The sequence below is a fragment of the Pseudomonas syringae genome (assembly GCF_000737245.1).
In the GTDB taxonomy this organism is placed as follows: Bacteria; Pseudomonadota; Gammaproteobacteria; order Pseudomonadales; family Pseudomonadaceae; genus Aquipseudomonas; species Aquipseudomonas syringae_J.
Map to the genome: position 1 here is coordinate 57,443 of NZ_JPQU01000067.1, position 164,911 is coordinate 222,353.

Genomic DNA, 164,911 nt, shown 5'->3' on the forward strand with positions numbered 1-164,911 from the left:
TCCACGCCGCCATCCGTCAGTTCAACGATCACGTCCTGGATTGGCTTTTCGTGATCCTTGGGATTGATGAAATCGGTAGCACCCAGTTCACGGGCCACATCGAACTTCGCCGGGTTGATGTCGATGGCGATGATGCGCGAGGCCTTGGCCATTTTCGCGCCGATGATTGCAGCCAGACCAATGCCTCCCAGACCGAAGATGGCAACCGTGGCGCCCTCTTCCACTTTGGCGGTATTGAGCACCGCGCCGATACCGGTGGTGACGCCGCAACCTAACAGGCAGACTTTTTCCAGCGGGGCTTCCTTTGGAATTTTTGCCAGGGAAATTTCCGGCACCACGGTGTACTCGGAGAAAGTCGAGCAGCCCATGTAGTGATAAACCGGCTCGCCGTTGTAGCTGAACCGCGTGGTGCCGTCGGGCATCAGGCCCTTGCCTTGAGTGGCGCGCACTTTTTGGCACAGGTTGGTCTTGCCGGACAGGCAGAATTTGCACTCGCGGCATTCAGCGGTGTAAAGCGGAATCACGTGGTCGCCCACAGCCAGGGAGGTCACACCCTCGCCAATCGCTTCGACGATGCCGCCGCCTTCGTGACCCAGAATGCAGGGGAACACACCTTCGGAATCGGCACCAGACAAGGTGTAGGCGTCGGTATGGCACACGCCGGAAGCAACAGTGCGGATCAACACCTCACCAGCTTTAGGCGCTTCGACGTCGACTTCGACGATCTGCAGGGGTTGGTTAGGGGCAAAGGCAACGGCGGCGCGTGACTTGATCATCAATCTTCTCCAGCTAAGTAATAACAAGCCACCGAGTGTAAAGCAGTGCTGATTGGTTAATAATCGGTACGAAAGCAAAACATTATTGCTGTACAGGGATAATCGAATGTACACCAACCGCTGGGAAGGCATGGATGAGTTTGTCGCCGTCGCGGAGTGCGGGCAGTTCACCGCTGCCGCTGACAAGATGGGCGTGTCGTCCTCGCACATCAGTCGCCAGATCGCGCGCCTCGAAGAACGCCTACAAACCCGTTTGCTGTATCGCAGTACGCGGCGTGTCGCCCTGACCGAGGCCGGTCAGACCTTTCTGCACCATTGCCAGCGCCTTCAGGACGGCCGCGAAGAAGCGCTGCGTGCCATTGGCGATCTGACCAGTGAACCCAAAGGCCTGTTGCGCATGACCTGTGCGGTGGCATATGGCGAGCGCTTCATCGCGCCACTGGTGACCCGGTTCATGGATTTATACCCGCAGATTCGGGTGGATATCGAACTGAGCAACCAGACACTGGATATGGTTCAGGGCCTGGATCTGGCTATTCGTCTGGGTCGATTGCAGGACTCAAGACTGGTTGCCACACGCCTGGCACCGCGCAGGATGTACCTGTGCGCCTCCCCCTCTTATCTGGAAAGATACGGGCGGCCGCACAGCCTGTCCGAGCTGAGCCGCCATAACTGCCTGATCGGCAGCAGCGACACCTGGTTGCTTCAGCAAAATGGCCGCGAATTCTCCCAGCGGGTACAAGGCAACTGGCGTTGCAACAGCGGCCAGGCAGTACTGGACGCAGCGCTGCACGGGGTAGGTCTTTGTCAGCTGCCGGATTATTACGTGCTGGAGCATCTGCACAGCGGCGCGCTGCTTTCACTGCTCGAAACCCATCAGCCACCCAATACCGCCGTCTGGGCGCTGTATCCGCAGCAACGACACCTGTCGCCGAAAGTGCGCAAGCTGGTGGATTTTCTGAAAGAGGGATTGGCGATGCGGGATGAGTATCGGTAAGGGTCTGACACATAAACTGTGGGAGCGAGCTTGCTCGCGAAGACAATGGTTTACGCCTCAAATACTTATCGGATATACCACCTTCGCGAGCAAGCTCGCTCCCACGGAAGATATCTAAACCGAATCAGCGGGTGAACTCGTTACGCCGCTGCCGCAACCACTCCAGATCTTCAGGTCGAGTGACCTTGATGTTATCGGAGCGGCCTTCGATCAACCGTGGTGACTGCCCCGCCCATTCGATGGCGGAGGCTTCGTCGGTGATCGCGACATCCGACACCAACCCATCGGCCAGTGCGCGGTGCAACGCTCCGAGGCGAAACATCTGCGGCGTATACGCTTGCCAGATCTGGCTACGATCAACGGTTTCGCTGACCCGGCCGTCGCTTCCAGCGCGTTTGAGCGTGTCTCGGGCCGGAACCGCGAGCAGACCGCCGACGGGGTCGTCAGCCAGTTCAGCGAGCAGATTATCCAGATCCGAGCGAGCGAGATTCGGCCGCGCGGCATCGTGGACCAGCACCCAATCGTCATCATCAGCGCCTTGAGCGTGAAGATGCAGCAGCGCATTGAGCACCGAGTCCGCACGCTCCTTGCCACCCGCAACACGCTGAATTCGCGAATCCAGCGCACAAGGCAGCTCAGGCCAGTAAGGATCATCCACAGCCAGGCTGATCACCAGGCCCTTGAGGCGGGGGTGATCAAGAAAACAAAGCAGGCTGTGTTCAAGAATTGTCAGGCCACCCAATTGTAAATACTGCTTGGGACGGTCTGCGGCCATACGGGCACCAACACCCGCGGCGGGGATCACTGCCCAGAAGGCAGGGAGGACGCTTTTCTTCATAGGATCAGCTTCACAAGGTCAGCTTCATTGCGCCAACTGATAAAGCGTTTCGCCGTCCTTGACCATACCCAGCTCATGACGGGCACGTTCTTCGACGGTTTCCATACCTTTCTTCAACTCAAGCACTTCGGCGTCCATCACTCGATTCCGTTCGAGCAATACGTCGTTTTCAGCATGCTGATCGGCAATCTGCTGGTTCAGGCTGGCCACTTGCGCAAGGCTCCCATTACCAACCCACAGGCGATATTGCAGGCCCGCAAGCATCAGGATCAAGATCAGGAACAACCAGTTAGGACTGCGCATTGAATATCAGGTACCCAGTAAAAAGACAGCAGAGCCAACAACTTCAAGCCAACAAGCGAGCAAAGGACTGAGGGAATCGAGCCTGGCGAAACCAGGCTCGATTGCGACGCATCCGCTTCAATGCCGAACAATCATCCGGGAAACCCGACGACTGTCAAAGCACCGGCTGTCTTTTTAATCAGCCGCGAAACTCACCGCGACCGTTGTACACAGCTTTCGCACCCAGTTGCTCTTCAATACGCAGCAATTGGTTGTACTTGGCAATACGGTCCGAACGGCTCAACGAACCGGTCTTGATCTGACCTGCTGCAGTACCCACGGCCAGATCGGCAATGGTCGAGTCTTCGGTTTCGCCGGAGCGGTGCGAGATCACGGCGGTATAACCAGCTGCCTTGGCCATCTGGATGGCTTCCAGGGTTTCGGTCAGGGTGCCGATCTGGTTGAACTTGATCAGGATCGAGTTGGCGATCTTCTTGTCGATGCCTTCTTTCAGGATCTTGGTGTTGGTCACGAACAGATCGTCGCCGACCAGTTGGACCTTGTCGCCGATCTTGTCGGTGAGGATCTTCCAGCCAGCCCAGTCGGACTCGTCCAGACCATCTTCGATGGAAATGATTGGGTGCTTGCTGACCAGATCGGCCAGGTAGTCAGCGAAACCGGCGGAATCGTATTCGCCCTCTTCACTGAGGGTGTATTTGCCGTTTTTGTAGAACTCGCTGGCCGCGCAGTCCAGCGCAAGGGTCACATCAGTCCCCAGCTTGTAACCGGCATTGGCAACAGCTTCGGCGATGGCGCTGAGGGCGTCTTCGTTGGAAGCCAGATCAGGCGCGAAACCACCTTCGTCACCCACGGCGGTGTTCAGGCCACGAGCCTTCAGAACAGCCTTGAGGTGGTGGAAAATCTCGGTGCCCCAGCGAAGGCCTTCAGAGAAGGTCTTGGCGCCGACTGGCTGAATCATGAATTCCTGGATGTCGATGTTGTTATCGGCATGCTCGCCACCGTTGATGATGTTCATCATCGGTACCGGCATAGAGTAAACACCCGGTGTGCCGTTCAGGTTGGCGATGTGCGCGTACAGCGGCAGATCCTGGTCCTGGGCAGCGGCCTTGGCGGCAGCCAGTGACACGGCGAGGATGGCGTTGGCACCCAGGCTGGCTTTGTTCTCAGTGGCGTCCAGCGCGATCATCGCCTGGTCGAGGGCTTTCTGGTCCACTGGATCCTTGCCCAACAGCAGATCGCGGATCGGGCCATTGATATTGGCAACAGCTTTCAGAACACCTTTGCCCAGGTAACGGCTCTTGTCGCCATCACGCAGCTCAAGCGCCTCGCGCGAGCCGGTTGAAGCACCGGACGGTGCGCAAGCGCTACCGATGATGCCGTTGTCGAGGAGCACATCTGCTTCCACGGTGGGATTGCCACGGGAGTCGAGAACTTCACGACCTTTGATGTCGACGATTTTTGCCATTGTTGTTAACACTCCAAGATTGAAGAAAACGACGCAGCTGAAATATCTGTCGTTAGGGGCAACAACGCAGGGCAGGCCCCAGAGCGACAAACCCCGACACTGAGTCGGGGGTAAACAATCGTGCGGCACTTTACCGGAGGGCAACCCTCCGGAAAAGGCTGTTTAAGCGGTTTCTACTGTCGGAAACGCCTTCACCAGATCATCCAGAGCCTTGAGCTGTGCCAGGAACGGCTCAAGCTTGTCCAGACGCAACGCGCAAGGGCCGTCGCATTTGGCATTGTCAGGATCCGGATGCGCCTCAAGGAACAATCCGGCGAGGGTTTGACTGATGCCGGCCTTCGCCAGTTCCAATACCTGGGCACGGCGACCACCGGCAGAGTCAGATCGACCGCCAGGCATTTGCAGAGCATGGGTCACGTCGAAGAAAACCGGGTAATCGAACTGCTTCATGATGCCGAAGCCGAGCATGTCCACCACAAGATTGTTGTAACCGAAACTGGTACCGCGCTCGCAGAGGATCAACTGATCATTACCGGCTTCTTCACACTTGTTCAGGATGTGTTTCATTTCCTGAGGGGCGAGAAACTGGGCTTTCTTGATGTTGATCACTGCGCCGGTGCGGGCCATGGCGACGACCAGATCGGTCTGACGAGACAGAAAGGCCGGCAGCTGGATGATGTCGCAGACTTCGGCAACGATCGCTGCTTGCTCGGGTTCATGCACGTCGGTGATCAGCGGAACATTGAAAGTCTTTTTGATTTCTTCAAAAATCCGCATCCCCTCTTCCAGGCCGGGGCCACGGTAAGAGTGCATGGACGAACGGTTGGCTTTATCGAAGCTGGCCTTGAACACATAAGGGATACCGAGCTTCTCGGTAACCCGCACGTATTCTTCACAGACCTGCATGGCCATGTCCCGGGATTCAAGTACGTTCATGCCGCCGAACAAGACCATTGGCTTGTCGTTGGCGATCTCGATTGAACCTACGCGGATTGTTTTCTGAGCCATGTGCTGAATATCCTGAATCAAGCGTTCTTCTGATGTTGAGCCAGCGCCGCCTTGACGAAGCCGCTGAACAACGGATGACCATCGCGAGGCGTGGAGGTGAACTCAGGGTGGAATTGGCAAGCGACGAACCATGGGTGGTTCGGAGCTTCAACCACTTCAACCAGCGCGCCATCACTGGAGCGACCCGAAACTTTCAGGCCCGCTTCAAGCAATTGCGGCAGCAGATTGTTGTTCACTTCGTAGCGGTGGCGGTGACGCTCGACGATGACATCCTTGGCGTAGCAGTCGTGGACCAGAGAGCCCGGCTCAAGCTGGCAATCCTGAGCACCCAGACGCATGGTGCCGCCCAGATCGGAGCTTTCGGTACGGGTTTCAACCGCGCCGGTGGCATCTTCCCACTCGGTGATCAGACCGACCACAGAGTGCGCGCCGTTACGATCGAACTCTGTAGAGTTGGCGTCTTTCCAGCCCAACACGTTACGAGCGTATTCGATCACCGCAACCTGCATGCCCAGGCAAATGCCCAGATACGGAACCTTGTTCTCGCGAGCAAACTGAACGGCAGTGATCTTGCCTTCAACGCCGCGCAGACCGAAGCCGCCCGGAACCAGAATCGCGTCGACACCTTCCAGCAGCGCAGTGCCCTGGTTTTCGATGTCTTCGGAATCGATATAGCGCAGGTTGACCTTGGTACGGTTGGTGATGCCGGCGTGACTCATCGCTTCGATCAGCGACTTGTACGCATCCAGCAGCTCCATGTACTTGCCGACCATGGCGATAGTCACTTCGTGCTCAGGGTTGAGCTTGGCGTCTACCACAGCTTCCCATTCGGACAGGTCAGCGCTGTTGCATTGCAAGCCGAAACGCTCGACAACGAAATCATCCAGCCCCTGGGAATGCAGGATGCCCGGGATCTTGTAGATGGTGTCGGCGTCTTCCAGAGCGATAACTGCACGCTCTTCAACGTTGGTGAACTGCGCAATCTTGCGACGCGACGACAGGTCGATCGGGTGATCGGAACGGCACACCAGCACGTCAGGCTGCAGGCCGATGGAGCGCAGCTCCTTCACCGAGTGCTGAGTCGGCTTGGTCTTGGTTTCACCGGCTGTTGCGATGTACGGAACCAGCGTCAGATGCATCAGCATTGCGCGCTTGGCACCGACTTCGAAACGCAACTGGCGGATAGCCTCGAGGAACGGTTGCGACTCGATGTCACCGACCGTACCGCCGATTTCCACCAGGGCGACGTCAGCATCGCCAGCACCCTTGATGATGCGGCGCTTGATTTCGTCGGTGATGTGCGGAATGACCTGAATGGTCGCGCCCAGGTAATCACCACGGCGCTCTTTGCGCAGGACGTGTTCGTAAACGCGGCCAGTGGTGAAGTTGTTGTTCTGGGTCATGGTCGTGCGGATGAACCGCTCGTAGTGGCCGAGGTCCAGGTCGGTTTCGGCGCCGTCATGGGTGACGAACACTTCACCGTGCTGGAACGGGCTCATGGTACCCGGGTCAACGTTGATATAGGGGTCCAGCTTGAGCATGGTGACCTTAAGTCCCCGCGCCTCCAGGATGGCCGCCAATGAAGCCGAGGCAATGCCTTTCCCCAATGAAGAAACAACACCGCCCGTGACGAAGATGTAGCGCGTCATGAAAAACCCTAGAAGTCTGCGTTAAAGCGGTCAGAGCCGCCGGGGAAAGCGAAGGAAGGCCGAAGCCCCCGATTACCCCCACAAATCACAGTGCATCCCAAAAACTGTTGCGTTGAAACGGACTGACTCGAGAGCCTGCCAATTGCGCACCACATTTGAAGAATCGCCCAGCAAAGACTGGTTGGTAACCGGCAACTAACGTCGATTCAAAAGAATCCACAGAAGTTGTATCAAGAAGGGAGCGTAGTCTACCGGAAATGCCCTTTCAGCTCAAATTTTGGTCATTCGTCGGCGACATCCAGCGCAGACACCCGTTTTCACTGGGGTCGGCACGCAGTCGCGAGAGGTTGGCAACCGCCCATAACTCGCCATTGCGATAAAGCAGCGGCAATCGGCCGCGGATGAAGAGCGGGATTTCGCACTCATTGAGCAGACGCTTCAGATCGCGATGTCCTCGACCGGGGAGGTTCAACACCTCGCCACCCTGGCGATAGCGCACCTCAAGCTGACCATTGGGAGCCTTGCCCTCGATTGAGAGCTGACCGTTGCCAGGAAGATTCAGCACCTGACTGGCGTCGGGCCAAGGCAGCACACCACCGACCGGCTTTGACCAGTTGTCGGAAAGCCACCAGATTCGACCCTGCCCCCGATGCAGCTCGCCATCGGCCAGACGCCAGACCGGACGCCCACCCTGCCCTGCATCTCGCAGACTGTCCCAGCCCGCCCAGTGGCCGCTGTCTGGCAAACGTGTCAACGGTGCCAGCCAATGCCGCAGGGCGTTGCGTTGTCGAGCAGGGGAAAGTGTGACCAGCGCAGGTAACGCCAAAGAAGGCACATTGATCCAGCGCAAAGGGCTGGCAACGTTCGCAGTCGCCAGATCCACCGAAGCCAATTCATCCAATAGCTGCTGCGCTTCATCCAGATGAGCGGCGGTACGTGCAATAGTGGCGCTGGCCTGCGGCCAACGAGCGCTGATCACCGGAAGTACTTCGTTGCGCAGATAATTTCGGGTGAAGCGGGAATCGCCATTACTGGGATCTTCCACCCAGCGCAATCCCTTTGCAGCAGCGTACGCCTCTAGCTCTTCCCGAGAGCCATCCAGCAAAGGCCTGATTAACAGGCCGCGACCCAAGGCACGGCTGACAGGCATTCCCGTCAACCCACGCAAACCCGCCCCACGCAGCAACCGAAAAAGCAAGGTTTCGGCCTGATCATCTCGATGCTGGCCGGTCAACAGCACCTCGCCGACGCCGAGCTGCTCGGTAAAGGCGGCATAGCGCGCGTCCCGGGCTGATTGCTCGAGACTGGCGGCAGACTTCACCTGCACAGCAATTACCTGCAAAGGTACGCCCAGCGCCTCACAGACCTGCTGACAATGCACAGGCCACGACTCCGCCACATCCTGCAGGCCGTGATGCACATGAATGGCTTTTAACGAAGGCAGGCGTTCGTATTTGGCCAGTTCGGCCAAGAGGTGCAGCAAGACAGTGGAATCCAGGCCGCCGGAAAATCCGATATGCCAGGCAGGCGCGTCACGCCAGGGAGTCAGCGCTTTGAGAAGCCTGGTGGGGAGGTCATGACCGGGAGCTTTGGAAATGGTCATAGGTGCTCACAATCCTGTGGGAGCGAATTCATTCGCGAAGCGGCCGGTACAGTCGATAGATTTTCATCGGTCGTAACGTCGCTTTCGCGAATGAGTTCCACGGGCTTGATTGCGCCACAGAACCTGTGGGAGCAAGCTTGCTTGCGAAGGCTGTATTCCGGGCGATGAACAATTATCGGATGTCCCGGCCTCTTCGCGAGCAAGCTCGCTCCCACAGAAATCTATTGCGCCTGGGGTCCTAAGATGTTGCAGAAGAACATGGACTCTCCCACAGCCTGATCGAGTACCGCCTACAAACCGTAGCTCATCAGACGCTCGTAACGACGGGCCAGCAGCGCGTCGTTGTCGAACTTCTTGAGCATGTCCAGTTGGCTGCTCAGTTCCTGGCGAATCGACTCGGCGGCACCGGCAGGGTCACGGTGTGCGCCGCCCAATGGCTCGCCAATCACCTTGTCGACGATGCCAAGACCTTTCAAACGGTCCGCGGTGATACCCATGGCTTCTGCGGCATCCGGTGCCTTGTCGGCGGTTTTCCACAGAATGGATGCACAGCCTTCCGGCGAGATAACCGCATAGGTTGAGTACTGCAGCATGTTCAGCTGATCGCAGACACCGATTGCCAACGCACCGCCGGAACCACCTTCACCGATGACAGTGGCGATGATAGGCGTTTTCAGACGGGCCATGACCCGAAGGTTCCAGGCAATGGCTTCGCTCTGGTTACGCTCTTCGGCATCAATGCCAGGGTAGGCACCCGGGGTGTCGATGAAGGTCAGGATCGGCATCTTGAAGCGCTCGGCCATCTCCATCAGACGGCAGGCTTTGCGATAGCCTTCAGGACGCGGCATGCCGAAGTTGCGGCGTACCTTTTCGCGAACTTCACGACCTTTCTGATGGCCGATAACCATGACCGGCTGACCGTCCAGACGAGCAACCCCGCCAACAATCGCAGCGTCATCAGAGAAATGACGGTCGCCGTGCAACTCGTCGAACTCGGTGAAGATGTGCTGAATGTAATCCAGGGTGTACGGACGACGCGGATGACGCGCCATGCGTGCAATCTGCCAGCTGGTCAGGTTGCCAAAAATGCTTTCGGTCAGCGTGTTGCTTTTTTCTTGCAGACGCGAGATTTCGTCGCCGATGTTGAGCGAGTTGTCGTTACCCACCAAGCGCAATTCTTCGATCTTGGCTTGCAGGTCAGCGATCGGCTGTTCGAAATCAAGAAAATTCGGGTTCATAGGCATCCGTCTTGGGTCGACGGCCAAGAGGCCGGCCGATTTATCTGTTAGCGCCCTACCTTACGGGAACAGGCGCATTCAGGTCGAGATTAATAGTGAGCCAAGGATAAGCGCTCAACGATACTGCAGGAAGACGTTCTCACGCCCAAACTGGTCACGCAGCGCCTGAATCAGACTGTCTGCGGGGTCAATTCGCCAGGCTTCGCCAAACTGCAACAAGGCTTTGGCATCCAGGCCGGTGTAGTCCAGAGTGATCGGGCAAGCGCCACGGTGGCGTTTGCACAGATCGCCAAGCCAGCGTAGCCGATCGCCCTTGAGGGCTTCGGCGCGCACGGTCAGCCGCAGGCTTTCGGCCAGATTGGTACGGGCATCTTCGATGCTCATCACCCGTTTGGCGCGCAGACGCAGGCCGCCGGAGAAATCGTCGTTGCTGACTTCACCTTCAACCACCACCATCGCGTCGGTCTGCAGCAATGCCTGGGCTGAGTGGAAAGCTTCAGCAAACAGCGAAGCCTCGATGCGCCCCGAGCGATCGTCCAGGGTAATGAAACCCATCTTGTCGCCCTTTTTATTTTTCATGACCCGCAAGGCGATGATCAGCCCTGCAACCGTCTGGGTATCGCGCGCAGGCTTGAGGTCAATGATCCGTTGCCGGGCGAAGCGGCGAATCTCGCCTTCATATTCGTCAATGGGATGCCCGGTGAGGTAAAGCCCGAGGGTTTCCTTCTCGCCGCGCAGCCGATCTTTAAGACTGCCTTCTTTGGCGTTGCGATGGTTGGCGTAGACGTCAGTGTCTTCTTCGACAAACAGGCCGCCAAACATGTCCATGTGACCACTGTCGTGACTGCGCGCGGTCTGCTCGGCGGCCTGAATAGCCTCTACGAGCGAGGCCAGCAACACGGCTCGATTGCGGTCGATGTTGGCCTGATAAGCTTTCGGCTCCGTTTCGAAATACGGCCCCAGGCGGTCCAGGGCACCGCTGCGAATCAAGCCATCAAGGGTCCGCTTGTTGACGCGCTTGAGATCCACGCGGGCGCAGAAATCGAACAAATCAGTAAACGGTCCGGCCTGACGGGCTTCAGTAATCGCCTCGACCGGGCCTTCACCCACACCTTTGATCGCGCCAAGACCATACAAAATACGGCCATCGTCGCTGACCGTGAACTTGAACTCGGAAATGTTCACATCCGGCGCATCGAGGCGCAGTTTCATGGTCCGCACTTCTTCGATCAAGGTCACGACCTTGTCGGTGTTGTGCATGTCCGCTGAAAGCACGGCGGCCATGAACGGCGCCGGATAATGCGTCTTGAGCCACGCCGTCTGGTACGACACCAGTCCGTAAGCAGCAGAGTGAGACTTGTTGAAACCGTAACCGGCGAATTTCTCTACCAGGTCAAAAATGTTACCGGCCAGGTCAGGGTCGATATTGTTGGTCTTGCAACCATCAATGAAACCGCCACGCTGCTTGGCCATTTCCTCAGGTTTTTTCTTACCCATGGCTCGACGCAGCATGTCCGCGCCGCCGAGGGTATAACCGGCCATGACCTGGGCAATCTGCATCACCTGTTCCTGATACAGGATGATGCCGTAAGTCGGTGCAAGTACCGGCTTGAGACCTTCGTACTGGTAGTCCACGTGAGGGTACGACAGCTCGGCGCGGCCGTGCTTACGGTTGATAAAATCGTCAACCATCCCGGACTGCAACGGACCGGGACGGAACAAGGCCACCAGTGCGATCAAGTCTTCCAGGCAGTCGGGCTTGAGCTTTTTGATCAGCTCCTTCATGCCTCGGGACTCAAGCTGGAATACCGCTGTGGTTTCAGCCTTTTGCAGCAACTGATAGGTCGGCGCATCGTCCAGCGGAATGAACGCGATATCCAGCGGCGGCTCATCAACCTTGGCGCGGTCGCGGTTAATGGTTTTCAGGGCCCAGTCGATGATGGTCAGAGTCCGCAGACCGAGGAAGTCGAACTTCACCAGGCCGGCGGCCTCGACGTCATCCTTGTCGAACTGGGTAACCAGGCCATCGCCTTCTTCATCGCAATAAATTGCCGAGAAGTCAGTCAGCTTGGTCGGTGCGATTACCACCCCACCGGCGTGCTTGCCGACGTTACGGACAACGCCTTCCAGTTTGCGGGCCATTTCCCAGATTTCGGCGGCTTCTTCATCGACCTTGAGGAAGTCGCGCAGGATCTCTTCCTGCTCGTAGGCTTTTTCCAGGGTCATGCCGACTTCGAACGGGATCATCTTCGACAGGCGATCCGCCAGCCCGTAAGACTTGCCCTGCACACGTGCAACGTCACGCACCACAGCCTTCGCAGCCATGGAACCAAAGGTGATGATCTGGCTTACCGCATTGCGGCCGTATTTCTCGGCCACGTAATCAATAACCCGGTCTCGACCGTCCATGCAGAAGTCGACGTCGAAGTCGGGCATGGATACCCGCTCCGGGTTCAGGAAGCGTTCGAACAGCAGGTCGTATTGCAGAGGATCGAGGTCGGTAATCTTCTGAACATAGGCCACCAGAGAGCCAGCACCCGACCCCCGGCCCGGCCCCACCGGAACGCCGTTGCTCTTGGCCCACTGGATGAAGTCCATAACGATCAGGAAGTAACCAGGGAAGCCCATCTGGATGATGATATCCAGCTCGAAATTCAGCCGGTCAACGTAGACCTGACGCTTGCCTTCGTAGTCAGGAGTGGTCTCTTTGGGCCACAGCACCGCGAGGCGTTCCTCCAGACCTTCGAAGGAGACCTTGCGGAAATATTCGTCGATGGTCATGCCATCGGGGATGGGGAAGTTGGGCAGGAAGTGAGTACCCAGCTTCACATCAATGTTGCAGCGCTTGGCGATCTCTACCGTGTTCTGCAATGCTTCAGGCAAGTCGCTGAACAGCTCGGCCATTTCCTCGGCGCTTTTCAGGTACTGCTGATCGCTGTAGTTGTGGGACCTACGCGGGTCATCCAGCGCACGGCCTTCACCGATACACACACGGGTTTCGTGAGCTTCGAAATCTTCCTGCTTGATGAAGCGCACGTCATTGGTGGCAACCAGCGGCGCGCCATGGCGCTCAGCCAAGGCGACGGCAGCGTGCAGATGCTCTTCGTCATTGGCACGATTGGTGCGCTGAACTTCGATATAGAAGCGGTCAGGGAACACCGCCATCCATTCCTGCAATAACTGATCGGCCTCACCGGGATTACCGCCCAGGAGCGCCATGCCAATCTCGCCTTCTTTGGCCGCTGACAGGGCAATCAGCCCTTCGCTGGCTTCTGCCACCCAAGAACGGTCGATTATGATCTGACCATTGCGCTGGCCTTCGATGAAGCCCCGGGAAATAAGCTCGGTCAGGTTGCGATAGCCCTTGGCATTCATCACCAGAAGACTGATACGACTGAGCGCGGCGTCTGCGTCCTTGTTCGAAAGCCACAGATCGGCACCACAGATAGGTTTGATGCCCGCCCCCATTGCCGCCTTGTAAAACTTGACCAGCGAACACAGGTTGTTCTGATCGGTCACCGCCACGGCAGGCATGTTCATGCCTGCCAGGGTCTTGACCAATGGTTTGACCCGAACCAGGCCATCAACCAGCGAATATTCGGTGTGCAGGCGTAGATGAACGAAAGATGCCGGCATTGTGATCCTATAGCGCTAGAACAAAAACGAAGGCCCGGATTGTACCGGGCCTTTGGCAAAACATCAGCCCACTGTCAGGTCAGCGGGAATATCGAAGGCGAAGACAGCGCTGAGGCAATCATCATGTCTCGCGCTTCATAGGCTGCCCGAACTGGCGCAAAAGAGCGCCGATGTATCGGGGTTGGCCCCAGCCGGGCCAGCGCTTCCAGATGAACGGGCGTCGGATATCCCTTGTGCCCGCCTATTCCATAACCCGGATAGACCAGCTCCAATGCCGCCATTTCACGATCCCGACTGACCTTCGCCAGGATCGAAGCCGCAGCAATTGCCGGAACCTTGGCATCGCCCTGAATCACCGGCGCACTAGGCACCGACAACTGCGGGCAACGATTGCCATCAATCAAGGCGAGCTTTGGTGTGATCAGCAAACCTTCCACAGCCCGTTTCATGGCTAGCATGGTGGCGTGGAGAATGTTCAGCTCGTCGATTTCCTCGACTTCAGCCCGGGCAATATGCCAACACAAGGCCTTCTCGCAAATCTCATCGAACAGCTTCTCACGCTTGGCTTCAGTGAGCTTTTTCGAGTCATTCAGACCCAATATCGGACGCCGCGGATCAAGGATCACAGCGGCGGTCACCACCGCGCCACACAGCGGGCCACGGCCCACTTCATCGACGCCGGCTACGAGATCTTCAACCAGATTGAAGTCCAGGCCCATTTGCATTTTCGAACTCACAGTGAAGGCGAACGGCCGATCAGGCTCAATACCGCATCGGCGGCCTGATTGGATGCATCGCGACGCAAGGTCCGGTGAATTTCATCGAAGCCAGCCGTTTGCACCTGAGCATCATCCAGTAGCGGAAGAATGTGCTGTGCCAGGGATTCGGCGCTGGCGTCATCCTGCAGCAGCTCCGGTACCAGCATGCGCTGGGCCAGCAGGTTCGGCAGGGAAACGTAAGGGCTTTTCACCAGACGCTTGAGTATCCAAAAGGTAATCGGTGCCATGCGATAGGCAACGACCATTGGTCGTTTGTACAGCAGCGCTTCCAGGGTTGCGGTACCTGAGGCGATCAACACTGCGTCGCAAGCGGCCAATGCCACATGGGAGCGACCATCCAGCAACAGAACCGGGAGATCGCGCCCTGCCAGCAGTTGTTCGATCTGCTCGCGCCGCTGCGGGCTGGCGCAAGGCAACACGAACTTGATGCCGGGGCGTGAAGCCAGCAGCCGTTCGGCAGCGTCGAAAAACAGACTGCCCAGCCGCCCCACTTCGCCGCCACGACTACCAGGCATCAACGCAACAACCGGACCCGCGCCCAGCCCAAGCTCGATCCGCGCGGCGGCACGATCGGCCTGCAGCGGAATAGTATCTGCCAGAGGGTGGCCGACGAACTTCACCGGCACGCCTTTCTCTTCATAGAAGCGCGCTTCGAACGGCAGGAGGGTGAGCATCAGATCGCAACCTTCGCGGATCTTGAGAACACGCTTCTGGCGCCAGGCCCAAACGGAAGGACTGACGTAGTGCACGGTCTTGATACCGGCACGACGTAGCTGGAGCTCGATGTTCAGGGTGAAGTCGGGAGCATCAATACCGATGAAAACATCCGGTTTTTGGCTGATAAGGGTCTGAACCAGTTCTTTGCGCTTGGCCAGCAGCTCACGCAGACGCCCCAATACCTCTACCAGGCCCATGACCGAAAGCCGTTCCATCGGGAAATGGGAGACCATGCCTTCGGCTTCCATCAAGGGCCCGCCGACCCCAATGAACTCAACATCGGGATGTCGCGCCTTGATTGCACGCATGAGTCCAGAACCGAGAATATCCCCAGAGGCTTCGCCAGCCACCAGCGCGATACGCAATACACCGGCCATGGTCAGCGAGTAATGCCGCGAGTTGAAGTCTGGATGGACTCGAGAAAGATCGCCACTTCTGGGAACTGCGCTGCTGGCTCGGCCAGATCGGCCAAGGCCTGGTCAACGGTCAAGCCCTGGCGGTAGACCACCTTGTAGGCACGACGCAGTGCGTGAATGGCCTCTTCACTGAAACCACGACGGCGCATGCCTTCGAAATTCATGCTGCGTGCTTCGGCAGGGTTGCCAAAGACGGTGACGAAAGCAGGAACATCCTTGCCAATCGCCGTCCCCATGCCCGAAAAGCTATGGGCACCGATATGACAGAACTGATGCACCAGCGTAAAACCAGACAGAATCGCCCAGTCATCGACATGCACATGACCTGCCAGAGCGGTGTTGTTGACCAGAATGCAGTGGTTGCCAATCACACTGTCATGGCCGATGTGTGCATAAGCCATGATCAGGTTGTGGTCGCCAATGGTCGTTTCCGCACGGTCCTGGATGGTGCCGCGATGGATGGTCACGCCTTCACGGATCACATTGTGATCACCAATGACCAGCCGTGTCTCCTCACCCTTGTACTTGAGATCGGGCGTGTCCTCGCCTACCGATGAAAACTGATAGATGCGATTGTGCTTACCGATCCGGGTCGGGCCACGCAGAATTACGTGTGGACCAACAACCGTACCCTCGCCAATTTCCACACCGGCTCCGACGATCGACCAAGGGCCGACCTCTACATCGTCAGCCAGAATGGCTGTCGGATCGATGATTGCGCGAGAGTCAATCAAACTCATAGTTTACGTTCCGCACAGATGATTTCTGCGGAGCAAACCGGTTTGCCATCCACCGAAGCCTGACATTCGAACTTCCAGATCTGACGCTTGCAGCTGAGGAACTTCGCTTCAAGGATCAGTTGGTCGCCTGGCAGTACGGGCTGACGAAAACGCAGCTTGTCCGAACCAACGAAGTAGTAAAGCGTGCCATCAGCAGGTTTTACGTCAAGCATTTTGAAGCCGAGAATACCGGCCGCCTGAGCCATGGCTTCGATGATCAATACACCTGGCATGATTGGATGCGCAGGAAAGTGACCATTGAAAAACGGTTCGTTGATGCTGACGTTTTTGTAAGCGCGAATGGTTTTGCTCTCGACATCGAGGTCCACCACACGATCCACCAGCAGGAACGGGTAGCGGTGAGGCAAGTATTCGCGAATTTCGTTGATTTCCATCATTTCGAGGGGAAGCCTGTAGTAAAGATTGGGAGTGCGCGGCATGGGCGCGCGGCACTCCTCTGCAAATCAAGGAGGCAATTTATCGGCTGTGCACGCTTGATATGAAAAAAGTATCAGCCATCTGATGAAGCATTTACGCCCGAGGTCACTGCCTCGACAATCTTTTCCACTTTCTGCAGGCGCCTGGCCATGTCGTCGAGCTTGCGAAGTCGCGCGGCGCTCTTGCGCCACTCGCCCGCAGGCTGCATCGCAGTCCCGGAGGAGTAAGACCCCGGCTCGGTAATGGAATGGGTCACCATGGTCATGCCAGTGATGAAAACACCGTCACATATTTCGATATGTCCGACCAATCCGACACCACCGGCCAGCATGCAATGCTTGCCGATCTTGCTGCTGCCGGAAATCCCGACACAAGCCGCCATGGCGGTGTGATCGCCGATCTGCACGTTGTGAGCGATCTGGATCTGATTATCCAGCTTCACACCGTTACCGATACGGGTATCAGCCAGAGCACCACGGTCAATCGCCGTATTCACGCCGATTTCCACGTCATCACCGATCAGTACGCCGCCAATCTGGGCGATTTTCTGCCAGACACCCTTCTCGTTTGCGAAGCCAAAGCCTTCACCGCCCAGAACAGCACCTGACTGGATCACCACTCGTTTGCCGATGCGCACATCGTGATAAAGCGTGACCCGCGGAGCTAGCCAACCACCTTCACCAATCTCGCAACGGGCGCCGATAAAACAGTGCGCACCGATAGACACGTTCGCCGCAATGCATGCGCCGCCTTCGATCACGGCAAAAGCACCGACACTGGCCGTAACGTCCACCTGAGCATCGTCAGCAATAACGGCCGTGGGATGTACGCCAGCAGAAGCCTTCGGCTTGGGATCAAACAAATGGGAAATTCGTGCATAGGCCAGATATGGATCCGGCACCAGCAAAGCATCTCCCACATACAAGTCCGCGTCAGCTGGTTTGAGCAGCACCGCAGAAGCTTGGGTGTCGGCAAGGTATTTACGGTATTGCGGATTGGCCAGGAAGCTGAGCTGATTCGGGCCGGCCTCTTGCAAAGTGGCCAGCCCGGTAATTTCTTTATCCTCTGCGCCACGTAGCGTGGCGCCCAGGAACTCGGCCAATTGGCCGAGCTTGATGGAAGCGGTCATGGTTTACTTCAGCTGGTTCATGCGCTCGATGACTTGGCGAGTAACGTCATATTGTGGCTTGACGTCAATCACTGCACCGCGCTCGAAGACCAGATCAAATGCACCCTTCTTGATGACTTCTTCCACTGCCTTATCCAGCTTTGGCTTGAGTTGCTTGAGCATTTCACGGTCAGCAACAGCTTTGGCTTCGTTCAGCTCTTTGGACTGGAACTGGAAGTCACGGGCCTTTTGCTTGAATTCAAGCTCAAGACGCTCGCGCTCAGGCTGGGCCATTTTGTCGCCACCGCTAACCAGACGATCCTGGATACCCTTGGCGCTGCTTTCCAGGGATTTCAGTTTGGTCAGTTGCGGACCAAACTTCTTCTCGGCATCCACTGCGTATTTCTTCGCAGCATCAGACTCCAGCAGAGCCATCTGATAGTTCAGAACGGCAATTTTCATTTCGGCAAAAGCCGGGGTAGCTACCAACACGGTTGCCAGCAGTACCAATTGAGTCAACTTACGCACAATGCACTCCTACAGAATTCGCTGTCGTTATCTAAAGCCAGACTATTAGAAGGTCTGACCAAGGGAAAATTGGAATACCTGGGTTTCAGAATCGTCATCCGGTTTCTTGATTGGCATCGCCAGGGCGAAGCTCAAAGGACCCAGAGCGGTGATCCAGGTAACACCTACACCAACCGAGCTGGCCATACCAGACAGGTCAACGTTGTTACATTGAACCTTCTCGCCGTTACGCGTCCGGTTGGAATCGCAATTGGAGTCGAACACGTTACCCACGTCCCAGAACACAGAGGTGCGCAGGGAGCGCTGATCTTTGATGAATGGCAGAGGAAACATAACCTCTACACCACCTTGAACCAGAACGTTGCCGCCGAACGGAAGCGGATCCTGATCAGGGTCAGCGATCGTACCTGGCTTGCCGCCTGGGGCGTCAGCACCACGACTCGGGGTACTGCGCGGGCCCAGGGTGCTGTCCTTAAAGCCACGAACCGAGTTGAAGCCACCGGCATAGTAGTTCTCGTAGAACGGCAGACCCGAGGTCGAACCGTAACCGTCGCCATAACCCAGCTCGGTGTGCAGACGCAGGGTGTAGTTGTCGGTGATCGGGTGGAAATACTGTGCACGGTAGTCCAGCTTGAAGAACGACAGGTCGCTACCCGGCAAGGTGGATTCGAGCACTAAACTTTGCGAGTGACCGCGAGTCGCCAGCACACCTTTGTTCAGCGTCGATTCAGACCAGCCGATCGAACCTTTGAAGTTGAGGTACTTGTCGCCTTCCTTGTCGACGAAATCAAAGATCTCGTCGACGGTGTATTTACCGGTCTTGATTTCGTCCTGCTGCACGTTCAAACCGTACGTCAGGCGGGATGTTTCACTGATCGGGTAGCCCATGCTGACGCCAGCACCCAGGCTATCAACGGCGTAGCTTGCAACGTCGACATCCAGGTCATCGTAGTCAGTGGTGCGGTAGAAAGCGTTGTAACCCAGGCTCACGCCGTCAGCTGTCCAGTACGGATCGACATAGCTGAAGTTATAACGGCTCTGGTATTCGCTACGGGTCAGGCCGATGCTGACCTTGTTACCCGTACCCAGGAAGTTGTTCTGGCTGATCGAACCACCAAGGATCAGACCAGCACTTTGTGCGAAACCGACGCTGGCAGTGATCGAGCCGGAAGCCTGCTCTTCTACGGAGTAGTTGACGTCAACCTGATCGTCGGTACCCGGTACAGCAGGCGTCTCGACGTTCACTTCCTTAAAGAAGCCCAAGCGATCCAGACGAGTCTTGGACTGGTCGATCAGGTAAGTCGAAGCCCAGCCACCTTCCATCTGACGCATTTCACGACGCAGTACGTCGTCGGCAGACTTGGTGTTCCCTCGGAAGTTGATGCGATTCACGTAGGCGCGCTTGCCCGGATCAACCACGAAAGTGATGTCCACGGTGTGATCGGTGTCGTTAGGGGTCGGTACACCGTTGACGTTGGCGAACGTATAGCCTTCGTTACCCAGACGACGGGTGATCAGCTCGGACGTAGTGGTCATGACCTTGCGCGAAAAAACCTGACCTGGCTTGACCAGCAGCAGGGATTTCACCTGATCTTCCGGGACCTTCAGGTCACCGCTGAGCTTGACCGACTTGACGCTGTACTTCTGGCCTTCGTTGACGTTGACCGTGATGAAGACGCTTTTCTTGTCCGGGGTGATCGATACCTGGGTCGAAGCGATATCCATATTGATATAGCCGCGATCGAGGTAGTAGGAACGCAGACGTTCGAGGTCGCCGGAGAGTTTTTCCCGGGCGTACTTGTCGTCGTTCTTGAAAAAGGAAAGCCAGTTGGTGGTCTTCAGCTCAAACAGATCAATCAGGTCTTCGTCCGGGAAAACAGAGTTACCCACGACGTTGATGTGCTGGATGGCAGCAACGGTGCCTTCATTGATGTTGATTTTCAGACCAACGCGGTTACGCGGCTGAGGAACGACCTCAGTCGCAACTTCAGCCGAGTAGCGGCCTTGAGCAACGTACTGGCGTTGCAGCTCGTTACGCACGCCCTCAAGGGTGGCGCGCTGGAAGATTTCACCTTCGGCCAGACCCGACGACTTCAGACCTTTCATCAGGTCCTCGGTAGAAATGGCCTTGTTGCCTTCGATCTCGATGCTCGCAACGGACGGGCGCTCGACAACGGTGATGACCAGGACATTGCCGTCACGACCCAGTTGGATATCTTGAAAGAAACCGGTTTTGAACAGCGCGCGAGTGGCATCCACCAGACGACCATCATCCGCTTGCTCGCCAACGTTCAGCGGCAACGCACCAAATACACTGCCAGCGGAAACCCGCTGCAGGCCATTGACACGGATATCGGAGATAGTGAAGGACTCGGCGTGAACTTCGGCAATCATCAGTACGGCAAGAACCGCAGTTAGCAGCAGACGTTTCATGAAGTCCTTTCTTATTCCAACTGGCAATAAACAAACTGCCGCAAAATGCGGCAGATTCGCAACTCAGCAAAGCTAAGCTTTACAGTCGACCCAGATCGTTGACCAGCGCGAGCAACATGACGCCCACCACCAGACTGATACCGATCTGAACCCCCCAACCTTGAACCCTATCCGAAAGGGGGCGACCACGTGCCCACTCGATCAGATAAAACAACAAATGCCCCCCGTCCAGTACTGGAATAGGCAGCAAATTCAGAACTCCCAGGCTTATGCTCAGATATGCCAGGAAATTCAGGAAGTCACCAATGCCCGACTGGGCCGAAGCGCCCGCCACTTTAGCAATGGTTATCGGTCCACTCAAGTTTTTTACCGAGAGCTCACCGAACAACATTTTTTTAAGCGAATCCAGTGTCAGTACGCTCATTGTCCAGGTACGCCGCGCGCCCTCGGCCACGGCGGCTAAAGGACCGAAGCTGACCTCCCGAAGCATCTCTGGTGGCCATTCAATACCTTTGACGCCCGCGCCGAGATAACCGGTGGCTGCCTTACCCTCGCCACGCACGGCCAGCGTCAGCGGAACATCCAGCTGGGCACCGTCACGCTCGACGCGAAGCGAAATCTTTGCATCCGGGCGCTCACGCACCTTATCAACCACTTGTTGCCATTCGTCGAGTGGCTGACCGTCCAGCGCCAGCAAGCGGTCGCCAGCCTTCAGACCCGCGGACTGTGCAGGACCTTTCGGGTCAATTTCAGCCAGAACAGGTGGCAAGGCCGGACGCCAGGGCCGAAGCCCCAGAGATTTGATAGGGTCCGGTTCTTCAGCACCCTTGAGCCAGCTATCCAGCGCCAGTTCGTGTGAAGTGTCGGCAGTCGAGCCCTGCTCGCGAACCGTTAGCGCGAGCGTGCCGCTTTCTCCCAGACGCCGCACCAGCTGCAAATTGACAGCCGACCAGCCAGTGGTCGGCTCACCATCGACGGCTACAATCTCCTGCCCGGCGCTCAGCCCGGCCTTCTGCGCGATGCTGCCAGCCTCAACCGCGCCAATGACTGGACGCACCTGCTGGCTACCCAGCATGGCCAGCGCCCAGAAAAACACGATGGCCAACAGGAAGTTCGCAATCGGACCGGCACTGACAATAGCAATACGCTGATAAACCGACTTGCGATTGAATGATTGCTCGGCTAGCTCAAGCGGAACCTCGCCTTCACGCTCGTCGAGCATTTTCACGTAGCCGCCGAGCGGGATCGCGGCGACGACGAACTCGGTGCCTTGCCTGTCATGCCAGCGCAGCAGTGGCATACCGAAACCCACCGAAAAACGCAGAACCTTGACGCCACAACGCCTGGCCACCCAAAAGTGGCCAAATTCGTGAAAGGTTACCAGCACACCCAAGGCAACCAGGGTGCCAACAATCATATAGAGCGCGCTCATCAACTTTCTCCAGTCACAAGCCCGACGGGGTTTACATCCCGCTCACAGCCTGTGCTTTCTAGCATGTGCTGTTATCGCCCGTTACGACCGAGCCATTGCTCTGCCAGAACGCGCGCTTTCGAATCCACCTCGAATACCGCTCCAAGATCTTGAAGCGCAACGACTGGTTCAAGATTCAAAACCTCGTCGATCATACTCGCGATTTCCGGATAACGGATGCGCCGATCAAGAAATGCTGCCACAGCCACTTCGTTAGCCGCATTCAGCATCGCCGGAGCGCTGTTGCCTGCCTCGGCAGCCTGACGGGCCAGACGCAGGCATGGGAACCGTTGCTCGTCGGGTGCCTGGAAATCAAGTCGGGCAATACTGAACAGATCCAGCGGCGCAACACCCGAATCAATACGCTTTGGCCACGCGAGGGCGTGGGCTATAGGCGTACGCATATCCGGGTTGCCCAACTGAGCCAATACCGAACCATCCATGTAATCAACCATTGAATGGATGACGCTTTGCGGGTGTATCACCACTTCAATCTGATCCGGCCGGGCGTCAAACAGCCAACACGCCTCGATCAACTCCAGGCCCTTGTTGACCATGCTCGCCGAGTCGACGGAAATCTTGCGACCCATTGACCAGTTCGGATGGGCGCAGGCTTGCTCCGGCGTCACGCCACCCAATTGGTCCAATGGCGTCTCGCGAAACGGGCCACCGGAACCCGTCAGCAGGATTCGCCGCACACCCACCGGAACCAGCCCACGGGCGTAATCAACCGGCAGGCACTGAAAGATTGCGTTGTGCTCGCTATCAATGGGCAGCAGAATCGCGCCACTTTGGCGAACAGCCTCCATAAACAGGGCGCCGGACATGACCAGCGCTTCCTTGTTCGCCAGAAGCACTTTTTTACCCGCCTCCACCGCCGCCAGTGTCGGTCGCAAACCTGCCGCACCAACAATAGCAGCGAGCACCGTGTCTACCTGCGGATGAGAGGCCACCTCACAGAGGCCGCCCTCCCCTACCAGCACACGGGTATCCAGACCGGCGACGGCCAGGTCATCTTGCAGCTTGCGCGCAGCTTCCTGAGTCGGCAGCACAGCGAACTGTGGCGTGTGTTTAACGCACAATGCCAATAGCTCGCTATGCCGAGTGAACCCGGTGAGGGCGAAAACCTGATAGAGCTCGGGATGACGTCCGATAACGTCGAGGGTACTCAGGCCGACCGAACCCGTAGCCCCCAGAACGGTAACCTGTTGAGGACGACTCACAGCACGCCCCACTCAGCAGCCCACAGCAGCACGGCGAAAACCGGAATGGCAGCAGTCAGACTGTCGATTCGATCAAGCACTCCACCGTGACCCGGAAGCAGATTGCTGCTGTCTTTAAAACCGGACTGGCGCTTGAACATGCTTTCGGTCAAGTCGCCTACCACCGAAATGAACACCACGATAGCCGCACCAATCAAGCCGAACACGAACTGCGACGCGGACCAGCCACGGATAATACCGACGACGACGGTGATCAGAAGACAGGTCAGCAAACCACCGTAGACGCCTTCCCAGCTTTTCCCCGGACTGACTTTCGGTGCCAGCTTGCGCTTGCCGAAGGCCTTGCCGGAAAAGTAGGCGCCAATGTCAGCTCCCCATACCAGGACCATCACTGACAGAATCAGCCAGTTACCCAAGGGCCACTGCTTGATGAGCACCAGACCCTGCCACGCGGGCAGCAGAATCAGCAATCCGATCACCAGCTTGCAGGCGGCGCTCGACCAATGCCCGCTGGACGCAGGAAAGGTGAGTACCAGCCAAGTTGCCACCGCCCACCAGATAACCGCCGCGATCAGCACCCAAGGAGCAAGGCCGGGCATGAGATACAGAAGGAACAGCAACCCAGCCACCACGGCCGCATAAGCAATGCGCGCCGACTGGGCAGGAAAACCCGCAAGACGCGCCCACTCCCAGGCGCCGAGGGTCACCACCAGACCGATGAAGAGCGCGAAGCTCGCCCCTGCGAGCAGGAAAAAACCGCAAAGAGCAATCGGCAGCAGAATAAGCGCCGTGATGATTCGTTGTTTCAGCATTAAGCCCGGGCTCCAGCTTCTACCTGTTCGCTCGTTTTACCGAAACGACGTTGGCGCGAAGCGAAATCGGCCAGCGCAGCGCGCATGGCATCGTGTTTGAAGTCCGGCCAGAACAGGTCGGAGAAGTACAGCTCGGCATAAGCCAGCTGCCAAAGCAGGAAATTACTGATGCGATGTTCGCCACCGGTACGGATGCACAGGTCGGGCAGCGGCAGATCGCCAGTTGCCAGACAGGTCTGCAGCAACTCCGGCGTTATATCCTCAGGACGAAGATGGCCAGCCTGAACCTCACGAGCCAGTCGCTGAGCAGCTTGGGCGATGTCCCACTGACCGCCGTAGTTGGCGGCGATCTGCAGCACGAAGCGGTTATTACCAGCAGTGCTGGACTCGGCTTCGCGCATCGCAGCCTGAAGCTCGGGATGAAAACGCGAACGATCACCAATGATACGCAGGCTGATCTCGTTTTCATTCAGGCGTCGAGTTTCACGGCGCAGGGCCGTGAAAAACAACTCCATCAAGGCACCGACCTCTTCTGCCGGGCGCTGCCAGTTCTCACTGGAGAAAGCGAACAGCGTCAGCACCTCGACCTTGGCCTCGGCACAGACTTCGATAACCGCACGAACCGCATCCACGCCAGCTTTATGCCCCGCTACGCCGGGCAACAAGCGCTTCTTTGCCCAGCGATTATTGCCGTCCATGATGATCGCGACATGACGTGGTACCGCCGAGGGTACCGCCAGCTTTGTCTTTTCCATGAAAGCACCCCGACCTTATACGGCCATCAGGTCTGCTTCTTTCTGCTTGGTCGCCGAATCGATGTCCGACTCAGCCTTGTCAGTCAACTTCTGGATATCAGCAGCTGCACGACGCTCTTCGTCTTCGCTGATTTCCTTGTCCTTGACCAGCTTCTTCAGTTCGCCCAACGCGTCGCGGCGGATGTTGCGCACGGCAACACGAGCATCTTCAGCCGCACTGCGCGCTTGCTTGGTGAAGCCCTTGCGGGTTTCCTCAGTCAGGGCTGGCATGGAGATCAACAGCAACTCGCCAAGGTTGGTCGGATTCAGGTTCAAACCCGCGCTCTGGATCGCCTTGTCGACCGCTGCGAGCATATTGCGCTCGAAGGCCACGACTTGCAGGGTCCGGGAATCTTTTACTGTAACGTTGGCAACACCACTCAAAGGGGTGTCAGCGCCGTAGTAAGGCACCATGACGCTACCCAGGATGCTTGGGTGAGCCTTGCCGGTCCGAATCTGACCAAAAGCATGAGCCAGGGATTCGAGTGATTTCTGCATGCGCTCTTGAGCGTCTTTTTTGATGTCATTGATCATTGTGCGCCTTCCTCGATCAGGGTTCCTTCAGCGCCGCCGTGTACGATATTCAGTAGGGCGCCGGGCTTGTTCATGTTAAAAACGCGAAGTGGCATCTTGTGGTCACGGCACAGGCAAATCGCCGTCAGATCCATCACACCCAGTTTGCGATCCAGCACTTCATCGTAAGTCAGATGATCGAACTTCTCTGCATGCGGGTCTTTGAATGGATCTGCGGTGTAGACACCATCAACCTTGGTTGCCTTGAGGACAACGTCGGCATCGATTTCGATTGCTCGCAAGCAAGCAGCCGAATCCGTGGTGAAGAACGGGTTACCCGTGCCGGCCGCAAAGATCACGACTTCCTTGGAGTTTAGGTGACGCATCGCCTTGCGGCGATCGTAATGGTCCGTCACACCTACCATCGAAATGGCAGACATCACGATGGCGGAGATATTGGCACGCTCCAGCGCATCACGCATTGCCAGGGCGTTCATCACAGTGGCCAGCATGCCCATGTGATCACCCGTGACACGATCCATGCCGGCAGCACTCAATGCCGCGCCACGGAACAGGTTGCCACCACCGATAACCAGACCGACCTGTACGCCAATGCCAACCAGCTGGCCGACTTCCAGCGCCATGCGATCCAGCACCTTTGGATCGATACCGAACTCTTCGGACCCCATCAGGGCCTCGCCGCTAAGCTTGAGTAGAATGCGTTTATAGCGAGCCTGATAACCACTGCCCTGCTGAGCCATTGCGAATCTCTCCTGCGGCGTTTTCTGAAAAAAAATCTGTGCGGGCTGTTCAAGCCTGCGCTTACTCTAGCTTGACGCTGCGAGAGCGTCAGAAGAATGCAGCCTTGTAAGCCACTTCTCCAAGGAAAACAATTAGCTTTTCCTTTTTGACAAAGAGGCTGCGCGCGTGAGCGGGCAGCCTCTTTGGGACGACAGTTGGTGAACCGTCTTACTTCTTGCTTGCAGCTACTTGCGCAGCGACTTCTTCAGCGAAGTTGTCGACTGGCTTCTCGATGCCTTCGCCTACTTTGAAGTAGGTGAAAGAAACGATTTCAGCGCCGGCTTTCTTGGCCAGATCGCCGACCTTGATTTCCGGGTTCTTGACGAACGCCTGCTCAACAAGGCTGGCTTCAGCCAGGAACTTGGTGATACGACCGGCAACCATTTTTTCAACGATTTCGGCTGGCTTGCCTTTGATCTTGTCTTCGTTCAGCTGCATGAAGACGCCCTTCTCGCGCTCGATCGCTTCGGCAGAAACTTCCGAAGGCAGCAGGAATTCAGGGTTGCTGGCAGCAACGTGCATCGCGATGTCTTTGGCCAGGTCAGCGTCGCCGCCTTTCAGGACAACCACAACACCGATCTTGTTGCCGTGCAGGTAAGCATTGACCACGTCACCTTCGATGCTCGACAGACGACGGATGTTCACGTTTTCGCCAACTTTGGCAACCAGAGCAGTACGCTCGACTTCCTGGGCTTCGATCAGCGGGGCTGCGTCGGTCAGTTTGTCAGCGAAAGCTTTTTCCAGGCTGCTGGTGACGAAGTTTTTGAAGTCGTCTTGCAGGGCCAGGAAGTCAGTCTGGGAGTTGACTTCGATGATGGTAGCGCGCTTGCCATCTTCAGCAACCTTGACAGCGATAGCGCCTTCAGCAGCAACGTTGCCTGCTTTCTTGGCTGCTTTGATCGCGCCCGAAGCACGCATGTCATCAATGGCTTTCTCGATGTCGCCGCCAGCCTTGGTCAAGGCCTTTTTGCAATCCATCATGCCTTCGCCGGTACGCTCGCGCAGTTCTTTAACCAACGCTGCAGTAATCTCTGCCATTTCAAAATCCTCTTGGATAGGTCTTCAACCATTCCACTCGCCTGAGCGAGCGTTCAAATTCTTGAAAACTCAACGTGACAGCCAGAAATGACAAATGTGTCATCACAGCGCCAACAATGGTTTTCGAGGTGGCAAAAAGGGGGCCAAGCCCCCTTTTTGCGTACTGAGTAAACGCTAGGCGTTAACTACTCAGCCTTCAACAGCAGCAGCTGGAGCTTCTTCGACGAATACGTCGGTGCCGCCAGCTACGTTGTTGCGACCGCGGATTACAGCGTCAGCCATCGAACCCATGTACAGCTGGATAGCGCGGATTGCGTCATCGTTGCCTGGGATGATGTAGTCAACGCCTTCCGGGCTGCTGTTGGTATCGACTACGCCGATAACCGGGATACCCAGCTTGTTGGCCTCGGTGATCGCAATGCGCTCGTGATCAACGTCGATAACGAACAGTGCATCAGGCAGACCGCCCATGTCCTTGATACCACCCAGGCTACGGTCCAGCTTTTCCAGATCGCGAGTGCGCATCAGCGCCTCTTTCTTGGTCAGCTTGGCGAAAGTACCGTCTTCAGCCTGAATCTCAAGCTCACGCAGACGCTTGATGGACTGACGGATGGTTTTGAAGTTGGTCAGCATGCCGCCCAACCAGCGGTGATCGACGTACGGCGAACCGCAACGTGCTGCTTCTTCAGCAACGATCTTGCCAGCGGAACGCTTGGTGCCGACGAACAGGATCTTGTTTTTGCCCGAAGCCAGGCGCTCAACGAAAGTCAGAGCTTCGTTGAACATTGGCAGGGTTTTTTCAAGGTTGATGATGTGGATCTTGTTACGCGCGCCGAAAATGTATTTACCCATTTTCGGGTTCCAGTAACGGGTCTGGTGACCGAAGTGCACACCGGCCTTCAGCATATCGCGCATGTTGACTTGGGACATGATAGTTCCTTGATAAGTCGGGTTAGGCCTCCACGTATCCCAATGACCAACCAGCGGCTTCGAGCCGAGGGCACCCAGGTCATCGTGTCGACACGTGTGTGGGTTAGTGCTTGCGGGGCATACCCCGGAAAGCGGCGCATTTTATATCATGAAAAGGCGGAAAACGGAAACCGAAAAAAACAGGGGATATGAGAGGCATTTACAGGCCGAGGTTCTTCATATTCTTTTTTGGGCCCGCAAGCCTTTTCAGGGAGAGTACCCCCCCATATAAGGAACCAATAATCCCCCACCCGCCACGTCTGTTAGAATCGCCGTTTTCCGTATTTAGCTGCGCGTATCGCGTACCAAGAGAGATCGTATGACAGTCACCATCAAAACCCCTGAAGACATCGAAAAAATGCGCATTGCCGGTCGTCTGGCTGCCGATGTCCTGGAAATGATCGGTGCTCACGTCAAACCTGGCGTCACCACCGAAGAACTGGACCGCATCTGCCACGACTACATCGTCAACGAGCAAAAGGCGATCCCTGCCCCCCTTAATTACAAAGGCTATCCAAAGTCGATCTGCACCTCGATCAACCATGTGGTCTGCCACGGTATTCCCAACGACAAGCCGCTGAAGAACGGCGACGTACTGAATATCGACGTCACGGTCATCAAGGATGGCTACCACGGTGATACCAGCAAGATGTTCCACGTCGGCAAGGTGCCGGAATGGGCTGAACGGCTGTCGAAGATCACTCAGGAATGCCTCTATAAAGGTATCGAAATCGTTCGTCCGGGCACTCGACTTGGCGACATTGGCGAAGTGATCCAGAAGCACGCTGAAAAAAGCGGCTTTTCCGTGGTCCGCGAATACTGTGGCCATGGCATCGGCAAGGTCTTCCACGAGGAACCGCAGGTCCTGCACTACGGCAAGGCCGGCGATGGCATGGAACTGAAAGAAGGCATGACCTTCACCATCGAGCCCATGATCAATCAGGGCAAGGCCGAAACACGTCTGCTGGGTGACGGCTGGACAGCCATCACCAAGGACCGCAAATTGTCGGCCCAGTGGGAGCACACGATTCTGGTAACGGCCAACGGCTATGAGATTTTCACCCTGCGTAGCGACGACACGATCGCCCGCACTTCAGCCTGATTCAGCCCCGCTATCAGGCTTGACGCCCGCAAGCCCGCTACCCCGTTCGCTCTAGATAAAAGGAAAGCTGTTCCATGCCGCAGGTGGATCCCGATTTGTTCGACCGTGGTCAGTTCCAGGCCGAACTGGCCCTGAAAGCCAGTCCAATCGCCGCTTTCAAGAAAGCCATCCGCAGTGCGCGAGAGGTGCTGGACTCGCGCTTCCAGTCCGGCCGCGACATCCGCCGCTTGATTGAAGATCGCGCCTGGTTCGTGGACAACATTCTGCAGCAGGCCTGGGATCAGTTCGACTGGAGCGAAGAAGCGGATATCGCCCTGCTGGCCGTTGGGGGCTACGGGCGTGGCGAGTTGCACCCTTACTCGGACATCGACCTGCTGATCTTGCTGGACAGCGCCGATCACGAAATTTTCCGCGAGCCCATCGAGGGCTTTTTGACACTGCTTTGGGACATCGGACTCGAAGTCGGTCAAAGCGTGCGTTCGGTGGACGAATGCGCCCAAGAGGGCCGCGCTGACCTGACGGTGATCACCAACCTGATGGAAAGCCGCACCATCGCCGGGCCCGAGCGTCTGCGTCAGCGCATGCTGGACGTTACAAGTACTAGAGAAATGTGGCCAAGCAAGGAGTTTTTCCTCGCCAAGCGTGCGGAGCAGAAAACCCGCCATCACAAATACAACGATACCGAATACAACCTTGAGCCCAACGTCAAAGGCTCGCCAGGTGGACTACGGGATATCCAGACTATTCTCTGGGTCGCGCGACGCCAGTACGGGACCCTGAATCTGCATGCACTTGCCGGACCGGGTTTCCTGCTGGAAAGCGAGAACAACCTGCTCGCATCCTCTCAGGATTTCCTCTGGAAAGTGCGCTACGCCCTGCACATGCTGGCTGGCCGCTCGGAAGATCGGCTGCTGTTCGACTATCAGAGCAGCATCGCCAATTTATTGGGCTACCAGGACAGCGACGCCAAGCTGGCCATAGAGCGCTTCATGCAGAAGTACTATCGGGTGGTCATGAGCATCGCCGAGTTGAGTGACCTGATCATTCAGCATTTCGAAGAAGTCATCCTGACCGACGACGACGGTGCTGTGACCCAGCCGATCAATTCGCGCTTTCAACTGCATGACGGTTACATCGAAGCGACGAACCCAAACGTATTCAAACGCACGCCATTCGCCATGATCGAAATTTTCGTACTCATGGCCCAGCATCCGGAAATCAAAGGCGTGCGCGCAGATACTATTCGGCTGCTGCGCGAACATCGGCATTTGATCAACGATGATTTCCGTAACGATATTCGTAATACCAGCCTGTTCATTGAGCTGTTCAAGTGCGAAATCGGCATACACCGCAACCTGCGGCGCATGAACCGTTATGGGATTCTCGGTCTGTATCTGCCGGAGTTCGGCCATATCGTCGGACAGATGCAGCATGACCTATTCCACATTTACACGGTGGATGCCCACACCCTGAACCTGATCAAACACCTGCGAAAGCTGCAGTACACGCAGGTTTCAGAGAAATTCCCGCTGGCCAGCAAGATCATGGCCAGACTGCCCAAGCCCGAGCTGATCTATCTGGCCGGGCTCTACCACGATATCGGCAAGGGCCGTGGCGGCGATCACTCGGAACTGGGCGCAGTGGACGCACAGGCCTTCGGCGAGCGGCATCAACTGCCGACCTGGGACACCAGCCTGATCGTCTGGCTGGTGAGCCACCACCTGGTGATGTCCACTACAGCCCAGCGCAAGGATTTGTCGGACCCGCAGGTCATCCATGACTTCGCTCAGTTCGTTGGCGATGAAGTGCATCTGGATTACCTCTATGTGCTGACGGTGGCCGATATCAATGCCACCAACCCGACCCTGTGGAACTCATGGCGCGCCAGCCTGCTGCGCCAGCTTTACACCGAAACCAAGCGCGCCCTGCGTCGCGGTCTGGAAAACCCGGTGGACCGCGAAGAGCAGATCCGCCGCACGCAGACCGCTGCACTGGATATTCTGGTGCGCAACGGCACGGATCCTGATGATGTCGAGCAACTATGGTCGCAACTGGGTGACGACTACTTCCTGCGCCACACTGCAGGCGATGTTGCCTGGCACAGCGATGCCATCTTGCAGCAGCCAGACCGTGGCGGGCCTCTGGTTCTGATCAAGGAAACCACCCAGCGAGAGTTCGAAGGCGGCACGCAGATTTTCATCTATGCGCCAGACCAGCATGACTTTTTCGCGGTGACAGTGGCGGCCATGGACCAGTTGAATCTGAACATCCACGACGCACGGGTGCTGACTTCCAGCAGCCAGTTCACCCTCGACACCTATATCGTGCTCGACAACAATGGCGGCTCGATCGGCGATAATCCCGAGCGAATCAAGCAGATTCGCGATGGACTCTACGAAGCTCTGCGCAATCCCGACGATTATCCGACCATCATCAAACGTCGGGTACCGCGTCAGCTCAAGCATTTCGCTTTCGCTCCGCAGGTCACTATCCACAACGATGCACAGCGACCGGTAACAATACTGGAGCTGTCCGCGCCGGATCGACCTGGCCTGCTGGCACGGATTGGCAAGATCTTTCTCGAGTTTGACCTGTCCCTGCAAAACGCGAAGATTTCGACCCTTGGCGAGCGGGTAGAAGACGTGTTCTTTATCACTGACGCAAACAACCATCCGCTGTCCGACCCTCAGCTGTGCAGCCGCCTGCAAGATGCGATCGTCGAACAGCTAAGCGTCAATCCGGAGGCTGCCGGTGAGTTTCGTCTCAGCATCTGAGCAGGCCCGCACGACTTGAATGAATTGACTTACGGCGCTTCCTGTCCAGAGCGCCAGCTCTTGAGATCCAAACCCTTGAGAACCCAGCCCCATGAATAATGCAATGCAACTGCTCCAGCCTTACCCTTTCGAGAAGCTTCGTGCCTTGCTCGGCAGCGTGACGCCGAATCCTGAAAAGCGGCCGATTGCGCTGTCGATTGGTGAACCCAAGCATCGTTCGCCGGAGTTCGTTGCCCAGGCCATGGTCGACAACCTTGACCAGATGGCCGTCTACCCGACGACCTTGGGCGTCCCTGCATTGCGTGAAGCCATCGCTGGCTGGTGCGAACGACGTTTCGGCGTACCCAGCGGCTGGCTGGACCCTGCGTGTAACGTGCTGCCGGTCAACGGTACCCGCGAAGCCTTGTTTGCCTTCACGCAAACCGTGGTCAATCGCGGCGACGAAGGATTGGTGATCAGCCCCAACCCGTTCTATCAGATCTACGAAGGCGCAGCGTTCCTCGCCGGGGCAACCCCCCACTACCTGCCCTGCCTGAGTGAAAACGGTTTTAACCCTGATTTCGATGCAGTGTCTGCAGATGTCTGGGAACGCTGCCAGATTCTATTTCTGTGCTCGCCAGGCAACCCGACCGGCGCAGTAATCCCGCTGGAAACTCTGAAAAAGCTGATCGCCCTGGCTGATGAGCACGACTTCGTGATCGCCGCTGACGAGTGCTACAGCGAGCTGTACTTCGACGAACAGGCGCCAACTGCGGGGTTACTGAGCGCCTGTGTAGCCCTGGGGCGCCAGGACTTCAAACGCTGCGTGGTTTTCCACAGCCTGTCGAAACGCTCGAACCTCCCAGGCCTGCGTTCAGGCTTTGTGGCGGGTGACGCGGAAATTCTGAAGGCATTCCTGCTGTATCGCACCTACCACGGCTGCGCCATGCCGATTCAAACCCAGCTGGCGAGCATTGCTGCCTGGAATGATGAGGACCATGTACGGGCCAACCGCGATCTGTATCGAGAAAAATTCGACGCCGTTCTGGACATCCTCGCGCCAGTAATGGACGTGCAACGCCCGGATGGGAGCTTTTATCTGTGGCCAAGTGTAGGTGGAGACGACGCAGCGTTTTGCCGCGATCTGTTCGTCGACCAGCATGTCACTGTGGTGCCGGGCTCTTACCTGTCCCGTGAAGTGGACGGCTTCAACCCTGGTGCCGGCCGCGTGCGACTGGCCCTGGTTGCCCCATTGGCCGAATGCATCGAAGCGGCCGAGCGGATTCGGGATTTCATTAAGAAGCGTTGATCCCGGATTACCTGTAGAAGCGAGCTTGCTCGCGATAGCGTCAGCACAGACGATATCTTCATCGACTTGTCGGCCAAATCGCGAGCAAGCTCGCCCCTACAGGACCTGGCTGCTTTACAGCGCAGTATTAGGGTGGGTTGAGTTCTATAACAATCAAACCGCCATATTCACGGTTTAAGCTGTCGCGCCGTGGTTATCCCCGGATTGGCCTCGTCCATGGCATAATCCGTGACCGTTTTTCAACCGTCTCCAAGGGGGCAAGCTCGTGGCTGATGAAATCAACAAGTTGCACCTGTACGGGATCAAAGCCTGCGACACAATGAAGAAAGCTCGCACCTGGCTCGATGAAAAACCGGTGAGTTACGATTTTCATGACTACAAGACGCAGGGCATTGATCGCGAACATCTGACCCAATGGTGCAACGAGCACGGCTGGCAGACAGTGTTGAATCGCGCAGGTACCACCTTTCGCAAGCTCGACGACGGACAAAAAGCCGATCTCGACCAGGCGAAAGCGATCGAACTGATGCTCGCTCAACCCTCGATGATCAAGCGCCCGGTGCTTGATCTCGGTGACAGAACCCTGATTGGCTTCAAACCAGACCTGTATGCAGCGGCTATCGCCTGACTGAGATAGCCCTTTAAATTCGTAAGAGGTATTTGCATGTCCACTTCCCTGTTCAGCCTGGCCTTCGGCGTCGGCACTCAAAACCGTCAAGGCGCATGGCTGGAGGTTTTTTACGCTCAGCCACTGATCAATCCGTCGGCCGAGCTGATCGCTGCTATTACCCCAGTGTTGGGTTACACGGGTGGCAACCAGGCCATCACTTTCAACACCGACCTGGCGTTGAAGCTGGCCGACGCCCTCAAGTCCGTTGACGCGGTACAGGCTGCATTGCTGTCTCGCCTGGCAGAAAGCCACAAGCCTCTGGTCGCAACCCTGCTCGCTGAAGACGCTGCGCTGACTTCGACGCCTGAGGCTTACCTCAAGCTGCACCTGCTGTCCCATCGTCTGGTCAAGCCACACGGCCTGAATCTGGCCGGGATCTTCCCGCTGCTGCCAAACGTTGCCTGGACCAGCCAGGGCGCAATCGACCTGGCTGAATTGGCTCCGCGTCAGCTGGAAGCACGTCTTAAAGGCGAGTTGCTGGAAGTCTTCTCCGTCGACAAGTTCCCGAAAATGACCGACTACGTCGTGCCGAGCGGCGTGCGTATTGCCGACAGCGCTCGCGTACGTCTGGGTGCTTATATCGGCGAAGGCACCACCGTGATGCACGAAGGCTTCGTCAATTTCAATGGCGGTACTGAAGGCCCGGGCATGATCGAAGGCCGCGTATCGGCTGGCGTATTCGTCGGCAAGGGCTCCGACCTGGGTGGCGGCTGCTCGACCATGGGCACGCTGTCCGGTGGCGGCAATATCATCATCAAGGTTGGCGAAGGCTGCCTGATCGGCGCGAACGCCGGTATCGGTATTCCGCTGGGCGACCGCAACACCGTCGAATCTGGTCTGTATGTGACAGCGGGCACCAAAGTCGCCCTGCTCGATGACCAGAACCAACTGGTGAAAATCGTTAAAGCCCGCGAGCTGGCCGGTCAGTCCGACCTGCTGTTCCGTCGCAACTCGCAAACCGGCGCTGTGGAATGCAAAACCCACAAGTCGGCCATCGAGCTGAACGAAGCGCTGCACGCTCACAACTGATCGATGCTGCATCAGGTCCGACCTTCGGGTCGGGCCTGACTCACCGAGCTCGGGTCTGTACGAAAAGTCGGCGAGCGAAGGTCAGGCAAGGCAAAAACAAGCGAGGAAGCGGAGTTTAGGCCTCTAAATGAGCATTCCGAGCCTGTTTTTAACGCAGCATCACCGAGCGCAGCCACTTTTCGTACAGAGCTTAGAAAATGTCCCTTTCTTCCCCCTGGCGCGCTGACTTCCCAGCCATCGACGCCCTGCAACGGCAAGGCCAGACCTATCTGGACAACGCCGCCACCACCCAGAAACCTCAAGCGCTGCTCGATGCCCTGAACCACTATTACGCCAACGGTGCAGCCAACGTTCATCGTGCCCAGCATTTGCCAGGTGCCCACGCGACTCAGGCATTCGAGGACAGTCGCAGCAAGGTGTCCCGCTGGTTGAATGCCAGTGAATCAGGTCAAATCATTTTCACCCACGGTGCGACGTCCGCACTCAACCTGCTGGCCTATGGGCTTGAGCATGAGTTCGTCGCGGGTGATGAAATTGTCATCAGCGCGTTGGAACACCACGCCAACCTGCTCCCCTGGCAGCAACTGGCTTTGCGTAATGACTTGAAACTGGTCGTCCTGCCGCTCGACGATCAAGGCCTGATTGATCTTGAGGCCGCCGCACAACTGATCGGCGCACGTACTCGTTTACTGGCCGTCAGTCAGCTGTCCAACGTGCTGGGTGCCTGGCAGCCATTGCCTGAGTTACTGGCGATGGCCAAGGCCCGAGGCGCACTGACCGTAGTCGATGGCGCTCAGGGCGTGGTCCATGGATGCCACGATGTACAGGCTCTGGGCTGCGATTTTTATGTGTTCTCCAGTCACAAGCTATATGGCCCAGATGGCGTAGGGGTGCTATATGGGCGCAACGAAGTACTGCCGCGCCTGCAGCATTGGCAGTTTGGGGGCGAGATGGTGCTGACCACTGATTACCAGCACGCTAAGTTCCGTCCTGCGCCGCTGGGTTTTGAAGCGGGCACGCCGCCCATCGCCAGTGTGATTGGCCTCGGCGCAACGCTGGATTACCTGCACAGCCTCGATCAGGCGGCTGTGATTGAGCATGAAGCACGCCTGCACGCATTGTTGCTCGATGGCCTGCGCCAACGGGACGGCGTGCAAGTGCTGGGGCAGCCGCAGTTGGCACTGGTCAGCTTCGTCGTTGAAGGCGTGCATAACGCTGACCTCGCACACTTGCTCACCGAGCAAGGCATCGCCGTGCGTGCCGGACACCATTGCGCCATGCCGTTGCTGAAAAGCCTTGGCCTGCCGGGCGCTATTCGTGTTTCTTTGGCGCTGTACAACGATGAAAGTGATTTGCAGCACCTCTTCAATGCATTGGATCAGGCGCTGGAGTTGCTTCGATGAGCCTGCCCACGGATGCACAGACCGCTCTGGACATCTTCTCCCAACCTCAGGGCTGGGAGCAGCGTGCCCGTTTGCTGATGCAATGGGGTGAGCGATTACCTGCGCTGGCTGACGACGAAAAGTCTGACGACAATCTCGTCCACGGCTGTGAAAGCAAAGTCTGGCTGCTGGGCGATATGACTGACGGGATTTGGCAATTCCGCGCCGCCAGTGACGCACGGATGATCCGTGGTCTGGTGGCGTTGCTACTGGCTCGAGTCAACGGCTTGTCAGCAGAAGCTTTACAGCAAGTTGATTTGCCGGACTGGTTTAACCAGCTGGGCTTGAGTCGCCAGTTGTCGCCTTCGCGCAGCAACGGCTTGAACGCCGTGCTGCAAAGAATGCGTCAGTTGACGGTCAGTTGAGGCGGCGGCACCGAAACTGGCTTGGCCCGCTCTGAAGGGCGTCTGACCCCTGCAACAATCTTGTCCACCGCCTTGGTCGCAGCAACCATACCGAAGGTCGCGGTGACCATCATCACGGCGCCGAAACCACCGGCGCAGTCCAGCTTGACCCCGTCACCGACAAAACTCTTCTGCAGGCAGATACTGCCATCCGGTTTCGGATAGCGCAGTTGCTCGGTGGAGAACACACACGGCACGCTGTAATGCCGATTCATGGTGCGGGAAAAGCCATAATCGCGACGCAGGGTGGAACGGACTTTCGAGGCCAGAGGGTCGTTGAACGTGCGATTCAGATCGCAGACCTGAATCAATGTCGGATCAATCTGCCCACCGGCCCCGCCCGTGGTGATGATCTGGATCTTGCGGCGCTTGCACCAGGCGATCAAAGCCGCCTTGGCGTTCACGGCGTCGATGCAGTCGAGGACGCAGTCCAGATCCGGGGTGATGTATTCGGCCATGGTGTCACGGGTGACGAAGTCGGCGACCGCATGCACCACGCAATCCGGGTTGATAGCGCGCAAACGCTCGGCCATCACCTCGACCTTGGGCCGTCCAACAGTACTGTCCAACGCGTGCAACTGACGATTGCTGTTGCTGACGCAGACGTCGTCCAGATCGAAAAGGGAAATTTCCCCCACACCACAACGGGCCATGGCTTCCGCCGCCCAAGAGCCAACGCCGCCGATACCCACCACCGCCACATGGGCCGCACGCAAGCGGTCCAGGCCTTCGATGCCGTACAAACGGGCGATACCAGCGAAACGCGGATCTTCTGAACTCATGACCAATACCCCAAAAACCGGCGCGCATTATAGGCCCTCGCTCGCCTGAGGGCATCCCAATGACGGGTAATTGGTCAGAAAATGTACTCACTAGAATGAATGATTTATCCGTCAGCCATTTTTACCGTTGCGCCGTATCAGAACGAGCAACGCCGGAGCTCCATGCAACAAGATCATCCGCACCAGATGGTGAGAAAGGATGAACACAACGTTTAACCCTCCACTGAGAGCGACTATGGCGACGGTCTCTATAGCGCCCGGCATATAAGCCATCCACAAAGTAAAAGGATCGTTATCCAGAAACCATCCTGCAAAGCCTGCAAACGCCCCGGCAGTCAGGAGCATCAACATCACCGACACTAGTCCGGCGCGTCCATGGCGGAAAAACTCGCTCGGCGCAATGTCTTTGAATTTTGAGCCAATCAACACTCCGAGAATGATTGCCGCCAGATCAACAGACCATTGCGGCATTCTGAACCCATGGAGATAGCCGAGTTTGAGATATATGCCGGTCAATATAATTGCTGTGAGCATGAACGGCGCAGGAACGCCGACGGCTGATAGCAGGCGACCGGATAAAAGACACACAAGCACAAGGGACAGCAGGTATAGAGCATTCTGAATATTCAACGGGGCCTGCTCGCTCGTAACGACGGTCCCTGGCGCGGTCACGCACAAACTAACTATGAGTGTGATCGACAAAAGTCGGACAACCTGAACAACCATCACTTTGTTTGAAGCTTTCTCGGACTCCAGTAAATCGAAAACTGCAGCAAGCGCTCCGGGATAAACAGCCAGAATCGCATCCTTGGAGTTCCATCGTTCAGCCTTCCGCAACCAGAATCCACCTATGGCCATCTGCATAGCAAGGCAGACCAGCAGGAAGCAGAAGCTCGGCAACATATCAAGCGCGCCAAACCCATCAAAAGACTGGAAGGCCAAACCGGTAGAGATGCCCAATACAACTTGGACGTAACCGAGCCCAAGCCGGAGCGAGGGTGAGACTTTCAGCCTGCGGGTGAGCAGAGCAGAGGTGAATAATGAGCCAAGCAAAAGCCCTTGGGGCACAGATACAAACTCTAAAACCGAGCCTACACCGACAGCAGCCACGAAGAATAATAACGCTGCCATAAACCCTTACTGCCCCAATGCCAGGATGTTATTGCAGATCCTTTCAGCTTGCATATGTAGCGCATCAATATTACTCACAGCGTAAAACACCCCAGACGTGGGAGCGCCTATTGCAAAAATATTTGACGGCCCTCGAGCATTTATGACTCTGCAGTCGTCATATCGCACGTTCACTCCCCCATGTCTGTGTCTCGTACAGATGCCTGCCGATGTGAGATATTGGTAAAGCGGATCCGCCAACGGATCGCCAACTCCTGTAGCATTAATAACTTTAGAGAAACCAAGCTCAAATCCACGTCCTCGAGCAATGAAACCATCCTTGCTTGCAACTATATTTTTCAAACCTCCATGACAGGCCAGCCGGCCCGCATGCATGTGGTCATGGATCTTCTCCCAGCTCTCCTTTGGAATGGGGACCCGCAATTGGCGCCAAGCAGCCTGATATCTTCGAACAAAGATATTTCTCTCCCGCTCTGACAAATAATGCCAGATAACGGGAACAACCAAGTTTGTCGATGACAGGAGCGAATAGATATCTTCTCGGGCTATTGATACATTATTATAATCACGCATCAAGGCCTGCAAATCAATACTTATACCTTGAGCCTTAAATTCATCATCAAACATATCCCTCACTGCCTTCAACGCTGAACTCGAACCCGCAAGTTTATCCGCAACATTTTTTTCACTCAACACCATGAGTGGCCGAGCAGAATAACATTCACTATAGTTGGGAATTCGACTTTTTCGACTCAACATCGTGACTCGATTTTCAGAGTTTAAATCTAACAACCCCAAACAGGCATCAATTGCTGACAACTGATTCCCAATCACGCCTATATTATTTGATCGTACACCCGCAAGTTTGGTTGTGGGGTACGGGCTATTTAAATAACCAGAATTCCCTCGCAACCCGTAGAAATCGACAGGTTCCGGATTACCTGTCGCAAGCACCACTGCGGCATAGCCTTGCCGCACAGACATATCTGTTTGTACGGAATATCCCCCACCCTGCGGCACAAGACCGATCACTTGTTCGTTATAGATATTGATTGCTGGATGTTCCTGTGTTGACAGCCGCAATGTCTCCTCAACAAAACTTCCGAACAGTGGCCGCGGCTGATAGCTTCCGGGCTTCTTCACGCCATATTCATCTAGCCATCGCTGAAAATCACCTCGCTCCCTGAGATACATAAGTTCAGCTGGACGATTGACCAAATTTCTGAATATATCCCGCTGATAAGCCTGCCCCGCCCCGGCACTAGCCGATCCGTCATATACATCAATCAAAACAGCTGTTGACGATAGCCTCAACCGATCTATGACTATAGCCCCACTATATCCCATACCAATGACTGCCACCTTAAACATGACGCCCCTCATCCATGTGCAAACCTGAAGACCAAATTACATGCACCGAAAACCTCAACATAAATATTTGATCGAACATCCGCATGAACATTCTTTCTGCAAAAAAATATATGAAGAATAACTTATACAAAATGTAATACTAACTAGTCCCAGACACACCTACTTCTGAACCACGCATCAAGCTGCGCCAGATTATCGCTGACTGACCTTTCACTATCACCGTCAACAATAGCGGAGACGATCTCACTGTTGGTCAATTTCATTCCCGCGTAGTCAGCGTCCTGATTAGCGGTTACCGAGCAATACCGAACAAAGGGCAAATCGATGTTTTTTGGAAATGCGGTCAGCTTCCCACTTGAAGGTGGAATATTGAGCTGCCCTACTAAACGCAACGGTCGAATTAAGGTACTCATAGACAAAGATTCCCCTCCCTTTTCAGCATTGATCAAAGCCAAACGTGGATTAACCCCGTATGCTTCAGTCAGCTCCTGATTTACACTGCAACCGCCGAGGCGACAGGCAATTTCGCAGACGACCAAGTCTCCACCGTCGACGAATATCTCAAGATGAAACATCATCGTGCCAAGTCGAGGTAGCGCCTGCTCGATGACTCGCCTTGTCAGCTTTACGCACTCATTGTGAAGAGGATTTTCCTCGGATAACATTTGCAAACCAAGGCTCTGACCATCCAAAAACTCCAGACAAGTTATAGTCGAACGCACTGGCGAAATTATTATAGGATTTCCAGCTATATAAAGCCCATTAACATTGAGTAGCGGTGCATCTATATACTTCTCAATCATCAAATTATGGAATGTAGTGCATGCCTGCGCCTGTAAATATTCAAGCAACGCGGAGTACTCACGTAACACCTGCACACCACCAGATCCACGGCCATCACGCGGCTTGACTACAACGGGGTACCCATAACGTTCGACAAAGTCATGGATCTCACATGCGGAACGCACAACCGCCATAGGATTGATGCGCAGACCATGCTGGGCAAGTCGTTGCTTCATCAAAAACTTATCACGATAAAACATCGTCGCGTCTTCGTAATGAGTCAGCGCTTCACTTAAACGATCTTTGATCCTCGCAACTCTCAACATGTCAGATTCCGCCAATGCGATGACAGCTTTGGTGCCAAGACGTTTTGCAGCAAAAAGCGCATCGATTTCCACAACAGCCGAGTCATTGAAATTTTTATAGAACTGAAATGACGATGATAGCGCGGGGAATTTTTCCAGCACTAGCGCCTTACCTTCTTGATCGGTATATATCAAGGAGTTTGCTCCTAACACCCCTAGCCATTCTTGTTGCGAATGCTGAAGCAATATCTTTACCGGCGCAAATAGAATTACAGATTTCACGGAACGCTCACTCATTGTCCAACCAACATTGAAAACTCCTACAACCCAAAATATGCTTTCTGACGAAAACAACATCCAATTCAGCGAAACACTCAAATATCACCGGACAGAGAGGTGATAAATAATTACTCGTCTTCAGCCGTTAGCCCAGCAAGTATGCGGGCGCGAAATAATAAAAGATGCCAGACCGTTCCGTAGTCGCTATAGGAAATTTCGTTACTTTTTTAGTCAAAACCCCGATTAAAACTTGACTAATCCGAATCTAGAAATCGACAAGACCCTCACCGCATAATCAATCGCACCCTCTGACTCCCGTCTGGTTCAGGAACTCGTCGACGTTCCATCGAGTAAATGCCAGAGGCCAGGTCCGAAATCTCTCCGGCCAATAATTAATGCGACACCACTGCGCATCCATTCATAGGCAAACCAGATCATCTAAGGGAGTTCTGCGACGGATTAGTGGATGAAAGCAGCCCCGCACATCACTAAACGGCGGCCTCCCGTCGTCGTTTTGCTTTAAGATAGGCGCCTTTTTCGCGCACTTATACGATCCCTGTAGGAGCTGATGAAGGCTGCGAAAGTGGTTTATCAATCAGATCGCTTTCGCAGCCTTCGGCAGCTCCTACCAGGTCATCCGCTTTTGATTGGAGTTTTTGTTCATGACGGCCCCAGCCGACCTTTCGCCCACGCTGCAACTCGCTTGCGATCTTATCCGTCGTCCTTCGGTCACGCCCATTGATGCCGATTGCCAGGCCGTGATGATGCAGCGTCTTGGGGATGCCGGCTTCAAGCTGGAGCCGATGCGGATCGAGGATGTGGACAATTTCTGGGCCAGCCATGGCAACAACGACGGCCCGGTGCTGTGTTTTGCCGGGCATACCGACGTGGTCCCGACCGGCCCGGTGCAAGCTTGGCAGAACGATCCGTTCGACGCGTTGATCGATGAGCACGGCATGCTCTGTGGCCGTGGCGCGGCCGACATGAAAGGCAGTCTGGCGGCGATGCTGGTGGCCGCCGAGCGTTTCGTTGGCGCACATCCGAACCACAAAGGCAAGGTCACGTTCCTGATCACCAGCGACGAAGAAGGCCCGGCTCACCACGGCACCAAAGCAGTGGTCGAGCGTTTGCGCGAACGTAACGAGCGCCTGGACTGGTGCATCGTAGGCGAACCGTCGAGCACCACGCTGGTGGGTGATGTGGTGAAAAATGGCCGTCGTGGTTCTCTGGGTGCCACCCTGACCGTGCGCGGCAAACAAGGCCACGTGGCTTACCCGCACCTGGCCCGCAACCCGATTCACCTGGCCGCTCCTGCTCTGGCTGAACTCGCCGCCGAGCATTGGGATGAAGGCAATGATTTCTTCCCGCCCACCAGCTTCCAGATATCCAATCTTAACGCTGGGACCGGTGCGACCAATGTGATTCCCGGCGATCTGGTCGCGGTGTTCAACTTCCGCTTTTCCACCGAATCCACCGTCGAAGGTCTGCAACAGCGGGTTGCAACCATCCTCGACAAACATGGCCTGGACTGGCACGTGGACTGGGCGTTGTCGGGCCTGCCCTTCCTCACTGAGCCGGGCGATTTGCTGGATGCCGTTTCGGCGAGCATAAAGGCCGTCACTGGTCGCGAGACTCAGGCGTCCACCAGCGGCGGTACCTCTGACGGGCGCTTCATCGCCACCTTGGGTACTCAGGTAGTGGAACTGGGCCCGGTCAACGCGACGATTCACCAGGTTAACGAACGAATCCTGGCCAGCGACCTCGATGTGCTGACCGAGATTTACTATCAAACTCTGGTCAAGTTGCTCGCCTGATGCTGACTTGCCCGATCTGCTCTGCTCCGTTGACCGAGGTCGACAATGGCGTGGCTTGCCCGGCCAACCATCGCTTTGACCGTGCGCGTCAGGGTTATTTGAACCTGTTGCCGGTGCAGCACAAGAACAGCCGCGACCCAGGCGACAATCAGGCCATGGTCGAAGCTCGCCGTGATTTCCTCAACGCAGGCCATTACGCGCCGGTTGCCAAGCGCCTGGCTGAACTGGCCGCTGAACGCGCTCCGGCGCGCTGGCTGGATATCGGCTGTGGCGAGGGTTACTACACCGCGCAAATCGCCGAAGCCCTCCCGGATGCCGATGGCTATGCGCTGGATATTTCCCGGGAAGCGGTCAAACGCGCCTGTCGACGCAACCCGAAACTAACCTGGTTGATCGCCAGCATGGCTCGCGTACCGTTGCCAGATGCCAGCTGTCAGTTTCTGGCCAGTGTGTTCAGCCCGCTCGACTGGAACGAGGCCAAGCGCCTGTTGACCCCGGGTGGCGGCCTGATGCGTGTCGGGCCGACCAGCGAGCATTTGATGGAACTGCGCGAGCGTCTGTACGACGAAGTGCGCGACTATGCTGACGACAAACATCTGGCATTGGTGCCGGAAGGCATGGCCTTGGCGCACAGCGAAACCCTGCGTTTCAAGCTAACCCTGGTAGACGGCCAGGCCCGCGCCAACCTGCTGGCCATGACGCCTCACGGCTGGCGCGCCAGTGCCGAACGGCGCGCGAACGTCATTGAGCAGGTCGAACCTTTCGAGGTCACGGTTTCCATGCGCTACGATTATTTCGTACTGCAATAACAACCAACGAAGATGCTCTGTACAGGGCATCCGACTGAATCCGCGAATGGATTTTTTCACTTTATTACGAGGCATCCATGCGCCAACCCGATATCGAGATTTACCTGAAAGACACTGACGTCGACCACAAGGCTATCGCCGCCTGGCTCAGCGGCGCCGTCGGGCCATGTACCGATTGGGTACAGAAAGGCCAGACCTGGAAATGCAAGGCAGGCAATGTGCCGGTTACCTGGCTGCCAAAAGCCGTAGGAAAATGGAACAGCCTGCACCTGGACAGCGACAAAACGCCATGGGAAGACGACATCGCCTGCGCCCGCGCCGCCTTCGCCGCTCTCAACGTTGAAGTGCGCTGCGCACCTGGCACCTGGGTCGAAGAAGAAAGTGACGAGACTGCCGATCGCTGGATGCGCATTAGCGCTGATGGTGAGGAAGAGATTACCTGGAAGACGGCGTAACCGAGCAGACCCCGATTTAACTGACTGGCATTTTCTTGTGGGACCGGCTTTAGCCGGGAATAGGCCCTGGCAACAGATACATTTGTATCGTTAGGACTGCCGTCTTCCCGGCTAAAGCCGGTCCCACTGAAAAATCGGGAACACCGCATCGCCCTCTTTTGCCGATCCCCCGCAGATACGGCACACTACCCGCCTCGCGGGCACCGCCCCTTTTTTGCAGAAGCCGTATGACCCGTTCTCCGTTCCGTCGTCTTGTGTTCGGTACAGTGCGTCGTTTGCTGTACCTCTGGGTTCGCTCCGAAACCATCAATCAATCTTCTTTCACGCTCAATCTGGATCGTAGCCGGCCAGTGTTTTACGCCCTGCAATCGCCATCCATGAGCGATCTGGCGGTAATTGACACCGAGTGCCGCAAGGCAGGTTTGCCACGGCCAATTCTGCCGGTATCGGTAGGTGACCTGGTCGAGCCGGCAGCGTATTTCTACCTGACGCCTTCGCCGGACTGGTTGGGCCGCCAGGACAAACGCGGCGCGCCGCCAACCCTTGAGCGGCTGGTCAGCGCGGTGAGCCAGAGCGCTGCCGAAGATGCACAGATCATCCCGGTCAGCGTGTTCTGGGGTCAGTCGCCGGATCGCGAGTCCAGCCCGTGGAAGCTGTTGTTCGCCGACAGTTGGGCGGTCACCGGTCGTCTTCGCCGTCTGGTGAGCATCCTGATTCTGGGCCGCAAGACTCGCGTGCAGTTTTCTGCGCCTATCCATCTGCGGGACCTGATCAGCGAAAACAAGGGTCACGAGCTGACCGTTCGCATGACCCAACGCGTACTCCGTACCCACTTCCGCAACCTGAAGGCCGCCGTGATCGGTCCGGACGTGTCGCACCGGCGCAACCTGGTCAAAGGACTTCTGGACGAACCCCTGGTCAAGCAGGCAATCCTTGAAGAAGCCGAGCGGGAGAACATCACCGAAGCCAAGGCACGGGAGCAGGCGTTGCGTTATGGCAATGAGATTGCTTCGGACTACACCTATTCGGCGATCCGCTTTCTGGAAGTGGTGTTGAGCTGGTTCTGGAACAAGATCTATGACGGGATCAAGGTCAGTCATATCGAAGGCGTGCAGGACGTCGCCCAAGGTCATGAAGTGATTTATGTACCGTGCCACCGCAGCCATATCGACTACCTGCTGCTTTCCTATCTGCTGTTCCGCAATGGCCTTACGCCTCCCCACATCGCCGCTGGCATCAACCTGAACATGCCGGTGATCGGCAGCCTGTTGCGTCGTGGCGGTGCGTTCTTCATGCGCCGCACGTTCAAGGGCAACCCGCTGTATACCTCGGTATTCAATGAATACCTGCACACCCTGTTCACCAAGGGTTTCCCGGTCGAATACTTCGTCGAAGGCGGCCGCTCGCGGACCGGCCGCATGTTGCAACCCAAGACCGGCATGCTGGCCATCACCTTGCGCAGCTTCCTGCGCAACTCGCGGATGCCGATTGTGTTCGTGCCGGTGTACATCGGTTACGAACGGGTTCTGGAAGGCCGCACCTATCTCGGTGAATTGCGCGGCGCGACCAAGAAGAAAGAGTCGATCTTCGACATTTTCAAAGTCATTGGCGCCCTCAAGCAGCGCTTCGGACAAGTCTCGGTGAATTTTGGTGAGCCTATCAAGCTGGCGGAGTTTCTCGACAGCGAACAACCGGACTGGCGCGAGCAGCAACATGGCCCGCAATTCAAACCGGCCTGGCTTCATGAAACCACTCATCGCCTTGGCGAGCGAGTGGCCCAGCATCTGAATGAAGCCGCGGCTATCAACCCGGTCAATCTGGTCGCGGTGGCGCTGCTGTCTACTCAGCGTCTGGCGCTGGACGATCAGGCCATGGAGCGCGTGCTGGATCTGTACCTGACCCTGCTGCGTCGGGTGCCCTACTCGCCTCACACCACGCTACCGGAAGGCAACGGTCGCGCACTGATCGAGCACGTGAAAGGAATGCACCTGGTCTCGGAACAGAAAGATGCCCTCGGCAAAATTCTGTACCTGGACGAGCAGAACGCGGTGCTGATGACTTACTACCGCAACAACGTCCTGCACATCTTCGCCCTGCCCTCCTTGCTGGCGAGTTTCTTCCAGAGTTCGTCGCGCATGAGCCGCGAACAGATCCTGCGCTACACCCGCGCGCTATATCCCTACCTGCAATCAGAGCTGTTCATTCGCTGGCCTCTCAATGAGCTGGATGCAGTGGTGGATCAGTGGCTGGAAGCGTTCGTCGAGCAAGGTCTGCTGCGTTTTGAAAACAACGTCTATCTGCGCCCCGCACCAAGCTCTCGGGAGTTCGTGCTGCTGACGCTGCTGTCGAAAGTCATCGCGCAAACCTTGCAGCGTTTCTACATGGCGATTGCCCTGCTGCTCAACAGTGGGCAGAAAACCCTGAGCGCTGAAGAGCTGGAAGACCTGTGTACGGTTATGGCCCAACGCCTGTCGATCCTGCACGGCCTGAACGCTCCGGAGTTCTTCGACAAAAGCCTGTTTCGCCACTTCATCCAGACGCTTCTGGATCTGGGCGTGTTGCGCAAGGATGCGGCTGGCAAGCTCAGCTATCACCCGTTGCTGGGCGAACTGGCCGAGGGCGCGGCGAAGCGCGTGCTGCCAGCGGATATTCGCCTGTCAATTCGTCAGGTAGCGCTGCATGCCGAAGAGTCCGCCGAACCTGAGTCGGTTGAAGTGCCCTGAACACTGATAGGCTCTGTCCATAGCGTGCCGGGGTACGGCTCGGCGCGCTCTTCGAATCAAGTCAAAAGATAAGGATGCCCACATGTTTCGTAGTCCGTTTACCTTAGCCAGCCTGTGCGCCGGTTTGCTTTTGTCAGGCAATGTATTGGCGCTGTCGCTGGGTGATCTGTCGCAATCGGATGCCACAGGCGGGCTGAAGGATGCGCTGACCCAGAGCGCGCAGATCGCGGTCAAGCAATTGGGCAAGCCCGGTGGTTTTAATAACAACGAGGACGTGCGCATCGAATTGCCCGGCAAGCTGGGTAAAGTCGCCAAGAAAATGAAGCAGTTCGGCATGGGCGAGCAGGTCGACCAACTGGAAACCAGCATGAACCAGGCGGCCGAAGCCGCTGTGCCCCAAGCCCAGGCATTGCTGGTGGATGCAGTGAAGAAGATGAGCGTGGCGGATGCCAAAGGTATCCTCAGCGGCGGCAAGGACTCAGCAACGCAGTACCTGAGCTCCAGCAGCCGTGAACAGATCCGCCTCAAGTTCCTGCCGATCGTCAAGCAAGCTACCGACAAGGTTGGCCTGGCGCAGAAGTACAACGCCTTCGCCGGTCAGGCCGCGACCCTGGGTGTACTGGACGCGAAAAGCGCGAACATCGAAGGTTACGTTACCGAGCAGGCGCTCAATGGTTTGTTCGAAATGATCGCCAAACAGGAAGAAACCATCCGCGCCAACCCGGCAGCAGCGGCTACCGGTCTGGCGAAGAAGGTGTTTGGGGCGTTGTAAAGCTCTGTCAGGAACACCGCGAACCCTGTGGGAGCGGTGCTTGCCCGCGATAAAGTTGACGCAATCTAAAATGAACCGCGTTTAACCTTATCGCGGGCAAGCACCGCTCCCACAGGATCTCAGCCCTGCTTTTTGACCCTGAACCACGCCGCATACAGCGCTGGCAAGAACAGCAGGGTCAGGGCTGTCGCTACGATCAGCCCGCCCATGATCGCCACCGCCATCGGGCCGAAGAACACACTGCGTGACAGTGGGATCATCGCCAGTACTGCCGCCAGGGCGGTCAATACAATCGGGCGGAAACGTCGAACGGTGGCTTCGATGATCGCCGACCACTGATCAAGCCCGCCTGCGATGTCCTGCTCGATCTGGTCAACCAGGATCACCGAGTTGCGCATGATCATGCCGGACAGAGCGATGGTGCCTAACATGGCGACAAAGCCGAATGGCTGATTGAACACCAGCAAAAATAGCGTCACACCAATCAGGCCCAAGGGCGCTGTCAGAAACACCATGAACATCCGGGAGAAGCTGCGCAATTGCAGCATCAGCAAGGTCAGCACCACGACGATGAACAAAGGCACCCCGGCCTTCACCGAATTCTGCCCCCGCGCCGAATCCTCTACCGTCCCGCCCACCTCAAGCAGGTAGCCATCAGGCAATTCGTTGCGCACCTCAGCCAACGTCGGCAGGATTTGCTGGACCAGAGTCGCGGGTTGCTCCTTGCCGTAGATGTCGGCGCGAATCGTCACGTTGGGCAGCCGGTTGCGGTGCCAGATCACGCCTTCCTCAAAGCCGTATTCAAGAGTCGCCACTTGGGAAAGCGCTACGCTGGCGCCGTTTTCAGTCGGGATCGCCAGACTCGCCAACGCACCAAGCTGCTGGCGTTCGTCCGGGGTGCCACGCAGCAGAATCTCGATCAGCTCATCGTCTTCACGGTACTGGCTGACGCTGGAACCGGTGAGCGAGCGCTGCAGGAATCTCGACAACTCCGACGTGGTCACGCCCAACGCTCGGGCCCGGTCCTGATCCAGGTTGAGGAACACCACCTTGCTCGGCTCTTCCCAATCCAGATGGACATTGGAAACATGCGGATTCTCGCGCACCTTGGCCGCCACCTTGCGCGCCAGTGCCCGGACTTCATCGATGTGCTCGCCGCTGACCCGAAACTGCACCGGGTAGCCCACCGGCGGGCCGTTCTCCAGACGCGTTACTCGGGAGCGCAGGGTGGGGAATTGCTCGTTGAGGCTGCTGATCAACCAGGTGCGCAACGCCTCTCGGTCCTCGATGGTTTTGGCCAGCACCACGAACTGCGCGAAGCTGGTGGCTGGAAGTTGCTGATCCAGTGGCAGGTAGAAACGCGGCGAGCCCGTACCCACGTAGGACACGTAGTTGTCGATGCCCGGATGGTCCTTGAGCATTTGTTCCAGGCGCTTGACCTGCTCAGCGGTGTTATTAAGCGAGGCGCCTTCGGTCAGTTTCAGATCGACCATCAGTTCCAGTCGTCCGGAAGCCGGAAAGAACTGCTGTGGAACAAACTTGAACATCACCACTGACAATACGAACAGGCCAACGGTGGCGACAATCACGGTCTTGCGCCGCCGCACGCACCAGCCCACCACTCGCCGCACACGCTGGTAAAACGGGGTGCCATGGGGATCAAACACGCCATTGGCCGCGCCGTGTTTTGCAGCGTGGATTTTGGCCAGATCGGGCAGTAGCCGCTCGCCGAGATACGGCACAAACACGACCGCTGCCACCCAGGAAGCCAGCAATGCGATGGTCACCACCTGGAAGATGGAGCGGGTGTACTCGCCGGTACTGGACTGGGCGGTGGCAATCGGCAGAAATCCCGCAGCAGTAATCAAGGTGCCAGTCAGCATCGGGAACGCGGTGCTGGTCCAGGCGAAACTGGCCGCGCGCAGCCGGTCATAGCCCTGCTCCATTTTGATTGCCATCATTTCCACGGCAATGATCGCGTCGTCCACCAGCAAACCCAACGCCAGCACCAGCGCGCCGAGGGAAATCTTGTGCAGGCCGATGCCCAGGTAATACATGCAGGCGAAGGTCATGGCCAGCACCAGCGGAATCGACAGGGCCACCACCATCCCGGTACGCACGCCCAAGGAGAAGAAGCTCACTAACAGCACGATGCCCAAGGCCTCGGCCAGCACCTGAACGAACTCGCCAACGCCGGTTTTGACCGCCGCGGGTTGATCAGACACTTTGCGCAGCTCCATCCCTGCCGGCAGGTTCTTCTGCAAGCGGGCGAATTCGGCCTCCAGAGCCTTGCCCAGAATCAGAATGTCGCCGCCAGGCTTCATTGCCACGGCCAGGCCAATCGCGTCTTCACCCATAAAGCGCATACGTGGTGCCGGAGGATCATTGAATCCGCGATGCACGTCAGCCAGATCGCGAATGCGCAGAGTCCGGTCACCCACCCGGATCGGAAACTCTCGAATCTCGTCCACGGTCTGGAAGCGGCCGCTGACCCGCAATTGAACCCGCTCGCTGGGGGTTTCAAAAAAGCTGGTGGCAGAGACCGCATTCTGCGCTTCAAGAGCCTGCTGCACGGCCTGCATTGGCAGGCCAAGGGTCGCCAGCTTGACGTTGGACAGCTCGATCCAGATCTTCTCGTCCTGCAAACCGATCAGCTCGACCTTGCCGACATCGTTGATGCGTTGCAGCTGCAACTGGATGCGGTCGGCATAATCCTTGAGCACTGCGTAGTCAAAGCCTTTGCCGCTCAGGGCATAGATATTGCCGAAGGTGGTGCCGAATTCATCATTGAAAAACGGGCCTTGTACGCCCACCGGCAGAGTCTGGCGGATATCGCCGACCTTCTTTCGGATCTGATAGAACAACTCCGGTAGAAACGACGAGAAGATTGAATCCCGGGCAATGAACGTGACCTGCGATTCCCCTGGTCGCGAGGACGACACGATGCGGTCGTACTCGCCGGTTTCCATCAGCTTCTTTTCGATGCGATCGGTGACTTGCCGTGCGACTTCTTCAGCGCTTGCACCCGGCCACAAAGTACGGATCACCATGGCCTTGAAGGTGAACGGAGGATCTTCGCTCTGCCCCAGCTTGGTGTAGGACAACGCCCCAACCATCGCCAGAATAATCATCAGATACAGGACGATTTGCCGATTGCGCAACGCCCATTCGGAAAGATTGAATCGCATCCGTGCCTACTCCTTGCCGGCCAGTTTTACCGCCCGGTTCTCGCGATCCACAGGGCGTATCTGCTCACCCTCATGCAACACGTGCACGCCGGCAGCCACTATCCAGTCACTGGCGGCCAGCCCTTCCAGCACCGGCACGGACTCCTGCCCATAAGGACCAAGTTTGACCGGGACCCGCTTGAGGGTGTTGTCGGCAGCCACCCGCCAGACGTAACTGCCACCCGCTTCGGCGGTCACAGCTGACAGGGGAACCGCCAGCGGTACGGCGCGTTCAGTCTCAATAAACACCCGCGCGCTCTGGCCCAGATCCGCCGGGATTTTTCCGGCAGCGAAGGCGATGCGCGCAGCGAAGGTTCTGGAGCGAGGGTCAGCAGCCGGAGACAGCTCGCGGATACGCCCCGGGAAGCGCTGTTCGCGCTGGGTCCATAGCTCAACGGTCACCGGCTGGCCAATCTTGAAGCGGGAGAAGTTCTGCTCCGGCAGGCTAATCAGCACTTCGCGCTCGCCATCCGCAGCCAGGGTGAACACGGTCTGCCCGGCAGCCACTACCTGACCGACTTCCACCATGCGCTTGGCGACCACGCCATCCTGCGGCGCACGCAACACCGTGTAGCTGGTCTGGTTATCAGCCACGGTCAACTCGGCCTTGATCTGCTTGAGCCGTGCTTCGCCGGAGCGATAGAGATTTTCGGCGTTATCGAATTGTGAACGGCTGACCATCTGCCGATCCATCAGGGTCTTGTAGCGATCACGTTCGGAACGCACCAGTTGCAGATTAGCTTCCGCTGCTGCGACCTGAGCGCGGGTCGCGTCCAGTTGCAGGCGCACATCCTGGGCGTCCAGCTCCGCCAGCGGCTGATTGAGTTTGACCCGCTGGCCCTCTTCCACCAGACGCTTGCTGACCTTTCCACCAATACGAAATGCCAACTCTGGCTCGAAGCGGGCTCGGACTTCACCGGGGTAGCTGTCCGTGGACTGCGAAGAAGGCAGGGGCTGAACAACCATGGCCGGACGAATGACCGTGGCGCTAGTTGGCTCCTGACCGCAGGCAACAAGCAATGACAACAGGCCCAACGATGGGACTAGGCACAGAAATTTGCGCAACATGGTGGAGCCCTTCGCAAATGATGCTTGGAATAATTGTACTGGCGAGTATATTAAAAATTACCAAACTCACCAGTACATTATTAAACGAATATGCCCGACAGTTCTGTAACCCCTCCTGGCCCCGGTCGACCGAAAGATCCGGCAAAGCGCCAGTCCATTCTCAATGCCGCGAAAGACCTGTTCGTGCGCAATGGCTACACCAGCACCAGCATGGATGCCGTCGCCGCAGAGGCCGGAGTTTCCAAGCTCACGGTCTACAGCCACTTCACGGACAAAGAGACGCTGTTTTCCGCAGCCGTGGTGGCCCGCTGCGAAGAGCAGATGCCCGCGCTGTTCGATGAGTTGAATCGTGATTTGCCGGCGCAGACCTTACTGCTGAACGTTGCTCGGGGCTTTCAGACGTTGATCAACAGCCCGGAGTCCATCGAACTGCATCGTTTGATGGTCACGCTGGGAACCCAGGATCCCAAGCTGTCGCAGATCTTCTTTGCGGCGGGGCCGCAGCGGATTCTTCACGAGACCGAGCGTTTGCTGACCCGTCTGGAGAAGACCGGTCAATTGCGATTCGATTCGCCCAAGACCGCTGCCGAGCATTTCCTGAGCCTGATCAAGGGCGTCTGCAACTTCCGCCTGCTGGTAGGCTGCGGGGAAATGCCTGACCAGGCCACGGCCGAAGCTCATGTGCAGGACGTGGTGGGGTTGTTTATGCGGGCGTATGGGGTTTGATGGCACCGATACCCTGACAGGATTCCTGTGGGAGCGAATTTATTCGCGAAAGCTCTATTCCAAACGACATCAATGTGTCGGCTGTAATGGCCTCTTCGCGAATAAATTCGCTCCCACAGTCGATCAGTTATCGGCATCAGAACGCGTCGCTGCTGGCAGCTACTTCAACGCCTTCTTCGGATAGATGTCATAGCGGCTGGATTTGCCATCCAGCGCATAACTCGGCTTGGCGCCTTCGATGCAAGGGGCTTTGCGTGGGCGTTTGACCACTACGCGATGGGTCGCCAACGCCAGTGCCGCCTCCAGCAGCGCCGGGGCATCCATGTCGTCTCCGACCAGGGGCCGGAACAGACGCATTTCCTTCTTCACCAACGCGGTTTTCTCACGATGGGGGAACATCGGGTCCAGGTAGATGACCTGCGGCGGTTCGCCTTCCCAACTGCGAATCAGTTCGATGGAGTTACCCGTCAACAGGCGCATGTGGCTGATGATCGAACCGACCTCACGGTCCTGACGACCCCGCGCCAACCCGTCCTCCAGTAGCGCGGCGATGATGGGCTGACGCTCGATCAGGCTCATCTGGCAACCGAGGCTGGCGAGAACGAACGCGTCTTTGCCCAAGCCTGCCGTGGCGTCCAGCACCGATGGGCGCACGCCGGGTTGAATGCCCACCGCCTTGGCAATCATCTGCCCGCTGCCGCCACCAAACAGACGTCGATGAGCCACCGCCCCTTCGACGAAATCCACTCGAACCGGGCCGGGGGCGTCGTCACTCAGTTGTTGCAGTTGCAGACCATTGTCAGTCACCTGCAGGGCAAAATCGGCATCGTTATCCTGCAACGGCAGGTTCAATCGTTGCGCCCATTGCGCCGCTTGCTCCTGATCCTGGCTGTTCAGGGCCTCGACCCGGATGCGGCTGCCCGCTTGCTGCTCACTCATTGTGTCCACACGCTCAAAAAGTGTTAATGATCGGCAAAATCTGCCGATAAAGAAGTATCAGGCATTTTGCCAGACCTACGACGTGTAACGATCGATATGTCAGACATTCAGCAATCATCCATAGGTTATCTAACGCACGCAGGGGATTTTACCCTGCGCAACAGCCGTGCACTGGGTGGTGTTACCCAGATCTGGTCTGATGCGTTTGCCCGTGTGATGGCTGAACAACTTCGCGACAACCCGCCTGAACCCGTACACGAAAGCGCCGTTGCCATTGATGTTGCCAGCGGCGAGCCAGTTGCCGGTGCCCGCACCCTGGGCAAGATCGTTGAGCAGCGTGCCTGCCCCGTGCAGGACATGCCGCGTGTCCCGACCGTGCCTCTATTCCTGCCGATTGCTGAATTCGAACTGGATTTGCTGCCGCCTCCCAACGAACCCTTCAGCCTGGGCGAGATGATCGCGCAACAGCGCAATCTGGAATTCGACAGCCAATGGGTACGTCCTAACGTACTCACTCCGTACGACGACAGCGTCATTCCTGGTCCAGGCCCTGAGCCTCGTCCGCTGCACCTGCCAATTGCCGAGTTCGAATGGGATCTGGCCGACAAGCCTGCCCTGCCTTTGGATGAGGAAACCCTGATTGCTCAGCAGCGCGCGCTTGATTTCGATAGCGGCTGGGCACGGCCGATTATTCTGCAGAATCTGCGTATGGCGGCCTGACGCTGACACCTTAATCGTCTGGGAATACAGTCTCCTGTGGGAGCGGTGCTTGCCCGCGATAAAGCTACCGCAATTCTCCTGTGAACCGCATTTACCCTATCGCGGGCAAGCACCGCTCCCGCAGGATGTGTACCTGATTTGCCTTCACTTACAAACCCGCCAAGCCCCCATATCCAGGTGGAAATGATTCTGGTGGGCGGCGTTGTAGTCCGGCCCCAACACCGTATTGAAGTTTTTGCAGGCACCGTCGCGAACCTGGCGCAGGAAGCGGCCTTTGTCGCCGCTGTCTTTCCAGTCCCGCAACAGGTTTATCCGCTGCCCATCCGCAAGACGAAACCCGGCGATATCCAGCGCATTGGCGCTTGCATGCTGGCTCAGCCGTCCACTGCTGCGACCATACACGTTGCGGCAGGCAAAGCTGCCCAGGTGATCGATGCGGGTCACTCGCTGCCCAAACACAGCCTCAGCGGCGGGCTGCAGAGTGTGGATTTCAAACAACGCGTAAGCCACCGCCAAACGGCAGCTGGCAAGGAAGCTACTGCTGAGCGCCACTTCACTGCCCTGCACTCGCAACACATCACTCAGCGGACAGCTGGCGGTAGGATCGCTGTCCGCCTGATGACTGAAGCGCAGCTTCGACGAGCTCAACACCAGGTCGCACAGTTGCGGATTACCCTTGAGCCGCGACAACTTGTAACTCGTCAGGAAGTTCGTCTCAGCCCTGATATCCAGAGGCGCCCACGGGTTCCATTGCGCCGGCACCTCGATCCAGCCGCGCCACACTGCCGCGACTGCACCCGCACACAACAGCAGGAAAATCAGCAAAAAGGTCGATCCGCGCACCCTTTAGTCCTTGAAGAGCGCGTTGAGTTGAGCGAAAGGCAGTGCTTGCTCGGCATAGCTGAATGTGCCGCCGGTGCGGATTTCCTCCGCAGCGCGATATAGCCCACCGAACGCCGCACGGGCCAGGGATGAACCGACGCTGATGCGTTTGACGCCGCAAGCTGAAAGGTCAGCGACCGTCAGTGTCACCCCGCCAAGCCCCATCAGCACGTTGACCGGCTTGGGCGCGACGGCGCGGACCACTGCGATCACTTCCTCGCGGGTGCGCAAACCTGGGGCGTAGAGCACATCGGCTCCGGCATCAGCGTAGGCCTCCAACCGACGCAAAGTGTCAGAGAAATCCATCCGGTCATTGAGAAGATTTTCCGCACGAGCGGTGAGCATAAACGGGAACGGCAGGCTACGCACCGCCTGGGCCGCAGCCTTGACTCGGGCGACCGACAGTTCGAAATCGTAAATCGGCTGGTCGGTGGTGCCGGTGGCATCTTCGATGGAGCCACCGACAATCCCCCTCGCGGCAGCCGCAAGCAGGTTCGCTGCACAATCTTCCGGGCTGTCAGCGAAGCCGTTTTCCAGATCGGCGGCCACCGGCAACGCTGTAGCGGCAACGATGGCACTAATGTTGTCCAACGATTCGCCAAGGCTGAGAGCGCCCTCCGCATCCGCCCGCCCCAGAGTGAAGGCCAAACCTGCGCTGGTGGTAGCCAGCGCCTCGAAGCCCATGGACGCCAGGAGTTTCGCCGAGCCTGCATCCCATGGATTGGGGACCACAAAGGCATGGTCGCGCTCGTGCAAGGCCTTGAAGGCCTGCGCGCGAAGTAGCTGTTGCTGAAAATCCATTGGCTAGCTCCCTGTTCCTGAGTTGATGCGATAGTCGATGACGCTATTGAAGCCACATCTATCGACCTCAGAGCAAGCCCAGTTGCTCCACAGGTGGTGTGCGATCCAGTTCCAGCAGCGGAGGCAGGCCCGGCAACTGCGCCATCAGCTGGCGGTGAAAGCGCTGCGCCAGCTGCGGGGCTTCGAGGTTGTCGGGGGTGTGCAGGAACACATATGGCGTGCGGCCCTCCTCAATCCAACCGGCAACTTTCTCTACCCACTGGTGCAGAAAAGGGTCGTTGGCCTCCAGCAAAGGATGGCCGATGAAGCGCACTTGAGGGAATTGCGTCAGAGCAGCGGGCCGCGCAGGGACCTTGGGCTTTTTCGACTGCGCATGCAGCACCGCCGGATCGCTGGACACGCAACTGAACAAGGGTCGCGAATCCAGACAAATCCGCTCGACTCCGCGATCGAGCAGCAGCCGATTGAGGGCTCGCTCTGCCTCGCCCTTGTCAAAGAACGCCAGGTTGCGCACTTCAACCGCCATCGGACATTGCACCTCGTCGATGAAGGTTGCCAACTCACCCAGACGATGAGGAGCAAAACTGGCTGGCAGTTGCAGCCAGAAAGGCGCTACGCGAGGGCCCAGTGGCGCAAGTAACTGGACGAAGGTCTCAGCCGCGATCAACTGTTGACGCAAATCGCCACCGTGACTGATGTCACCGTGAAATTTGGCGGTAAAGCGAAAATGCTCAGGGAGCGTTTCCGCCCAGCGCTGGATCGTGGAAGCTGCCGGTCGTGCATAGAAAGTCGTGTTGCCTTCTACAGCATTGAAGACCTGCGAGTACAGACCAAGGAATTCATTGCTGCGAGCATCTTCGGGATACAGGGATTCGCGCCAGGCGTTTTCACTCCATGACGGGCAACCGAGGTAGTAAGGCAGGCGGGGATGGTTCAAACGTGGACGTCGAGCCCTGACACTTCCAGATCCCAATCAACGAAACTGGCAGTACTCAGATAACTGGCCAAGGCATTGGCAACACGGGTGCTCATGGACCGAGGGAAGATGATGTCTTGAGGACGGGCCGGAACATTGGCAGTGGAAACGGCCTGACCTGCACCACCAGAACGCGCGTTTCTAGGAGGTTGCGGAACAACCTCGGCATCAACATCCACTTCTTCGAAGCTACCATCCACAACCACAGGAGCCTTGCCAGGCTTGCGTTTGATCGGGTACGAGCGTTGTGAAGGGCCGTCTATGCGCATTTGTGCGTACTCTGCATCTTATAGTGGCTATTTAACGTCACGGATACGCACTTAGCAATTATCCGAACGATAACTAGACCACACATATCGCAAAAGGTTTGAGGCAGGTCACATGTTTGAGGGGATGGGCGACGGATGGTCATCCGTTGCCGCCGAGCTGATGATTTGCGCGGTCTCCTGCGGGGAAGACTCTATATTTGCCAGCTCAATAGATTCCTGTGGGAGCGAGCTTGCTCGCGAAGGCCATCATACTGCCGCCAGAGATATATTCGGATGGCCCGGCCTCTTCGCGAGCAAGCTCACTCCCACAGGTAATCACCGCTCCCACATCGAGCTTGTCCGCCCTATTCACCGCGCCTTTGGCGTCGCCACTTTATCCCGCAGGTAAACCGGCTGGGCGTCGTCAGCGACGATGGCTTCGCCCCGATGCCAGGCGAAGGTTGCCAGGGTCAACAGGTCCTGTGCATGAGGCAGCATGCTGGCGTCCTGACCGCTGAGCGCTACCGGAATGCGATCGGCATAGCCCCAGCCGGTGCCTGAGCCGAACCACTGGCCGCTTGCATCCGCCGGCAATCCAACCTGTTCTGGAGGCAGAACCGCTTCGCCCCCCATCAACAGCATTTCTCCATCGGTTTCGCGGTAGCAGCCCCAATAGACTTCATCCATCCGCGCATCGATGGCCGAAGCGACCTGATGAGCACCGTGCTCACGCATGGCGCGCTGCGCGAGGACCGCCAGATTGGAAACCGGCAGCACCGGGCGCTCAAGGGCGAAGGCCAGGCCCTGCACCACGCCGATGGCGATTCGTACGCCAGTGAACGCACCGGGACCACGACCAAACGCGATGGCGTCCAGCGCCGAAAGACCAATACCCGCCTCGGCCATGATCGTTTTGATCATTGGCAACAAACGCTGAGCGTGCAGGCGCGGGATCACCTCGTAGTGGCTCAGCACTTTGCCGTCGTGCAGCAAGGCGACCGAGCAAGCTTCAGTGGCAGTATCCAGGGCCAGCAAGGTGGTCATTTGGGGTATCCATCATGGTGAAAAAAGGGGCGCATTATAAACGACAAACGGCCCGCAAGCGGGCCGTTTTATTGACTGACTGAAGCTTTGATCAGCTCAGGGCAGCCAGCACCTTGGCGGTGATTTCTTCGACAGAACCGACACCTGCGATATGGCTGCACTTTGGCTTGCCATTCTTCGCCTGAAGATTGCTGTAGAACTCAACCAGCGGCTTGGTCTGCGCGTGGTAGACCGAGAGGCGATGGCGAACGGTTTCTTCGACGTCATCCTTACGCTGCAACAGCGGCTCGCCAGTCACATCATCAATGCCTTCGACTTTCGGCGGATTGAAGATCGTGTGGTAAATGCGGCCAGACCCTTCATGTACGCGACGGCCGGACATGCGCTTGACGATTTCTTCGTCATCGACGGCGATTTCCAGCACGTTGTCGATTTCCAGCCCCGCTGCCAGCAGCGCTTCAGCCTGGGGGATGGTGCGCGGGAAGCCGTCGAACAGAACGCCATTGGCGCAATCCGGCTCGGACAGACGATCCTTGATCAGACCAATGATCAAGTCATCGGAAACCAGGCCACCGCTGTCCATGACGCTTTTGGCTTTAAGGCCCAGCTCGGTGCCAGCCTTGACCGCAGCGCGCAGCATATCGCCGGTGGAAATTTGCGGGATGCCGAATTTTTCAGTGATGAATTTTGCCTGAGTACCTTTACCGGCCCCGGGAGCTCCCAGCAGAATCACGCGCATTGATGTGCTCCTCAAATTTTTTATATAGAAACGTCGGATTCGCCACTACAGGACCAATCTCAAATATGGTTCGAGCCGAAGACTGGCCAAAGGCTGATCAAGATACACAGCCGACACAGACGGCACAAGCCGCCGAAAGTCGCAGTATCCGCAGGCCGGGCAGAGGCAGCAGAGTGCGTGATTGATTCGCCCCGTTCCTGGTGGGCGAAAACGCGCAAGTCATTGATCGCCATAGGGCACTGGCATTTTCCAGCGCCCTTGCTGACGTCCACCATCAGCCGGTGTTGCGCAATCCGGCGGCGATTCCCGCTACAGACACCAGAAGCGCCTGTTCCAGAGGACTCTCCAGACTGGCCTCGCGCTTGCGTGAGCGGGCTAGAAGCTCGGCCTGCAGCAGGTGCAGAGGATCGAGATAGGTGTTGCGCAGACTGATGAATTCCAACGTTGCGGGGCTATGTGCCAGCAGTTGCGACTGACGGGTCAAGCCAAGCACCACATTGCACGCCTGCGACAATAGGTCGCGTAAATGCGTACCCAAATGTTGCAGTTCCGGCGCCACCAGACGTTGATCGTATAACTGCGCGATGTCGTGATCGGCTTTTGCCAAGACCATCTCCAGCATGTCGATCCGGGTTCTGAAGAATGGCCACTGCTCGCGCATTTCATCCAACAACGAACCTTCGCCACGCTCCAGGGCTTTACTCAGAGCCGCTTCCCAGCCGAGCCACGCGGGGAGCATCAGACGCGTCTGGGTCCAGGCGAAAATCCACGGGATGGCGCGCAGGCTTTCCACCCCGCCTTCACGACGTTTTGCCGGGCGACTGCCCAGCGGCAAGCGACCCAGCTCCTGCTCCGGGGTCGCCTGACGAAAGTATTCGACGAACTCGGGATTTTCCCGCACCACGGCACGATAGGCACTGACGCCGTCGGCTGCCAGGCTGTCCATCATCTTGCGCCAGGCCGGCTGCGGCGGCGGTGGTGGCTGCAAAGTGGCTTCCAGCACGGCAGCCAGGTAAAGATTGAGGTTCTGTTCAGCGATGTCTGGCAAGCCGAACTTGAAGCGAATCATCTCGCCCTGCTCTGTCGTGCGGAAACGTCCCGAGACCGACCCCGGCGGCTGCGACAGAATCGCCGCATGTGCCGGACCACCGCCACGGCCTACGGTGCCACCGCGACCGTGGAACAACAGCAGCTCGACTTGTTGGTCGCGGCATATCTCCACGAGTTTTTCCTGGGCTCGATATTGCGCCCAGGCCGCCGCAGTCGTACCGGCATCCTTGGCTGAGTCCGAATAACCGATCATGACTTCTTGCGGGCCGTGCAGCCGTGAACGGTATCCCGGCAGGCTTAACAATTGCTCGATGGCAGGCCCGGCGTTATCCAGGTCGGCCAGAGTTTCGAACAACGGCACCACGCGCATCGGCCGCTGCAGGCCGGACTCTTTGAGCAATAGTTGCACCGCGAGCACATCCGACGCGGCGCTGGCCATGGAGATGACATAAGAGCCCAGTGAGGCCGCTGGAGCCGCCGCCACTTCACGACAGGTCGCGAGCACTTCAGCGGTGTCAGCCGACGGCTTGAAATGCGCAGGCAGCAGTGGTCGCCGATTACTCAGCTCAGCCAGCAAGAAGTCCACCCGCGCCTGTTCATCCCAATCTTCGTAGCGCCCCAGACCCAGATAATCGGTGATCTCGGTCATGGCTGACGAATGCCGAGTGGAATCCTGACGCACGTCGAGCCTTACCAGAAACAGACCGAACGTCACCGCCCGGCGCAGACAATCGAGCAATGGCCCATCGGCGATCACGCCCATGCCGCACTCATGCAGCGACTGGAAGCACAGCATCAGTGGCGCCAGCAGTTCGCGGTTATCGTGCAAAACGTTTTCCGGTGCAGGCTGGGTGACGCTCAGCGACGATTGTGCCCAGTTGCGGGTCGCCCGAAGGCGTTCGCGCAGTTGCTTGAGCACTGCCCGATAGGGTTCGGCGCTATCCCCGACACTGGCGCGCAACGCGTCGCTGGCCTGCTGCATGGACAACTCGGCGGCCAGTTGATCGACGTCACGCAAGTAAAGGTCAGCGGCCATCCAGCGCGCCAGGAGCAGCACTTCCCGGCTCACGGCAGCGGTGACATTCGGGTTGCCGTCCCGGTCGCCGCCCATCCACGAGGCGAAACGTATCGGCGCTGCCTCCAGCGGCAGATGAAAACCGGTCGCCGCATGCAGTGCGTGATCTGCCTTGCGTAAGTAGTTGGGCACGGCCTGCCACAGAGAATGTTCGATGACTGCGAAGCCCCATTTGGCCTCATCAACCGGGGTCGGGCGGGTACGACGAATTTCTTCGGTATGCCAGGCCTCGGCGATCAGGCGCTGCAAGCGCTCGGTAATCTGCTCGCGTTCGGCACTGTTCAAATCCCGGTGATCCAGAGCGGCCAGTTGAGCAGCGATAGCGTCGTATTTCTGGATCAGCGTGCGCCGCGCCACTTCGGTAGGGTGAGCGGTCAGGACCAGTTCGATTTCCAGCTTGCCCAGTTGCCGGGCCAGCGCTTCGCTGCTTTGCCCCGAGGCCTTCAGGCGCGCCAGTAACTCTGGCAGCACCCGTGACTCAAAAGGCTGCGGCTGGGCGTCATCGCGGCGACGGATCAGCTGATATTGCTCGGCGATATTAGCCAGATTGAGGAATTGATTGAAGGCTCGCGCCACCGGTAACAATTCGTCTTCACCCAGGCCGTCCACACTGGAACTGAGTTGCTCGGCACCTTCGGCAGAACCTCTGCGCCCAGCCTTGGCACCCTTGCGAATGCGCTCGATCTTGTCGAGAAACTCAGGCCCGCGCTGCTCGCGGATGGTGTTGCCAAGCAACTCGCCCAACAGGTGAACGTCCTCGCGCAATCGCGCATCGATATCCGCCATCGTCCCTTCTCCCGCTGTATTTTTTGTAGGGGTGCCGCTCAGTCCCCGGCGGATTGCCAGTGAACAAGCGTGGAAAAATCTGCTCTATCCACAGTGCACCAAAAATGTGTGACACGCCAAATCCGTATTCATCAAGATCAAGCTAATCTCATTCATGAGCCTGATGGCTCACTACTCGACCAGACCTGCCGTCGGCGGGTAACCGAAGGGGTCCCTATGAAAATCCGTGAGCTTGCCAAGCACTGGGAAGAGAATGCAAAAGGCCGATTGACCAAGACCCGTTACGCGATTCATCTGGACATGGAGTCGGCTGCAAGGCTGTCCGCGCTGACCGAAATGTACCCCAAACATCACCCGGAAGAGCTACTGGGCGAACTGATCGGCGCAGCCCTGGAAGAGCTGGAAGCCAGCTTTCCCTATGTCAAAGGCCAGCACGTAGTGGCGACCGATGAGGAAGGCGATCCACTCTATGAAGACATCGGACCAACACCGCGTTTCCTGGCTCTGTCGCGCCGCTACCTGCATGACCTTTCCGAAAAACAGGAAGCCGAGTAACACTCGACTTAACTCCCCGATCACGTTGACACGACCTGGCCTTTATCAGCCAGGTCGCATCTTTCTGGGCGCGACTTACGACTACTCACGCATGGCTCCCACTAAAAAAACCTGAACTATTCGAAAAGCACGCCGGTCCGAGCCATTAGCCATTACAGAAAAGCCTACGGATAGCAAACGGCCCTGCCCTCGCTACCTCGCACGCTTCAGGCCCACGACTGTCATGGAAACACCGAAGATTTTCAGGAGTTACATAATGGAGTCCAAGACGATGAGCACCATCACTGCCAACACCACATTCAAAGGCCTGCGCGGCATGAAGCTCGCTGCTCTGGCACTGGGTGCCAGCTTTGTCCTCGCCGGTTGTGCAGGCAATCCGCCGAGCGAGCAGTACGCCGTGAGTCAATCGGCAGTCAACAGCGCCGTCAGCGCTGGTGGGACCGAGTATTCCGCCGTGGAAATGAAGTCAGCCCAGGACAAGCTCAAACAAGCTGAACTTGCCATGCAAGAGCAGAAATATGACGAAGCCCGCCGCCTTGCCGAACAGGCTGAATGGGATGCTCGCGTAGCAGAGCGCAAATCCCAGGCTGCCAAGGCAGAAAAAGCGGTGCAGGACGCCCGTCAAGGTGTCAACGAACTACGTGAAGAAGGCATGCGTCAGGTTCAGCCGGTCAAGGCCCAGTAACCCACGCTTCTCATGCATTTCGAATTCGATTTAAAGGATGAAATATTATGCGCAAACAATTGATGATCCCTGCCCTGCTGGCCATGAGTGTTGCTCTCGCTGCTTGCTCGACTCCGCCGAACCCGAACCTGGAACAGGCGCGGACCAACTTCTCGGCGCTGCAAAGCAACCCTAAGGCCTCTCAGCTCGCAGCCCTTGAAACCAAGGATGCAAGCGACTGGCTGAACAAGGCTGACGCTGCATTCCGCGCCAGCGAAAACGAGAAAAAAGTTGATCAACTGGCTTATCTGACCAATCAGCGTGTTGAAGTCGCCAAGCAGACCATCAACCTGCGCACCGCTGAGGAAAACCTGAAGAACGCCGCTGCTCAGCGCGCTCAGGCCCGTCTGGATGCCCGTGACGCTCAGATCAAAGCGCTGCAAGGCAGCCTGAACGCCAAGCAGACCGAGCGCGGTACGCTGGTAACTTTCGGTGACGTGCTGTTTGACCTGAACAAGGCCGAGCTGAAATCCAACGGTCTGGTTAACGTCAACCAGCTCGCTACCTACCTGCGCGATAACCCGGATCGTAAAGTGATTGTCGAAGGCTATACCGACAGTTCGGGTTCGGCTTCGTACAATCAGTCGCTGTCGGAGCGTCGCGCTCAGTCCGTGCGCATGGCGCTGGTGAAGATGGGTGTTGATCCAGCACGCATCGTTGCTCAAGGCTATGGCAAGGAATACCCGGTTGCCGACAACACCAGCAACTCGGGCCGCGCCCAGAACCGTCGTGTGGAAGTGACTATTTCCAACGACAATCAGCCGGTAGCACCGCGTTCGTCGATGCAGTAAACCGCTGACGTTGTAAACACAAAGCCCGACCTGTGACGACAGGTCGGGCTTTTTTTGTGTCTGTCAGGTCGGGTGGGCGATGACCTGTGGGAGCGGTGCTTGCCCGCGATTCAGGCGATGCGGTATTTCAGGAAAACCGAGTCGCCCTTATCGCGGGCAAGCCTCGCTCCAACAGGGTTTGGAGTCCGTTGGAGCCGGGCTTGGCCGCGAAGAACGATGACGCGGTGTGCCTGATACACCGCATCAACTCCTTCGCGGGCAAGCCTCGCTCCAACGGATCCGTTGATCGTCTGTGGGAGCCGGGCTTGCCCGCGATAGGGCCAACGCGGTATGCCTGAGAGTCGGCGGTGTCTAAATCGTGGGCAAGCACAGGTCAGATCGCGCTGCTACAGGCAGACAAATCAAGGTTGCAGCTGTTGCGGGGGCTCTTGCTCCACGCAGCGCACAGCCTGTTTCTTGCTGTTGATCAATACCCCTGACAAACCCTTCTGTGTCGTATCGAACAGCACCAGCACGCCATCCATGCACTGCGCCACTTCCGCAGCAGGGGTGGCGGCTACTTTGTAGTCCTCCCCGGGCACGGTTTTGACCATGGTGAATTCATTGAGCAGCAGTGCATCTTCAGGCTTGGCGAAGTGCAGGTAGCCGTAGTACCACAGGCTGCCGACGGTCACGAAAATAGTACCCAGACCGGTGAGGATCAGAGGGATGGCGTTGCGTTCTTCAGTCATTGTCGCTCTCGGTTTTCACACGGTCAGATGGGGCGGAATAATTCGGCACTTCAGCCAGGCGGCGCAGGCCGTTGAAGTGTTGCGGATCTTCAAGATAGCGAACCATCACCTGCCGCCAGGTCGGGTCGGCAAAGGTCTGCACATGCCCGCCCCGGGTCAGTTGCAACACCCGGGGCAGTGGTGCGGTTTTATACAGGCTGATGCCATTCGCCAACGGCACCAGGGTGTCGTCCATGCTCTGGAAAATCAGCATCGGTGTACCCGCCAGTTGCGGCAGGCCGTTGAGAGCGCTGTCTGTATCCGGAATCAACCAGGACAGCGGAATTTGCAAAGGCCAGGTCAGCCACGAAGTGCTCAGGGTATAGCGGGCCACATCGCGGTAGCTGGCCGGTGTGCCATCCAGAATCAGCGCCTTGAGCTTGCGTCGTTGCTCCGGATGTTCCGCCAGGTAATGCACGCCCAGCGCGCCGCCGATGCTTTGCCCCAGCACGATCAGCGGTTTGCCTTGCACTTCAGGGGCCTTCTTCAGCCAGGCGAAGGCTGCGTCGATGTCCTGATAAATCGACGGCAGGCTCGGTTGCCCCTCGGACTGGCCATAGCCACGATAGTCCAGCATCAGCACTTGATAGCCCTGCTCCGGCAACCACCAGCTACCCCCGAGATGCCAGGCCAGATTTCCGCCGTTGCCGTGCAAATGCAGCACCGTGCCTTTGACAGGCACGCCCTCTTTGGCAGGCAGCCACCAGCCGTGCAGGCGTGTGCCGTCGGCGGCGACCAGGGAAACGTCGCGGTATTGCAGGTGGGCTTTTTCCGGGGTGAACGGCAGGCCGGGCTCGGGGTAGAACAGCATGGAGCTGCAGCCGCTGAGGGAGAGCAGCAGGGTGAGGGAGATCAGGAACTTCAAGCTGGAATCCTTTTCCATGACCAGTAGGAGCGCGCTTGCCCGCGATAGCGTTCCGTCAGTCAATGGATGTGTAGTGAGAGGAATCCAATCGCGGGCAAGCGCGCTCCTACAACAATCACAAGCATTACAAAATATTCGAATAGTCCGCTTCGATCCGGTCCAGGCTCAGATGGTTGAGGAAGTTCGAGAAGCACATCCATGCTGACAAGGCGTTCATGTCGCGAAATTGCTCGGGCAAGTATTTCGGCGGCACTACCAGACCTTCATCCACCAGCTGACGCAACGTGCGCATGTCTTCAAGGGTGGTCTTGCCGCAGAACAGCAGCGGCACTTGTTCCAGCTTGCCTTTGCGCACGGCGAGCTGAATATAGTTGTAAACCATGATGAAGCCCTTGAGGTAGGACAAGTCTTTGGTGAATGGCAGGCCATTGGGCACCGAACCACGGAAAACCCGACTGGCGTTGCCATAGCTTTCCGACATGCCAAAGCCCTGTTCACGGTAGAACTCGAACACCTGCAGGAAATCAGCGCCCTCCTCGGCCATATGGATGGCGCGGGTACGGTTGGTCAGCTTGCGCAGCCGGCTTGGATAAGAAGCAAAGGCAATGACCTCCATGAGAATCGCCAGACCCTCCTGAGTCACCGTTGACGAAGGCGGGCCCTTGGACAGGAAAGTACAGATGGGCTGGTTCTGCCCATTGAGGGTGGTGCCGACATGCACCAGGCCTTCGTGGACTTCCAGGGCGCGGACATCACGCTCGTTGAACATCGCGTCGGTGCGAATCTTGATGTAATCGGCACCGGCGGCCGCATCCGCGACGATACCGTCGGATTCGAACACTCGAATGGTGCTTTCGGCCTCGCCAAAAACTTTGTTCAAGCGGCTTTGCAACAGCGAAACCGCGTCTTGGGCAGTGAGGGTTTTCGGCTCGTCCTTGAGGTCGCCGCGCCCGGCGATGTTATTCAGATAGTCTGAAAGCATCAGGCCGAGGTCGGCCAGGGTCGGGTCGCCAGCGTGGAAAGCATCGGACGCTGCGCCATACAACTCCTGAGAAATCAGCCCGAAATCCGAGGTGCCTCGGGCTTCGAGCATGCGCACCACCATGCGGTATTCCTTGCACATGCGGCGCATGATCTGCCCGACCGGGTTGAACTGGCCGAGCTGGCGGGTGATATCACGCTCGATGTTCTGGAATTCAAGTTTCAGTTCGGCGGAGTCAAAGCCCAGTGGCCGATTCTCGTAATAGGCGCGATCCACAGCGGGCATCGCCTTGCCCTTCGCGGCGAGAAAGTCCTTGCGTACATTCTCGTCCCACTTGACTGCATCCAGGACCCGGATCGGCGTCTGGGCAAGCACGATGCGATCCGACAACGTTCGAATAGTCTGCTGGTACTCGTCCACCCACTGCTCCTTTGTTGGTTAGCCCCTGGTTGGGCGTGTGCCCTACTTCTTCGGTTGACGCTGGTAGCGCGCCACCTCAAGGAAAACGTCTGAATTTGCAGGGTCATCCAAATAGCCAAACACCAGATCCAGAGGGCTGGTTATCAACAGATGTTCATCTTTGCCTGCATCACCTTGACCGGCACTGTCCTTACCGACCTGATCTCTTTCGCCACTCAGCGCGCCTTGCTCGACCCATTGACTGAATCGATCGAGATCCAGGTTATAGACAACCAGTTCGCCTGTTTCCGCCAATTCAAATCCCGCCATCACGTAATGCCCGCCGTATTTATTCGGCAGCCCCGCTGACATGTACCAGCGGCTGCCGTGCCGGGACACAGTAAAAGCGTACTCATCGCGGTCTCTGCGATCGCTTTTACGATAGCTGGCGGCCTTGTACTCACCAGCGCCAGCGCGGCTGATCTCCAGCTCAAGAGGTTCGCCCCATGCGTTTTTGCTGGTCCAGACGCCCAATAACTGCGGCGGTGCAGCTTCGCGAGCCGGGATAGGTTCTTTGAACGTCACCAGACAACCGCTCAATAGCAGGAACGACAAGGCGATCAACACACGCCAGGCTTTCATGGGCTCTCCCGTGAAGGGCTGTTCAATCGCGAACGGTTTTAGCCGTGCCCAGCACCAGATGCATCTGACGGGTGAGGATACGCAGATTTTCCTCGTCCGCACCGGGTTGCGGGCCGTGCAACAGACCCTGATATTCCATCCGGCACATCACCCCCGTCAACACTTGAGCGTCCAGCAGCGGCTGGGCCGAGCCCATCACCTGCAGAAAACGGCAGGCCCCCTGCAGCATGATTTCCTGATGTGCATCCACCAGACGGGCCAGGCGCGGGTTGATCAGCGCCTCGTGTTGAAAGGCGTGTTCTGCGATCAGGAAGTGCCGGCGGGTCTGTAATTGATGTTTGATGTAGTCCATGGCGCTGACGGCAATCTCGTCGGCCAGGCGGGCCCGGGCCGCGGGTGTGCCGTCATTGCGCGAGACCATTTCCCGCAGCATGACTTCAGTGTTCTCCCAGAGCTTGGCCATGTACACGGCGCTGCGCTCCACGTATTGGGAGAAGGCATCGGTGAGCAAGTCATCGATGTCCTTGAAGTAATAGGTAGTGGCCGACAACGGCACATTGGCCTCGGCCGCCACTGCCCGGTGACGAACACCCCGCACACCGTCACGTACAACGATACGAATGGCAGCGTCGAGAATATCCTGCCGGCGTTGTTCACTTCCCTGCCTGCTGGCCTTGCGGCCTCGATACTCAACACTTTGCACCACGGCGGACGCTGCTCCAGCAGCCCCATTTTGAGCAATCGAACGGATCACGACGTACTTTTCCTTTTTTGCCTGGCAATACGACTTCTGTAGGAGCGCGCTTGCCCGCGATTCGGCTTCAGAGCCAACCTGTTTTTCGCCTGGGCTGATGTCATCGCGGGCAAGCGCGCTCCTACGGTCCGTTTTGCTGCGCGAGCGCGCGGTGTCAGGGATCCCGCAGGATCTAATTACAAAATGCCACTTCTGCGACCAATGTAAACCAACCCGGCTGAACTGAGGCTTTCATCCGCACAAAAAAAAGCCGCCCATCACTGGCGGCTTTTTTTTTGTACTAACGCCACATCACTTACGCTTGCGGGCGCATGTGCGGGAAAAGGATCACATCACGAATCGACGGCGCATTGGTCAGCAGCATCACCAGACGGTCGATACCGATACCTTCACCGGCCGTTGGCGGCATGCCGTACTCCAAGGCACGCACGAAGTCAGCGTCGTAATGCATGGCTTCATCATCGCCCGCATCCTTGTCCGCTACCTGAGCCATGAAGCGCTCAGCCTGGTCTTCCGCGTCGTTCAACTCGGAGTAGGCGTTGGCGATTTCACGACCACCAATGAACAGCTCGAAGCGATCAGTAACATTCGGGTTGTCATCGTTGCGACGGGCCAGCGGCGAAACCTCGAACGGGTACTGAGTGATGAAGTGCGGCTGCTCAAGTTTGTGCTCGACCAGTTCTTCGAAAATCATCACCTGCAACTTGCCCAGACCTTCGAAGCCCAGCACCTTGGCGCCGGCTTTCTTGGCAATGGCGCGAGCCTTGTCGATGTCCTGCAGATCGTCAGCGGTGAGATCCGGGTTGTACTTGAGGATCGAGTCGAACACCGACAGACGCACGAACGGTTCGCCGAAGTGGAACACCTTGTCGCCGTAAGGCACGTCGGTGCTACCCAGGACCAACTGGGCCAGTTCGCGGAACAGCTCTTCGGTGAGGTCCATGTTGTCTTCGTAGTCCGCGTATGCCTGATAAAACTCAAGCATGGTGAACTCAGGGTTGTGTCGAGTCGAAACGCCTTCGTTACGGAAGTTGCGGTTGATCTCGAACACCTTTTCAAACCCACCCACAACAAGGCGCTTGAGGTACAACTCAGGCGCGATACGCAGGAACATTTCCAGGTCCAATGCGTTGTGGTGAGTTTCAAATGGCTTGGCTGCCGCGCCGCCCGGAATGGTCTGCAGCATCGGCGTTTCGACTTCAAGGAAGTCGCGCTTCATCAGGAAGCTGCGGATGTGGGCGATGACCTGTGAACGCACGCGGAAGGTATCGCGCACTTCTTCGTTGACGATCAGATCGACATAGCGCTGACGATAGCGCTGCTCGGTGTCGGTCAGGCCGTGGTGTTTGTCAGGCAGCGGACGCAGGGATTTGGTCAGCAGACGCACGTTGGTCATTTCAACGTACAGATCACCTTTGCCGGAGCGAGCCAGCGTACCTTCCGCAGCGATGATGTCGCCCAGGTCCCAGGTCTTGACCGCAGCCAGGGTTTCTTCGGACAGCGTCTTGCGGTTGACATAGACCTGGATGCGACCGGTCATGTCCTGAATCACCATGAACGAACCACGGTTGAGCATGAGGCGACCGGCAACCTTGACCGGGATCGCAGCTTCAGCCAGCTCTTCCTTGGTCTTGTCCGCGTACTGCTTCTGCAAGTCGTTGCAATAGCTGTCGCGGCGGAAGTCGTTGGGGAAGGCCTGACCCTTGGCCCGCTCGGCAGCAAGCTTTTCCTTGCGCAGCGCGATCAGGGTGTTTTCTTCCTGTTGCAGGGCTTGCGGGTCGAGTTGTTGGTCGCTCATGTCTTTAGATTTTCCATCACAGGTTCGTTGCCCCCGAGTGTGCACGGGGGTCTTGAAGATCGGGACTGACGGGTTACAGCCCTTGTTTGAGGCTCGCGATCAGGTATTCGTCGATATCGCCGTCCAGCACCTTGTCACAGTCGCTGCGCTCGATGTTGGTCCGAAGGTCCTTGATCCGCGAAGCATCCAGTACATACGAACGGATCTGGTGACCCCAGCCGATATCGGACTTGGTGTCTTCCAGCGCTTGGGAAGCAGCGTTGCGTTTCTGCACTTCCTGCTCGTACAAGCGCGCCCGCAACATCTTCATGGCGGTGTCTTTGTTGGCGTGCTGAGAACGTTCGTTCTGGCAGCTGACCACGGTGTTGGTCGGTACGTGAGTAATACGTACGGCCGAGTCGGTGGTGTTTACGTGCTGACCACCGGCACCGGACGAACGATAGGTATCGATACGCAGGTCAGACGGGTTGATGTCGATTTCGATGTTGTCGTCGATTTCCGGAGAAACGAAGACCGCCGAGAACGATGTATGGCGACGGTTGCCGGAGTCGAACGGGCTCTTGCGCACCAGGCGATGAACGCCGATTTCAGTCCGCAGCCAGCCAAAGGCATATTCACCCTTGATGTGCACGGTAGCGCCTTTGATGCCGGCAACTTCACCGGCGGACAGCTCCATGATCGTGGCGTCGAAACCGCGCTTGTCAGCCCAGCGCAGGTACATGCGCAGCAGGATGTTGGCCCAATCCTGAGCCTCGGTACCGCCGGAGCCGGCCTGGATGTCCAGGTAGGCGTTGTTCGGGTCCATCTCGCCACTGAACATGCGGCGGAACTCCAGCTTCTCCAGCGAAGCGCGCAGGCGCTCGACTTCAGCGGCAACGTCATCGACGGCGGCCTGGTCTTCTTCTTCGGCGGACATCAGCAGCAGGTCTTTGGCATCAACCAGCCCGGAGGACATTTCATCGAGGGTTTCGACGATCTGCGCCAGCAGGGAGCGCTCGCGTCCCAGTTCCTGGGCATAGCTTGGATTGTTCCAGACGTTTGGATCTTCGAGCTCGCGGTTAACTTCGGTCAGGCGATCATGTTTGTGATCGTAGTCAAAGATACCCCCGAATGGTTTCGGAGCGCTCGGACAGGTCCTTGATGCTGTTTAGGATCGGGTTGATTTCCATGGTGGGCAGCACTCGCAGGCGAAATTTTCAAAGCCGACGAGTATACCCGAGTGAGGGCGATGAAGGCAGTCCGTTGGGCAGGGATCGGTTGGGTGTTGTGATAGGTCCCCGTAGGCATCTTTTTGTGTACATATCCATTGCTGAGGTAACGGCTACTTAGGGTTCCGCCCTTACGGCGGGTCACTTTCGAAAAGCGCGAAAGTAACCAAAGCGCTCTTGCCCCACCACTCGGTCCCTCGCTGACGCTCGGCATTCCCGTAGTCCGACATTGATTCGGCGGGCCGCCGCAAAGGGCCATCCCTGGCCCAGTGCGGCTAAACCGGCGTCCTGCCCTGCTTTTCAATCAAGAGCGCCACGCCGAATCAATATCGGATTACGGCCAGCGTGGTTTGACGGGGCGCCAGGATCAAAATCAAAAGCAGATCAAAAACAGATGCGGCCGAGGTAGGAGCCAACTTGTTGGCCAGGCACTGGACTCGCGTTGCCGAGAATATCGCCATCGCGGGCAAGCGCGCTCCTACGGTTGGATCGCATTTAAAATGTCGGAGCGGGTGGGCGGCATTCCGACTTGCCCGCGAATCAGACGCCCCGGTTTATCAGGCAGACCGCGATTTCGTTCTTCGCGGCGAGCCCGGCTCCGACAGGAATATTCGATTTGTTGTGGGAGCGGTGCTTGCCCGCGATAGGGCTGGACGCGATTGACCTGATATCTGCGGTGCCCTTATCGCGGGAATGCCGCCCAGACCATGCCACACACAGCTAATCACCGACCCCGTTGGAGCGAGGCTTGGTCTGGGCGGCATTCCGACGATAAGAAAAAACCTGTCTGTCTGAAGCACCGCAGCGCCTGAATCGCGAGCAAGCTCGGCTCCTACAGAAGATCACCGAAACCGTGGGAGCGAATTCATTCGCAAAGGCAATGGCACGCACAATAAATACAGCGGCAGACTCACACGAAGAAAGAGCAGGTCGGCTATCAGGCCGCCTCGCGCTTGCTTTTGATCTTAGGCGCCCCGTTAAACCACGCTGGCCGGAATTCGATATTGAGGAGTAGGGTATGCCGGTTTAGCCGCCCCAGGCCATGGATGGCCGTTGGCGGCGGCCCCACGCAGCAATGTCGGATTACGGGCATGCCGAGCACCAGCGAGTGACCGAGTGGAGGGACAGGCCCATGGTTACTTTTTTGGCGTCTGAAAAAAGTGACCAGCTGTAAGAGCGGAACAGTAAGTGGCCGTTACCGAAGTAACGGATATACACTCGGTCTCTCCCGGAAAAAGGTCCAGCACCAATCGCGGGCAAGCACCGCTCCCACAGGGATTGCGTGCTCTCTGCCCCCTACCCCACCGAAACCTGATTACGCCCATTGTGCTTGGCCGCATACAGCCCTTTGTCCGCCTCCTGAATCAACTGACGGCTATTGCTGCCAATTTCCGGCGTCAACGTGGAAATACCAATGCTCACGGTCAGATGCGAACCCGGGGCCGGAGCCATGTGCGGGATGTTCATGCCGGCCACGGTCATGCGCAGTTTTTCCGCCAGCAGCCTTGCACCACCCGGTGAAGTATTGGGCAGCACCAGGGCAAACTCTTCGCCGCCATAACGCGCCGGCAGGTCGGACGGCCGGGCGCAGCTGGCGCGAATGGCTTTGGCGACCTGGCGCAACGCTTCGTCGCCTTCCAGATGACCGAAGTTATCGTTGTAGGCTTTGAAATAATCCACATCGATCATCATCAGCGACAGCTGGGTCTGGTCACGGGTCGCACGACGCCATTCCAGCTCCAGGTATTCATCGAAGTGACGGCGGTTGGACAGGCCCGTCAAACCGTCAGAGTTCATCAAGCGTTGCAGCACCAGATTGGTGTCGAGCAATTGCTGCTGGCTGACACGCAGGGCCCGGTAGGCTTCGTCGCGCTGCAACAGGGTCATGTAGGAACGCGAGTGATAGCGGATGCGCGCTACCAGTTCGATGGTATCGGGCAATTTGACCAGGTAGTCGTTGGCGCCAGCCGAGAAGGCTGCGCTCTTGATCAGGGCGTCTTCCTTGGTCGACAGCACAATGATCGGAATGTCCTTGGTCATCGGGTTGCTGCGGTATTCGCGCACCAGTGTCAGGCCGTCCAGGCCCGGCATGACCAGATCCTGAAGAATCACGGTCGGCTTGATCTGAATCGCCTGGGAGATGGCCTGATGCGGGTCGGCACAAAAATGGAAGTCGATATTGTCTTCATTGGCCAACCCGCGCCGTACCGCTTCGCCGATCATTGCCTGATCGTCTACCAGCAGCACCATGGCTGCGTATTCATCCGTTGCCTGGAACGCTTCCAGCTGCAAGTCATTCATCAAGGGGCTCCTGGTCACCGGCAGGCGGTGAATTCACCTGGATGTTGGTCATTTGGCGAATACCTCTTTCAAGCGCATCGCAATCGTGTTGAGCGGTCTGATTTCAACAGCCGCGTCAATTGCGGCGGCAGCCTTGGGCATACCGTAAACCGCACATGTCTGCTGATCCTGAGCGATGGTCAGCCAGCCTTGCTGGCGCATCAATTTAAGTCCCTGAGCACCGTCGCGCCCCATGCCGGTCAACAGCACACCTACCGCATCCCCGGCCCAGTAACGAGCCACGCTTTCGAAAAAGACATCAATCGAGGGCCGATAAATTTCGTTGACCGGTTCGGCCGTGTAGGCCAGCGTGCCATTTTTCAGCAGACGAATATGATGGTTGGTGCCTGCCAGCAACACCGTTCCAGGTTGTGGTGGCTCTCCTTCGCGGGCCAGACGCACCGGTAAACCGGCAGCGCTGCTGAGCCATTCGGCCATACCAGCGGCGAATACCTGATCCACGTGCTGAACCAGCACAATCGCCGCAGGGAAGTTAACCGGCAGGCCCTTCAATAACTGTTCCAGTGCCGCCGGTCCTCCCGCCGAAGACCCAATGGCGACCAGGCCCTGGCGTTGAACGGCCGCGCGCAGAGGCGCAACCGTCGCCGGTTCCCGGGCACCGCGCTGGCCGATCAGCCAGCCGATGTTGAGGATTTTGCGCAGTAGCGGCGCAGCGGCTTCCTTGGGGTTAGGCCCACCGATGGAGGGCGTGTCCACCACATCCAGTGCGCCGTGGCCCATGGCCTCGAAGACACGATTCATGTTCTGCTGACGGTCCACGGTGACGATAACGATCGCGCAAGGCGTGGCCGCCATGATCTGCCGCGTCGCTTCAACCCCGTCCATGACCGGCATGATCAGATCCATGAGGATCAGGTCCGGGGTCTGCTCGGCACATTTGCGCACCGCTTCTTCACCATTGGCCGCGGCCCACACCACCTCGTGGGCAGGCTCGAAGGCCAGCGCCCGACGCAGCGCTTCGACAGCCATGGGCATGTCATTGACGATCGCAATCTTCATCCCTGTGCATCCCCAATCAGCTCGGCAACGGCGTCGAGCAATGCATCGTCGTGGAAACTGGCCTTGGCCAGATAATAATCAGCACCCGCGTCCAGGCCGCGACGTCGGTCCTCTTCGCGATCTTTATAGGACACCACCATCACCGGCAGCGATTGCAGGCGGGTGTCCCGGCGCAGCAGGGTCACCAATTCGATGCCATCCATGCGCGGCATATCAATGTCAGTAATCAGCAAATCAAAATCTTCAGCACGCAACGCATTCCAGCCGTCCATACCGTCCACGGCGACGGCCACTTCGTAGCCGCGATTGACCAGCAACTTGCGCTGCAACTCACGCACCGTCAACGAGTCGTCGACCACCAGCACGCGCTTGCGAGCGACTGCGTCCATTTGACGGTTACGCCGGTCGATACGCTCCAGGCGGCCTGTGTTGAGCAGTTTTTCCACCGACCTGAGCATGTCTTCGACATCGATGATCAGCACCGCTGAACCGTCGTCGAGCAAGGCGCCAGCGGAGATATCCTGGACCTTGCCCAACCTTGGATCGAGGGGCAACACCACCAGAGTCCGCTCGCCGACAAACCGCTCGACCGCCACGCCATACACCGCATCACGTTCGCGAATCACCACGACCTTGAGCACGCCTTCGGTGTTCTGGTTCGCCGGGCGTTGCAGCAGCTGGCTGGCGGCAACCAGGCCCACGTGACGGCCTTCATACCAGAAGTGCTGGCGACCTTCGAGCTGCACGATGTCGTCGCTGTGCACATCACTCATGCGTTCGATATGCGCCAGCGGGAAGGCATAGGCTTCGCCGCCCACTTCGACCACCAGGCTACGCACCACTGACAAGGTCAGCGGCACCTCCATGACGAAGCGGCTGCCCTCGCCGGTCTTTTGATGCAAGACCACGGAACCGCGCAACTGGCGGATCATGTCGTGGACAGCATCCAGGCCGACGCCACGTCCGGAAATCTCGGTGACCTTCTCGCGCAGACTGAAGCCTGGCAGGAACAGGAAAGTGAGCAGCTCCTCCTCACTCAATTGGGCGGCGCTATCGGCGGGCGACAACTGACGCTTGATGATAGTGGCACGCAGTTTTTCCAGGTCGACACCACCGCCGTTGTCGATCAGCTCCACCACCAGTTGGCCAGCCTGATGCGATGCCTTGAGCACGATCAATCCGTCGGCGGTCTTGCCTTCCGCGAGGCGGCGCTCGGGCAGCTCGATGCCGTGGTCCACCGCGTTGCGCAGCAAATGAGTCAGCGGCGCTTCGAGCTTTTCGAGTACGTCGCGATCGACCTGAGTCTTTTCACCTTCGATTTCCAGCCGCACTTGTTTGCCCAGCTCGCGCCCCAGGTCACGAACCATGCGCGCCTGACCGCTGAGCACATCGGCAAAGGGCCGCATGCGGCAGGCAAGCGCGGTGTCGTAAAGGGATTGCGCGCGCTGACTGGAGATCCAGCCGAACTCGTCGAGTTCAGCGGTCTGGTGGATCAACATCTGCTGGGCTTCGGCCAGCAAGCGACGGGCTTCATCCAGCGCCTTTTGCGCTTCGGGCGCCAGGCCAGCTTCACCAAAGGTTGTCTCAAGGTCATCCAGTGCGCGGCTACTGCTGCCCTGAATGCGCTTGAGACGCTGCATGTTGGCCAGATACGGCTTGATGCGCTGGCTCTCCACCAGCGATTTGCTCGACAAATCCAGCAGGCTATTCAGGCGCTCGGCGGTCACCCGCAATACCCGCTCACCGCCCTCGGTGGTTCTGCGGCTCTGCCGGGCAGCCGCCGGGCTCGCGGTCGCGGTGGCAGGCGGCGTCGGAGTTTCAACGACGGGCGCGGCTTCGGTCAACGCAGCCTGAGCGACAAGCTCCTGAACGGTCAGCAGCGGCTCGGCGGCTGACGAGACGGGCTGGATCATCGCCATGGCACTGGCCAGCAAGGCGTCGTCGGCCGAAAGTTCGGGCGCCGTCGCGCTGCGCACGGCTCCCGCACCCTGGCTCAACAATGCATTCATGCGCTCGACGTAGCCGTCGATGTCAGCCTGGCCGATGCCACTGGCACCCGGAGTGGCAATACGCATCAGAAAATCGGTGCCTTGCAGCAAGGCGTCGATGTGTTCCGGCTGCAAATACAGCCGTCCTTCCTGAGCACTGACCAGGCAGTCTTCCATCACATGGGAAACGCTGACCCCGAAATCCACCCCGACAATGCGTGCCGCACCCTTGAGCGAGTGGGCCGCACGCATGCAGGCTTCAAGGTGATCGGCCTGAGTCGGGTCGCGCTCCAGCGCCAGCAACCCGCTGCTCAACACTTGGGTCTGAGCTTCGGCCTCAAGGGTAAAGAGCTCGAACAACGAGGCGTCGCGCATTTGATCAGGGGTCATGAAAGGCTCCGGTTGATCGCCGCCAGCAGTTGTTCTTCATCGAGCAGACGCAGGCTGTAATCCTTCCACTGCAATACTCCCCTCGTGAACCGGGCGTTGGCATGAGTACCGGAGACAGAGGCTGAGCCCAGCAAATGCTCATCGATGGCATGAATCCCGTGCACTTCATCCACGGGCACCACCACCGGGCCACCTTGAGCCGCAACGATCAGCATACGCGGCATGATCCGGCTCGATTGTGCAGCGGCCGCGGTTGGGTCCAGACCCAGTAGTTCAATCATCGACAGGCAGGCCACCAGTGCGCCGCGCACATTGGCCACACCGAGCAATGCTCGCGAGCGCTGATGCGGCAGCGAATGGATCGTCTGCAACGGGGCGATCTCCACCAGGCAGCGGGTCGGCAAGCCAAGCCACTCTTCGCCAAGGCGGAACACCAGGATCGAACGGGTACTGACCTCGACCTGTGCTGCGCCGGCCTGCAGGTAATCCTGATCATTGCGGGTAAGCGCATAGCGGTCGAGCAAGCTGGTCGCAGCAGCCGAGTAAACCGGGCAGTTGCGACAATGAATATGTTCCACCAGCAATGGGCACGAGCGGTCACCGTGGATGCCGATGCGATTCCAGCAGTCATCGATGGCTTGCGCGTCTTCGTGAACGAAGCTCGAATAGCTTTGAAGAGTGCTCATCGATTACTTCCCTGTTTGTTCACGTTACGCGCCGCGCGCTCGGTCAAACGTCGTGCGCCCGCGCTGTCGCCCTGAGCGTCGAGCAAAGCGGCGAGTTGCGCCAAGGTTTCAGCATGCTGTGGCTGCAAATACAGCGCCTTGCGATAAAAACCCTGAGCCTGAGCAATATTGCCTTCGACTTCACTGAGCAGCCCCAGCCAATAGAACACCTGCGCTACCGGCTCATGCTGCTGTAGGTAACGATCACAAGCGGCCCGAGCTTCAGTGCTTTTACCCTGGTTGGCGAAACTGGCAATGGTCGCGAGCAAGGCTGCCATGTCGTCTTTGCCTGGCGCCGCTGGTTGGGTTCTCGGGAGCGTCGAATTGGCCTGAGGGGTTACCTGAGAGTTCGCCTGGAAAAACGCTGAAGAGCGAGGAGCCGGTGGACGCATCGAGGATCTCAGTGCGTCAGGCTGGCTTCGTGTAGGAGTCTTGGCGGGTGTCGCCATCACCGGTTCTGAAGAAGGCGGCGCTGCAACCTCGACCGGCGCCGTATAATGGCGGAAGGCGAACGTCTGCGGCAAGCCAATGGAACGCATGCCCATGCGAGTCAGCAGGCTGCCTTCTGCCGGGCCGATGAACAGGATGCCGTCGTCGCGGGTCAGGCGTTTTAGAACTTCGAACACATGCTTTTGCGTCGGCTGATCAAAGTAGATCAGCAAATTTCGACAGAACACAAAGTCGTAGGGCGTACGGTTCAACAAGGCTGGATCGAGTAGATTTCCCGCCGTGAAATTGATCTGTTCACGCACCCGTTCATGCAACAGAAAACCGTCATCCACGGGATTGAAGTGGCGTTCGCGATAGGCGATGTCGCTACCGCGAAACGAATTTTTGCCGTACACCCCACGCTGAGCCCGCTGGATCGATATAGGGCTGATGTCCATCGCATCAATGCTGAACTGCTGGGCCGAAATGCTGGCATCAAACAGCGCCATCGCAATGGAGTACGGCTCTTCACCTGTCGAGCACGGCAGACTGAGGATGCGGAGTGGCCGCATCCCCTTAAGGGTTTTAAGGCGCTCCTGAGCAAGATTACTCAGTGAGGCAAAGGACTCCGGATAACGGAAAAACCACGTCTCGGGAACGATCACGGCTTCAATCAGCGCCTGCTGTTCTGCGCCTGAGCCTTGTAGCAGTGTCCAGTAAGCATCACCGTCCGCGGATTCCGTGGCGGTACAACGCAGGCGCAGCGCACGGTCGATGATCGCTTCGCCAACCGAGGCCACATCCAGGCCGATACGATCCTTGAGAAAGATGAAGAAGCGCGCCTGATTATTCATGGCCCTGCTCCAACAGTTCGATCCTGGCCGGCGGGACCGGGAACAACAGCTCGCGTACAGGATCGGTGAGCAGGTCCTGAACACGTACCCATTGGATCAGACCGGACTGGTCTTCACGGATCGGCCCCAGATACGCAGCGAAAGCGTCATTATCCAGGCCGTACTCCTTGAACTCGCTCGGGGCGCAGCGCAGGGTATCGGTGGCCTGCTCGATAATCAGACCGAGCAACTGGCTCGGCCGGTCGGCACTGACCCGGTAATGCACCAGCACCAGCCGCGTACTGGTGCGCACCTGGGCGCTTTCGCCGAAGGTCAGCGCCGCGAGGTCGATCACCGGAATCATGACCGCACGATGTACAAACACCCCCGCAACCCAGCGCGGAGCATGGGCAATGGCCTTGAGTTGCAGGCGCGGCAGCACTTCGGCGATCTCCACCGCTTCAAGGGCGTAACGCTCGTCGCCGATGCGGAACAGCAAAAACAGTTTGTGTTTCTCTGTCACCGAAGAACTGCCACGACTGGCCGAATGCTCACTCATGGCGTATCTCAGACCTTGAAGCGCGAAACGCCGCCGCGCAGCCCAACCGCCACCTGACTCAATTCGTCGATAGCGAAGCTGGCCTGACGCAGGGATTCGACGGTCTGGCTGCTGGCATCACCCAGCTGCACCAGCGCCTGGTTGATCTGCTCGGCACCGGTGGCCTGAGCCTGCATCCCCTCGTTGACCATCAGTACCCGAGGCGCAAGAGCCTGAACCTGATGAATGATCTGGGTCAGTTGCTCACCTACCTGGGTTACCTCGAACATGCCGCGGCGGACTTCTTCGGAGAACTTGTCCATGCCCATCACGCCAGCGGAAACGGCCGACTGGATTTCCCGGACCATCTGCTCGATGTCGTAAGTCGCGACGGCGGTCTGATCCGCGAGGCGACGCACTTCGGTGGCAACGACCGCAAAGCCACGGCCATACTCGCCGGCTTTTTCAGCCTCGATCGCCGCGTTGAGGGACAGCAGGTTGGTCTGGTCGGCGACCTTGACGATTGTGACCACCACCTGATTGATGTTGCCGGCTTTCTCATTGAGGATCGCCAGCTTGGCGTTCACCAGATCCGCTGCGCCCATCACCTGATGCATGGTGTCTTCCATGCGCGCCAGGCCCTGCTGACCGGAGCCGGCCAGAATCGAAGCCTGATCCGCCGCCGTAGTCACTTCGGTCATGGTCCGCACCAGATCCCGGGACGTCGCCGCGATTTCACGGGAGGTCGCCCCGATCTCGGTAGTGGTGGCTGCGGTTTCAGTGGCGGTGGCTTGTTGTTGCTTGGAGGTGGCGGCGATTTCCGTGACCGACGTGGTCACTTGAACCGATGAGCGCTGGGCCTGGGAAACCAGTCCGGTCAGCTCGGTCATCATGTCGTTGAAGCCGGTTTCCACAGCGTTGAACTCGTCCTTGCGGTCCAGGTTCAGGCGGCGGCTCAGGTCACCGGTGCGCATCACTTCCAGAATGCTCACGATGCGCTGCATCGGCGACATGATCGAGCGCATCAGCAGGAAGCCGCAGATGCCGGCGGCGATGACTGCGACGATGAACGACAGGCCCATGCTGATCTTGGCTGCGCTGACTGCCATATCAATGCTATCGGTGGCGTCGTCAGCGACTTTCTTGTTGATCACAATGATGTCGTTGAGTTGCTTGCGACCCTGTGACCACACTGCCCTTGTCTGGTCGTAAAACTCCGCCCGGGCCTGGGCATAGTCGCCGCGCTGATAGGCCGTATGAACTTCGCTCAGCAGGCGCGTATAGGTTTCACGAAGTTTTTCGAAACCAGCAAAGTTGGCGCGATCAGTGTCATCGAAGATCGTTTTGCGATAATTCTCGATCTGCTCCTGGAGGCGATTTTCGAAGTCCTGAAACTGGTCCTTTTCAGCTGCGGTCAGCACCCGGCCTTCGCCTTCGCCTATCAGCTCCAGGGTGCGGATGTAACTCTCGCCCCAGGCACTGCGCAGCAAGGTGCTGTAATAAACCCCTGGCAACGCATCCTCACGAACCTGCTCTTCGCTGGATTGGATCGATAACAGGCGGGAAAAAGACACGACAACCATCAACAACATGATCGCTATGATTACAGCGAAACTCGCCAGAATGCGTTGGCGCAAGGTCCAGTTCTTCACGGTCAGCCCTCAAGAGTTCAACCCGAACTTGGCGCCGGGTTCAAGAAGCGGACCGACAAACGGCCCAAAGCGGCCTGAGTATAGCCCAGGCTCTTACGAACTTAGGGGGTTGTTTCCGAGATAAATAAAGGCAAATCCCGCCAACCTTTGAGAATTTTCCTACATGCCTGAGCGCATCCGAATGGATGTGAGCGTTGCCAGAGGGATTTCAAGTGGGTGTTTGAGGGCACGGTGACTTGAATCGTGAGAGCGGTGCTTGCCCGCTATGAACGCCCATGTGGTGTACCTGATAAACCGCAGCGTCCCTATCGCGGGCAAGCACCGCTCCCACAGGTTCGATGATTCTCTGTAGGAGCCGAGCTTGCTCGCGATGAACGATGACGCGGTTAGTCTGATGAACCGTAGCGTCTGTATCGTCCGAATGCGGCCCAGACCAAGCACCGCTCCCACAGGTTCGGGGATCGATTACCCCTGCGCCTGACGCACCTGAATCTCGAGCTCGGCCTTGAGCGCTGGCGGAAGTTTGAGCTGGCGGGCCAGTTCGTCCAGGTAGGCGCGCTCCATGAAGTGCTCTTCATCTACCAGCATGACGCTGGCGATGTACATCTCTGCAGCGATTTCAGGCGTCGTCGCGGCGCGGGCCACTTCGGCCGGGTCCAGCGGTTTGTTCAATTCGGCATGCAGCCAGTGCTGCAACTCTTGATCACCGGTGATTTTGGTGAATTCACCTTCGATCAGGTTGCGTTCACGTTCATCCACATGACCATCAGACTTGGCGGCGGCCACCAGCGCACGCAGGATGGCCTGACTGTGAATTTCAACCTGCTCGGGTGGCAGTCGGTCAATGGTCTGAGGTTCTGACTGCGAGGCATTCGCCTGGTTGGCCTGCCAATTGCCATACGCCTTGTAGGCCAGCACACCCAACGCCGCCAACCCACCGTACGTCAGCACCTTGCCGCCGACTTTGCGTGCGCCTTTATTGCCGATTAACAAGCCCATGGCTCCAGACGCCAGAGCACCACCACCTGCCCCGGATAGCAGACTGCTCAGACCTCCACCGCCCGCTCCGCCCAGCAACCCTGCCAGACCACCAGCCGCCGAAGATTTCTTGTCGCCCGACCGACCGCCCGAGCCGCCCGCCTTGTTTTGCAACATGTCTTGGCCGGACTTGAGAAGTTGGTCGAGTAAGCCACGCGTATTCATGGGAAGCCTCATAAAAGTTGTCAGACAATTCTGTGACAAGCAGATTAGAGAGAAGTGTGTCGAGGCAGGCGCTGGTTGTGCTTCTGGATGTTGCAACTGCCCCGGCGCTGCTGCACATTGTTGGGATTCCAATAATTGACAAGCCACGTTGCTTTCTCCCTGCTTCACTTAAGCTGTTGATAACTGCCCCGACCATAAATAGATAAGAGGGATTTTTATGTCAGCACACAGAACCGCACTGCTCAGCGCCATCATTACCAGCCTGTTTGCCAGCGCCAGCCTGCAGGCCGCCGAAACGCTCAAGATGGTCGGCGACGGTGAAGGCCAGCTGGATATCGTGGCCTGGCCCGGCTATATCGAACGCGGCGAAAGCGACAAGGCCTACGATTGGGTGACCGGTTTCGAGCAGGAAACCGGCTGCAAGGTCAACGTCAAAACCGCAGCAACCTCAGACGAAATGGTCAGCCTGATGACCAAGGGCGGTTACGATCTGGTGACCGCGTCCGGCGATGCTTCGTTGCGCCTGATCGCCGGCAAGCGCGTCCAGCCCATCAACCCCGAGCTGATATCCAACTGGCGCAATATCGACCCGCGCCTGATGGGCGGCCCGTGGTACGTGGTTGACCGGCAGACGTATGGCACGCCCTATCAATGGGGTCCGAATGTGCTGATGTATAACACCGAGGTCTTCAAAGTCCCGCCGATCAGCTGGAGCGTAGTGTTCGAAGCTCAGGACCTGCCTGATGGCAAGCCCAACAAAGGGCGGGTCCAGGCGTATGACGGTCCGATCTACATTGCCGATGCCGCGCTGTACCTGAAGTCAGCCAAGCCTGAGCTGGGTATCGTCGACCCCTATCAGTTGACTGAAACCCAATACGCCGCCGTGCTTGACCTGCTGCGCAAACAGCAGCCGCTTATCCACCGTTACTGGCACGACGCAACGGTACAGATGAGTGATGTGAAGAACGAAGGTGTGGTGGCTACCAGCTCCTGGGGCTACATGGTCAACGGCCTGCAAGCCGACAAGCAGCCGGTGGCTTCGACCATACCCAAAGAAGGCGCAACCGGCTGGGCCGATACGACGATGCTGCACGCGGAAGCCAAACACCCCAACTGTGCCTATAAGTGGATGAACTGGTCATTGCAACCGAAAGTCCAGGGTGACATCGCAGCGTGGTTCGGCTCCCTGCCAGCGGTGCCGGCAGCCTGCAAGGCCAGCGACCTGCTCGGCCCACAAGGCTGCGCGACCAACGGCTTTGACCAGTTCGAGCACATCGCCTTCTGGAAAACCCCGCAAGCCGAGGGTGGCAAGTTCGTGCCTTATAGCCGCTGGACTCAGGACTACATCGCGATAATGGGTGGGCGTTAATCACTGAGCCTTGTGGGAGCGACCGGGGTGGCGCTCCACCTTTCTCGCGAAGAGGCCAGCAAAGCCGGCATATCTTCAGTGCCTGAAACATTGCCTTCGCAAGCAAGGTGGAGCGCCACCCCGGTCGCTCCCACAAGCTCGACGGCCAATTGGAGCTCCACCATGCCCCTTGCAGTCCAGTTCACCCATGTATCCCGGCAATTTGGCGAGGTGAAGGCCGTTGACCGGCTGTCTATAGAGATCGAAGACGGCGAGTTCTTTTCCATGCTGGGGCCGTCAGGTTCCGGCAAAACTACCTGTCTGCGATTGATTGCCGGTTTCGAGCAACCCAACGAAGGCTCGATCCACATCCATGGAGAAGAAGCCACGGGCCTCCCGCCTTACCAACGGGACGTAAACACGGTGTTTCAGGATTACGCGTTGTTCCCGCACATGAACGTCCGTGACAACGTCGCCTACGGCTTGAGAGTCAAAGGGATAGGCAAGCAGGAACGTTACAGCCGCGCCGATGAGGCCCTGGCAATGGTTGCCCTGGATGGCTACGGCGCACGTAAACCGGTTCAGCTTTCCGGCGGGCAACGGCAACGGGTGGCGTTGGCTCGGGCTCTGGTCAACCGTCCACGGGTGCTGCTACTGGATGAGCCGCTGGGAGCGCTGGACCTCAAGCTACGAGAGCAGATGCAAGGCGAACTGAAAAAACTTCAGCGCCAGCTGGGGATCACGTTCATCTTCGTCACCCACGATCAGACTGAAGCCTTGTCCATGTCCGACCGCGTAGCTGTATTCAACAAAGGCCGCATCGAACAGATTGATACCCCGCGCAATTTGTACATGAAACCGGCAACCCGTTTTGTCGCCGAGTTCGTCGGCACTTCGAACGTTGTGCAGGGCGATCTGGCCCGCCAGTTGAGTGGCAGCCCGCAACCCTTCTCGATTCGGCCGGAGTACATTCGCTTCGCTCAGGGCCCCCTGGGCATCGATGAAGTTGAAATCAGCGGCCTGCTGCGAGACGTTCAGTATCAGGGCAGCGCGACTCGCTACGAACTGACGCTGGATAACGGCCAGAGCCTGAGCGTCAGCCAGCCCAACACCGACTGGCAGGACAACAGCTCACGTCTCCAGACTGGCCGACGTCTGTCAGCGCGTTGGTCAAGGCACGCCATGGTTGTGCTGCGCGATGGTCCTGCTGGCGAAGGTTTGTAAAATGAGCCAGCCCCTCGCTGAACCGGCAATGGATACTCGGGGTTCACCCTTGCGGCGAATCTCGACACTGCTGTACACGCGGCCGAATCTTTACCTGTCATTGCTGCTGGTCCCGCCGCTGATCTGGTTCGGCGCGGTGTACCTCGGCTCGCTGCTCGCTCTGTTGTGGCAGGGTTTCTATACCTTCGACGACTTCAGCATGACGGTCACGCCGGAGCTGACCCTGGCCAATTTTCGTGCGCTGTTCCACCCGGCCAATTTCGACGTGATCAAGCGCACGCTGGTGATGGCGATTGCCGTCTCCATCGCCAGCGGCATCATCGCCTTCCCCATCGCCTATTACATGGCGCGCCATACCACCGGCAAAACCAAGGCGTTTTTCTATATCGCGGTGATGCTGCCGATGTGGGCCAGTTACATCGTCAAGGCTTATGCCTGGACGTTACTGCTGGCCAAAGGCGGCGTGGCCCAATGGTTTGTGCAGAAGCTGGGGCTGGAACCGGTTCTGCAATTCATCCTCGGGATTCCGGGGGTCGGCGGCAGCACCTTGTCGACCTCGTATCTGGGACGATTTCTGGTGTTCGTCTATATCTGGCTGCCCTTCATGATCCTGCCGATCCAGGCCTCGCTGGAACGTCTGCCGCCCTCTTTGCTGCAAGCGTCCGCCGACCTCGGCGCACGCCCACGTCAGACTTTCATGCGGGTGAGCTTGCCGTTATCGATCCCCGGCATCGCTGCAGGCTCGATCTTTACCTTTTCCCTGACCCTGGGTGACTTCATCGTCCCGCAACTGATCGGCCCGCCTGGCTATTTCATTGGCAGTATGGTCTACGCCCAACAAGGTGCGATCGGCAACTTGCCCATGGCAGCAGCCTTCACCCTGGTACCGATCGTGCTGATTGCGATTTACCTGTCTATCGTCAAACGCCTGGGGGCATTCGATGCGCTCTAAGCCTGTGTCTCATTCAGAGCGCGCCCCCATCGGCCTGAAGATCGCCGCGTGGGGCGGATTGGTGTTTCTACATTTCCCGATCCTGATCATCTTTCTATACGCGTTCAACACCCAGGATGCAGCCTTCAGTTTTCCGCCCCAGGGCTTCACCCTCAAGTGGTTCAGCGTGGCCTTTTCCCGGCCGGATATTCTGGAAGCGATCAAGCTCTCATTGAAGATCGCCTGCATCGCGACGCTGATCGCCCTGGTGCTCGGCACGCTGGCCTCGCTGGCGCTGTACCGACGCGCCTTCTTTGGTAAAGACGTCATCTCTCTGGTGCTGATCCTGCCCATCGCCCTGCCCGGCATCATCACCGGTCTGGCATTGCTGGCAGCGTTCAAGACACTGGGCATCGAGCCGGGCATGTTCACCATCATCGTCGGCCATGCAACGTTTTGCGTGGTGATTGTCTTCAACAACGTCATCGCCCGCCTGCGCCGCACGTCCCAGAGCCTGATCGAAGCCTCGATGGATCTGGGTGCCGATGGATGGCAGACCTTTCGCTACATCATCCTGCCCAATCTCGGCTCGGCGCTGCTGGCCGGTGGCATGCTGGCGTTTGCCCTGTCTTTCGATGAAATCATCGTCACGACATTTACCGCCGGGCATGAGCGCACGCTGCCCATCTGGTTGCTCAACCAGTTGAGCCGCCCTCGGGATGTGCCGGTGACCAACGTGGTCGCCATGCTGGTGATGCTGGTCACAATGTTGCCGATCCTCGGCGCTTACTATCTGACACGCGGCGGTGAGGGTGTGGCCGGAAGTGGCGGAAAATAATTCACAGCCTGTGTCGTTCAAATGGAGAAGAGCATGCAAACCAAACTGTTGATCAACGGCCAGTTAGTCAAAGGCGAAGGTCCGGTGCAGGCTGTATTCAACCCTGCGCTGGGCAGAGTGCTGGCGGAAATCAATGAGGCCAGCGAAGCCCAGGTGGATGCCGCCGTGCGGGCAGCCGATACGGCCTTTGAAAGCTGGTCGCAAACAGTGCCCAAGGACCGATCGCTGTTGCTGCTGAAACTGGCCGATGCCATCGAAGCCCACGCTGAAGAGTTTGCCAAACTGGAGTCGGACAATTGCGGCAAGCCTTACAGCGCTGCGCTGAATGACGAGATTCCAGCCATCGCCGATGTGTTCCGCTTCTTCGCCGGCGCCAGTCGCTGCATGGGCGGATCGGCGGCGGGTGAATACCTGCCGGGGCATACCTCGATGATCCGCCGCGACCCGATTGGCGTGATCGCCTCCATTGCGCCGTGGAATTACCCGCTGATGATGGTCGCCTGGAAGGTCGCTCCAGCGTTGGCGGCGGGCAATACCGTGGTGCTTAAACCCTCGGAAATGACTCCCCTTACCGCGCTGCGTCTGGTGGAACTGGCGGCGGGTATTTTCCCGGCGGGGGTACTCAATCTGGTTTTCGGGCGCGGTACCTCGGTGGGCAATGCGCTGGTGACCCATTCGAAAGTGCGCATGGTATCCCTCACCGGCGCCATAGCCACCGGCTCACATATCATTTCCAGCACCGCCAGCAGCGTAAAACGCATGCACATGGAGCTGGGCGGCAAGGCGCCCGTGATCATTTTCGACGACGCCGACATTGATGCCGCCGTCGAGGGCATTCGCACCTTTGGCTTTTACAACGCGGGTCAGGATTGCACCGCCGCTTGCCGTATCTACGCGCAAAAAGACATTTACGACGCCTTTGTCGCCAAGCTCGGTGAGGCGGTCAGTACCATCAAATATGGTCTGCAGAGCGATCTGACCACCGAAATGGGGCCATTGATCAGTGCCCATCATCGGGATCGCGTGGCAGGTTTTGTCGAACGTGCACTGGCTCAGTCGCACATTCGGCTGATCACTGGCGGTAAAGCAGTGGATGGCAATGGCTTCTTTTTCGAACCCACGGTGATTGCCGACGCCCAGCAGGACGACGAAATCGTGCGGCGTGAAGTGTTCGGACCGGTGGTCTCTGTCACCCGCTTCGACGACGAAGCTCAGGTATTGGCCTGGGCCAACGAATCCGATTACGGCCTGGCCTCATCCGTCTGGACCCAGGACATCGGCCGCGCCCATCGCCTGGCCGCGCGCTTGCAATACGGCTGCACTTGGGTGAACACGCACTTCATGCTGGTCAGCGAAATGCCCCACGGCGGGCAGAAGCTTTCGGGTTACGGCAAAGACATGTCGATGTATGGACTGGAGGACTACACCACGGTCCGGCATGTGATGTTCAAGCATTGAGCGTCACACACCTCGGTTCTGTAGGAGCAACCGAGGTTATGAGGCCCGGGATAGCGGTGTGTCAGGCAGACCTCGGTTCTGTAGGAGCGCACCGAGGTTACGAGGCCCGCGATTGCGGTGTGTCAGACAGACCTCGGTTCTGTAGGAGCTGCCGAAGGCTGCGAGCAGCGGTGGTTCAGATACACCGCGGTGGGGGCGCATTTTAATCGCGCAAATCAGACTCATGAATCGGCTGATCACGATGGGTTGCGCGCTGATACTGGGCGGGCCAGGTGGCTTTGCGGCCGCCCAGGTCGTCATCGGCATGCAGCGGCCAGTAAGGGTCGCGCAACAGCTCCCGAGCCAGCAGGATGATGTCGGCCTGACCGGTACGCAGGATGTGTTCGGCCTGAGCGGGCTCGGTGATCATACCCACGGTGCCAGTGGCAATGCCGGATTCCTTGCGGACACGCTCGGCGAAACGGGTTTGATAACCAGGGCCTACCGGGATTTCCGCGTTGGCCGCAGTGCCACCCGATGACACATCAATCAGATCAACACCCAAGTCTTTCAAGCGACGGGCCAGCTCAACGGTTTCATCCGGATTCCAGCCATCCTCCACCCAATCCGTCGCAGACACTCGTACAAACAACGGCAGCTCTTCAGGCCAGACAGCGCGCACGGCTTGGGTGACTTCCAGAGTCAGACGAATGCGATTCTCGAACGAGCCGCCATATTGATCCTGACGCTGGTTGCTCAGTGGCGAGAGGAACTGATGCAGCAGATAGCCGTGGGCCGCGTGGACTTCCACCACTTTGAAACCGGCGGTCAGCGCCCGCTTGGCAGAGGCGACGAATGCCTGGATGACTTCCTGAATCTGCGCCTCGCTCAGTTGCACAGGTGCCGTGTGTTTTGGATCGAAGGCAATCGGCGAAGGCCCCCACGGCGTCCAGCCACCCTCGTCCGCCTTGATGCTGCCGGACTTACCCAGCCACGGACGCCAGGTACTGGCCTTGCGCCCGGCATGGGCGAGCTGGATACCGGCGACAGCACCTTGCGCGGTGATGAAACGCGTGATGCGCTGCAGGCCTTCGATCTGCTCGTCCTTCCACAGCCCCAGGTCTTCCGGGGTGATTCGGCCGTCTGCGGTCACGGCAGTGGCTTCGGTGAAGATCAGACCGGCGCCGCCCACAGCGCGGCTACCGAGATGTACCAGGTGCCAGTCATTGGCCAAACCATCGACAGACGAGTACTGGCACATGGGGGAAACTGCGATGCGATTGAGCAAAGTCAATTGGCGCAGGGTGTAGGGCTCTAACAACAGGCTCATGGGGACCTCTCAGGCAGGATTTGGACAGTGCATATAGCCTAGTCGACAATACCGTCCCGCCGAGGGTTCCTGCTGATTGCTAGCGCGGTGCGATGTGGGCAACCATCAACTGCACGGTTTCATTGCCACGAAACTCGTTGAGGTCGAGCTTGTAAGCGAGTTCCACCCAGCGAATGTTGGGGTTGGGCCAGATATCCCGGTCGACACCGAAGGCAATCGCATCCAGCTTTACCGTGCCGCATTCGCTTTTGAGCACCATCTTCAAATGACGCTCGCCAACGACCCGCTGCTCGACCAACTGGAATACGCCATGGAACAACGGCTCAGGAAAATGCTGGCCCCACGGCCCGGCATTACGCAGGGCGCGGGCCAGTTCAAGATGAAACTCCTCGACCGCCAGCGCGCCGTCGGACAGCAAGCGGCCCGTCAGGTCTTCTTCCTGAAGCTGACGCCGCACTTCTTCATCAAACGCCTGAGCGAAAGCCGGGAAGTTCTGTTCAGGTAATGACAGCCCCGCCGCCATCGCGTGCCCCCCGAACTTGCTGATCAGTTCGGGGTGACGCGCCGCCACGGCGTCCAGTGCATCGCGGATATGAAAACCTGCCACCGAGCGAGCGGAGCCTTTGAGCACGCCCTCGCCTGCACTGGCGAATGCGATGGTCGGGCGGTGATAGCGATCCTTGAGACGCGACGCCAGGATACCGATGACGCCCTGGTGCCAGTCCGGCTCGAACACACAAAGTCCGAACGGCATGGATTCCAATGGCAGATCCTTCAGCTGGGCCAGCGCCTCGCGCTGCATGCCCTGCTCGATGGATTTGCGGTCCTGATTGAGTTCATCCAGCTGCACGGCCATTTCCCTGGCCAGGGTTTCGTCTTCGCAGAGCAGGCATTCAATGCCAAGGCTCATGTCATCCAGACGCCCTGCCGCGTTCAGACGCGGGCCGAGGATAAACCCCAGGTCTGTGGAGGTAATACGTTTGTGATCACGACGAGCGACCTCCAGGATCGCTTTGAGACCAGGACGCGCGCGACCAGCACGAATACGCATCAAACCTTGATGCACGAGGATGCGATTGTTGGTATCCAGCGGCACCACGTCAGCCACGCTACCCAGCGCGACCAGATCCAGCAGTTCGCCCAGATTCGGTTGAGCACGCTGGTTAGCCTCAAACCAGCCGTTGTCACGCAGGCGTGCGCGCAAAGCCATCAGCACGTAGAAAATCACCCCGACACCCGCCAGCGCCTTGCTTGGGAAAGTGCAACCCGGCTGGTTGGGATTGACGATGGCATCGGCGGCCGGTAATTCATGACCAGGCAAGTGGTGATCGGTCACCAGCACCTGCAAACCGGCAGCCTTGGCCGCCGCGACGCCTTCAACGCTGGAAATGCCGTTATCGACCGTCATCAGCAACTGCGGCGCGCGCTGCAATGCCACGGCGACGATTTCCGGCGTCAGGCCATAGCCGTATTCAAAACGGTTGGGCACCAGATAATCGACGTGCTCAGCGCCCAACAACCTCAGGCCCAGCACACCTACCGTGCTGGCCGTGGCGCCGTCAGCATCGAAGTCGCCGACGATAAGAATGCGCTGTCGCTCCTGCAAGGCCGTGACCAGCAAATCCACTGCGGCATCGATGCCTTTGAGCTGCTGATACGGGATCAACCGCGCAAGGCTTTTATCCAGCTCTGCTTCGGACTGCACGCCCCGCGCGGCGTAAAGCCGGGTCAGCAAAGGCGGCAGATCGCCGAGAAAAGGCAGGGTTTGCGGCAATGTACGAGGTTCGATGCGCATGCGGTTTTCGCTGATTCCTGGAAAACTAACTGATTGAAACGTTTCACTGTAGGAGCGAGCTTGCTCGCGATAGCGTCAGATCAGACGATAATTTATCGACAGTTAAAACCAATCGCGAGCAAGCTCGCTCCTACAGAGATTCCACCACCTGAAAGATGTCAGTATCAGCCGCGCTCACCCGCCAGCCATTGCAACTGGACTTCATGCTGACCGCGATCGTCGGTGACGAAAATCGTCCCTTCGCTGATCATCACGTCCCACTTGATAACCCGTGGCATATCCTTGGCCAGCACTTCCAGAACTTCCTGGGGTACGGCGGCGATGTTGACGTTTTTCAGGTTCTTGATCGCTGGGATTACTTTGCCCTCCCAGACGCGCAGGCTGCCATAAGCCAGCAGACTGGTGCGTTCGGTACGGCGCGAGCACCAGGTCAGACGATCTGCGTCCGGCTGGCCGACTTCGATCCAGTGTAGAACACGATCATCCAGGCTTTTTTCCCAGAGCGCCGGCTCGTCCACGTCCGACAATCCACGGCCGAATGACAACTGTTCGTTGTACCAGAACGCGTAGGCCAGCAAGCGCACGGTCATGCGCTCCTCGGTTTCAGACGGGTGACGGGCGATGGTCTGTTTGACGCTTTCGTAAACCCCACGATCAAGATCGGTGAGGTTGAGTTCGAATTTGTAGGTCGTGGACGGCTGGGCCATGAACGGGCTTCTAGAGGCGGGAAAGGCGGCAAGTCTACCCGATGCAGGGCTGAGGAACGACCCGGACAAGCTGATCGGTTACTTGCCTGGAGTTGCAGGTGACAGGCATGCGAGAAAACACCTGCGTATCAGTACATATTCGCGACTCGAAACGATATTCTGCGCAACCGGCATCCAGCGCTGACAAGCCGCTTGATTTGGGCGCCCGCCAGTTCCTCGTCATATGACGCTCTATACTCAGCCATTTCCTGGGGAAGATACCGCGAATGCCTTATCGCACCTCATCGTTCAAGAGGTTGCCCCTGACCATCGCTCTGGCAGCGTTCTGCCAGCTAAGCATGCCAGGCACGAGTTACGCCAAGGACACCCTCATCTGGCTCTTGCGGGATATGCCGCCGGTGACGATCTTTTCCGGGCCGGATCAGGGCAAGGGGGCCATAGACCAACTCTTGCCGCTGCTCACGGCGCGAATGCCGGAATACGAACACCTGCTGATGCATGTCAATCGCGCTCGGGGCATGCAAATGCTCAAAGACGAGACGTTTACCTGCGATCCCATGCTGCTATGGACGGCGGAGCGGGCCAAGAGTTTGATTTTCTCTATTCCAACCTATGCCGTTGCCAGCAATGGCCTGATCGTGCGCCGTCGGGATATGGAGAAGTTCACTCCCTTCATGGAAGGCAAGTCGGTTGATCTGGCTGCACTGCTGGAGAGCAAGTCAATCAAGATCGGTATTGTCGCCGAGCGTAGTTACGGCCAGGTCATCGATCCGATCCTGAAAAGTGTGCCTCAGGAAGAGCTGAACCTGCATTACGGCAATGACGCCATAGGCAGCCTGCTGCAAATGGAGCGACTTGGGCGTCTGGAGGCGCTGATCAGCTACTGGCCTGAAGCACTCTATCAGGCGCGACAGCAAGGCATCCTCGCTCAGGACCTGGTTTTTTTACCGGTAAAGGGAACGCCCAAGTATCAATTCACCCACATCGCTTGCTCGAACACGCCCGAAGGCAAACAGGCTATTGAAGTGATCAACCGTGAAATGCGGGTGCTGCGCGAGAGCAAACTGGTGGAACTGTATGCTCAGTGGCTGCCATCGCCAGAGCGGGAGGAATACCTGCAGGACGCCAAGGCATTTTTTGAAGACTCGAGGAAATGAAGCTTCTAACCGAGGCGCATTACCCGGGCTGAAAAAAAGAAACCCCGAGTAGCGGGGAGACTACTCGGGGTAAACCGTGGCCCATCGGGACCAGTACGGGACTTCAAGCACCGGAGCACAATGTTTGAAGTCGTCGTAATTGATCAGAACGTCCATGAACCATAAGGTTCCAGTGCCCTTCAAACAAAAGGCTGGGCAGGGATGAACGGGCGATTTAGGGCCGCATGGCGCATGGCCGCGATCACGCAAGGTTCGATGCGACCTTCAGCCACCATCAAATCGCGACGCAGACCATCGACGACATCGGTAAGTTGGCGTTTGTCGCCAAGCTGTGCTGCCGAGAATGTGCGTTGGATGATCACTGCACCATCGGCATCCTTGAGCGACACCAGGCGCTCGCCCAACAGCCCTGCCGGACCTAGATCAGCCTGATACGGCGTCAGTGCTTCGCTTAGCAGTAAGCTGATATTTTCCATCTGGTTCACCACTCAACAGTTTGAATGCAAAGGTGCTTATCAATGACCATCGGCATCGATAGAAAGTTCTCGACGGGCTAGCTCGAGCATGCCTGCCGGATGTGACAGGAAAAAAACGCCAGCGATGAAAAGATCGGTCCGTAGGATACTTCCTTCAAGATCCTGACCATTTCCTACAGACGTGCGCTGCCTCATCCTGACCTCAGGAGCGATCAAGACTGCAATGCTGCGTGCCTTCTTCATTGAGGCGTTCAGACGCAACGGAGCACAGCTTGAGCGACTTCCCAGTTCAAACCTTGCGCATTCTTTTGGCGGGCGATCATCCGATATTTCGCATGGGCCTGCAGACTGTGGCCGAACAAGTGCCTGACGCCCAAGTGGTTGCTCAGGCCCTGACCGCCGATGAGCGCCTGCAACTGCTGCATCGGCATAATCCTGAACTGTTGATCACTGATTTATTGATGCCCGCCGATCAGCAAGCCAAGGATTTACAACTGCTGACCGACATCCGCAAAAAATTTCCAGAGCTGCGCATTCTGGTCGTCACGTCTGTAGAGGACGGGCAACTGCTTCGGTCAATTCTCAGATTGAAGGTCCAGGGTCTGATGAACAAAACCCATGTGCTCATAGAATTGCCCGCAGCCATCGCTTCGATTCGCCGAGAGCGCCCCTACATAGCCAACTCCGTACGTAATGCCATGCTCGAGGCGCTGCAACAGGAAAAGGCCCGCCCCAAGACGTTGGAACAACTCTCGCCACGAGAGCAGGAGGTATTGAAACTGTTTGCTACGGGAGCCTCGGTGAGCCAAATAGCCGAGCGACTCAGCCGCAGCAAACAGACGGTCAGTGCGCAGAAAATAAGTGCAATGCGCAAGCTCAGGCTGACCACCGACGTGGCGTTGCTGATCTACCTGCAGAAAAAGGCTTGAGCTTTACGGCTGGGTCGTCCTCGCTTGTCTGGCGTGATCTGCCCGCTGCCCGGCGTCCAGTAACGGCCTCTCTAGCTGGTTGCGCTCGGTAATGTCAATCCAGCCACCCAGCAACCCCTGAAGCTCACCATCTGCCCGGTAGAAGGGCACAGTCCATTGCCACGCGTCTATCCGCCTGCCTCGCAGCTGCATGCTACGGTCAATGAAGATTGGCTGCCGCGTCTCCAGCAATTTGAGGTAATCACCATGTAACTGGCCCGCTATCTCCGGCGGGATCAATTCCACATCAATCAGACGTCGTCCATTCATTTGCTCGAAACTGATACCCAGGCTCTCCTCATAACTTCGATTGCACGAGATCAACCGCCCTTTCAGATCACGGACATAAATGGGGTTGGGAATGCCATTGAGCAGCGCGTGCTTGAAAGCCAACTGATCATTGAGCGCTTCTTCAGCTTTGCGGCGCTGATGAATCTGCACCTTGAGGCGACTGCTCCACGCCAGAGAGATCAGTCCCATCAGCAAGGCAAAGACCAACAGCCAATAGACCCAGTCGGGTATCCGGCTCCAGAGTGACGGCTGAGGAGCGAAGGACGAAAGCCACTTGGTACGAATCGCCCGCATCTCAGAGACGGGAAACTCTTCGAGACTTTTGTTAAGAATGCCGAGTAATTCAAGGTGTGACTTGACGACTGAAAACCTGTCCGGCGACCACCAGCCTTCGACACTGCGCCCAACGTTGAGGCCATCCGGGGGAGACAGATGAGCACCCGCCTCATTCTGAATCGTTGCAGCCGCCTTACCCGACCGCACCAGTCGACGGGCTTCTTCGTAATTTTCCACCAGATGCAGTTTTATCTGCGGATGCTCGCGCCTGATGTCTTCCTCCAAGACATGCCGCGCGCGTAACGCAAGGGTCTTGCCATGCAACTCCTGCAAGGAGAGAGGCGAAGACTCGCTCGACCTGTGGACAAAAACCCAACTGTTACCGCCGAACGAATAACTGAAAGTGAGTAATTTCCTGCGTTCGGCGTTCTCGCCAAGATGGGTGGTCATCAGTGCCTGACCGCTATGCAAAGTAGCGTAAGTCTGTTCGATCGTTGTGGCTTCTCTATGCACGAACTGTAGACCGGTCAGCCGGGATATCCGACTCAGTACATCGACATTCAAACCGACCCACTGGCCGTTCCGATCCCGATAGATATAAGGCGGATGCTGTTCGGAGACAACGGTGACGACTGGATGCCTGGCGATCCACTCTCGCTCGTTGCGGTTCAACGCCACGCCCTGGCCAGCCACATCAGCGCCAAGGCCCAAGGTCCAGCGCGAGAGCAATTCTCGAGTCACCGAAGACTCCACGCTGTCTATTGCTGTATCAATCAACGCCAAGAGCGGTGTCTGTTCATTGCGCACCGCGAAGGAAAAAGCGTCCTGAGGTAACACGCTGTCAGAATGGACCTGCAAGCCCAGATAAGGGCGCAGTGAAAGGTAGGAGCGAGCAATGAGCTCATTGCCGATGAAGGCATCTGCGTCACCCTGACTGACCGCCTCCATCGCACTGAACATACTCGGCGCGACGATAATTTCGCTGTCAGGGTAAGCCGCATGCAACGCCTGCTGGCTGACGTACCCATCGATTACCACCAGCGTCTTGCCCTGGAACCCGTCTGCAATCTCACGGCCCATGCCTCGGGCCACCACCACCGATCGATCGGCGATATAGCCCCTGGATAAGCGCAGCTGCTCAAACCCGCGTTCGAAGTTATTGGCAATAGTGATGATATCTATCGTGCCATTGCGCAACGCGTTGATCGCATCCTCAGTCTTGGCAAACCCCACTACCTGCATTTTGACGTTAAGCATGCTACCGGTCAGCGCCAGATAATCGGCACTGATGCCTTGGTAGAGATTGCGATCGCTGGCGATATCAATCGGCTCATAATCTACCGTCGCAATACCCACTCTCAAGACGGCCTGCTGATCCAGCCACTGACGATCCCTGGCTGAAAGCGGCAGCGGATCCACCGCCACGAAGGGTGCTGGCAGACGAAACGGCAAACTGTACGCAGCCAGGGCGCGCTGACTGAACAACAGCACCAGAAGAAATAACAGCGCGCCGAAAGTGCGCTTGATAGTAGCGATGCGCTTATGGTCAACCGCGCTCCACTTGCTTGCATTATTCACAACAACTAACTCATCCGTAAGTGATTCACCTCCAAAGTGTGACATGCGCAAATGATAAGGCCCGCTGGTGGGCGGGCCTTAAGTTGTTACACGACTATTCCGTTATAGCGGTTTACCGCGATTGCCATGCTGGCTGACGAAGGCCTGTATGGCTTTCAGGTCATTCGGCAAAACGGTGCAGCGTTCGTCGCGCTCGAATAAATCAGACAAATGTGTAGGTAGCTCAAGCGCTTTTCCTACACCGGCTTTCTCCACTGCTTCGGGGAATTTCACCGGATGAGCCGTTCCCAGGATCACCATCGGGATATCCAGACTGCGGCGACAGGCACGCGCTGCTTTCACGCCGATAGCCGTATGCGGGTCCAGCAGCTCGCCGGTCTGGGCAAACACTTCGGCAATGGTTTCGCACGTCTGCTCATCACTGACTGCCAGGGAGTCGAACAGCTTGCGGGTTTCAGTCCAGCGTTCTTCTTCAACACTGAAACCGCCGCCCTGTTTGAAGGTATCCATCAAACCGGCAATGGCAGCGCCATTACGCCCGTGCATGTCGAACAGCAAACGCTCGAAGTTCGACGAGACCATGATGTCCATCGAGGGCGACAAGGTCGCGTGCAGGGTTTCCTTGACGTACTGATTGCCGCTCATGAAGCGATGCAGGATGTCGTTGCGGTTGGTCGCCACGATCAATTGATTGATCGGCAGCCCCATATTGCGCGCCAGGTAACCGGCGAAAATATCGCCGAAGTTGCCGGTTGGCACCGAGAACGATACTGAACGCGCCGGCCCACCCAGTTGCAGGGAGGCGTGGAAGTAATAAACGATCTGGGCCATGATCCGCGCCCAGTTGATCGAGTTGACCGCGACCAGACGAGTGCCCTTGAGAAAGCTCTGGTCAGCGAAGCTGTTCTTGACCATTTCCTGGCAATCGTCGAAGTTGCCTTCCACGGCGATGTTATGGATGTTGTCGCCGAAAATCGTGGTCATCTGCCGACGCTGGACATCGGAAACCCGATTGTTCGGGTGCAGGATGAAGATGTCGACGTTATCGCACTTGCGGCAGCCTTCAATGGCAGCAGAGCCGGTATCACCCGATGTTGCGCCAATGATCACCACGCGCTCGCCGCGCTTGGCCAATACGTAATCCAGCAGTCGACCCAGCAATTGCAAGGCGAAGTCCTTGAACGCCAGGGTCGGACCATGGAACAGCTCAAGCACCCATTCGTTACCGTTCAGCTGGCGTAACGGTGCGACGGAACTGTGGGTAAACACGCCGTAGGTTTCTTCGAGGATCTTCTTGAAATCCGCATCCGGAATGCTGCCGGTCACAAACGGGCGCATCACCCGGAAAGCCAGTTCGTGATACGGCAAGCCAGCCCAGGAAGCGATTTCTTCCTGAGTGAAACGTGGCAGGTTTTCCGGAACGTACAGACCGCCATCGCTGGCCAGACCGGTCAACAACACGTCTTCGAAATTCAGGGCCGGCGCCTGGCCGCGGGTGCTGATATAGCGCATAAGATTTCAAACCTTCGGTTTGAGCTGCGAGCTGCAAGCTGCAAGCTGCAAGTAAAAGCGACTGGCTTCTAGCTTGCGGCTTGCGGCTTGCGGCTTGCCGCTCTCAATTAATTGAGATGTTCAACGCGGATCCGAACCACCGGGCCAACCACGTCCTGCAATGCTTCCAGGGCCTCAATGGCATCATTCATACGCTGCTCGACCACGCGATGGGTCAGCAGAATCATCGGCACCAGGCCGTCCTGCTCTTCGACTTCCTTCTGCATGATCGACTCGATGTTGATGCCGCGCTCCGACAGGATGCTCGCTACCTGAGCCAGCACGCCGGGATGATCCTTGGCCTGAATTCGCAGGTAATACGCGCTTTCACAGGCATCGATCGACAGAATCGGATGAGCGGACAACGAGTCCGGCTGGAAAGCCAGATGCGGTACGCGATTTTCCGGGTCGGAGGTCATTGCCCGGACAACGTCTACCAGATCGGCGATCACCGAAGAGGCCGTAGGCTCCATGCCTGCACCGGCGCCGTAGAACAACGTCGAGCCGGCGGCATCGCCATTGACCATCACGGCGTTCATCACGCCGTTGACGTTGGCGATCAGCCGGTCAGCCGGGATCAACGTCGGGTGCACACGCAGCTCGATACCGGCCGCAGTGCTGCGCGCCACGCCCAGGTGCTTGATGCGATAACCCAGTGCTTCGGCGTAGTTCACGTCAGCGGTGGTCAGCTTGGTGATGCCTTCGGTGTAGGCCTTATCGAATTGCAGCGGAATGCCAAACGCAATCGAGGCCAGAATGGTCAGCTTATGCGCAGCGTCGATACCTTCCACATCGAATGTCGGATCGGCTTCCGCGTAACCCAGCGCCTGGGCTTCTGCCAGGACATCCGGGAAGGTGCGGCCCTTCTCGCGCATCTCGGTAAGGATGAAGTTACCGGTGCCATTGATAATACCGGCGACCCAGTTGATGCGGTTTGCCGACAAGCCTTCGCGAATTGCCTTGATGACCGGGATACCACCAGCGACCGCAGCTTCAAACGCTACGATCACGCCCTTCTCACGCGCCTTGGCGAAAATCTCGTTACCGTGCACGGCAATCAGCGCTTTGTTGGCAGTGACGACGTGTTTGCCGTTTTCAATGGCCTTGAGTACCAGATCCCGGGCTACGGTATAGCCGCCGATCAGTTCAATGACGATATCGATTTCAGGGTTGGTTGCCACCGCGAAGACGTCGCTGGTGGTGGGTGTACCGGTAATCTGGCAGTTGGGGTTTGGCGTACGCATGGCAATTTGTGCCACTTCGATTCCACGCCCGGCACGGCGGGCAATCTCCTCGGCGTTACGCTGAAGTACGTTGAAGGTACCGCCACCGACGGTCCCCAGCCCACAGATGCCTACTTTGACCGGATTCACTATGAACTCCCCGTAAAACGACCGACTAAACGCCGGCCGTGGAAAACAGCTGCACGACGCGGTGCAGCTCTCTATTTACACAACGGTCATTGGACGCGCTGCTTTATTTGGCGCTGAGCGCCAGTTTGGCCACTTGTGCAGCGGGCTGGTAACCCGGAATCAACTGGCCGTCAGCCAAAACGATGGCCGGCGTGCCGTTCACACCGATCGATTGGCCCATTTCAAATTGTTTGGTTACAGGGTTGGCGCATTTTGCGGCCTGGATGTCCTTGCCATCGACCATGCGGTCCATGGCGCCCTTGCGATCCTTCGAACACCATACCGCCTGTAATTGCTCGTCACCCGGAGAACCCAGGCCCTGGCGCGGGAAGGCGACATATCGCACTTCGATGCCCATTTTGTTCAGCTGCGGCACTTCGGCGTGCAGCTTGTGGCAATACGGGCAGGTGGTGTCGGTGAACACTGTGATATGGGATTTGGTCTCGCCAATGGCCGGGTAGACCACCATTTCTGCGGTGGGAATACCGTTGATGGTTTTGGCGATGGCCAGGCGTTCGGTCTTCTCAGTCAGGTTGACCGGCTTGCCATCCTGAATCTGGAACAGATAGCCCTGCATCACGAACTGGCCATCCGGACTTGCATACAGCACGCGGCCACCCTTGAGCTTGACTTCGTACAGGCCGTTCAACGGACTGGCGCCAATGCTTTCAATCGGAAGTTCGAGTTTGAGTGAGTCCAGGGTCTTTCGAATGGCCTGGTCGGCGGCGGCATCGGCCTGAGCGAACATGCTGAAGGTACTGGCCAGCGCAACAGCTGCGACGGCGATAATCTGGTTCACACGCATGAAAACTCCTCGGGCGGTGGGCAGGCGGGTTGTGCCGAAAAAAATGGCACAAACTTCCATCTGCGAAACCGGCAAAGACTACCACATAAGCCCCGCAACACCGACCCGCCGTGACGCAAGACTGTTCTGATTTTTGTCGGTTTTTTTCGGCCTAACCGCGAGGATGATGCTTACTGTGCAAGTCTTGCAGACGAGCGCGGGCGACATGGGTGTAAATCTGGGTCGTAGACAGGTCGCTATGGCCCAGTAGCATCTGCACCACACGCAAATCCGCACCATGGTTAAGTAAATGCGTGGCGAACGCGTGTCGCAAGGTGTGTGGCGAAAGGGATTTACTGACACCGGCCACCATCGCCTGATGTTTGATCCGGTGCCAGAAGGTCTGACGAGTCATTTGCTCACCGCGTTGACTGGGGAACAACACGTCGCTCGGACGCCCGCCCAACAGATCGTCGCGTGCACCGCGCATATAGCGCTCGATCCAGACGATGGCTTCCTCGCCCATCGGCACCAACCGCTCTTTGCTGCCTTTGCCCATGACACGCAGTACACCCTGACGCAGATTGACCTGCTCCAGCGTCAGACTGATCAGCTCGGTCACTCGCAGCCCGCAGGCATAAAGCACCTCAAGCATGGCTTTGTCACGCTGACCGATGGCTTCGCTCAAGTCAGGCGCGGCTAGTAGCGCTTCGACATCAGCTTCAGACAACGATTTGGGTAGTGGTCTGCCGAGCTGTGGCATATCTACCTGCAACGTCGGGTCAATTTGAATCATTTTTTCCCGCAGCAGATAGCGATAAAAACCACGCACGCCCGACAGGAACCGAGCCGTGGAGCGCGGCTTGTAAGCCTTGTCCACGCGCCATGCCAAGTGATCCAGGATGGCTTCGCGCCCTACGTTAATCAATTCCAGGCCTTGCTCCTGCAACCAGCCGTTGAAAAGGGCCAGATCACTGCGATAAGCATCACGGGTGTTATCCGACAGTCCTTTCTCCAGCCAGAGGGCGTCCAGAAAGCGGTCAATCAGCGGATCATCAATAGCAGACATAAATATTGGCGCTTATTAGCTGAACAGCACGGGCATGGTTGGCTGGGACAATAAAACCCCAGACACAAAAAAGCAGCCCGAAGGCTGCTTTTTCTTGCATCGGATTGCTGGACTTAAGCCAGTTTTTCCTTGATGCGAGCTGCTTTACCGGACAGGTCACGCAGGTAGTACAGTTTGGCCTTGCGAACGTCACCGCGACGTTTCACAGCCAGGCTGTCGATTTGCGGGCTGTAGGTCTGGAAAGTACGCTCAACGCCAACACCGTTGGAGATTTTACGAACAGTGAAAGCACTGTTCACGCCACGGTTACGCTTGGCAATTACAACGCCTTCGAACGCTTGCAGACGCGCGCGGTCGCCTTCCTTCACTTTCACCTGAACGACAACAGTGTCGCCCGGGGCAAAGGTAGGGATCTCTTTGGTCATCTGCTCTGCTTCGAGTGCAAGAATGATTTTGTTAGTCATGCTGTGCTCCTAAGGTAAATCGTCTGGATCTACCATCGATACGTTAACTATCGTCCCGTTCGCGGATGTATTCCGCGAGCAGCTTCTTCTCTTCTCCAGAAAGCGAGCGGCTTTCCAGAAGATCGGCGCGTCGTTCATAGGTCCGCCCAAGGGACTGCTGTAAACGCCAACGCCGGATGTGTGCGTGATTACCACTCAGTAACACGTCGGGAACACGCTGATCCACATACACCTCCGGTCGGGTGTAATGCGGGCAATCCAGCAGACCATCCGTGAAGGAATCTTCCTCCGCGGAGTCCGCATGCCCTAAAGCTCCAGGCAGCAGTCGCGTAACCGCATCGATCAGTACCATCGCCGGCAGCTCGCCACCGGAAAGTACATAGTCACCAATCGACCACTCTTCATCGACATGAGCTTCAATGAAACGCTCGTCAATGCCTTCATAACGACCGGCGATGAGGATAATCGCTTCCTCCTGCGCCAGTTCGCGTACCGCAGACTGATTCAGTTGGCGGCCTTGTGGCGACAGGTAAATAACCTTCGCCGCATCCCCTGCCGCTTGCCTGGCCTGAACCAGAGCATCTTCAAGGGGCTTGATCTTCATCACCATGCCCGGACCACCGCCAAATGGGCGATCATCCACCGTGTGATGCCGATCCGTGGTGTAGTCCCGCGGATTCCAACAAGTGAGCTGCAACAGCCCTTGTTTCACCGCACGGCTGGTAATGCCGTAATCGCTGATGGCGGAAAACATCTCGGGAAACAGACTGATCACTTCTATGCGCAGGCTAGCCATCGCTTAGAAGTCCGCATCCCAATCCACCTTCATCTCGCCGGCTACCAGATCGACTGCCAACACGCATTGCTCTGTATAGGGCAACAAGCGTTCGCGATCATCCAGGCTGCCTGCGCAGGGCTTGACCACCATTACATCGTTCGAGCCAGTCTCTAGCAGGTGATCGATTTTCCCGAGCAATTGCCCAAGTTGGTCGATGACCTTCAGACCTTCCAGCTGGTACCAGTAGTACTCGCCGTCGGTCAGATCAGGGAACAGGTTACGCGGCACGCAGATTTCAAAACCGGACAGAAGACGAGCCTCTTCACGGTCATCGAGACCTTTGAGCTTTGCGACCAGGAACTTGTTTTGCAAGCGTCCGCTGACCAGCTCTACCTGTTTAACGCTGCCCTCGCGCCGAAGCGTCCAGGTTTTGTAATCCAACAGGTTTCCAATCGGATCAGTAAAGGAAAAGACCTTCACTTCGCCGCGAACGCCATGAACCGAGTAAATCTTGCCAATGACGATCAAGTCGTCGGCAGTCGTTGGCGCCGCGTTCATATTGCTCAGGCCGCGACCTTGGTCTTGGCGTGTTCTTTCAACAACTGAGCAACGCGCTCGGAAGTTTGTGCACCTACGCTCAACCAGTAGTTCAGGCGCTCTTCGTTCACGGACAAACGAACTTCCTGACCACGGGCTACCGGGTTGAAGAAGCCAATTTGCTCTTTGTGTGAACCGTCGCGCGCATTGCGGCTATCGGTAACAGTCAGGTGGTAAAACGGGCGCTTTTTGGAGCCGCCCAGGGCAAGACGAATGGTTAGCATTGAACATCGTTCCTGTAGTCGGTGCTGCAAATCTAAGATGCACAGCGGGCATAGGTGCCCGAAAGGCCGCATATTCTAAGGAATATCCGGACTTTTGCAAATGTCTTTTTCCGGCGCCTATCGGCATGCCATCAAGATTTGCCAAGAAACCGCCTGTATCGACGGCTGGTGTGTGCCCGCAAAGCGGGCATTTGCGGGAGGTGAACCTCCCAGTGGTGAGGCGCGCGAATCACTCCGCGCGCGATACATCACATCTTTGGCATGCCACCGCCGGGCAACATTCCGCCCATGCCGCGCATCATTTTCTGCATTCCGCCTTTCGCGGAGAATTTTTTCATCATCTTCTGCATCTGTTTATGTTGCTTGATCAGACGCCCGATATCCTGAACCTGAGTCCCGGAGCCCATCGCAATGCGACGCTTGCGCGAACCGCTGATCAGCTCAGGGTCGCGGCGCTCGGCCGGGGTCATGGAGTTGATGATGGCCTCCATCTGCTTGAACTGCTTCTCTGCAGCGCCCTGGGCATTGCCCATTTGCGAGAGATTGACGCCGCCGATGCTTGGCAGTTTATCCATGAGCCCGCCAAGGCCGCCCATATTCTTCATTTGTTGCAGCTGATCGCGGAAGTCTTCGAGATCGAAGCCTTTGCCCTTCTTCAGCTTCTTGGCCAGCTTGTCGGCCTTGTCCTTGTCGAGGGTCTGTTCGGCCTGCTCGATCAGGCTGAGCACGTCGCCCATACCCAGGATGCGTGAAGCGATACGGTCCGGGTGAAACGGTTCGAGCGCGTCGCTCTTCTCGCCCATACCAATGAACTTGATCGGCTTGCCGGTAATTGCACGCACGGACAACGCCGCACCGCCACGGGCATCGCCGTCGACCTTGGTCAGGATCACACCGGTCAGCGGCAGAGCATCGCCGAATGCCTTGGCGGTGTTCGCCGCGTCCTGACCGGTCATGGCATCAACCACGAACAGGGTTTCAGCAGGCTTGACCGCCGCATGCAGGCCCTGGATCTCGCCCATCATCTCGACATCGATGTGCAGACGGCCAGCGGTATCGACGATAACCACGTCGATGAATTTCAGCTTCGCTTCCTTGATAGCCGCCTGAGCGATCTCGATCGGCTTCTGGCTGATATCGGACGGGAAGAAAGTGACGCCGATGTCGTTGGCCAGGGTCTCCAGCTGCTTAATGGCCGCAGGACGGTACACGTCCACCGAGACCACCATGACGGTTTTCTTTTTGCGCTCCTTGAGGAACTTGGCCAGCTTGCCCGCGGTGGTGGTTTTACCCGCACCCTGCAAACCCGCCATCAGGATGACTGCCGGAGGCGTGACGGCGAGGCTCAGCTCTTCGTTGGCCGCCCCCATCATGTCTTCCAGTTCGGCCTGGACGATTTTCACGAACGCCTGGCCCGGCGTCAGGCTGCGGGACACTTCAGTGCCGACAGCGCGTTCCTTGACCTTGTTGACGAAGTCTTTGACCACCGGCAAGGCAACGTCGGCTTCGAGCAAAGCCATACGCACTTCGCGCAAGGTGTCTTTAATGTTGTCTTCAGTCAGCTTCGCCTTGCCGGTGACGTGGCGAAGGGTCTGGGAGAGACGGTCTGTCAGGTTTTCAAACATGCGCGATCCTTTCAGGCTCTTGTCGAACCCCGGTTGGTGCGGCCCGGCCCGTAGTAAATATGGCGCTCGGCGAGCCTGCGGCTTGAGCAGGTCGCGGATTATAGCGAAGACTCCGCTGCACGGACACTACGGAGTCTGCTTCTGTGGTCTTTCGTGAAATGTCGGTTCTATGCCAAACTCAGCGCCTTTGCGGCCCGTCCATCAGGATTTATGTTCCCTTTGCCACCCAGCCTGCTCCCCAGCCTCGCCGCCGCCTGTCTTTACGCCGCTGCGACAACCTATCAAGGCATCCGCCTCAGTCAGGCGACACGAGCCGACAAACGGCTGCTTTGCCTGCTCGGCACGCTGGCAGTTATTGCCCATGCGTTCGGACTCTTTTCGCAACTGATCCGGCCGATCGGGCTTGGCCTGGACTTCTTCAGTGCCGCCAGCCTGATCGCATTGGCTGTCATCGCCCTGACGCTGCTGGCCACTGCGCGCATCCCGGTGGAAAATCTTCTGGTGCTGCTGTTCCCGCTGGGCTTGATCACAGTACTGCTCGCGCAGTTCGCTCCGGTCGGCACCGTGCAGCCCATCGTTGAAGAACCCGGCATCCTCAGCCATATCCTGCTGTCGATCCTGGCGTACGGCATGTTCACCATCGCGGTGTTCCAGGCGCTATTGCTGCTTGTTCAGGATTACCAGCTCAAGCACAAGCACCCGTCCGGGCTGATCAAGAACTTCCCCCCCCTGCAAACCATGGAAAGCCTGCTGTTCGGTTTTCTCTGGGCAGGCTGGTCGCTGCTTTCGCTGTCGCTGATTTCCGGCTGGCTGTTCGTCGAAAACCTGTTCGCCCAGCATCTGGTGCACAAAACCCTGCTGGCCTGTCTGGCGTGGGTGGTGTTCAGCGTGCTCTTGTGGGGTCGCAACCGGCTCGGCTGGCGCGGACACAAGGCTATCCGCTGGACTCTGGGCGGTTTTTGCCTGCTGATGCTGGCCTATTTCGGCAGCAAGCTGGTACGCGAATTCATTCTGCACATCTGACGGTCCGCTGATTATGGATAATTTGCCTATCGGCCCCATGCTGGGTGTCGTGGCCCTGCTGATCCTCTGGTCTGCGTTGTTTACAGCCATCGAAGCTGCTCATCAGCAGCTCAGGGTGCTGCGCAGAGCTGACCGACGTATCAGCGCCGCACTGCCAAGGCTTGAATTCAAGCTGGCCAGCCTGATCTTCAGCAACACCCTGGTCAAAGTGCTGATCACTGTCATCGCCACCCTGCTGGCGGTCAATTACTGGTTCTACAACGGTCCGACGCTGGCCTGGATCCTGGTAACCAGCGTGACGCTGATCTTCGCCGAGCTCATCCCGCGCAGACTCGCAGCGCGCCATCCGGCGGCCATTGTGCACATGGCGAACGGCCTGTTGCGTTTACCGATGAAGATGGTTTGGCCGCTAGCCTGGGTATTCAGCGTCATTGCCAGCAATCTGCTGCGTCCATTTGCGAGAAATCACAAGCTCGCCGCAGAACAGGATGCTGACCAGGAGTTGCCGGCCGATGTACATGATGTGCATCACGATGGCGTCAACGAGCATCATCCCGGCCGCTCGCCCGTGTTGTCAGGCATTCATGCGCTGGACAGCATCACCGTCAATGACATCCTGGTGCCACGCAGCGAAGTGGATGGCGTCAACCTGGATGACTCCATTGAACAGATCATCGAGCGCCTGATCATTTCCCGACACACCCGTCTGCCGGTCTACCACAACGATATCAACCAGGTTCAAGGCGTCCTTAATACCCGGCAGATCAGCCACTTGCTACCCCAGGCGCAGTTGACCAAGGAAGCGTTGCTGGCCGCCTGCTACGAGCCCTACTTCGTGCCGGAAAGCACGCCACTCCAATTGCAGTTGCTGAATTTCCATAAGCAACAGCGCCGTTTGGGCGTGGTGGTGGATGAGTATGGCGAGGTGTTGGGCATCGTCAGCCTGGAAGACATTCTCGAAGAAATTGTCGGCGAATTCGAAAACGAGCAGACCCTGGACAACCCGCACATCCACCCGCAGGCCGATGGGCGTCTGGTGGTGGATGGTGCAGCTTCAATCCGCGATCTGAACAAGAGTCTGGGCTGGCACCTGCCGTCCGATGGGCCGAAAACCCTGAATGGGCTGGTGACCGAAGCGCTGGAAACCATTCCCGAAAGCGCTGTATGCCTGAAGATCGGGCCGTATCGCCTGGAAATCCTGCAGACCGAGGACAATCGTGTCACGCGCGTGCTGATGTGGCAGAACACCTCGAGCCGCGCCGTCAACTAGATCGTCATCACAGACCGTTTGAAAACCAGCACGGTGGGATTCAAACGGTCTGATCAGACGCTTGTTATGCACCCGGGACCCTTCCTATAATCGAGCCGCTTACCCAGCTCGCCGATCCCGGTGCCACCCGCGCCGCATGTGATTCGGCCAGTCACTCAGCCTGAAATGTACCGCGTTTCTTCTTGGTCACCGCCCTACCCCTGGCGTGACCAAGCCCCCTGCCCACATCCGGGCTAACCTGATCAGCGCTGTACCCCAACAATAATTAATGTTGCCGCCGGTGTTTGTCCTGAAGACGCATCGACAGGCGAGAGACTGTCAGGAATACCCATATGACGACGACTTCTGCCGTTCATGAGAATGAACTTGCTCAGGCCAGACCGGCCAATTCCGCGACCCGCGTTGCTACCGCCAGCTTCATCGGCACCGCCATCGAGTTCTACGATTTTTATGTCTATGCCACCGCTGCCGCTCTGGTGATCGGCCCGGTATTTTTCCCACAGACCTCCGGCACGGCACAGATGCTGTCGGCGTTTCTGACGTTCGGCATTGCCTTCCTTGCCCGGCCACTAGGCTCGGCACTGTTTGGTCATTTCGGCGATCGTATCGGGCGTAAATCTACGCTGGTGGCGTCCTTGCTGCTGATGGGCGTGTGCACCACGCTGATTGGCGTCCTGCCGGGCTACGCAACCATCGGTGCCTGGGCGCCCATACTGCTTTGCGTGCTGCGGTTTGGCCAAGGCCTGGGGCTGGGCGGCGAATGGGGCGGCGCGGCTTTACTCGCCACGGAAAACGCCCCGAAAGGCAAGCGAGCCTGGTTCGGCATGTTTCCACAACTCGGCCCCTCCATCGGCTTCCTGGCCGCCAATGGTCTGTTCCTGACCCTGGCCATGACTCTGAACGACGAGCAGTTCCGTTCATGGGGCTGGCGCATTCCGTTTCTGCTCAGCGCGGTCTTGGTGATGGTCGGCCTGTACGTGCGCCTGAAACTTGAAGAAACCCCGATCTTCGCCAATGCCATCGCCCGCCACGAACGGGTAAAAATGCCACTGGTGGAGCTGTTCAGCCAGTACTGGGCCCCGATGCTGCTGGGTGCCGCGTCGATGGTGGTCTGCTACGCGCTGTTTTATATCTCGACGGTGTTTTCCCTGAGCTATGGAGTTTCGACCCTCGGCTACAGTCGCGAGACATTCCTTGCCTTGCTGTGCTTCGCTGTGCTGTTCATGGCTGCAGCAACGCCACTTGCCGCCTGGGCCAGCGACCGATTCGGTCGGCGCCCGGTGCTGATTGTGGGCGGCGTGCTGGCGATTCTTTCCGGATTCACCATGGAACCCTTGCTGACCCACGGTACGACCTGGGCCGTAGCGCTGTTTCTGTGTATCGAGCTGTTCCTGATGGGCGTGACCTTCGCGCCGATGGGCGCCATGCTGCCAGAGCTGTTCCCCACCCGGGTTCGCTATACCGGAGCGTCAGCGGCATACAATCTGGGAGGCATCGTCGGAGCTTCGGTTGCACCCTTCTTCGCTCAGAAGCTGGTAGCGATGGGCGGCTTGAGCTGGGTTGGAGGGTATGTATCGGCAGCTGCGCTGATTAGCGTGATTGCTGTGCTGTGCCTGAAGGAGACACGCGACGCGGATCTGGACAAAATCACATAAACCTAGCGCGTGTCACTTTGTTGACACCCGACCAGTATTTAACACCACTGGTCGGCCAACCTACTAATAAAGCTACCATTGGTCATCGCCAATCACGGAGATGACTATCCTCAAATCGTCGGGGAATTTCTGAAATACCGAGCAACGATCAATTGCCTTGGTGCCTGACTGTCTTCATGACAATGAAAGCCTTGTAGCAGTCCACACCATGAGCAAACCGGTCTGATCATCAACGGTCTTTCAGGAAGCACATGGACAGCACACTCGGCGTCATGCAGCCTTACTTTTTCCCCTACCTTGGGTACTTTCAACTGATCGCTTCAGTAAAACGCGGAGTGATCTTTGACACCGCGCAGTACTGCCGCAAGAGTTGGATGAACCGCAACCGGATACTCGATGGCAAAGGCGGCTGGCAGTACATCAGTGTCCCGGTAAGTGCCAGCCTTGGGACCTCTATCCAGTCCACAACTGTGATTGACCCCCCTGCAGCGCTGCAACGAATCCTGGGCCAGCTAGAGCACTATCGCGGCAAGGCGCCGTTCTACAAACCCGTGCGAGAATTGGCCAGAACCGCGTTCGCGTCATTTACGGAGGGCGGGCTTGGCGGGTTGAACACCCAAACTATCAGAGCCACTTGCGATTACATGGGCCTGAATTTCAGCTGGGCGCCATATTCAGAAATGGAACTCCAGCTACCACCCATTCAGCACCCCGGCCAGTGGGCACTGGAGATCAGTAGCAAACTGGGGGCGAGTAGTTACATCAATGCTTCCGGTGGGCGGGATATCTTCGTTGCCAGCGAGTGGCAGCAACGAGGGATAGAACTGCGTTTTATGGATCTGTCGACTTACGCCTATGACACCTTGCCTTACGCTTTCATCGCAAACCTGTCGATCCTCGACGTACTGATGTGGAACCCGCCGGGCGACGTGATCACTTACATTCGTGAAAACACCCGAACAGCCCGCTGAACTACCCAACCACGGTTACCGAAGGGCAACCGTGGCGAGAGTATGGGGCGTGCTTACAGCTGAACTTTTACCGCACGTGAAGCGCGGGTCGCCTTGGCACGTGCAGCTTCGATCGATTCGTCACGCGCCAGGGCAACACCCATGCGGCGCTGGCCGTTGACTTCAGGCTTGCCGAACAGGCGCAGCGCGGTATCAGGCTCGCTCAGGGCCTGACCCAAATTGGCAAAGGTGGTCTGGGTAGACTGGCCTTCTACCAGAATGACTGCCGATGCCGAGGGCCCGAACTGGCGGATCAACGGAATTGGCAGCCCCAGAATCGCTCGGGCATGCAGTGCAAACTGCGAAAGGTCTTGAGAAATCAGGGTCACCAGGCCGGTGTCGTGCGGGCGCGGCGAGACTTCGCTGAACCAGACTTGATCGCCCTTGATGAACAACTCGACACCAAACAGACCACGACCACCCAACGCCTCAGTCACCGCCTTGGCCACGCGCTCTGATTCAGCCAGGGCAATCGGGCTCATGGCTTGCGGCTGCCAGGATTCCTGATAGTCGCCCTTCTCCTGACGGTGGCCCACAGGGGCGCAGAACGTCGTGCCGCCCTCATGACGCACGGTCAGCAAGGTAATTTCGTATTCGAAGTCTATGAAACCTTCGATGATGACTCGACCTTTACCTGCGCGGCCGCCTTCCTGGGCGTAATCCCAGGCCGTTTTCACGTCGTCAGCGGTGCGCAGCAGGCTCTGGCCTTTGCCCGAAGAACTCATCACCGGCTTGACCACGCAAGGGAAGCCCAGGTCTTCCACGGCCTTGCTGTAGTCTTCGAAGGTATCGGCGAAATGGTAAGGCGAGGTCGGCAGGTCCAGCTCTTCAGCGGCCAGACGGCGTATACCTTCGCGGTTCATGGTCAGCTGTGTCGCGCGGGCGGTCGGGATCACTGTGAAGCCTTCGGCCTCCAGCTCAACCAGAGTGGCGGTGGCGATAGCCTCGATTTCCGGCACGATGTAGTGCGGCTTCTCTGCTTCGATGACGGCCCGCAGTGCGGCACCGTCAAGCATGTTGATTACATGGCTGCGGTGGGCGACCTGCATTGCTGGCGCATTGGCATAACGATCAACAGCGATCACTTCAACGCCCAGGCGCTGCAGTTCGATCACGACTTCCTTGCCCAGCTCGCCGCAACCGCAGAGCAATACTCGGGTCGCGATAGGCGACAGTGGAGTTCCGATTTGAGTCATGTCAGGTCCTCGTGGAGCAGATATCGAGGGCAGCCCGCCAGTGTGCGAGCGACCGCTGTGGGGAAAGGCGCGCAATTTACCACGAAGCCCGACAAATTCTCAGCCTGCGCAAGCGTTCTTGCGTGCTCGCCAGACCATGATCAGCCAGACGGCGGTCACACCGGCAAACTTGGAGAGTAACGCGGTCAGGATCACGGGCGTGGTCAGCGCGTCGATCAGCCCGAAAAAGATGAACGTATCGACCGGAATACTCAACGCCGAGCTGAGCCACAGCCGGTCGTGCAACGGGCGCTTGGTGATGGTGAAGACCAGCCAGTCGATACACTCCGAGACAGCGAAAGCGGTGGCACTGGCCAGGGCGATGGTCGGATCGGAGGTCACATAAGACAACACCAGTGCCGCCAGCATGGCGATGATAGCGCCGTGACCGAAACGGGTTTGCACCATGTCGCGCAATACAAACACCAAGCCTCCCCACGCCGACCAGATGACATCCAGATGAGGGGCGGTGGAAAACGCAAAATTGATCAGCACAACGCTGCTGATATAAGCGATCAGGAAGAGCATGGGCGAGGCTTATGTGGCGGGAAAGGTTAGCAATGGTATCAGCAGGTGCAACCCTGTGGGATCGGTGCTTGGTCTGGGCCGCATCCGGACGATAAGAGCACCGCGATTTTTCAGATGGATCGCCTAAACCTTATCGTCCGGATGCGCCCCAGACCAAGCACCGCTCCCACAGGGGACTGAGGTGCACCATTCGATCAGGATAGCTTCCACACCAACCCACCCGCCTCGGCACGCTCATGGCAAAGCCTGAGCACCGCACGGCGCTGGTCGTTGTCCATGGCATGCCAATCGGTGATTTCCTTGACGGTACGCTGGCAACCCAGGCAGATGTCGGCGTCGTCCAGCGCGCAGATGCTGACGCAGGGTGAAGCGACGCGGCGTTCGATTTCCATCTTTATTCCTGGTTCTTCTTTATGCATTCTGCGATCCATTAACTTTCAGATCACAAAATGTTCAGGCGGGTGATGGAGGCTGATGTTGCTGTCATAGAGCACATTGATCAACTCAACAATCATGATCGCCGTCAGCCCCCAGATTTTGAACTCACCGTACCGATAGCTGGGCACATACCAACTGCGACCCTGGTAGTCGATACGATGGGTGTGCTCACGCGTGTCCTGACGGAAAAACTCCAGGGGCACGCTGAACACAGCGGCGATCTCCGCATCGTTGGGACGATACTCAACGAAATCGGGGATCAGCCCCACATAAGGGGTCACTTTTATCCCGTGCTTGGAGATCAGCGGACTGAGCGGACCTACCACCTCGACCAGGCCGGGTGGCAAGCCTATCTCCTCCTCAGCTTCGCGCAACGCGGTGAATATCAAGTCAAGGTCTTCGGGGTCTCGGCGCCCGCCCGGAAAAGCCACTTCGCCGCCGTGGGTCGATAGCCCGCTGGCGCGCAGGGTCAGGATCAGCTCCGGTTCGGCACTGCGAGTAATCGGCAGCAAAACCGCAGCCTCTGGAAAACGTCGATCCGTTTCGAGAGTGCTCGGCGTATGACTGCTTACACGGCGGAGTAGCTCGTCCAGCATGGGAAATCTCGATCTGTTGCCTACCCCGCATCATGCACCAAAGTGGCGAACTGCCCAACCCCTTGTAGGACAAGCCGACACGATACTCACTCGTCGCTTGCCGAGCCCCTGTCAGGCACGCCAAGATAGCCACTGAATTCAGCAATCGAACGACCCCATGAAATTCTGCAGCCAGTGCGGTAATCCGGTCATCCAGAGCATCCCTGAAGGCGATAGCCGTTTGCGCTACGTCTGCGGGCATTGCCACTTTATTCATTATCAGAACCCGAATATTGTCGCAGGCTGTCTGGCAGTCCTCGATAACAAGGTGCTTTTGTGTCGCCGCGCCATCGAACCGCGCCTGGGTTTCTGGACCTTGCCTGCCGGTTTCATGGAGAACGGCGAAACCATGGAACAAGCTGCTCGCCGGGAAACCATTGAAGAGGCCTGCGCGACCCTGGGTGATCTGGATCTGTACATGCTGGTCGACGTGCCACACATCAATCAGGTCCATGTGTTTTATCGCGGCGAACTGGCCGTCCCTGAATTTGCCGCAGGGGTCGAGAGCCTGGAAGTGAGTCTTTTCGATGAGGCCGACATTCCATGGTCGGAGCTGGCTTTCATGACGGTGCGCCGTACCCTAGAATGCTTTTTCGCAGATCGGCGCCAGCAGCTCTATCCTGTGCGCACCGAAGCCCTGCCGCCATCGCGGCCCATTCAAGACACTTAATCAGGCCAGCCCATCAAGGCGCCGCTTCAGGGATACCGTTTCGATGCGTTGGTTGCTCGCTGCTATGTGCTTGTCATTCATGCCGTTGTCCCAGGCATCTTTCACTCAGACCATTGTTCCCAAGGGCAGCGAGCAGAAGATCGTCGGCGAAAAGGTGATCAACACCGAAAACATCGCCGATCGCAAGATTGAAAAGGTTCTGGTCCTCAAATCCCAGCGGCAGTTACAGCTGATCAGCGGTGGCGAAGCCTTGAAGACGTATCGCATTTCTCTGGGCAAGCAACCCAAAGGGACCAAACTCATGGAAGGCGATCAGCGCACGCCGGAAGGGTTTTATTGGCTGGACTGGCGCAAGACCAGTACCAACTACAACCTGTCGATGCACATCTCCTACCCCAACGTAGCCGACGCCGAACGCTCGAAACGTGAAGGTGTAAAACCCGGGAGCATGATCATGATTCACGGCACGCCGGTGGATGAGGAGTATCCGGAGTGGTACTTCCATACCCTGGACTGGACCAACGGCTGCATCGCCATGAAGAACAACGATATGCGCGAGGTCTGGGGTCTGGTGAAGGACGGCACGATGATTGAGATCAGGCCGTAGAAAGAAGGTACTGCTTACATACATCGGACGTGGGACCGGCTTTAGCCGGGAAAGCGGAGTTTCTACCAAAGTAGATGCAGCGGATGTACTTGCCTCTTCCCGGCTAAAGCCGGTCCCACGACATCAATCCACCCATTACCTTAGAAATCTTCCAGCCGCCAAACCTCATAGGCCGGCGTTTCGTAGGGATGGCTCTGCTTGAGAGCCACCACCACTTGATGAATCAGCTTGTCAGCCACGACAAGCTCGACCTTCCACTCCTGCACTTGCTCAACCACACCGCCCTGCCCGATAAATGGCTGACTGCCATCCAGCGGACGGAACTGGCCGTGGCCCAGCACCTGCCATGAACACTGATCGTAAGCACCGATTCGCCCTGCCCCAGCGGCGAATACGGCACTTTTGACCTGCTCTACATGGCTCTCAGGTACAAAGAACGCCAGCTTGTACACGGTGTCAGTTCACCCAGGCACGCGCATTGCGGAACATGCGCATCCACGCACCGTCTTCGTTCCAGTCTTCCGGACGCCAGGAGTTCTGCACGGCACGGAAAACCCGCTCAGGGTGCGGCATCATGATGGTGACGCGACCGTCGAGGCTGGTCAGGCCGCCGATACCGCGCGGCGAACCGTTCGGGTTGGCTGGATAGGCTTCGGTGACTTTGCCGTGATTGTCGACGAAACGCAGGGCTACCGTACCGGACACATCGGCAGCAACCAGTGCTTCATCGCTGGCGAACTCGGCGTGACCTTCCCCGTGAGCAATGGCGATCGGCATACGCGAACCGGCCATGCCTTGCAGGAAGATCGACGGCGATTCCTGGACCTGCACCATGGCGACCCGCGCTTCGAACTGCTCGGAGCGGTTGCGCACAAAGTGAGGCCACAATTCGCTGCCAGGAATGAGTTCGTGCAGGTTGGACAGCATCTGGCAACCGTTACAAACACCCAGGGTGAAACTGTCCTGACGTTCGAAGAAGCCCTGGAAGGCGTCACGAGCGCGAGCGTTGAACAATGCCGACTTGGCCCAGCCCTCACCGGCACCCAGTACGTCGCCGTAGGAGAAGCCGCCGCACGCGACCATGCCCTTGAAGTCGTTCAAGTCGACACGACCGGCAAGGATGTCGCTCATATGAACATCGATTGCGTTGAAACCGGCGCGGTCGAAAGCAGCTGCCATTTCAACCTGACCGTTCACACCCTGCTCACGCAATACTGCGACTTGTGGACGCACGCCAGTCTTGATGTAAGGCGCGGCGATGTCTTCGTTGACGTCGAAGCCGAGTTTGACGCTCAGGCCTGGATTGTCTTCTTCCAGCAGCGCATCGAATTCCTGATCGGCACATTCGGCGTTATCACGCAGACGCTGGATCTGGTAGCTGGTTTCCGCCCACTGACGTTGCAGCAAACGACGCTGGCCGCCGAACACCGGCTCGCCATTGAAGCTGATTGCAACTTCGTCGTTGTTGACCGGCTGACCGATCACCGCAACGCAATCTTCCAGACCGGCAGCGCTGAATTGTGCGAGCACGTCCGGAGTGGCGTCCTGACGAACCTGGATAACAGCACCCAGCTCTTCGTTGAACAGAATCGCAGGCAGCTCGGCTGAAGTTTCAGCCAGGCCATCCATGTACAGATTCAGACCGCAGTGGCCGGCGAAGGCCATTTCCAGCGCCGTCACCAAAAGACCACCATCGGAACGGTCATGGTAAGCCAGCAGGTGGCCATCGGCGTTCAGACCCTGAATGACGGCGAAGAACGCCTTCAGGTCTTCAGCGTCGTCAACGTCCGGTGCAACACGTCCGAGCTTGCCGTGAGTCTGGGCAAGAATCGAAGCGCCCATGCGGTTCTGACCGCGGCCCAGGTCGATCAGGATCAGGTCGGTAACGCCCTTGTCCATGCGCAGCTCTGGGGTCATCGTCTTGCGGATATCAGTTACCGGCGCGAAGCCGGTCACGATCAGCGACAGCGGCGAAGTCACGCTCTTTTCGGTGCCCTCATCGCTCCAGCGGGTTTTCATGGACATGGAGTCCTTGCCCACTGGAATGGTGATGCCCAGAGCCGGGCATAGCTCCATGCCGACTGCTTTTACGGTGTCGTACAAACGAGCGTCTTCGCCAGGGTGACCGGCAGCAGACATCCAGTTGGCCGACATCTTGATGTCAGAGAGTTTCTCGATGCGCGAGGCAGCAATGTTGGTCAGAGTCTCACCAATCGCCATACGACCGGATGCCGGGGCGTCCAGCAGAGCCAGCGGCGTACGCTCGCCCATGGCCATGGCTTCGCCGGTTTCAACGTCGAAGCTGGTCGCTGTCACGGCCACGTCAGCCACCGGCACCTGCCAAGGTCCGACCATCTGATCACGAGCAACCAGACCGGTAATGCTGCGGTCACCAATGGTGATCAGGAAGCTTTTGCTGGCAACGGCCGGGTGATGCAGAACACGTTGCACGCTTTCTTCGATATCCAGCACGCTTGGGTCGAAGTCATCACCCAGCTCGGTTTCGCGATCAGCACTGCGGTGCATACGCGGAGCCTTGCCCAGTAGTACTTCCAGCGGCATGTCTACCGGGTTGTTACCGAAGTGACTGTCGGTCACGGTCAGTTGTGGCTCTGCAGTTGCCTCGCCGACTACCGCGAACGGGCAACGCTCACGCTCGCAGATTTCCTTGAAACGCTCGAAATCCGCAGCACCCACGGCCATCACGTAGCGTTCCTGGGATTCGTTACTCCAGATTTCCAGCGGGGCCATGCCCGGTTCGTCGTTTGGCACGTTACGCAGTTCGAAACGGCCACCGCGACCGCCATCGTTCACCAACTCGGGGAAGGCGTTGGACAAACCACCTGCACCGACGTCGTGGATGAAGCTGATCGGGTTCTTGTCACCCAACTGCCAGCAACGGTCGATGACTTCCTGGCAGCGACGCTCCATTTCAGGGTTTTCACGCTGAACCGAAGCAAAATCCAGATCGGCAGAGCTGGTACCGGTGGCCATCGACGAAGCTGCACCGCCGCCCAGACCGATCAACATCGCCGGGCCGCCCAGCACGATCAGCTTGGAGCCGACCGTGATTTCGCCTTTCTGCACGTGTTCGGCGCGGATGTTGCCCATACCGCCTGCGAGCATGATCGGCTTGTGGTAACCACGAACCTCATCGCCATGCGGGGTGCTGATGGACTGTTCGAACGTACGGAAATAACCGGTCAGTGCCGGACGGCCGAATTCGTTGTTGAATGCAGCGCCGCCCAACGGGCCTTCAAGCATGATGTCCAGCGCGGTGACGATACGCTCAGGCTTGCCGTAGTTCACTTCCCACGGTTGTTCGAAGCCGGGAATCTGCAGGTTGGACACGGTGAAGCCGGTCAGGCCTGCCTTTGGCTTGGCACCACGACCGGTTGCGCCTTCGTCGCGAATCTCACCGCCGGAGCCCGTCGACGCACCCGGGAAAGGAGCAATCGCCGTCGGGTGGTTGTGAGTCTCGACCTTCATCAAAATGTGCACTGGCTCCTGCACCGCGCCGTACTGGCGGGTTTCAGGGTCCGGAAAGAAACGACCCGCTACACTGCCGACGATCACCGAAGCGTTGTCCTTGTAAGCAGACAGTACGCCTTCGCTGTGCATCTGATAGGTGTTCTTGATCATGCCAAACAGGCTTTTTTCCTGGCTTTCGCCGTCAATATCCCAACTGGCGTTGAAGATCTTGTGACGGCAATGCTCGGAGTTCGCCTGGGCAAACATCATCAGCTCGATGTCGTGGGGGTTGCGCCCCAAGCCATTGAAGCTGGTGACCAGATAATCGATTTCATCTTCAGCCAGGGCCAGACCGAGTTCGGTGTTGGCTTTCTCCAGCGCAGCGCGACCGCCACCCAGCACATCGATTGCCGTGAGCGGCTTGGGTTCAGCGTGAGTGAACAGGCCTTCGGCCTCCTGCACAGAACCCAGCACCATCTGCGTCATGCGATCGTGCAGCAAGCCGGCGATGATTTGCGCGTCAGCTTCATTGAACAGGCCTTCTACATAGAAGGTAATCCCGCGTTCAATACGCTTGACCTTGGTCAGGCCGCAGTTACGGGCGATATCGCTGGCCTTGCTCGACCATGGCGAGATAGTGCCAAATCGTGGCATCACCAGGAACAGCCGACCGCTTGGCTCTTGAACCGGCACGCTTGGGCCGTATTTCAGGATGCGAACGAGAACTTCCTGTTCCTCGCTGGTCAGATCGCCAGCAACTTCAGCGAAGTGGGCGAATTCAGCATACAAGCCACTGACGGCCGAAACTTTTTGTTTCAGCTGCTCAAGTAATTTGCTGTGGCGGAAGGCAGAAAGGGCAGGAGCACCGCGCAGGATCAACATCTTCGGGACAGCCTCGGGAAGGGGTGTGCTTTGAGGCCGTGCATTCTAGCCTAAACCGAGTGTTTGAGCATCCGAAACGGGCAGATTGAAGGCGTCCGGATGTCGGCCGGTCCAGTTTGCCGGATCAGAGCCCCGGCTCTAGCAGACCCTAGCCTCGCTGTCGAGATATGGCACCGGTCGTCCTTTGCGTATACTGCACCGATGTTTTCCCAATCAGATCTCCGCCCTCGTTGTGCCAGATGGCTCATCGCAACCGGACTCTTCCTGATGCTCAGCGCCTGTGTGGATAAACCCAACACACTGGAGCGAGTAAAGGAGGATGGCGTTCTGCGCGTTGTAACCCGCAACAGCCCGGCGACCTATTTTCAGGATCGCAACGGTGAAACCGGTTTCGAGTACGAATTGGTCAAGCGTTTCGCCGAAGATCTGGGCGTCGAGCTGAAAATCGAAACCGCCGACAACCTCGATGATTTGTTCGATCAGATGCAGAAACCAGGCGGCCCGGTGCTGGCCGCTGCCGGCTTGATCGAAACCGAGCAACGTAAAAAGCAGGTCCGCTTCTCTCACCCGTATCTTGATGTCACGCCGCAAGTCATTTATCGAAACGGGCAGTCGCGGCCTACCGACGCCAGTGATCTGGTGGGCAAACGCATCACCGTCCTCAAAGGCAGCAGCCATGCCGAACAGCTGGCGGCGCTGAAAGCGAAAAATCCAGCCATCGAATATGAAGAATCCGACGCGGTTGAAGTCGTCGATCTGCTGCGCATGGTGGACGAAGGCCAGACGGACCTGACGCTGGTGGACTCCAACGAACTGGCGATGAATCAGGTGTACTTCCCCAATGTCCGGGTGGCGTTCGATCTGGGCGAAGGCAAAGAGCAGCGCTGGGCTGTCGCCGCAGGCGAAGACAACAGCCTGCTCAACGAAATCAACGCTTACCTCGACAAAGTCAGCAAAAACGGCACCCTGCAACGTCTGAAAGACCGCTATTACGGGCACGTCGACGTTCTCGGCTACATGGGTGCCTACACCTTTGCCCAGCATTTGCAGGAACGGCTTCCCAAGTATGAGAAGCACTTCCGGGCGTCAGCCAAAAAAGAACAGGTCGACTGGCGTCTGCTAGCGGCTATTGGTTATCAGGAATCGCTGTGGCAACCGAGCGTCACGTCCAAGACTGGCGTGCGTGGTTTGATGATGCTGACCCAGAACACCGCGCAAGCCATGGGCGTTTCAAACCGACTGGATGCCAGACAGAGCATTCAGGGCGGCGCCAAGTACTTTGCCTACGTAAAGGATCAGCTGGACGACAAGATTTCAGAGCCGGATCGCACATGGTTTGCTCTAGCTTCCTACAACGTTGGTAGCGGCCATCTGGAAGATGCGCGCAAATTGGCGGAAAACGAGGGCCTGAATCCAAATAAATGGCTCGACGTGAAAAAAATGCTACCGCGCCTGTCGCAGAAAAAGTGGTACAGCAAAACACGTTACGGTTATGCCCGAGGCGGTGAACCAGTGCACTTTGTTGCCAATATTCGCCGCTATTACGACATTCTGACCTGGGTCACGCAGCCACAACTGGAAGGCAACCAGGTCGCGGAAGGCAACTTGCATGTGCCAGGCGTGAACAAGACCAAACCACCTGAAGAGAACCCACCGCTTTGATGTCTACCTCGACATCGAGGTGATGGAAACCCCGTGGGAGCGAGCTTGCTCGCGAATGAATCATTCAGAGCCCAGAAGCCATCTGGGTTTACACCGGCTTCTTCGCGAGCAAGCTCGCTCCCACAGTAAAAGCATTCAGAGACGATTAATTACCCCTTCGCCCTTCTCATCCTGAAAAACTCGCTGAGCATCGCTCCGCACTCCTCTCCCAGAACCCCGCCCTCGAACAACACACGATGGTTGAGAAAGCCCTGGGAGAAGAACTGACCCTGGCTTTGAACAATGCCAGCCTTTGGCTCAAGCGCGCCGTATACCACTCGGGCAATCCGCGAATGCACGATCAGTCCGGCGCACATGCTGCAGGGCTCCAGCGTGACGTACAGGGTGCTGCCCGGCAGTCGATAATTGCTGACTGCCTGAGCCGCCGCACGCACGGCGACCATCTCGGCATGAGCACTGGGATCGCTGCCGCTGATGGGGCAGTTGAAGCCTCGGCCAATGATTTCGCCGTCCTGCACCAACACCGCGCCCACTGGCACTTCGCCCAGCGCCGCCCCCTGGGCTGCCAGCGCCAGCGCTTCGCGCATGAAGTCCTGATCGCGACTGCGGTCGATGATCTGTGGCTGACGCATGCTGAAAACCTCGATAGCGACCCAAAGCGGGTAGGAGCCGGAAAAGGCGACATCCTAAAACTGTGCGGCGCGTAACTCCACACCGTTTTGACCCGCTATTCTCGAGAGCGCCACGACAGCCTGGTGCTGAGGGTGGATATGCCCAGGTCCTGAAGCTTACGCATGAACGGAACCAGACAAGCGCCACCATCCGGGCGGTAATGCCCAGACGCGTCATTGATCAGCCCGATGACCTCTTCCACCTCAAAGAATTGCTGCTGCCGGATGATCCTGAGCTCCCCGGCGCAAATCACCGGCTGCCCGCTGGCCAACTGACTGTGACGCACATAGGTGGCATGGCTTTCCCGGTGATCCCACAACTTATAGATGATGGCGCCGTCCGGGGTATAGACCCAGGTGTAACTGTCGCCCGTCGAGTTGGGCTTGAGCAATTCAGTACGGCGAGTCTTGAGATTCTCACCCACCAGACGCCCGTCATGCACGCCCATTAACTGGCCTACACCGTCGATGCTGGAAGGGTCTTAATTACGCCAGCGCAAGAGATCGCCAATATAGGGCAACAGGCCCATAGGGTAGGTTTTGCCGTTGTAGTCAAAGGGCCGATTGTCGTCACTGCGCCAGAGCCAGGGATAGATCGGCCAGCTTGCAACCAATTCCCTGCGCGCACCAACGCCGGCAAACCAGCGATTCATGCTCTTGAATGCGCCATATCGGCAGTAACCGTTCACTATCAGCTCAAAACTTTCCAGCTTCCAGGCGGATCCGTAAACACTGTTACCCACCTGATAAATATTGATTTCCGCCAGGTCGGTTATGGTCACGTGCTGTTTGCCCAGTAGCTCTCGGAAATCAAGTTCTTTGTTGACCCAGGCGCCACGTTGCGGAGCATCGAACAGCGTAACGACTTGGTGCGGATAACCTAACGCCAACAAAATAGCGTCACCGGTGCCCGACCAGTAGTCATCGGACAGGCGAGCCATAACTTCAAGCTTATGCACCAGCATCTTTCCCGGTGCTCTGGGGCGATCAACTTCAGGTTCAGGTCTAGGGATGCCAAGTTTCCAGACTGCTTTATGCTTTTCGGAGACTTCGTAAGCGGGTTCCACGACGAGGGGAATGTCGCGGTTATCGTCATAGCTGACGACACCCTGACCACCCACATTGAACAGCTCTCCTGTGGAAGTCAGCTGCCATTGCTGCTCCTGTAAGGAACTGTTTACAGGCTCGCAGACCAGCTTCCCGGCCTTCAAGGCCAGTCCAAGCTTGCTGTTTTGATGAATCAGCGCGCCCTTTTCGAATAGCCACGCATCTGGACGTGTCACTTCATCAGGTATCACGACCAGATTCAGAACCCCCGCCTCGTAAACCAATTGGCCGTGCTCATTGCACAAGGTAAACGCGCAACCCGGCAGCATGTCGAGCAACTGATTATCTTCAGGGGACGGCGCTCTGCCGATCCAGCTGCGCACATTGAGAATGAACCAGGACTGTAAGTAATCGTCCTCTTGGCCCGGTTCTGAAAAAACCAGTGTCCGGTTGGATGAGTCACTTTGAATGACATTGACGTCCTTTATCCCTTCCAGAGAAATGACGCCGCTAATCATCAGCTCGGAATCGTAAGCCACCATACAAATCGCATCACGTTGATCCCGATAGCGGAAACACCAGTATTGATAGCCTTCGTACTCAATGACCGGCAAGTGCGGGCGGGATCCTCCAGGCCTGAGCACATTATCTTGCGGAAATCCGCCACTTACGGTCGAACTGCAATAAGCCGGCGGCTGCGGCGCATGATTCGCAGGAATCCATCTGATGACCGGCTCATAAATGGAAAAATTGTCCAATTAAACGCTCCTGTTGCTGTGAATTAAGGAGCGTTCAATAAAATACAAATTATTCGAGGCTGGGCGGTACTTATCTATCGGGACTTATCTACCCGTGATGGGACAGCTCTTACGCAACCTCGATAGCCGCCATCAAACCGGTCTCCATGTGATCAATCACATGGCAATGGAACATCCACACGCCGGGGTTATCAGCGACCAACGCGACCTGGGCGCGCTCATTTTTGCCCAACAGGAATGTGTCGGTGAAGTACGGGATGATTTTTCTGCGATTGGAGGCGATGACCTTGAAGCTCATTCCATGCAGATGGATCGGGTGCTGGTACTGGGTCATGTTCTTGAGTTCGAAAATATAGCTCTTGCCCAGTTCCAGCTTCGCAATGGGTCGATCCGCGCAGGTCTTGTCGGTGATATCCCAGGCCTGGCCGTTGATCTGCCACAAGCTCGGCGGTTTGCCGTTGTCGACATTGACCGACACCGAGCCGACCCATTCAAAATTGAAGTTGAGCTTCTCGGCATTTTCCAGATCAGGCTCCGCAACGGGATTGGCTGGCAGTTCCGGCGGCCACTCGCCAGGAGCCTCTGTGCTGGCAACCGAACGAAACGTGCCAAGACGCACAGGCCCATTACGAAAGGACAACTCTTCCCCGGCTGGGGGCGCCTTGATCGCCAGGCAAATGCGCATGCCGGGGCCGAGCCAATAGTCCTTGCCCAGCGGACGCGGCTTGATCGGATTGCCATCCAGCGCGTAGATCTGCGCTTCAGCGCCCGGCAGGTTGAGGCGATACGTCACGGTATTGTCGAGATTGAGAATCCGCACACGGGTGATTTGCCCGGCCGGCAGCTCGATAACCCCCTGAGGGATGCCATTAATGGTGGAGAGCCGCCCTGCCGTGCCTTCCCGAGCAGCCTCGCGGATCACACTGAATTCAGTGAACGCGCCCACCTCGTCCACATGCCAGCTTTTGAGGCTGACGGTGCGCTCATGCTTGAAACCGGTCGGCTCGCGCTCTTCGATAATCAACGGCCCGACCAGCCCGCGGCCCAGCTCTTCACTGCTGCTGACATGGGGGTGATACCAGTAGCTGCCAGCGTCGGGCACGCGAAACTTGTAATCGAAGTATTCGCCAGGCTTGACCGGCAATTGCGAGACATAGGGCACGCCGTCCATCTCAAGCGGCAATCGAATCCCATGCCAGTGAATGGTGGTTTCCACTGGCAGGTGATTGATGAAGCGCAAACGCAGCCACTCACCTTGACGCACCCGCAATTCGGTACCCGGCGCAGAACCACCAAAAGCCCAGGCGGGCGTCTGATGTCCAGCCACCAGCTCAACATCCAGCGGCGCGGCGATCAATTCAAAGTCATGCCCTTCCCCCGGCCCGCGACGGCCCAGCCAATACCGGGAAGCACCGCCCGCTCCTAACCCCACTGCAGCAAGACCTACAAGGCCTCCGAGTATTTGTCGACGGGTAAAGGACATAAGCGCAGGTACCTCAAAATCATCACGAGCCGCATCTGAGAGTCGATGCGAGGGGCGAATAAGATACACCTGCATTTGGGAAAAATTAAGCGTCGATATGTCGCAATGACCACGCTGCCAAATACTGCTTATAAAAAAGGCCGGGCAACCTCAACGGTTATCCCGGCCTTTCTGATCAATCATTCAGCGAACGGTCAATGCGGTACAAGCGACTTATCGCCGCGTGGCGTGAAAAACGCCAACGCCGCAGCAGCGATGAACAAGGCAGGCACATCACCGGCTAAATGGCCGAGATGGCTGACTCCATCCGTTCCGACAACAAAAGACTGCCAGGTCATGATTGCTCCATGCACGACACTCGACCACACAGTGAACCAAATCAGACTCAAATGCTTCACCGGATCACGCGATGCAATCAGCAAGAACACGCCAAGCGTCGCATAGATGCCGACGATCATTAGCGGATAGTCAGAATGCCCGCTGTGCCAAGCCCAACCGGACGGCCACAGGATCATCAGCGGCCAGAACGCGAATACAGCGATCAGACCTACAACAATCAAAACAATACGCAAGGCAGCAAGTTGTTGGGTGTCGTTCATGGCCGGCTCCTTGTTGCGGCAGGTGAATCGCCGTCACTGGACACCAGTGAGTATAGAACTCTCTCAAACGCATATCTCGTCAACCAATACCGTCAGTCTTTTTGGCGGTATCAGGCATCGCACTTCATTGGTCTATCCATGAACTCCCCTGCGCGGTCAGTTTCCGGCGGCGTCTTTTTTGGGAACGCCAATGGCTTTGCGCTCACCCGATGCAGAGACTTCGTATACGCTCATGACCCACGTGTCGCCGACCACGGTTTCTACCAGGTAATTCTTCTTGGCTTGCGGCGTGAATTGCTGCGCTACAGGCTGCTCCTTGTCGAACGGCGTAGGCATGGGAATACCATTGAAGGTAAACGGTTTGACCTTGACCACACCTTCTACGTACATCGTTTTATCAGCCTCGACCAACTTACTGATGCTGTCAGTACCACCGGCCATTTTCTTCAGATAAGCCGGTATGCGCTTGAAGTAAGCAGAGTCATAAACCCGATCACCCGCACTCTCAAATCCACCATTGGCATACCAGTACGTGTAGCTGACAGGATGGCCACCCTCGCCGCCTATGGTGCGGAAAGTCACGCTCGCTTGATGGTCATTCATGGCCAGCGGAACTACTGGTTCTGAAGTTAGATCACCCGCCTGACGGCTGCTGCAGCCGGTCATGACAAGCGCGAAAGTGAGTGCTAGCGGAAGCGCCAAAGAAGTTTTCATTCGATCCCTGAACAGGCTTTAAGAAGGCCTGTATAGAGCGGTTTGTAGGGCGAAGGTTCCCTGTACAGGTCGACGGGAAAGGGTTAAGCACTGAAGGAAATTCGACGATTTCGATGGTTTTAGCCCCTCACCGTTTCAGGCCGTCGGTGGTTTGCGGAGCCTGACCCAAGACCCAACTGGACAGGGTATCGATGTGATTTACCGATGATGCCTGCACCGCGCGCCATGACCTGCGCCCGAACCTCATTTCTAGCGCAGAACGTCTTGGATCTCAGCCACAGAAAAGCCCGCTATTACGCGGGCTTTTAGGTTTAGCTATGCGGGATCATTCCCACTCAATGGTCGCCGGCGGCTTGCTCGACACGTCATACGTCACGCGGGAGATGCCTTCGATTTCGTTGATGATCCGGCCGCTGACGGTTTCCAGCAGCTCGTAAGGCAGGTGCGCCCAACGTGCGGTCATGAAGTCGATGGTTTCCACGGCGCGCAGTGCGACAACCCAGGCGTAACGACGGCCATCGCCAACGACGCCAACCGATTTGACCGGCTGAAACACCACGAAAGCCTGGCTGACTTTGTGGTACCAGTCGGCTTTGCGCAGTTCTTCAATGAAGATGTGGTCGGCACGACGCAACAGGTCGGCGTATTCCTTTTTCACTTCACCGAGGATCCGTACACCAAGGCCTGGGCCAGGGAATGGGTGACGGTAGACCATGTCGTACGGCAGGCCGAGTTCCAGACCCAGGCGACGCACTTCGTCCTTGAAGAGCTCGCGCAGTGGCTCGACCAGTTTGAGGTTCATTTCTTCCGGCAGGCCGCCCACGTTGTGGTGCGACTTGATCACATGAGCCTTGCCGCTTTTCGCGCCGGCTGATTCGATGACATCCGGATAGATCGTGCCCTGAGCCAGGAACTTGATGTTGTCCAGCTTGCAGGATTCCGCATCGAATACATCGATGAAGGTACGACCGATGATCTTGCGCTTTTTCTCCGGGTCGCTTTCGCCGGCCAGATTGTCGAGGAACTGATCCTGAGCATTGGCGCGGATCACTTTGACACCCATATTCTCGGCGAACATGGCCATCACTTGCTCGCCTTCGTGCAGACGCAGCAAGCCGTTATCGACGAATACACAGGTCAGCTGATCACCAATGGCCTTGTGCAGCAGCGCTGCGACCACAGATGAGTCAACGCCGCCGGACAAGCCCAGCAGTACGTTGTCAGTACCGACCTGAGCGCGAACCTGAGCGATGGCGTCTTCAGCAATCTTCGAGGGAGTCCACAGCGCTTCGCAACCACAAATATCGAGGACGAAGCGCGACAGGATGCGGCCGCCCTGCTTGGTGTGGGTCACTTCCGGGTGGAACTGCACGCCGTAATAGCCACGAGTATCGTTGGCCATGCCAGCAATCGGGCAGCTCGGGGTGCTCGCCAGAATGTGGAAGTCTTCTGGCAGCTCGGTGACCTTGTCACCGTGGCTCATCCATACGTCGAGGCCGAACAGGCCATCGGCGTCGATGTGGTCTTCGATGCCATCGAGCAGGCGGCTCTTGCCGACTACGTCAACGCGGGCGTAGCCGAATTCACGCAGCTCAGAACCTGCAACCTTGCCGCCCAACTGCTCGGCCATGGTCTGCATGCCGTAGCAGATACCGAAAACAGGCACGCCCAGGTCAAATACCGCTTGCGGGCAGCGCGGGCTGTTGGCTTCGTGTACAGACTCGGGACCGCCGGCGAGGATCACGCCTTTTGGAGCGAACTCGCGAATGGCTTCGTCGTCCATGTCGAACGGATGCAGCTCGCAATACACGCCGATTTCACGCACGCGGCGGGCGATCAGTTGGGTGTACTGGGAACCGAAGTCGAGGATCAGGATGCGGTGGGCGTGAATGTCGATGGACATGGGAAAGGCTCTGAAGAGCAGCTGCGAGCTTCAAGCCGCAAGCTGCAAGCTAATCGGGATGTACGCGATGGCTGCGTCACCACAGCCATCGCTTGCAGCTAGAAGCTTGAAGCTTATAGCTGGTCGGCTTTAGCCGACCCTGTAATTAGGCGCTTCCTTGGTGATCTGCACGTCATGGACGTGGGATTCAGCCATACCGGCACCGGTGATACGCACGAATTCAGGCTTGGTGCGCATTTCTTCAATGTCGGCACTGCCGGTGTAACCCATGGAGGAGCGCAGGCCACCCATCAATTGATGGATGATCGCTGCCAGCGAACCTTTATAGGCAACACGGCCTTCGATACCTTCCGGCACCAGCTTCTCGGCGCCTTCGGACGAATCCTGGAAGTAACGATCCGAAGAACCTTGAGCCTGGGACATGGCCCCCAGCGAGCCCATGCCGCGGTAAGCCTTGTACGAACGACCCTGGAACAGCTCGATTTCGCCTGGTGCTTCTTCAGTACCGGCAAACATCGAACCCATCATCACGCAGCTTGCGCCAGCAACGATGGCCTTGGACAGGTCGCCGGAAAAACGGATACCGCCGTCAGCGATCAACGGAACGCCGGTGCCTTCAAGGGCTGCGGCAACGTTGGCGATGGCGCTGATCTGCGGAACGCCGACACCAGCAACGATGCGGGTGGTGCAGATCGAGCCAGGGCCGATACCGACTTTGACCGCGTCAGCGCCAGCAGCAACCAGTGCCTTGGCAGCAGCGCCGGTAGCGATGTTGCCGCCGATGACCTGGACTTCAGGGAAGTTTTCTTTTACCCAGCGAACGCGGTCGATCACGCCTTTGGAGTGACCGTGAGCAGTGTCGACAACGACAACGTCAACCCCAGCGGCAACCAGTGCGGTAACGCGCTCGCCAGTGTCCTTGCCAGTACCGACCGCAGCGCCGACACGCAGCCGACCCTGGTCATCCTTGCTTGCCAGCGGATAGGCCTTGGCTTTTTCGATGTCCTTGACGGTCATCATGCCCTTGAGCGCGAAATGACCATCGACGATCAGGACTTTTTCCAGGCGGTGCTTGTGCAGCAGCTCGCGCACTTCATTCTTGTCGGCGCCTTCACGCACAGTGACAAGACGCTCTTTAGGCGTCATCACTTCACGTACAGGAACATCCAGACGGTTTTCGAAGCGCACGTCGCGAGAAGTCACGATGCCGACCAGGTCGCCATTGTGCAGCACAGGTACACCGGAAATATTGTGCAGGCGGGTGAGTTCGAACAGGTCACGTACCGTGGCATCAGCCTCGATGGTGATCGGATCCTTGACAACACCGGCTTCGAACTTCTTGACCTTGCGGACTTCGGCAGCTTGCTGCTCGACGGTCATGTTTTTGTGGATCACACCGATACCGCCTTCCTGAGCCATGGCAATTGCCAGACGGGCTTCAGTCACGGTGTCCATGGCAGCGGAAACCAGAGGGATATTCAGTTCGATGCCACGGGTCAAACGGGTTTTCAGACTGACTTCGTTAGGAAGTACCTCGGAATAACCGGGCACAAGGAGAATGTCGTCGAAAGTAAGTGCTTCTTGGCTGATACGCAGCATCGCGGGGGCTCCCGAGCGGGAAATTGGAAGCGCGCCATTATACCCAGACACCCCCGCCGGCTCAACGTAAACCTCAGCCTATTATCAAAGGCATTTATAGGCGCACTTTGACGAAGGAGACCGGACGATCCAGACGTTCGGCGAAACCATCCAGAAAGCTCTGTTTGAAGGAAGCATCCAGCCAGTCGTTGAAGATGAAACCCAGATTGGAAAAGCCGCAGGGTTCGAGGAACAGGAAGCCGTTGATATCGTCTTCATGTCCGCATTCCGGGCAGATGAAGTTATCGGTATGCCCCGGCATCCACTCCTCCAGGCTGTCAAAAAGCGCTTCGCCGATTTCCTTGCGGCATTCCGGGCAGCCGACTTCCTCGGCAAAATCCTTGAGGGGGGTGAAGATGCAGCGCTTGGTGACGATTTCCAGTCCATTGACCGGCTTGCCGAACGGCAGCGCTTCAGGATTCTCGACCACTGCACGGGCTCCCGGGGCAATGGCGTACGCCATTTTGTTATAGGTGCGACCGCAGGTGGTCAGTTCAGGCTCGACCACATTGAGCTTGACCAGCCAACGCAGGATCAGGCGGGCCCGAGCCTCACGTCCGGGATAACCGGAAATTTGCGGGACGATAATGCTTTGGCTGTTCATGGAGGACATTCACTGATCTACGCTCAAAGGCGGCAGCTTAATACCCCCGCCGCTCAGGTCAAGCCCGAGGTCAGCCCGAGGTCAGCCCGCGACGTAGCGAGCTATGAGCGCAATGCCACTGACCAACACCAGCCAGGTCACCGAGCGCACGAAGGTTTCCCGGGACATCTTCAGGGTCAGACCTCGACCGATCCAGGAACCCAGCAACATGGCCGGCAGCAGACAGACCGCAAGCATCAACACTGATAGTTGCGCATAAACCCCGGCAATCAGAAACAGGCTCAAGCGAACGACGGTGCTGCAACTGATCAAGGCGCTTTGCGTGGCGCGCGCCTGCTCTTTGGACTCAAGGCGGCCATTGAGGTAGATCGCATACAGAAAGCCGCCACTGCCGAACAGTGCGCCGAACATACCGCCCACCGTCCCCATGGGGATCGCCCAACCGGCCGCCAACTGCGTCGGACGCAGCTTCACCGCCAGGCTATAAAGCGCATAAGCGGTGATGAAGATACCCATCAATAAAAGAAGAACGTCGGATTTGAGGTTGAGCAGGAACACCACACCCAACGTGCAGCCCAGCGCCATACAGGGTAAGAGCCGCAGCAATTCGGATCTGACCACGGACTGACGCGAGGGCAGCAGATTGCCCAGCGCAGCGAGGAAATCCAGAAGTACCAATAAAGGGATGATCCGCGACAGCGGCATGAAATGGATCAGCACCGGCGCAGCAACCAGCGCTGTGCCAAAACCGGCGATGCCGAACACTATATAGGCTGCGACTACGGCCACCTCGATCAGGAGCCAGCCTAGGGGCGTGAAGCCTAGGTCGGTGAAGGTTGTGATGATGTCGGCTTGTTCCACTCGTTGGTCCTCCTGGAGATTAAGCATAAGTCCTTGGAAGCGGTCGGCGGCAATATTACTGGATGGAGACAATCTTTGTGGGAGCGGTGCTTGCCCGCGATTCAGGCGCCGTGGCCCCATTGAAGGATCGCGTTATCGTTCATCGCGGGCAAGCACCGCTCCCACAAAATGCGATTCCAGTCTCCCTTGCGTCGTGCGCTAAATGCACATTGCCTTTATCATGCCCACCATGATCAAAGACCCCTTCGCAAGACTCGGCCTCGACCGGGAAGTCCTTACTGTCAGCCAGCTCAACGGCCGCGCGCGGGTGTTGCTGGAGGATGTGTTCAGCAATATCTGGGTGGAGGGTGAAATCTCCAACCTGTCGCGACCGGCTTCCGGCCATGTCTATTTCACCCTGAAGGATTCCGGCGCACAGGTACGTTGCGCACTGTTCCGGCAAAGCGCGGCGCGGGTTCGTCAGGCCTTGAAGGACGGCTTACAGGTCAAGGTGCGCGGCAAGGTCTCGCTGTTCGAGGGCCGGGGGGATTACCAGCTGATCCTCGATACCGTGGAGCCTGCCGGCGATGGCGCGCTGCGACTAGCCTTCGATGCTCTGAAAGAAAAGCTCAGCAGCGAAGGACTGTTCAGCGCCGAGCGCAAGGTCGCCCTGCCCCTGCACCCGCAGCGCATTGGCATTATCAGTTCGCCGACCGGGGCCGTAATCCGCGACATCATCAGCGTGTTCCGCCGCCGCGCGCCACAGGTTGAGCTGACCCTGATCCCGACCGCGGTCCAGGGTCGCGAAGCCATCACTCAGATTGTCCGCGCACTCAAACTGGCGGATTCTCGCGGCTTCGATGCACTGATCCTCGCCCGTGGTGGCGGTTCGCTGGAAGACCTGTGGTGCTTCAACGAAGAAGCCGTAGCCCGCGCCATTGATGCCTGCGTGACGCCTATCGTCAGCGCCGTCGGGCATGAAACTGATGTCTCCATCAGCGACTTCGTGGCCGATGTTCGAGCGCCAACGCCTTCAGCGGCAGCTGAATTGCTCGCTCCGGATTCCAGCGATTTGCATCGTCGCGTGGATAACCTGCATCGTCGACTGGTCAGCCGCATTCAGGACAAGCTGATGCGCGAACGGTTGCGCCTGGAAGGTATCTCCCGTCGCCTGCGCCACCCAGGGGAACGCCTGCGTCAACAGGCGCAGCGCCTGGATGATCTGGACATGCGTATGCGTCGTGCCTTTGAGCAGCACATGCATAAGCGTCAGGTGAGACTGGCGCATCTGGAAAGCCGACTGGCCGCGCAGCATCCGGGCCGAACCCTGGCTTTTCTGCGCCAACGCCTGGATGTCCTCGCGGCACGTTTGCCCAAGGCCATGCGGGATACGCTCAAGACCCGTCGCCTGCAATTGCAAACCCAGGTGCAAACCCTGCAAGTGGTTAGCCCATTGGCTACGCTGGGTCGTGGCTACAGCATCCTGCTTGACGAGCGCGGCCATGCCATTCGAAATGCCGCCCAAACCCGAACCGGCCAGCGTCTGACGGCTCGTCTGGGAGAAGGCGAATTGCAAGTTCGGGTTGAAGACAATCACCTGACGCCTGTCACCCTTTCTCTTCTGGATTGATTATCGATGCTGCGTTTTCTCGCTCCCGTCTTTGCCCTTTGCCTGTGCCTGCCCGCTCACGCCGATAGCTACATCACTCGCCTGCTGAACAAACCGGTTCCAGGGGGCGTGGCGGTGATTGATCTGGGCAACGCCGCTCAGGCGCCAAAAGCCACTTATCAAGGCAAGCCTGTGCTGGTGGTCAAAGAACAGGATGCCCGCTGGCTGGCCATCGTCGGAGTGCCTCTGACGGTCAAGCCAGGCACTCAGCAACTGGTGGCCAAGGATGCCAAGGGCAGCCGCAATCTGGACTTCGTGGTCGGCAGCAAGAAATATCCTGAACAACGGATTACCTTGAAAAATCAGCGGCAGGTGAATCCCAATCCTGACGATCTGAAGCGCATCGAAGGCGAGCTGGAAGTGCAGCTAAAGGCCTATCGCAGCTTCACGCCGGGCACCCCAAGCAACTTGCTGCTGGACAAGCCTGTGGCCGGACCGCTTTCGAGTAAATTCGGCGTGCGTCGTTTCTTTAATGGAGAGGAACGCAACCCACATTCCGGACTGGACTTCGCCGTGCCCGCAGGCACCCCGATCAAGGCACCGGCTGCCGGAAAAGTCATCCTCACCGGTAACTACTTCTTTAATGGCAATACGGTGTTTGTCGATCACGGTCAGGGCTTTATCAGCATGTTCTGCCACATGTCGAAGATCGACGTGAAAGTCGGCGATACCGTACCTCGCGGGGGTGTAGTGGGTAAGGTCGGCTCAACGGGCCGCGCCACCGGGCCGCATATGCACTGGAACGTCAGCCTCAATGATGCACGGGTAGATCCGGCGATTTTTATCGGCGCGTTTCAGCCGTAGCAAATCGCGGACACCACAGCCTCTGTGGGAGCAAGCTTGCTTGCGAAGGCTGTGTTCCAGGCGATTAATAACTGTCGGAGTAACGCCCCCTTCGCGAGCAAGCTCGCTCCCACAGGTTCAACTACACAACAGGCACATCTATCAGCAATAAAAAATCAAATTATTCGAAAATCCAATCATAAATAACCAAAAAAATCAGATTCCAGAGAACTTATCTCAATTTTTTCCAACTGCTTGCCAACATTCCCCTCAATGGTTACGGTTGGTCTCATGAAAACCTCTCAAACCCTCATTCTGTTACGGCAACATCGCTGTCTCAGCCTGGTCAGTGCACGACTGCCAAGCTAGATCGATATGCCTCATCCCGCCTTTCGCATCATCGGTTGGCCGCCTTTTTCCGGCCCATAAATATAAGTACCTACAGGACTTGCTCCAATGACCATGCTCAAAGATCCATCGACCAAGTACCGCGCGTTTCCGACCATCAATCTGCCTGACCGCACCTGGCCATCCAAGACCATCACTGAGGTGCCAATCTGGTGCAGTTCGGACCTTCGCGACGGTAACCAATCTCTGATCGAGCCCATGGATGCGGTCAAAAAGCTGCGTTTCTGGAAGACGCTGGTTAACGTTGGCGTCAAGGAAATCGAAGCCTCGTTCCCGGCCGCTTCGCAGACAGACTTCGACTTCGTTCGTACTTTGATCGAAGACGGCCATATTCCGGACGACACCACCATCCAAGTGCTGACCCAGGGCCGTGAAGACCTGATCGAGCGCACTTTCGAATCCCTGCGCGGGGCGAAGAAAGCCATCGTCCACTTGTATAACGCCACTTGCCCGTCGTTCCGCCGCATCGTGTTCAATCAGGACAAGGCCGGCGTCAAAGAAATCGCCGTGAGCGCCGCCAAGCTGTTCGTGAAATACGCCGCTCAGCAGCCAGAAACCCAATGGACGTTCGAATACTCGCCGGAAACCTTCAGCGCCACTGAGCTGGAGTTCTCCAAGGAAGTTTGCGATGCGGTCATTGAAGTCTGGAATGCGACGCCGCAAAACAAAGTGATCCTCAACCTGCCCGCTACGGTTGAAGTGGCCACGCCGAATATCTACGCCGACCAGATCGAGTGGTTCTGCCGCAATATCAACCGTCGCGACAGCGTGATCATCAGCCTGCACACCCACAACGACCGTGGCACCGGCGTAGCCGCTACCGAGCTGGGCCTGCTGGCGGGTGCCGATCGCGTTGAAGGCTGCCTGTTCGGCAACGGCGAGCGGACTGGCAACGTCGACCTGGTCACTGTGGCCTTGAACATGTACACCCAGGGCATCAACCCAGGCCTGGATTTCTCGGATATTGACGGCGTGCGCAAGGTCGTCGAAGAGTGCAACCAGATCCCGGTTCACCCACGTGCACCTTACGTCGGCGACCTGGTTCACACCGCGTTCTCCGGCTCCCACCAGGACGCCATTCGCAAGGGTTTCGCTCAGCAAAAAGACGGCGCTCTGTGGGAAGTCCCTTACTTGCCAATCGACCCGGCTGACATTGGCCGTAGCTACGAAGCGGTGATTCGCGTCAACAGCCAGTCTGGCAAAGGCGGCATCGCCTACCTGCTGGAGCAGGAATACGGCATCTCCCTGCCACGTCGCATGCAGATCGAGTTCAGCCAGGTTGTGCAGGGCGAAACGGATCGTCTGGGCCTGGAAATGTCCGCTCAGCAGATTTACTCGCTTTTCAAGGCCGAGTATCTGCAAGCCAACAAACCTTACGCGCTGATCAGCCATCGCTTGCAGGAAGAGAACAACACCAGCGCGGTGGACGCAGAAGTCAGCGTCAACGACGAAACCCAGCGCTGGAAAGGCAAAGGCAATGGCGCTCTGGAAGCGCTGGTTTCAAGCCTGCCCGTTGGTGTGGAAATCATGGATTACAACGAGCACGCCATCGGCGCAGGTACCACGGCCAAGGCCGCTGCTTACATCGAGCTGCGTGTAAACGGTGATCGTGCAGTGCATGGCGTGGGCGTCGATGAAAACATCACCACCGCCAGCTTCAAAGCATTGTTCAGCGCGCTGAACCGCTCGCTCAGCCAGGCCGAAGCTAAAGCCGCGTGATAGTGGCCTTGTAGGAGTTGCCGAAGGCTGCGAAGGGCGGAGTGTCAGGCCAGGCGCTTGCGCAGACTTCGGCAGCTCCTACAGGTTATCCAGCATGGTTTTCTGATACACGGCATCCCGATTCGCGATAAACAAAAAGGCCCTGAAGTGAAAGCTTCAGGGCCTTTTTTATTGGTGCTTGCCGGATCAGGCGGTGGTATTGACAGAGACTGCCATAGCTTGCAGCAACGATCCCTGCAGCGCAGTCAATTGCGCCATGGTTCCAGAGATCTGTTGCTGAATTGCCATGATACGTTGCATCTTTTCCTGCTCCGAACCTTTGCTGTTCTGGGCCGCTGCCAGTTGCTGTTGCTGTTGCTGCAATTGCTTCTCAACTTGCTCAATCTGCTCTTTGAGCTGCTGGATGATCTGCTCCTTGATGGTCTTCGGCGCAGTAGCTTCAGTTGACTCATCTGCGGCCGCAGTACCTGACATGTCGAGACTGAGTTTAGTGGCATCGCTCGACTGGGCGTCTGCCGCGACCGTCTCATCACCAGACTTGATGGCAGTTTTGAGGATCGGAGTGTAAGTGCTGAGAGAACTCATATTGATATTCATGGATAGACTCCTGATCGGTACCTGCGGTATCGGCAGACGTAGGTAAAACTGAAGCTGCCGATAACCGCAAAATGTGACGCACACCACAGGAGCGCATCATCGAATGTCGAAGGTGTCCGCGTCGAGATTGGCCGGAAATTTGGTGCGGTACGCTGCGAGCTCTGCAGCGCTCAACGACACTTCGAAAACGCCGTCAGCCTCTCCGGCGCTGAACAGGCTCTCACCCTGAAAATCCAGCACCTGACTGTCACCGGTATAGGCAAAGCCTTTGCCGTCGGTGCCGATCCGGTTGACCGCCGCGACATAGCACAGATTTTCAATGGCCCGTGCAGGTAACAGGCGGTTCCAGTGCAAGCGACGAGCCCCCGGCCAATTGGCCGTATAGAGCAGCAGATCAGTGTCCTGGGCGTCACGGCTCCAGACCGGGAATCGAAGGTCGTAACAAATCAACGGGCGAACCCGCCAGCCTTTGAGTTCGAACTGCACCTGACGGTCGCCCGGACTGTAGTGCTCATGCTCGCCAGCCATGCGAAACAAATGACGTTTGTCATAATGCAGCAACTCACCATCTGGCCGGGCCCACAACAAGCGGTTGCGATGGGTACCGTCTGCGGCTTTGACGATAATGCTGCCCGTCACCACCGCCTGTAGCCGCTTGGCCTGGGCCATCATCCATTTGGATGTCGGACCTTCCTCCGGCTCGGCCAGGGTTTCTGAGGCCATGGAAAAGCCCGTAGTGAACATCTCCGGCAGAATCACCAGGTCCACTTCAGTGGCCGGCTCAAGCAGCAATGCAAAATGCTCAAGATTGGCCTGACGGTCGTGCCAGACCAAACATGTCTGCACCAGCGCCACTTTAAGATCGGGTAAATGGGTCAGATCGCGCATAATTTTTCCGCTGCTTGGCGCAACGTCTCCTCACGCTTTGCGAAGCACAGCCTGATGATGCGCTGCCCCTCAGGTGGGCTCTGGTAGAACACCGAGACTGGAATGCTTGCCACGCCATGTTCTCGGGTCATCCACAACGACATTTCGACGTCGTCCAGATCCGGACGAATCTGTGAATAGTCCACCAGCTGGAAGTAAGTCCCTCCGACCGGGTTGAACTTGAATCGAGAGCTGCGTAGCTGGTCGCAGAAAAAATCGCGCTTGGCCTGGTAGAACGCAGGCAGCTCTTGAACGTGTTCCGGGTGCTCGGCCATGAAATCAGCCAGCGCCCACTGCAAAGGCGTAACGCCGCAGAAACTGACGAATTGGTGAACCTTGCGCATCTCGGCGGTCAAGGCCGGAGGTGAGACGATGTAGCCGGTTTTCCAACCAGTCACGTGGTAGGTCTTGCCGAACGAACTGACCACAAACGCGCGCTGATACAGCTCTTCATGGGCCAGTACGCTGGCATGCTCGACGCCGTCAAACACCAGATGCTCGTAGACTTCATCACTGACCAGATAGATATCGCGATTGGCGATCAACGCTGCCAACTGATCAAGCTCGGCCCGTGTGATCAAAGCCCCGCTGGGGTTGTGTGGGCTATTGATAATGATCATGCGGGTGCGCGAGCTCAATGCATCTTGCAGCTTTTGCCAGTCAATGGAGAAATCATCCAGACCGAGCTGCACATGCACGCAGCGCCCCCCGGCTAATTCCACAGAAGGTTCGTAACTGTCGTAGCAGGGGTCGAAGACAATGACTTCATCGCCAGGGCGAATGACAGTTTGAATAGCGCAGAAGATTGCCTGTGTCGCACCCGGGGTAATCGTGACTTCGGTATCGGGATCGACCTGGCGGCCGTAGCTGCGGGCGATTTTGGCCGCAACCTGTTGGCGCAATGCGGGCAAACCGGTCATGGGTGCGTATTGGTTATGGCCTTCGGTTACGTGGCGGCAAAGCGCATCACGCAACGCTTGGGGACCATCGAAATCAGGAAAACCCTGGGACAGGTTAATAGCGCCCGTCTCGGCAGCCAGCTGAGACATGACGGTAAAAATAGTGGTGCCAACATTGGGCAACTTGCTCTCGATCATGGCGCCTTTTTCCTGCTAAACGCCCGGCTCCACGGCGGCACGGGGTCTGGCAGGATAGCCCATGGAGCGAACATAAAAAAAGGCGCTATTAGCGCCTTTTTTGGAGAAAGCCTGTTACAGGATGACGCATAACCAACTTAGGGAGACCCTGTGTTTAGCCGCAACTTCCCTGCGCCTTAACCGGCGCCATCGCGAGCAAGGTGGAGCGCCACCCCGGTCACTCCTACAGTTGAAACGAGATCTTTGTGGGAGCGGTGCTTGGCCTGGGCGGCATTCCGACGATAAGGTCCACGCGATCTGAAGTGAATCGCGTCCGGCCTTATCGTCGGAATGCCGCCCTGGCCAAGCACCGCTCCCACATAAGTCCTATCAGCGCTTGTCTCTACGCTTCTTGTCGGCTTTCTTGTGGTGGGACATCATCCGACGCTTCTTGTTGACCTGACGGTCTGTCAGCGTGTTTTTGTTGCCCTCGTAAGGGTTCTCGCCTCCCTTGAACTCGATGCGGATCGGCGTACCGACCAGTTTGAGTACACGCCGGTAGGTGTTTTCCAGATAACGGACGTAAGACTTGGGTACTTTCTCGACCTGGTTACCGTGGATCACGATCAGCGGCGGGTTGGCACCACCCAAGTGAGCGTAACGCAGCTTGATACGGCGGCTGCCGACCATCGGTGGCGCGTGCTCGCTGACCGCATCTTCAAGAATCTGCGTCAGACGGCTGGTTGGCCAGCGGGTAACGGCCGACTTGAACGAGTTCTGCACCGATTGGTAAAGGTTGCCCACACCCGTGCCGTGCAGCGCGGAGATGAAGTGGATGTCCGCGAAGTCGACAAAGAACAACCGGCGTTCCAGCTCGGTCTTCACGTAGTCGCGCTCGCTCGGAACCATGCCGTCCCATTTGTTCAGGGCGATAACCAATGCGCGGCCTGCTTCCAGAGCGAAGCCCAACAGGTTCAAATCGTGATCGACCACGCCTTCACGGGCGTCCATTACGAAGATCACCACGTTGGCGTCTTTGATCGCCTGCAGGGTTTTCACCACGGAGAACTTTTCGACTTCTTCGTGGATCTTGCCGCGCTTGCGCACACCAGCGGTGTCGATCAGCGTGTACTTCTCGTCGTTACGCTCGAACGGGATGTAGATACTGTCGCGAGTGGTGCCTGGCTCGTCATAAACGATGACCCGGTCTTCACCGAGCATACGGTTGACCAGCGTCGACTTGCCAACGTTAGGGCGACCGATGATGGCAATCTTGATACCGTCTTTTTCGCTTGGGCCCGGGATGCGCTTGGCTTCCTGACCTTCGGCTACAACTTCCGGCTCGCCTTCTTCTTCATCTTCGCCTTCATCCTTGGGGAATTGGCTAAGGGCGATTTCCAGCATCTGGCTGATGCCACGACCGTGAGCACCAGCGACCGGAATGGCGTCCCCCATACCCAGCGGCGAGAACTCGGCGCGGGCCATTTCAGGGTCGATGTTGTCAACCTTGTTGGCGACCACGTAGGAACGCTTGCCACGCTTGCGAAGGTGCTCGCCGATCATCTGATCCGCAGCGGTAAAGCCTGCACGAGCATCACACAGGAACAGAACGACATCAGCTTCTTCGATGGCCAGCAATGACTGCTCGGCCATCTTTTCGTCCATACCGTGTTCGTCACCGGAAATACCACCGGTGTCGATCAGAATATAGGAGCGCCCTTGCCACTTGGCCTCACCGTATTGGCGATCACGGGTCAGACCGGACAGATCGCCGACGATAGCGTCGCGAGTCCTGGTCAGGCGGTTGAACAAGGTGGACTTGCCGACGTTCGGTCGACCCACCAGGGCGATTACGGGAACCATGCGGCTCTCCACTTCGTTATTTCAGAAAATACAAAAGCCGCTGCAAGGCAGCGGCCGGAGTTCGGAGCAGCACCTTTCAGTGCTGCAGACCCTGCCGTAGCAGGGCTGCGAGAGGTCCAGGACCTCAAGCATAGACAGTCATTACTTGATCGTCAGGGCTTCCAGCTTGCCGCTGTTGCCATAGACATAAATCATGTCGCCAACCACCAGCGGACGTGCACGAAGGCCGTCGCTGTCAATGCGCTCGCGACCCACGAAACGACCATCAACCTGGCTCAACAGGTGCAGATAGCCTTCCATGTCGCCGACCGCCACATAGCTTGAGTAGACTTCCGGCGCACCAAGTTGACGGCGGGCCAGAGCGTCATTGCTCCACAATGCAGTGGACGAACGCTCATCGATACCTTCGACGGTGCCGGACGCCAGGCTCGCGTAAACGCTGCCGAAGCCTTGGGCTACGCCCGAATAGCTCGACGCATCACGCTGCCAGAGTACACGACCGCTCTCCAGGTCAAGACCGGCAACCCGACCCTGATAGCTGGCAACGTACAAAGTGCCACCCGAAAGCAGCAGACCGCCGTCGATATCAACGACTCGATCCAGCTCCGAGCGACCTTGCGGTACCGCAACACGCTGTTCCCAGATCGGTACGCCGTTGGACGTATCCAGCGCTACGACTTTACCGGTCGACAGACCAGCCACTGCGAGACGGTTGGTCACGATCGGCGCACCAGTACCACGAAGGGTCAGTACGGCCGGAGTGCTTTCGTAGATCCAGCGCTGGTTACCAGTGGCGGCGTCAAAGCCGATCACGCGGTCGTCCTGAGTCTGGACAACAACCACATCACCGTTGGTAGCAGGGGGAGCCAGAACTTCACTGGTCACCCGCGCACGCCATTTTTCTTCGCCGGTAGCCGAATCCAGAACGACCACTTCACCTTTCAGGGTGCCGACCATGAGCATGCCGTAACCTACGCCAACGGCGCCAGAAACAGGCAATTCAAGGTCTTTTTCCCAGGCTACGTTGCCGTTCATGCGATCCATGGACACGATGTAGCCGGCTACGTCGCTGGCGAAGATATGATCGCCATCGATAGCTGGAACCAGCATGTTGTAGGTTTCACCCTGACCATCACCGATGGAACGGCTCCACTGCTTCTGCAGCACGACTTCTTCTTTGAAGTCGGTCAGTTCCGCTGGAGGCAATTCCTTCTTGCTGTTGCTGCTGCAACCCGCGGCCAAAATGGCCAGAGCCAGCAATGCTGCATGTTTCCAACGGATCACGTCACGCATCCCCTTTGGCCAAGTCGTCGAGCTTCATTTGTAAGCCACCAACGGCCGCTTCTTCAGACAGCGCGGTTTTGGCTTTTTGGTATGCAGCATGAGCCTCATCGGTGCGACCCAGCTGCACCAGCAGATCGCCCTTGAGTTCTTCACGGCTAGCCAGGAACGACTTGTCGGCATCGCCTTCAAGCAGTTTCAGAGCGTCATCAGCCTTGTTTTGAGCAGCCAGAACACGCGCCAGACGCTGACGAGCGATCTCGCCCAATGCAGGACTGGCAGGCTTGTCATTGACTAGCTTGAGTTCGGCCGCCGCATCATCGAGCTTGCCATTATCCACGGCCACCTTGGCCACGAACAGGCTGCCGTACTGAGCGTATGGCGTACCGCCATACTCATTCTTGAGTTTGCTGGCGATATCGGCAACGCGCGCCGTGTCGGCCTGGCCGCTTGGGGTGAGGGCAGTTTCCAGCAATTGCTGGTACAGCGCCGACGCACCTTGCGACTGATTGCTTTCGTATCTGGTCCAGGCCTGCCAGCCAAGAACCACTACCAACGCCAGCAAACCACCAGTCAACAGGGGTTTGCCGTTGCGCTGCCACCAGTCCTTCATTGCCGCCAGTTCATCATCTTCAGTACCTGACACCCCAATACTCCTATTTGCTAAATCGGCTGTTAATCAGCTTCAACCCTGCACAACGCAGGAGGCCAGATGCTCGGACAGAGCATCCCAGGCAATATTTTGTTGTTCACCCTGACCGCGCAGGGGTTTGACGCCTATTACCTGCTGCGCCAGTTCTTCTTCACCGAGAATCAATGCAAACAGTGCACCGCTCTTGTCGGCTTTCTTGAACTGGCTTTTGAAACTGCCGGCACCTGCGTTGACCTGCAAGCGCAGATGAGGCAACTGATCACGAACACGCTCGGTCAAGGCCAGCGCTGCCAGCTCGGCCGCCTCACCAAAGGCACAGAGGTAGACGTCGACCTGACGGGAGATTTCTTCCGGAACCTGTTCAAGGGTTTCCAGCAACAGCACCAGACGCTCGATACCCATGGCAAAGCCGACACCACTGGTAGGCTTGCCGCCCATCTGTTCCACCAGACCGTCGTAACGACCGCCAGCGCAGACCGTACCTTGGGACCCCAACTGATCGGTCACCCACTCGAACACGGTTTTGCTGTAGTAATCCAGACCGCGAACCAGCTTTGGATTGATGACGTAGGGGATGCCAGCAGCATCCAGACGCGCCTTGAGGCCGTCGAAGTGAATGCGCGATTCATCGTCCAGGTAATCAGCCAGCTTCGGTGCATCGACCAATAACGCCTGGGTTTCAGGGTTCTTGGTGTCGAGCACGCGCAACGGGTTTGTTTTCAGGCGACGCTGGCTGTCTTCATCAAGCTGGCTGAGGCGCGCGGAAAGGAACTCCACCAGCGCATCGCGATAGCGGGCACGCGCTTCGCTGGTCCCCAGGCTGTTAAGTTCGAGTTTGACGGCGTTGCGGATCCCCAGCAGGCCCCATAGACGCCAGGTCAACACTATCAGCTCGGCATCGATGTCCGGACCATCAAGGTTGAATACCTCGACGCCAATCTGGTGAAACTGGCGATAACGGCCTTTCTGCGGACGCTCGTGACGGAACATCGGGCCGATGTACCAGAGTTTCTGCACCTGACCGCCGCCGGTGATGCCGTGCTCGAGGACCGCGCGCACACATGCAGCTGTACCTTCAGGACGCAACGTGAGGGAGTCACCATTGCGGTCTTCGAAGGTATACATCTCTTTTTCGACGATATCGGTGACTTCGCCAATCGAACGCTTGAACAGATCGGTGAATTCGACGATAGGCATGCGAATCTGCCGGTAACCGTAGTTATCCAGCAAATGCGAGACAGTACCTTCGAAATGACGCCACAGCGGGGTCTGATCGGGCAGGATGTCGTTCATGCCACGAATGGCTTGCAGAGACTTACTCACTAAAAATCCTTAGCAATTCTGGTTAGCCGCGGGCAATGACTGCTGCGTCGGCTTCGACCTTTTCGGCCGCTTTCTTGCGAATCAAGCGTTCCAGCTCATCCACAAGATTTTCATTGGTCAACTTCTGCGATGGCTTGCCGTCGATGTAGATCAGGTTTGGCGTGCCGCCGGTGAGGCCGACATGAGCCTCTTTGGCTTCGCCTGGCCCGTTTACCACACAGCCAATGACCGCAACGTCCAGCGGCACCAGCAAATCCTCAAGCCGACCTTCCAGTTCGTTCATGGTCTTGACCACATCGAAGTTCTGCCGCGAACAGCTCGGGCAGGCGATGAAGTTGATCCCACGAGAACGAAGGTGCAGCGATTTGAGGATGTCGTAGCCGACTTTCACCTCTTCAACCGGGTCAGCGGCCAACGAGATGCGGATAGTATCGCCAATTCCTTCGGCGAGCAGCATACCGAGGCCAACGGCAGATTTCACCGTGCCTGAACGCAACCCACCCGCTTCGGTGATGCCCAAGTGCAGCGGCTGGACAATTTCCTTGGCCAGCAGACGGTAGGCTTCGACGGCCATGAACACGTCAGACGCCTTCACGCTGACCTTGAAGTCCTGGAAATTCAGGCGTTGCAGGTGCTCGACGTGACGCAGCGCGGACTCAACCAGCGCAGCTGGGGTCGGCTCGCCGTACTTCTTCTGCAGGTCTTTTTCCAGCGAGCCGGCGTTCACGCCGATGCGGATCGGGATACCGCGATCACGGGCAGCGTCGACAACAGCGCGTACCCGATCTTCGCGACCGATGTTGCCCGGGTTGATGCGCAGGCAGTCAACGCCCAGTTCGGCTACGCGCAAGGCAATCTTGTAATCGAAGTGGATATCGGCAACCAGCGGCACTTTGACCAGCTGTTTGATGCGGCCAAATGCTTCGGCGGCGTCCATATCCGGAACCGATACCCGCACGATATCAACGCCAGCGGCTTCGAGACGATTGATCTGGGCAACCGTTGCCGCGACATCGTTGGTATCGCTATTGGTCATGCTCTGCACCGCAATCGGTGCATCACCGCCTACAGGAACTGAGCCCACCCAGATCTTCCGGGATTCGCGACGTTTGATCGGAGATTCACCGTGCATGACTTATTGCCCCAGTTTCAGGCGAGCGGTTGCGCCAGAGGTGAACGGAGCCACATCGACGGCAGCGCCGTTGTAACTGACCTGCGCGCCCGCAGCAGCCCCAAGACGCACGCTAAGGGGTGGCTTGCCGCTGAGATCGAGGCTCTCGCCTTTACGCTTCAAGCCGCTGTATAGAACCTTGCCAGCGGCATCAGTCACCTGAGTCCAGCAATCAGCCGTGAAGGCGATCTTCAACTGGCCGGCACCGGCCACGACAGGCTGCACAGAGGATTCGGAAGTCACTGGAGCCGGCGCTGGGACTGCAGGTGCTACCTGGGAAGGAGTCGACGTGTTAGCAGGAGCGTTATGAATCGCTGTAGCAGGCGCTGTGGTCGACACAGTCGGAGCTTCTGCCGTCGGGGACGTCGTATTCAACGGCAGTGGGGCCGAGGTCGGCGTTTGCGAATCAGTGACGGCCTGATCTTCAGGCTCATCCAGTGGATGGATCTGAGTCGTGCCGTCAGCGCTTTCAACCTCCACATGCTCCAGATTCAGACCGGAGGGCTCCTTACCACGCAGGGAAGCCTGATCCTGCCACCATAAGAAGCCGCCACCGACAAGAACAACCAACAAAAGGAGGCTGACGATACGCAGGATATTGTGTGAAAGGCGGACCGGCTCTTCGATACGCCCCAGGGCGTGAACCGAGCTGCCCTGACCATCGGTGCCGGTAAACTGGTCGAACTGGGTGACGAGCGCACTCTGGTCGAGTTCCAGCAACTTGGCGTAGGCGCGAACATAGCCGCGGGCAAAAGTGTGCCCTGGCAGCTTATCAAAGTGGCCAGCCTCGACGTTACTCAGCGATGTCACAGTGAGGTTGAGCCTCATGGCGACGTCTGGCAGCGACCAGTTTTTGTTCTCACGTGCCTGGCGCAGGGTATCCCCAGGATTGACGCGAGTGGCTGCTACGACTTCGGGATGCACCGCTTTCATCATTGCTCCGACAGGTATTGCTGATATTCCGGCGTACCGGGATAGAGTCTTTTGAGTTGCAGACCATAACTGGCTGCCTTGTTGCGATCATCATAGACTTTTGCCAATCGCGTACCGAGCAATAGACTACGTGCATTTTGCTCGCTGAGTTGGCTAAAACGGTCGTAATAGTCACGCGACGGCACATAATGCCTGTCTTCGTAAGACAACTCAGCCATTTCCAGCAACGATCGTGGCAATTGACGATCCAGACGCAATGCTTTGGTGAAGTGATTCAGGGCCGTTTCACGGTCGCCCAGCATTACCGCCGTCATGCCCAGGCTTTCAAATACTCGCGAGCGCTCTGGGTAGAGGTTGTCAGCGGCAGCCTCCTCAAACCGTGCATAAGCTTCCTTGTAGCGCTTCTGCTCGTAAAGAAAACTGCCGTAATTATTGAGGATGCGCGCATCACCCTTGCGGGTAGACAAAGCTTTCTGGAAATACTTGTCCGCCAGCTCAGACTCCATTTCTACCTGAAAGACCAGAGCAAGCGCCGCATTGGCATCGGCGTCAGAGTCGTCAAGTTCCAGCGCTTTCTTCAGCGGGACCTTGGCACGTTCGGTCTGGCCTTGCTGAAGGTAGCCGACACCCAGCTGTACGTATGCCTGGCGTGCATCGGCGCGCCCCTTGCTGGTACTCATGGGATCGACATTGCCCGAAGTCACGCAACCGGCCAGCAACGTCATGAAACATAGCAGCAGCGCGGCACGCACGGACATTGATGTTCTCTCAGCCAAGTTCGCGATCAGGTACGAGTCGTAGCGGTTTGGACCACACTGGCCTCGGCATTCAACTCTCGCACAGCAATGTAACGCTCGCTGCGACGAGTCCGGTCCATGACCTGCCCCACCAGTTGGCCACACGCTGCATCGATATCTTCGCCACGAGTGGTGCGCACCGTGACGTTATATCCAGCCTGATGCAATTGATCCTGGAAGCGACGAATCGCGTTATTGCTTGGGCGCTCGTATCCGGAGTGCGGAAACGGATTGAACGGAATCAGATTGATCTTGCAAGGAGTGTCCTTGAGCAGCTCGATCATTTCGACGGCATGCTCAACCTTGTCGTTGATGTCCTTGAGCATGGTGTACTCAATGGTCAATACGCGTTTTTCGCCCAGGGTCGCCATGTAGCGACGGCAGGACTCAAGCAGCATTTTGAGCGGATACTTCTTGTTGATCGGTACCAGTTGGTTACGCAACTCGTCGTTTGGCGCGTGCAGCGACAATGCGAGTGAGACGTCGATGTGCTGAGCAAGCACATCAATCATCGGCACCACGCCGGAGGTGGAAAGCGTCACCCGGCGTTTGGAAATGCCATACCCCAGGTCATCCATCATCAGATGCATGGCGGCAATGACATTATCGAAGTTCAGTAGCGGCTCACCCATGCCCATCATCACCACGTTGGTGATGGCACGGTCGACGGTTGCCGGGACGCTACCAAAGGATTTGTTGGCAATCCACACCTGACCGATCACTTCGGCGGCGGTGAGGTTGCTGTTGAAACCTTGCTTGCCCGTGGAGCAGAAACTGCAGTCCAGAGCACAGCCCGCCTGGGACGAAACACACAAGGTGCCGCGTTTACCCTGAGGGATATAAACAGTCTCGACGCAGCTGCCAGACGCCACTCGTACCACCCATTTACGGGTGCCATCGGTGGAGATGTCCTCGCTGACCACTTCGGGACCACGGACCTCAGCACAGGCCTTGAGCTTTTCGCGCAGGGCCTTGCTGACGTTCGTCATGGCATCGAAATCGTCGACGCCAAAGTGGTGAATCCACTTCATGACCTGACCGGCGCGGAAGCGCTTCTCCCCGATAGAGTCGAAGAATTTTTCCATTTCCGGTTGGGTCAGGCCCAACAGGTTTGTTTTGCCAGTCGATACAATCATGAATTCACCCTTCACTCGTTAGTCAAAGACTTAGCGAGTGGTTACCTCGGTAGCTGCGAAGAAGTACGAGATTTCGCGAGCAGCGGCTGCTTCGGAATCGGAGCCGTGAACAGCGTTGGCGTCGATGGAGTCAGCGAAGTCAGCACGGATGGTGCCGGCAGCAGCTTCTTTAGGGTTGGTAGCGCCCATCAGCTCACGGTTCAGAGCGATGGCGTTTTCGCCTTCCAGAACCTGAACAACAACTGGACCGGAGATCATGAAAGCAACCAGGTCGCCGAAGAAGCCACGAGCGCTGTGCTCAGCGTAGAAACCTTCTGCTTCAGCCTTGGACAGCTGCTTCAGCTTGGAAGCTACAACGCGCAGACCGGCTTTTTCAAAACGAGTGGTGATCTCGCCGATTACGTTTTTAGCAACGGCGTCAGGCTTGATGATGGAGAAAGTACGTTGAACAGCCATGGTGTAACTCCAGAAACAATGATTAAAGCGAAAAATTAAACCCGCGAATTATACGCGGGTTCTGGGGGATTTCCTAACGGCAAACTGTATAGAGCTTAGTCTGCTTCTTCGATCCACAAGCCTTGGATGGCTTCAAGGACCTTTTCACCGCCGCGATCCGGGATATCGTCGAACTCAGGCAGTTCCATGACCAGATTGCGCAGCTTGACGAAATTTACGGTGAGCGGATCGAGATCCGGGTGCGCTTCGGCAAGCTGAATCGCGATTTCCTGCACATCAACCCATTTGAGGCTCATGAGACGTCCTTGAATCAGTGGGGCGCTTCGGCCGCATGGTTAAGCGAATACTTGGGAATTTCAACCGTGAGGTCTTCATTTCCGACGATTGCCTGACACGACAACCGAGACTGGGCTTCCAGCCCCCAGGCCTTGTCAAGCATGTCTTCTTCCAGCTCGTCCGCTTCATTCAGCGAGTCGAACCCTTCCCGGATAATGCAGTGGCACGTGGTGCAGGCACATACGCCGCCACAGGCACTTTCGATCTCGATATGATGCTCATGGGCGATTTCGAGGATCGAGGTGCCAGGCTCCACCTCAACAACCAGCCCTTCCGGGCACAGCACGGCGTGGGGCAGAAAAATGAGCTGCGGCATCAGTTATTCCTCGATTTCATTCAAATTGCGCCCCGACAGCGCGGTCTTGACGGTCAAGTCCATACGTCGGGCGGCAAATGCATCCGTTACCTGCGACAGACGCTTGGTCTGTTGCTCGATGGCAGGACCATCGGTGCCTTGCATCAGCTCACGCAGCTCCTGCAACTGCAGGTCGATCACCATGCGCTCTTCGGCATCGAGCAAGCTTTGGCCATCAACTTCCAGGGCCGCCTCAACCGCCTCGACGAGACGCTGCGCATCGACCTGCTGCTCGCGCAGCACCCGAGCAACCTTGTCGTCTCCGGCATTTTCGAAAGAGTCTTTAAGCATCCGGGAAATTTCGCCATCAGTCAGGCCATAGGACGGCTTGACCTGAATGCTTGATTCAACGCCCGAACCCAGCTCACGAGCCGCAACACTGAGCAGACCATCGGCGTCGACCTGGAAGGTCACGCGGATTTTTGCGGCGCCGGCGACCATGGCCGGAATCCCGCGCAACTCGAAGCGCGCAAGGGAACGGCAATCGCTAATCAATTCACGCTCACCTTGCAGCACGTGAATCATCATCGCCGACTGGCCGTCTTTATAAGTGGTGAAGTCCTGAGCGCGCGCCACTGGAATGGTGGTGTTACGCGGAATGACCTTCTCCATCAAGCCGCCCATTGTTTCCAGCCCCAGAGAGAGCGGAATGACATCAAGCAGCAGCAATTCCTCACCATCGCGCTTGTTGCCCGCGAGAGTGTCAGCCTGAATCGCCGCCCCAATGGCGACCACTTGATCCGGGTCGATTTCGGTTAGGGGCTGACGGCCGAACAACTCGGCAACAGCACTGCGCACGCGAGGTACTCGGGTCGATCCACCAACCATGACCACGGCTTCGACTTCTTGCAGCTCGATGCCCGCGTCCCGCACGGCACGACGGCAAGCCTTGAGGCTGCGCGCCACCATCGGCTCGATCAGCGCCTCGAAAGCATCACGACTGAGCGTGCCTTTCCAGTCGCCGTACTCGACATCGACGGAAGATTCACTGGTCAGCGCCTCTTTCGCGGCGCACGCCGCCTGCAACAGGCTGCGCTGAGCAGACGGAGCGATATCGGCTGACAGGCCTGTTTCGGCAACAATCCAGCTGGCAATCGCATGATCGAAATCATCGCCACCCAACGCGGTATCGCCGCCGGTAGCCATGACCTCAAAGACACCACCTGTCAGGCGCAGAATGGAAATATCAAAGGTCCCGCCACCCAGGTCGTAGATCGCTACGACGCCTTCGGCGTTCTGATCCAGACCATAAGCCACGGCCGCAGCGGTCGGCTCATTGAGCAAGCGCAGCACGTTGAGGCCTGCCAGTTTGGCAGCGTCCTTGGTGGCCTGGCGCTGGGCATCGTCAAAATAGGCAGGGACAGTGATCACTGCACCGACCAATTCGCCACCCAGCGTTTGTTCGGCACGCTGACGCAAGACTTTGAGAATGTCGGCAGATACTTCAACCGGGCTTTTCGGGCCCTGCACCGTTTCAATGAACGGCATGTGCGACTCACCACCCACAAAGCGGTAAGGCAACTGCTCGCCCAGCTGCTTGACGTCGGACAACCCACGACCCATCAAGCGCTTGACCGAAAGTACGGTATTGAAAGGATCTGTCGCGGCAGCAGCCTTGGCGGCCTGCCCTACCTCGACGCGATCGGCGTGATAGCGAACGGCAGACGGCAGAATGACCTGCCCGTCTGCATCGGCCAGAGGCTCGGAAAGACCACTGCGCAACGCAGCGACCAGCGAATTGGTAGTGCCCAGGTCAATACCGACAGCCAGACGGCGCTGATGCGGTTGTGGACTTTGACCGGGTTCGGCGATCTGCAATAAGGCCATGCTTTATCAGAATTTCACAGGCGTGCGGCCAGGAGCAGCACGGGGTTAATCGTCGAGGCGCTCTTCCAGCTGGCGCACTTCGTAAGAGAGCTTGTCGAGGAACTGCATACGGCGCATCAGGCGCTCAGCCTGATCACGTTGCGCAGCATCATCCCAACAGGCGGCGAAGCTTTCGTTCAGCTCGTCCTGAGCGGTTTTCAGGCGACGCTTGAAAACCGCAACGCCCGCCAGATCCGCCTCGTCCTGCAAGTCCTCGAGCTCTTCGCGCCACTGCATCTGCTGCAGAAGAAACTCGGGATCATGCACGGTGACTTCAAGGGGTACTTCGCCGCGCATCGCCAGCAGATAGCGCGCCCGTTTTGGAGCGCTCTTGAGCGTCTGGTAGGCATCGTTGAGACTGGCCGAGCGCTCTAGCGCGGTTCGCTGCTCACGCTCGGAAGCGTCAGCAAAACGATCAGGATGAACGCCGCGAGCAAGCTCGCGATATCGGCTCGCAAGCAAATCGAGGTCGAGAAGAAAGCTCGGCTGAAGCTCGAATAAAGCGTAATGACAAGGAGTACCCACAGTAAGCCTCAAACGTTGAAGCTTTCGCCGCAGCCACATTCACCGCGGGAGTTGGGGTTGTTGAACTTGAAGCCTTCGTTCAACCCTTCCTTGACGAAATCAAGCTCGGTGCCATCGAGATAGACCAGGCTTTTCGGGTCAATGATCACCTTGACGCCGTGCAATTCGAACACGGTGTCTTCGCTTGCTGCCTCATCGACAAACTCAAGCACATAGGCGAGACCGGAACAGCCTGTGGTGCGAACACCCAGACGAACGCCATCACCTTTACCGCGCCCATCAAGGGAGCGGCGTACGTGGTTAGCGGCAGCTTCTGTCATGCTGATAGCCATCTGAACTCCTTGCTTCACGCTTCTTTAAAAAGTCGCTGCTGAATTACAGCAGGCCTTTCTTCTGCTTGTAATCGCGAACAGCGGCCTTGATGGCATCTTCCGCGAGTACCGAGCAGTGAATTTTCACCGGAGGCAAAGCCAGCTCTTCAGCCAACTGAGTGTTTTTGATGGTCTCTGCTTCGTCCAGAGTCTTGCCTTTCATCCACTCGGTTGCCAGGGAGCTGGAGGCGATAGCCGAACCGCAACCATAAGTCTTGAACTTGGCGTCTTCGATGACACCCTGATCATTGACCTTGATTTGCAGACGCATAACGTCGCCGCAAGCAGGAGCGCCGACCATGCCGGTGCCAACATCTGGATCTTCCGCGTTCATCTTGCCGACGTTGCGCGGATTCTCGTAGTGGTCAATGACCTTTTCGCTGTAAGCCATGATGCTATTCCTCTATCAGGGAGCCGCTCTGCAAGTCATGAAAACGGTAGTCAACATGACCTGTCTGTAAGGCGACTTTAAATTAGTGCGCCGCCCACTCGATCTTGGAAATGTCGACGCCGTCTTTGTACATGTCCCACAGCGGCGACAGTGCGCGCAGCTTGGTGACCGCTTCGCAGACTTTCTGCGCGGCGTAATCGATTTCTTCTTCGGTGCTGAAACGACCAAAAGTGAAGCGTATCGAGCTGTGAGCCAGTTCGTCATTACGACCAAGGGCGCGTAGCACGTAGGACGGCTCCAGCGACGCCGAGGTACAGGCGGAACCGGACGAAACGGCCAGATCCTTGAGCGCCATGATCAGCGACTCGCCTTCAACGTAGTTAAAGCTCAGATTCAGGTTGTGCGGAACGCGTGCAGTCAGGCTGCCGTTCACGTACAGCTCTTCGAGGTTCTCGACCTGCTTGTAGAAGCGATCGTTCAGCGCTTGAAGACGCTGGTTTTCCGTTGCCATTTCTTCCTTGGCAATACGGAAAGCCTCACCCATACCGACGATCTGGTGAGTCGCCAGCGTACCGGAACGCATACCACGCTCGTGACCACCGCCATGCATGGCCGCTTCGATACGAACACGCGGCTTGCGGCTCACGTACAGTGCGCCGATACCTTTAGGACCATAAGTCTTGTGGGCGGAGAAGGACATCAGGTCGACCTTGAGGTTGGCCAGATTGATCTCGACTTTGCCGGTGGACTGGGCCGCATCGACATGGAACAGCACGCCGCGCGAACGGGTAAGTTCGCCGATGGCAGCGATGTCGTTAATGGTGCCGATTTCGTTGTTCACGTGCATGATCGAAACCAGAATGGTGTCGTCGCGCATTACCGCCTCAATCATTGCAGGGGTAATCAAACCGTCTTCGGTAGGGTCGAGATAAGTAACCTCAAAACCTTCACGCTCAAGCTGACGCGTCGTATCAAGCACCGCTTTGTGCTCGATCTTGGAGGTGATGATGTGCTTGCCCTTGGAGGCATAGAAGTGCGCAACACCCTTGATTGCAAGGTTGTCGGATTCAGTAGCACCGGAAGTCCAAACGATTTCGCGCGGGTCGGCGCCAACCAGATCAGCCACCTGACGACGCGCATTTTCAACCGATTCTTCAGCCTTCCAGCCGAATACGTGGGAACGCGAAGCCGGGTTGCCGAAGTTTCCGTCAGCAGTCAGGCATTCGATCATTTTCTGAGCGACACGCGGGTCGACCGGGGTCGTCGCGGAGTAATCGAGGTAAATCGGCAACTTCATTGAATCTCTCCTATCAGGCAGGCGCACCGCTCATTCATCTGCGTTCATTCAACGGCGGACGTTTCAATCTTATCCAGGTACTGGTTCTTGGCGCTGGCGCCGTTACGACGCAGATCCTGGCGCTGGGCGACTTCCTGTACCTCACGGCGAGTGACAAGGTCGGCCAGACTGATACCGCTTAGAAACTCGTGAATCTGTTCGCTGAGATCGCACCATAAATGGTGAGTCAGACAGGTGTCACCAGCGTGGCAATCACCCAGACCCTGACAACGGGTCGCGTCGACGGATTCGTTTACCGCGTCAACCACCTGAGCCACCTTGATACCCTGCATGTCGCGCGACAGCTGATAGCCACCACCCGGCCCGCGCACACTGGAAACCAGATTGCCACGGCGCAGCTTTGCGAAAAGCTGCTCAAGGTACGAAAGGGAAATGCCTTGCCGCTCAGAAATATCAGCCAGGGACACTGGCCCATTCTGCGCGTGCAACGCCAGATCAAGCATGGCAGTTACGGCGTATCGGCCTTTAGTAGTCAGTCGCATGGCGTGTACCGCAGAGGTTCGTAATGAGGGCGAGTATGCTATTCCCGAGTATTTAAGTCAACTATAAGACCAAGTAAAACAGTCGGGATTAAGAGCAAAATAGCGGCGGCATCATAGCAAACGCGGGGGCGCATGACACGCCCCGTTTCAAATCCGCCTCAGCCGACCTTGCTTTCGCTCTTGTCTTTCACGCAATCAAAGACTTCGTCGCGCAACTCCGGGAGATCCTTGGCGCAATAATCGCTGCCCAGCCCCTTCAGCGCACCACACATGCCTTCCAGGCGAGCATCCACGGCCTGCAGATGGTCAAGCAACTGACCGATCGCACGGGCGACCGGGTCGGGCATGTCTTCACTGACGCCATAAGCGTCGAAGCCCAGCTTCTCGGCAATGGCTTTGCGCTTGGCTTCTACATCGTCGCCTGTCTTGACGATGATCCGACCCGGAATCCCCACTGCCGTTGCGCCAGCAGGGACGGCTTTGGTGACCACTGCATTGGACCCGATCTTGGCGCCAGCTCCCACAGTGAATGGCCCAAGCACCTTGGCACCAGCGCCGACTACAACACCATCTTCAAGGGTCGGATGGCGCTTGCCGGCGTTCCAGCTGGTACCGCCCAGGGTCACACCTTGATATAGCGTGACGTCATTGCCAATTTCGGCGGTCTCGCCGATCACGATACCCATCCCGTGATCGATGAAGAAACGCCGACCGACCTTGGCGCCAGGGTGGATTTCAATACCGGTCATCCAGCGGCCGAAGTTCGACACAACCCGGGCAGGCCATTTCCAGCCGTTATTCCACAGGATATGCGCCAGACGATGCAGCCAGATGGCGTGCATACCCGGATAGCAGGTCAGCACTTCAAAAGAGTTGCGCGCCGCGGGATCACGATGGAACACACTTTGAATATCTTCACGCAGACGCTCAAACATCACTGATCCTTTCTTTTGTAGGGTTCACCGCGAGCAGCCTTCTGGGTTTCAGTCAGAATGCCGCGCAAAATACTGATCTCGGACCGGTTCACTTCACTGCGCCCGTAGAGCCGACGCAAGCGAGCCATAAGATGACGGGGCTTTTCCGGATCCAGAAAGCCAATGGCGACCAATGTTGTTTCCAGATGCCCGTAAAAGCCTTCCATTTCATCCATGGTCGCCAGATCGGCGCTACGCACGGACGTTACTTCGTACTTTTCAACCTTGGTGGGCTGACCCTGGGCCGCCAGCCAGGACATACGCACTTCGTAACTGAGCACCTGCACGGCTGCGGCAAGATTTAGCGAACTGAATTCCGGATCGGAGGGGATGTGCACGTGGTAGTGACATCGCTGCAGCTCTTCATTGGTCAGACCGGCGTATTCGCGACCGAACACTAACGCAACCTCCGCCCCCTGCCCTGCCTGCTCAGCGGCCATTACGCCGGACTCACGCGGATCGAGCAACGGCCATGGAATACGACGATCACGAGCACTGGTGCCCAGGACCAGATTGCAGCCCACCAAAGCGTCTTCGAGGGTCGCAACCACCTGAGCTTTTTCCAGGATATCGCCTGCCCCCGAAGCCCGGGCGTCAGCCTCGTGAGACGGGAACACCAGCGGATCAACAAGCACCAGGCGCGAAAGCCCCATGTTTTTCATGGCACGAGCAGCCCCTCCGATATTACCGGGGTGACTGGTACCGACCAGGACAACACGAATATTTTGCAGCAATGCAAGCGCTCACAGATAAGTAGGAGGGAGGAAATCTTACAGAAGCGGCTCGGTTAGCGCTATGAAGGGTTGTGGCGCTCATTGTGAGTTTTGGGAGAACCCATGCTTGTCCGCCAGACGACGTGGGACCGGCTTTAGCCGGGAAAGTGATATTTCTGACGGTCAAATTTCAGTGACTGCATCGGCCTATTCCCGGCTAAAGCCGGTCCTACGACATCGACCACAGGCTCAATACATCCAGTTAATCGCTGGAAAATTTCCGTCACTCCCCCTACAATGTTCGGCTTTCTTTAACGACCTAGGTGAAACGTCCATGCAGCCCATGCTGAATATCGCGCTGCGCGCCGCCCGCAGCGCCAGCGAATTGATTTTCCGCTCCATCGAGCGCCTGGATACCATCAAGGTCGATGAAAAAGGCGCGAAGGATTACGTCAGTGAAATTGACCGTGCTGCCGAGCAATTGATCATCACTGCTCTGCGCAAGGCGTACCCGACACACGGCATTCTCGGTGAAGAAACCGGCATGCACGAAGGCAGCGGCGAAGGTGCCGACTACCTGTGGATCATTGATCCGCTGGACGGCACCACCAACTTTGTTCGCGGCGTACCGCACTTCGCGGTCAGCATCGCCTGCAAACACAAAGGCCGTCTTGCTCACGCGGTTGTTCTTGACCCGGTTCGCCAGGAAGAATTCACCGCCAGCGCCGGTAACGGTGCACAACTCAACGGTCGCCGCATGCGAGTCAGCCCACGCACCAGCCTTGAAGGCGCGCTGCTGGGCACTGGCTTCCCGTTCCGCGACAACCAGATGGATAACCTGGAAAACTACCTGGGCATGTTCCGCAGCCTGGTAGGCCAGACCGCTGGCATCCGTCGCGCTGGCGCTGCAAGCCTGGACCTGGCCTACGTGGCTGCCGGTCGCTTCGATGCATTCTGGGAGTCGGGCCTGTCCGAGTGGGATATGGCAGCAGGCGCCCTCCTGATTCAGGAAGCAGGCGGCCTGGTCAGCGACTTCACAGGTGGTCACGACTTCCTGGAAAAAGGCCACATCGTTGCCGGCAACACCAAATGCTTCAAGGCTGTACTGACCTCCATCGCGCCGCACTTGCCGCACTCGATGAAGCGTTAATTACTGGCTGCTAAAAACCGGCGTAATGCCGGTTTTTTTATGCCCGCTACTTTTAAGCCCTACAGAAGCAGAAAAAGCACCCGAAGGTGCTTTTTCTTTCTAGTAGCAAATTGGGTTAATTTGCCTGACCCAGAATCAACTTGCCGTCTTCACCCACGGGAATCTCGCCACCCGGATCACGATCCATACGCACCTGACCAACTTTGTCCTTGAGCTTGTATTTCACGTCATAGCCCACAACTTTATCGCTGATGTCGTTGACCGTATTGCAGCGAGTCTCAGTGGTGGTGTAGGTATCGCGGTTCTGCATGCCTTCCTGAACCTTGTTACCGGCGTATCCGCCGCCCACCGCACCTGCGACTGTGGCGATTTTCTTGCCGTTACCGCCACCGACCTGATTGCCCAGCAAGCCGCCAGCAACAGCACCCAGCACACTGCCCACAATCTGATGCTCATCCTTGACTGGCGCCCGCTTTGTAACGGTGACGTCCTTACAAACTTCCCGCGGTGTTTTGATCTGCTGTTTTACTGGCTCCACGGCCAGTACCTCTGCATGTTCAGGACCGCTTTTAACGAGGCTGTAGGTGGCAACAGCACCGCCAGCCGTTACAACGGCAGCGCCCAGCACAGCACCAACAAGCAACGATTTGTTCACGTGAACCTCCTGACCTACTCAAACGCAGTTTCCTGCGCAATACCCACCCTTGGAGCGCAAAAGGCCATCAGAGTTCAAAACATCACTCTTTACAAACGAACCCAGCACATTAGGTACCCCGTTCAAAGAGCACAAAAAAAGGCGCGAGCTCAATGCTCGCGCCTTTCAATTTTTGCTACAGAGAGATCAGCGATCAGGGACGATCATCAACCTTCTCGGCAACGACTGGAGGAATCAGATCCTCAGTTGTCAGGTTCAGCCAGATCAACACCACGTTGGCGATGTAGATGGACGAGTAAGTACCCGCCAATACACCTACGAACAGCGCAATCGAGAAGCCCTCGAGGTTATCACCACCAAAGACCCACAGCGCAACGATCGCCAGCAACGTCGAAACCGAAGTTGCAATGGTGCGCAGCAAGGTCTGCGTCGTCGAGATGTTGATGTTTTCGATCAGCGAAGCCTTACGCAGCAAGCGGAAGTTTTCCCGCACTCGGTCGAATACCACGATCGTGTCGTTCAGCGAGTAACCGATGATCGCCAGGACCGCAGCCAATACCGTGAGGTCGAAAGTGATCTGGAAGAACGACAGGATACCCATCGTTACCACCACGTCGTGGATCAGCGAAATGATCGCACCCACTGCAAACTTCCACTGGAAGCGGAACGCGAGGTAGATCAGAACGCCACCCAGCGCCAGAAGCATGCCGAGGCCGCCCTGGTCGCGCAGCTCTTCCCCCACCTGCGGACCTACGAATTCCACACGTTTGACGGTAGCCGGGTTATCAGCACCCGCCTTGCGCAGCGCGTCGGCGACCTGGGTACCCAGTTGCGGATCCTCACCTGGCATACGCACCAGCAGATCCGTCGTGGCACCGAAGTTCTGTACGACAGCATCGTGATACCCGGCGCTGACCAGCTCTTCGCGAACCTTGCCCAGATCGGCTGGACGCTCGTAAGTCAGCTCGATGAGCGTACCGCCGGTGAAGTCCAGACCATAGTTGAGCCCTTTATGAAACCAGCTGAACAACGCCAGAATGGTAAGGAGCACAGTGACGGCGAACGCAACATTGCGAACGCCCATGAAGTTAATGGTACGTAACATGGCAGCCCCTTAAATCCACAACTTCTTGAAGTCACGCCCGCCATAGATCAGGTTGACCATTGCGCGGGTCACCATGATGGCCGTGAACATCGAGGTAAAGATCCCGAGCGACATGGTCACCGCAAAGCCTTTGACCGGGCCGGTGCCCATCGCAAAGAGAATGCCGCCGACCAGCAACGTCGTCAGGTTGGCGTCGAGGATCGCCGTATAGGCGCGATCGAAACCTTCGTTGATCGCACGCTGTACGGTCATGCCATTGGCGATTTCCTCACGAATCCGCGAGAAGATCAGCACGTTGGCATCCACCGCCATACCCATCGTCAAAACGATACCAGCGATACCTGGCAGCGTCAGTGTCGCGCCCAATAAGGACATCAACGCCAGCAGCATGACCATGTTCAGCCCCAAAGCGACTGTCGCGATCAGACCGAAGAAGCGATAGATGATCATGATGAAAATCGATACGAACAGCATACCCCAGAGGGAAGCGTCGATACCTTTGGTGATGTTGTCAGCACCCAGGCTCGGACCGATCGTGCGCTCTTCAGCGAAGTACATCGGTGCTGCCAGACCACCGGCACGCAGCAGCAGAGCCAGCTCGGAAGCCTCGCCCTGACCGTTCAGACCGGTGATGCGGAACTGGCTACCCAGCGGCGACTGAATGGTCGCCAGACTGATGATTTGCTTCTCTTCTTTGAAGGTCTGAACAGGCACGTCTTTTTCGACGCCGTTGACCATCTGCTTGGTGTAGGTAGTAGTCGGCTTCTGCTCGATGAAGATCACCGCCATGCTACGACCCACGTTGCTGCGTGTCGAACGGCTCATCAATTCGCCGCCATGACCATCCAGAGTGATATTCACCTGAGGACGACCGTGCTCATCAAAACCAGCTTTGGCATCAGTCACCTGATCACCGGTAATGATCAGACCACGCTCCACCGGAGCTGCCGGACGACCGCCTTCGCGGAATTCGAACATTTCGGTGGTGGCCTTGGAGTCATCAGGGCCTGCGCCGAGACGGAATTCAAGGTTGGCGGTCTTGCCCAGAATACGCTTGGCTTCGGCAGTATCCTGCACGCCCGGCAACTCGACCACGATGCGGTTGGCACCCTGACGCTGTACCAGAGGCTCGGCGACGCCCAGCTCATTGACGCGGTTACGTACCGTGGTCAAGTTCTGCTTGATGGAGTAATCGCGGATCTCGGCAATCTTGGCCGGGGTCATGGCCAGACGCAGAACAGGGATACCGTTCAGTTCAGCCGGGGTAATTTCGAAATCTGTGTAGCTCTTGCGGATCAGAGCACGGGCTTCTTCACGGGCAGCTTCATCGCTGAAACCCAGCTGAATAGCGCCATTGAGTTGCGGCAGGCTGCGATAACGCAGTTTTTCCTTGCGCAGCAGGCTTTTGACTTCGCCTTCATATACGTTAAGACGCGCAGTCAGCGCCTTGTCCATGTCGACTTCCAGGAGGAAGTGCACGCCACCAGACAAGTCCAGGCCCATCTTCATCGGGCTCGCGCCCAGATGACGCAACCAGTTCGGAGTGGTCGGAGCCAGGTTCAGCGCGACGACATAGTCATCACCGAGCGCCTTGCGTACGACATCCTTGGCTGGCAGTTGATCTTCCTGCTTGGTCAGACGCAACAAACCGCCTTTGCCATTCTCAGCCAGGGAGGTGGCCTTGACCGCGATACCGGAATCGACAAGCGCTTTGCCTGCACGTTCCAGATCAGCCTGACCGACTTGCAGCGCAGTGCTTGCGCCACTGATCTGGATCGCCGGATCGTCAGGGTAGAGATTGGGTGCGGAATAAATAAAGCCGATCACCAGCACCGCCAGGATCAGTACGTATTTCCACAGAGGGTATTTGTTCAGCATCACGCCGCCCGCTTATAAAACGCGAGGCGCCTTGCGCGCCCCGTCGATTGGTAAAAGTCTGAATCTTAAATCGCTTTCAGGGTGCCCTTCGGCAATGTTGCAGCAATAGCGCCCTTTTGCATTTTCAGCTCTACAGTGTCGGATACTTCGATAACCACGAAGTCATCAGTCACTTTAGTGATCTTGCCAGCGATACCGCCGGTGGTGACCACTTCATCGCCTTTTTGCAGATTGCCGAGCAGGTTTTTCTGCTCTTTGGCACGCTTGGCCTGTGGACGCCAGATCATCAGATAGAAGATAACCAGGAAGCCGACCAGGAAAATCCATTCGAAACCACCACCCATAGGGCCTGCTGCCGGTGCAGCAGCGTCCGCGAAAGCGGGAGAGATGAAAAAGCTCATTTAGCACTCCAGTTGCATAATATTAGGATAAAACGACAAAACTCAGGTTCGACTCATGCCAAAGGCGGCGTTGGAATACCGCGTTTGGCGTAGAAGGCATCGACAAAGGCGGCCAATGTACCCTGTTGAATAGCCTCGCGCAAACCAGCCATAAGCACCTGGTAATGGCGCAAATTGTGGATTGTATTCAGCATGCTTCCCAGCATTTCACCGCACTTGTCCAGATGATGCAGATAAGCACGGGAGAAGTTCTGACAGGTGTAGCAATCGCAGGTCGGATCCAGTGGCGAATCATCATGACGATGGAACGCGTTACGGATCTTCAGCACACCAGTGTCTATGAACAAATGACCATTGCGGGCATTGCGGGTCGGCATCACGCAATCGAACATGTCGATTCCGCGGCGCACACCCTCCACCAGATCCTCAGGCTTGCCTACCCCCATAAGGTAACGAGGTTTTTCAGGAGGCATCTGGCCTGGCAGATAATCCAGGACCTTGATCATTTCATGCTTGGGCTCGCCCACCGACAGGCCACCGATAGCCAGGCCGTCGAAGCCGATCTGATCCAGACCTTCCAGCGAACGCATGCGCAGACTTTCATGCATGCCGCCCTGGACGATACCGAACAGCGCCGCAGTGCTTTCGCCATGAGCGATTTTCGAGCGCTTGGCCCAACGCAGCGATAACTCCATCGATACCCGCGCGACATCTTCGTCAGCCGGGTAAGGCGTGCATTCGTCGAAGATCATCACGATGTCCGAGCCCAGATCACGCTGGACCTGCATCGACTCTTCCGGGCCCATGAACACCTTGGCGCCGTCCACCGGAGAAGCGAAGGTCACACCCTCCTCCTTGATCTTGCGCATAGCGCCCAGGCTGAATACCTGAAAGCCGCCGGAGTCCGTCAGGATCGGGCCATTCCACTTCATGAAATCGTGCAGGTCGCCGTGGGCCTTGATCACTTCGGTGCCAGGGCGCAGCCACAAATGGAAGGTATTGCCCAGAATGATCTGCGCGCCAGTGGCTTCGATGTCACGCGGCAGCATGCCCTTGACCGTGCCATAGGTGCCGACCGGCATGAACGCCGGGGTTTCGACCACACCACGAGGGAAGGTCAAGCGACCACGACGCGCCTTGCCGTCAGTGGCCAACAACTCGAAAGACATACGACTGGTGCGGCTCATGCGTGATCCTCTGGGCCCGATGCCTTGGGAGCGGTCGGCGCGGGATTGCGGGTGATGAACATGGCATCACCGTAACTAAAGAAGCGGTATCCGTTTTCAACCGCTGCCGCGTAGGCAGCCATGGTCTCGGGATAGCCGGCGAACGCCGAAACCAGCATCAACAGCGTGGACTCGGGCAAGTGAAAATTGGTCACCAGGGCATCGACCACATGGAACGGACGACCTGGAAAGATAAAGATATCGGTGTCGCCGCTGAACGGTTTCAACACACCGTCGCGGGCCGCGCTTTCCAGCGAACGCACGCTGGTCGTACCTACGGCAATCACCCGACCGCCACGCGCACGACAGGCGGCCACGGCGTCGACCACATCCTGGCCGACTTCCAGCCATTCGCTGTGCATGTGGTGGTCTTCAAGCTTCTCGACCCGCACCGGCTGAAACGTACCCGCACCAACGTGCAGGGTCACGAACGCCATCTCGACGCCCTTGGCCTTCATCGCATCGAGTAGCGGTTGATCAAAATGCAGCCCTGCCGTCGGTGCAGCTACCGCACCGGCGCGCTCGGCATAAACAGTCTGATAGCGCTCGCGGTCGGCACTTTCATCAGGCCTGTCTATATAAGGAGGCAACGGCATATGCCCGACTCGCTCCAGCAGCGGCAATACCGACTCGGTGAAACGCAGTTCGAAGAGCGTGTCATGGCGCACTACCATCTCGGCCTCGCCCCCGCCATCGATGAGAATCATCGAACCCGGCTTGGGCGATTTGCTTGAGCGCACATGAGCCAGCACCCGATGGGTGTCCAGCACACGCTCCACGAGAATTTCCAGCTTGCCACCGGAGACTTTCTGGCCAAACAGCCGGGCCGGGATAACCCGGGTATTGTTGAACACCATCAAGTCACCGGCGCGCACATGGCCCAGCAAATCGGAAAAATGCTCATGACCCAACGCCCCGCTGACCCCGTCCAGGGTCAGCAAACGGCTACTGCGTCGCTCAGCCAAAGGATGCCGAGCGATCAGGGAATCGGGGAGTTCGAAGGTAAAGTCAGCAACGCGCATGATGGAGTTCGTCTAGCAGGGCCGCGAAGTTTAGCGGAAAGAGAGAAAATTGACCATGAAAGGTGATTGACCAACGGTAAGACCGTCTGTAGACTTCGCCGCCATTGAGCCCTGATGGCGGAATTGGTAGACGCGGCGGATTCAAAATCCGTTTTCGAAAGAAGTGGGAGTTCGATTCTCCCTCGGGGCACCACATAGCAGTATCTGAGAGTCTCCGCCTGACCCTCAGACCCAAAGAAACCGGCCATTTGAGCCGGTTTTTTTGTGTCTGTCTATCTAGATCTTTATCTCCTGATCCGTTGTATCCCTGCTTGTGTCCTGAGAAAAATACCGAACGTTGGGATACAAGAATGAAGCGCGCAGACATAACGCGCCGCCCTCTCGCAAACACGACACTTGCGGGACTGGAGGTGGCATCAAAGGGATACCGGAAGCTGGACGGAAACAGCCTCTACTTCAGGGTCAAACCTGATGGCGGTAATCCTGGCAGCTCCGCTGCAGACGTCCGGCGGGCAATTGGACCAGGATGGGGCTCGGGAGTGGTGTGCGAACACATTCACCGCTCGATGCGAAGAAAACCCATCGGGCCGACGCCTGGGCCTATGCAACCACCGCTTTTGCCGATATCCGAGCGGTGGTGTACGACTTCAGCCCCAGCCGCTCGGGCGAACACGCCCGTGCCTTTCTGCAAGACTGGAAAGGCAAGTCGGTGTGCAACAACTTTGGTGGTTACAAAGCCAGTTTTGCACTGGGCGTCACCGAATTGGCTGCATGGCTCATGGGCGGCGCAAGTTTTTCGATCGGCACGTCACGAACAAGAGCACGCTCGCCGAACAGGCCCTGGGCTATATCCAGTTGCCATACGAAATCAAAAGTGAAATCCGCGACCTGGAGCCAGATTTACGGCGACGAATACGACAAGAAAAAGCCGTCCCCTTGATGGAAATGCTACACACCTGGATGATCGCCCAGCGCGACCTGTTGCGCGAGATATCCGAGTTGCCGCCGCATAAGTGGTTGCCGTTATGCAACTTGTAATGCACGTTAGATTAGGATCTAACATCGTCCGATCATTTGACTCTTTGTAAGCGTTCCGCCAATACGCCTTGATTGGTTGGGCGTTGAAAACGCCCCAACATCATCTGACCTAACCAGACTTTTGCGTAGAGCTGGCCTACGCAGTCCATGGCTATTAACGGTGTGAAGCCGAAACAGATATTCAAGCAGACCCCTGCTGGTGCGCGTCTAGGCAGAAGCGTATCATTTGATCCATCCTGTATCCCTTAAGGATTCTCCGATCAAGTCATGGAGCGCTTACATGTGACTTAGGCAAACTTGATCAAGGATAAGCACGTGAGAACGCAAGAGGATTCCATAATGGTCAAACTCCAGAAGGCTAACGTAGGCTCTCTCAGCGAGTTCAAAACTGCTCTCCAGGACTCGTTCCGAGTGGCGGCCGAAGCTGACTTAGGTCAGCCGCTTGAAGAGCCCCTTCCTTCTGATGAGGACATAGAGCAGTCCATTGCTGTTGATGGAGCCGCTACATACTGGATCATGGCAAACGATCAGCGTGTCGGCGGCGCAGTTATGGTAATTGACGAAATAAGCAATCGAAACTCATTGTCGTTCTTCTTCATTTCAACGAGCCAGCAGAGCCGTGGGCTAGGACTACAAGCCTGGAAAGCAATCGAGAGAGAGTATCCAAACACCAAGGTCTGGGAAACTGTCACCCCATATTTTGAAAAGCGAAACATTCACTTTTATGTAAACAGGTGTGGCTTCAAGATTGTTGAGTTCTACAACAAATTTCATCCGGATCCAAACCAAGCTTCGGTTCAGGCTCATCAAGAAGGGGGGGGCGATGAGATGTTCAGATTCATGAAGGTTATGGGTCAGAAGTAACGTAAGCGTCCGGCGAAGGCACTTGGCTGAGTTGGTCTACGACGATGATCAACTCG

The 164,911-nt window shown here is 57.4% G+C and carries 145 protein-coding genes, 1 tRNA gene and 6 pseudogenes (1 of these 152 only partly in view); 40 read left to right on the forward strand and 112 right to left on the reverse strand.

Annotation, left to right across the window (positions count from 1 at the left end):
• A protein-coding gene (locus IV01_RS04830) for an S-(hydroxymethyl)glutathione dehydrogenase/class III alcohol dehydrogenase (protein ID WP_032630748.1) crosses the window boundary here: on the reverse strand, nt 1–776 show its 5' portion. The gene continues 337 nt to the left of window position 1, outside the view; 776 of the gene's 1,113 nt are visible here — the first part of the coding sequence; its start codon is at nt 774–776; its stop codon lies beyond the left edge, outside the window.
• A 106-nt stretch (nt 777–882) separates the two neighbouring features.
• Here IV01_RS04830 and IV01_RS04825 point away from each other — a divergent pair, with 106 nt between their 5' ends.
• The gene (locus tag IV01_RS04825; RefSeq protein WP_032630749.1) at nt 883–1,773 is read left to right on the forward strand and encodes a LysR substrate-binding domain-containing protein; all 891 of its coding nucleotides are present in this window, start codon (nt 883–885) and stop codon (nt 1,771–1,773) included.
• Between the two features lie 124 nt (nt 1,774–1,897).
• On the opposite strand, the gene ispD is transcribed toward IV01_RS04825, so the two are convergent.
• The 23 genes from ispD to rpsB form a co-directional block, all read right to left on the reverse strand.
• Entirely contained in the window at nt 1,898–2,611 is a 714-nt protein-coding gene (gene ispD, locus IV01_RS04820) for a 2-C-methyl-D-erythritol 4-phosphate cytidylyltransferase (protein WP_032630750.1), read from the reverse strand.
• A 24-nt stretch (nt 2,612–2,635) separates the two neighbouring features.
• A complete protein-coding gene (ftsB, locus tag IV01_RS04815) occupies nt 2,636–2,914 on the reverse strand; it encodes a cell division protein FtsB (protein WP_032630751.1) in 279 nt (92 codons plus the stop codon).
• 178 nt (nt 2,915–3,092) lie between these two features.
• Nucleotides 3,093–4,379 (reverse strand): phosphopyruvate hydratase, encoded by a 1,287-nt coding sequence (eno, locus tag IV01_RS04810; RefSeq protein ID WP_032630752.1) that lies wholly within the window; start codon nt 4,377–4,379, stop codon nt 3,093–3,095.
• A gap of 162 nt (nt 4,380–4,541) precedes the next feature.
• On the reverse strand, nt 4,542–5,387 hold the full coding sequence (kdsA, locus tag IV01_RS04805) for a 3-deoxy-8-phosphooctulonate synthase (RefSeq protein ID WP_032630753.1): 846 nt from the start codon (nt 5,385–5,387) through the stop codon (nt 4,542–4,544).
• A 17-nt stretch (nt 5,388–5,404) separates the two neighbouring features.
• On the reverse strand, nt 5,405–7,036 hold the full coding sequence (locus tag IV01_RS04800; protein ID WP_032630754.1) for a CTP synthase: 1,632 nt from the start codon (nt 7,034–7,036) through the stop codon (nt 5,405–5,407).
• A 265-nt stretch (nt 7,037–7,301) separates the two neighbouring features.
• Nucleotides 7,302–8,639: a tRNA lysidine(34) synthetase TilS gene (gene tilS, locus IV01_RS04795; RefSeq protein ID WP_032630755.1), complete on the reverse strand. Its 1,338-nt coding sequence runs from the start codon at nt 8,637–8,639 to the stop codon at nt 7,302–7,304.
• 290 nt (nt 8,640–8,929) lie between these two features.
• Nucleotides 8,930–9,877: an acetyl-CoA carboxylase carboxyltransferase subunit alpha gene (locus IV01_RS04790; protein WP_032630757.1), complete on the reverse strand. Its 948-nt coding sequence runs from the start codon at nt 9,875–9,877 to the stop codon at nt 8,930–8,932.
• A 114-nt stretch (nt 9,878–9,991) separates the two neighbouring features.
• Nucleotides 9,992–13,513 (reverse strand): DNA polymerase III subunit alpha, encoded by a 3,522-nt coding sequence (gene dnaE, locus IV01_RS04785; protein ID WP_032630759.1) that lies wholly within the window; start codon nt 13,511–13,513, stop codon nt 9,992–9,994.
• A gap of 74 nt (nt 13,514–13,587) precedes the next feature.
• Entirely contained in the window at nt 13,588–14,238 is a 651-nt protein-coding gene (gene rnhB, locus IV01_RS04780) for a ribonuclease HII (protein WP_032630760.1), read from the reverse strand.
• Between the two features lie 8 nt (nt 14,239–14,246).
• The gene (gene lpxB / locus IV01_RS04775) at nt 14,247–15,386 is read right to left on the reverse strand and encodes a lipid-A-disaccharide synthase (RefSeq protein ID WP_032630762.1); all 1,140 of its coding nucleotides are present in this window, start codon (nt 15,384–15,386) and stop codon (nt 14,247–14,249) included.
• Between the two features lie 2 nt (nt 15,387–15,388).
• Nucleotides 15,389–16,165: an acyl-ACP--UDP-N-acetylglucosamine O-acyltransferase gene (gene lpxA / locus IV01_RS04770; protein WP_032630764.1), complete on the reverse strand. Its 777-nt coding sequence runs from the start codon at nt 16,163–16,165 to the stop codon at nt 15,389–15,391.
• Nucleotides 16,162–16,602, reverse strand: a complete 441-nt coding sequence (gene fabZ, locus IV01_RS04765; protein WP_032630911.1) for a 3-hydroxyacyl-ACP dehydratase FabZ — start codon at nt 16,600–16,602, stop codon at nt 16,162–16,164. Before fabZ ends, lpxA begins: the two co-directional genes overlap by 4 nt.
• Before the next feature lie 113 nt (nt 16,603–16,715).
• Entirely contained in the window at nt 16,716–17,771 is a 1,056-nt protein-coding gene (gene lpxD / locus IV01_RS04760) for a UDP-3-O-(3-hydroxymyristoyl)glucosamine N-acyltransferase (protein ID WP_032630765.1), read from the reverse strand.
• A gap of 3 nt (nt 17,772–17,774) precedes the next feature.
• Nucleotides 17,775–18,278: an OmpH family outer membrane protein gene (locus IV01_RS04755; RefSeq protein ID WP_032630766.1), complete on the reverse strand. Its 504-nt coding sequence runs from the start codon at nt 18,276–18,278 to the stop codon at nt 17,775–17,777.
• Between the two features lie 45 nt (nt 18,279–18,323).
• Entirely contained in the window at nt 18,324–20,711 is a 2,388-nt protein-coding gene (gene bamA / locus IV01_RS04750) for an outer membrane protein assembly factor BamA (protein ID WP_032630767.1), read from the reverse strand.
• A 79-nt stretch (nt 20,712–20,790) separates the two neighbouring features.
• Entirely contained in the window at nt 20,791–22,143 is a 1,353-nt protein-coding gene (gene rseP, locus IV01_RS04745) for a sigma E protease regulator RseP (RefSeq protein WP_032630768.1), read from the reverse strand.
• 71 nt (nt 22,144–22,214) lie between these two features.
• Nucleotides 22,215–23,405 carry a 1-deoxy-D-xylulose-5-phosphate reductoisomerase gene (ispC, locus tag IV01_RS04740; RefSeq protein WP_032630769.1) on the reverse strand — a complete coding sequence of 397 codons (1,191 nt, stop codon included), beginning with the start codon at nt 23,403–23,405 and terminating at the stop codon, nt 22,215–22,217.
• On the reverse strand, nt 23,402–24,217 hold the full coding sequence (locus IV01_RS04735; protein WP_032630770.1) for a phosphatidate cytidylyltransferase: 816 nt from the start codon (nt 24,215–24,217) through the stop codon (nt 23,402–23,404). Before IV01_RS04735 ends, ispC begins: the two co-directional genes overlap by 4 nt.
• Nucleotides 24,217–24,972, reverse strand: a complete 756-nt coding sequence (uppS, locus tag IV01_RS04730; protein WP_032630771.1) for a polyprenyl diphosphate synthase — start codon at nt 24,970–24,972, stop codon at nt 24,217–24,219. Before uppS ends, IV01_RS04735 begins: the two co-directional genes overlap by 1 nt.
• 15 nt (nt 24,973–24,987) lie before the next feature.
• The gene (gene frr, locus IV01_RS04725; protein ID WP_032630772.1) at nt 24,988–25,545 is read right to left on the reverse strand and encodes a ribosome recycling factor; all 558 of its coding nucleotides are present in this window, start codon (nt 25,543–25,545) and stop codon (nt 24,988–24,990) included.
• Entirely contained in the window at nt 25,542–26,285 is a 744-nt protein-coding gene (gene pyrH, locus IV01_RS04720; protein ID WP_032630773.1) for a UMP kinase, read from the reverse strand. Before pyrH ends, frr begins: the two co-directional genes overlap by 4 nt.
• A 208-nt stretch (nt 26,286–26,493) precedes the next feature.
• A complete protein-coding gene (tsf, locus tag IV01_RS04715) occupies nt 26,494–27,363 on the reverse strand; it encodes a translation elongation factor Ts (protein ID WP_032630775.1) in 870 nt (289 codons plus the stop codon).
• Nucleotides 27,364–27,552: 189 nt separating this feature from the next.
• On the reverse strand, nt 27,553–28,293 hold the full coding sequence (gene rpsB / locus IV01_RS04710; RefSeq protein WP_032630776.1) for a 30S ribosomal protein S2: 741 nt from the start codon (nt 28,291–28,293) through the stop codon (nt 27,553–27,555).
• A 358-nt stretch (nt 28,294–28,651) separates the two neighbouring features.
• Between rpsB and map the strand changes: the two genes are divergently transcribed.
• From map to IV01_RS04675, 7 genes are all read left to right on the forward strand, one after another.
• Nucleotides 28,652–29,434 (forward strand): type I methionyl aminopeptidase, encoded by a 783-nt coding sequence (gene map, locus IV01_RS04705; RefSeq protein ID WP_032630777.1) that lies wholly within the window; start codon nt 28,652–28,654, stop codon nt 29,432–29,434.
• A 74-nt stretch (nt 29,435–29,508) separates the two neighbouring features.
• Nucleotides 29,509–32,208, forward strand: coding sequence for a [protein-PII] uridylyltransferase (locus IV01_RS04700; protein WP_032630779.1), 2,700 nt, complete (start codon nt 29,509–29,511; stop codon nt 32,206–32,208).
• Between the two features lie 91 nt (nt 32,209–32,299).
• The gene (gene dapC, locus IV01_RS04695; RefSeq protein ID WP_032630780.1) at nt 32,300–33,496 is read left to right on the forward strand and encodes a succinyldiaminopimelate transaminase; all 1,197 of its coding nucleotides are present in this window, start codon (nt 32,300–32,302) and stop codon (nt 33,494–33,496) included.
• A 286-nt stretch (nt 33,497–33,782) separates the two neighbouring features.
• On the forward strand, nt 33,783–34,124 hold the full coding sequence (locus IV01_RS04690; RefSeq protein ID WP_032630912.1) for an ArsC family reductase: 342 nt from the start codon (nt 33,783–33,785) through the stop codon (nt 34,122–34,124).
• Nucleotides 34,125–34,160: 36 nt separating this feature from the next.
• The gene (gene dapD, locus IV01_RS04685; protein WP_032630781.1) at nt 34,161–35,195 is read left to right on the forward strand and encodes a 2,3,4,5-tetrahydropyridine-2,6-dicarboxylate N-succinyltransferase; all 1,035 of its coding nucleotides are present in this window, start codon (nt 34,161–34,163) and stop codon (nt 35,193–35,195) included.
• A gap of 197 nt (nt 35,196–35,392) precedes the next feature.
• A complete protein-coding gene (locus tag IV01_RS04680; protein WP_032630782.1) occupies nt 35,393–36,598 on the forward strand; it encodes an aminotransferase class V-fold PLP-dependent enzyme in 1,206 nt (401 codons plus the stop codon).
• The gene (locus IV01_RS04675; RefSeq protein ID WP_032630783.1) at nt 36,595–37,002 is read left to right on the forward strand and encodes a SufE family protein; all 408 of its coding nucleotides are present in this window, start codon (nt 36,595–36,597) and stop codon (nt 37,000–37,002) included. The genes IV01_RS04680 and IV01_RS04675 overlap by 4 nt, the downstream gene beginning before the upstream one ends.
• Here IV01_RS04675 and tcdA read toward each other — a convergent pair.
• From tcdA to IV01_RS04655, 4 genes are all read right to left on the reverse strand, one after another.
• Complete coding sequence (gene tcdA / locus IV01_RS04670) at nt 36,984–37,823, reverse strand: tRNA cyclic N6-threonylcarbamoyladenosine(37) synthase TcdA (RefSeq protein ID WP_032630785.1); 840 nt, start codon at nt 37,821–37,823, stop codon at nt 36,984–36,986. The genes IV01_RS04675 and tcdA overlap by 19 nt on opposite strands.
• Nucleotides 37,824–37,934: 111 nt before the next feature.
• Nucleotides 37,935–38,954 carry an AbrB family transcriptional regulator gene (locus IV01_RS04665; RefSeq protein WP_032630786.1) on the reverse strand — a complete coding sequence of 340 codons (1,020 nt, stop codon included), beginning with the start codon at nt 38,952–38,954 and terminating at the stop codon, nt 37,935–37,937.
• Between the two features lie 6 nt (nt 38,955–38,960).
• Nucleotides 38,961–40,325, reverse strand: a complete 1,365-nt coding sequence (locus tag IV01_RS04660; protein ID WP_032630787.1) for an FAD/NAD(P)-binding protein — start codon at nt 40,323–40,325, stop codon at nt 38,961–38,963.
• A 143-nt stretch (nt 40,326–40,468) separates the two neighbouring features.
• On the reverse strand, nt 40,469–41,710 hold the full coding sequence (locus tag IV01_RS04655) for an ATP-grasp domain-containing protein (RefSeq protein ID WP_032630788.1): 1,242 nt from the start codon (nt 41,708–41,710) through the stop codon (nt 40,469–40,471).
• Nucleotides 41,711–42,354: 644 nt separating this feature from the next.
• Between IV01_RS04655 and dapE the strand changes: the two genes are divergently transcribed.
• The 5 genes from dapE (at nt 42,355) to IV01_RS04630 (ending at nt 48,265) form a co-directional block, all read left to right on the forward strand.
• Nucleotides 42,355–43,506: a succinyl-diaminopimelate desuccinylase gene (dapE, locus tag IV01_RS04650; RefSeq protein ID WP_032630789.1), complete on the forward strand. Its 1,152-nt coding sequence runs from the start codon at nt 42,355–42,357 to the stop codon at nt 43,504–43,506.
• Complete coding sequence (locus IV01_RS04645; protein ID WP_032630790.1) at nt 43,506–44,315, forward strand: putative RNA methyltransferase; 810 nt, start codon at nt 43,506–43,508, stop codon at nt 44,313–44,315. The genes dapE and IV01_RS04645 overlap by 1 nt, the downstream gene beginning before the upstream one ends.
• Nucleotides 44,316–44,392: 77 nt before the next feature.
• Nucleotides 44,393–44,770, forward strand: a complete 378-nt coding sequence (locus IV01_RS04640) for a hypothetical protein (RefSeq protein ID WP_032630791.1) — start codon at nt 44,393–44,395, stop codon at nt 44,768–44,770.
• Between the two features lie 227 nt (nt 44,771–44,997).
• Entirely contained in the window at nt 44,998–47,493 is a 2,496-nt protein-coding gene (gene plsB / locus IV01_RS04635) for a glycerol-3-phosphate 1-O-acyltransferase PlsB (RefSeq protein ID WP_032630792.1), read from the forward strand.
• Nucleotides 47,494–47,575: 82 nt separating this feature from the next.
• On the forward strand, nt 47,576–48,265 hold the full coding sequence (locus IV01_RS04630) for a DUF4197 domain-containing protein (RefSeq protein WP_032630793.1): 690 nt from the start codon (nt 47,576–47,578) through the stop codon (nt 48,263–48,265).
• A 119-nt stretch (nt 48,266–48,384) separates the two neighbouring features.
• Here IV01_RS04630 and IV01_RS04625 read toward each other — a convergent pair whose 3' ends face one another.
• The gene (locus IV01_RS04625; protein ID WP_032630794.1) at nt 48,385–51,453 is read right to left on the reverse strand and encodes an efflux RND transporter permease subunit; all 3,069 of its coding nucleotides are present in this window, start codon (nt 51,451–51,453) and stop codon (nt 48,385–48,387) included.
• Nucleotides 51,454–51,459: 6 nt separating this feature from the next.
• Nucleotides 51,460–52,560 (reverse strand): efflux RND transporter periplasmic adaptor subunit, encoded by a 1,101-nt coding sequence (locus IV01_RS04620; protein ID WP_032630796.1) that lies wholly within the window; start codon nt 52,558–52,560, stop codon nt 51,460–51,462.
• Between the two features lie 90 nt (nt 52,561–52,650).
• Between IV01_RS04620 and IV01_RS04615 the strand changes: the two genes are divergently transcribed.
• Nucleotides 52,651–53,286, forward strand: coding sequence for a TetR/AcrR family transcriptional regulator (locus IV01_RS04615; RefSeq protein WP_032630797.1), 636 nt, complete (start codon nt 52,651–52,653; stop codon nt 53,284–53,286).
• 159 nt (nt 53,287–53,445) lie between these two features.
• Here IV01_RS04615 and IV01_RS04610 read toward each other — a convergent pair whose 3' ends face one another.
• The gene (locus tag IV01_RS04610; protein ID WP_032630798.1) at nt 53,446–54,225 is read right to left on the reverse strand and encodes a class I SAM-dependent methyltransferase; all 780 of its coding nucleotides are present in this window, start codon (nt 54,223–54,225) and stop codon (nt 53,446–53,448) included.
• 96 nt (nt 54,226–54,321) lie between these two features.
• On the opposite strand from IV01_RS04610, the gene IV01_RS04605 reads away from it, so the two are divergent.
• Complete coding sequence (locus IV01_RS04605; protein ID WP_032630799.1) at nt 54,322–54,945, forward strand: hypothetical protein; 624 nt, start codon at nt 54,322–54,324, stop codon at nt 54,943–54,945.
• Nucleotides 54,946–55,089: 144 nt separating this feature from the next.
• Here the strand turns inward: IV01_RS04605 and IV01_RS04600 are convergent, their stop codons facing one another.
• From IV01_RS04600 to ppc, 7 genes are all read right to left on the reverse strand, one after another.
• Entirely contained in the window at nt 55,090–55,788 is a 699-nt protein-coding gene (locus IV01_RS04600; protein WP_195758813.1) for an extensin family protein, read from the reverse strand.
• A 3-nt stretch (nt 55,789–55,791) separates the two neighbouring features.
• Nucleotides 55,792–56,628 (reverse strand): isocitrate lyase/PEP mutase family protein, encoded by an 837-nt coding sequence (locus tag IV01_RS04595; RefSeq protein WP_032630800.1) that lies wholly within the window; start codon nt 56,626–56,628, stop codon nt 55,792–55,794.
• A gap of 67 nt (nt 56,629–56,695) precedes the next feature.
• Nucleotides 56,696–57,565 (reverse strand): DUF72 domain-containing protein, encoded by an 870-nt coding sequence (locus tag IV01_RS04590; protein ID WP_032630801.1) that lies wholly within the window; start codon nt 57,563–57,565, stop codon nt 56,696–56,698.
• Nucleotides 57,562–57,873: a hypothetical protein gene (locus IV01_RS04585; protein WP_032630802.1), complete on the reverse strand. Its 312-nt coding sequence runs from the start codon at nt 57,871–57,873 to the stop codon at nt 57,562–57,564. The genes IV01_RS04590 and IV01_RS04585 overlap by 4 nt, the downstream gene beginning before the upstream one ends.
• 348 nt (nt 57,874–58,221) lie before the next feature.
• Nucleotides 58,222–58,896: a tRNA (adenosine(37)-N6)-threonylcarbamoyltransferase complex dimerization subunit type 1 TsaB gene (tsaB, locus tag IV01_RS04580; protein ID WP_032630803.1), complete on the reverse strand. Its 675-nt coding sequence runs from the start codon at nt 58,894–58,896 to the stop codon at nt 58,222–58,224.
• 91 nt (nt 58,897–58,987) lie between these two features.
• A complete protein-coding gene (gene adk / locus IV01_RS04575) occupies nt 58,988–59,635 on the reverse strand; it encodes an adenylate kinase (protein WP_032630804.1) in 648 nt (215 codons plus the stop codon).
• A gap of 274 nt (nt 59,636–59,909) precedes the next feature.
• The gene (gene ppc, locus IV01_RS04570; protein WP_032630805.1) at nt 59,910–62,546 is read right to left on the reverse strand and encodes a phosphoenolpyruvate carboxylase; all 2,637 of its coding nucleotides are present in this window, start codon (nt 62,544–62,546) and stop codon (nt 59,910–59,912) included.
• A 216-nt stretch (nt 62,547–62,762) separates the two neighbouring features.
• On the opposite strand from ppc, the gene IV01_RS04565 reads away from it, so the two are divergent.
• The 3 genes from IV01_RS04565 (at nt 62,763) to IV01_RS04555 (ending at nt 64,616) form a co-directional block, all read left to right on the forward strand.
• A complete protein-coding gene (locus tag IV01_RS04565; protein ID WP_032630806.1) occupies nt 62,763–63,101 on the forward strand; it encodes a hypothetical protein in 339 nt (112 codons plus the stop codon).
• 256 nt (nt 63,102–63,357) lie between these two features.
• Nucleotides 63,358–63,786: a DUF4398 domain-containing protein gene (locus IV01_RS04560; protein WP_032630807.1), complete on the forward strand. Its 429-nt coding sequence runs from the start codon at nt 63,358–63,360 to the stop codon at nt 63,784–63,786.
• A 47-nt stretch (nt 63,787–63,833) separates the two neighbouring features.
• A complete protein-coding gene (locus IV01_RS04555; protein ID WP_032630808.1) occupies nt 63,834–64,616 on the forward strand; it encodes an OmpA family protein in 783 nt (260 codons plus the stop codon).
• A 401-nt stretch (nt 64,617–65,017) separates the two neighbouring features.
• Here IV01_RS04555 and IV01_RS04550 read toward each other — a convergent pair whose 3' ends face one another.
• From IV01_RS04550 to IV01_RS04480, 16 genes and pseudogenes are all read right to left on the reverse strand, one after another.
• Complete coding sequence (locus IV01_RS04550) at nt 65,018–65,347, reverse strand: hypothetical protein (RefSeq protein ID WP_032630810.1); 330 nt, start codon at nt 65,345–65,347, stop codon at nt 65,018–65,020.
• Nucleotides 65,340–66,197: an alpha/beta hydrolase gene (locus IV01_RS04545; protein WP_229636158.1), complete on the reverse strand. Its 858-nt coding sequence runs from the start codon at nt 66,195–66,197 to the stop codon at nt 65,340–65,342. Before IV01_RS04545 ends, IV01_RS04550 begins: the two co-directional genes overlap by 8 nt.
• A 178-nt stretch (nt 66,198–66,375) precedes the next feature.
• Nucleotides 66,376–67,653 carry a flavohemoglobin expression-modulating QEGLA motif protein gene (locus IV01_RS04540; RefSeq protein ID WP_032630811.1) on the reverse strand — a complete coding sequence of 426 codons (1,278 nt, stop codon included), beginning with the start codon at nt 67,651–67,653 and terminating at the stop codon, nt 66,376–66,378.
• A gap of 42 nt (nt 67,654–67,695) precedes the next feature.
• Nucleotides 67,696–68,274, reverse strand: a complete 579-nt coding sequence (locus IV01_RS04535) for a hypothetical protein (protein WP_032630813.1) — start codon at nt 68,272–68,274, stop codon at nt 67,696–67,698.
• A 22-nt stretch (nt 68,275–68,296) separates the two neighbouring features.
• Nucleotides 68,297–69,028 carry a TetR/AcrR family transcriptional regulator gene (locus tag IV01_RS04530; protein ID WP_032630814.1) on the reverse strand — a complete coding sequence of 244 codons (732 nt, stop codon included), beginning with the start codon at nt 69,026–69,028 and terminating at the stop codon, nt 68,297–68,299.
• A 295-nt stretch (nt 69,029–69,323) separates the two neighbouring features.
• Complete coding sequence (gene lysS / locus IV01_RS04525) at nt 69,324–70,826, reverse strand: lysine--tRNA ligase (RefSeq protein WP_032630815.1); 1,503 nt, start codon at nt 70,824–70,826, stop codon at nt 69,324–69,326.
• Nucleotides 70,827–70,899: 73 nt separating this feature from the next.
• Nucleotides 70,900–71,995 (reverse strand): peptide chain release factor 2 gene (gene prfB, locus IV01_RS04520; RefSeq protein WP_122731690.1). Its coding sequence is split into 2 segments (ribosomal slippage): nt 70,900–71,922 and nt 71,924–71,995, totalling 1,095 coding nucleotides; the frame shifts between segments, so codons are not numbered across the junction.
• 1,335 nt (nt 71,996–73,330) lie between these two features.
• On the reverse strand, nt 73,331–74,335 hold the full coding sequence (locus IV01_RS04515) for a response regulator (protein ID WP_032630816.1): 1,005 nt from the start codon (nt 74,333–74,335) through the stop codon (nt 73,331–73,333).
• A gap of 48 nt (nt 74,336–74,383) precedes the next feature.
• On the reverse strand, nt 74,384–75,394 hold the full coding sequence (locus tag IV01_RS04510) for a chemotaxis response regulator protein-glutamate methylesterase (RefSeq protein ID WP_032630818.1): 1,011 nt from the start codon (nt 75,392–75,394) through the stop codon (nt 74,384–74,386).
• A pseudogene (locus IV01_RS04505) lies at nt 75,391–77,157 on the reverse strand (hybrid sensor histidine kinase/response regulator); the annotation flags it as partial. The gene IV01_RS04510 and the pseudogene IV01_RS04505, both read right to left, overlap by 4 nt.
• A 101-nt stretch (nt 77,158–77,258) precedes the next feature.
• Nucleotides 77,259–77,772: pseudogene (locus tag IV01_RS27580) on the reverse strand (Hpt domain-containing protein); the annotation flags it as partial.
• A complete protein-coding gene (locus tag IV01_RS04500) occupies nt 77,769–78,458 on the reverse strand; it encodes a chemotaxis protein CheW (protein ID WP_032630821.1) in 690 nt (229 codons plus the stop codon). The pseudogene IV01_RS27580 and the gene IV01_RS04500, both read right to left, overlap by 4 nt.
• Nucleotides 78,455–79,780, reverse strand: a complete 1,326-nt coding sequence (locus IV01_RS04495) for a CheR family methyltransferase (protein ID WP_032630822.1) — start codon at nt 79,778–79,780, stop codon at nt 78,455–78,457. Before IV01_RS04495 ends, IV01_RS04500 begins: the two co-directional genes overlap by 4 nt.
• The gene (locus tag IV01_RS04490; RefSeq protein WP_032630823.1) at nt 79,773–80,318 is read right to left on the reverse strand and encodes a chemotaxis protein CheW; all 546 of its coding nucleotides are present in this window, start codon (nt 80,316–80,318) and stop codon (nt 79,773–79,775) included. The genes IV01_RS04495 and IV01_RS04490 overlap by 8 nt, the downstream gene beginning before the upstream one ends.
• Before the next feature lie 8 nt (nt 80,319–80,326).
• A complete protein-coding gene (locus tag IV01_RS04485) occupies nt 80,327–81,949 on the reverse strand; it encodes a methyl-accepting chemotaxis protein (protein ID WP_032630824.1) in 1,623 nt (540 codons plus the stop codon).
• 465 nt (nt 81,950–82,414) lie between these two features.
• Nucleotides 82,415–83,152, reverse strand: a complete 738-nt coding sequence (locus tag IV01_RS04480) for a tellurite resistance TerB family protein (RefSeq protein ID WP_032630825.1) — start codon at nt 83,150–83,152, stop codon at nt 82,415–82,417.
• A 217-nt stretch (nt 83,153–83,369) separates the two neighbouring features.
• Here IV01_RS04480 and ydcS point away from each other — a divergent pair, with 217 nt between their 5' ends.
• The 5 genes from ydcS (at nt 83,370) to IV01_RS04455 (ending at nt 88,951) form a co-directional block, all read left to right on the forward strand.
• Nucleotides 83,370–84,521, forward strand: coding sequence for a putative ABC transporter substrate-binding protein YdcS (gene ydcS, locus IV01_RS04475; protein ID WP_032630826.1), 1,152 nt, complete (start codon nt 83,370–83,372; stop codon nt 84,519–84,521).
• Nucleotides 84,522–84,683: 162 nt separating this feature from the next.
• Nucleotides 84,684–85,724 carry an ABC transporter ATP-binding protein gene (locus tag IV01_RS04470; RefSeq protein WP_032630827.1) on the forward strand — a complete coding sequence of 347 codons (1,041 nt, stop codon included), beginning with the start codon at nt 84,684–84,686 and terminating at the stop codon, nt 85,722–85,724.
• A 1-nt stretch (nt 85,725) separates the two neighbouring features.
• A complete protein-coding gene (locus IV01_RS04465) occupies nt 85,726–86,676 on the forward strand; it encodes an ABC transporter permease (RefSeq protein WP_418903557.1) in 951 nt (316 codons plus the stop codon).
• The gene (locus tag IV01_RS04460) at nt 86,666–87,493 is read left to right on the forward strand and encodes an ABC transporter permease (RefSeq protein WP_032630829.1); all 828 of its coding nucleotides are present in this window, start codon (nt 86,666–86,668) and stop codon (nt 87,491–87,493) included. Before IV01_RS04465 ends, IV01_RS04460 begins: the two co-directional genes overlap by 11 nt.
• Nucleotides 87,494–87,526: 33 nt before the next feature.
• Entirely contained in the window at nt 87,527–88,951 is a 1,425-nt protein-coding gene (locus IV01_RS04455) for a gamma-aminobutyraldehyde dehydrogenase (protein ID WP_032630830.1), read from the forward strand.
• Nucleotides 88,952–89,153: 202 nt separating this feature from the next.
• On the opposite strand, the gene IV01_RS04450 is transcribed toward IV01_RS04455, so the two are convergent.
• From IV01_RS04450 to IV01_RS04440, 3 genes are all read right to left on the reverse strand, one after another.
• Nucleotides 89,154–90,260, reverse strand: coding sequence for an NADH:flavin oxidoreductase/NADH oxidase (locus tag IV01_RS04450; RefSeq protein WP_032630831.1), 1,107 nt, complete (start codon nt 90,258–90,260; stop codon nt 89,154–89,156).
• Nucleotides 90,261–90,339: 79 nt separating this feature from the next.
• Complete coding sequence (gene recJ / locus IV01_RS04445; RefSeq protein WP_032630832.1) at nt 90,340–92,055, reverse strand: single-stranded-DNA-specific exonuclease RecJ; 1,716 nt, start codon at nt 92,053–92,055, stop codon at nt 90,340–90,342.
• 164 nt (nt 92,056–92,219) lie between these two features.
• Nucleotides 92,220–92,762, reverse strand: a complete 543-nt coding sequence (locus tag IV01_RS04440) for a YaeQ family protein (protein WP_032630833.1) — start codon at nt 92,760–92,762, stop codon at nt 92,220–92,222.
• A 314-nt stretch (nt 92,763–93,076) separates the two neighbouring features.
• Here IV01_RS04440 and IV01_RS04435 point away from each other — a divergent pair, with 314 nt between their 5' ends.
• Nucleotides 93,077–93,919 carry a TIGR02285 family protein gene (locus IV01_RS04435; RefSeq protein ID WP_418903558.1) on the forward strand — a complete coding sequence of 281 codons (843 nt, stop codon included), beginning with the start codon at nt 93,077–93,079 and terminating at the stop codon, nt 93,917–93,919.
• A gap of 179 nt (nt 93,920–94,098) precedes the next feature.
• Here IV01_RS04435 and IV01_RS04430 read toward each other — a convergent pair whose 3' ends face one another.
• The gene (locus tag IV01_RS04430; RefSeq protein ID WP_032630834.1) at nt 94,099–94,395 is read right to left on the reverse strand and encodes a DUF3509 domain-containing protein; all 297 of its coding nucleotides are present in this window, start codon (nt 94,393–94,395) and stop codon (nt 94,099–94,101) included.
• 272 nt (nt 94,396–94,667) lie between these two features.
• On the opposite strand from IV01_RS04430, the gene IV01_RS04420 reads away from it, so the two are divergent.
• Entirely contained in the window at nt 94,668–95,324 is a 657-nt protein-coding gene (locus IV01_RS04420; RefSeq protein ID WP_032630836.1) for a response regulator transcription factor, read from the forward strand.
• Between the two features lie 15 nt (nt 95,325–95,339).
• Here IV01_RS04420 and IV01_RS0125465 read toward each other — a convergent pair.
• The 10 genes and pseudogenes from IV01_RS0125465 to ffh all read right to left on the reverse strand — a co-directional run.
• Nucleotides 95,340–97,436: pseudogene (locus IV01_RS0125465) on the reverse strand (transporter substrate-binding domain-containing protein); the annotation flags it as partial.
• A 174-nt stretch (nt 97,437–97,610) separates the two neighbouring features.
• On the reverse strand, nt 97,611–99,020 hold the full coding sequence (thrC, locus tag IV01_RS04415; protein ID WP_032630838.1) for a threonine synthase: 1,410 nt from the start codon (nt 99,018–99,020) through the stop codon (nt 97,611–97,613).
• A 107-nt stretch (nt 99,021–99,127) separates the two neighbouring features.
• The gene (locus IV01_RS04410) at nt 99,128–100,432 is read right to left on the reverse strand and encodes a homoserine dehydrogenase (protein WP_032630839.1); all 1,305 of its coding nucleotides are present in this window, start codon (nt 100,430–100,432) and stop codon (nt 99,128–99,130) included.
• A gap of 103 nt (nt 100,433–100,535) precedes the next feature.
• Entirely contained in the window at nt 100,536–101,276 is a 741-nt protein-coding gene (locus IV01_RS04405) for a DsbC family protein (protein ID WP_032630840.1), read from the reverse strand.
• 151 nt (nt 101,277–101,427) lie between these two features.
• The gene (gene xerD, locus IV01_RS04400) at nt 101,428–102,324 is read right to left on the reverse strand and encodes a site-specific tyrosine recombinase XerD (protein ID WP_032630841.1); all 897 of its coding nucleotides are present in this window, start codon (nt 102,322–102,324) and stop codon (nt 101,428–101,430) included.
• A 113-nt stretch (nt 102,325–102,437) separates the two neighbouring features.
• The gene (gene rplS / locus IV01_RS04395; protein WP_020289544.1) at nt 102,438–102,788 is read right to left on the reverse strand and encodes a 50S ribosomal protein L19; all 351 of its coding nucleotides are present in this window, start codon (nt 102,786–102,788) and stop codon (nt 102,438–102,440) included.
• Nucleotides 102,789–102,831: 43 nt separating this feature from the next.
• Nucleotides 102,832–103,584: a tRNA (guanosine(37)-N1)-methyltransferase TrmD gene (trmD, locus tag IV01_RS04390; RefSeq protein WP_032630842.1), complete on the reverse strand. Its 753-nt coding sequence runs from the start codon at nt 103,582–103,584 to the stop codon at nt 102,832–102,834.
• A 3-nt stretch (nt 103,585–103,587) separates the two neighbouring features.
• Nucleotides 103,588–104,124: a ribosome maturation factor RimM gene (rimM, locus tag IV01_RS04385; protein WP_032630843.1), complete on the reverse strand. Its 537-nt coding sequence runs from the start codon at nt 104,122–104,124 to the stop codon at nt 103,588–103,590.
• Between the two features lie 5 nt (nt 104,125–104,129).
• Nucleotides 104,130–104,387 (reverse strand): 30S ribosomal protein S16, encoded by a 258-nt coding sequence (gene rpsP / locus IV01_RS04380; protein ID WP_032630845.1) that lies wholly within the window; start codon nt 104,385–104,387, stop codon nt 104,130–104,132.
• A gap of 248 nt (nt 104,388–104,635) precedes the next feature.
• Nucleotides 104,636–106,012, reverse strand: a complete 1,377-nt coding sequence (gene ffh / locus IV01_RS04375; protein ID WP_032630846.1) for a signal recognition particle protein — start codon at nt 106,010–106,012, stop codon at nt 104,636–104,638.
• Nucleotides 106,013–106,222: 210 nt separating this feature from the next.
• On the opposite strand from ffh, the gene IV01_RS04370 reads away from it, so the two are divergent.
• The 4 genes from IV01_RS04370 to IV01_RS04355 all read left to right on the forward strand — a co-directional run bounded on the left by IV01_RS04370 (nt 106,223) and on the right by IV01_RS04355 (nt 110,931).
• A complete protein-coding gene (locus IV01_RS04370) occupies nt 106,223–107,035 on the forward strand; it encodes a cytochrome C assembly family protein (protein ID WP_032630847.1) in 813 nt (270 codons plus the stop codon).
• Nucleotides 107,036–107,048: 13 nt separating this feature from the next.
• Nucleotides 107,049–108,305, forward strand: a complete 1,257-nt coding sequence (locus IV01_RS04365; protein ID WP_032630848.1) for an HlyC/CorC family transporter — start codon at nt 107,049–107,051, stop codon at nt 108,303–108,305.
• Between the two features lie 332 nt (nt 108,306–108,637).
• A complete protein-coding gene (locus IV01_RS04360; protein ID WP_032630850.1) occupies nt 108,638–109,960 on the forward strand; it encodes an MFS transporter in 1,323 nt (440 codons plus the stop codon).
• A gap of 251 nt (nt 109,961–110,211) precedes the next feature.
• Nucleotides 110,212–110,931 (forward strand): WbqC family protein, encoded by a 720-nt coding sequence (locus IV01_RS04355; protein ID WP_032630851.1) that lies wholly within the window; start codon nt 110,212–110,214, stop codon nt 110,929–110,931.
• 53 nt (nt 110,932–110,984) lie between these two features.
• Here the strand turns inward: IV01_RS04355 and purT are convergent, their stop codons facing one another.
• The 4 genes from purT to IV01_RS04335 all read right to left on the reverse strand — a co-directional run bounded on the left by purT (nt 110,985) and on the right by IV01_RS04335 (nt 113,767).
• Nucleotides 110,985–112,166 (reverse strand): formate-dependent phosphoribosylglycinamide formyltransferase, encoded by a 1,182-nt coding sequence (gene purT / locus IV01_RS04350; RefSeq protein ID WP_032630852.1) that lies wholly within the window; start codon nt 112,164–112,166, stop codon nt 110,985–110,987.
• Between the two features lie 99 nt (nt 112,167–112,265).
• Nucleotides 112,266–112,733, reverse strand: a complete 468-nt coding sequence (locus IV01_RS04345; RefSeq protein ID WP_032630853.1) for a VUT family protein — start codon at nt 112,731–112,733, stop codon at nt 112,266–112,268.
• Between the two features lie 194 nt (nt 112,734–112,927).
• Nucleotides 112,928–113,125: a DUF1289 domain-containing protein gene (locus IV01_RS04340; RefSeq protein WP_032630854.1), complete on the reverse strand. Its 198-nt coding sequence runs from the start codon at nt 113,123–113,125 to the stop codon at nt 112,928–112,930.
• A gap of 45 nt (nt 113,126–113,170) precedes the next feature.
• Nucleotides 113,171–113,767, reverse strand: a complete 597-nt coding sequence (locus IV01_RS04335) for a CoA pyrophosphatase (protein WP_032630855.1) — start codon at nt 113,765–113,767, stop codon at nt 113,171–113,173.
• Nucleotides 113,768–113,924: 157 nt separating this feature from the next.
• On the opposite strand from IV01_RS04335, the gene IV01_RS04330 reads away from it, so the two are divergent.
• Both IV01_RS04330 and IV01_RS04325 read left to right on the forward strand, forming a co-directional pair.
• Nucleotides 113,925–114,476, forward strand: coding sequence for an NUDIX hydrolase (locus tag IV01_RS04330; RefSeq protein WP_032630856.1), 552 nt, complete (start codon nt 113,925–113,927; stop codon nt 114,474–114,476).
• 187 nt (nt 114,477–114,663) lie between these two features.
• A pseudogene (locus IV01_RS04325) lies at nt 114,664–115,083 on the forward strand (L,D-transpeptidase family protein); the annotation flags it as partial.
• 140 nt (nt 115,084–115,223) lie between these two features.
• Here IV01_RS04325 and IV01_RS04320 read toward each other — a convergent pair.
• Both IV01_RS04320 and purL read right to left on the reverse strand, forming a co-directional pair.
• Complete coding sequence (locus IV01_RS04320) at nt 115,224–115,535, reverse strand: YqfO family protein (RefSeq protein ID WP_032630859.1); 312 nt, start codon at nt 115,533–115,535, stop codon at nt 115,224–115,226.
• 4 nt (nt 115,536–115,539) lie between these two features.
• Nucleotides 115,540–119,436: a phosphoribosylformylglycinamidine synthase gene (gene purL / locus IV01_RS04315; RefSeq protein ID WP_032630860.1), complete on the reverse strand. Its 3,897-nt coding sequence runs from the start codon at nt 119,434–119,436 to the stop codon at nt 115,540–115,542.
• Nucleotides 119,437–119,637: 201 nt separating this feature from the next.
• Here purL and mltF point away from each other — a divergent pair, with 201 nt between their 5' ends.
• Complete coding sequence (mltF, locus tag IV01_RS04310) at nt 119,638–121,098, forward strand: membrane-bound lytic murein transglycosylase MltF (protein ID WP_080290387.1); 1,461 nt, start codon at nt 119,638–119,640, stop codon at nt 121,096–121,098.
• 149 nt (nt 121,099–121,247) lie between these two features.
• On the opposite strand, the gene tadA is transcribed toward mltF, so the two are convergent.
• The 10 genes from tadA to IV01_RS04260 all read right to left on the reverse strand — a co-directional run bounded on the left by tadA (nt 121,248) and on the right by IV01_RS04260 (nt 131,358).
• Complete coding sequence (tadA, locus tag IV01_RS04305) at nt 121,248–121,730, reverse strand: tRNA adenosine(34) deaminase TadA (protein ID WP_032630862.1); 483 nt, start codon at nt 121,728–121,730, stop codon at nt 121,248–121,250.
• A gap of 95 nt (nt 121,731–121,825) precedes the next feature.
• Nucleotides 121,826–122,218, reverse strand: coding sequence for a hypothetical protein (locus IV01_RS04300; protein ID WP_032630863.1), 393 nt, complete (start codon nt 122,216–122,218; stop codon nt 121,826–121,828).
• Nucleotides 122,219–122,251: 33 nt separating this feature from the next.
• The gene (locus tag IV01_RS04295; RefSeq protein WP_032630864.1) at nt 122,252–123,574 is read right to left on the reverse strand and encodes a hypothetical protein; all 1,323 of its coding nucleotides are present in this window, start codon (nt 123,572–123,574) and stop codon (nt 122,252–122,254) included.
• A gap of 109 nt (nt 123,575–123,683) precedes the next feature.
• Nucleotides 123,684–125,057: a multicopper oxidase family protein gene (locus tag IV01_RS04290; protein ID WP_032630866.1), complete on the reverse strand. Its 1,374-nt coding sequence runs from the start codon at nt 125,055–125,057 to the stop codon at nt 123,684–123,686.
• A gap of 194 nt (nt 125,058–125,251) precedes the next feature.
• Entirely contained in the window at nt 125,252–125,656 is a 405-nt protein-coding gene (locus IV01_RS04285) for a DUF6632 domain-containing protein (protein WP_032630867.1), read from the reverse strand.
• Nucleotides 125,657–125,812: 156 nt separating this feature from the next.
• The gene (locus IV01_RS04280) at nt 125,813–126,370 is read right to left on the reverse strand and encodes a hypothetical protein (protein ID WP_032630868.1); all 558 of its coding nucleotides are present in this window, start codon (nt 126,368–126,370) and stop codon (nt 125,813–125,815) included.
• 325 nt (nt 126,371–126,695) lie between these two features.
• Nucleotides 126,696–128,273, reverse strand: coding sequence for a glutamine-hydrolyzing GMP synthase (gene guaA, locus IV01_RS04275; protein ID WP_032630869.1), 1,578 nt, complete (start codon nt 128,271–128,273; stop codon nt 126,696–126,698).
• Nucleotides 128,274–128,402: 129 nt separating this feature from the next.
• The gene (guaB, locus tag IV01_RS04270; protein ID WP_032630870.1) at nt 128,403–129,872 is read right to left on the reverse strand and encodes an IMP dehydrogenase; all 1,470 of its coding nucleotides are present in this window, start codon (nt 129,870–129,872) and stop codon (nt 128,403–128,405) included.
• Nucleotides 129,873–129,966: 94 nt separating this feature from the next.
• Nucleotides 129,967–130,515 (reverse strand): hypothetical protein, encoded by a 549-nt coding sequence (locus IV01_RS04265; RefSeq protein ID WP_032630871.1) that lies wholly within the window; start codon nt 130,513–130,515, stop codon nt 129,967–129,969.
• 81 nt (nt 130,516–130,596) lie between these two features.
• On the reverse strand, nt 130,597–131,358 hold the full coding sequence (locus IV01_RS04260; protein ID WP_032630919.1) for a sulfite exporter TauE/SafE family protein: 762 nt from the start codon (nt 131,356–131,358) through the stop codon (nt 130,597–130,599).
• Between the two features lie 247 nt (nt 131,359–131,605).
• On the opposite strand from IV01_RS04260, the gene xseA reads away from it, so the two are divergent.
• The 3 genes from xseA (at nt 131,606) to leuA (ending at nt 135,934) form a co-directional block, all read left to right on the forward strand.
• Nucleotides 131,606–132,985 (forward strand): exodeoxyribonuclease VII large subunit, encoded by a 1,380-nt coding sequence (gene xseA / locus IV01_RS04255; RefSeq protein WP_032630920.1) that lies wholly within the window; start codon nt 131,606–131,608, stop codon nt 132,983–132,985.
• A gap of 6 nt (nt 132,986–132,991) precedes the next feature.
• Nucleotides 132,992–133,828 (forward strand): M23 family metallopeptidase, encoded by an 837-nt coding sequence (locus IV01_RS04250; protein ID WP_032630873.1) that lies wholly within the window; start codon nt 132,992–132,994, stop codon nt 133,826–133,828.
• Between the two features lie 435 nt (nt 133,829–134,263).
• On the forward strand, nt 134,264–135,934 hold the full coding sequence (gene leuA / locus IV01_RS04245) for a 2-isopropylmalate synthase (protein WP_032630874.1): 1,671 nt from the start codon (nt 134,264–134,266) through the stop codon (nt 135,932–135,934).
• 186 nt (nt 135,935–136,120) lie between these two features.
• On the opposite strand, the gene IV01_RS26475 is transcribed toward leuA, so the two are convergent.
• From IV01_RS26475 to trmJ, 22 genes are all read right to left on the reverse strand, one after another.
• Nucleotides 136,121–136,531, reverse strand: a complete 411-nt coding sequence (locus tag IV01_RS26475) for a hypothetical protein (RefSeq protein ID WP_032630875.1) — start codon at nt 136,529–136,531, stop codon at nt 136,121–136,123.
• Between the two features lie 96 nt (nt 136,532–136,627).
• Nucleotides 136,628–137,419, reverse strand: coding sequence for an amidohydrolase (locus IV01_RS04235; protein ID WP_032630876.1), 792 nt, complete (start codon nt 137,417–137,419; stop codon nt 136,628–136,630).
• Nucleotides 137,407–138,555, reverse strand: a complete 1,149-nt coding sequence (locus IV01_RS04230) for a pyridoxal phosphate-dependent aminotransferase (RefSeq protein WP_032630877.1) — start codon at nt 138,553–138,555, stop codon at nt 137,407–137,409. The genes IV01_RS04235 and IV01_RS04230 overlap by 13 nt, the downstream gene beginning before the upstream one ends.
• A 369-nt stretch (nt 138,556–138,924) precedes the next feature.
• A complete protein-coding gene (gene der / locus IV01_RS04225) occupies nt 138,925–140,397 on the reverse strand; it encodes a ribosome biogenesis GTPase Der (RefSeq protein WP_032630878.1) in 1,473 nt (490 codons plus the stop codon).
• Between the two features lie 141 nt (nt 140,398–140,538).
• Complete coding sequence (gene bamB, locus IV01_RS04220) at nt 140,539–141,690, reverse strand: outer membrane protein assembly factor BamB (RefSeq protein WP_032630880.1); 1,152 nt, start codon at nt 141,688–141,690, stop codon at nt 140,539–140,541.
• Nucleotides 141,683–142,324 carry a YfgM family protein gene (locus tag IV01_RS04215; RefSeq protein WP_032630882.1) on the reverse strand — a complete coding sequence of 214 codons (642 nt, stop codon included), beginning with the start codon at nt 142,322–142,324 and terminating at the stop codon, nt 141,683–141,685. The genes bamB and IV01_RS04215 overlap by 8 nt, the downstream gene beginning before the upstream one ends.
• 39 nt (nt 142,325–142,363) lie before the next feature.
• Nucleotides 142,364–143,653, reverse strand: coding sequence for a histidine--tRNA ligase (gene hisS, locus IV01_RS04210; protein WP_032630883.1), 1,290 nt, complete (start codon nt 143,651–143,653; stop codon nt 142,364–142,366).
• Between the two features lie 22 nt (nt 143,654–143,675).
• Nucleotides 143,676–144,785, reverse strand: a complete 1,110-nt coding sequence (gene ispG / locus IV01_RS04205) for a flavodoxin-dependent (E)-4-hydroxy-3-methylbut-2-enyl-diphosphate synthase (protein ID WP_032630884.1) — start codon at nt 144,783–144,785, stop codon at nt 143,676–143,678.
• 3 nt (nt 144,786–144,788) lie between these two features.
• Nucleotides 144,789–145,757, reverse strand: coding sequence for a RodZ domain-containing protein (locus IV01_RS04200; RefSeq protein ID WP_032630885.1), 969 nt, complete (start codon nt 145,755–145,757; stop codon nt 144,789–144,791).
• A complete protein-coding gene (gene pilW / locus IV01_RS04195; RefSeq protein ID WP_032630886.1) occupies nt 145,757–146,515 on the reverse strand; it encodes a type IV pilus biogenesis/stability protein PilW in 759 nt (252 codons plus the stop codon). The genes IV01_RS04200 and pilW overlap by 1 nt, the downstream gene beginning before the upstream one ends.
• Before the next feature lie 26 nt (nt 146,516–146,541).
• Entirely contained in the window at nt 146,542–147,690 is a 1,149-nt protein-coding gene (gene rlmN, locus IV01_RS04190) for a 23S rRNA (adenine(2503)-C(2))-methyltransferase RlmN (RefSeq protein WP_032630887.1), read from the reverse strand.
• 30 nt (nt 147,691–147,720) lie between these two features.
• Nucleotides 147,721–148,146, reverse strand: coding sequence for a nucleoside-diphosphate kinase (gene ndk / locus IV01_RS04185; protein WP_007916882.1), 426 nt, complete (start codon nt 148,144–148,146; stop codon nt 147,721–147,723).
• A gap of 95 nt (nt 148,147–148,241) precedes the next feature.
• Nucleotides 148,242–148,442, reverse strand: a complete 201-nt coding sequence (gene iscX, locus IV01_RS04180) for a Fe-S cluster assembly protein IscX (RefSeq protein ID WP_032630888.1) — start codon at nt 148,440–148,442, stop codon at nt 148,242–148,244.
• A gap of 14 nt (nt 148,443–148,456) precedes the next feature.
• Nucleotides 148,457–148,798, reverse strand: coding sequence for an ISC system 2Fe-2S type ferredoxin (gene fdx / locus IV01_RS04175; protein ID WP_032630889.1), 342 nt, complete (start codon nt 148,796–148,798; stop codon nt 148,457–148,459).
• Between the two features lie 3 nt (nt 148,799–148,801).
• Complete coding sequence (gene hscA, locus IV01_RS04170; protein ID WP_032630890.1) at nt 148,802–150,664, reverse strand: Fe-S protein assembly chaperone HscA; 1,863 nt, start codon at nt 150,662–150,664, stop codon at nt 148,802–148,804.
• 45 nt (nt 150,665–150,709) lie between these two features.
• On the reverse strand, nt 150,710–151,228 hold the full coding sequence (hscB, locus tag IV01_RS04165) for a co-chaperone HscB (protein ID WP_032630891.1): 519 nt from the start codon (nt 151,226–151,228) through the stop codon (nt 150,710–150,712).
• An 8-nt stretch (nt 151,229–151,236) separates the two neighbouring features.
• Complete coding sequence (gene iscA, locus IV01_RS04160) at nt 151,237–151,560, reverse strand: iron-sulfur cluster assembly protein IscA (RefSeq protein WP_032630892.1); 324 nt, start codon at nt 151,558–151,560, stop codon at nt 151,237–151,239.
• Between the two features lie 43 nt (nt 151,561–151,603).
• Nucleotides 151,604–151,990: a Fe-S cluster assembly scaffold IscU gene (gene iscU / locus IV01_RS04155; RefSeq protein WP_007248515.1), complete on the reverse strand. Its 387-nt coding sequence runs from the start codon at nt 151,988–151,990 to the stop codon at nt 151,604–151,606.
• Between the two features lie 82 nt (nt 151,991–152,072).
• Complete coding sequence (locus tag IV01_RS04150; protein ID WP_032630893.1) at nt 152,073–153,287, reverse strand: IscS subfamily cysteine desulfurase; 1,215 nt, start codon at nt 153,285–153,287, stop codon at nt 152,073–152,075.
• Between the two features lie 44 nt (nt 153,288–153,331).
• Nucleotides 153,332–153,829 (reverse strand): Fe-S cluster assembly transcriptional regulator IscR, encoded by a 498-nt coding sequence (iscR, locus tag IV01_RS04145; RefSeq protein ID WP_032630894.1) that lies wholly within the window; start codon nt 153,827–153,829, stop codon nt 153,332–153,334.
• Nucleotides 153,830–153,987: 158 nt separating this feature from the next.
• Nucleotides 153,988–154,764, reverse strand: coding sequence for a serine O-acetyltransferase (gene cysE / locus IV01_RS04140; RefSeq protein WP_032630895.1), 777 nt, complete (start codon nt 154,762–154,764; stop codon nt 153,988–153,990).
• Nucleotides 154,764–155,537, reverse strand: coding sequence for a tRNA (cytosine(32)/uridine(32)-2'-O)-methyltransferase TrmJ (gene trmJ, locus IV01_RS04135; RefSeq protein ID WP_032630896.1), 774 nt, complete (start codon nt 155,535–155,537; stop codon nt 154,764–154,766). The genes cysE and trmJ overlap by 1 nt, the downstream gene beginning before the upstream one ends.
• Nucleotides 155,538–155,850: 313 nt before the next feature.
• On the opposite strand from trmJ, the gene suhB reads away from it, so the two are divergent.
• The gene (gene suhB, locus IV01_RS04130; protein WP_032630898.1) at nt 155,851–156,666 is read left to right on the forward strand and encodes an inositol-phosphate phosphatase; all 816 of its coding nucleotides are present in this window, start codon (nt 155,851–155,853) and stop codon (nt 156,664–156,666) included.
• Nucleotides 156,667–156,781: 115 nt separating this feature from the next.
• Here suhB and IV01_RS04125 read toward each other — a convergent pair whose 3' ends face one another.
• From IV01_RS04125 to queA, 6 genes are all read right to left on the reverse strand, one after another.
• A complete protein-coding gene (locus tag IV01_RS04125) occupies nt 156,782–157,321 on the reverse strand; it encodes a glycine zipper 2TM domain-containing protein (protein ID WP_032630899.1) in 540 nt (179 codons plus the stop codon).
• 193 nt (nt 157,322–157,514) lie between these two features.
• Entirely contained in the window at nt 157,515–158,426 is a 912-nt protein-coding gene (secF, locus tag IV01_RS04120) for a protein translocase subunit SecF (RefSeq protein WP_032630900.1), read from the reverse strand.
• 9 nt (nt 158,427–158,435) lie between these two features.
• A complete protein-coding gene (gene secD / locus IV01_RS04115) occupies nt 158,436–160,304 on the reverse strand; it encodes a protein translocase subunit SecD (RefSeq protein ID WP_032630902.1) in 1,869 nt (622 codons plus the stop codon).
• 65 nt (nt 160,305–160,369) lie between these two features.
• On the reverse strand, nt 160,370–160,705 hold the full coding sequence (yajC, locus tag IV01_RS04110) for a preprotein translocase subunit YajC (RefSeq protein WP_032630903.1): 336 nt from the start codon (nt 160,703–160,705) through the stop codon (nt 160,370–160,372).
• A 53-nt stretch (nt 160,706–160,758) separates the two neighbouring features.
• Nucleotides 160,759–161,874: a tRNA guanosine(34) transglycosylase Tgt gene (gene tgt / locus IV01_RS04105; protein WP_032630921.1), complete on the reverse strand. Its 1,116-nt coding sequence runs from the start codon at nt 161,872–161,874 to the stop codon at nt 160,759–160,761.
• Nucleotides 161,875–161,888: 14 nt separating this feature from the next.
• A complete protein-coding gene (gene queA / locus IV01_RS04100; RefSeq protein WP_032630904.1) occupies nt 161,889–162,953 on the reverse strand; it encodes a tRNA preQ1(34) S-adenosylmethionine ribosyltransferase-isomerase QueA in 1,065 nt (354 codons plus the stop codon).
• Nucleotides 162,954–163,061: 108 nt separating this feature from the next.
• Between queA and IV01_RS04095 the strand changes: the two genes are divergently transcribed.
• The 4 genes and pseudogenes from IV01_RS04095 (at nt 163,062) to IV01_RS04085 (ending at nt 164,855) form a co-directional block, all read left to right on the forward strand.
• Nucleotides 163,062–163,146: transfer RNA gene (locus IV01_RS04095), tRNA-Leu, on the forward strand.
• A gap of 157 nt (nt 163,147–163,303) precedes the next feature.
• A pseudogene (locus IV01_RS27160) lies at nt 163,304–163,491 on the forward strand (integrase); the annotation flags it as partial.
• A 33-nt stretch (nt 163,492–163,524) separates the two neighbouring features.
• Nucleotides 163,525–163,943: pseudogene (locus IV01_RS26485) on the forward strand (IS66 family transposase); the annotation flags it as partial.
• 387 nt (nt 163,944–164,330) lie between these two features.
• On the forward strand, nt 164,331–164,855 hold the full coding sequence (locus tag IV01_RS04085) for a GNAT family N-acetyltransferase (RefSeq protein ID WP_032630922.1): 525 nt from the start codon (nt 164,331–164,333) through the stop codon (nt 164,853–164,855).
• The last annotated feature ends 56 nt before the right edge of the window (nt 164,856–164,911 follow it).

What these genes read in the sequence shown, in the direction of transcription:
- IV01_RS04825 (WP_032630749.1), top strand. Translation starts at nt 883, where the DNA reads ATGTACACCAACCGCTGGGAAGGCATGGATGAGTTTGTCGCCGTCGCG.
- ispD (WP_032630750.1), bottom strand. Translation starts at nt 2,611, where the DNA reads ATGAAGAAAAGCGTCCTCCCTGCCTTCTGGGCAGTGATCCCCGCCGCG.
- ftsB (WP_032630751.1), bottom strand. Translation starts at nt 2,914, where the DNA reads ATGCGCAGTCCTAACTGGTTGTTCCTGATCTTGATCCTGATGCTTGCG.
- eno (WP_032630752.1), bottom strand. Translation starts at nt 4,379, where the DNA reads ATGGCAAAAATCGTCGACATCAAAGGTCGTGAAGTTCTCGACTCCCGT.
- kdsA (WP_032630753.1), bottom strand. Translation starts at nt 5,387, where the DNA reads ATGGCTCAGAAAACAATCCGCGTAGGTTCAATCGAGATCGCCAACGAC.
- IV01_RS04800 (WP_032630754.1), bottom strand. Translation starts at nt 7,036, where the DNA reads ATGACGCGCTACATCTTCGTCACGGGCGGTGTTGTTTCTTCATTGGGG.
- tilS (WP_032630755.1), bottom strand. Translation starts at nt 8,639, where the DNA reads ATGACCATTTCCAAAGCTCCCGGTCATGACCTCCCCACCAGGCTTCTC.
- IV01_RS04790 (WP_032630757.1), bottom strand. Translation starts at nt 9,877, where the DNA reads ATGAACCCGAATTTTCTTGATTTCGAACAGCCGATCGCTGACCTGCAA.
- dnaE (WP_032630759.1), bottom strand. Translation starts at nt 13,513, where the DNA reads ATGCCGGCATCTTTCGTTCATCTACGCCTGCACACCGAATATTCGCTG.
- rnhB (WP_032630760.1), bottom strand. Translation starts at nt 14,238, where the DNA reads ATGCAAATGGGCCTGGACTTCAATCTGGTTGAAGATCTCGTAGCCGGC.
- lpxB (WP_032630762.1), bottom strand. Translation starts at nt 15,386, where the DNA reads ATGGCCGGTGTATTGCGTATCGCGCTGGTGGCTGGCGAAGCCTCTGGG.
- lpxA (WP_032630764.1), bottom strand. Translation starts at nt 16,165, where the DNA reads ATGAGTTTGATTGACTCTCGCGCAATCATCGATCCGACAGCCATTCTG.
- fabZ (WP_032630911.1), bottom strand. Translation starts at nt 16,602, where the DNA reads ATGATGGAAATCAACGAAATTCGCGAATACTTGCCTCACCGCTACCCG.
- lpxD (WP_032630765.1), bottom strand. Translation starts at nt 17,771, where the DNA reads ATGACCGCTTCCATCAAGCTCGGCCAATTGGCCGAGTTCCTGGGCGCC.
- bamA (WP_032630767.1), bottom strand. Translation starts at nt 20,711, where the DNA reads ATGAAACGTCTGCTGCTAACTGCGGTTCTTGCCGTACTGATGATTGCC.
- rseP (WP_032630768.1), bottom strand. Translation starts at nt 22,143, where the DNA reads ATGAGCGCGCTCTATATGATTGTTGGCACCCTGGTTGCCTTGGGTGTG.
- IV01_RS04735 (WP_032630770.1), bottom strand. Translation starts at nt 24,217, where the DNA reads ATGCTGAAACAACGAATCATCACGGCGCTTATTCTGCTGCCGATTGCT.
- uppS (WP_032630771.1), bottom strand. Translation starts at nt 24,972, where the DNA reads ATGGAAAAGACAAAGCTGGCGGTACCCTCGGCGGTACCACGTCATGTC.
- frr (WP_032630772.1), bottom strand. Translation starts at nt 25,545, where the DNA reads ATGATCAATGACATCAAAAAAGACGCTCAAGAGCGCATGCAGAAATCA.
- pyrH (WP_032630773.1), bottom strand. Translation starts at nt 26,285, where the DNA reads ATGGCTCAGCAGGGCAGTGGTTATCAGGCTCGCTATAAACGCATTCTA.
- tsf (WP_032630775.1), bottom strand. Translation starts at nt 27,363, where the DNA reads ATGGCAGAGATTACTGCAGCGTTGGTTAAAGAACTGCGCGAGCGTACC.
- rpsB (WP_032630776.1), bottom strand. Translation starts at nt 28,293, where the DNA reads ATGTCCCAAGTCAACATGCGCGATATGCTGAAGGCCGGTGTGCACTTC.
- map (WP_032630777.1), top strand. Translation starts at nt 28,652, where the DNA reads ATGACAGTCACCATCAAAACCCCTGAAGACATCGAAAAAATGCGCATT.
- IV01_RS04700 (WP_032630779.1), top strand. Translation starts at nt 29,509, where the DNA reads ATGCCGCAGGTGGATCCCGATTTGTTCGACCGTGGTCAGTTCCAGGCC.
- dapC (WP_032630780.1), top strand. Translation starts at nt 32,300, where the DNA reads ATGAATAATGCAATGCAACTGCTCCAGCCTTACCCTTTCGAGAAGCTT.
- dapD (WP_032630781.1), top strand. Translation starts at nt 34,161, where the DNA reads ATGTCCACTTCCCTGTTCAGCCTGGCCTTCGGCGTCGGCACTCAAAAC.
- IV01_RS04680 (WP_032630782.1), top strand. Translation starts at nt 35,393, where the DNA reads ATGTCCCTTTCTTCCCCCTGGCGCGCTGACTTCCCAGCCATCGACGCC.
- IV01_RS04675 (WP_032630783.1), top strand. Translation starts at nt 36,595, where the DNA reads ATGAGCCTGCCCACGGATGCACAGACCGCTCTGGACATCTTCTCCCAA.
- tcdA (WP_032630785.1), bottom strand. Translation starts at nt 37,823, where the DNA reads ATGAGTTCAGAAGATCCGCGTTTCGCTGGTATCGCCCGTTTGTACGGC.
- IV01_RS04665 (WP_032630786.1), bottom strand. Translation starts at nt 38,954, where the DNA reads ATGGCAGCGTTATTATTCTTCGTGGCTGCTGTCGGTGTAGGCTCGGTT.
- IV01_RS04660 (WP_032630787.1), bottom strand. Translation starts at nt 40,325, where the DNA reads ATGTTTAAGGTGGCAGTCATTGGTATGGGATATAGTGGGGCTATAGTC.
- IV01_RS04655 (WP_032630788.1), bottom strand. Translation starts at nt 41,710, where the DNA reads ATGAGTGAGCGTTCCGTGAAATCTGTAATTCTATTTGCGCCGGTAAAG.
- dapE (WP_032630789.1), top strand. Translation starts at nt 42,355, where the DNA reads ATGACGGCCCCAGCCGACCTTTCGCCCACGCTGCAACTCGCTTGCGAT.
- IV01_RS04645 (WP_032630790.1), top strand. Translation starts at nt 43,506, where the DNA reads ATGCTGACTTGCCCGATCTGCTCTGCTCCGTTGACCGAGGTCGACAAT.
- IV01_RS04640 (WP_032630791.1), top strand. Translation starts at nt 44,393, where the DNA reads ATGCGCCAACCCGATATCGAGATTTACCTGAAAGACACTGACGTCGAC.
- plsB (WP_032630792.1), top strand. Translation starts at nt 44,998, where the DNA reads ATGACCCGTTCTCCGTTCCGTCGTCTTGTGTTCGGTACAGTGCGTCGT.
- IV01_RS04630 (WP_032630793.1), top strand. Translation starts at nt 47,576, where the DNA reads ATGTTTCGTAGTCCGTTTACCTTAGCCAGCCTGTGCGCCGGTTTGCTT.
- IV01_RS04625 (WP_032630794.1), bottom strand. Translation starts at nt 51,453, where the DNA reads ATGCGATTCAATCTTTCCGAATGGGCGTTGCGCAATCGGCAAATCGTC.
- IV01_RS04620 (WP_032630796.1), bottom strand. Translation starts at nt 52,560, where the DNA reads ATGTTGCGCAAATTTCTGTGCCTAGTCCCATCGTTGGGCCTGTTGTCA.
- IV01_RS04615 (WP_032630797.1), top strand. Translation starts at nt 52,651, where the DNA reads ATGCCCGACAGTTCTGTAACCCCTCCTGGCCCCGGTCGACCGAAAGAT.
- IV01_RS04610 (WP_032630798.1), bottom strand. Translation starts at nt 54,225, where the DNA reads ATGAGTGAGCAGCAAGCGGGCAGCCGCATCCGGGTCGAGGCCCTGAAC.
- IV01_RS04605 (WP_032630799.1), top strand. Translation starts at nt 54,322, where the DNA reads ATGTCAGACATTCAGCAATCATCCATAGGTTATCTAACGCACGCAGGG.
- IV01_RS04595 (WP_032630800.1), bottom strand. Translation starts at nt 56,628, where the DNA reads ATGGATTTTCAGCAACAGCTACTTCGCGCGCAGGCCTTCAAGGCCTTG.
- IV01_RS04585 (WP_032630802.1), bottom strand. Translation starts at nt 57,873, where the DNA reads ATGCGCATAGACGGCCCTTCACAACGCTCGTACCCGATCAAACGCAAG.
- tsaB (WP_032630803.1), bottom strand. Translation starts at nt 58,896, where the DNA reads ATGACCACCTTGCTGGCCCTGGATACTGCCACTGAAGCTTGCTCGGTC.
- adk (WP_032630804.1), bottom strand. Translation starts at nt 59,635, where the DNA reads ATGCGCGTGATTCTGCTGGGAGCTCCCGGGGCCGGTAAAGGTACTCAG.
- ppc (WP_032630805.1), bottom strand. Translation starts at nt 62,546, where the DNA reads ATGGCGGATATCGATGCGCGATTGCGCGAGGACGTTCACCTGTTGGGC.
- IV01_RS04565 (WP_032630806.1), top strand. Translation starts at nt 62,763, where the DNA reads ATGAAAATCCGTGAGCTTGCCAAGCACTGGGAAGAGAATGCAAAAGGC.
- IV01_RS04560 (WP_032630807.1), top strand. Translation starts at nt 63,358, where the DNA reads ATGGAGTCCAAGACGATGAGCACCATCACTGCCAACACCACATTCAAA.
- IV01_RS04555 (WP_032630808.1), top strand. Translation starts at nt 63,834, where the DNA reads ATGCGCAAACAATTGATGATCCCTGCCCTGCTGGCCATGAGTGTTGCT.
- IV01_RS04550 (WP_032630810.1), bottom strand. Translation starts at nt 65,347, where the DNA reads ATGACTGAAGAACGCAACGCCATCCCTCTGATCCTCACCGGTCTGGGT.
- IV01_RS04545 (WP_229636158.1), bottom strand. Translation starts at nt 66,197, where the DNA reads ATGCTGTTCTACCCCGAGCCCGGCCTGCCGTTCACCCCGGAAAAAGCC.
- IV01_RS04535 (WP_032630813.1), bottom strand. Translation starts at nt 68,274, where the DNA reads ATGAAAGCCTGGCGTGTGTTGATCGCCTTGTCGTTCCTGCTATTGAGC.
- lysS (WP_032630815.1), bottom strand. Translation starts at nt 70,826, where the DNA reads ATGAGCGACCAACAACTCGACCCGCAAGCCCTGCAACAGGAAGAAAAC.
- IV01_RS04515 (WP_032630816.1), bottom strand. Translation starts at nt 74,335, where the DNA reads ATGAATGACTTGCAGCTGGAAGCGTTCCAGGCAACGGATGAATACGCA.
- IV01_RS04510 (WP_032630818.1), bottom strand. Translation starts at nt 75,394, where the DNA reads ATGAAGATTGCGATCGTCAATGACATGCCCATGGCTGTCGAAGCGCTG.
- IV01_RS04500 (WP_032630821.1), bottom strand. Translation starts at nt 78,458, where the DNA reads ATGAGCACTCTTCAAAGCTATTCGAGCTTCGTTCACGAAGACGCGCAA.
- IV01_RS04495 (WP_032630822.1), bottom strand. Translation starts at nt 79,780, where the DNA reads ATGAATAATCAGGCGCGCTTCTTCATCTTTCTCAAGGATCGTATCGGC.
- IV01_RS04490 (WP_032630823.1), bottom strand. Translation starts at nt 80,318, where the DNA reads ATGAGTGAGCATTCGGCCAGTCGTGGCAGTTCTTCGGTGACAGAGAAA.
- IV01_RS04480 (WP_032630825.1), bottom strand. Translation starts at nt 83,152, where the DNA reads ATGAATACGCGTGGCTTACTCGACCAACTTCTCAAGTCCGGCCAAGAC.
- ydcS (WP_032630826.1), top strand. Translation starts at nt 83,370, where the DNA reads ATGTCAGCACACAGAACCGCACTGCTCAGCGCCATCATTACCAGCCTG.
- IV01_RS04470 (WP_032630827.1), top strand. Translation starts at nt 84,684, where the DNA reads ATGCCCCTTGCAGTCCAGTTCACCCATGTATCCCGGCAATTTGGCGAG.
- IV01_RS04465 (WP_418903557.1), top strand. Translation starts at nt 85,726, where the DNA reads ATGAGCCAGCCCCTCGCTGAACCGGCAATGGATACTCGGGGTTCACCC.
- IV01_RS04460 (WP_032630829.1), top strand. Translation starts at nt 86,666, where the DNA reads ATGCGCTCTAAGCCTGTGTCTCATTCAGAGCGCGCCCCCATCGGCCTG.
- IV01_RS04455 (WP_032630830.1), top strand. Translation starts at nt 87,527, where the DNA reads ATGCAAACCAAACTGTTGATCAACGGCCAGTTAGTCAAAGGCGAAGGT.
- IV01_RS04450 (WP_032630831.1), bottom strand. Translation starts at nt 90,260, where the DNA reads ATGAGCCTGTTGTTAGAGCCCTACACCCTGCGCCAATTGACTTTGCTC.
- recJ (WP_032630832.1), bottom strand. Translation starts at nt 92,055, where the DNA reads ATGCGCATCGAACCTCGTACATTGCCGCAAACCCTGCCTTTTCTCGGC.
- IV01_RS04440 (WP_032630833.1), bottom strand. Translation starts at nt 92,762, where the DNA reads ATGGCCCAGCCGTCCACGACCTACAAATTCGAACTCAACCTCACCGAT.
- IV01_RS04430 (WP_032630834.1), bottom strand. Translation starts at nt 94,395, where the DNA reads ATGGAAAATATCAGCTTACTGCTAAGCGAAGCACTGACGCCGTATCAG.
- thrC (WP_032630838.1), bottom strand. Translation starts at nt 99,020, where the DNA reads ATGCGCTATATCAGCACCCGCGGCCAGGCGCCGGCCCTGAATTTCGAA.
- IV01_RS04405 (WP_032630840.1), bottom strand. Translation starts at nt 101,276, where the DNA reads ATGCGTGTGAACCAGATTATCGCCGTCGCAGCTGTTGCGCTGGCCAGT.
- xerD (WP_032630841.1), bottom strand. Translation starts at nt 102,324, where the DNA reads ATGTCTGCTATTGATGATCCGCTGATTGACCGCTTTCTGGACGCCCTC.
- rplS (WP_020289544.1), bottom strand. Translation starts at nt 102,788, where the DNA reads ATGACTAACAAAATCATTCTTGCACTCGAAGCAGAGCAGATGACCAAA.
- trmD (WP_032630842.1), bottom strand. Translation starts at nt 103,584, where the DNA reads ATGGCTAGCCTGCGCATAGAAGTGATCAGTCTGTTTCCCGAGATGTTT.
- rimM (WP_032630843.1), bottom strand. Translation starts at nt 104,124, where the DNA reads ATGAACGCGGCGCCAACGACTGCCGACGACTTGATCGTCATTGGCAAG.
- rpsP (WP_032630845.1), bottom strand. Translation starts at nt 104,387, where the DNA reads ATGCTAACCATTCGTCTTGCCCTGGGCGGCTCCAAAAAGCGCCCGTTT.
- ffh (WP_032630846.1), bottom strand. Translation starts at nt 106,012, where the DNA reads ATGTTTGAAAACCTGACAGACCGTCTCTCCCAGACCCTTCGCCACGTC.
- IV01_RS04370 (WP_032630847.1), top strand. Translation starts at nt 106,223, where the DNA reads ATGTTCCCTTTGCCACCCAGCCTGCTCCCCAGCCTCGCCGCCGCCTGT.
- IV01_RS04365 (WP_032630848.1), top strand. Translation starts at nt 107,049, where the DNA reads ATGGATAATTTGCCTATCGGCCCCATGCTGGGTGTCGTGGCCCTGCTG.
- IV01_RS04360 (WP_032630850.1), top strand. Translation starts at nt 108,638, where the DNA reads ATGACGACGACTTCTGCCGTTCATGAGAATGAACTTGCTCAGGCCAGA.
- IV01_RS04355 (WP_032630851.1), top strand. Translation starts at nt 110,212, where the DNA reads ATGGACAGCACACTCGGCGTCATGCAGCCTTACTTTTTCCCCTACCTT.
- purT (WP_032630852.1), bottom strand. Translation starts at nt 112,166, where the DNA reads ATGACTCAAATCGGAACTCCACTGTCGCCTATCGCGACCCGAGTATTG.
- IV01_RS04345 (WP_032630853.1), bottom strand. Translation starts at nt 112,733, where the DNA reads ATGCTCTTCCTGATCGCTTATATCAGCAGCGTTGTGCTGATCAATTTT.
- IV01_RS04340 (WP_032630854.1), bottom strand. Translation starts at nt 113,125, where the DNA reads ATGGAAATCGAACGCCGCGTCGCTTCACCCTGCGTCAGCATCTGCGCG.
- IV01_RS04335 (WP_032630855.1), bottom strand. Translation starts at nt 113,767, where the DNA reads ATGCTGGACGAGCTACTCCGCCGTGTAAGCAGTCATACGCCGAGCACT.
- IV01_RS04330 (WP_032630856.1), top strand. Translation starts at nt 113,925, where the DNA reads ATGAAATTCTGCAGCCAGTGCGGTAATCCGGTCATCCAGAGCATCCCT.
- purL (WP_032630860.1), bottom strand. Translation starts at nt 119,436, where the DNA reads ATGTTGATCCTGCGCGGTGCTCCTGCCCTTTCTGCCTTCCGCCACAGC.
- mltF (WP_080290387.1), top strand. Translation starts at nt 119,638, where the DNA reads ATGTTTTCCCAATCAGATCTCCGCCCTCGTTGTGCCAGATGGCTCATC.
- tadA (WP_032630862.1), bottom strand. Translation starts at nt 121,730, where the DNA reads ATGCGTCAGCCACAGATCATCGACCGCAGTCGCGATCAGGACTTCATG.
- IV01_RS04300 (WP_032630863.1), bottom strand. Translation starts at nt 122,218, where the DNA reads ATGGGCGTGCATGACGGGCGTCTGGTGGGTGAGAATCTCAAGACTCGC.
- IV01_RS04290 (WP_032630866.1), bottom strand. Translation starts at nt 125,057, where the DNA reads ATGTCCTTTACCCGTCGACAAATACTCGGAGGCCTTGTAGGTCTTGCT.
- IV01_RS04285 (WP_032630867.1), bottom strand. Translation starts at nt 125,656, where the DNA reads ATGAACGACACCCAACAACTTGCTGCCTTGCGTATTGTTTTGATTGTT.
- IV01_RS04280 (WP_032630868.1), bottom strand. Translation starts at nt 126,370, where the DNA reads ATGAAAACTTCTTTGGCGCTTCCGCTAGCACTCACTTTCGCGCTTGTC.
- guaA (WP_032630869.1), bottom strand. Translation starts at nt 128,273, where the DNA reads ATGTCCATCGACATTCACGCCCACCGCATCCTGATCCTCGACTTCGGT.
- guaB (WP_032630870.1), bottom strand. Translation starts at nt 129,872, where the DNA reads ATGCTGCGTATCAGCCAAGAAGCACTTACTTTCGACGACATTCTCCTT.
- IV01_RS04265 (WP_032630871.1), bottom strand. Translation starts at nt 130,515, where the DNA reads ATGAACAGCCAAAGCATTATCGTCCCGCAAATTTCCGGTTATCCCGGA.
- xseA (WP_032630920.1), top strand. Translation starts at nt 131,606, where the DNA reads ATGATCAAAGACCCCTTCGCAAGACTCGGCCTCGACCGGGAAGTCCTT.
- IV01_RS04250 (WP_032630873.1), top strand. Translation starts at nt 132,992, where the DNA reads ATGCTGCGTTTTCTCGCTCCCGTCTTTGCCCTTTGCCTGTGCCTGCCC.
- leuA (WP_032630874.1), top strand. Translation starts at nt 134,264, where the DNA reads ATGACCATGCTCAAAGATCCATCGACCAAGTACCGCGCGTTTCCGACC.
- IV01_RS26475 (WP_032630875.1), bottom strand. Translation starts at nt 136,531, where the DNA reads ATGAATATCAATATGAGTTCTCTCAGCACTTACACTCCGATCCTCAAA.
- IV01_RS04235 (WP_032630876.1), bottom strand. Translation starts at nt 137,419, where the DNA reads ATGCGCGATCTGACCCATTTACCCGATCTTAAAGTGGCGCTGGTGCAG.
- IV01_RS04230 (WP_032630877.1), bottom strand. Translation starts at nt 138,555, where the DNA reads ATGATCGAGAGCAAGTTGCCCAATGTTGGCACCACTATTTTTACCGTC.
- der (WP_032630878.1), bottom strand. Translation starts at nt 140,397, where the DNA reads ATGGTTCCCGTAATCGCCCTGGTGGGTCGACCGAACGTCGGCAAGTCC.
- bamB (WP_032630880.1), bottom strand. Translation starts at nt 141,690, where the DNA reads ATGCGTGACGTGATCCGTTGGAAACATGCAGCATTGCTGGCTCTGGCC.
- ispG (WP_032630884.1), bottom strand. Translation starts at nt 144,785, where the DNA reads ATGCACGGTGAATCTCCGATCAAACGTCGCGAATCCCGGAAGATCTGG.
- IV01_RS04200 (WP_032630885.1), bottom strand. Translation starts at nt 145,757, where the DNA reads ATGAAAGCGGTGCATCCCGAAGTCGTAGCAGCCACTCGCGTCAATCCT.
- pilW (WP_032630886.1), bottom strand. Translation starts at nt 146,515, where the DNA reads ATGTCCGTGCGTGCCGCGCTGCTGCTATGTTTCATGACGTTGCTGGCC.
- rlmN (WP_032630887.1), bottom strand. Translation starts at nt 147,690, where the DNA reads ATGATTGTATCGACTGGCAAAACAAACCTGTTGGGCCTGACCCAACCG.
- ndk (WP_007916882.1), bottom strand. Translation starts at nt 148,146, where the DNA reads ATGGCTGTTCAACGTACTTTCTCCATCATCAAGCCTGACGCCGTTGCT.
- iscX (WP_032630888.1), bottom strand. Translation starts at nt 148,442, where the DNA reads ATGAGCCTCAAATGGGTTGATGTGCAGGAAATCGCGATTCAGCTTGCC.
- fdx (WP_032630889.1), bottom strand. Translation starts at nt 148,798, where the DNA reads ATGCCGCAGCTCATTTTTCTGCCCCACGCCGTGCTGTGCCCGGAAGGG.
- hscA (WP_032630890.1), bottom strand. Translation starts at nt 150,664, where the DNA reads ATGGCCTTATTGCAGATCGCCGAACCCGGTCAAAGTCCACAACCGCAT.
- iscA (WP_032630892.1), bottom strand. Translation starts at nt 151,560, where the DNA reads ATGGCTATCAGCATGACAGAAGCTGCCGCTAACCACGTACGCCGCTCC.
- iscU (WP_007248515.1), bottom strand. Translation starts at nt 151,990, where the DNA reads ATGGCTTACAGCGAAAAGGTCATTGACCACTACGAGAATCCGCGCAAC.
- IV01_RS04150 (WP_032630893.1), bottom strand. Translation starts at nt 153,287, where the DNA reads ATGAAGTTGCCGATTTACCTCGATTACTCCGCGACGACCCCGGTCGAC.
- iscR (WP_032630894.1), bottom strand. Translation starts at nt 153,829, where the DNA reads ATGCGACTGACTACTAAAGGCCGATACGCCGTAACTGCCATGCTTGAT.
- cysE (WP_032630895.1), bottom strand. Translation starts at nt 154,764, where the DNA reads ATGTTTGAGCGTCTGCGTGAAGATATTCAAAGTGTGTTCCATCGTGAT.
- suhB (WP_032630898.1), top strand. Translation starts at nt 155,851, where the DNA reads ATGCAGCCCATGCTGAATATCGCGCTGCGCGCCGCCCGCAGCGCCAGC.
- secF (WP_032630900.1), bottom strand. Translation starts at nt 158,426, where the DNA reads ATGTTACGTACCATTAACTTCATGGGCGTTCGCAATGTTGCGTTCGCC.
- secD (WP_032630902.1), bottom strand. Translation starts at nt 160,304, where the DNA reads ATGCTGAACAAATACCCTCTGTGGAAATACGTACTGATCCTGGCGGTG.
- yajC (WP_032630903.1), bottom strand. Translation starts at nt 160,705, where the DNA reads ATGAGCTTTTTCATCTCTCCCGCTTTCGCGGACGCTGCTGCACCGGCA.
- tgt (WP_032630921.1), bottom strand. Translation starts at nt 161,874, where the DNA reads ATGTCTTTCGAGTTGTTGGCCACTGACGGCAAGGCGCGTCGTGGTCGC.
- queA (WP_032630904.1), bottom strand. Translation starts at nt 162,953, where the DNA reads ATGCGCGTTGCTGACTTTACCTTCGAACTCCCCGATTCCCTGATCGCT.
- IV01_RS04085 (WP_032630922.1), top strand. Translation starts at nt 164,331, where the DNA reads ATGGTCAAACTCCAGAAGGCTAACGTAGGCTCTCTCAGCGAGTTCAAA.